The sequence below is a fragment of the Collinsella sp. CLA-ER-H3 genome, assembly GCF_040092425.1.
Classification (GTDB): domain Bacteria; phylum Actinomycetota; class Coriobacteriia; order Coriobacteriales; family Coriobacteriaceae; genus Collinsella.
The window spans coordinates 1-230,686 of record NZ_JBBNLP010000001.1 but is presented as its reverse complement, the minus strand read 5'-3'; the positions used below and the strand labels follow the sequence as shown (position 1 = coordinate 230,686).

Genomic DNA, 230,686 nt, shown 5'->3' with positions numbered 1-230,686 from the left:
AGTCGGTGTTGACGTGCGTCACTTTGCCCACACGACCGAGCTCGGGGTCGAGCGGCTCGGCGATGAGCGTGCCGGCATCGCTGCCCGACACGCCCACGGCCAGGTTGCCGTGGTGGTTGATGGCAGCAACCAGCTCCTGGTTAACCTTGCCGCCCAGCACCTCGCGCACGATATCCATAGTCGCCGGCGAGGTCACGCGCTGGCCGTTCTTAAACTCGACGGGAATATCGTAATGGCTCAGCGCCTCGTTGATAGCCTTGCCGCCGCCGTGCACGATAACGGGGCGCATGCCGATGATCTTGAGCAGGACGATGTCGCTCATCACGTCGCGACGCAGCTGCTCGTCGACCATGGCTGCACCGCCGTACTTGATAACGACCGTCTTGCCGGTCAAGTTCTTAATCCACGGCAGCGCTTCGAACAGCAGCTGCGCGGTTGCTTCGTTGGATTCGCTCGAACGACAATCGCGTGCGAATTTCATAATCTGCCTCGTCTTTCATATCGTTATCGCGCCGTGCTCAGCTGTCCGCAATCGCGGCAAGATGCGCAGCGTGCCTGGAATCTAGGAACGGTAGTCGCCGTTGATGGAGATGTACTCATGCGTGAGGTCGCAGGTCCACACGGTCGTTGCCGCGTCGCCTGCGCCCAGGTCGGCCGAGATCACGATCTCGGGCGCCTCGAAACGTCGTAGAGCCTCGTCCTCGTCAAAGGGAACAGTCAGACCGTCGCGACAGACGGGCATGCCCATCATGTCGATGGAAACGTCTTCCTGATTAAATTTCACGCCGCACTTGCCAAGCGCCATAGCAACGCGACCCCAGTTGCAGTCGTGGCCGGCGATGCAGGTCTTAACGAGCGGCGAGTTGGCAACGGCACGGGCGGCGATATCGGCTTCCTCGTCGTTCACGGCGCCGGTAACGTTGACCGTAACAAGCTTGGATGCGCCCTCACCATCGGCGGCGATATTGCGCGCCAGGCTCTCGCACACCTCGTGCACGGCAAATGCCAACTCGTCAAAGGCATCGGAGCCCTCGACGATAGGCTCGACATCTGCGGCAGCGGCGCCGGAGGCAAGCATGATGCAGGTGTCGTTGGTTGAGGTGTCGGAATCGACCGTTACCTTGTTAAAGGTCTGCTTGACGGTCGAGAGCAGCAGGGTATGAAGTGCCGCAGGCTCGACGGGGGCATCGGTGGTGATAACTGCGATCATGGTGGCCATGTTGGGCATGATCATGCCCGAGCCCTTGCACATTCCACCTACCGTATAGACATTGCCCGCATGACCCGCAGCCTCGCTGACGTAGGCCACGGCGTACTCCTTGGAGTGCGTGTCGGTCGTCATGATGGCGCGAGCGGCATCGGCGCCACCGTGGGCGGAGAGCGCCTCGTAGGCAGCAGGAATGGCGGTCTCAAACGTGTCGATCGGCAGAATCTGGCCAATCACACCCGTGGAGGCAACCAGAATCTGCTGGGGCTCGCAGCCGATGACCTGCGATGCGATGCTGCACGTCTCGCGCGCGCATGCAAGGCCGGTCTCACCCGTGGCGGCGTTGGCATTGCCAGAGTTGACCGAAACGCCGGCGATGATACCGTAGCCCTTGTCGGCACCGCCCAGGTTGGCACGGCTCACCTGCACGGGCGCCGCACAAAAGCGATTGGTGGTAAACACGCCGGCACCGGGGCAGGGTTTATCGGGCACGACAAGCGCGTAATCCAGACGCTCTGGGTTCTTGCGGAACCCAGCGTGGATGCCTGCAGCCTTAAAACCAGCCGCAGCCGTAACGCCGCCCTCGACGGCGCGAATCTTGATATCAAACAGCTCAGTATTCATCGTCTTTATGGCTCCTTATGTCAAACAAAAAACGGACATCGGTTGGTGCGCCATGCCAGTCGTGATCATGAGACCAGCTTAAGAGTGGCGCCCCACTCGATGCCCGACTACCAAATCGTTAACAATCGAATGTGCTACACCGGGCACGCCACTGTGGGCAAGCCTCGTCGCTCGTCAAAGCCAAAGACGATATTGGCGCACTGGACCGCTTGGCCCGCAGCGCCCTTGCACAGATTGTCGATGGCGCCCGTCGCCACCAGCACGCCCGCGCGCTTATTGAGCGCGAGGCCAATCTGGGCGGCGTTGGTGCCGACAACCGAAGCCGTCTTGGGCTGCTGGCCAGCATCGAGCACGCGCACAAAGGTGCGACCGGCATAGAACTGCTTGTAATAGTCGACAACGTCCTCAAGAGCCAAGGAGTCGATGGCCTGCGGCGCGAGCGGCATCGTCACCGTGGAGAGCAGACCACGCTTGAGCGGTGCCAGGTGCGGGGTAAAGACGACGCGATCGGTCAGGCCAAGGATTTGCTCAATCTCGGGCGTGTGGCGATGCTTGCCCACGCCGTAGGCCTCCAAATTCTCGTCGGCGCTGCAAAAATGCGTACGAGCGTTGCAGGACTTGCCGGCACCCGTCACACCGCTGATGGCATCGACAATCACGGGACCGTTCTCGGCCACCCAGCCCGCACGCACGGCAGGAGCGGCAGCAAGGCTCGTTGCGGTGGGATAGCAGCCGGCGCAGGCAACCAGCACGGGTTTGCCGTCGGCATGATCGGATGCAGCGGTCTCCAAATCCTGGGAGAACAGCTCGGGCAGACCGAAGGCGCGGGTCTTGAGCAACTCGGGGCTCGTGTGCTTGGCGGCATACCAGGCCTCAAAGGTGGCCGGATCGCTCAGGCGATAGTCGGCCGAGAGGTCAATGCAGGAGACTCCCGCGGCAAGCAGGGCGGGCACCTGAGCCATGGCCGCGGTATGCGGCACGGCCAAGAAGACGGCGCCGCAGGATTTAAGCTCGGGGGCGTCATGCGTGGTGAAAACCAGATCGCTCACGCCAGCAAAGCTCGGATACACCGCGGACAACGGCTGGCCGGCATCGGCGTTGGACGTAATGGCGACAAGTTCAAACTCGGGATGACCGAGCACGAGGCGAATGAGCTCGGCTCCGGCATATCCAGCCGCGCCGACGATTCCAACCTTCAAAGACATATCAGACTCCTTGTCTGCGATTTATGCACCGATGCGCATTTCGCAGCGGTCGTTATGAAGTGGGTTGAAACTTTAGCACCAAAAGATGCATTAACACGTAAATGGTTTACATATTCATGCATTGAAACATTCCCGACACATTCGCTTGAAGGAATTGACAAATGGAGCGGGCCCCGTATTGACCGGCGCTCCTAACGGCGCCGGGCAATACGGGGCCCGCCCATGCGAAAACCAAGTTGTTAGGATGAGCCAGCTGGCTAGAGCTCGACCGGCACCCATTCGTCGTGATTGCAGATAAAAGCCTCGGGATCCTCGACGCTAAAGAAGACGAGCGTGGGGTCGTTAGGCCCCTCATAGTGCTCGCCCAGGCGCTCTAGATGCTTCCACCCGGCTTCGCGCATTTCGTCTAAGGCCCGGTCATCCAAGCCGGCACGCCCGCGCAAGATGAGCCAGCCATGGCCCGGCCACCAACTCGTGGCCTCAAAGCGCTGATTTTGTAGCAGCTCTTGCCACACGTCTTTGGTGCGCGCTGTTACAAACCACAGCTTGCCATCCTGGATCTGCGCAAACGAAAACGGACGCACATGAGGCTGTCCGTCAACGCTCGTCGCCAAATACCATGCCGGCACCGACGTCAGATACTCCAACACCGTATTCAATCCGTCCATGTGTCCTCCTGTCGCCTGACCAGTCTTTTTGGAATGGGTAATCAATTTGGGAAATTAGAGCTCCAGGCGCTCCTCGCTGCCGTCGATATCACAGAAGCGCGCGGCAATGTTGCGGACCGAAAAGAAAGCAAGGCGGCCGTCGTTGGCGCTATCGTGTTCCTCGCCGATGCCCACCATGTGTTTAAAACCCGCCTGGCGTACCTTGTCGCTCACGACCGCATCGTCCTCGAGCGCGGCCTCGCCGGTCAGTACAATCCAACACTCCCCCGGTTTCCAACCCGAAACCTCAAACTTGGGGTTCGCGCTGAGCTCGGCCCACACATCCTTGTCGCGCGATGTGCAAAACCACAGCTTACCGTCATCGACCATGGCAAATGAAAACGGCCTCACGCGAGGCTGATACCCGTCGGCCACATCGGTCGTGGCCAGATACCACGCCGGAATGCGCCTGAGATCCGAACAGGCGCGCTCAAGCTGAGCCGTGCGGTCGTTGTCGGTCATAGGGACCCCTTTCTTGCGCTCGAATCGCGCCTAAACAAGTTGAAGGTTGATGACGATGACACACACGAGCAGCAGCACCGTCACCACCGCGGCCAGTGCATCCCCGCGGCCAAACGTAAGTGTATGCAGACGCGTGCGTCCCTGTTCGCCGTGATAGCAGCGCGCATCCATGGCGGCCGAAAGCGTCTCGGCATGACGGAACACGCCGGTGAACAGCGGAATCGCCACACTGCCGAGCATGCGCACACCGCCGAGCGGACCGCACGTCACGCGCGCGCCGCGGCTTGCCTGCGCGTCCGCCGTCTGCTTCATCTCGGTGGCGAACTGCGGCATAAAGCGCAACGCGATACCCATGATCATGCCGAGCTCATGCGCAGGGAGCCCCACGCGCGCAAACGGTGCGAGCAGACGCTCAAAGCCCGCGGTGAGGTCGAGCGTGGGCGTGGTGAGCGTAATGGCGCTCATGCCGGCCATCATCAGGGTCAGGCGGCACGCCATAAAGGCGGCAGAACGCAGCGAGCCCTCGCTTATCTGCAGAAAGCCGAGCTGCCACAGGATGCGCCCGCTCTGGTCGGAAAACAGGTTGAGCACCGCAACCACGATGACGATTGCCAGCAGCGGCGCCATCGACGACAGAGCGCGACGAGCCGGCACCCGGGACACGGCATAGATCAGGACAACGAAGATTGCGACCGGGGCCAGTCCGCGGAAGCTGCTGACTGTGAGCGTCGTGATCAGAAACACAAAGCCCAAGAGCAACTTAGTTCGCGGGTCCAGGCGGTGGATCGCACTATCGCCGGGATAGTAGCTGCCAAACGAAAACGCCTCCATTAGCAGCCCTCCTCTCGCGCGACCGTCTTGGATTTAGCAATGTCCGCGACGTTAGAAGGACCGCCCGAGCGACCGATTAGCAGGTCCACCAACTCGTCTGCCAGCGACTCAACCGTATAGAGCCCGCCGCGACGCAGCGGCACGCCCGCCTCCGTAAGCGCCAGCGCCATACGCTGGGCGGCGGGAACGCCCAAGCCGATCGACTTGAGCTCATCGGCATGCGCAAACACCTGCGCGGGGGTTCCCTCGGCAAACACCGCGCCTTCGTTCATTACGACAATGCGGTCGCAGCAATTGGCCAGGTCATCCATACTATGCGAAACCATGACAACGGTCAGGCCATCGCGGTGAAGTCGATCGATAAGCTCAAGGAAATCCCTGCGCGCAGCCGGATCGAGCCCCGCCATGGGTTCATCGAGCACCAGGACTTCGGGCTCCATGGCGAGCACGCCGGCGAATGCCACACGCCGTTGCTGACCGCCCGAAAGCTCAAAGGGACTCTTGTCGCCGACCGTAGAAAGGTCGAGGCCCACGCGCGAGAGCGATGACTCGACACGACGGTCGACTTCATCTTGCGGCAAGCCAAGGTTGTGCGGACCAAACGCCACGTCCTGCGCCACGGTTTCGGCAAATAGCTGGCGCTCGGGATACTGAAACACCACGCCGACCTTGGCCTTAACAGCGGCGGCGTCTTTCTTGTTTGATAGGTCGAGCCCCAGCGCGCAAACGCTTCCCTCCTGGGGACGAATCAAACCGTTGAGATGCTGGACCAGCGTCGACTTACCCGAACCGGTATGACCTGCTAGCCCCAGGAACTCGCCGCGACGCACCGTCAGCGATACATCGCGCAGCGCCCACGGGCTGCTTGGGTCGTTTCCCCAGAGAGCCTGTTTGCTCGATTTGCCCGCAGTGGCCGAGCGCTTATGCCAGCAGCGGCGCTCGCGGGCGCTCAGCGAGTAACTATGTGAGAGATACGAAATCTCGATGACGGGCTCCGACGCTACTGTTCCATCGTTTGCAGAGGATGCGTTGTCGAGCATACGAGGATCGGACGCAAAGGGCCGCTCTACGATGTCTACCCCACTTCGCTCGGCATAAGCCTGCGCAATCTCAGCGACCATATCCGCCTCACGCACCTGCGCGCAAACGGGCACGCCCTTCTCACGAAGTGCCCTACCTAGACAGCACGACGCCGGCATATCCAAGTTGAGCTGCGCAAGTTCGTCCGCCCGCGTCAAGATTTCCTCGGGCGTGCCCAGCATGGCAACTCGCCCCGTCTGAAACACGGCGACACGATCGGCCTCGGCGGCCTCTTCCATAAAGTGCGTAATCATCACGATGGTCATGCCGCGATCGTGCAACGCGCGGCAAGCCTTCATGAGGCCCTTGCGCCCACGCGGATCGAGCATCGAGGAAGCCTCGTCCAATATGAGCACGCGCGGTTCCATGGCGAGCACGCCGGCAAGCGCCACGCGCTGCTTTTGGCCGCCCGAAAGCGCATGGGTCTCGTGGTGCTCAAAGCCCACCAGGCCCACGCCTTTCAGCGCCTCGCGTACGCGCTGCGCAATTTGCGCCGATGGCACGCCTAGGTTTTCGGGACCAAACGCAATGTCATCTTCGACAAGCGTTGCCACCAGCTGGTCGTCGGGATTCTGGAATACCATGCCCGCGGTCGAACGAATGTCGTAGACCAGCTCGGGGTCGGACGCATCCATGCCGTTGATGCGTACCGTGCCCGCATCGGGCTGCAACAGCGCATTCAGATGCTTGGCAAACGTCGACTTGCCCGACCCATTGCCACCGAGGATGCAGAAAAACTCCCCGTCCTCGATGTTCAGATCGACGCCGTCGAGCGCCGGTGCGGCACCGTCATAACTAAAGGAAACGCCCCGACACTCAATCATGCGCGGCCTTTGACCTGGTCCTTTTTAGGCGTGATGAGGTTGGAAACCGCCTTGTACACCGCAAGCGTCAATACCGAGTTAAGCACGGTCTTGATAAGGTTGAACGGCAGTACGGCAGGAATCATGAGCGGGGCGATCACATCGACCGAGCCATACCAGAACCATACGCCAATGGTAAGGTTTGCGACCATAGACAGCGCTGTAGCGGCAATGACGCCAAGCACCAGGCCAATCACGGCACCCTTATAGGTGTGCATCTTCTGGTAAACGATAGCCGCGGGCAGAATATAGCCCAGCGTGGCAACCAAGTTCATAAGCGCGCCGACCCAGTCACCCGTGGTGAGCGCATGGATAACGATAGCCATAGCGGCAACAGCGGTACCGGCGCCGGGACCATACGCAAACCCGCACACCATCGCCGGCACCAGCGACGGGTCATAGGTCAAAAACGGCGCCGAAGGAAGGATGGGCAGCTGCACGTACATAAACAGGGCGCCCAGGGCGCACATCAGCGCCATGGTAACGAGCTGTTTGGTGCTCCACCTATTCGTGTTCTCAAAATGGATATGCTGCGACTGTTCAGACATAAGATCACCTGCCTCTTTCATCCGGACTCTAACCGTTGGTACTGGGATCTCACCAGTTCAGCCGGCATGCGAACCAACACACACACGGGTCGCGGACTCATCGGCTCAGTCGCAGGCACCTCGCCTGCTCCACGGCGTCCCTTTGACACCGCCCGATTTACCGCCAGTGGGGAATTCCACCCCGCCCTGAAACAGCAATTGCAAGTGTAGCACGAGCAATCGTTCGCGCAAGTATGCCGAGGGTAATTTATGGTGGGGATCAGTTGCCGCAACAACCACGCTCCCCACCCATCCCAAAGTGACGCGCCTTTCGCGGCAAAGCCGCGAAACAGCGACCGGGACACGTATCCCCAACAACCACTTTCTCCGCCCGCCGACCTCAAGGCCGTAAACGCAGGGAATCCGGGGGCGTGACGGGGCTTCTCTCCGGAACATTCCGCACTGATATCTTCTGTATTGAAGACGTCGATGATGCACCCGTATACCATTGACGTCGACACCATCAGATGCGGACCGCGCGGTGACCCCACATTCCGCTGGCGCCCACAGGGCTGCCCTCGTTTCCTGACATGTCCCGCGCGGGCCGCGGCGAGCCGAGACCGCCGCATGACCTAATAGGAGCATGGAGCGATACCGCGGACCCGATCAACCGCATTCTATCGCGCCCCGTCAGTGTGCCGTCTGCCCGGTCCAGGCGAGCACGGAAAGAACGGAGCGAGACATGCAAAACGAATCGATACCCGGCGCCCGCGGGCCGGTCTTCTGCGGGGTCGACACCCACGCCGACTCGCACTGGCTGTACGTCCTGGACTGGAGGGGCCGCAGGGTCCTGTCCCGCCGGTTCCCCGCCGACGCGGCGGGCTACGAGGCGCTCGCCGGGGCGATCGCCGCGGCCGGGGAGCCGGCCTGCGTCGCGATGGAGGGGACGTCGTCCTACGGGGCGGGCCTCACCAGGCACCTCGCGTCGCTGGGGATGCCCGTGCGCGAGGCGCTCTCCCCGGCGAGGACGCAGAGGAGGCGCCCGGGGCAGGGGAAGTGCGACGAGGCGGACGCGGAGAGGGCCGCCCGCGCGGCGATGTCCGGCTCAAGGCTCGGGACCCCCAAGAGCCAGGACGGGTGGGTCGACGGGGTGCGCTGCATGCTCGCGGCGCGCTCCGGGGCGGTGAAGGCGCGGACCTCGGCGATCAACACCGCGAGGTCGCTGCTCACCACCGCGCCGGAGGGGCTCAGGTCGAGGTTCCGCGGCATGGGAGGGCCGAGGCTGATGGAGGAGCTCCCCTCCGTGCGCGCCGAGGGCGCGCTGGGCGCCGCGCTCGGCGCGCTGGCGGACCTGTGGGCGGCGGCGCGCGACGCGGCGCTCGACATGGAGCTCGCGATCGAGGCGTCCCTGGAGGAGAACTGCCCCGCGCTGCTGGCGATGTACGGGTGCGGGCCCGTGAGCGCGGCCAAGCTCGCGGTCGCGGCCGGGGACAACCCGGGCAGGCTGCGCTCCGAGGCGTCGTTCGCGGCGATATGCGGCGCCTGCCCCATCCCCGCCTCGAGCGGCAAGACCGTGAGGCACAGGCTCAACAGGGGCGGCGACCGGCAGGCGAACAGCGCGCTGCACGAGATCGCGAGGCAGAGGGTCATGCGCGACCCCGAGACCGCCGAGTACGCCGAGAGGGCCAGGGGGCGGGGAAAGAGCGACAGGGAGGTCATGAGGTGCCTCAAGCGCTACGTGGCCAGGGAGGCGTACCGGGCGCTGATGCACCCGCACGAGATCAGGAGGCCGGCGGACGCGTCGGAGCTCGTGGCGGCCAGGCGCGCGGCGAGGGTCAGCCAGGTGAGGGCGGCGTCCATACTGGGCACCAGCGAGAAGTACATCTCGATGCTGGAGAGGGGCCAAAGGGAGCTCAAGCCCATAAGGAGGGCCTACGAGGCATGGGTCGAGGCGGGGCTCCCGCTCGATTGGGACAGGCAGGCGTTCGAGGCCGAGCGCAAAATGGATTCTAAAAAACACCTTGCCAAATAGGAGCGTCAGGACGCAAAGAGGCTCCGCAGCGCGAAGCGCGATGCGGAGCCTCTTTGCATGTCCGAGGACGTTCCGGAGAGAAGCCCCGTCACGCCCCCGGATTCCCGGTGGGAGTTCTAGACCTTGTCGGCCTTAGTACATACCGCCGCCCTGCTGACCAGCGGTAGCAGCAGCGATAGCGTCCTCAAGCTGAGTGTTCTTGGGCACATCGGAGACGGTGGCCTCGGTGATGAGAATCAGGCTGGCAACAGAAGCAGCGTTCTGCAGGGTGACGCGGCTGACCTTGACGGGGTCGAGGACGCCCATCTCGATCATGTCGCCCCACTCGCCGTTGGCAGAGTTGAGACCCTGGCCGGCAGGCAGCTCGGCAACCTTGTCGACCACGACGGCGCCCTCAAAGCCAGCGTTCTTGGCGATGGTAGCGACCGGAGCGGTCAAAGCCTTCTTGACGATATCGACGCCGATCTTCTCCTCGGGGTCGTCGATCTCGACAGCATCGAGCGCAGGAGCAGCGTCCATGAAGGCGACGCCACCGCCGGCGACGATGCCCTCCTCGACAGCAGCGCGGGTAGCCTGCAGGGCGTCCTCGACGCGATGCTTAATCTCCTTGAGCTCGGACTCGGTAGCAGCGCCGACCTTGATGACGGCAACGCCACCGGAGAGCTTGGCCAGGCGCTCCTGGAGCTTCTCACGGTCGAAGTCAGAGGTGGTGTTCTCCATCTCACCCTTGATCTGAGCGATACGAGCGTCGATGGCCTCCTTGGAGCCAGCGCCGCCGACGACGACGGTGTTGTCCTTGGAGATGGTGACGGACTTAGCGGTACCGAGCATATCGGCGGTGATGTCAGCGACCTTCACGCCCAGCTCGTCCAGGGCAGCCTGGCCACCGGTGAGAACGGCGATGTCCTCGAGGATGCGCTTGCGGCGATCGCCGTAGCCCGGGGCCTTGACGGCGCAGACGTTGAGGGCGCCACGGATCTTGTTGAGGACCAGGGTAGGCAGAGCCTCGCCGTCGATGTCCTCAGCGATGATGAGCAGGCCACGGCCAGCGCGCTGGACAGCCTCGAGAACGGGCATGATGTCCTGAACGCTGGAGATCTTCTGGTCGGTGATGAGGATGTACGGATCCTTCATCACGGCCTCCATGCGGTCGTTATCCGTGACGAAGTAAGCGGAGACATAGCCCTTGTCGAACTGCATGCCCTCGACGGTGTCGATGGTGATGTCGAACGTCTGGGAATCCTCGACGGTGATGACGCCGTCCTTGCCCACGACCTCCATGGCCTCGGCGATCTTCTCGCCGACCTCGGGGTCACCGGCGGAGATGGTACCGACGGAAGCGATCTGCTCCTTGGTCTCGACCGGCTTGGCCTGCTTCTTCATCTCGGCGACGGCGGCGTTAACGGCCTTGTCGATGCCGCGACGGATGGCCAGCGGGTTGGCGCCAGCGGCGACGTTGCGCAGGCCGTCGTTGACGATGGCCTGAGCGAGCAGAGTTGCGGTGGTGGTGCCGTCACCCACGGTGTCGTTGGTCTTGGTGGCGACCTCCTTCACCAGCTGAGCGCCCATGTTCTCGATGTTGTCCTCGAGCTCGATCTCCTTAGCGACGGAAACGCCGTCGTTGGTGATGGTCGGAGCACCGAACGTGCGCTGCAGCGCAACGTAGCGACCCTTGGGGCCCATGGTGACGGTAACGGCGTCGGCCAGAGTGTTGACGCCCTTGGCAAGCTTAGCGCGGGCATCGGTGTTGAACGTAATGTTCTTTGCCATGGTAGGTAATCCTCCAAAAGAAATGTGACTCGCGTCGCCGCTTCCGAGTCCTATGCGGCGGGCGCGCTCAAAGACGAATCAGAGATTCTGACGAGACTAGGCCTCGACGACGGCGTAGATGTCGTCGGCGCGCATCAGCAGATACTTCTCGCCGTCGACCTTGACCTCGTTGCCACCGAACTTACCGTAGATGACAACGTCGCCAACCTTGACGTCCATGGGGATGCGCTCACCCTTGTCGTTGACCTTGCCGGCGCCCACGGCAACGATGGTGCCGCGCTGCGGCTTCTCCTGAGCGTTGCTGGCGATATACAGACCGGAAGCGGTCTTCTGCTCGGCCTCGTCGGGCTTGACCAGAACACGATCTGCAAGCGGCTTCAAAGACGACATGCTTGTCTCCTCCTTTTTGGGCCGCGCGGTTATACCACGCGAATTAACCCTTTTTGTTTGCGTACGCGTTGAATGGTACCCACGAATGGCGGGTTATACAACACAGAGTCAAAAAATCTTATTTTTTGGCACTTAGATTTTCTGAATGCCGGGGGATAACTTAGCAGTGGCTCCCGTGTGGCTCCGGAGGGGCGGGGCATAAGGTTTCCTGCTCGGGCAGTCCTGCTCGCACGAAGGCCACATTAAGTGGCCTTCGGCTCGTGCGGAACTCGCGATAAACCTTATGCCCCGCCCCTCCGGAGCCACACGGGAGGCAGGTTAACTAATTCGAGCCCGGCATTCAGAAAAGTCAGTGCAGCAAAAAGGCGATGCGGATAGCGACATGAGCATGGTTTTCGTTGCGAGCACGGGTCCCCTGGGGAGCACCGTGCATTTTTGGGAGTTTTCAGCAGGCCGGGACAAATGCATACGCACCGGGCGCATCTAATTAGTCCCACGGTAGCCTTCGACCGGCGATTTGGGTCGGCAGACAGGCCTCGTCGAGACAAACAAGCATGCCTCGCGCCACGTCGGACCCCAAAATGACGTCGATCTCCACAATGCTACCCGACTGCAGCGGCACCGGCAGAGCTCGCGGTGCTGAATACTCCGTTTTTTGCACGGCACGGGCGGGGGTACATCAGGATCAGGAAGAATATCCCAGCCTTTTTATGCAATCTGTAATGGGAAGTATGCAAAACACCAAGAGGCAGCATTGCTGATGTCCAAATTGAGCGCGCAGGGCAGCGGCGCATCCGCCCTGCGCCCAAATCCATCAGAGCGGGGACGCTCCTAACAAATCCCCACCGGCAAACAAACGCGACTCGAGCGCTATCCCAAAATAGGCTGTCCGAGCCGCGCTTAACGGTACGGCATGAATACTTAGCGCTCGTAAATCAAGTTACCTGCCAGGTAGGTGGCCTGAATTTTTGTGGCCTGGAGGTCTTGGGGGTCAACGGTGAGCGGGTTTTGGTCCAGGACTACCAGATCGGCGTATTTGCCGAGTTCCAGGCTGCCGAGGTTTTGCTCGTCGCCTGCCGCGTAGGCGCTGCCCAGGGTGTAGTTGCGCAGGGCTGTTGCCGCATCGATGCGCTCGCTCGGCAGCCAGCCGCCCTCGGGCCAGTGGCTTTTGGGGTCCTGGCGCGTGATAGCCGTGTAGAGCACGTTCATGCTGGTAACAGCTGTGATGGGGCTGTCGGTACCGAAGGCTTGGCGAATGCCGCGCTGCTTATAGGTTGCGAACGGCCACATGATGCGGCTGCGCTCCAGGCCCAGGTCGCGCTCCGGGCCACCCGGGTCGAGTGTAATGTGGCAGGGCTGGCTCGAAGCAACCACGTTGAGCTTGCGCAGGCGGTCGATGTCCTCGGGCAGAAGGTTCTCCAGGTGCTCGAGCGTGTTATGGCCGTGCTGGGGCAGCCCGTACAGGTCGGAGGCCTCCTCAAAGATATCGAGCGCGGCATGAATCGCACCGTCGCCGATGACGTGGATGCGCACGGTGTGGCCGCGCTCCGCGGCCGCCAGAACTAGCTTGCGCATGCGCTCGGCGGGAACCGTCAGACGGCCCTGGTCGCCCGGGAAGCGCGGATTGGTATAGGGCTCGGTGAGATAGGCCGTGTGTTCGCTCGACACGCCGTCGAAGAACTGCTTAAAGCCTGGCGCCGAGAGCAGCGCGTTGTTCGCGTAGCGGGTCTGCAGCTCTTCCAAGCGCGACTGGTCATCCAACAGCGTGGGGAACAGATGGGCTCGGATGCCCAACTTGCCGGCTGCCTGCAGCTTGTCATAGACGTCGTCGCGGATAAAATCGCAGCCCGGCATGGGCATGAGCGACATATCGCATATCGAGGTGATGCCCTGCTCGGCCATCCGCCTCATTTGATCGGCGTAAGCGCTTGCGATGCGATCCTCGCCCAGCCACTCAAGGCAGCGCGGTAGCAGCTGCATGGCAGCCGCCTCGTGAGCAATGCCCGTGAGCTCGCCGTTTGCATCCTTGTCGTAGCTGCCGCCCGCTGGCGGCTCGCTGTCGCGTGTGACGCCGAGCGCCTCGAGTGCGCGGCTGTTGAGCCAAAGCGTGTGCCCGTCGCCCGAATACATAACACAGGGACGATCGGGGAATGCCGCATCGAGCGACGCCTTGGTAGGATGCTCGGGCGGGTCCCAACGGTAGTCGCGCCAGCCCTGCGTCACAACCCAAGCGTCACTAGGCAGATCCTGGGAAAACTCGAGCGCATGTTGCACCAGCGCCGCCTCGGACGTGCCCATATCCATAAGCATGTACGGCGAGGAACCGACCGAGGTATGGAAGAAGTGCAGATGAGCGTCATGGAAACCGGGGCAGACAAACTGCTCGCCGTAGTCGATAACCGACGTGGCGGCGGGAGCGGCGGCGATCACGTCATCGGGCGCACCGACTGCGACGATACGGTCGCCTGCGATGGCAATCGCCAGCTCGCGGGCGGTATCGATGCCGTCTTGCGCGGTAAAGACGTTCTTGGAGCGGATAATCCGATCGATATGTTGCATGGGCATCCCCATCTCTGGCAGGAAATTCAACACCCCCGAGTGTACTCCCCCGCCCTTGCAACAAAACCCCAAGCGGCAAACGGCAACTTTACCAGCCCTAGCGGCAGGTGGCATACTGAAGAGAGCCTGTACGATTTTGCGATCAACCCAGCAAGGAGCAAATCGACCATGACGAAGACCAAGGCACAGCAGATTATGGCGGCGACCGAGGCTCGCGCGGCTGACGACGTCACCGCAGCCATCAAAGATATCGCTACCGAGTTTGAACCCTACATCATCAAGCAGCGCCGCCACTTCCATAAGCACCCGGAGCTGAGCCTCGCCGAGGAGCGCACGACCTCCGACATCGCCAACCAGCTCGACGCCATGAATATCCCCTACGAGCGTCCCCTTAAGACGGGCCTGGTGGCGACCCTTCGCGGCACCGCGCCCGACGCCTATCGCGAGGACGGCACGCCACGCCGCCGCATCCTGCTGCGCGCCGACATCGACGCCCTGCCCGTCACCGAGCAGACCGGCGAGGAGTTCGCCAGCGTCAACGAGGGCTGCATGCACGCCTGCGGCCACGACTGCCATATCGCCATGATGCTCGGCACGCTGCAAATCCTGCGCCATATGACCGACGACATCCACGGCGAAGTTCGCATCGTATTCCAGCCCAGTGAGGAAAACGGCCAGGGCGCCAAGCTCATGATCGGCACGGGCGTGCTCGACGGCGTCGATGGTGCCTACGCCGCGCATATCTGGAGCGAAGTCGACGCCGGCACCGTGAGCTGCGAGCCCGGTCCGCGCATGGCCAATACCGACTGGTTCCGCATTGATGTCCGCGGCACCTCGTGCCATGGCGCCATGCCCCAACGCGGCCACGACGCCGTTATGGTTGCCGCCGAGATCGTCAACGCCCTGCAGACCATCGTCTCGCGCGAGATCAGCCCCTATGAGCCGGCTGTCATCACCGTCGGCGAGCTGCACGGCGGCACCGCGCGCAACGTTATCGCCGGCACGGCCTACCTCGCCGGCACGGTGCGCACCTACGGAGATTCGACCCACGAGGAAATGCCGGAGCTCATGCGCCGCATCGTGGAGCATACCGCGGCAGCTCTGGGCGCCGAGGCAGAGCTCACCGACTACACCATCGCCAACTACAAGGTCGAAAACGAGGTCGCCTCGAGCGAACGCTGCCGTCAGGCTGTAATCAAATGCCTGGGTCCCACCGGCCAAGGCCATTATCGCGGCACGCTTTCGGGCGAGGATTTTTCGGAGTACCTGTGCCGCGTACCGGGCGTGCTCGCCTTTGTAGGTACGCGCAACCCCAAGATTGGCGCCACGTACGCCCAGCATTCCTGCTTTTACAAGATTGACGAGACCGTACTGGCAAAGGGCTCCATGGTGGCCGCCCAGTATGCTATCGACTTTTTGGCCGAGCCCACGCAAGAGGAGCTCGACGGCCCCGCGATTACCGCGGTCGCCGAAACCAACCCCGATCTGGCCGCCAAGTTGCGCTCTGCCAAGGCGACGACCGCCGAGGCCCGTGACGCCATCCATGATGCCCGAACGGCTCGCCATGCCGCGATCAAGGGCATCCACGACGCACGCGCTGCTGCACGCCGCGAGGAGAAGCACGACGAGTAGTCGTCACACCCATCCATAACAGCCTGGCTAAAGCAGAGCGGGGGCGGACGTATCGAAACGTCCGCCCCCGCTCATTCTTCAAGCGCTATTTCTACCATTTCTACCCCGTCCCCAAATGGCAGACGGCATGGCTACTCGTCCTGAGGCTCCTCGTCGGAGCTTGGCTCGGACGCCGACTCAGGTGCAGGTGCAGGTGCAAGCTCAGGCGCAGGCTCGGGCTCAGATGCCGTCTCAGGCTCGGGCGCCGGTTCAGACTCGGGCGCCGGCTCAGGCTCGGTCGCGGGAGCGGGTGCAGGTGCCGGCGAAGCATCCGGAGCACCGTAACCCGAAGGAGCGGACTTCTTCTCGAAAGGCAACACAAAAGTCAGGACGTCGTCCTTATCCTCATCGGCCCACTCGCTTGCATAGCGTGCGGCCCAATAGCCAACGGCACGGTGCTTGAGCATCTTGCCAAAGACCGTAAGAAATACGGTGACGAAAGCGACCAGCACCAAGAACAGCGCGAGCGTGACGCCACCGCCGGTAACAATTGCCTCAATACCCGTAGGACGATAGTAGTAGCTATACATACCGACAGAGGCAATGGCGCCAAAGACGACCGTCAAGATCCATGTGACAACGTTGGCGACCAGGCCCGTCAAAAACTCGGGAAGGAACGAAGCACAGAACAGCTTGGTCTTGTTGTGCTTAAACGCCGCCCAGACCTTATCGAGCGAAAACGCGCTCTCGACGCGACCGGTCACCGCAAAGTGCATCACGGCGATGTCGGCGAACATCTTAAAGAAGACACCCAGAATCGCCGAGGCAATTAGCGCCAGGACAAGCAGGCCGAGCGAACCGAACAGCGCAGCCTCGAGCGCATAAGAGCCGTAATAAGAATACGAGCCCGCGGCGCCAATTACCACGCCCTCCACCAGTGAAAGCACTACACCGATAACGGGAATGGCAGCGATAACCTCGAGCACGACCGAAATAACGCTCGAAAAGACTCCGAGACCAAACGACGTGGAACGCATGAGTGGACGGTCCATGCCGTCATCGACCTTGAGAGAAAGATCACGGCCCCACTCGATACCAAAGCCGGAACCGCACACGCTCGCAATGCAAGCTGCCAAAAAGCCGATGGCAGCCGCAATGCCGCCAATAACGGGAATAAACAACACGAGCACCGACACAACGCAAATCAGCGCCGGCAAAAACGCGATTTGGCATACACGCTGAAGCACGCCCGGAGTCTTGGTCATATCTTGGAACGCCTGAGCCACACAGCCCTTTGGCGCATTCGCCACGGGCGGTTGCGGAACAAACTGCTGGGGCTGAGGCTGTCCCTGGGGAGCGGGGCCAGCGGCACCGACATTAGGAGCACCACACACGCCGCAGAACTTGTCGTTATCGTCCATAGGGGCGCCACACTGCGAGCAGAACATCGAAATCATCCCTTCGTATCTTGAGCGAATCACCTGGATCGCAAACGACGTCTTTGACATCATTATCACCCAATGTGGGGTCAAATACTCAAAGATGACCGATTTGCAAGGTACACGGCGCCAGCAGGCGGTTCGTTGAATACGTTTGTGCTAATTCGTTCCGCGGAAGCCCTTGCCGACGATCTCGGAACTGTCGACGATCGTGATAAAGGCACCCGGATCGACTTCGCGCGCATAGCGGCGCAGTTGCACGGCCTCGCGACGGCTCAGCACGCTCATGATCACCGTCACGCACTTGCCCGAGAAGGCACCGTAGCCGCGGCTGATGGTTGCCGTGCGGTTGAGATGCTTGACGATAAACTCCTCGACCTTAAGGGGCTCGGAACAAATGACCGTGCAGACTTTGCGCAGGTGAATGCTCTCAATGGCTTTGTCGACCACAAGCGTCTTGGCAAACAGGCCGAGCACGCAATACAGACCGACACGCGGGCCGTACAAGAAGGCCGCGATGGTCACGATGCCGATATCGACCAACAGCAGCGCGCGGCCAATCTCGAGCGTCGTGCGGCGTTTGAGGATCATGGCAAGAATGTCCGTGCCACCCGTCGAGGCGCCGATGTCAAAGACAATGGCACTGCCGAGCGCCGGCAAGATGACGGCAAAGCACAGGTCGAGCCACATATCACCCGTCAGAGAGACATCAGTCGGAATAAAGAGCTCAAACAGCGAAACATAGGCGGACAACGCAAACGAGGCGAAGACGCTCCAAAGAATCGCCTTGCGCTCCAAAAAGATAAAGCCCAAAACGACGAGAACCGCGTTGATAATCCACATAAAGACGCCGACGGGCAGAGTCGGGAACAGCGTGGACAGAATGACCGACATGCCCGAGGTGCCGCCAAAAGCAAAGTGATTAGGGGTTTTAAACGCAACGATGGCAAAGGCCGTAAGAATCAGACCCAGATTGAGCTCGGCAAAAAAGCGCGGGAAGCCCGGCTCCTGGCTGCGCTTTTGGCCGGCACGCTCGCCGCGCTCGATATCGGTGCGATCGACCACGCGCTCCATCGGCACTACGGGAGGACGATGCACCTCCTCGGCAGCACGCGACGCCGCCTCTGCCGCAGCGGCCTCAATTGCCCATGCCTTGCTTTCTGTTTCGTGCTCGTCGGCCATTACGGCAACTCCTCGTTAACAATTTGGAAACAATGCGCTCATTAGGGTAACGCGGAACGTGGGGATTGCAACCCTTAGTTAGACGAGCGGTATGACTATATCGGGAGCGTACAAAAACGGCCGGCCACGCTTTTGCTTGCGCGGTCGGCCGTTTAACGTTTTCGCAGATAAAACCTGCCAAAACAAACCTGTCTTTTTGGAAGGTTATTCGTGCTGGCTGGTGCGGTGCTCGTACTCCTCGGGGGTGATGACGTCCTCGATGCGCAGGTTGACGCCCGCCACCTCAAGGCCAGTCATCGCGGCCAGACGCTCGGTCACGCGCGCCTTAACGTCGTCGAAAATCGCGGGCGCATAGGCGCCGTACTCGATGATGACAGAGATGTTGACGACCACACGATTGTCATCGGTGACCTCGACCGTCACGCCCTTGGTCAGATTCTCGGCACCAAACTGCTCCTGCACAAAGTGCATGAGGTTACCCTTCATGCCCAGAACGTGCGGAACCTCGCGGGTGGCCATGGCAACGATCTTCTCGATCACACCGTTGGAATAGGTCAGCGAGTCCTCGGACTCGTCCGCCTCCTCGTCGTCCTCATCCTCATCGGACTCGACCTCGACAAGAGCCTCGTCCTCGAGCGTCACATCCTCAGCTTCGGCGACGACCGCCTCGTTCTCCTCGAGCTCGGTATCGGCTACATCGACCTTCGTATTAAAAGCCATGGTTCCTCCTTATGCCTGCCGCGGATGCGACAGTCGAATACATATTAGCGACCGCTAAACAGACGGCCGAAGAAGTTGACGATCCCGTTCTCGCCGTCGCGAATTTGGCCAATTACGGCGCCGATTAGCACGAAGAATGCAATGACGAGCGTGTCCCACAGGCCGAGCGTGAGCACCAACACGGCGAGGATAAAGCCAGCGACGGCACCGAGCGTGGTGTTGGGATGACGCACAGCATAGCTCCAGATGGCAGCGCCCGTACCCTTGATGAGACCCATAGCCTCGTCAAAATCCACGGCTGCCGCGTCTTGTAACTCGGTTGCCTCTGCTTTGGAATCAACAGGTTCGCTCGCCGGCGTGGCGCTCTGGTCAATCGTCAGGCGCGGCGTACGAGCGGTCTTATCTTGATTGGTATCACTCACCGGAAACCTCCACGGTCTGGACGGTAGTCTTGGACGGCAAAAAACGGACGCGCGTGGTCGTACCCGGCGTGCCGAGCATGGTGTCGCAAGCTTCCTCGATGCGCTGCTGCATCGCGGTAGCCAGAGATGCCACGTCCTTATCGTCAAGCGCGATAGCCTCGACCTTAAATCGGACGTGCGAATCGTCGGGGCCTTGGACGCGGGCCTCGACATGCTCGACCATCACGCGGTCGTCGCGCTCGGCAGCAGCCCTGGCACACGAAGAAAGCGCCGCAAGGGTAACCTCGATATTGCGCTCCCCCGCCGGATGCACGCAGGACGGCTCGCGACGAGCAAACATCAGGCGAAAGAAGCTTACCAGCACGCCGATCGCCACAACTCCGCCGCATGCCGTCACGACAATGCGCGGCATGGGGTCGCGCATCAGCAGCATAAAGCGATACGTATACGGCCCCCAAAACTGGCAGACAAGCGTACCCAGCGCCACGATGGCGGCGGCAAGATACACAATCGCTAGGGCTCGTTTGAGTACGCGCACGTGGCGCTCCCTTCAAATCTCGGCTCTCGAAATGCAAAACGATTCGCATCATTATAAAAGAGCCGGGTCCGGTGCTGTACGCACGCGGATCCGGCTCATCTATTCCACGAGGCTTGCATGCTCGTTTCATTATGCCCAGATATGCACGGCTTAACCCGTGCAGGCGCTACTCCTCCTCGAGGGCAGCGATGACCTCGTCGGTCATATCCATGGTGCTGTAAACATCCTGGACGTCGTCGAGCTCCTCGAGACGGTCGATGAGGCGCTGGACCTTCTTGGCGTCGGTACCGGAGACCTCGGTCGGGGTGGTCGGAACCATAGTGGTCTCGGAGCCCTTGACCTGAATGCCCTGCTCCTCGAGCGCCTTGGAAACAGCCATGACGTCGTTGGCGGCGGTCCAGACAATCCACTCCTCGCCGGCGTCCTCGTAGTCCTCGCCACCGGCCTCGGCGATTGCCATCATGAACTCATCCTCGTCACCGGCAGCACCGTTGGCGATCATGGTCTCCTTCTTGGCGTTCTCGTCCAGGATCTCCTTGGCGACGACGATCTGGCCCTTGCGCTCAAACTGGAAGGCGACGGAGCCAGAGGTGCCCAGGTTGCCGCCAGCGTGAGAGAAGGCGGAACGGACATCGGCGGCGGTACGGTTGCGGTTATCGGTCAGGCAGTCAACGTAAACGGCAACGCCGGCGGGACCATAGCCCTCGTACACGATGTTCTCGTAGACGGCGGCGTCGGCACCCGAACCAAAGGCCTTGTCGATAGCGGACTTGATCTTGTCCTTAGGCATGGACTGAGCCTTGGCCTTGGCAACAGCAGCGGCGAGGCTGGCGTTGTTCTCGGGCAGCGGGTCGCCGCCGAGACGGGCAGCAACGGTGATGTTGCGGCTCAGCTTGGAGAAGAGGGCGGAACGCTTGGCGTCCTGCGCGCCCTTACGATGCTTGGTTGTGGCCCACTTAGAGTGTCCGGACATACGTGTCTCCTATCGGTTTCGACCTAAAGCCCAGCGCAGATGCTCGGGCAATATAAACAAACGTCGTTATGATATACCTACTGGCCTGCGAGATAAACCCCAAAATGAAGGCGTCGTGATGATACAGCCCCTTGGTGCAAAGTAACCTGCCCCCTTTGCACCAAATTAGGACCAGAGGAGGTCGCTGCGGGTGATGGTGGCGCCGATGGCAAAGGGCATGCAGGCGATAACCGGGTACAGGTAGCGCATGTAGGTCGAGCCGTTGCAGGGACCGATCAGGCACACGGCGAGCACGCCCAGCAGCGGCACCCAAATGGCCAGCCCGCGCCACGAATGACGACGTAGCAGATAGACCACCACGGCGATCATGATCCACACATAGGTGGCCGAGCTCATGGCGAGCGAGATAAACGGGATGCGTTGTACTGCCACGCGATACAGGTTGATCAGGTGGTCGCACCAGCGCACAACCTTGCTATCGACCGGATGGAAGTCAAAGTACTTGAGGTTATCGGGCTTCGCCATAATCTCGGCACTGCGCGCCGTGCTGTAGACCCACGCATCGCGGGCACTCGGATAAAAGTAGCCGTAGTAGTTATTGATGAGCGCCGAGATATAGCACTCGGGATCCTTTTTGAACATCTGGGCCCACACCTCAAAATAGGCCTTGATGTCCTCCTGCGAGGCGTACTCGTTAAAGCAATTTTTGACGGCGTCCGACTTGTCCGGGTTGTAACGGCGGCCCAGATTCTCGTACTTGAGCACACGGTCGATCACGGCACGCTCTTCGTCGGTCACCAAGCCGTCGCAAGGAGCCTCCACGATGGTGCCGTCCTCCTTAACCGTGGGGTTGACGCCCGAGTTGAGGCCGTCGTGCTTTTGGACGAAACGAGCCGTCTGCTGGAACGGAATCGAGAGGATTTCGCGCTTGGAACCAGGCGTGATGTCGTGCGCCGGCATAAAGACCTTGGTGAAGTACATATTAGAGGCAAGGCAGAGTGCAAGCACCGCAAGAACTCCCATCCAGCGGAAACGCGGGATGGCGCCCGAAGGCGCAGCACCAGCCTGCTTGGCTGCGCGACGAGCCGTATGCGCGTCCCATGCGCAAAACGCCGCCGCGATTACGCATGCCGCCAGGGGAAACACCAGGCCGCCGTTGCGCAGAAACGTGGAACCCATGGCGCCCAGAGCGAGCAGCAGCCAGTCGTGGCGCGCAAAGAGCACGGGCCTCTGTTCGCCCGCACGCTCGGCATTGGCATCGCGACGGGGCAGGCCGCAGGCCGCAAGCTTCACGGTCTGCACCAACAGCACCAAAAACGCGTCGGCAAACAGCACGTCTTTGGTAAGCAGGGCCGCGTAGTTGGAGAACATGGGCATAAACACAAAGAACAGCAAGATCACGCCGCGGACCGGCAGGCTCACGCCCAGCTTGCGCAGCGACGAGATGGAATAGGCCATGCAGGCGGCCGTGATGACAAATTGGGCACAGGTGTAGATGGCAAGTCCCGCATTGGCGCTGTTGAACAGTGAAAGCCCCAGCTGGACGCACGAACCGATGATAGCCGTGTGCACCACGGGGTGATGTCCGTTGAGCAACACGTTGGGATTGAGCAGACGCAGGTAGTCACTCGTGCCGTTGGGGTAGTTGAACCACTGGCGAATCTGCGCACCCGTATCTCCCATAAAAAGGCCGGGCAGCGAAGCGATGAGCGTGGGCGCCCAGGCGATCATAAGCACCAGAAAAGGCCCGGCAAAGGGATGGACCGAGAGCACGGCGTGAGCCACACGCCATACACGGCCAAAGTGCGCTTCGGAAAACGGAATGCGCCGAGAGCTCAGCCAATCTAGACACTCAAAGGCAAGGTAGAAGGCAACGACCGCCAAGAGCATCCAGCCCGCACCGCCTATCCAGGCGCAGATGATGCGCGCCTTGTCGCCGAGCACGATCTCGGCCGAATCGGTGAGGTCGTAGCTGCGGCCAAACACCATGCAGACGGCAAAGAACAGCGACGGAAGGATCACCGAGGGACGCCAAGCGTCGCCGCGGCCAAAGAATACGTAGCGAAACGGCAGCGTGAGCAGGCAGGCAAGCGCGAGCAGCATGACCGCGTCGGTATGGCCGGCAAACGAGAGGAGCACCTCGTAGCACACGTACAGCATGCCCGAGGCTTTGGGGTCAATCGCCAAGACCGCGTTGCTCGACACCGGGGCGGGATCGATGGAAAACGCCGTGGTCGCCAACAGCGCGAGCAAAAATGCGATGAGCGTCTGCTTGGCGGGGTAGCGCTTAAACCAGACGATGCGGGCAGCGTCGCGCGCAGCCGTTGTGGAGAGGTCGGAATCCTTCACAGTCCGAAAGCCTTTCTAGAAACCTATCAAACTCGGCAAGACCACCACAAAGGCGCCTGTCCCCTTTGTGGTGGTCTTGGTGGTTAGGCGTCCAAATAGACGCGCTGGGGGCGATTGCGGTGTCGGGCGAAGATGATGAGCGCCAGACCGGCGATCACGAGCGGCAAACTCAGCAGCTGACCCATGGTGATGACGCCGCCCAGCAGATAGCCCAGCTGCGCATCGGGCACGCGCACAAACTCAACGAGAAAGCGGACGATGCCGTACCCCATCACGAACACGCCCATAAACGTACCCTGGGGCAGCAGCGGCTTTTTGCGGCTGAGCACCTGCAAAATACAGAAGAGCACGACGCCCTCAAGAAACGCCTCGTAGAGCTGGGAGGGATGGCGCGGCATATCGCCCGCGGTGCCGCCAAAGACCACACCCCAGGGCAGATCGGTCGGTTTGCCCCACAGCTCGCCGTTGACGAAATTGGCACAACGGCCCAGGCACAGGGCCAGCGGGGCGCCGATCACAGCAAGGTCGGCGACGGTCCAGGCGTCAAGCTTGTACATGCGGCACACGATGGTGCCGCCCAAGATGCCGCCCACCAGGCCGCCGTGGAAGCTCATGCCTCCCTCGTTGGTGGCAAAGATTTCGAGTGGGTGGGTCCAATAGTAGCCATCGCCGTAAAAGACGACATAAAACAGGCGCGCGCCGATGATGAGGCCAAAGACCGCGCCGACCACGACGCTCGTCAGGTCATCAATCGTAATGTCGAAGCCCCAACGACGCTGCGTGCGGTACATAACGACCGCCGTGAGCAGAGCGCCGACCACGTAGGCCAGGCCGTACCAGTAGATGGTGATGGGACCCGCCGAGATCGCGACGGGGTCAAGCATGTGGTAGAGGTCGTTGAGCATATCGATCCCCTGCTCCCTACATACAAATGCGGCCGCGGGCCTTGCGCTCGCAGCCGCATATCTGGGCGTAACGTCTATGCGGAGCGTACCGTCCGCAGCTTTCGCATCTTAGAACGGTGCGTACTCGTCGTACAGGTCCTCGGCCTCGCCGGAAGCATTGACCTGCTCAACGCGGGTAACGCCGGGCACGTGCTCCTTCAGGATGCGCTCGATACCCATGGAAAGGGTTAGCGAGCTCATGGGGCAGCCGGCACAGGCGCCCTGCAGCTCCAGCCTGACAACACCCTCGTCGTCGACGCCCACATACTCCATATCGCCACCGTCGGCCTGCAGGTTGGGGCGGATCTCTTCAAGAACCTTCTTAAGCAGCTCTTCGTTAACAGCCACAGGGGCTCCTTTCTCACAATAACGCGGGCACGCCCGCGGACAGAAGCTATGTTACTACAGCCATGTACCCGCTCACGAGCCGTCCATGCGCGCAGACGCGACTTTCACGAGTAGTCAATTTGGGACGGGGCTCTTTGAGCTGCGTTCGTCGTCAGATAGCGACAACGCATATTACTGCCGAGTCTGTCCCCCGGTACCAATCTGAACATCGACGATAACCTGGCGGTAGCTGATGCCGCAGGAATCGAGAATGCGGCGGCTGATACGGCCGTCATCGGTGTCGGCATACTTATTGTCCAGGTAGACGACCTCGCCCACACCCACCTGCGCCAGGATCTTGGCGCAGTCGTGGCACGGGAACAGCGTGACGTAGACCGTGGAACCCTCGAGGTCTTTGAGCGAGCCGCGGTAGTTGAGCACGGCGTTGGCCTCGGCATGCACCACGTAGTTGTGCTTATCCTGCAATGGGTCGTCGCTCGTGCCCCACGGGAAAAAGTCGTCGTTGAGCGCCGAGGGCGTACCGTTGTAGCCCACCGAAAGGATGCGGTGGTTGGTGCTGGCGATGCACGCGCCCACCTGCGTGTTGGGATCCTTGCTGCGGCGCTGCGCGGCGATGGCCACGCTCATAAAGAACTCATCCCAGCTAATAACGTCGCGGCGCTTGCCCGACGCAGTTTGATGAAGATCGTCCGACATGGCAGACACCTCCGTAATCTCAACAGTTTGACCCATTGTAGCAGGTGGAAGGTGGAGACGTTTTTGTCCCACCGCCCCATCGCTACGCGCGACGGGGCTTTTGATTGATGTGGTAGAGCTCGGCCAGACCGCGAAGCGTCAGTGCGTCATCGACCGTCAGGCTATGACCGACAAGGGCCGCAAGTGCCTCGGCATCGTCGCCGGTAATGACGATGGGCACATCGCCCTCCCCCGCGGCCTTGGTCGCGCGCATCTCGGCGAGCACCATGTCGAGCATACCGTCGATGCGGGCCACCTCGCCCAGAACCACGCCCGAGCGCATGGCCTCACGCGTGTTGCGGCCGATGACATGCGTCGGTGCCGAGGGCTCAACCTGAGGCAGGCGCGCCGCAGCGGCCGAGAGCGAACGGGCGCCGAGCGCCAGCCCCGGCGCGATAACGCCGCCGACAAAGGTACCGTGCGCGTCGATGACCTCGATGTTGGTCGTCGTGCCCAGGTCAATCACGATGCACGGCGAGCCGTAGACGGCGCGGGCCGCCACGGCATCGGCGATGCGGTCGGGGCCGATCTCGGCCGGATCGTCGTAGTGCACGGGCATGCCGGTCTTAAGTCCCGGCCCCACCGTGAGCACGCGCCCCGTGCAGGTGCGGGAAAGTGCCGCTTTCCACGGGCGCTCGAGCGCGGGGACCACACAGCTCAGTACAGCAGCCGCGGGCACAAGCGCACCCGGCATGCCCGCATCGGCCGCCAGTGCGGCCATGACCTGCACGAGACGCATGCGCGCCTCGTCTGCTGTGATGCTCGACGGCGTGGTGATCTCGCACGTCGCAAGCGGACATTCCTGCGCCGCGGCCGAATCCTCTGCAAACAGGCCAAAGCGAATGAACGTGTTGCCCACGTCGACCGTCAATATATATGCGCACCCATTAAGCATCGTCGGCGCTCCTTTCGTCTGCCCAGCAGTATATCGCCTACCTAAACCAGTCATCCCAAAATGACTAGCTTACGGCTATACTGGTGCGCGGTCGCGCGCGAGCTCACGCGGCGACCCTTGGTAACCCGACTTCCCGCGCTGTATCCGTAGCGGCGCTCCCGGGGGAAGCGGATATACGCAAAGGAGTTCTATATGAGCAATCCCTCGAACCGCACCTCGATGCGCGGTCAACTCACGCTGCGCGGCGTCGTCATCGGCGTCCTTGGCTGCGTGATCATCACGGCAAGCTCGGCCTATACCGCCCTCAAGATGGGCGCCCTCCCCTGGCCGATCGTCTTCGCTGCCGTCATTTCGCTGTTCTTCCTGAAGCTCATGGGTAACGCCAGCCTCAACGAGGCCAACGTCACCCACACCATCATGTCCGCGGGCGCCATGGTCGCCGGCGGCCTGGCGTTTACTATCCCGGGCGCCTGGATGCTGGGCTATGCCGACCAGATCAGCTGGCTCGACATGTTTATCGTGGCGCTCGCCGGCACCATCTTGGGCCTGCTGGCGACAGCCCTCATCCACCGTCACTTTATCGTGGACGCCGCGTTGGAGTTCCCCACCGGCAACGCCGCAGCTCAGACCCTGCGTGCGACCGAGGCCGGCGGCAAGACCGGCAAGCAGCTCTTTGGCTCCATGGCCATCGCAGGCATCTATAGTGTGCTTCGCGACGCTTTGGGCGTGGTGCCCAGCATGCTGTGCACGCTCAATATCCCCGGCGTGACCTTTGCCATCTACAACTCGCCCATGTTGCTGTCCATCGGCTTTTTGGTGGGCTTTGCCCCCGTCGCGTTCTGGTTTGCCGGCGCGCTGCTGGGCAACTTTGGCATCATCGTTGGCGGCACCGCTGCCGGCCTGTTCGATGTTGTGACCGCGCAGGGCATCGTCAAGTCCCTGGGTATGGGCCTTATGATGGGCTTTGGCGTCGCCGTCGTTCTCAAGGACATCCTGCCGCAGGTCGCCGGTATCGTCCGTGGCCTCGCCGCCGACAGCTCCACCGACACCGACGAGCAGTCGCTCATCTCGGGCTCCCTTAAGCTCGACGCCGGCATCATCGGCCTGGGCACCGCAGCCATCGCTGTAATCGTTGCCATCGCGCTCGACCTTGGCCCTGTCCCGGCTGTCATCGTCACGCTGTTCACCTTTGTCACCACCATTATGAGCGCTCAGAGCTGCGGCCAGACGGGTATTGACCCCATGGAGATCTTCGGCCTCATCGTCATGCTCATCGTGGCTGCCTTCGCGCAGCTCGCGCAGGTCAAGCTGTTCTTTATCGCCGGCATCGTGGCCGTGGCGTGCGGCCTTGCGGGCGACGTCATGAACGACTTTAAGGCCGGCGCCGTGCTAGGCACCAACCCGCGCGCGCAGTGGGTCGGCCAGGCCATCGGCGGCATCGTGGGCGCCCTGGTCGCTGCCGCCGTCATGGTCGCGCTCGTCACCGCCTATGGTCCGGACGCCTTTGGTCCCGACAAGAGCTTCGTTGCCGCACAGGCAAGTGTGGTCGCCACCATGGTCTCGGGCATCCCGAGCGTGCCGTGGTTCGCAGGCGGCTTTATCGCCGGTATCGTCATGTACTGGCTCGGCATTCCGGCCATGATGATCGGCCTGGGCGTGTACCTGCCGTTCTACATGTCACTCACGGCATTCCTGGGCTCCTGCGTCAAGCTCGCCTACGACAAGTGGTCCGCCCACCGCGACGCCACCGCTGGTCTTTCTGACGAGGAGAGGGCTGCCAAGGACGCCGCCTTCCAAGAGCAGGGCCTGGTTGTCGCCAGCGGCCTGCTCGGCGGCGAGTCCATCGTCGGCGTTATCCTGGCGTTTGTCTCCGTGGGCTTGAGCCTGCTGGGCTAAGTCGAGCAGCTGCTCGACAGCAACCATATTGCCTACGGCTTGCCCGGTCGGTAGCTTTCGCGGCTGCCGACCGGGCTTTTTGATACCGAAACAAAGAAAGGCCGGCGCGCTGCGTATGACAGCGCGCCGGCCTTATCGTTTGGCTAACGAGACGGTCCCGCTATGAATTGAAGTTCGTTGCAGAATCTACGCTCGAAACGCTACATCTGCTTGCGACGACGATCGCTCAGCGTCACACCAGCGGCCACGAGGGTGATACCGCCGATGACGAACACCTCGCCCGCAAGAGCGGAATTGTCGCCAGTCTGGGCGAGCGCAGCGTTCGCAGCCTTCTTCTTGGCGACAGGAGCCTTTGCAGCAGCCTGCGCAACCTGAGGCTTGGCCTGCGGCTCGGCCTTGGGATGATACTTGTCGTACTCGGCCTGCGCGGCAGCCAGGGCATCCTTGGCATCGTCAAGCTCGGCAAGCGCGGCGGCATAGGCGTCGTTGGCGTCGGACAGCTTGGCATCGGCATCGCTCAGGGCAGCCTTGAGACCAGCGGCGGCATCGACGGCAGCCTTATAGCGAGCGTAGGCAGCGTTCAGCTTGACCAGCTTCTCGTTGCCCGTCGTGCCCGCGGCAAGGGATGCCTTGTGATCGACAGCCTCAAGATCGGCCTTGAGTGCCTCGTCGTTGGCAAGCTCTGCCTTGGCCTTGAAGATATCGAGGTTCGCATCGACGACGGCTTCGTTGGCGGCCTCGAGCTGCTTCTGGGCATCGGCGACACTGGCCACGGCAGCGTCATAGGCGGCCTTGGCGTCGTCGACCGCCTTCTGGGCGCCGGCAAAGCGCTCGAAGGCCTTGTTCGCGGTAGCCAGCTCACCCTCAGCAGCCTTGGCCTTGGCCTGCGCATCGGACACAGCCTGCGCCTTGGCGGCAACCGCCTGCTTGGCGTCCAAAAGAGCAGTCGCGGCCTGGACATCTGCGGCCTGGGCCTTGTCTACACCAGCCTGGGCGGCATCGTCGGCCTTCTTTGCCTCGTCAAGCGAGCCCTGCTTATTCGCAAGGTCCGCCTGGGCGGCATCGCGCTTGGCAGCAAGGTCCTTGACCGAAGCCGTGGCGTTGTCATACGCCTCATTGGCCTGTTCGGACTTTGCCTTGGCGGCATCGTGGGCGCTGCGAGCCTTCGCCTTGTGAGCAGCGGCCTCGGCTGCCTTCGTCTTGCTGTCAGCAAGCGTGGCGTTTGCCTTATCGAGAGCCGCCTGGGCAGTAGCGGCCTTGCTCTTGGCGGCATCGAGCTTGGTCTGGGGCGTCTTGACGTCGATGCCCTTGAGTTTGGCTTCGGCGGCGTCGTATGTCGTCTTCGCGGCGGCGGTGCCGGACTTAGCCTTCTCGTACTCGCCCTTGGCAGTGTTCATGTTCGTGTCGGCCGCGGTATAGGCGTCGCGTGTGTTTTCTTGCTTATCCAATGCGTTAGAATAAGCCGTTCCAGCAGCCCCGAAGTTCTTCTGCGCCTCTGCCAGCTTATTCTGAAGCTGCTTCAGCTGCTCCTTCTGCTCCTGAGTGCCGCCTGCGTTGTAGGCAGAGTCGATGTAGTCGTTCACGAGCTTCTTGAACTCGGAGACAGTGAAATCCTTCTGCCCCGTGCTCCCGCTATAGTCGAAAACGGTTACCTCGGAATCGGTATTCTTACCGCTACCGGTCGCGATGCCGATAGCCTTCGCGCCGGCATCGATGATGTTTAGATAGTGCCCGCACTCATGGTAAATGCTGTTGTAGTGCTGCCAGATATAGTAGGAATCATATCGATGGCTTCCAAGTGCGTCGCCATACTGTTTGACGTACTTATCGAATGCCTCTTTTTCCTGGGTATAGAGACCGGTATATGGCCATCCGAGAGTATCCTCGGTCTCGCCGCCGGCATATGCACCGCCGCCGCCTGCAAGGTTCTCGCCTTTATCGAAATAGCAGTTCGAGTGATCCCAAATATTCGATGAATATGAGGCGTTGAGTGCAGCTGCTGCGGTCATGCGGAGGCTGACGCTAAGCTCCGACTGGCCGTTCGCCTTGCGGAGGTTGTTCTGGGTATCGAGGTAGGTCAGGGCGTTGCGCATCTGCTCCAAGGAGAGCGGATTGGTGTCTCGAGACATGTCCTGATCGACGTAATTATCATACCAGTCCTGTTTATCTGTCGTCCCCATGAGCATCGACGCGGCAGTGCTTGCATTCGACTTCTGCGTGGCTGTGAACTGGCTGCCGCCGATGATATAGTTCATGAAGCCGAACATGCCCTGGCTGATGACGTTCTGATCCACGGTCATGTTCGACTTGAGGTCGGCAATCTGCTGGTTGAGCTTCTCGACCTCGGCGTTTGCGGCGTCGTATGCATTGTGTGCGTCGGTTACTTCAGCACGAGCCTGATCGAACTCGCTGTGCTTCTGTTGGCGGACCTCGACGAGTCGGTCGTACTCCGCCTTCTTGTCGGCCTCGGTCTGCTGAGCCTGCTCGTATGCCGACTTCGCAGCGTCGCGCTTGCTGGCGGCGGCGTTGTACTCCTTGTTTGCCGCACCGTATGCAGACTGGGCAGATGCCACAGCAGCGTTGGCGGCGTTGGCCTTCTCCTGCGCGGCAGCGACGGCAGCCTGGGCGGCCTGCAGATTTGTCTGTGCGGTGGCGTCGGCATCCGTCGCGGCATTGAGCTCCGCCTGCGCGGTCTTGAGCTCACCAGCAGCAGCCTTCTTGGCGGCCTCAAGCGCACTCAGGTCGACACCTGTACCCGAGACGGCAGCATCGAGCGCGGCCTGCGCCTGGTTGAACTTCTGCTGGGCGTTATCGCGCGCGGTGGTTGCGGCTGCGAGAGCAGCGGCAGTCTCCTGCTTCTTGGCCTGGGCGGAAGTCAAAGCGGCCTCAGTGTCCTTCTTTTCCTGCTGAGCGCTGGCCTCGGCAGCCTTGGCCTGGTCCAGATTGGCCTGTGCAGTAGCAACGGCCTTATTGGCGTCATCGAGCTTTGCCTGCGCGTCCTCGACGGCCTTCTTGGCGGCCTCGTACTCGTCCATACCCATGGCCTCGAGCTTGGCCTGGGCATCGTCGAGGGCCTTCTTGGCCTCATCCTGCTTTGCCTTGGCGTCCTTGAGCGCCTGGGTCTTATCCTCGACACTCTTGTTGGCTTGATCGAGCTGATCGTTCAGGTCGCCCAGCTTCTTCTGCTGCTGCTCGGTCTTTTCGACGGCGGCTTTGAGCTCGTCAATCTTCTCCTGGAGCGCGGCGACTTCTGCTGCGTTCTGCTCGATTTCGTTGTCGCTCACAGCCTGCGAGGCCTGATTCTTTTGCTGCTGCGCCTGCTTTTGAGACTGGCCCGCCGCGTCGGCCTTCTTCTGGGCGGCATCGTAGGCGGCCTGAGCGTCCTTGAGCTGCTTTGCCGACTCCTCGGCCAGCTGGGCAGCCGTCTTTACGACCGCTTGGTTACCGGCGGCAACGGTATTCTCTACAGAACTACCCCCCCCTGAACAGAATCGCCGTTATCGGTTGACGGTGCGGCGATTGCCGCCAGCGGCGACATGAGCGGCTGAGCGATGAGGCCCGCCGTCAAAACGGTTGCGACGGCGCGGTTGGCAACGCCCTTGACGTTGACAGTCTTGGCCCGAGGCTCAAAGTGTTGTGGACTGTAGTTTGCCATGGCTTTCTCCCTTTGACACGGATGTATCCATACGTATCAAACGGTAGCTGTCGATTTTTGAATTCTGTTGCGCAACATTGGCGACCAGCGTATTTTTTGAAATTCACGCTCTCATGCTTCACAGTTTCGTCACATTTAAAGGAGCTGGTGCATCATATTCTCGCGGGATGGAATTGAGCCTGTGATTTGCATTTGCTCCCGCGTCATCCGCCCTATCGGATTCCACATCCAACAGACACCCCGCCCGCCACGGTGTAGAGTTAGGACAACGGGCGCGTTGCGCGGACCGCGCTGGAACGAGGTGGACATGGAACTCGACAAACAACAGATCAAGCGACTACGCGAACGCCATCACCGGCGCCACGGCATCCGCCCCGCCCATAGTGAGGCCATGGAGAACGCCACCCGCTTCCTAAAGCGCGCATTCAACATTCGCGAGGGTCGCGCGCCCTACCACGTAATTCGCAAGCGTTTTGTAAACGGGGCGCGCCTAACCGGCTCTCACCTGTGCATCCTCATCATCGCCATGCTCATCGCAAGCATCGGCCTCGATATCGACTCGGACATCGCCATCGTGGGCGCCATGCTCATCTGCCCGCTTATGGGCTCGGTCCTTGCCATGGCATACGGTATTGCCACGCTCGACCGCGAGATTACCGTCGAAGCCGTCGCCAGCCTTGCGCTGCAGATGGCCTTTTGCCTGGTCACGTCCACGCTGTACTTTAAGCTCTCGCCCCTTGGCACCACCACGGCCGCCATCATCGACAACTCGACACCCACCGTCTGGGACCTTACCGTCGCACTCGCAGGCGGCTTTGCAGGCGGGCTGGGCAACTCGCGCGACCAGGAACCCGCCACGCTCATCGCCGGCGTGGCCGTGGCGACCGCGCTCATGCCGCCCCTGTGCGCGGCGGGCTACGGCATCGCCATCGCAAGCGGGTCGCTGTTTCTCTCGGCGCTTTACGAGTTTGGCATCAATGTAGTCTTTATCGCACTGGCTGCCGAAGCCGTGCTGCTTCTTTTGCGCGTGCCGCTCAAGCGCGACCTCAACGGCGACGGCATTGTGACCGCAGAAGAAGACGCCGAGGTCGGTGAGCTGTCACGCAAGGTGCGCCGCCGCATTATTGTGGGCACGGCGATCTTTGCCATCCCCTGCATCGTTATGACCGCGGGGTCTATTGGCTCGGCGCAGGCCGGCGTGCAGGACGGCTACGGCGTCACCGAAACTACGCGCGAGCTTGCCGCGGTGCTGCCGGGCTTTAGGGATTACACCGTCGCCGTCGAGACCTCGGCTACCGAAGGGGACGAGGAAGGCATTGTAGAGCGCGAAATCGTCGCCCATGTGACGACAAGCGAGGCGCTCGGGGCACACGACCGTCACGTCGCCCGTAAGCTCATCGACCTCAATGTGCCCGATCTCGACCGCGTGGAATTTGATGTGGAGTAATGCGGAGCATGGGATGGCTCCCGCGCACAGGCGCAAGTCGCGGCGAGGCTCAGACGCGACGCAGGCACAAGCAAAAAACGGGACGTAGTTCACGTCCGCGCCCCGCTCGCTGTTTTATTGCCGTGAATCAGACGTCCGCATCGACATCGCCAGACTCCACCGTAAACGCCGGATCGGTGCTCACAAGATAAAATCGGGTCACCTCAGTATTTCTAATTAGGTAAATCTGCCCCTGATTGCGTCGGCGCGATATATACGCCACGTGGACCGTACCGAATTCTTCGCCGTTTTCCTTCTTTAATATCAGGATGTTAGGGTCATCCGTACGCTTAAACTGCCCGTCAACGCAGCTGCCGTCTTTGTCGACCAGTTGCCACCGATGGTTATCCTCTTCAAGAAAGGCCAGGGTTTCCCGACTCGTTTTGTCATCCCGATAGTAACCGTCAATGGCAAACCCTTCGGAAGCGCATTCCTGCATATAGGACGTTTCTCGACTTATAGCAAACAGCCCTGTAGCGCCCAGGAGCACAGCCAGGCAGACCACTGCAAGGGTTATCGAAATAGCACGGCGACCCATGTTGGCCCAATCAATAGTTGTTCAACGGAGCGCGAAACATACCTGGAACCTCCGATATCAGGGGGAACGTCGCCAGCAAGCTGGCGACAACTATATGTTTCTGATATCAAACCATATGGCTACCACTCACGGAGGGGGCATCGGCGAACGGCGTGTTTTCATACTCCATTGGTCAAACCTAAGCACAGTGCTACAGCTCGTACTTGTACACGCGGTAGATGTACTTTTCGGCTTCCATCTCGTAGGTGGCGATGGGTAGACCGTAGCGATCGTCTCGTCGTTTGGCAGATAGGTCACACTGTGCTGGCCTGCGTTGAGCGAAAAATCGCCTTGGGCCTGCAGTAACTTGTCCTCAAAGCCCGAGCCGGCCCAAAAATCGGGTGAGCCCACGGAAGGCTGTAGCAAGGTCATTTGCGCAACATGTGTCCAACAAAAACGGGTGGCAGCCGCTACGGCTACCACCCGTTTGCCTCATATCTAGCCCAAAGCAGGCCAACTACTTCTTAATGCCGCGTCCCAGGCGCTTGGCGACCGATGCAACGGCCTCCTCGCTGGCCGGCCCGCAGCTCACGCAGCCGTCGTGGGCACGCATCTGGCCGGTGACCTCGTCCATCGCGAGCGGCGCCACCTTCTCGAGCTTAAAGCCTTTACCGGCGCGCATGTTTTCCTTGGCCACGCTAATCATGAGCTTAATGCGGTTGAGCTGGTTGACCTCGGATGCACCGGGGTCGTAGTCCACCGCGACGATGTTGCTCTCGGGATGTTGGCGGCGCAGCTCCTTGATCACGGCCTTGCCCACCACGTGGTTGGGCAGGCACGCGAAGGGCTGCGTGCAGATGATGTTGGGCGCACCGTGATCGATCAGGTCGAGCATCTCGGCCGTGAGCAGCCAGCCTTCGCCCATGTTGTTGCACACCGAAAGCACCGTGCGGGCCTTGTCGGCCATGGTGCCGATGCGCTCGGGTGCCTCGAAGCGGCGGGACTTCTCGAGCATCTCCTCCACCGGCGTGCGCATCCAGTCCACAAGCTTGATGAGCGCTTGCATGCCCGCGCGCGTAGTGGCAGAGCTTCCCAGCTCGTCCTTCTGCAGCTCGGCGTTGCTCATGGAGTACAGGAAGAAGTCGAGCAGACCCGGTACCACGGCCTCGCAGCCCTCGCGCTCGATGACATCGACCACGTGGTTGTTGGCCGTAGGGTGGAACTTGACCAAGATCTCACCGACCACGCCCACGCGCGGCTTGGTGCCCTCGCCCACGAGCGGCATGGTGTCGAACGCGCGGATGGCCTCGCGGCATAGCTTGGTGTAGTTGTGGCGGTTGAACTTAGGCGCCAGCTTGCGAGCGCGTGCCATGTACTCCTCGTAGAGTGCGTTCGCCGCACCGGGCGTGGCCTCGTACGGACGGCAGCGGTAGAGCATCTGCATCATCACGTCGCCAAAGAGCACCGCGTAGACTGCCTGCTTAAGCAGCGCCGGCGTAATCTTAAAGCCGGGGTTGTCCTCGCCGAGCGCCACGGCCGAAAGCGAGATCACCGGGATCTCGGGGTGGCCGCTCTCACGCAGGGCCTTGCGGATGAGTGCGATGTAGTTGGTGGCACGGCAGCCGCCGCCGGTCTGGCTGATAACCACGGCCGTCTTGGACAGGTCGTACCGACCGCTCTCGATGGCCTCCATAATCTGGCCGGTCACCAAAATGGACGGATAGCAAATGTCATTGTTCACATAGCGCAGGCCGGCCTCGACGGCGTCGTGGTCGGTCGAGGGCAGCAGCTCCAAGTTGTAGCCGGCACCACGGAACACCTCTTTGACCAGGTCAAAGTGGATCGGCGCCATCTGCGGGCACAGAATGGTGTAGCCCTCCTCGCGCATCTGCTCGGTAAAGGGCACCTTGGGCCATGCGGTCGAGGCGCTCTCTCGCTGCGCCTCAAACGTGTACTTGCGGCTCGCGAACGCGGGGGCATCCGTGGAGGGTGCCACCGGCGCGGCGTCGCCCTGCTCGTAGGCCTCGCCCGCTGCCGTGGCCTCGGCCAAGCGCTCGGCCTCCTGGTCCTTGAGCGCGGCCATGAGCGAGCGGATGCGGATGCGCGCGGCGCCCAGGTTGGACACCTCATCGATCTTGAGCACGGTGTAGATCTTGCCGCTGGCTTCCAGAATCTCCTGCACCTGATCGGTGGTCAGAGCGTCCAAGCCGCAGCCGAAGGAGTTGAGCTGAATCAGGTCCAGGTCGTTGCGCATCGTCACAAAACGGGCGACGGCGTACAGGCGGCTGTGGTACATCCACTGGTCGACGACGCGGATGGGGCGCTCGGGCTTCACGAGATGCGCGAGCGAATCCTCGGTAAAGACCGCAAAGCCAAAGCTCGAGATAAGCTCGGGCAGGGCATGGTTGATCTCGGGGTCGTTGTGGTAAGGACGGCCGGCGAGCACGATGCCGTGACCGCCGTGGTCCTCGACCCACTTAAGAGCCTCCTCGCCCATGGTCTGGATGTCCTCGTGGAAACGCGCATCGGCCTCAAAGGCAGCGTTGACGGCGGCATCGACCTCGGAGCGCGTGATCTTGGGTCCACGCACGCGACCGCGACCAGCTTGCGAATCGGCCACGCGGTCGACGGCGAGCACCTGGTACAGGCGGCGCTTGAGCTCGGTCTTGTCGTGATACGGCACAAACGGATACAGGAACTCGATGTTCTGCTCGCGAATCTCGTCGATGTTGAGCGCCAGCGCCGTGGGGTAGCTCATAACGATGGGGCAGTTATAGCAGTTGCCAGCGGTCGGGTCCTCCTTGCGCTCCCAGCGCACGCACGGCATCCAGATGAAGTCGACGTCACGGTCGATGAGGTTCATCACGTGGCCGTGGCTCATCTTGGCCGGATAGCACACGCTCTCGGACGGCATGGACTCGATGCCCGCCTGGTAGGTCTTTTTGCTCGACTGGTCGGACAGCTGCACGCTAAAGCCTAGGCGCGTAAAGAACGCGTGCCAGAAGGGGTAGTTCTCGTACATGTTGAGTGCGCGCGGGATGCCCACGGTGCCGCGCGGGGCCTCGTCGGGGCTCAGCACCTCGCGGTTAAAGAGCAGCTCGTTTTTCTTTTTGAAGAGGTTGGGGGCCTCGGTCTTCTGCTTTTTGTGGCCGGCACCCTTCTCGCAGCGGTTGCCGGTGATAAAGCGCCTGCCGCCGCCAAAGTCGTTGACGGTGAGCTGGCAGTTGTTGGAGCAACGACCGCAGCGGACATGCTTTTGCGTCACGGTGAGGTGCGCGATGTCCTCGGCAGAAAGAATGGTCGAGGTGCCGTCGGCGCCGGCGCGATCGCGGGCGAGCAGGGCCGCACCGTAGGCGCCCATGCAGCCGGCGATGTCGGGACGCACGGCATGAACGCCGGTGAGCTGCTCAAACGCGCGCAGCGTGGCATCGGACATAAAGGTGCCGCCCTGAACGATCACCTGGCTGCCGATCTCCTTGGGGTCGCGCAGCTTAATGACCTTGAACAGGGCGTTCTTGATGACGGAATAGGACAGGCCGGCCGCGATGTCACCCACCGTGGCGCCTTCCTTTTGCGCCTGCTTGACGCGCGAGTTCATAAAGACCGTGCAGCGGCTGCCCAGGTCGACGGGGGCCTTGGCATGGATGGCGGCGTCGGCGAACGCGCGCACGTCCATGTTCATAGACACGGCGAAGCTCTCGATAAAGCTGCCGCAGCCCGACGAGCAGGCCTCGTTGAGCATGATGTGCTCGATGACGCCGTCCTTGACGCGCAGGCACTTCATGTCCTGGCCGCCAATGTCCAGGATAAACTCGACGCCGGGCAGGAATGCCTTGGCGCCGCGCAGGTGCGCAACGGTCTCGATCTCGCCGGAATCGGCCTTGAGGGCCTCGATGAGCAGCGCCTCGCCGTAGCCCGTGGTGGTCACGTGGCCGATGGTGCAGCCCGCGGGAATGTGGTTGTAGAAATCGGCCATGATGACCTTGGCCGTGCCCAGGATGTCGCCGTTGTTGTTGCCGTACCAGGTGTGCAGCAGCTGGCCGTCCTCGCCCACGAGCGCGGCCTTCATGGTGGTGGAACCGGCGTCGATGCCGATGAACACACGGCCGGTGTAGCCGTCAAGCTTGCCCTTGGGGACGACCTCGGCGTCGTGGCGACCCTTGAACTCGGCAAAGTCCTCGTCGGTGGCGAAGAGCGGATCCAGACGCTCGACCTCAGCACCCTGCGTGTCGCCCAAGCTGTCGATAGCCTCGATGAGCTGCGGGAACGTGCTGAGCTTGTTGGACTCGTGCGCCATGGCGGCGCCGCTCGCCACAAACAGGTGAGCGTTTTGGGGCACGATACGGTGCTCCTCGTCCAGGTTGAGCGTGAGGTAGAAGCGGTGGCGCAGCTCGGAGAGATACTGCAGCGGGCCGCCCAGGAAGGCGACGTTACCACGGATGGGACGGCCGCACGCCAGGCCCGAGATGGTCTGGGTCACGACGGCTTGGAAGATGGAGGCGGCCACGTCCTCGGGACGGGCGCCCTCGTTGAGCAGCGGCTGGACGTCGGTCTTGGCAAAGACGCCGCAGCGGCTGGCGATGGGATAGATGGTGGTGGCGTTGGCCGCGAGCTCGTTGAGGCCGCTCGCGTCGGTGTGCAGCAGGGTTGCCATCTGGTCGATGAACGCGCCCGTACCGCCGGCGCAGGTACCGTTCATGCGCTGCTCGATGCCGTTATCAAAGTAGATGATCTTGGCGTCCTCGCCGCCCAGCTCGATGGCGACATCGGTGGCCGGGATGAGAGTCTCGACGGCGCGCTTGCTGGCGATGACCTCCTGGACAAACTCCAGGTCGAGCCACTGGGACAGCAGCAGGCCGCCCGAACCGGTGATGGCGCAGGTCATTTGGGCAGCCGGCAGCACGGTCGCAGCACCCTCGAACAGGTCGCGGGCGCAGGCACGGACGTCGGTGTGGTGGCGCTGGTACTTGGCGTAGACGATCTGGTTGTCGTCGTTGAGCACGGCGAGCTTAACGGTGGTGGAGCCCACGTCGATGCCCAGGTGCAGGTTGCCACGAGCGTTCTCGGGGTTGAAGATCGCGCCTTCGGGGGCGTGGGCGGCGGCTATGGGCTCAGCGGCGGTGGCGGGCTCGCTAGTGACGGACGCCTCCCCTGCCGCGTTCTTGGCATCGGCAACTGCCTCGGCAACTTTCTCGGCTGCCGCGGTCGCGGCCTTCTGCGCGGCGTCCACCACGGCGGGCGCAGCCTCGCGTGCGGCAGCGACCATGCGGTCCTTGATGCCCTCGACGAGTTTGCTCATTGTCTCTCCTCTTAGTTGTTGGACCTGACGGTTGCGGCGGTGTCGGCCGCGTCCTCGAGCTGCAAGTTCAATAGCTTCATGCCGTATTCCGGCACGTTAATATCGATGGGTTGGCCATACAGGTCACCAGGGCGCACAAAAGCGAGCACCGTCATAATGCGCGCCATGGCCTCGGGCGATTCGGTGAGTCCACGCTCAAACCAGCGCTGAATCATGCCGACCTCGGCACTCACGACGTAGGTGACGTAGTAGTCAAAGAACGTGCCCAGCGCCAGGCCCAAAATGCCCGTCTGCGCACGCGGCACTACAGCCTCACGCGCGGTGTCGATGATCCTTTTAATGAAGGCCTGGTCGCCGCCCGGACCCAGCAGCGCACCGATTAAGTCGCGGTTGGCCGCAAGATAACGCAGCAGCTCAACCGAACCGGGCGCCGGCTCGAGCTCATCGATATTGTGATAGAGATCAGGCAGCTGAGCTGCGGTGATGAGCTCAATGCGCTCACGGATCTCGGTCAGCAAGCCGTCCTCGATTTGATTGATAAAGTCAGGGATATCGCGGTAGTGCGAATAGAACGTGCGGCGCGTAAGGCCAGCGCGCTCGGTGAGCGACGCGACATTAATGCGCGAAAGGTCGCCGCTTTCGGCAAGCTCGCTGGCAAGTGCCTGGCGAAGGGCACGCTGCGAGCGAAGGGACCGGCGATCGCATTTCTCGAGTTGGGACAAGCGTCCTCCTTGTTACTCAGTCCGTGCGCTATTGCACAGTGCGAGTATTATTGCACACCGTGTGCATCAACACGTAAAGGCAATATTTTGGATGTGACAAAGGGCAGCCCCTTTGTCACATTCCGCCCACCTTTTGAATCGGCATTACCGATTGTCCGAAATGGCATTCGTGGGTAGAATAGTGTCGACGGCAGCCCAAGTTGTAGCTAGCTGGGCAGCGCCGTTGTTTGCATTAGGGGGTCAACGCCTTAGCGGCGGCGACCCCCTTCTGTTGCGCTTCGAACGCTGCTTGAGTGCCTCGGAAAGGCCGACAAGCGCCGTGAAGAACGAGACCAGAGCGGTCAGAAGTCTCACGAAATCAATCAAATCGGTCATGGGCATCACCTCCCATCAGATGGAGGGCGCTGCCCGGCACATGGAACTGCCGCCAACAGCATCAATTCTATCAAAGCGCAGTTAGATATGCGAATGTTTGTTCGTATTCCAAGCACACAGACCCCTGTGACAAAGGGGCTGTCCCTTTGTCACATTATTCGATGATGGTGCGGGAGTTCTGCTTGCGCATGGTGGCGAGCATGTGTTTGGGGACGGCGTGGGCCATGCAGCTGCCGATGGTCGCGCTCGCGGCGGCCTTGGCTGCATCGCTTGCGTTTTTGGTCGCGTAGCTGTGGCGGAAACGCTTGAGCATGGCAATGTCGTTGCCGCCGTCGCCGTAGACCGCGACCTCGTCCTCGGCAATACCGTAGTAACCCGCCAGCCAGGCCACGCTCTCGCCCTTGTTGCACGCCACGTCCGTGATCTCGAACATCACCGGATCGAACGGCGCGTTGACCACGCGGTCCGAGCGCTCGACCAAATACGCCTTAAGGTCGCGCTCCAGCTCGGGCGAGGTCACGCGACAGTTAATCTTGCACACATCGTGGCGCAGGATGTCACCGATCGACTGGTCGAAATACTGTTCCTCGTGATACCCACCGCGCGCACGCATGCCGCGCATCACAATACGCTTGATGGGGCTGTCCTTTTTAAAGCCCGCCTGGTGCATCTCGAACGACCCACTCGAGAACATGCCATCGGGCGTGGAGCAATCAAAGCAAATGTCCGGGAACGCCTTGAGCAGCTCCTCGGTAATCTGCGGATCGATAGTCCAGGTCTTGAGCACTTCGCCATGGCTGTCGCGCACGATGGAGCCGTTAGAGCAGCAGGCATCGAGCGCCAGCCCCGTAAAGCCATGCTCGCCGATTGGCAACGTCGAGCGTCCGGTCGCGGGAACCACATGCAGGCCAGCCTCGGTCAGCTCGCGAATGGCACGGCGGATGGTCCCATCTGCCTCGTGCAGGGCGTTCAGCAGCGTTCCGTCTAAGTCGCTCGCAAACATCTTGATCATGGGCATGCCTCTCCTTCGTCTGCACGATATTGTAGACGAAGGAGAGGCATGCCCAAATAATGCCGTCCCGGCGCGGCGTGCCACTGCCTCCACAAATTCATGGTGCCCCAACGCGTTAAGACAATCGCCACAAGCGACTTTTCAGCCGATAAAACAGCGCCGTCGTCAACGTCAGCACCGCCAACATGCCTGCGAATACAATCGCCGGTGTCCATCGATCATATGCGAGCCCATAAACCAATTGGCCAATAGGCGTCGCACAGGAAAGCGTCATATAAACGAGTGCCAGCACTTTTCCGCAAAGTTCCTTTGGCGCTGACCGCTGAACAAATGAAACGATTTCGACCGATGTAATGCTTGCCCACGCCATGACCCATGCCGAGCCAGCCGCAAGCGCGGCAAACGCTAATTCATCAGGACCGTTCAGTAGCGTGACAATAATCGGTACGACTCCAAAACAAATCATCGCAACATATCGACAAATGCCCTTGAAGGAAAAACGATGCGGCCAAATACCGACCAAACCACTGCCGACAAGACCACCTAAGCCCATAGCCACCTCAATAATCCCAACAAAGGATGACTGCATTCCGAAATGCTTTGCAACAATAACGGGAGCGCCAATCGTTAGCCCAACTAACTCAAGGTTCAGTACGGCCGCAATCATAATTACAACGAGCAATGATGCGTTTTGAAACAGGTAGCGAATCGACTCCCGGAAATCGCTTCGGCATGTCGAGCAAGTCGTACTGTCCCCTGTCATTCCAGATGAGGCATATCGCTTGAGTGTGCCCCCGAACAGCAGGGCTGACACCGCAAACGTCAACGCCGCGGTTTCGCATAGAACATCGATACCAAAGCACCCATAGATTGCCGTCCCGACTACAGGCCCCAAGATATTGCTCATCATGGTTATCTGCGAGACCAACGCAGTGGCACGCTCAACCTTTTCTTGGTCCGTCATGCGCACCGTCTCAATTTGAAGCATCGGTTTCAGCAGCGATTGGATGCCATATTGGACGCAAAGCATTGCTGCCACGACAACCGCAAGAGGCAGCGAACGCTTCACGGGGATAAACAGCAGTGATGTAGCCATCAGAACAATGCCGAGTACCACAAGAACCCCGCGATGTCTCCCCCGATCCGCCAAGATCCCGCCAACCGGAGTCGCGAGCACGCCCGGTATGAACGCTATCGCCGCGACGGCGCCATATAACGTTGAGGAGCCGCTGCAATCGAACAAGTAAAGCGGACACGCAAAGCACAGTGCCGACAACATCGAATACGCACACAGCTGTGCAACAAGAAGACCAAATAGCCTGATAGATCGCACTGTTTTTGGCGCCAATGAAACGCTAATTCTTCGCATCCCAGCCATAAGCCTGCCCCCAAATACATACTGTTAGTATGTATTTAATGACTTGAAAAGGGCAGCCGTGTCTACCCTCACAAATCAATTACATACCGTTGGTATCTATATTACCACCCGGCACGGTTCCATACGTCCCAAATCTGGGCCGTTGTCTGGAGCACTTCATTACCCAAATCAAGCCCCACCGCGGCCGCCATCTGCGCCAAACATTGTGCGCGAGCAAGCATTCGCTCCTTGGGTTCAAGCGGACGAAACAGTGGCAGCAACCAGAGATTCGCCAGCAACGATACGGCCTCTGCCGCTTCGCGCGGACATTCGCACGCAATGGATCCGTCGGCGATGCCCTCCTCGATCACCGGCAAGAGATAGCCATCGGCCGACTCGTCAAATGAGCCCTGGTACTGCATCGCCAGTAGACGCGAGCTTTTTACCGGATCTGCTGCAGGACGCATGCGTGCCCATAGTTCAATTTGCGGAACGACGGACTCGGGCGCGTACAGCCGCTTGAGCTTTTGGGCTCCGGTCATATTACCGATATCAAGCATCGAGCGGCGGTGCTCAACAATCGGAGTCATCGCCCGATCAAACGCGGCGTTGAAAATCTCCTCTTTGCTCTTAAAGTGATGATAGACAGCACCCTTGGTCATGCCATCGAGGCGGTCGACAATGTCTTGAATGCTCGTCCCCTCATAACCCCGTACACAGAATAGCTCCAGTGCCGCGTCGAGAATCTTCGCGACAGTCTCCTCGGGATATTTATTACGACCCATAATCCGTCCATCCGCAACGCAAGTCTTGTGCCTCATTGCAGCATTTTAACGTTGCGGATGGTAGGCGGTCGATTCTACACCGCGGCGGAGCCGTGTTCGCCGGTGCGTATGCGGATAACCTCCTCGACCGGCTCGACCCAAATCTTGCCGTCTCCAACGGCACCGGTGCGAGCAGCGTTGCAGATAATCTCGACAATGCCGTCGACATGTTCATCGGCGCAGATGAGGGTGAACTGCACCTTAGGGATCGTGTTGACAAGCAACTCGTTGCCGCGCACGTATTCCTTCCAGCCATGCTGCGCGCCGCAGCCCTGCACTTGGTTGATAGTCATGCCGCGAACATCGGCAGCAAACAGCGCGTCTTTGAGAACCTCAAGCTTCTCGGCACGAACGATCGCCGTAATTTTCTTCATAGTGAATTCCTCTCTTCAATAAAAGAAATGAATTGTCCTTCACATGGCACGGGTTTTCCAGGTGCCCGAGATTGCCCCGAAAGAGGAGCGCCGCGTACTTCGGTACGCAAGCGACGGTTTGAGGGGCAAGGTCGGGTGCCTGGGAAAGCCGAGCTGCTAATCGAGCCCGGAGAACGAAGGATATGCGCTCTCGCCGTGCTGACTGGCATCCAGGCCCAGCGCCTCGTCAGCCTCGTCCACGCGCAGGCTGCCGTGGAACAGCGCCTTGACCACCGCAGCGATCACCAAGTCGAGCACCATCACGATGACGACCGTCACCACAATGCCCAGAATCTGCGAGACGAGCAGCGACATGTCGCCCGTGTAGAACAGACCACCCTTACCGGTCCACGAGAGCTCCGGCACGCAGAACAGGCCTGTGAGCACGCCGCCCAAGATGCCGCCGATACCGTGGCAGCCAAACGCGTCGAGCGCGTCATCGTAGCCAAACTTGGTCTTAAGATGGCTGATGGCCAAGTAGCAGACGGGCGAGACGATCAGGCCCATGACCAGCGCCGCCCACGGCTCGACAAAGCCCGCACCCGGCGTGACCACCACAAGGCCCGCAACCAGACCGGTGCTGGCACCCACCAGCGTGGGGCGACCGGTGTGTACGCGCTCGACGGCAAGCCACGAGACCATGCCCGCCGCGCTGGCCGTCACGGTGTTGAGGATGGCGAGCGCCGCCACGGCGTCGGCCTTAAACTCGCTGCCGCCGTTAAAGCCAAACCAGCCAAACCAAAGCAGGCCGGCGCCCAGCGCCACAAACGGTACGTTATGCGGACGATAGCTCACCATGCCAAAACCGCGACGACGGCCGAGCATTAAGCAGAGGATCAGGCCGGTAAGACCGGACGATATGTGCACCACGTCGCCACCGGCAAAGTCGAGCGCGCCGACGATGTCGCCGATAAAGGAGCCCTCGCCGCCCCAGACCATGTGGGCGAGCGGCGCATAGACCACGAGCAGCCAAATGCCCAGGAAGGCCGTCATGGCACCAAACTTAACGCGGCCGGCCAGGCTGCCCGTGACGATAGCGGCCGTGATCATGGCAAACGCCATCTGGAAGGCGATGTTGATGATCTGAGGGTAGACGGCACCGTCCGCGGCATTGCCCTCGGCCGCCTGCAGCACCTGATTGAGCACCGGCAGGCACAGCAGCTGGTCAAGGCCTCCAATAAACGGGCTGGAGCCGTCGCCGCCGTAGGCCAGCGACCAGCCGGCAACAATCCACAGCACACCGACCAAGCCAATGGCGCCAAAGCACATAAGCATGGTGTTGATGACATTTTTGCGCCTGGACAGGCCGCCATAGAAAAACGCCAGACCCGGTGTCATTAAAAACACGAGCATGGTGCAGATGAGCATAAACGTTGTCGATCCCGTATCGTACATTCGCTCCCCCTTGATCGCATGAACGTTGTCGGCGCCCATAATGCGGCCGAGGGGCAACTGGTGTAGACCAGATACGGCGTTGTTAAACGCTGCGTTGTCGAATGGAAACGGTGCCGCAATCTTAGAAACGGCACAGCAACGGGCGCGAAACGAATGGGAAATACGCGAGCAAGGGAGCCGTAAGCGCGTCCGTCCCGACTAGCGGCGGAACAGCTCGTGGGCGCGGTCGCGGAGGTCGGTAGCTCGGATGACGCCCTCGTAGCGATTGATGCGCAGACGCGGGAAGGCGTTAAAGAAGCGTAGGTCGCGGCGGCTGAGTGACACGCTCGGCACCGGACGGCTCGCGCGCCTGCCGGTACGGAGACGGGTGAGCGACGGACGGGGCACGCTCGGCGCGGCATCGGCCACGCGGCGGGCAGCGAGCGCCAGGCCGCGAGCACCATCCGAGATAAACGTCGGCATCGAAGCCTTCTCGCGCAGGGCATCGAGCGCGGCGTCACCCAGCTCGGCCAGCCACGCGTTAACGGCACGGCTACGGATGTGCGTCTGCGCCACCGAGTCAATCGTCGAATCGGGAATGCGTTCGAGCATGGAGTCGGAGGCATCGGCAAGCGACTCATTGATGCGGTCGGCAAGGTCGGCGCGCACACGCTCAAGCTGATCGGACAGGCGGCGCCAGCTGGCCAACGAGCACACCGCATCGACCATCATCGCGACCGCAACGATAAAGGCGGACAGCCGCACAATCAGCACCGGCAGATGGCCAAGCAGCCCCAGCAATGCCGGCTCCACTAAACGGCAAATACACAGCGCACCCAAGCCAAACGCGCAGGCCCAGTACAGACAGATGCGTCCATGCAAATTAAACGGCAGGTGCGAGTAATCCCAAAAGCGCGCGCCTGTTGTTTTTTTCCAACAACACGCCTACGCTGTACTCAATCACGCTGCATACGAGCGCCGCGGCAACAAACTGGCTCGAGGCATCCGGAATTCCACGCAGCAAAAGCCAGCAGGCTATGCCGCCCACACCATAGATAGGGCAACACGGCCCCAGCAAAAAGCCACTGTTGGCAAATCGTCCGTGATTGAGCATGGCGCAAACCGTCGACTCCCACGCCCAGCCGCAAAACCCGTAAAAGGCAAACGAGAGCACCAGTGCCGAGAGTGGGCAGGCGGCAAGCGTCGCGCCGCCAAAAGCCATATCGATCGCGGTTCCCACCGTCTACCCTCTCCTCTTTTCGCTCGATTCGCTGCTCACGTCATCGTCCGCCTCGTCCTTGCGCCGCAGACGACCGGCAACCGTCTCGCGCAGCGCGCACCATTTATCGGCCAGGCACACAATCCATGCCTCGCGACACGTCGGCGGCACCGGTACCAGCGGAAACATATGCCGTACGATAATATTCCGCTCGCGCGGCGTCAGCTCAAAATCTTCCTCCGCACGCGCCAAGGCAAAAAACGGGTGGCGAAAGCCATGCAGCCGATGGCTTGGGTCGGGATCGTGCCAGTCATAGAGAAAGTAATCGTGCAGCAGGGCCCCGCGCAGCAGCGATAAGCGGTCGACGGAGATACCGACGCGGCCCAGGCGCTCGGCAAAGGACAGGCTTGCCCGCGCCACCGAGGTCACATGTGCATAAACCGTCACATCGCCATGTTGGATAAACTCATGCATCAGGTCCAAGCGGCCCGCCTGGGCAAGCTGACGGGCGGCATCGTCGACCTCGCGCGCGATTTTCTCGGCACGAACGGTATCGGACATGCTGCCTCCTTCCAGCGGCTCACGGCGGCAAGCCACGGCCTGCACACATTGAATAAAATCATCATCGAATCTACCAGTATGGCATCGGACAAAACGTTTTGCCCCACCAGTTGGCGAATTACCGCGCCGCCGTCACATATCAAACGCCAAAATGTGCGAGACTGTCTTGTGCAATTGTGCCGGCCGAGGGAGTGCCGGCGCACGATTCGCATGGAGTAACCCACAACGATGCTGCTTACGCAAACGACAACGCCCGAGGACGTCAAGGCTCTCGATCGCGCCGAGCTTCCGCTGCTCTGCGGCGAGATCCGCCACGCCATCCTCGAAAGCTCCGCCGCCGTCGGCGGACACGTTGCCCCCAACCTGGGCGTCGTTGAGCTTACGGTTGCGCTTCATCGCGTGTTTAACTCCCCTATCGACAAGATTGTCTTTGACGTTTCGCACCAGACCTACGCCCACAAGGCGCTGACCGGGCGCGCGTATACCTATATCGATCCGGAACGTTTTGGCGAGGCTTCTGGCTTTGCCAATCCCGACGAGTCCGAGCACGACCTGTTCGCCATGGGCCACACCTCCACATCGGTGAGCCTGGGCTGCGGCTTGGCACACGCCCGCGATCTGGCGGGCGACAGCTACAACGTCATCACCATCATTGGCGACGGCTCGCTTTCGGGCGGCCTGGCGTTTGAGGGCTTTAACAATGCCGCCGAACTCGATAGCAACCTGATCATCATCGTCAACGATAACGACCAGTCCATTGCCGAGAACCATGGCGGCCTGTATCGCAATCTGGCCGAGCTGCGCGCCAGCAACGGCACCTGCGAGCGCAACGTTTTCCGCGCGATGGGGCTCGACTACCGCTATCTGGACGCCGGTAACGATGTGTTGGCCCTAGTCGACGCGCTGCAGGAACTGCGCAATATCGATCATCCCATCGTGCTGCACGTCTCCACCGCCAAGGGCAAGGGCTTTGAGCCAGCCCAGAACGACCCCGAACGCTGGCATCACGTGGGTCCGTTTGACATGGCAACTGGACGCAAGCTCTGCCCGGGCCATCCGAGCGAGCCTGCGCCGCGCACCTATGCCGACATTACGGGCGAGGCGCTCAGCGCCGCCATCGAGCGCGATTCGCAGGTCGTGGGCATCACGGCCGCCACGCCCTACATCATGGGCTTTACACCCGAGCTTCGCGCTGCCGCCGGCAAACAGTTCGTCGATGTGGGCATTGCCGAGGAGCACGCCGTGACCTTTGCCACCGCGCTTGCGCGCTCGGGCGCCAAGCCAGTCTTTGGTGTGTACGGCACGTTTTTGCAGCGCGCCTACGACGAGCTGTGGCACGACCTGTGCCTCAACGACGCCCCCGCAACCATTTTGGTGTTTGGTGCGTCAATCTTTGGCACCACGTCCGAGACGCACCTTTCGTTCTTTGATATTTCCATGCTGGGCGGACTTCCCAACATGCGCTACCTTGCACCTGCCTGCATGGAGGAATATCTGTCCATGCTGAGCTGGTCGCTCGACCACCGCGAGCATCCCGTGGCGATTCGTGTACCGGGCATCGGCCTGGTAAGCCGCCCCGATCTGGCACCTGCCGAGGACGCCGATTACGGCGCCGTTCGTTACAACGTGGTGCGTCAGGGTCGCGACGTGGCCGTGCTCGCGCTTGGCGATTTCTTTGAGCTGGGCGAGCGCGTGGCAAACCGCTTGGCTGCCGAGTACGGCATCGAGGCCACGCTCGTCAACCCGCGCTATGCAACTGAGCTCGACCGTGAGTTCCTCGACAGCCTTGCCGCCGAGCATCGCGTTGTCGTCACTCTCGAGGACGGCATCTTGGACGGTGGCTGGGGCGAGCGTGTCGCGTGCTACTTGGCCTGCACGCCCGTGCGCACGCGCACCTTCGGCATCGCCAAGGGCTTCCCCGACCGCTACGGCCCCAACGAGTTGCTCGCTCAGAACGGCATGACGGTCGAGAACATGGCCGCCGAAGCCGTAAGGCTACTGAACGAGTAAAAAACCTCCGCAAGGGAAGCACCCCTGCGGAGGTTTTTATTTCCCCAACTCAATTATCTCGATCTGTAACATCTATGGCCCGAATTCCCGTCTAACCGTTACAGATCTAGACAAACCGTCTTTGCCCCTGACCTTTGTCTCAATCTGTAACAGATAGAGACCTTTTGTCCGTCCAGATGTTACAGATCGAGACATTCGAATTCCCCTGAAGAGAAAATCTCAATCTGTAACAGTTAGAGTCCATTTTCTCGTCCAACTGTTACAGATCAAGACAAAACAGCGGGGCAGGCCGCCATATCTGCAAGAACTACCACAAAGGTGCCTGTCCCCTTTGTGGTGGTTGGAAGTTGCTAGCGGTAGCTTTGCTTGAGGATTTCGACGACGTCGGGGTCGGTCAGCGTTACGGGGTCATGGCTGAACAGGACGCCGTTGGTCGTCAGAGCGTTGTGCGCGATGGCTGGCAGCTCTTCGACCGTAATCCCCCACTCGCTCATGGCGAGGTCTGCCACATGGCAGGCCTCCATCAGGCGCGTTAGCTCAGTCACAAAATCGTGCGGATCGCTGGCGGTAGCATTGCCCATCAGGCGCGCCATGTCGATATAGCGCTCGGGTGCGGCACCGTGATCGATCATCCACGTGTGGTAGGCACGGGCGATCATAATGAGGCCCGCGCCGTGCGGCAGGTCATGATGATGCGCACTCATGCCATGCTCAAGACCATGCGAGCCCGTGGTGCCCGAGGCATCCATGGCATAACCGCCGAGCGTGTTGGCAAACGCAAGGCTCGAGCGCGCCTCCAGGTCATCGCCATTATTGACGCACGTAGGCAGCGCCGCGGCGGCACGGCGGATGCCTTCGCGGCAAACCATGTCACCCATGGGCGTGTTGGTGTTCGACACATAGCACTCAACGCAATGGAACAGGGCATCAAATCCCTGATAGGCGGTCAGACGTGCTGGAACGCTCACCATGAGCTCGGGGTCGACGACCGAAAGCACCGGAAACAGGCGCGGATCGCCCAGACGGAGCTTCTCGTCATTGTCCTCGCAGGACAGGACACCGCCCGCATCGACCTCGGAGCCGGTACCCGCCGTGGTGGTCACGCACACCAGCGGCAGCGGATCGTTAGGGATAGGCAGCCCGAGTGCGGTGCCGCCATTCACAAAATCCCAAATGTCACCGGGGCATTCGTTGCCCTCGGCATCGGTATGCGGGTTGGCCGCCACCGCGCAGATGCCCTTGCTGCCGTCCATGACCGAACCTCCGCCGAGCGCCAGCACAAAGTCGCATCCATGGGTGTGCGCCATCCAGCCGCCTGCGTTGACGGTCTCGCGCAGCGGATTGGGCTCAATACGATCGAACAGCTCATGGACCACGCCGGCGCGATCGAGCTCGGCCTCCAAACGTCCCAGATATCCAAAACGCTTGACCGAGTTGCCGCCGGTGGTAACGATGAGAGCCTTGGTGCCGGGCAGCTTCTGTGCGCCCAACTCGCCTAACTTGCCCGCGCCAAACAACACCTTGGTCGGTGCGAAAAACGAATAACCGTTCATACGCGATCTCCTTACTTATATATGTGTCGCGCTGCCGCCATTATAGCGACCGCTGCGAGCGATCATGCCGTCGACAAAGCGCTATCTCAGCTGTAATAATCGGCGTTTGCCCAGATAAAACCTGCCAAAATAAACCTGTCCCTTTTTGGTAGGTAGAATTACCCATAAGGTAAGTATGTTTCTGAGTTATTTCGTGTTGACCCATTTGAGCGCGATGGGGTATAACTCTACTCAACCGCTAGGGATTTTTTTGAGAAAGGTGTTCTACCATGAGCAAGAACCTCTCCCAGCAGGTCGTTCTCGACCGCCGCGGCTTCGTTGCCGCCACCTTCGCAACCGTCGCCGGCCTTGGTCTTGCCGGCTGCTCCGACACCAGCGCCGAGGCCGACAAGGGTTCCGCCGCCGGCTCCTCCAAGAGCTCCGAGGATACCGAGGCTTCCACCACGCTCGATGCCAAGGCATTCGACAAGCTTGTCGACAACGGCCCTAAGGCCGATGACGACGCCATCGCCGCCAGCACCTGGGCGACCGCCGTCAAGGACGCCGGCGTCTTTAAGATCGGTGGCGTTCAGACCTCCACGCTCTTCTCCCTCCTCAACGAGAAAGACGGTCAGACCCGCGGCTTCGATGCCGGTATCGCACAGCTCCTGTCCAACTACATTCTGGGCGAGAACAAGGTCGAGATCACCCAGGTGACCTCGGACACGCGCGAGTCCGTCCTGCAGAACGGCCAGGTCGACGCCGTCTTTGCCACCTACACCATCACCGACGAGCGCAAGAAGCTCGTCTCCTTCGCCGGCCCCTACTACTACACCCAGCAGGCCATCCTGGTGCTCGCCGATAACGACGACATCAAGAGCGTTGACGACTTGGCTGACAAGAACGTCGCCGTCCAGTCCGGCTCCAACGGCCCCGCCATCCTGGAGGAGTTCGCTCCCAAGGCCAGCCAGCAGGAGTTCAAGACCGACGAGGAGGCCCGCCAGGCACTCCAGCAGGGTCGTGTTGACGCCTACGTCATCGACAACAACATGCAGCAGAGCGCCCTGGTCCGCGAGCCCGGCAAGTACAAGATTGCCGGCAAGCCCTTCGGCAGCAAGGAGCCCTACGGCATCGGCCTGCCGCTCGATTCCGACGGTGTCGCCTTTGTCAACGACTTCCTCAAGAAGATCGAGGATGACGGCACCTGGACCAAGCTGTGGCAGATCTGCATTGGCGACCGTACGGGCGACACCAATGTTCCCGAGCTACCCGAGATCGGCGCCTAGGCAGCGAGCCTGGTAACGGCCGCTACGAAACCATACGGAAACGCACGATGCGCTTTATTGCGCTAAACTGTTTCCTCACTGAGTTGTCGGGGCTTCCGTACACACGGGAGCCCCTTTCCTTACCGGCGGGAGGTCCGCATGAGTCTCTCCGAGCTCTGGTCGCTCTATGGCCAGAACTATATCGACGCGCTGCTAGCAACCTGGGGTATGACGCTTGAGTCGTTTGTCATCGCCATGGTGCTGGCCGTCGCCGTCACTGTGATGCGCGTGTCGCCGCTCAAGCCGCTGCGCGTCTTTGGCGACCTGTATGTCCAGGTCTTCCGTAACATCCCCGGCATCGCACTGCTCATTATCGTCGTCTACGCGCTGCCGCCGCTCAAGGTCGTCCTGCCCTACCGCACCTGCGTTATCGTCGCCACGGTGTTGCTGGGCTCGGCATTTGGCTCCGAGAACTTTATGAGCGGCATCAACACCGTCGGTGTCGGCCAGGTGGAAGCCGCCCGCTCGCTGGGCATGAGCTTCAGCCGTATCCTCGCCAAGATCGTGATTCCGCAGGCGCTGCGCTCGAGCGTACTGCCCATGACCAACCTCTTTATCGCCGTCATGCTCACCACCGCGCTCGGCAGTCAGGTGCCGCTTAAACCGCAGGAGCTCACCGGCGTGGTGAGCTACATCAACACGCGCTCGCTCGGCGGCGTCGCCGCGTTCTTTATCTCGGCGCTCGGCTACCTGGGCACGGCCTTTGTGGTGAGCCACATTGGCAACTATATCGATAAGAAGGTGAGGATCCTCCGATGAGCAAGCACTCCACCTCCGCGCTCACCATGCGCGATGCGCTCTACGAGGCTCCCGGCCCCAAGATGCGCGCCAAGATTCGCGTCGGCACCGCCATCTCACTTGTTGCCGTGGCAGCGCTCATCGCTCTGGTACTGCAGCGCTTTTATGTGACCGGTCAGCTTTCGGTCCACTATTGGTATTTCTTTACGCACCTCACCACCTGGAAGTTCCTGCTTGCCGGCTTTGAGGGCACCGTTAAAGTCGCGCTCACCGCCGGCGCAATCGCGCTGGTGCTGGGCTTGGCCCTTATGCTCGGCCGCACCAGCGACATCAAGCCGCTGCAGCTGGTCTGCCGCGTGCTCACCGATTTCTTCCGTGGCGTGCCGAGCCTGCTGTTCATCTACTTCTTCTTTTTGGTGCTGCCTCAGTACAAGATCGCGCTACCGTCGTTTTGGATGCTCACGCTCCCCGTCGCGCTCGCTGCAGCCGGCGTCCTGGCCGAGATTTTCCGCGCCGGCGTCAACGCCGTGCCGCGCGGCCAGGTCGAGGCCGCCCAGGCGCTCGGTCTCTCCAAGGCTAAAATCACCTTTAAAATCGTATTGCCCCAGGCGATTCGGTTTATCATTCCGTCGTTGATTTCGCAGCTTGTGGTCGTGGTCAAAGACACCACCGTCGCCTATGTGGTGAGCTACCCCGACCTCATGCAAAATGCCCGCGTGCTCATTACCAACTACGACGCGCTCGTGTCGGTCTACCTGGTAATCGCGGTCATCTACATCCTCATCAACGTTGCGATCAACAAGGCCGCTGTCTACGTTTCGCACAAGACCGGCGCGACCATCATCCGCTAACGCTTTACCATTTCGAGTCATAAGGAGCCGAGCACCATGGCACAGAGCACTTCTACTTCTGGCAACCAGCCGCTTATCGAGCTCAAGCACGTCGATAAGCACTATGGCGACCTGCACGTTCTCAACGACATCAATCTCTCGGTCGACCGCGGCGAGGTCGTCGTTGTGATCGGTCCCTCGGGTTCGGGTAAGTCGACCATGTGCCGCACCATCAACCGCTTGGAGACCATCGACTCGGGCGAGATCATCATCGAAGGTCAGCCGCTTCCGCAGGAAGGCAAAGACCTTGCCCGCATGCGCGCCGAGTTGGGCATGGTGTTCCAACAGTTCAACCTGTTTGCACATATGACGGTGCTGCAAAACGTCATGCTGGGGCCGGTCGACGTGCTGGGCGTGTCCAAGGAGGAGGCTCGTGAGCGCGCCATGGACCTGCTGAGCCGCGTGGGCGTTGCCGAGCAGGCCGATAAGGTGCCCGCACAGCTCTCGGGCGGCCAGCAGCAGCGCGTAGCCATCGCCCGCTCGCTTGCCATGCAACCCAAGGCCATGCTTTTTGACGAGCCCACGAGTGCCCTTGACCCCGAGATGATCAACGAGGTGCTCGAGGTCATGGTCCGTCTGGCCCAGCAGGGCATGACGATGATCGTCATCACACACGAGATGAACTTCGCCCGCCGCGTGGCCGACCGCGTCGTGTTTATGGCCGACGGCCAGATCGTGGAAACCGGCACGCCCGACGAGTTCTTCGACCATCCCCAGACCAAGCGTGCCCAGGACTTCCTCAACTCCATCAAGGGCCACTAACCCAATTGCCACGCGGGCAAATTCATCACCAGCGTTTGTCCCGCGTCACCCCTGTGCCATGTCCACCCGAATTCGAAAGCCACACCCATGATCGGAACCCGCACCTCATCGTCCTACACTCCGCACGTCAACGTCGATCCCGCCGACCGCCCGCTTATCCTAGTCGCACCACGCTGGGAAGAAGCGAAACCCTATTTGAGCGAGACGCTCTCCCCCAACGAGGAAATCGCAAGCGTCTTTGTCGACGCCATTCTTGCCGCCGGTGGCCTGCCGCTGCAGATGTCCATTACCGAAGACGTCGATGTCATCCGTCATTACGTGGAAATCGCTGACGGTATCGCTATTCCCGGCGGCCCGGACGTCAACCCCAAACGCTGGGGCGACGAGCGTCCTTACGACCCCACGCTGTGCTGCGAAATTCGCGACCGCTTTGAGTTTAAGCTGGTTAACGAGGTGCTTCGTGCCAAGAAGCCGCTCTTTACCACCTGCCGCGGCACGCAGTTGCTCAATGTCGGCACTGGCGGCACCCTGTGCATGGACGTGCCGAGCCTGGGCGCTCGCGAGGGCCGCACGCAGTGGCGCCATACCCACGTGCTCAACGACCCCGTGCACCCCGTCGAGGTCGTGCCGGGCTCGCTGCTGGAGCGCGCGGTTGGCGGGCACAGGCTGATCCAGACCAACTCGGCACACCACTGCTGCGTCGACCGTCTGGGCAAGAGCACGCGCCTGGTCGCCAAGGCGACCGATGGCGTGCCCGAGTGCATCGAGGTCGAAGGCCAGCCTTTCTGCCTGGGCGTGCAATGGCACCCTGAGTACACGTGGAAGACGCTCGAAACCGACTTTAACCTGTGGAAGTCGTTTGTCGAGGCGGCAGCCAAGGTAAAGCAGGCCCGCTAGCTTACGCTCCACACAAGCTAAAGCCTTCTATGCCAGAAGGGGGCGGGCACCAGCTACAGTGCCCGCCCCCTGAATTTGATATGCTTGGTCCACTAACCCGTCAGGCAATTTCAATCACTTCATCGCATGCCGAAATAAGCACAGGGTCGTGCGTAGCGATGACCGTGATATGTCGCCCCTTTCTTTCCTTAAGGATTTCGATAAACGCCTGCTTGCTTTGACTGTCAAGTGCAGATGTCGGCTCATCAAACATCATCACGTCCGGGTTTTTCAGCAGCTGGCGAATTATCGCTATTTTTTGCTTCTCCCCTCCTGAAATGTTGTTCTGCTTATCGTCCAGCTCGACATCAAGTCCACCACTTGAATCGACCATCTTTTTAAGCCCCATTCTCTCAATGAGGCTCTCAAGGTCACGCTCTTCAGTGCTTCTGCAGCAAAGAGTTAAATTGTCCCGTATCGACCCCTCGGTCAGGGGCGGCTCCTGCTCAGTAATCCCGATATTGCGCTTCCGCAGCGCATAGCGGTCCAGAGAGCTCAGGGGCTTATCGTTAATCCAAATATCACCCTTGCAGTTTTCTGGATCGCAACCGCTTATCACATCCAGCAGCGTGCTCTTACCGGAACCGTTCGGCCCAACGATTCCGTATACCTTTCCTTTTTCCAAGGAAGCTCGAATGTCTCTGAACGCGGTTTTTTCAGACCCAGGATAGCTATACGCCAGCTCGGAACAGCTCACCTCGTAAACATCGGCGAGGATAATGGCCCCGTTTGAGTCCTCTGGCATGTCCAGCAAGCGCCGCAAACGCTCGTAGGATACTTTTGACGTTTGATAGTCCTTGCCCAGCGCAAGGAAGAATTCAATAGACGAAGAATAATAGGAGTAATAGCTTAGCGCCGTCATAAGATAGCCAGGCAGCAAATTGCCGTCGAGAACTTCCTTTGCGCCCAGGATCAAGATCCCACCCTGTGCCAAAGATGTGACGGCAGTGTTGGCAAACGTAAAGGTCGCATTAATTTGCTGGTTCTGATAAACGCAACGATATAGCTCTGCAAAAGAGTGCTCAAGCCTTTGCTTGAAAACCTCGAATAGAACATGTCTGCGGATAAATTGTGCGTTGCTAAGCTGCTTCTCCAGATCGGAAAAGAATCGAGCCTCCTGCTCTTGAGCCTCGAAACTTCTTGCGAACAAACACTTTTTGAAAAGCGAATAGACCGCGCCACCTATTATGCCCAGAGCCATACACAGCATTGCCAGGTGACCGTTTATGGTCGCCAGGACAACAAACACCACAAGCAACGTCACTATATTGCTCACGCTTTGGACACTTGCGTTTATAACAAATATCACCAAATCGTTAGCGTCATGATTAATCTGTTGGTTGTAATATGAGGCATCAAAATTAGAAAAGAAGGCCCGTGGTAGTCTTTGAACGTGACTTATCACCTCTTCATTCAATGCAAATCCCACATGTGTTTGCAGATCGACATAGACCAGCTCACTGACGCAATTCAAACCGGCTCGCACAATACCCAGCGCTGCTATCTCAGCGCCGATGGCGATTGCGCTTTCCCCATCTCGCGCGACACCGACAAAGTTGTTGACCAGTTGTCCCGTCAGAAAAGGAATTGCGAGACCAACCACAAGCGAGAGCAGGCACATTAGAAGATAGGTTATATACTTTGGATTCTTGATTATTGTTCTTGCGCAGAGATTAAACATGAGCTGAATCCAGTTCCGAAAGCAATCGCTGAGCCTTCTCGGTCAAAATCATTCGTTGGCGCACCTGATACCTTTGAGATACGCACTGTTTTGACCCTCCATGAAGAGCGTGATTAGGGCAACCTCCCATGCATGAGGGATAGGCAAAACACTCTTCACACTCATGATCGCTCGGCTCATAGTTTAGCCATTGGACCAGCTGAGCATTCATCCTCGGCCCTTCGGCAAGCGTGCCGACGCAGCGTTCACGCATCCCGATTTCGTCCCAACATTTATAAAGATAGCCCTCCGGATCCACTACAAACGACCCTGCACAAACGGCGCCACATATAGCCGGATTAAAGCGCACCGTCAGGTCAACGTAGAACCCCCTATCAACTGCATGACTATAAAAGTCCAGCTCTTCCTGAGAAAACGCCTCCATCGAAAAACAACTACTGTCACTTGGGCACGTATCGTTAATATTGTCGACAGGCGCCAGATAGAATCCAACCTTGTTTTTAAGGCCCTTTTCCTCGAGTGCATCCAGCAAATCGCCAGCACCGACAATGTTATGGGCATCGACATTGCACCTGATAGAAATATCCAACAGATGCGTGACTTTAGAAACGTTGTCTAGAATCGCATCGTACGTCGGCTGTCCGTTCCGCAAGAACCGCCGAGAATCGTGGTCCTTTCGAGACCCGTCCAAGGTTATTTGAGCCATCTTGACGTCACAAGCCGCGAGAGTCTCGGCCACTTCTGGCGTCAGAAGATATCCATTTGTAACGATGGATGCCGAATAGGAGCACTCTGGATTAAGGATTGCCTTTATACGCTCCGTAAGCCGCTGAATTCTATCGACTTGCAGCAACGGCTCTCCACCATACCAACTGATCTCAAGCTCGCTCAGCCCCCGTGAACGCTCCTTCACGAATGAGACAAGCCGGTCTTCAACCTCCGGAGTCATTGTCGTTTTGCGTTGTCCTTTTTCATAACAGTATGGGCAACAGAAGTTGCACTCCAATGTCGGGGCTATCGTCATGCCTAGAGAACGATTGGAAAATCGAACAAGACGGCCCATCGCCTTCATTTCCTCTTTTTCGTCACGATCATCTTCTAGCAGCATTCCTCCTTGAAGCAACGCTTCGCGCAATTCATTTGGCTCCCATTCGGTTCCCGATACCATGCGGCACATACTTTCTGCATGTTGTTTATCCAACGAAAGGATCGCACCGGTCTTCGCATTCATCACCAGCGTTCTTTCGCCGTGGTTTTCAATCAGGTTGTATTGAGACGGCCTCATATGTTTATCCCTCACAAACAATCAAAGAAATCTCGACCGCAATTGGTCGACGGCAAAGCAAATGGCAAGAACGCTTGCTACGTTAATCAGGCAGTCAATTAAAATCGAGGTGCATTGACCATCCTCCAACGGGGTCACGCCGCAAATCCACATGAGCATCGAGGCCGGAAGCGGAAGCATGGAATTGGCCCCGAGCTGTATGTAGATCGCTACGACGTTGACAAGCAGCAGCATGCCAATCGGGCCGAAGCCGGCCCCAAAATAGGAAACAGCGATCACGCAAGAGACCACATATGCAAGGCAGACGGCACTCGCCAGAAGAAGTCGATCGCAAAATATATTCAGGTTGAAATACTGTTGAGCATCCAAAACGATTGCACAGTTAAGACAGTACAAAACGACACTTGACAGGATAAACGCGCCCAATAGGGCGAAAGAAGACAGCACCGCTCGCGCAACGGTAACGCACGCCCGCTTCCCTCCCCGAGCCTCTGACAGCCCCCACGGCTCCTCGACAAAGCCCGAACTGACAAAGCGCGGCACAATACAAGCAGCGATGAACGGAAAGAACAATGCATGAGCCAACGGGGCTACGTTGAACAGCAGACCGCGAAAAACCTCTGCATTACCAAATAGAAGGGCATCCTCCGCCGATAGCCGAAGCGTCGGGTCTGGGAAAAAGCCCAAGAAACTGTTCTCACGGAGGCCACAGAGCCACATCGGGAAAGAATTAAGCTGCAATACCACCATGCACGCATAAATTACCAGGATTAAGGCGTACGCCCATTTGCTCACATGCTTCCATTCTGAATGGAGGAATCTTTTAATCTGACGAGCCATTGAACACACCCCCGGCACGAAAGCTCACGAGAGCGTAAATCAATACCGATAGACAGCTGGCTGCCACGCCATATCCCAGAAGCGTCAGCTGGCCCATATCGCTATACCCAAGGGCACATCCGACTCCAAGATACGGCCCCGGAAGAAGGAAAATCCATCGCAAGGATGGTATAGGTGCCTGAAGGAAGGCTCCGTAGAGCGTCAAGCTCATGACAAATCCAACTATCACCACGGCCCCGCTCAATACAGCGCTGCCCGTTATCCGATAGATAGTCACCGTCTCCAGCGCAACCGATATCACCAATACGGCGTTGACTATCATTGCAGGCAAAAATACAGTTAGTATGTTGTGCGAGTAGTTATGCCCTCCACGTATTATGGCTATTGCAAAAAGAAGAAGGCAAAGCGCGCTATACGCTGCGCCAATTATTAAAGCAGACGAAAATGCATGGGCTAGAGCCCCATAAAAGCGGTTGAGACCTCTTGCCGAAGAAATTCGGTGCCCCTCTTTATAGCCATGCTCCTGTAAAAGCACCAAACAAACGATGAGTGGAACGAACAGGGATGTACCGGCAAAAGCGCTGCGCGCAAGGGACTCATCAGGCGCAGAAGGATCGATTGCATTCCAGAGGAAACCAATATCCTCCCCACAAACGCCATAGCCAAAGGCTAGCAACGTTGTTCCGTTTTTTAGAAAGATGCCGAAGAGAAGGCCGAACGTCAGCATAAGCGCAAGACCAAACTGCGCCGGAAATATCCTGTGCAAACGCATCATATCCGCCTTTATGGGATGGATCGCCCGCTTCATAGCGAGACCGCCTTCATCAAGCGCCTGTAATACTCTTTTAGGGACGACGCCTCATCCCTTATGACGTCCATCGATTCCTTTTTTAGCAGTTCGCCGTCATGAATAAACAGGCAGCTTGTTGCAACCGATGCCAACTCATCCAAATCATGACTAGAGATGAGCATGGTCTTACCCTGCTCTCGATTCAATCGACCGATAAGGGCCCATATACTCTCGATGCCCAACGGATCCAATCCATTTGCCGGCTCATCGAAAATTAGTACGTCGGTGTCGCCCAATAAAGCCGTAGCTATATCCAGTCGCCGTTTCATTCCCAGAGAAAAACTGCTCACGCTCTTTTTCTCATCGACGTCCAGCCCGACTAGGCCCAAGACGCGAGGAACCTCACGTTTCTCATCGAGCCCCCATTCCGCACATCGGATCCGAAGATTTTCAGCCGCACTGAGGGATTGGTATGCTCCGCTGGAATCTGGCACATAGCCGACACGCGTCCGCATCAGGCTCAGCTCTTTTTTCGACTTGCCTCCAAAGAGCTCCACGCTCCCCGACGATGGCTCACAGAGGCCCAGCACTATTTTAATAAGCGTGCTTTTGCCCGCCCCGTTTGCACCAACAAGGGCGCAAAGCTCAGACTGATCCACCTCGAAGGAAACGTCATGCAACACACGCCGTTTTCCATAGCGCTTTGACACCATTGATAGCTTTATCGCTGATGCGCTCATTGGCCTCCCGTTCTGCTTGATAACAAAACCGCTGCTGCCAGACTGTCGCCTGGCAGCAGCCGCAACTGCTAGAGATTAACTAAACAGTAGTTATTGCTGCAGTTATTGACGCAAGTGCGTGCTCCACAGAATTTCTTGCAGTAACCGTTACACCCACCACCGGGGTCCACATAACTCGGTTTGACAATCCAGCTCATATCGTTCCTCCTTTCTCTTATCGTTCGTTCTTGATGTTATTGTTTGCCGATAACTTATATTTGTCAAGATAATTAATAAACAAAGAACCCGTGTTAGACACGGGTTCCGCTACACTGATATTTCGTTATAGTTGTTCGCTTTATGCTACTCGTCGCTCAAATCGACAGCGAAGACTGATGTCGGAAGTGACGCCTCGTTGCCTCCGCCATCCCGCATCTGCCTCACGACATTTTTTGCGCGTTCGACAATAAGCTCCTCAAGCTCTTTCTCACTCACGCGCTGAATAATATCTCCCGGTTGACAATCAAGTTCATCGCAGATATCGAGAAGCGTCTTAAGGCGAATAGCCTTTATTTTTCCGTTTCTTAGCTTAGAAATATTAGCCGGAGTATGCCCCGTGGCACGAATCAGATCAGCGCTGGTCTTTCCGGTCTTAAGCAGCTGCGTCTCAAGCTCGATGATGAGATAGCTCATGTTTCCTCCTACACAAGCTCGTCAGACTGCTCTTGGAGCAGCGAGGCATAGCTCCAGATCACCGAGACAAACAAACAAACAGCCGCGCCGATAAGCGACCCCGCGTCAAAGGCAACGCCCTGGCAAATCGCGATAACGAAGGAATGGGGCACGACGCAAAGCTCCAGGCCGCCAATGGTGAGATTGACCGATCCATAGGCACCAACAAGCGAAACCGCGGCGTTAACAGCAAAGGCAAACGCGAGAACACGGATAAGCCGCACATGCGCCCTGGTAAAGGGCGATACGCCCCGCGAAATGTCACGGCTGATTCCGCACAAAACGACAAGCGAAATACCCATGACAAGCGCCATGCACAGTCCGCTTGGGATAACGATGCACCCGCCATTGAGAAGCGTCACAACACCGAAAGAATCGACAGAAACAACGTTTGCAACCGCACACCAGATCACGTAAACAACCAACGCGGCAAAAGCGACGAGCATTCCCGCAAAAACGACCGCCATGCAAAAGCCAAGCTTCCTTACAGTCTCGCCCGCCTTGGCCATACGCTGAACGCTGTTGGACATACACTCACCCTCATCGAATCTATCGTTATCCGAATAGTTTATCGAACAACGATATGGATTGCATGCGGAAAGCCCCGCCAGTGCGCATAGCCCATTCACTAATCAGAAGGGGTGAGAGTGGATTTTTGGACACGTATCGAACGAGAGTGGATAATCTCCCACTTTGAGGCCGCCACCAGGCCTAAAACGGGAGATTATCCACTCTCATAGCCATCAAGGCTCACAGCCTCTTACTCGGCCACCTCGCGCAGGGCCGACATCGTAGCCGCATATTGCTGCTGCAGCGCGTGCATTCCCTCGCGAGCGCCGTCAACGGCATCGGCGCCGCGCAGCGCTTCGGTCACCACGACCGCCGGCTCGTACAGATTATCGAATCCCAGGTTCTGGCTCACGCCCTTGAGCGTGTGCGCTGCCATAAACGCACCTTCGGCGTCTCCTGCCGCCATGGCGGCCTCCAGCTTGTCCATGCTCTCGTCATCCAAAAACTTGAGGGCAAAGCGGGCAAGCATTTCCTCGCCCATCAGCCGAGCGCACGCGTCATCATAATTAGCGCCGATCTTCTCATACGCCTCACGCATGGAAATCATGGATTAAAACTCCTTTGGTCAAACTAAATCGTGGGAAACGCGACAACGTCGGCGGGGCGTGCCAACGTCTCGGCAATACGGTCTTGCACCTCGAGCAGGCAGTCGAGCAACAGCGGGTTAAAGGTGCCGCACTTGCCGTCCAGGATCATCTGGATCGCCTCCTTGTGCGGGATAGCGTCCTTGTACACGCGCACGCTCGTCAGCGCATCGTACACGTCGGCCACCGAAACCACCTGCGCGGCAATGGGAATTTCATCGCCCTTAAGGCCATCGGGATAACCCTTGCCGTCCCAGCGCTCGTGATGCCAACGCGCAATCTGGTACGCATATTCCATAAGCGCATTGCCGGCGTGATGGCTACCCAGCTCAAGCAGCATATCGGCGCCGATCGTGGTATGCGTCTTCATAATCTCGAACTCCTCGGACGTAAGGCGTCCGGGCTTGTTGAGAATCGCATCGTCAATCGACATCTTGCCGATATCGTGCAGCGCCGAAGCCAAGGCGATCGTAGAGCGTTCCTCATTGTCGAGGGAGACCGTGCCGCTACGCTGGACCAGACAGCCAAGCAGCAGCTCGGTCAGCTTCTCGATGTTCGTAACGTGCCTGCCGCTCTCGCCGTTGCGAAGCTCCATGACGCCGGCCATGATGTCGATGAGCATGCGACTGTTCTTGACGCGCTCGTTGTACTGCTGGGACAGCAGGCTCGTCAGGCGGCGCTGTTTGGCGTACAGGCGGATGGTGTTGCTTACGCGGCGGCGCACGATACGGGAGTCAAACGGGCGGTTGATATAGTCCGAGGCGCCCAGCTCGTACGCGCGCAGAACCATATCATCGGAATCTTCGCTCGAAATCATGATGACAGGCAGATTGTCGATACCCGTTCGGCGCGACAGATCGGCCAGCACCTCAAAGCCGCTTATGCCCGGCATGACAATGTCCAGCATCACGAGCGACAACTCATCGCCATAGCGGTCGACCATGTCGAGCGCTATACGACCGTTATCGGCCTCGAGGATGCAATACTCGTCCTTGAGCATCTCGCTGAGAATGGCTCGGTTCATCTCGGAGTCATCGATAATAAGCACCGAGGGCTTTTCGCTTTGGAAGGCCTCGATGGAATCGGCATCGGTCACGACCGTACCGGCTTTTGCCTTAGCGCGGCTCAATAACTGGGCAGCGCGGCCAACGCCCTCATCGACCGTCTCGCCATGAATGCGAACGCCACCAACACATGCCGTCAAGCTCACGTACTCATGGCCCGGAATAATCGTGGAACGAACGGCATCGGACACCTGATGCAGGCGACGGGTGAAGTCATCGGAGGGAATATTGGGCATGACAACCACAAACTTGTCGCAGCCATAGCGCACAAGCTCGTCAGTCGAACGAATTCCGCTGCGTATGGCTGTCGCCACAGCACCGAGCGCAAGGTCGCCGGCATGACGGCCACATGTATCGTTGAAGACCCTAAAATCATCAAGGTCGATCATCGCAACGCCGGCATTCATGCGGGCGCTTCGGAGCTTTTCCTCGTAATATCGGCGATTGCGCACACTCGTCAGCACGTCGGTGTAGACAAGGTCCTCTTCTGCGGCCTCTTGCTCATCGATCGGACGCACCATCAGCAAGACGTGAGGCTCGCCCTCGACCTTCAGAGGGCGCAGACGGGCGCGGTACTCAATACCATCATTGAGCAGCTGCTCCGACACCTCACCCGAATCTGCCAAGGCCTCAAGACTCGACTGACGCAGACAAGGGCAGCGATCGCCGGCGAGCAGGCAGTTAGGCTCGCTCTTAATCTGATCGGCCGACAGCAAACGCACCACGGGGTAGGTCTTCGCGACGCGGGCGACCTCGGCGGCAGCCTCCTCGTCGGTTAGATTGACCTCGTGATTATTGAGCATATGGGGCCCTTTCGATAGTTTCGCATGGTAGCGGTGGGTTCCAAATGCTACAAGGGTAACACCTTGTCGATGCAGGTAAGTACGTGAATGCTGTTACAGTTTTATGAGTTGGCAGGCGGCGCGATTGAAGTCGCAGACGTGAGGTTTTGAGCACATTTGTTAACACGGCCGAAACGTTTGCGGATGGAGCCTGCTTTGGCTATTGCGGGTGCTAGAACCCCAGGATGCCACGGACAGTCTGGGCAGCCGCTGCCGGACGATCGCGCAGGCCGTTGTGCGCCCCGGGAATCGTTACGAGGGGGCAATCGAGATATTTGGCAGCCGCTCGCGTGCCAGCCTCGCGGGGCGTGCCAATCGAGAGCTCGCCCAGGAGCGCGGCGGCCACCGTTTTTGACGCGCGAACGCTATCCCAATCGGGAACGCAGGTCATAGTAATCCCGTATTCGTTTGCCATGAAACTGCGGCCGTTGCGCAGGGCATGCTTGGCTTCTGCTTCGGTCGTTCCAGGAGCCTCGGGGTCCAAGTCGCCGAGGGCTCCCAAGAAAAGCCGGAGCGCCCTTGAAACCTTCCCAGCCGCAATCATATCGAGCAAAACCGGAGCTGCGCCCATGCCGACGCCTTCGGCCGACACAGCCGGCTCATGCAGAATCGCACGGGCGACGAGGTGGGGTTCGGTACGAAGAAGCTCCAACGCCACCAACGTACCGGCGCTGTGCGCAAGCACATTTGTCGGAGCGCCAACGTGTTCGATCACGGCTTGCAGGTCGGCGGCCTGAGCGGCAAGATCATAGCTGCCGTCTGCCGCATCGCTGCTGCCACCACAGCCGCGGCGGTCGTAGGCAATTACGCGGTAGTTGCGACTGAGCTCACAAGCGATGCTGTCGAAAAATGTGCCGTCGACACAAGCGCCGTGCACGCACACCAAGGCAGGAGTATCAGGCGACACATCCGGGCCGGCATATTCGCGACAGGCAATCGTGGTGCCCGCATTCTCGACCGTAAAATCCATGTTGTACCCCCGTCATCAATGCTCATCCAGTTGCACGTCAGTGCGGTTGGATGGACCCGCATTGCCTTACGCCTTGTTAACAGATTAACTGTACCCGACCCGAAGCTTTTCATGGCACGGCATCATGAGCGACGTGAAAAAACGAAACTTGTAAAGCAAGAGCCCGCACCTTGCTTTGGAGCCGATGCTATGCTTAGGCACAATTGTCTTGAGGAGCATATGCCTATGTCTACGTTTTTGAATGCCAGCCCCATCTTTGGGCCCGTTCGCAGCCGTCGCCTTGGTCTCTCGCTCGGCGTCAACATGATGCCGACCAGCGGCAAAATCTGCACGTTCGACTGCATTTACTGCGAGAACGGCCTCAACGCCGAGCGCCCCTGCCATGAGCCGTACAACACAGCTGCCGTGGTACTCGACGCGCTCGAGGCAAAGCTGCGCGAGATGGCAGCCGAGGGCGAGCTCCCCGATGTAATCACCTTCGCAGGCAACGGCGAGCCCACCGCCGCACCGGAGTTTCCACAGGCCATCGCCGGCGCCGTCGCGCTGCGCGACGAGCTCGCCCCAAGCTCCAAGATCGCCGTGCTCTCCAACGGCACACGCGCCGACCGCCCCGAGGTGCACGACGCGCTCATGATGGTCGACGACAACATTCTTAAGCTCGATACCGTCGACCCGGCGTTTATCCAGCTGCTCGACCAGCCTGTTGGCCCCTACAACATCGAGCACCAGATCGAGACGTTCGCAAGCTTTGACGGTCACGTTATTATCCAGACAATCTTTTTGACCGGCGAGTATCAGGGCAAGCTCATCGACAATACCGGCGAGGAGTATGTTGCCCCCTGGCTCGCGGCGCTTGAGCGCATTCGTCCGCAGGAGGCGACCATCTATACGGTCGCGCGCGAGACACCAGTCGCCGGCCTTGCCAAAGCAGCGCCCGAGGTGCTCGACGCCATTGCCGCGCGCGTCCAAGCCCTCGGCATTCCCTGCCAGGTGAGTTACTAGCAAAACCACGCAGCAGCTAGTGTCAGCCATCCCGCTCCATCAGTTGCGGTGATATAGTTCCTATTTGTGCTGTTAAACCGCTTAAATCGGAACTATATCACCGCAACTTTTTTGGACACGTGGGTGGGCTATACTAGCTGCGAATGAAAGGAAGTTAGCCATGTTTGACAAAGGACCCGTGCCGGGCCGCAACGACGCTTGCTGGTGCGGCAGCGGCAAAAAATACAAGAAATGCCACAGCGCCTTCGACGAGCGCCTCGAACGCCTGTGGGAGGAGGGCTGGGAGGTTCTGCCCCGCACGCTCTACAAGACGCCCGCCGATATCGAGGGCATCAAGCGCTCCGCCGCCATCAACGTGGGCGTGCTCGACTACGTAGGCGAGCACATCGCCGCGGGCATGACCACCAACCAGATCGACCAGATGATCTACGACTACACCGTCGAGCACGGTGGCACGCCGGCCGACCTCAACTACGAGGGCTATCCCAAGAGCGTGTGCACCTCGATCAACGACGTGGTCTGCCACGGTATCCCCTGCGATACGGACGTGCTGCACGAGGGCGACATTATCAACGTGGACTGCTCCACGATCTTGGACGGCTACTTTAGCGACTCGAGCCGTATGTTCTGCATCGGCGAAGTCTCGGCCGAGCGCCAGCGCCTGGTCGACGTCACCCGCGCCAGCGTGGAGGCGGGTCTGGCAGCCGTCAAGCCATGGCTGCCGCTCTCCGTCATGGCCGAGGCCGTGCAAAAGACGGTCGAGGACGCCGGTTTTAGCGTGGTGCGCGAGTACGGCGGACACGGCATCGGTAAGGAGTTCCACGAGGACCCGTTTGTGGGCTTTACCACCGAGGCGCCCGATGTGGACACCATCATGGCTCCGGGCATGGTCTTTACCATCGAGCCTATGGTCAATGCCGGAGCGCCCGACATCAAGATTAGCAAGGGCGATGGTTGGTGCGTGCGCACCAAGGACGGCAGCGATTCGGCCCAGTGCGAGGTACAGCTCGTGGTGACCGAGGATGGTTACGAGCTGCTGAGCTGGTAGCTGTGGATGCGCCGGATGCTGACGGGCACGCTCGTCTTGCATCCGGCGTTTTTGTTTGAACGTTTTGCCTGATAAAACCTGCCAAAATAAACCTGTCCCTTTTTGGTAGGTTGAGCGGAGAGGACTGCTTGTGAACATTCTGGTTTTGCTGCCCGTCAATGACCGCCATCGCGCAATTCTTGAGTCGAGCGCTCCGGGCGAGGACTTTATCTACACGAGCCCCGACGCCGCCACGCGCAAGCAGGTCGCCGATGCGGACGTGATCTTGGGCAACATCGACCCTGGCATGCTCACGGCATGCGAGCATCTCCAGCTGTTGCAATTACAGACCGCCGGCTATGACGATTACTTGGCCGCCGGCACCGTGCCAGCCGACGCTAAGCTTTCCTGCTCGGTGGGTGCCTATGGCCAGGCCGTGAGCGAGCACATGTTTGCCATGGTCCTTTCCATGATCAAGCGCCTGCCCGGCTATCACGACTTGCAGCGCAAGCATCGCTGGGAGGATTTAGGTCCGGTCACCTCGCTCAAAAACGCCAACGTGCTGGTGCTGGGCGCGGGCGATATCGGCGGCCACTTTGCCACGCTCTGCCGCAGCATGGGCGCGCACGTCCGCGGTATCAAGCGTCATCCGCTCGTCTACCCCATCGTGTTTGAGGACATGGACGGCATGGACGCCCTGCCCGAGCGCCTGGCCGAGGCCGACGTCGTTGCATCCTTTATGCCCAGCACACCCGAGACCCGCGGCCTGGCGAACGCCGAGTTCTTCGCCGCGATGAAGCCGGGCGCGTTCTTTGCCAACGGCGGCCGCGGCGATCTTGTGGTCGCCGACGACTTGGTTGCCGTCCTGGAGTCGGGACATCTTGCCGGCGCCGCGGTCGACGTCACCGATTCCGAGCCGCTGCCTGAGACAAGCCCGCTATGGGATGCGCCCAACATGCTCATCACGCCGCACGTCTCCGGCTGGTTCCATCTGGCCGCCACCCTCAACAACGTGGTCGACATCGCCGCGGAGAACCTGCGTCACCTGCAGGCCAGCGAGACGCTTCGCTGCTGGATCGAGCATTAGGGTTCCGCCGTTCTAACGAACGGCGGACCGGTCGACGCTGCGCGCCGCCCAGAGCGACAATTTGCCATTCAAAAGGTAAGGCATGACCAGAAGGTCTATGCCTTACCTTTTTCATGCCAACTTGTTCGCTCTGGACATCGCTCGCTGACGTTTGCTCAACCTGCGGTGTCATAACAATTCTGTCCAGCTGTTGGCATTGCGGCATTTTCCCAGATAAAACCTGCCAAAGTGAACCTGTCCCTTTTTGACAGATTTTAGAGTTCCACGCTTTCGGCGCCGTTGATAGTTAGGTCGCGCTCGTAGAAGGCGGTGAGGGCGCGGATGGCGTACATTACGTCGCGTACGCCGCCGGTCTCGTAGCTTGAGTGCATGGCCAGCTGCGGCAGGCCCACGTCCACGGCATGCATGCTCGCCTGCATATTGGACAGGTTGCCGAGGGTGGAACCGCCCGCCATATCGCTCTTATTGGCGAAGGCCTGCGTGGGCACGTCGGCGTCATCGCAAATAGCCTGGAACACTGCACGGCTAAAGGCATCGGTGCAGTAGTGCTGGTTGGCGGCTTCCTTGATGACGATGCCGCCGTTGAGCACAACCTGGTTGCGCGCATCGCACTTCTCGGCGTGGTTGGGGTGCACGGCATGCGCGTTGTCACAGCTCACGAGCATCGATGCGGCAAGGGCGCGATGATACGACTCGTCGTCAAAGCCCAGCGAGCCGTTAATGCGGCGCAGCGCGTCGGCCAAGAACGTCGACATGGCGCCCTGCTTGGTCTCGGAGCCAACCTCCTCGTTATCAAAGCAGCAGAAGACCGAGATATCGCGCGCGTTCTCAGCACCCAAAAATGCCTGCAGCGAGGTATAGGCGCAGGCCAGGTCGTCGAGCTTGGGCGTCGAGATAAACTCGTCGGCCCAGCCCCAAATGCGCGCATCCTGACGATTGACCAGGAACAGATCGCGACCCAGAATCTGCTCGGGCTCAACGTCCAACTCGTCGGCGATCAGAGCATCAAAGTCGCCCTGCTTAAGATCACCGGCGCTGATGAGCGGGCACAGGTCGACGGCGCGGTTGGGCGCAAAGCCCTCGTTAACGCCACGGTTCATATGGATGGCAAGGCTCGGAATAATGGCAACCTCGCGCTCGGTGGCAAGCAGGCGGCTCTCAATACGCTCGCCTTCGCGCACCAGTACGCGGCCCGCGAGCGCCAGCGGGCGGTCGAACCAGGTGTAGTCGATCATGCCGCCGTATGCCTCGGTGTTCAGGCGCAGCGTCTCGCCCGCGCCGTCAAGCTCGGGCACAGCCTTGACCTTAAACGTCGGCGAGTCACTGTGCGACGCCGTCAGCTGAAAATGGTAGTCGCCGGCAACGCCGTCCTCGCCCCACGTCGCGGCCAGGTCCTCGCCCACCTTAAAGGCAACAACGCTCGAGGTGTTGCGCTGCGTGTAATAACGCCCGCCCGGCTCGATGTCCCACGCCGCGTTCTCGGGCAGGTAGGTAAAGCCCGCCTCGTCGAGCTCGGCCATAATGGTCGCCGCCGTATGGAACATGCTGGGGCATGCCTCGATAAAGTCGATAAGGTCGTTGGCGGCCTCGATATCGTCGGCCGTCACGTGCGCGCGCTCGGGCGTTTCCTGATCCGTCATGCTCTCCCCTTTCGCTGGGTTGATGGTCCCCTCCAGCATACCCCGCCACGCCAGCGCCGCACTCTTCATTCCGTGCTTAATTCCGCGCCACTCACCAAGTTGAGCCATCATGCCCGTGCTCCTTTTGCGACAATTGCGCTAACAGGACGAGAGGAGCCGTCATGAAGCCACGTAACATTGCCATCGCCTGCGGTGTCGCGGGAGCCGCCGTCGGCCTTGCCGCTGCCACCGGCATCGTTTACCGCAAGCAAGTCAAGTCCGTCGCGTCGGTCAAACGCTTGACCGGCTACGCGGATGGCTATGACCTGTACGCAATCGACATTGCTTACGACTACGACCTCGACTGCATCATCGCCGCTGGCGTGCGCGACGACCAGGCCTACATCGATGCCGTAGTGGCGCAGGTGTTGCCCGGCGTGCCGGCACATGTCCAGGCGCCCCAGTTTGCCTGCAGCGCTTTTGTCGCCGTAGATGTCGAAGGCCGCGTGCGCACCGGTCGCAATTACGACTTTAAGGACGACACCTCGGCGCTGCTGGTGCGCAACCACCCGCGCGGCGGCTATGCCTCCATCGGCTTTGCCGCCCTCAATAACCTGGGCGCCAACACTCCGCTTGACTCCGTCGCCGGACGTGCCGCCGCACTCATGGGCCCGTTTGCCCAGCTCGACGGCGTCAACGAATGCGGCGTGTCCATTGCCGTGCTCACCCTGGATTCCAAACCCTGTGACCAGGACACGCAGCGCCCCGTCATCAACACTTCGCTCGCCATCCGCCTGGTGCTCGACCGCGCGGCCACCACGCAGGAGGCTGTCGACCTGCTTTCCGCCTACGACATGCACGCCATGGCAGGACGCGATTACCACTTCTTTATCAACGACGCCGCCGGTGACGCGCGGGTGGTGGAGTGGGATCCGCGCGATCCCGACCGTGCATGCAAGGCGACGCCCGTACGCCAGGTTACGAACTTCTACGCCTGCTATGGCGACGAAGTGCTGCCCAACCAAAAGAATGGCGAGCTGGGCCATGGTAAGGAGCGCGCCGTCGCAATCGCCGATGTCCTTGACGCCCATGTCGGTGCCCAAGACGAGGCAGTCGCTTGGAAGGCCCTACGCGCTGCGGCGCAAGAGCCCAATCCGGAAGACATCACCAGCAACACGCAGTGGTCGGTCGTCTTCGACAACACCGAGCCCGCTGCCGCCATCACGCTGCGCCGCCACTGGGGCGACATCGACGCCTTTGCGCTGTAAGGAGCCAGGCCCGTCGACCTTACGCTCGCCTGACGTTGTTTACATTTCTATACGCTTGAGCTAACACGTTTTACCCCCGTATCAACAGTGTACGGGGGTAAACTTATGCGCATGTTATAACTTGCCCGGAAGGATTCACCATGCTTAGGATCGGTCTTCTTACTAGTGGCGGCGACTGCCAGGCGCTCAACGCCACCATGCGCGGCATCGTCAAAACGCTTATGACCAATAGCGAAGAACCTATCGAGATCTACGGTTTTGAGGACGGCTACCAGGGCCTTATCTACAGCAGGTTCCGCGTCATGACGCCCGCCGATTTTAGCGGTATCCTCACCCGCGGCGGCACCATCCTGGGCACGAGCCGCACACCGTTCAAGCGTCTGGATACCCCCGAGGCCGATGGTGTCGAGAAGGTGCCGGCGATGGTCCACACCTATCATAAGCTGCAGCTCGACTGTCTGTTTATGCTGGGCGGTAACGGCTCCACCAAGACCGCCAACCGCCTGCGCGAAGAGGGCCTCAACGTTATCGCCCTGCCCAAGACCATCGATAACGACACCTGGGGCACCGAGCTGACGTTTGGCTTTACGAGCGCCATCGACGTCGCCACCAAGTGCATCGACGACATCCACACCACTGCCTCGAGTCACGGCCGCGTGTTCGTTATCGAGATCATGGGCCACAAGGTCGGCTGGATTCCGCTGTACGCCGGCGTCGCGGGCGGCGCGGACGTCATCCTGATTCCCGAGATCCCCTACGACATGGACAACGTCATCAAGACCATCGAACATCGCATGGAGACCGGCAGCCGCTTTACCATCGTGGCCGTCGCCGAGGGCGCTATCTCCAAGGAGGACGCGGCTCTGTCCAAGAAAGAGTACAAGAAGAAGCTCGCCGAGCGCACGAGCCCGTCGATTGTCTACGACATCGCCAAGGAGATTGAGACCAAGACCGGTCGCGAGACCCGCGTCGCCATCCCCGGCCACACGCAGCGCGGCGGCCAGCCCGACGCCCAGGACCGCATCTTTGCGACCCAGTGCGGCGTCGAGGCGGCACTCGGCTGCCTACGCGGCGAGTTTGGCTACATGATTGCTCTGCGCGACGGCAAGATGTGCCACATGCCGCTCGAGGATGTCGCCGGCAAGCTCAAGTATGTCGACCCCCAGAGCGATCTGGTGCGTGAGGCCAAGGCGTTGGGCATCAGCTTCGGCGACGAATAGCCTCGGCCGAAATCCATCCCATCGGGCCCTCCGACCCCGCCCGACGTATTTCGATATGGCTCCTCCCTTGACTCCGTCAAAGGTCGCCAATCGAAATCGTCGGGCGGGGGCGGAGGGCCCTTCGTTTACACACTCGCCGAGGCTATTCGTCTTCTTGCTGCGGGTGCCTGGCCTGAAATTCAGTTGCGGTGAAATAGTTCCTGCTTAGCCCGCAAATGGCTGAATCTAGGAACTATTCCACCGCAACTTACGTATGATCGGAGCGGCTACAGCACAAGCATCGGCGTTCGTTTGATGGTCCGCCACGAAATGGGGCCATCTACTACGTTTAACTCGATGGGGCCAACCATGACCGCCTTTTCGAAAATCGACAGGCCTTCTACCTGCGGTTTTGTTTTTTGTTTTCCCGGCATGGTTGAGGGTATCCAATTAAACATAGTAGATAGGCCCATTTTGTGGCATACGACCCATTCAAGCCCTATCTCGAAGGCTAAAGAGAGCCTCTCATCCACGCCTGAGAGCGAAAAGCAAATAGAATAAAAGGCAAATGAAAAGCCCGTTTGACGAGCGGAGGACATATGCGCGACGTAGCCGAAAGCGACTGGAAGCTGTTTAAGAAAACGCTTCCTCAATGGCAAGAACGTTATATGGAAAAGCTCATCGGCCAGTACGTTGAGATACTGAATGGCGACAGCGAAGCGTCCAGTAGATTTTGGGCACTAGAAGAGAGCCTCAATAGAGACAAGCTGTCCTCAGGCGTAATTGCAAACGACATTCGCCGCAGCACAATGCACCGCGAGATAGCCAATTTGCTTATCGACAGCGTGATCACCCTTGACGACCTTGACGGTTTTACCGAGGACATTAAGAGCTATGCGCAACACTGGATTGGCCAGTAAGAGCACCGAACGACAAACATCCCCAGCAAAACGGGGCAAACGCCGGGCCACCTATAGGCTGCCCGGCGTTTGCCCAGATAAAACCTGCCAAAATAAACCTGTCCCTTTTTGGCAGGCTACTCGGCGCTCTTGAGGGCGCCGACCATGTCGATCTTGTTGAGCGTTCGGTTGGTGGCGAGGTTGACGATAAACGTAAAGCCAAAGGCCAGCAGCACGGCGAGCACGTAGCTCAGTGGCTCGACCTCGACGTCAAAGTACAGCGACGGCATCTGCAAAATGTAGGTAAAGCTCTCGGCCAGCAAGCCGCCCAGCGGCACGCCCAGCGCAGCGCCGATCGCCGTGAGGATCAACGTCTCCTTGTTGACGTAGTGGTGCACCTCGCCACGGCGGAAGCCCAGCACCTTGATGGTCGCCAGCTCGCGCTCGCGCTCGGAGATATTCGTGTTGGACAGCGTAAACACCACCACAAACGATAGGCACGCCGCCATAAAGGTCACGAGCACCACGACGGAATTGATGATAGTGAAGTTCGCCTCGAAGTTCTGCCAATGTTCAGCCGTGCTCGAGATGGTGAGCCAACCGTCGCTCTTAAGCTTCTTGCTAAACGCAATCTGATCGGCCGACGAGCCCTTAAGCAGCACAAAGACGCCGTTAAGGCGCGCGCTTCGACCGAACGCGCGCTCATAGGTGCCCTGCGTCATGTAAAGCGTGTTGCCCAGATAGTTGAGCGAAATGTCACTGACTTTGACCTTGGCAACATTGAGCGACGAATCCTGGACGTGCGCCGTATCGCCCGGCTGAATCCCCAGTACCAGCTGTGAACTTTTGCTCAGATACACGTCTCCGTCACGCAAAGACAGCGGTTCTTTGGACTCATCCTCCAGGCGCACGTAATCGCCCAAGTCACCCGTGCGGTCGTCGGGAATCACGATGAGCTGCACAGTCTCGCTCTTGCCACCAAACGTAAAGGTGACGTTGTCGGTCATAATCGGCAGGGTTGAGGTCACGGTCACGTTGGAATCATTGGCCGCGCTGCGCTCATCCAATGCCGCGCACGTCTGCGAAAAATCGTCGGGATTGGCGACCGCCAGCAGGTCGTAGCGCGTGATATGCCCGTACTGTTTGGGCGAAAGCGCCACCGACGTGTCACGGATGCCCATACCGCAGATCACGAGCGCTGTGCAGCCGGCGATACCGAAGATGGTCATAAAGGCGCGCTTTTTGTAGCGGAACAGGTTACGCGCCGCCACCTTGTTTAAGAAGCCCATGCGGCGCCAGATAAATCCGATACGCTCGAGCAGAATGCGTGAGCCGGCACGCGGCGCCTTGGGACGCATGAGCGAAGCCGGCGTCTCGGCCATCTCGTGGCGGCAGGCGATAATCGTGGCGCCCACCACGCCCACGGCAAACAGCGCTACCGACACGAGCGACGACACGATATCGTACGAAAGCAGCATCTGGGGCAGCGAGTACATGTCGTCGAACACCGTAAACAGGAACAGCGGCAGGCCCACAAATCCGATGATGTTGCCAAGCACGCCGCCGATCAGACACGCCCACAGCGAGTAGTCCACGTATTTGGACAGGATACGCCCACGTGAATAGCCGAGCGCCTTGTACAGGCCAATAAGTGTACGCTCCTCCTCAACCATGCGCGTGGCGGTGGTGAGGCTGATGAGCACAGCGACGACAAAGAAGATAAATGGGAACACCGTGGCGATGGCCTCGATCGAAGAACTGTCGCTCTCGACGCTCGAGTAGCTTGCGATGTTACCGCGGTCCTGGATGTACCAGGAGCATTCGCCCAGATCGGAAAGCTCGGCGCGGGCATCGGCAAAATGCTGGTCAGCGGCGGCGCGGCGCTGGTCCAACTCGGCCTGAGCCTGGACGCGCTCCTCGCTGCCCTCGGCCATGCGATTGATGTTGCCCTGTTCAATCCCAAAGAGCATATTCGCCTCGCGCTCGGCCGTATCCAAGCTTGCCGGCGTGTCGACCATCAGCTCCTGAGCACGCGCCTTCTCACGCTCCTCACGGATTTTCTCGATATTGCCCTTGACCTCATTGATCTTTGCCGCGTAGGCATCCGAATAGGAGTTGAGACTCTTGGCTCCCTCGACGATCACGTGGACCGCGGAGTAGGAAGAAGATGTCGCGGCGTCCTCGCTCACATAGAACTTATAGTCCGCCGCCGAAGCAGCGCGAAAGGCGTTGACTGTCGAGTCGGAGCTCACATCAGTGGGATCGAGGACCTCGGCCGTAATGGTGTAATCGCCCGCGGCAAACTGATCCTTGGCGCTTTGGTTCGATGAACTTGCGTCATTGGCGGCAAAACTCACCGTATCGCCGAGCTTTTTGCCCGAAGCCTTCAGGAACTTCGAAGTCACCGCAACCTCATCGGCGCTCTCGGGCAAATCGCCGCTCACCAGCACCGGCTGATCGATGTTCTCCTTGGAGAGACTCTGCACGACCACGCGCTCGCGCGTTGTGCCCACGGCGGTGTAGGCGGTCTCGGTGTAGATACCCTCGGCCGTCTCGACGCCGTCGACCTCTTGGATGGCCGCGAGATCGTCGCGCGTAAGGCCATAGGTCGACTGCACGTTAATGTCATAGACATTCTGCTGGTCAAAATAGGCGTCGACCGAATCGCGCAGGTCCTCGCAGCCCGCCTTAAGGCCGCACATCACGCTCACGCCGAGCGCGGTGATGACCACGATGGACAAAAAGCGCTTAAGACTGCCTCGGATTGTGCGGTAGATGCCGCGGCGAAAAACCGTCGGCACCATATCGTTTGAGCTTTGAGCGGTACGGTAGGTCGTAAAATCCTGCTCGCGCTCCGTATTCTGCGCGTCGTGGCGTAGGCTGTTTTGGCGATCTTGGTCCATGGGCGCTACCACTCGATCGTCTCGATAGGCACGGGATTTTGCTGGACCGTCTCGCTCTCCACGCGGCCGCTCCTAAAGCGGATCAGACGATCGGCCATGGGCGCCAGCGCGGAGTTGTGGGTGATGATGATGACCGTAATGCCCTGCTTGCGGCAAGTGTCCTGCAGCAGCTGCAAGATCTGCTTGCCGGTTTTATAGTCAAGTGCGCCCGTGGGCTCGTCGCACAAAAGCAGCTTGGGGTTCTTTGCCAGCGCGCGGGCAATGGACACGCGCTGCTGCTCGCCGCCCGAAAGCTGCGCGGGGAAGTTGGCGAGGCGCTCACCCAAGCCAACCTGGCAAAGCGTTTGCTCGGCATCGAGCGAATCGGGGCAGATTTGCGCCGCAAGCTCAACATTTTCGAGCGCCGTCAGGTTGGGGACCAGATTGTAGAACTGGAAGACAAAGCCGACATCGGCGCGGCGGTATTCCACGAGCTGAGCCTCGTTGGCGGAGCTCACGTCGCGCCCGTCCACCGTCACGGTGCCGGAGGTCGCCGTATCCATGCCGCCCAGAATGTTGAGCGCCGTGGTCTTGCCGGCACCCGAAGCACCCAGAATGATGGCGAGCTCGCCGCGCTCGACCGTAAAGCTCGCGCCGTCGAGTGCGTGAATGCGGGCGTCGCCCTCGCCGTATGCCTTGATGACGTCTTTGAATTCGATATAAGCCATCGATCGGTTCCCATCTGGTCGGATAACTCTTTAGTATTACCCATTTCGCACCGACTAAAAAGGGACGGGTTTATTTTGGCAGGTTCTATATGGGGAAACGGCAGCTATAGATGAGGCGCCGGGGAGGCAGAGAAATCATCGATGGGGTCAGGCCGACCGCCAAACACAACGCACGCATCTCAATCTGTCAGCCAAATCATTCGAACAACTGTTCGTTTCTATGATATGATTCCGCTATCTAAGCAGGCCAATACGCAGAAAGGCGGCCAACATGGCGTTCGACTTTAAGAAGGAATGCAAGGAGCTCTACAGACCTGCAAGCAAGCCGAGTATCATAACTGCCCCGCCTATGAGCTACGTTGCCGTTCGCGGAAAGGGCGACCCAAATACCGAAGGTGGCGAGTATCAAAATGCCCTGCCGCTGCTTTACGGCATCGCCTATACCGTCAAGATGTCAAAGAAAGGCTCAGGAGTATCGAGGGCTATTTCGACTTTGTGGTACCGCCGCTCGAGGGCTTCTGGTGGCAAGACTCCCCGAGCGGCGACATCGATTATGTACGCAAGGACGATTTCAACTTTATCTCGTGCATCCGCCTGCCCGATTTCGTCACTCAGGATGACTTTGACTGGGCGGTCGCGGAAGCCACGGCCAAAAAGAAACTGGACTTTTCTGCCGTCGAGCTGCTTAAAGTTGACGAGGGTCTCTGCGTTCAATGCATGCATACCGGACCCTACGACAGCGAGCCGGCAACCGTAGACGCCATGCATGAATATGCGACCGAGCAGGGCTATGTCCCCGACTTCTCAGATACCCGTTTACATCACGAAATCTATCTCTCCGATCCACGCAAGTGTGCGCCGGAGAAACTTAAGACCGTGGTTCGTCATCCTATCAAGCGCGCTGAATAGCGTGGAGCGTCATTTCACGCGCTAGGTTCTAAGCCAGCCAACCAGCCGCCTCCTAGGCTGTCAAGCAATTATCTTGACGCGGCCCGTCGCATCTTATAAGTTTGTTTTGCTAAAGCTGGAAAGCCTCTCAACGATGCGCAACTCCAGCTCTTTTTCTATCAAGAGAGCAAGTGTCGGAAAGCAAAATGTCGGAAAGCAACGCATCGAGCAGAATCAAACGCTTGCTCAACACCTATAGCGGCCTCGTGCTTATGGGTGCCGTCGGAATCCCTATCGGCATCATCGTTGGCGCCATCTGCGCACTCTTTGGACGCGTGCTTCTGGCAATCGGCGCCTTCCGCGACGAACACATCGCACTGCTCCTTCCCTTCCTCGCCCTCATGGGCTTGGCCATCGTATTTGCCTACCGCACCTGGGGCAAAGGCACCGATCGGGGCATGAGCCTGGTATTTGACGTAGGTCACGGACGCGAGGATGCCATCTCCCCGCGTTTGGTGCCGCTCATTATGTTGAGCACGTGGGGGACGCACCTCTTTGGCGGCAGTGCGGGGCGCGAGGGCGTGGCCGTGCAGATTGGTGCAACCGTCTCGCACTGGATCGGCAGGCGTCTACCTTTCCGAAACCCCGGCAACACGTTTTTGCTCATTGGTATGGCCGCTGGCTTTGCCGGACTCTTTCGAACGCCGCTCGCTGCTACGGTCTTTGCTATCGAAGTGCTGGTCGCCGGACGCATGGAATACCGCGCGTTGCTCCCCGCGCTTACGGCTTCACTTGCCGCAAGCATGACCTCCGGCGCCCTGGGGCTCGAGAAGTTCGAGGTCGCCGTTACCGCCTCGTATGCGCTCGACCTCCCCGGTCTTGGACGGCTGGCACTGTTGGGCATCGCGTTTGGTATGGTGGGCGGCGCCTTTGCCTGGTGCCTTGCACATGCCAAAACACTTGCGGCGCGGCTGTTCCCCAACCCCTATGCACGCATCGCCGTTATGGGCATCGCGTTATCGGCGATTCTGTTCGCACTATGGCAGGGTCGATACTGCGGGCTTGGCACCAATCTGATATCCGCGGCGCTCGACGGTGACGGCAAGGTCGCCATCATACCTTGGGACTGGGCACTCAAATTCGCACTCACCATTACCACGCTTGCCGCAGGATATCAGGGTGGCGAGGTGACGCCGTTGTTCTCCATCGGAGCCAGCCTGGGTGTCGTACTCGCCGGGATTCTCGGCATGCCCGTCGAGCTCTGCGCCTCACTGGGCTACGCAGCCGTCTTTGGCAGCGCCACCAATACGCTGCTCGCACCCATCCTTATTGGCTGCGAAGTCTTCGGCTTTGGTAACTTGCCGATGTTCATTATTGTCTGCGTTGTGGCTTACCTGTTCAACATGGATAAGTCCATCTACGCCCTGCAGGAGCGGGCGTAGATCGATGTCCAGGCAGGTGGTCTCAGCCGGAAACGGCGTCCCACTCTGAGGCTGTATTCCGGGACACGGTTTCCGCTTGGAACGCCATTCGGAAAGCGCATCCCGCTTTAAAACGGAATTCCGGAACGTAGTTTCCGTCTGAGCCTCCATTCGGAAAGCATGTCCCGTTCTTTCACGGCATCTTGGCTATGCAAAGTGCTCGAACGTTAGTCCTCGTACGCGCCCTCAAGCCGAAGCAGCCACTCCTTGCGGTCAAGCCCGCCGGCATACCCGTTAAGCGAACCATCGGCGGCAACCACGCGATGGCACGGCACAATAATCGAAATGGGATTGCGCGCGACCGCGGCCCCCACGGCACGGGGAGACGCAACGGGTGCTTCGTTTCCCGGTACACGATGTCGAGCCGTAACACGCTGGGCGATCTCACCATACGTAGCGACCTCGCCACGCGGGATAGAAAGCAGCTCAAACCAAACCTCGCGCTGAAACGCCGTACCAATCATATGCAACGGCGGCGTAAACCGAGGCTCCTGCCCCGCAAAATAAGCATTCAGCCAAGCCCAAGAACGCTCAAGTACCGACGAGGCAGCACCGTTTGTCGGATTCACCGAAGACATGCCGCCAGCACCAGAAACCGCATCGGCGCCTTCAACATGTTCGGGATCTTCTTTGAGAAGCGTGGAGCCAAAGTGCTCCTGCCCCTCAAACCAAAGCCCCGTCAAACCGCGGCCATCAGCGGCAAGCAGGATTTCGCCCAAAGGCGAAGCAAACGTCGTCGTGACCACCAGCGGCTCCTTTCAAAACTCCGCAACATAATACCGCGAATTGTGCAGACAACCCCAATCGACCCCACAGTCCCCAAAGGCGGCAGGCGCAAAGCGCCGAGGCCGCCGCCGGGACCAGGGCTCGCAACAGCCACGCGCCCCCACATCAGCCCAGCGGCCTCAACCAACAACAGCCCCATCGCAGGCCGCTCGCAGCAGCGTCACCGCAGGCGGGGGCCGGGCTTAGTTTTCAGAACACTCCGCAGACCAGTGTGGCGCCTTGTCCGCGGCTCCGAAGGAGCAGGACAAGGCGCCACACATGGTCGAGGACGTTCTGAAAACTAAGCCCGGCCCCCGCCGGACAGGTCACACTACTCGCAGAGCAGCTTAGCGATCTGGACGGCGTTGGTTGCCGCGCCCTTACGGATTTGGTCGCCGCAGCACCAGAAGGTGATGCCACGCGCAGCCTCGGGGTTCGAGATGTCGCGACGCACGCGGCCGACCCAAATCAGGTCCTGGTCGGAGGTGTCCATCGGCATGGGGAAGCGATCGTGCGCATCCTCGGCAGCCATATCGTCAACCAGCTTGACGCCGGGAGCGGCAGCCAGCGCAGCACGGGCCTCCTCAACCGTTATATCGCGCTCAAACTCGAGCGTAATGCTCTCGGAGTGCGAACGCAGCACAGGAACGCGCACGCAGGTGCAGTTCACGCGCAGCTCGGGCAGGTGCATAATCTTGCGGCCCTCGTTTTGCAGCTTCATCTCCTCGGAGGTAAAGCCCTCCTCCTTGACGCCGCCAATCTGCGGAATCAGGTTGCTCGCCAGCTGGGCGGCAAAAGCGCGCGGCTCGGGAATCTCCTCGCCACGGCCCAGGGCGGCCAGCTGGGCCTCGAGCTCGGCCATACCGGGAGCGCCAGCGCCCGAAGCCGCCTGGTACGTCGAGACGATCATGCGCTTCACGCCGGCGAGCTGATGCAGCGGCCAGGTGGGAACCAGGCCGATAATGGTCGCGCAGTTGGGGTTGGCGATAAGGCCGTGATGCCACTTGATATCGTCGGCATTGATCTCGGGTACGACCAGCGGCACCTCGGGATCCATGCGGAAGGCATGGCTGTTGTCGACCACGACAGCGCCGCGCTTGACGGCCTCGGGCAGCAGCTCCTTCGCGATATCGTCGCCGGCGGCTCCGAGCACAATATCGCAGCCCTCAAAGGCCTCGGGGCAAGCCTCTTCGATCACGATTTGCTCGCCGCGGAACTCAACGGTCTTGCCCGCAGAGCGCGCGCTCGCCAGCAGCTTGAGCTTACCGACCGGAAACTCCTGCTCGTTGAGGCACTCGAGCATCTGGGTGCCTACAGCTCCCGTCGCGCCCAAAATAGCAACCGTGTACTGTTTCATGCTTCCCCCTTTAAAGGTTGTGGCTTTTGCCCGCACGCCGAGCAGGCCGATTATTGTTGCCAGTGTATACAAGAACGGGGCGGGCACGAAACCCGCCCCGTCGAAACGAAACCGAAACGAAACGCCCCGCCGTAGATTTTTGAGACATGTCCCAAAAAATCAACGGGATGGCAGCTACTTGTGGAGCGCGACCAGGGCGGGATCGACCGGCGCGGGAGCCTCCAGGTCGGAGACCTTCACAATGCCGTTTTCGTCGGAGAAGGCACGGTAAATGGTCTGAATCGCTAGGTCGAAGTCCTTCTCCTCGACACCGATAATGATGTTGATCTCGTCACAGCTCTGCGAAATCATACGCACGCTCACGCCGGCCTGGCCAAGCATGCCAAACAGGTGACCCGAAATACCTGCGCGCCCGCGCAGGTTACGGCCGACGGTCGCGATAAGCGCCAGGCCCTCGACGACCTCGATCTCGAGCGGCTCGACCTCCTGCTGAATGTCGCCCACGAGCGAGTACAGCGAGTCGTGCACATCCTGCTCCTGCACCACGGCGCCAAAGCGGTCGACACCGGTGGGCATGTGCTCGACGGAGACGTCATAGCGTTCGAACACCGAAAGCGCACGGCGCATAAAGCCAACACGGGGCTTGGTGCGGTCGCGGGCGACGTTGATGGCGACAAAGCCGCGCTTGCCGGTCACGCCGGTAATGATGGGCTCCGCCTCGCCCTCATCAGCCGTCTCGCTAATGATGGTGCCGGGGTCCTGCGGCGCATTGGTGTTCTTGATGACCAGCGGAATTCCCGCCTCACGCACAGGGAACACGGCCTCCTCGTGCAGGACGCTTGCGCCCATGTACGAAAGCTCGCGCAGCTCCTCGTAGGTAACGCGCGCAATGGGCTGAGCCTCGGGCACAATGCGAGGATCGGCAGAATAGAAGCCCGAAACGTCGGTCCAGTTCTCGTACAGGTCGGCGCCTAGGCACTTGGCCAGGATCGAGCCGGAAATGTCGCCGCCGCCACGGTCGAGCAGCTTGATCTGGCCCTCGCGCGTCGCGCCGTAGAAGCCAGGCATAACGAAGCCGCCCTGCTGACCGTACTCTTGCACCAGCTCGGAGGTGCGGTTCATGCTGAGCGTACCGTCGTGATGGAACGCCACAACCGTCGCGGCGTCCAGGAACGGTAGGCCCAGGTACTCAGCCATCAGGCGAGCGGTGAAGTACTCGCCGCGGCTCACGAGCTCCTCGGTGGAGTAACCGCCCGAGCGGGCGCGCTCGGCAAAAGCCGCGAACTCCTCACGGATGGGATAGGTGAGCTCCAGCTCGTCAGCAATATCAAAATAGCGCTGGCCGATGTCCTCGAGCAGCTCCTCGCACGACACGTGGTACTTAACGTGCGCGTTAACCAGGTAGAGCAGGTCGGTCACCTTGGTGTCGCCCTTAAAGCGGCGACCACAGGCGGAAACCACCACAAAACGGCGAGCCGGGTCGGCATCGACGATGGCCTTGATCTTCTTAAAGTGTTCGGCGTCGGCGACCGACGAGCCGCCAAACTTGGCAATCTTAATCATGGGCTGGAGGTTACCTTTCTAAAAAGCCTCTGCGAACCTATTTTGCGCGCTCTGATACCATGGTTTCACCGATTGGGACCAAGGCATCCGAGGAGCAGTGTTATATGGGAACTTATCATAGTACACGAGGACGCACTTTATCGTGCTCAAGTAAGGTGGCAATCCGCACCGGCATCGCTCCCGACGGGGGTTTGTTTGTCTCGGACGAGCTTGGCACCCAGCAGGTCGATATCAGCTCGCTTGCAGATAAATCGTACTTTGAAATCGCTCAAGATGTGTTGGGAATGTTACTGAATGATTACACGGCCGAAGAAATTTCGGCGTGTGTCGACGAGGCATACCGCGGCACGTTCGCGAGTGAAGAGGTTACGCCGCTCGTCAAACTCGACGCAGCGCCGGGTGCTGACGCCCCTCAGACCTATGTGATGGAGCTCTTTGGCGGCCCCACAAGCGCCTTCAAGGACGTCGCCCTACAGATGCTCCCCCGCCTCATGGCCCGCACTTCCGCCAAGGACGGCGGCGCTGAGCGCATCATGATCGTCACCGCCACGTCGGGCGACACGGGCAAGGCCGCACTCGCCGGTTTTGCCGACGCTCCGGGCACGGGCATCACCGTCTTTTATCCCGAGGGCAAGGTCAGCCACGTCCAGAACCTGCAGATGTCCACGCAGGAGGGCGACAACGTCGCCGTCTGCGGCATCCGCGGCAACTTTGACGACGCCCAGAGCGCCGTCAAGCGCATCTTTGCCGATAAGGAGCTTGCCGAGCGTCTGGAAGCCGCCGGCACGGTGCTTTCGAGCGCCAACTCTATCAATGTCGGCCGTCTGGTACCGCAGGTTGTCTACTACTTTGCCGCCTATGCGCAGCTGCTGCGCGCCGGCGCTATCGAGGCTGGCGACGCCGTAGAGTTCTGTGTGCCCACCGGCAACTTTGGCGATATCTTGGCCGGCTACTACGCCAAGCGCATGGGCCTGCCCGTCGCCAAGCTCATCGTCGCGAGCGACAAGAACAACGTGCTTGCCGACTTCCTGACCACCGGCGTCTACGACCGCAACCGCCCGTTCTTCACGACCATTTCGCCGTCGATGGACATCCTCATCAGCTCCAACCTCGAGCGCATGCTCTACTTCCTGTCCGACGGCGACTGCGAGCTCGTTGCCGGCCTTATGGAGCAGCTGGCACAGACTGGTCGCTACGAGGTGCCCGCCGAGCTGCTGGCCAAGATTCAGAGCGTCTTTGGCTGCGGCTGGGCCAGCGAGGACGAGGTCCGCGCTGCCATCAAGAGTTGCTGGGACGCCAACGGCTACGTGATCGACCCGCACACCGCTTGCGGCTATCACGTCTTTGAAAAGGTCGCTCCCGCCGAGGGCGCCAAGGCCCGCGTGCTGCTTTCGACCGCCAGCCCCTACAAGTTCCCGCGCGCCTGCTGCGATGCCCTGGGCCTCAACGTTCCCGAGGACGATTTTGAGGCTATGCGCGTGCTCGAGCAGGCCACCAACACGGTCGCCCCGACCCAGCTCGCCGAGCTCGAGTCCAAACCTGTCCGCTTCGAAGACGTCTGTGACGTCGACGAAATGGCCAGCTACGTCGAGTCCGCAGCAAAACGAATGAGCACCAACTAGATCCCTTATTAAGCGCCGGCGAAAGCCGGCGCACCTTCTTTCATCAGATAACCCTCGGGATGATGACGAACGCGCACAGCGTGCCTGGCTGTTTAGTTCGTCGTGAGTTCCGCACGCAAAGGAAAGCACTTAATGTGCTTTCCGTCTTGCGCAGGACTGTCCGAGCAGCGAACTAAACAGCCAGGCACGCCAGGAGGACCCACATGATCAAAATCACCGTCCCAGCAACAAGCGCCAACCTAGGCATCGGCTACGACACCCTCGGCATGGCCGTCGGCCTCTACTCGCACTTCACCGTCGAGCGCGCCGACAAGCTCACCATCACGGGCTGCCCCAAGGAGTTCCAAAACGAGAATAACCTGGTCTATGTGAGCTTTGTCGATGCGCTGGCCGCATGGGGCGAGCCGGCCTTCCCCGTCGCTATCGACATTCAGACCGACGTCCCCGTCGCCCGCGGCCTGGGTTCCAGCTCCACCTGCGTCGTCGCCGGCATCATGGCTGCCGCCGCGCTGACAGGCCACACCGTCGACCGCGCCGAACTCGTCCGCATCGCCACCGAGGTCGAGGGCCATCCCGATAACGTCGCCCCCGCCATCCTTGGCGGCGCCGTCTGCTCCTTTACGCCGACCGATTCGCTCCCCCAATGTCTGCGCTACGAGGTGAGCGATCGCTTGCGTTTTATTACCGTGATTCCGCCCTACGAGGTACATACGAGCGAGGCGCGCAAGGTCGTGCCGCAGGAGATTCCACTCTCCACCGCCGTATGGCAAATGGGCCGCATCGCCGGCATGACGCGCGGCCTGGAGACTGGTGACCTGGACCTGATTGCCGCTGCCAATGACGACCGCATTCAGGAGCCTTATCGTCGCCGCCTGATTCCCGACTACAACGCCGTGCGCGACACCTGCCTTAACGGCGGCGCTAAGACCATCTGGATTAGCGGCTCAGGCTCGACCCTCATGGCTGTGACCGACGACACCATCGTGGCAAAGTTTCTGCAGGTCAAGCTGCGTGAGCAGTTCCCCAAGTGTGATACGCATATTCTCACGTGCGACACGGAAGGCGCTCAAATCGAGTACCTGTAGACATCCTCCTCATATACCTGTCCGGGACGGTCGGGATATTCCCTCAAAATCGTCCTCGCGCATGAAGGCCCCTTGTCCTGCTCCTACGGAGCGACGGACAAGGGGCCTTCGCGCTGCGGAATGATTTTGAGGGAATATCCCGACCGTCCCTGCGCCTACCTTGCTGAGGATGTCTACAGGGACCCACGCTTTGAAGGGGCGCCAGGCTGATAGTTGATTTTTATTGGCAGGGGCTCTTGCTGGTAAGGGGCACTCACTAGAGGCAGGCCTCGGCGATGCGGCGCTTGAGTTCGTCGATGCCGGTACCGGTTTGGGAGCTTGTGATGATCACGTTCTCGGCAGGGACGTTGAGCTGCTTTTTGATGGCTGCTGCTTGGCGGGCCTGCTGGGTACGGCTGAGTTTGTCGGCCTTGGTGAGGCAGACGATAAAGTTGAACTCGTTGCCCTGCAGGTAATCGATCATGTCATGGTCGAGCTTACTGGGGTCGTGACGAATATCCACCAGCGATACGACCAGGTTAAAGCTGCGCTCGGAGTCGAAGAAGTCGCCGATAAGCTCAGCCCAGCGGTCGCGCTCGGCCTTGGAACGACGGGCGAAACCGTAGCCCGGCAGGTCCACAAAGTGCACGTCGTCGGCCTCGAAGAAATTGATGTTGCTCGTCTTGCCCGGCGTACTCGAAACCTTGACCAGGTTCTTGCGGCCAAAGAGTTTGTTCATGATAGACGACTTGCCCACATTGGAGCGGCCCACAAAGCTCACCTCGGGACAGGTGGACTCGGGGATCTGCGAAACCTTGCCGTAGCTGGCAACAAACTTGGCAAGCTGATAGTTAATGGAATCGGCCATGGACACTCCTTGGTCGTAGGTTCTTACAAAACGGGCGTGCTATTGCGCGGCGGCGATACGACGAACGATGTCAAGCGTGATGCCGCTCGCGGTGCGAGCGTACTCGTCCAGATCGAACTCGCGCTCGCAAAACGCGTCATATGCCTCGTCACAATTATCGCTGATAGCGCGCAGTACCAGGCAATCGACACCATTCTTGGCCGCGATGTGCGCAATTGCCGCGCCCTCCATCTCGACGCAATCGGCATGCGTGGCCTCAATCGCAGCGTTACGCATGGCGTCACCCGTAACAAAGCGATCACCCGTGGCGATAGTGCCACACAGGAACTGCTTGGCGTCCTTCTCCGCAGAAGTCTCATCCGCCGAGGCATCCACAAATCCATGCTCGGCAAGCACGGCGGCGGCAACATCAGCCAACGCCGGTGTCGAGACAAACTCCTCGAGCCCCGGCGCCGACTCGGCGATGAGTGCCGTATCGGTATCCAGATAGCGCAGGCACTTGCCTATAACCACGTCGTTAATATGGAGTTTAGGGTTTAGGCCGCCCGCAATGCCCGAAAACACAACGGCCTGCGGGGCGTATTTGCTGATGAGATGCTGCGTTGCGGCAGCGGCGTTCACGGTCCCCATGCCTGCCGTCGTGGCGACTACTGTCAGACCCGAAAGCCCACCGTTCACAACGGTCAAGCCCGCCTCCTGCGACTCATGCGTGCCACTCAGCTCTTCCTTAATCTGCGCAACCTCTTTTTCGAGTGCGCCTATGATCGCGATGGTTGCCATGCCATCCCCCAAATCCGTGCAAATTGCTTATCCACGGTATGGTACCAGCATTTTGGCTCAACCGTGTCAGCACCAAGCCGTTAGGCCAGTACAGCTCGGGTATCATAAAGGGGCAAAAATGGCTTGTTAGCCGATGGCCGACCTGAGCTCCGCACGGCGCTTTTTCATACCGGCCATAACGGCATTGCGCAGCTCGGGCATGCGCGCGGTATCCATCTGAGGTACGCCCTCAAGCTTATAGGGAATGCCCAGTTGCTCGTACTTGACGACACCCATCGTGTGATACGGCAGCATTTCCAGGCCCACCACGTTGTGCCATGGAGCGATGAGGCGACCGAGCTTCTCGCACTCCTCCACCGTGTCGGTAATGCCCGGCACCACCACGTGGCGGATAACGACCTTGATCTTGCGACGTGCAAGTTCATCGCCGAACGCCAAGATGCGTGCGGGATCGCAACCGGTCAGCTTTTTATGCTCGACCGGGTCGGCATGCTTAATATCGAGCAGTACCATGTCGGTCTCGTTGAGCACGGCATCGAACTTCTCGGGGTGGTTGGGGTCAAATGCATAGCCACAGCTATCTAGGCAGGTATGTACACGGCCATCGGGGTTGTTATGCATAGCACGAAACAGATCGGCCAAAAACTCGGGCTGCAGGAGCGGCTCGCCGCCGGACACCGTAATGCCACCGCTGCGATAGAACTCGTGGTTACTCTGGAACTCATCCATCAGGTGTTCGACGGTCACCATGGTGCCGCCGTTGACCGACCAGGTATCGGGATTGTGGCAATACGCGCAGCGCATGGGACAGCCCTGAACAAACACCACAAAGCGGATGCCGGGTCCGTCGACCGTTCCCATCGTCTCGATCGAATGCACGCGGCCAAGGGCAAACGCAGAGTCCTCGGGACGAGCGTCCACACCCTCAAGCGTCATTTCTGCCATTCGCGCTACCTTGCCTCTCCTTGGATGCAACCAATTAAAATGCCAGAGTCATTCTAGCCCATGCGTTTGCGTTTAAACGTCTCGGACTAGAACGGCACGTTTTAATCTATCCCCCATCACCATGGCTGGGGGCTACGTCGAGATGTCAGGCTGAAGAACGCTCGCCTGCGGCCTTTACGCCTTAAGCGTGAGCACCGCACCGAAGGCGGTCGGGCCGCAATGGCTCGAGATGACGCCGCCGACCTGAGTCCAGGTAACGTCCTTAAAGCCCAGATCATGCGCATAGACCTCCATGTCATCGCGCAGCTCCTGGGAAAGGCCCACCGAATACGCCAGGCCAATGTGCGAGTAGTCAATCTCGCCCTTCGCAACCATGTGGTCAATAAAGGCGCGGGCGCACTTGAGCATAGAGCCGCGGAACTTCTTGGTCGCCACGAACTTGCCGCCCGTCACCTCAATGCAGGGCTTAATCTTGAGCAGATGGGCGCCAAGGAATGCGACGTTGGACAAGCGACCGCCCGCCTTAAGAAAGGCAAGATCGGTAGGAACAAAGCCCAGCAGCACGCGGTCCATGACGGAATTCGTAAATGCAAAGATCTCGTCGACGGTGGCATCGGGGTGAGCCTCGATGTATTTGGCGGTCTCGACGACAACGAGCGACTGGCCTACCGAGACAAAGCGCGTGTCCATAGAGAACACGTAGTCGCGACCCTTGGCGGCGATCTTCGATGATTGATGCGAGCAGGTCGTGGCCTCGGAATACGCGAGATGCAGAATAGTCGCATCGGGCTGCTCAGCGTGAATGCGGTCGTACACGTGAGCAAAATCCGCAGGCGCGCAGCCGCTGGTCTTGGGCATCACGCCAAACTCGTTGCAGCGCGAATAAATCTCGAGCGGATCGATCGAGCCGTCCTCGACGGTCTCGTCACCAATCGTGACATGCATGGGCACGCGCACGATGCCGTAGCGCTCGCAGAGCTCCGGCGTCACATCCGACCCAGACTCAACCACGATTACGTACTTGCCCATTATTATCACGACCCATCTCGACATTGGCTTTTCAATACATGGCACGCGCCGCCGCACTGTTGCACAACGGCGTCCAAGCGCCAAAGAGACGCCGCCCCTTGCACACAACAAAGGACAGCGTCTCCCTGGAAAACTCCGTGCTTATCTAGGATTCCACACGGTTTATTAAGGAGGGTTACTTATTCCACAAACGGTCGCTATATGCGGTAAGCGGTAGTTGGCCGCGACAACTGCGACACATTCCGTCCAGCAAATCCAATCGTGCTCCACGCACGGTTAATGCACGAGGCGGTAGAAATTCATCGATGCCGCACCCTCGGCGTGCAGCTCCATCGCCGGAACCGCCGGCGAATAGGTACGGCTCGTAAGTGCCGCCTCGCCGCCATTTGCAAAAATCTCGACCATCGTAGTGTCCGAAAGCACGCGCAGGTCGCGAAGCTCGCTGAGCTCGATCAACCTCTGGTCGCGCCCATAGCCTTCGTCACCCATGTCGAGGGTAAGCATCCCGTCTGCATAGCGCACAAAGACACCCTTGCGGATTTCGAGCTCGATCACCTGGGCGCCCTCACAGGAAACCACAAGATCAAACAGGCGGCCCGGCTCCTCAACGGTTTCACCGCCTGTCGCGCAAACGCAGTCGCCGCGCATCCTCTCAATCTCGTGCACCGGCTGCTGACAGAGCTTACCATCGCGCATGCTCAGTTTTCTCGGCACCGTCAACGCGCACTGCCACCCGCGTGCCACCGTCGGGCTTTTTGCCGTCGCATCGGGGCAACCCGACCACCCGATCATCAAACGCCGACCCGCAGCATCCTCAAAAGACTGCGGTGCGTAGAAATCAAAGCCGGCATCGACCATCGGGGGCATGCCCTGCCCGGCGATCTTAAAACTCGGCGCCTCCCAATCGGCCTCGATGGGAAACCACACGCACTGGTGCGGATTGCGGTAACGCCATCCATCGGCGGACACACCCTGCGGACAGCAAACGAGAATAAGCTCACCATCGAGCTCAAACAGATCGGGGCACTCCCACATAAAGCCAAACTTCTCGCCCAACTCAATGCGCGTCGCATAGCTCCAGTCCTCTAGATTGCTCGAGGTATAGACAAGCACGCAGCCGCGGTCGTCTTTCGTACGAGCGCCCAGAACCATGTAGTAGATACCATCGTGTTCAAGGATTTTGGGATCACGCACGTGCGTACCGATATCGTCGGGGTAATCGACCGGCCCAACAGCTATGCGCTTCTCGCCCAATTCGTCGGGGTTCTCGGCAACCACATGAATCTGGTTTTGCTCACGGCCCGTCAACACGTAGTCGTAATCATCGCGGTCAAAATGCTTGACGTTGCCGGTATAGAAGTAGTGAATCTTGCCGTCGTGTACAAAGGCAGAACCAGAATACGCTCCGCTCGAATCCAAATCGGAATCGGGGAACAGCACAGGGCCGCGATTCTCGTACGTCACAAAATCCTTTGTTGTCAGATGATTCCAAAGCACTGGACCGCCATGCGCAGCATCGAATGGATCGTATTGGTGATAGATGTGATACGTATCACCGATCTGCACCAAACCGTTGGGGTCGTTGAGCCAGCCAAGCTCAGGCTCCACATGGAACAGGAGCCTATCGGGGTCGGACGCGATGCGACCCGCCGTCTCATCCTGTCCGGCACGCCACTGCTCATAGTCCGCGCGTGTCACCTTATTTTTTTGATTAAACATCGCCGTTGACTTTCTCGTCTATGGGGAAGGACGCTCGACTCACACGAGTCGAACGCCCTTCCCCAAATGGACTTATCCTCAGATTACGCTGAACGGCTCAACTAGAAGCTGACATCAAAGCCAGCACCAGCGCCCTCTTCATCAGTGGTCGGCACGCCCTTTGCCTTGTTGTAGGCAAAGATCAAGACGATCGGCACGATAAAGGCGATGAGATTGCCAGCCGCATACCACACGAGCGTCTCGGGCGTGACGATGAGCAGGCCAAGCACGCCGGTCAGACCCTGACCGATGGCGCGCACCTCAAAGAGCTTCACGAAGGCACCGCCGCAGCCTGCACCGATGCAAGCGCAGATGAACGGGATGATCGAGTAGCGCATGTTTGCAGCAAAGATTGCGGGCTCGGAGATACCGACCAGCGTCGGGATAAAGGACGACATGCAGATGTTGCGCTCTTTGGAATGCTTCTTGTGAATGAGGTACATGCCGATGGCGCCGCCGCCCTGGGCGATGATGGAAACCGACCAGATGGCCTGGATGTAGTTGAAGCCAGTCGTGGCAACGAGGTTTGCCTCGATACCCTGGATGAACTGATGCGTACCGGTAACGACGAGCGGCTGCAGGAATGCGGCAAAGACAAAGGCACCGAAGACGCCCATCCTGTTGTACAGGATATCGATTACGCCGGCGAGGACGTCGCCGATCAGGTTGCCGAGCGGGCCGAACACGGTGAACAGGGCGACGTTAGCAAGAATCAGGGTAACGGTCGGGACAAAGACGAACGAAACGACCTCGGGGATGTACTTCTGGGCAATCTTCTCGACCTTGGCCATAAACCAGGCAGTCAGGATTGCAGGGAACACGCCGCCCTGGAAAGCAACCATGGGAATGGAGAGCGGACCGAAGTTCCAGTACTCAGCACCCGTCGGGTCCATAACGAACGTGTTACGGTTCATAAGGCTCGGGTGAACCATGACGATACCGACGAGGATGCCCAGGATCGGGTTACCGCCAAAACGCTTGACCGCGCTGTACATAACCAGGACAGGTAGGTAGTCGAAGGTGGTGGCGATAATGGCAAAGAAGCTTGCGAGGTTCTTGAGGAACTCGCTGTGATCGGCGAGGCTGCCCTCCATGCCAAAGAGGCCGTTGGCAACGATCAGCGACTTAAGGCCGATGATGATAGCAGCGCCGACGAAAGCGGGAATGATGGGGATAAAGATGTCCGAGAATACCTTGAGGACCGAGAAGAACTTGCCCTTCTTGTCCGCCTCGGCGCCCTTGACCTCGGAAGCGCTGATCTCCTTAACGCCCGTCAGAGCCATAAACTCATCGTAAACCTTGTTGACGGTACCGGTACCGAAGATGATCATGAGCTGGCCGCTGTTGTACAGCACGCCCTTGACGCCATCGATGTTCTCGAGCTCGGCCTTGTTGTACTTGCTCGTATCCTTGAGCACCAGACGCAGACGCGTAACGCAATGCGTGGCGCCCTCGATGTTCTCCAGACCGCCGACGTTATCGACGACTTGCTGAGACACTACTTTGTAGTCCATGTTCCTCTCCATTCCTTTACGAAAGCATAAGACGTTTTGATGCCATTACAGAGACGCGATCGTTGCATTTGCGCACTTAAGCGTACCGTCGGTGACCGTCAGCGCCACACCCTGGCCCTGCTTATTGCAGAATCGAGCGTTAAGCGCAACATCATCGACAAAGATGGTCGCGATGTCGTCGTCGACGACCAGGCGCACATGATGAGTGCCCTCGCCCTTAAAGAACAACGGACGCTCGAGGCCCATGTTGTTGACCTGGAACCACGGATACTGGGGGGCCGCCGTAAACTCGAGCTTGCCCTCACGCAGGTTGGCGCGGAACTCATAGGCAAGACCGGACTCGGCGTCCTCGGCAAGCTTCACCGAGAAGCCGGCAGCGTCACCGGCGAGCTCGATGTCGGCATCGAGCATATAGGTGGAACCGGCATCCGCGGCGAGCACCTGCTCGACCTTGCCCGACTCGCAGGAGAGCTCAAAGGCCTCGACTGCCTTAGCCTCGCCAAAGGCGCCAAGCATGCTATCAGGAAGCTTGGTGCCGAGCGTTCCGTCGGCACGCTGAACGATCTCGAGGGGCATAAAGGTGCCACCCCACAGGTAAGAGCTGGGGTCGCCGCCCTCGTCACGCGTAGGAACCCAACCAAAGAGAACGCGGCGCTCGCCGTCAAATGCGGTACGCGCGGCATAGTACGCGCGGCCATCGAAGGAATCGTCCGCAGGAGTGATCCAAGGACCGTTGATAGAGCGAGACATGCGGTAACGGGTCTTGTTGCCATCACTGTACTCGGAGAACACCAGATACCACCAGTCGCCCATCTTAAAGAGATCAGGCATCTCGAACATGGTGTACAGGCCCGGATTCCACCAGTCGCCCTGGAACTCCCAGGTATCCAGGTCCTTGGAGGTGAACTTGACCAGACGACCGGTCATCAGACGCTTGTCCTCGCCCACACGCGTGCCGAGGATGAGCATGTACTCTTCGTTCTCCTCATCCCAAAGCACAAAGGGATCGCGCCAGTTGCGGTCATCGTAACCCTCCTGGGGCGGAAGCAGCGTCTCGGCGATGTTCTTCTCCCACTTGACGGCGTCGTCACTCGTTGCGTGAAGAAGAACCTGCTTCATCAAGCGTGCCTTGACCTTATCGCGATTGCAACCAGTGTAGAGCGCATGGTACTTGTCGCCCACCTTAAACACCGTACCGGCATAAACATACTGGTCGACTTCCTCGTCGCCGCCACGCTCAAGGCTCTCGCCAAAGTCTTTGTAATTGACGAAGTCCTTGGTTGTCGCGAGTGCCCAGCCAAACGGCTCTCCGAAAGGTCCGGGGTTTCGCGTGTCACGCTGATGATAGAGATAGAACGTGCCGTCCTCGCCGTACGGCATGATGTCGCCTACCCAAATTCCCTCAGGCTGGTAATACACCTTGTGCATCCGAGACTTCCTTTCTCACGAGATACTAACTCGGTACAACTGCAAGATATGTCAATCGTTTTCATATGTCAAACGTTTTCACACCAATACGTCTTTTCGCAGTTCCAGTCGTCGGCAAACGGTTGACATATGCCGGCGAACGGTCATCAGAGGTGTTTGAGGAATTCTTTTGGCACGGGATGAACTACGCGGTTTTACCCTCAATGAGTTCAACGGGGAGCTTGATATTCGATTCGGGCTTTTCGCCGTTAATAAGAGCAATGATGGATTGCGCCGCGAGCTCTCCGATGCGATCGATATCTTGGCGTACGGTTGTTAAGTCAGGCATAAACGTCATAGTGCGGCGGGCACCATCCGCGCCCACGACCTTAATATCGCCCGGAGCGCTCAAGCCGCGCTGCTTCATCACGTTAAGACAGATAGCCGCCATCGTGTCGTCTCCCGCAAAGATGCCGTCAATATCGGGGTTCTCATCGAGGATCTTCGCAACGACCGCGCTCTTTTCGTCGTCGGGCTTAACGAACTCGACCTCACGGACAAGCGCGGGCAAACCGGCCTGCTCAACAACATCGAGGTAGGCATCGGTACGCTTATTGGCAGGCATGCGCATGCGGCTATTGCTGCGCAGGCACAGGATGCGCGAACACCCGTCATCGATCAGGCGACGCGTGGCAAGTTCGCCGATACTATAGCTGTCGCTCGCAATCTGAACAGAGGCCTCGCCAAGGTCGCAGTCGATACCAACCAGACTCAAACCCATCTCGGCATACGCCTCGGCACCGATATTAAGCGAGTTGACAATGACGCCATCAACCATATTGCGCCGAAGCATATCGATATAAGAACGCTCAAGATCAGGTCGATTGGCACTATTGCACAGCAGCATCTTAAAACCGTTTTCGGCCAGGGTACGCTCAACGGCTTGAACCGCTTGTGCATGAAACGGGCTGCTGACATAGGGGACGATCATACCTATTAGATTCAGGCGACCGTTGAGCATGGCACGGGCGATATCGTTGGGCGTATAGTTGATGCGCTTCATCGCGGCATGGACCTTATCGCGGGTCTCTTGACTAATATAGCCGCGATTATTAAGCACGCGAGATACCGTAGTAGGCGAAACCCCCGCCACCGCTGCAACTTCCTTGATGCCAGGCTTAGCTGAATCCTTAGAACGAGCGCCCTCGCGAGCCATAGCAACCTCCCCCATCAACATGTCATACGTTTACATACGAACAAAGCATACCCCAACAACAGCGGGAAGACGGTAACAGCACAAGTAAGTAAACGACTCATCCAAATAATTAGGAGAGTTCCGCCTAAAGGGTGACTCCAAAGGACCCCACATGGCCGGTTTTGGGTTATTTTCCAAAACATCCCGCAGGACGCAAAGAGGCTCCGCCGCGCAACGCGCGCAGCGGAGCCTCTTTGCATGTCCGAGGACGTTTTGGGAAATAACCCAAAACCGGCCCCAGTAATCCTACAGGAGTTGAACCCTTTAGAACTTGTCGTGGAAGGTACGCGCAATGACCTCGTCCTGCTGCTCCTTGGTGAGCGTGTGGAAGTTCACGGCATAGCCGGAAACGCGGATGGTCAGCTGCGGGTACTTCTCGGGGTGAGCCTGAGCGTCGAGCAGCGTCTCACGGTTGAAGACGTTGATGTTCAGGTGGTGGCCACCCTTCTCAGCGTAAGCGTCGAGCATGTGGACCAGGTTATCGGCCTGAGTCTCGGAAACTTCAGAAACCTTCATAATGTGTCTCCTTCGATTAATAGGCGCCGGCCGAAACCGGCGCGCTAATCAGTAATCGTTATTGTTAGTATAGCACTAACAATAGTTACTCGCCCAGCTGATCAAGGTCGATATCGCCAAAGAACACCTGGTCCTCCTTGCCGAGCGCACTCGGGATGATGGAGAAGGTGTTGGAGATGCCGTCCTGAGCATCGCGGAACGGGAGCTTGGAAACCGAAGACAGCGAAGCGATGGCGCCGTGGCTATCGCGCTTGTGCATGGGGTTAGCACCCGGGGCGAACGGCTGGCCAGCCTTGCGGCCGTCGGGCGTGGAGCCGGTCTTCTTACCGTACACGACGTTGGAGGTAATGGTCAGAACCGAGGTCGTGGGCACGGAGTTGCGATAGGTGTCGTTCATGCGGATGTACTCCATGAACTGGTGCACAACGTCGTGAGCGATCTGGTCGACGCGGTCGTCGTCGTTACCGTACTTGGGGAACTCGCCCTCGGTCTCGAAGTCGACGATGATGCCGTTCTCATCACGGACGGGGTGGACCTTGGCGTACTTGATGGCGGACAGGGAGTCGGCCACGACGGAAAGGCCAGCGATGCCCGTAGCGAACCAGCGGTGCACGTGCTTGTCGTGCAGAGCCATCTGGATGCGCTCGTAGCAGTACTTGTCGTGCATGTAGTGAATGATGTTCAGCGAGTTGACGTACACGCCAGCAAGCCACTTCATCATGTCGTTGTACTTGGCCACAACGTCGTCGTAATCGAGCGTATCGCCCTCAACGGCGCGGTACTTGGGGCCGACCTGCTTCTTGGAGACCTCGTCAACACCGCCGTTGAGTGCGTACAGCAGGCACTTGGCCAGGTTGGCGCGGGCGCCGAAGAACTGCATCTCCTTGCCAATGCGCATGGAGGACACGCAGCAGGCAATGCCGTAGTCGTCGCCATGATAGACGCGCATGAGGTCGTCGTTCTCGTACTGGATCGAGGAGCTGGCGACAGAAGTCTTGGCGCAGAACTTCTTGAAGTTCTCGGGCAGACGGGTCGACCACAGAACGGTCATGTTGGGCTCGGGGCTGGTGCCCATGTTCTCGAGCGTGTGCAGGTAGCGGTAGCTCATCTTGGTAACGAGCGTACGGCCGTCAACACCCATGCCGCCGATGGACTCGGTGACCCACTGCGGATCGCCGGTGAACAGGGCCTGGTACTCGGGGGTACGGGCAAACTTGACCATGCGGAGCTTCATGATGAAGTGATCCACGAACTCCTGGATCTGCTCCTCGGTGAAGGTGCCGTTGGCAAGGTCGCGCTCAGCGTAGATGTCGATGAACGTGGAGGTACGGCCGATGGACATAGCGGCGCCGTTCTGCTCCTTGACGGCAGCAAGGTAGGCGAAGTACATCCACTGGATGGCCTCCTGCGTGTTGGTAGCAGGGTTGGAAATATCGAAACCATAGGTCTCGGCCATCATCTTGAGCTCGCCGAGGGCGCGGATCTGCTCCTGCAGCTCCTCGCGATCGCGGATGTTGTCGGCGGTCATGACCGTCGGAGTGGAAGCCTTCTGGGCCTCCTTGTCCTTGATCAGGTAGTCGACGCCGTACAGGGCAACACGACGGTAGTCGCCGATGATGCGGCCGCGGCCATAGCCATCGGGCAGACCGGTGATGATGTGAGCCGAGCGGCAAGCACGCATCTCGGGGGTGTAAACATCGAAGACGCCAGCGTTGTGGGTCTTGCGCTCGAAGGTGTAGCGCTCGACAACGTTCTCGTCGACCTTGTAGCCGTGCTGGCTGGCAGCCTGGCAAGCGATGCGGATACCACCGTTGACGTGCAGCGCGCGCTTGAGCGGCTTGTCGGTCTGGAGGCCAACAATGGTCTCCTTGTCGCGATGGGCATTATCGATGTAGCCAGCGGGGTGGCTCACGATACCCGTGACGGTCTTGGTGTCCATATCGAGGACACCACCCTGCTCGCGCTCCTTAAGCAGCAGGTCGAGAACCTCGCCCCACAGCTCCTTGGTACGCTCGGTCGGACCTACGAGGAACGACTCATCGCCCTCGTAGGGGGTGTAGTTCTTCTGGATGAAGTCTCGGACGTCGACCTCTCCCGTCCAGATACCTTCCTTGAAGCCTTCCCATGCCTCCTGCATTGTGTAACCACGCTCCTAGTTACGTGTAATGCGGCGCTCTCTCACACCGCTGCTTATTGAATTCTTGAATTTTCGGCTTGCACTACCGGCTTCTTCCGTTCTTCACCACACGTTGGTGCAGGAAAAACGTTTGTCCACCTTGGAACTACAACCCAAAACCCAAGATTTCACCCGTTTGAGAAGGATAACATAGCCACCCCCTTCATCAGTGCTGTTATATGTTCCTTTTTTTCTACCATTAGGACGTTTTTAACAAATCCGCAGGAAATGCGAGCGCGAACAACTACCGTTCACCGATTTGTTTGGTATTTTTCCTTGCCTTTGTACGACGTTCACTCTAGCTGTTATGCCAGCTTTAGCAGGATAAAGTGCCCCAGAGACCCTACAGAAACTGCAGGGCGGCCACGGGATCCCCCGTGGCCGCCCTGTGGCGTAGCTAGTTTTTAGCTTTGATTGCCGCTTGGCATTAGGCGGCTGCGGCGGCCTTGTCGGTCGTTGCCTTGCTATCGCCGTTGCCCTGGCCCTCAAAATGCTTGTAGCACCAGCTGGTGACCAGCGGGGTCAAAATAGCCGTCACGATTGCGCAGGCAGCAACCTGTGCCGTGGCCGTCGCGAGCACCGCACCGCCGTACAAGGCCTCGTTGACGCTTGCCATGGCAGCAGGCGTGGCCACATTGGCTCCGGCGCAGCTCGAAATGGCCGCACCTGCGACACCCGTACCGCCCGTGAGCTTATCGACCGCGATAACGGGAATTGCAAAGACCACCGAGCAGATCACGCCGAGCAGAATACCGGGGAGACCGCCATTAATGAGCTGGCCAAAGGTCATGGTCGAGCCCATGGCAAAGAAGACGAGCACGATGATGGCGGAAAGTGCCGGTGCCATCATCTTCTTAAAGCTGGGGAACAGGTTGCCCAGGATAATGCCAACGACAATCGGAAGGATGGCGCCCACGAGCGACCAGCCAATCGGAGCCTGACCGGCGGCGCCAAGGACAATCATCGTGACCGGAGGGCCGACAACGAGCGTGGTGATGGCGACGGCGCCACGCTCGGCCTCGTTGCCCATGGTGCCCATCAGTCCAGCGTACATAGCGTTGTTGGCACCTGTGCAAGCCGCCAGCATCACCATGGCAGAGATACCAAACAGGTTGTCGTTGAACACATAAAGGATGAGCAGCGACACGGCAACGACCACGATCTGCTTGACGGCGATGATGATGGCGCCGCGGGCAGCGGCGGCAGGGGCACTCTTAAACGAAATCGTCGTACCGACGATGAGCAAAAAGGCGCCCACGAGCGGGCCTGCACCCTGCTGGGTCATGCCAAGCGTAAAGCTGCCGAGCGTTTTGAACAGGTCGGGGAATAGCGTGTTGAGCAGACAGCCCAACAGAAGCGGCACCAAAATATTGGCGCCCGGGATGGAGGACATCTTAAAGAACGGCTCCTTTACCGCCGGCGCCTCCACCGCAGTCGATTCACTCATATATATCTCCTTTGGATGCATGCGATTCGTAGCCGCACGCGCCTATGTCAGAAAGAAGGCGACAACCCCGAGTCGCCAGGGTCGCCGCCAAACTATCACCGCGGGGTATTACCCGTCCAGGACGATGCCGCCGTCGCAGTCACCAATCTCGCCGTTCACGAAGCTAGCGAGGTCGGAAGCGAAGAACAGCACCATCTGCGCAGGCTCGCTGGCCTGGGCGGCGCGGCCCAGAGGGATACCGTTGATGATGCGCTGAGAGTTCTCGTCAGAGAGAATCGAGGTCATATCGGTCAACGTGAGCGACGGGCATACAGCGTTGCAGCGGATGCCAAACTTGCCGCCTTCCTTGGCGACTGCCTTGGTTAGACCGTTGACACCGGCCTTGGAGCTGGCGTAGGCAGCGGTGCCGAGCAGGCCGCCACCGATCTTGCCAGCAACAGAGCTCACGTTGACGATAGTGCCGGCATGGGCCGCCTTAAAGTGCGGGTACACGGCGTTCATCATAGTGAAGGTACCGTTGAGGTTGATGTCGATGGTGCGACGCCACTCGGTGTCATCGATCTCGTCGAACTTCTTGGTGCTGATGACGCCAGCGCAGTTAATCAAGATATTGGTTTGCGGCAGGTCCGTAAAAATCTGCTCGACGGTCTCGCGCGCCTTGGGCGCATCGGCGACATCGAGCTGATAGAACTCGTTTCCCTCGCCAAGCTCGGCCACAGCGGCCTCGCCTTTAGCAGCGTTCCTTGCGATGAGCGCGACATGTCCGCCGCCCGCGACGATGCCCTTGGCGATCTCGAGGCCAATGCCCTGAGTGCCGCCCGTGACAATCGCGGTCTTGCCCGTGAAGTCAAATGCCATGACTCCATCCCCCTTTAATTTAGGTGTCTCCTTGCGGGAAGTTGGAGCATCGCACGTGGCGATAAATGAGTCCCAGTCGTCATGGTGGTGACAACCCCTCGCTTAACCGCGTGCATAATAGTTCTTTGAAACGCTTTAGCAATTGAATGATTTTAAATCTTTATGCACTCTTTATATTTCCTAGCGGCCAAGTAGATTTTTGGGACATGCCTAGAAATCTACCGAATGGGATGGTTGAGCTGGGGTATCATCTTTCACCGGAAATAGTTTCTAGTGTTAGGGGTTTTCGGTGGAAGATACCGATTTCCGTGAGCTTGGGCGTCAGCTCCTTACCGAGTTCGGCAGCATGCATCAGCGCATTTCGCGCTTTGCGGACAAAGCCCTCGGCGGCGAGATGGCCGTCATGCGCGCCCTCATACTCGCCGGCGGTTCGCTCACGCCGAGCGAACTCGCTGATCGCGCCTGGGTCTCGAGCGCCCGCATCGCCAATATCCTACGCGCCCTCGAGGCCAAGGGCTGGGTCGAGCGCGAGCACTCAAAGACTGACCGTCGTCGCGTACACGTCATAGTGACCGACAAGGGATTTCAGGATCTCGAAATCAAACGTCGGGAATTCGAGAACCGCACTGCGGCTTTCCTCGAGCAGCTCGGCGAAACAGATACCCAAGAGATGGTGCGTCTTCTAAGGCGTGCCAACGAAATTATCGACCGCAATCAAGAAAGGAGAGATGCCGAGTGAGGATTCTCAAGCTCTTTAAAAAGCATATCCTGGCACTGTTCGCAGCTATCGTACTTATCGTAATCAGTTGCAACGCCGATCTAGCACTGCCTACCTACATGAGCGATATCGTCGACGTGGGCGTGCAGCAAGGCGGCATCGCCTCGCCCGTGCCTGACACCATTCGCGCCGAATCGCTCGACAACCTCGAACTCTTTATGAGCGCCAAGGACGCCAAGGCTGTGGAGGCCGTGTTTAGCAAGGCTGACAAAAACGGCATTCGAACGTACATGGGCACCGAGGAAGAGCGTGCCGATGGAGGCAAGATTGCCGACATTATGAGCCTGCCCGAGACCGTCGTCCTTTCGCTCGACCAGGGTATCGACGCCGACTCCATGGGCGACATGATGGGCTCGTCCAGCGAGAAAGACGACAACGCTGCCCAGGCCATGCCCACCCCCGAGCAAATGGCAGCGATGACACCCGAGCAGCTCGCCGAGATGCAGCAGAAGGCCGCGGCGGCGCAGAACATGCAAAAGCAGATTGATGCCGACGGCGGTAAGATCACCATGAAGAGCCTGCGCCTGGGTGTCGAGGGCGGTCTGGTAGACCAAAGCAAGCTCGTCGAGGGCGCCAACGAAATGGCGGATAAAATGGGCTCCATGTCGGGCTCCATCGTCACTCAGCGCGCCGTGAGCTATGTACAGGACGAGTACAAGGCGCAGGGCATCGACCCCGCCGACGTGCAGAACGCCTACCTGGGCCGCATGGCGACCACGATGTTTGGTCTGTGTCTGGTGTCGCTGGTCGCCACCATCCTGACCGGCGCCGTGGCTTCGCGCACCGCCTGCTCCATCGCCCGCGACCTGCGCCGCGAGACCTTCAACAAGGTTATGCACTTCTCGCCGGCCGAGGTGGGCAAGTTTAGCCAGGCCTCGCTCATCACCCGCTGCACCAACGACATTCAGCAGATTCAGATGGCCGCAACCCTGTTTATCCGCATGTGTCTTATGGCCCCCGTCATGGGCATCGTCGCTGTCATGCGCGTCCTGGCCAACCACACCGGCCTGGAGTGGACCATCGCCGTTGCCATCATCGCGGTCTCGGCCGTCGTCGGCGTGCTCATGGGCCTCACTATGCCCAAGTTCAAAAAGATGCAAAGCTTTGTGGACCGCGTGAACCTTACCGCCCGCGAGCTGCTCGACGGCCTTATGCCCATCCGCTCGTTCAACCGCGAGGAGCATGAGCTCGAGCGTTTTGACAAGGCTTCGCTCGACCTGATGACCACGCAGCTCTACACCAACCGCGCTATGAGCTTTATGATGCCGCTCATGATGCTCGTCATGAACTGCATCACCGTGCTCATCGTCTGGTTTGGCGCGCAGGGCGTGTCCGACGGCGTGATGCAGGTCGGCAACATGATGGCGTTTATCTCCTACACCATGCAGATCGTCATGGCGTTTATGATCCTCACCATGGTTTCGGTCATCCTGCCCCGCGCCGAGGTCGCAGCCGAGCGCGTGGAAGAGGTCATCACCTGCCCCACGAGCATCAACGACCCTGCCTCGCCCAAACTGCCTGCTGCCAGCGCGCCGCGCGGTGAGCTCACCTTCCGTGACGTGAGCTTCCAGTATCCCGATGCCCGCGCCGACGTCATTAGCGGTGTAAACTTCACCACGCACGCCGGCCAGATGCTCGGCATCATTGGCTCCACGGGCTCGGGCAAGTCCACGCTTGTGCAGCTCATCCCGCGCCTGTACGACGTCACGGGCGGCAGCATTTCGCTCGACGGCATCGACGTGCGCGACATGACCCTTTCCGAGCTGCGCCGCCGCATCGGTTATATTCCGCAGCAGGGTCGTCTGTTCTCGGGTACCGTCGAGAGCAACCTCAAGTTTGCCGGCGACATGGTGAGTGACGAGGATATGCGCCAGGCAGCACGCGTCGCCCAGGCGGAGGACTTTATCGCCGAGCGCGAGGACGGGTACGACTCCCCTATAAGCCAGGGCGGCTCCAATGTTTCGGGTGGTCAGCGCCAGCGTCTGGCCATCGCCCGCGCGTTGGCCAAAAAGCCCGAGGTCGTGGTGTTCGATGACTCGTTTAGTGCCCTCGACTACAAGACCGACGCGCGCCTACGCGAGGAGCTGGCCAAAAACGTCACTGACGCCGCGCTCGTGGTCGTGGCCCAGCGCATCGCGACCATCATGCACGCCGACCAGATCATTGTGCTCGACGACGGCCACGTGGTGGGCACCGGTACGCACGAGGAGCTGCTGCACAGCTGCCCGGCGTACCTGGAGATCGCACAGTCGCAGCTTTCCGCCGAGGAGCTGGGGCTTACCCAAGAAGAAATTGCAGCCGTTATGGAAGGAGGCAAGCGCTAATGGCAGACGAGACCAAGACTCAGATTCCCAAGCCCACCCGCCAGCGTGGACCCATGGGCCGCATGGGCGGCATGCGTCGCGGCGAAAAGGCCAAGGACTTTAAGGGCACCATGAGGCAGCTGCTCGGCTATATCGGCCAGCACAAGATTGCCGTGTTTACCGCCGTCGCCTTTGCCGTATGCTCGGTCATCTTTAACATTGTGGGGCCCAAGGTGCTCGGCCAGGTTACCACCAAACTGTTCGAGGGTCTGGTTGCCAAGGTCAACGGCACCGGCGATGTCGACTTTGCCTGGATCGCCAAGACGCTCGGCTTTTTGCTCTGCCTGTATCTGGCAAGCTCTGTCTGCAGCCTCATCCAAGGCTGGCTTATGACCGGCGTCACGCAAAAGATTTGCTACCGCATGCGCAAGGAGATCGCCGCCAAGATCGCCGTTGTTCCGATGAGTTACTTTAACGGCCACAGCAAGGGCGACGTACTCAGCCGCATCACCAACGACGTCGATACGCTGGGCCAGTCGCTCAACCAGAGCGTGACGCAGCTCATCACGTCGGTGACGCAGATTATCGGCGTGCTCGTCATGATGCTGTCGATCAGCCTGCCGCTCACCGGCGTCACCGTGCTCACGCTGCCGGCAGCCGCGATTATCCTGACCGTAATGATTCACTTCTCGCAGCCGTACTTCCGAGAGCAGCAGCAGGTTCTGGGCACCGTCAACGGCATTATCGAAGAGGACTTTGCCGGCCAGAACGTCATTCAGGTGTTCGACCGCGCCGAGGCCTCAATCGAGGAGTTCGACCGTCAAAACGACCGACTCTTTATTAGCGGCTGGCGTTCGCAGTTCCTGTCGGGCCTGATGATGCCGCTTATGAGCCTGGTGGGTAACATGGGCTATGTGGGCGTCGTCGTGGTGGGCGCACAACTCGCACTGACCGGCAATGCCACGCCCGGCGACATCCAGAGCTTTATCCAGTACGTTCGCAACTTTACGCAACCCGTGCAGCAACTGGGCAACGTAAGCAACACGATGCAGTCGATGGCAGCTGCCACCGAGCGCGTCTTTGAGTTCCTGGCCGCGCCCGAGGAGGAACAGAAGGCCGACGCGCAGATTCCCGAAAAGCGCCCCGGCCACGTGGAGTTTGACCATGTCAAGTTTGGCTACACGCCCGACAAGACCATCATCCACGACTTTAGCTGCGAGGCACAGCCCGGCCAGACCGTGGCCATCGTCGGCCCCACCGGCGCCGGCAAGACCACGCTCATTAAGCTGCTGCAGCGCTTTTACGATGTGGACGGCGGCTCGCTGCGCGTCGAGGGCATCGACGTGCGCGACTGGGACCGCGCGGCGCTGCGCGGCGAGTTTGCCATGGTGCTGCAGGATACCTGGCTGTTTAACGGCACCATCCGCGAGAACATCCGCTACGGACGTCCCGATGCGAGCGATGCCGAAGTCGAGGCCGCTGCACGCGCTGCACGCTGCGACCACTTTATCCACACGCTCGCCGGCGGCTACGACTTTATGATCAACGAGGAGGGCACTAACCTGTCGCAGGGTCAGCGCCAGCTCGTGACCATCGCCCGCGCCATTTTGGCCGACCGTCCGGCGCTGATTCTGGACGAGGCGACCTCCAACGTGGATACCCGCACCGAGGAGCTCATTCAGCGTGCCATGGATGCGCTGATGCAGGGCCGTACCAGCTTTGTCATCGCGCATCGCCTGTCCACGATCCGCAACGCCGACGTAATCCTGGTGATCCGCGACGGTGACATCGTCGAGAAGGGCACGCACGACGAGCTGCTCGCCCAGGGCGGCTTCTACGCTGACCTGTACAATTCGCAGTTCGACGAGGCGGCGTAAGCCCAATATCATAACTACAAAAAGATGGCCCGCTGATTACGCAGAATCAGCGGGCCATCTTTTGCCATTGCGCGCTTTAAAACAACCTAGAAGCAATCGCGATAACGTGGCCAGGCAAGGAGTGCCAGGGTCAGCGTCACGCCGATCTGGATGAGCGTCTGTTTGATATCGAGCGTGCCAGTAATCGCTACGGTGCGCAGTAGCGTCACGAATGCCTGGGGCAGACCGCCCAAAAACCAAAGTGCGGCACCGAGCAGCATCTTGTCACCCATTTGGGGCTCAGCGTCACACGCTTCCGTGAGTGCACGATACGCGCGGACCTCAAATGCAATCACCAATGCGATACCGGCGATTGAAACGAAAAGCGAGATTGATGACACTACGGGCACGAGCGGCGGCGCGACCGCACCTGTCGTCGCCTCCATAAGTACAAGCATCCCCGCATACGCGCAGGCCACGCCTGCAAGCGCCAACATGGACCGGCGAGCCTCCTGCCGGCGAACGATTGTCGTCACCCCACGAAACCCTCGAGCCATCGCCCTCTCCCCTCTCATCAAAGCCTTGCGGTTACTCGCCGCAACCGCTCTCGATCAGCTCAACCAGCGCATCGACGGCGGCCTGCTCGTCGGCACCATCGGCCGCAATCTCGACATCGCATCCGCACGCCATCCCCAAACCCATAACCATGAGAATCGACTTAGCATCCTTGGGGTCGCTGCCCTTGGTAACGTTGCGCACGGTCACCTTGCTTCCAAACCCGGATGCCTTCTGAACAAACAATGAGGCAGGGCGGGCATGGATGCCGCTTGCGTTTACAACGGTCGTGGTCTTTGAATACATCCGAGTCCTTCTTTCGATCAAGGTTTCCAAAAACCGCCGGGACACCCGCCCTACAGGCATCCCGGCGAAGGGGCCGAGCTACTCGACCACGATGTTGTCACTCGCGGTGTCGGCGCCGTTACTGGCGATGAGCTTCTTGTAGTAGAAGAAGCTCTTCTTCTTGCCACGCTTGCCGGTGCCGTCGCCATGGTCGTCCTGATCGACCGAAATCTGGCCATAGCGTTTAGTCATCTCGGAGGTGCCGGAGCTGATCAGGTCGATGGGGCCCCACCAGGCATAACCAAAGACGTCGACACCGTCGAGAATCGCCTGGTGCATTTGCTCGACATGCTCTTTCATGTACTCGATATGCGCGTCGTCGTCGCAATAACCGTTCTCGTCGCGGTTCTCGGTCATGCCGTTACCGTTCTCGGCAATAAAGATCGGCAGGTGGTAGCGATCGTAGATGTGGTTGAGCGTGATGCGGAAGCCCACGGGGTCGATCGGCCAGCCCCACTCGGTCATCTCGAGGTACTGGTTCTTGATCTCGGTAAGCAGCTTACCGCTCGGCTCGGGGGAAATCTTGCCCTTATAGCGCATGATGTAGGTCATGTAGTAGCTGATGGAGATGTAGTCCACCACGCCGGCCTTGAGGGTCTCGAGATCGCCGTCCTCCATCTTGATGTCGACACCGTAGTCGCGGAAGAAGCGCTTTACGTAGTAGGGGTACTCGCCCTTGGCCTGGATATCGGTGAAGAACCAGTTGAAGTGGTCCTCAAACAGCACCTGGAGCTGATCCTCGGGCTTGGAAGTCTCGGCGTAGTTCTCAAGACGGCAGAGCATGTTGCCAATATGTGCCTCGGGGTCGATCTCACGCAGCTTGATGACAGCCTTGGCGGACGCGACAAGCTGGTTGTGCGCGACCTGGAACTTCTCGGGCCAGCGCCCAGCATAGGGGTTGGAGCCGTCTTCCTTCTCATCCCAGATCACGCCGCAGCAGGTGCAGGGGTTGGCATACACGTGGTTAATCTCGTTGAAGGTCATCCAGTACTTGACTTTACCCTTGTAGCGGCGGAAGAGCGTCTCCGCGTAATGCTCGAAAGCGTCGACAACGTGACGGCTCGCGAAACCGTTATACTCCTCTGCCAAGTGGAGCGGCATATCGAAATGGTTGAGGGTAACCATGGGCTCAATGCCGTGCTTGTGGCACTCGTCGAACACCTTATCGTAGAAGGCCAGACCCTCCTCGTTAGGCAGCGCGTCGTCACCGTTTGGGAAAATACGGCTCCAGGAGATGCTCATACGGAAGACGCCGAAGCCCATCTCGCCGAGGAGCGCAATGTCCTCCTTGTAGGTGTGGTAGAAATCAATGCCGCGACGCTTGGGAAAGTCGTAGGCCATCTCGTTTGCCTTGCGAGCGGCAAGGGACTGACGCGTCACGGAGTTGAGCGGTCCGCCCTCGACAATGCCTTCGCGGGCACACGTCTCGCGGTCGAGCAGGATGACGTAGTCCGAGACGGCCGGTCCGCGTCCGCCCTCGTTCCAGGCGCCTTCGACCTGGTTGGCCGCCGTGGCGCCGCCCCAGAGGAAGCCCTCCGGGAAGGCATCGCCAAAGTCATAAGTAGAAAGATCAATCATGCTATGTCCTCATCTCTCAATGGTCGGAATCAATAGGTAACGAGTCGTTTTGAATTTAGAAACGCGCGCGGCTTTCACGGCGCTACTTCGCGGCGAGTGCACGCACGACGGGCATCATTTTCTTGGCCATGTGCAGCTCGGCACTGATGGTCATGAGCGTGTCTTGGGCGTGGACAAAGAGCAACGAGTACTCGACCTCCTCGCCTCCGGCCTGACGCTGGATCATCTCGGTCTGGGACTTATGGGCCTCGAGGATCTTCTCGTCGGCCTCCGCCAGGTGGGCCTCTGCCGCGTCGAAATCGAACTCTGCCAGGGCATCCATCGCCTTATCGATACAGGCACGGCCGTCGCCGGCGTTGATGATGACGCTCATCGCAACGGCGGGAATGTTAATGGGCTCTTCCTCGGCCATCGCGGTCTCCTTTCCTGTGGCCCCGGTCGTTTCCACAACCGGGGCATCGAATGATTACGTAATCCAGGGCAATGGGCCCCGGTGTCTCGCCTACTCGGCGACGGCGGCTACGGCAGCAGCCTCTTTGGCGGCCTTCTTCGCCGCCTTCTTGGCTGCCTTTTCAGCTGCTTTCTCTTCCTCGACCTTGCATTGATAGTTGTCGGCCGCCTTGAAGAACGGGAACCAGAGAATCGCGGCGATCAGCAGGTTCACGCAAACCAGGGCAACGTTGCGAATGTCGCCACCGGACATAAAGAACGCCGAGACAGCATTGGGCAGGAAGTTCATGTCGAAATTCTCAACGTGAAGGCTCGCCCAGCCCATGCTCATCCACAGATAGGCGTTGGCCGGCAGAATGATGGCTTGAAGCACCATAGGGATGAACATGAAGGGGTTGGCAACGATCGTAGAGAACACGAGCGGCTCGTTGATGTTGAACAGAGACGGGACGATCGTGGCGCGACCGAGCGTTTTGTTCTTCTTAGACTTGGCAAAAAGCATGTAGAAAGCCAGCGGGAGCGTGGCGCCCTCGCCGCCGATCATGATGTAGCGAGTAATGCCGTAGGCGTTGATGTTCGTCGGGGTAAGGCCGGCGGCATATGCAGCCATATTCTCGGCAAGGGCGGACTTTTGGATGGACTGCTGGATGGGCGAGAAGACCCAGCCGGAGATGCCGAAGAAATAGAAGGTGTCCATGACGAGCGGAATCGCAATAGTACCGGGGAGCGTCTGGGCAAAGCCGGTGACGGGCGACAGAATGATCGCAACGGCGCCAAAGACGTCAACCTGAAGCATGTTGGTGAAAAGCCACGCAACGAAGAGCGACAGCAAGACGGCGATGATGTTATCGAACCAGTTCTTGACGAAGTCGGGGACCATGCTGTCCTCCGAGAAGAACGTCATACGAGCCATGCGCTTGTAGATGAAGCCCACGACAAAGCCCACAACCATGGCGGTGAACATACCGCCGGCGCCGAACTTGGCCATCTGGAAAACGTAACCGTCTTCAGTGATCGTAGGGTTCATACACAGCATGAAGGCGCCTATACCGGTGAAACCGGCGATCATGCTACGGTCCTTGCGATCTTCCTTAACCGCGACGTTGTGCGGAATGATAAACGCCATGAACAGGCCAACGAGACCGAAGCTGAACGTCGTGAGCGGCGACAGATCGGGGAGCGTCGGGACAAAACGACGGATGATGTTCCAAAGGCTCGGGATTGCCGAAACCATAGAGAAGGGAACGATGTAGAGGACCGCGTCTGAGATGACGCCGAACCAATAAGTTGAGGTAAGCTTGTTCATCACGGGGACGACATGCTCGGTGATCCACGCCTGGACCGCTTCCATGAACTTTTGCAGCATGTTGTCCCCTCCTAGTCTTCGTCAAGCAGGTCGTAAGCATCCTCGAGGATGCTCTCGCCGTCGAGTGCCGCATAGTAATCCGGGTCGATGGCCATGACCTTCACGCCATGAGACGCCACCTGCGCCTGGATCTCGGGCACCTCGGAGGCGAAGTGCGGACCAAGCAGAAGGACATCAATCTTGTCGGCGTAATCCATAATCTCGGACTTGCTGACTGCCTTAATGGTGCAGTTGAGTCCCTTGGACTTTGCCACCTTGCGCATGCCGGCGGCCATGAAACCCGTCGAAGCGCCGATACCGCAAGCGAGGAGAATTCTGACGCATCCGTTCTCGTCTGCCATGAGGGGTACTCCTTTCCCAATAAACGAGTCCGCAGCGGCTCGGTTGCCGCCTCGGTCCTCGTACGTTTGGGGAGACCGTGTCGACCCGGCTTCCCTTGACCGTGACTGCACTATACGGCCTGCCCCTACCCTGCCGCGAACCCTCTTTTTGCCGCATGGCGGCAAAGTGTCAGGTTTTCCGCCATAGCGGCAATGCCGCAGTCTTTCCGTTCATGCGGCAAATTGAGACTTTTTCGCCCACGACCCTCTGCGATACCATGGCGCATGATGACAACATCGGGGCGCTTCATGCCCCGTGGGATGCGCCCTCGGCGGGCGCACGCTTCTATCTCGTTGGGAGTCGGCCGTGGCAAGCGCAAAGCAAAACCGAATCAACCGCATGGTCGATATTCTGGAGCATGCCACTTCATGGGTCTCCGCCTCCATGCTCGCCACCATGCTGGGCGCAAGTGAGCGTTCCATCCGCAACTATGTGACCGAGATCAACGGTCAGGGCGACACAATCATCGAATCGTCTAAGGAAGGCTACCGCCTAGCACATGCTGACGAGGCCCTTTCCTCACCGGCGTGCCCCAGCATTAAGTCCGCACCCGAGCGGGGCGGGGAACCCACGGGCGGCATCGGCATCGATGCCCGCTGCAACTATGTAGCATCGCACCTGGTCAACGCTCGGGAACCGCTCTCGGTCTTCGATCTTGCCGCCGAGCTCTGCATATCCGAAAGCACGCTTGCGAGCGCCGTCATGCCCGAGGTACGCGAACTCGCCGGCCGGTTCAATCTATTCGTCGAGACGCATGATTTCAAGGTAAGCCTCACTGGCCTCGAGCGCAACAAGCGCAAACTACTCGGGCACATCGCCACCCATAACTCTTACGGATATTTCTCATCGACGCGCACGCTCGAGAGTATGTTCCCCAATTTCGACGTCCAGCAGATCCTTGCGAGCCTCGTCGAAATCTGCCAGCGATCCGAACTCTTCATCAACGACTACGCGCTCTCCAACCTGCTCGTCCATCTCATGGTAATCATCATCCGCCTCACCTCGAACAACGAGCTCAGCGAAGTCGATGGCCCCATCGACGGTGACGGCCTCGTAGCGCAGCTCTCCCAACGCGACCAAATCGTTCGCTGTGCGGAGCATATTGCGTCCTATTTCGAGCAGGAGTTCGGTTGCGAGATTCCCCGCGCTGACTTCCAGCAAATCCTCTTGCTGTTGGCGCTTTCGATCGAACGCGTCGAATACCGCGAGCTCGATTTCGAAAAGCTGGCAAGCATCATCGACCCAGCATTCGTGGATACCGTGCTCGAGATCCTCGACGAAACGGGCGCCCGCTACAACATTCCACACTTCATCGACGAACCCATGCGACTGCAACTCGTGCTTCACATGTTCAACGCCTACCAACGCGCCGTCTACCACGTAAGCTATCCCAACCCGCTCGCCTCACAGATCAAGAGCGAATACGCGCCCGTCTACGACATGGCCGTCTACTTAACGCACCGGTTCTCGACCGTCATGAATGTCGAAATCGGCGAAAATGAAATCGCGTTCGTTGCGTTTCACATCGGCGCGTATTTCGAGCGTGTCGCGGCACCCAACAACCTTCTCACCTGCACGGTAATCGTCGAGGACTACCATGACTTCGCGCATAAACTCGTCGACGACCTAGAGATCGCACTCAAAGACGAAGCGCAGATTATCTCGATCATGAGCTGCGACCGTTATCTCTCCGAGCCGCCCGAATGCGACGCCGTCATTACCACCATCGATGTGACCGTCCCCGCCGGATGTGAGAAGATTCTGATCGGACCCATCCTCACCAAGCAGAACCTGCGCAAGGTGCGCGACCGGCTGGCCCGCATCCAAGAAAAGCATCGCCACAACTATGCGCGCACGCTGCTGCGTCATCTGATTAAGCCGGAGCTCTATTGTCGCAACGTCAACGCGACGAACGCCGCAGCCTGCATCGACGAGCTCGGTACTGCCGCAATCGCCGCTGGCTATGTCGATGCCGACTATGTTGCAGACGTCCATCTTCGCGAAGGAGTTTCCTCCACAGCATTCACCGATTGCCTTGCCGTGCCACACGCGATTTCGGTCTACCCGAAACGTTCGTTTATCGCCGTCGCGCATTGCGACACGCCCATCCCCTGGGGACGGCACGACATTCGCTTTGCTCTCATGATCGGCATCACACAGGACGATATGGGGCTTTTCCGAGACGTGCTCGACCTTATCATCGAGGTCTTTAGTAACGTTGAGAACACCATGCGGCTCCTTCAGACAGACGCCTACGACGAATTCGTTGATACTTTCTGCCGCGGCATGTCGTAGACGATGCCCCGTGGCGCCACTCCCTCCCGACATCCTCCGACGTTTACCCAGATAAAACCTGCCAAAATAAACCTGTCCCCTTTTGCGGGTTTCGGGGTAACAAGGGCTTGCACTTTAGCGTGCGACAGCGGATAATGCCGAACACTCAACAATACGCTTATTGCTCTTTCTATAGATTGAGGAGGCCCCTATGGCCATGGAATTCAAACGCAAGTTGCCGATCCCCATGGAGATCCGCGAGGAAATGCCGCTTTCTGCCGAGCTTACCGCCAAAAAGCAGGCATTTGACGCCGAGGTCGCCAAAGTCTTTACCGGCGAGGACGCACGCAAGGTGCTCATCATCGGCCCGTGCTCTGCCGACCGCGAGGATTCGGTCCTCGAATACATGAACCGACTGGCCAAGACCGCCGAGGAGGTCAAGGACAAGCTCATCATCATTCCGCGCGTCTACACCAATAAGCCGCGCACCAAGGGCACCGGTTACAAGGGTCTTCTGCACAACCCCAATCCCGAGGCTCCCGATGACCTGCTCGAGGGCGTCAAGGCAATCCGCCATATGCACCTGCGCGTTATTGAGGAAACGGGCTTCTTCACCGCCGACGAGATGCTCTATCCCTCCAACTACCAGTACCTCGTCGACTTGCTGAGCTATGTTGCCGTGGGCGCACGCTCGGTCGAGAACCAGGAGCATCGCCTGGTGTCGAGCGGCATTTCGGTACCCGTCGGCATGAAGAATCCCACTGCTGGCTCTACCACCGTTATGCTCAACTCCATTTACGCCGCACAGGCGCACCAGAGCTTCATCTTCCGCAACTGGGAGGTCGAGTGCGACGGCAATCCGCTCGCGCACGCCGTTATGCGTGGCTACATCGGTCTCGATGGGCGCACCTACCCCAATTACCACTACGAGCACCTGGAGCGCCTGGCCGAACGCTACACCGAGCACGCCGGCTATGCCAATCCCGCAGCGATCATCGACTGCAACCACGACAATTCGGGCAAGCGTCCGCTGGAGCAGTATCGCATTTGCAAGGAAGTGCTCGACAGCTGCCGCCGCAACGAGTCCATCTCCAAGCTGGTCAAGGGCTTTATGATCGAGTCTTACCTTGAGGACGGCAACCAGCCGGTCGATGGCGGCGTCTTCGGCAAGTCGATCACCGATCCGTGCCTGGGCTGGGAAAAGACCGACTACCTCATCCACGAGATCGCGGAGCGTATTTAGTTACGCGGTTTTACCAAACGCCGTAACGGCTCGACGCTGCGCGGGCCGCATTTGGACAATCTGACGTTCAACTTCAAGCGCGCGACCAGAAGGTCGGCGCCCTTTCGTTTGATGTGGCAGTTAGGGACGCTCCTTTTCTGCCGGCAGTTTGGGACACTCCTTGGGTAGCCGTTGGGGACGTCCCCAACGACTATCTGGGCAAACGTCCAAACCGCCGTAAGGGAGTTGCCTTCCCTCGCGGCGGTCTTCTAGCAGAAAAACCAAGTGAGTAGGCTTTTTGCAGGAGTCTAAGCACACCCTAAAACGCCACGGCTCTGACCTGCGGTTTTATTGAGCATTTGTCGCGATGTGCTCGGCAGGTTCAAAAAAGTCTACTCACTTGTATCTGAGACGCACCAGATTGGCAAAAACCGCCGCGAAAGGGCCCCTGGTCCCTTCGCGGCGGTCATACGCCTCTGATTTTGCGACCGTTTTGCCCGCTTGTTACTCGCTGTAGCGGGTAGCGATGGCAGCTTGTACCATGCCGGCGCTCATGAGGTAGGTCACCAGGAAGTAGCCACCGTATGCTGCCAGGAAGATTGCGCAGGTGAGGCCCACGGTGCCGCCGATGCTCATATTTCCGAAAATGCTCACCAGCTCGATGATCACCTTAAGTGCCACAAAGGAGTGCGCCAGGCCCACTGCCAGCGGGAACAGGAAGAATACCGCTTGCTGCGCCATCACCGAATGGCGGATCTGGCGGTCGTCGCAGCCGATCTGCGCCAGCACGCGATAGCTGCGGCTGCCGTCGGCCACGTTGGAGAGTTGCTGGATCGACAGAATCGCCGCGCATGCAACGACCAATACAAAGCCGATGTAGATGGCTAGGTAGCTAATAAGACCGTTCATTTGCGCTGCTTGCGTGTACATCTCGGAGCGTGTGATGAAGATTCCCCATGACCCCGGCTCCTTGCCGTCAACGAGCAGATTGTCGAGCACAGTGTATTTAATGCTCTCGTCTGCCTCGGTCGTATCCATCCCCTGTTTGTAATTAACGAGCAGGCTACTGGAATACGGCTGCAGATTAAGTTGGGACAACAGCTCGTCGGCAACGACGACGGTACCCGGATTACTGCCCATCGCCGAGTTGGCGATGGCCGCCGTGTCCTTGTCCGACTTATCGGTTGCGGGCTTGAGCTCATGCCCGCCCAAGGTAAGGGTATGGCCGCCGGCCATGTATTTGGTGTACAGGTCGCCCAGCTCACCGCCCATATCACACGTAAGCAGGTACTGGTCGCGGCCAATGCTCACCGGCTCCTCGCCCATCATCTGGCGCAGTTTGTTGTACTGGCTTGCCGGCGTCACAAACAGACCCATCGTATCGGCATTGCTACCCCCGAGCGCCTTGGGAAGCCTTTTGCCCATGGTCTTGCACATCTCACCCGCAGACACCGAAGGGTTCGAACCGCCAAACGGGTAACTCAGATACGAATCGATCTGCACATGCTCACCGGCAACATCGGCGATATTGACCTTCTTGCCGGTCTCGTCGTTGTTGTCCGCCGACTTGCCCTTGCCGTGCCATGCGGAGTACAAATCGACCGTTGTATCGGCCAGCACCATGCGATCGGCCTCAGACGGATTGACATACTCTTTGTAGTAGTCGAGCGTATCGGGCGTGTAATAGACATACGTCTGAGACACGTCAACAGGGTTATAGCGCTCCAGGTTTTCGTTCATCACGTTGGCGATCGACATACCGCACGTCACCGAGGTAATGGCGAGGAACAGAATCATCGCGATGACACCCATCGAAAAGCACACCGTATTGACCTTGGCCGAAAGCTGACGCACGGTAAACATGTTGAGGCCGCGCCAATACACGCTGCGCAGGCTCTGCAGCAGCTTGATAAGCATGCCCGAGAGTCCCCAGAACAGCGCAAAGGTACCAACGGTAACCATAGCGGTCGTAATGCCAAACTGGCTCATGGCCTCTTGCAGCTTGCTGTCCGTCGCGGTTAGCGGGAATCCATCACGCAGCAGACGGTAATAGGCCACGCCCACCAGCACCACGCCCACGGCAAAAATGGCAATCGCGATCCAGGGGTTGCGTGTCTTGATGCTCTCGTTGCGACGCTCGGCACCCATAAGCTCGATGAGTTTGGTACGACGAACGGCACGAAGGTTCAGCAGTAGCGTGAGCACAAACATTACGAGCATGCAGGCAAGGGTCAGGTTGAACGCATGCACCGAGAAAAAGAAGTGGAAATTGGCAATCTGTGTCTTAAAGAGCGAGGCCGTAAAGAACGTCATGAGCTGGGAGAGTCCCACACCCAGCACAATGCCGGCGACAAAGGCCACGACCGATACTATCACGGTCTCGAGCGCCATGATCGTGGCGACGCGCCCGCGCCCCATGCCGAGCACCTGGTACAGGCCAAACTCCTTCTTGCGGCGTTTCATGATGAAGTTATTGGCATACACCATCAAAAAGGCCATGACACCGGCCAAAAAATACGTCAGGTAGCCGAGCATGCTGCCCATAACCTGCGCCAAGCCCTCTTCATCGATTCCGGCGATGTCGACCTGCATCGAGATGGTGTTAAAGGCATAGAAGACCGTGACGCCCAGAGTGAGCGTCAAAAGGTAGACGAGGTAGTCGCGGCCGGCGCGGCGGACGTTGCCCCAAGCGAGTTTACAGAGCTTCGTAGCCCTCACCGCCCATCATGGCAACGACCTCCATAATGCGGTCGAAGAACTCTCGGCGATCGGTGTCGCCGCGGCGCAGCTCGGTGAAGATCTTGCCGTCGCGGATAAACAGCACACGGCTCGTGTAGCTGGCGGCAAAGCTATCGTGCGTGACCATGAGCACCGTGGCGCGCAGGCGGCGATTCAGGGCCTCCAGGCTCTCGAGCAGCAGGCGAGCGCTCTTGGAATCGAGGGCGCCGGTAGGCTCGTCGGCCATGATCATGGTGGGGTCGGTGACGAGCGCACGAGCCGCGGCAACGCGCTGCTGCTGACCGCCGGACATCTGGTAGGGATACTTGTCGAGCACCTGACTAATGGACAGACGCGCGGCCACATCCTGCACTCGGGTCGAGATCTCTGCCGAGTTTGTGCGGGCGATGGTGAGCGGCAGGGCGATGTTCTCGCGTGCCGTGAGCGTATCGAGCAGGTTGGAGTCCTGGAAGATAAAGCCGAGCTCCTCGCGGCGGAACTGCGAAAGCTTAGCCTGCTTCATGCGTGTTACGTCCTGCCCGTTGATGCGGATCGTGCCACTTGTGGCGCTATCGATGGTCGACACGCAGTTGAGCAACGTCGACTTGCCCGAGCCCGAAGCGCCCATGATGCCAACAAATTCGCCGCGGTTGACGGTAAAGCTGACGTCGTTGAGCGCGCGGGTCACGTTGCCCAGCGCTCCATATACTTTTTCGAGATGCGCGACCTCCAGTACCGGGGTCGCCATGTGCGTGGTTTGCATACCGAGTCCTTTCTTGCGATTAGTCTACGGCATCTATAGTCGCAAGAAGACGAGTCGGCTACCATCGATATGGCTTACGCTTGCCTTACCGTTGTGTAAGGTACGGGTAGCTAGCCTGCCACGCGTTGATGTTGAGAGAGGACTCCTGTTGAAGACTGTTCATGTTGCCGCTGGGATCATTCGCAAGGATGGATCTGATAAGCTGCTTGCCGTGCAGCGCGGCTATGGCGACATGCAGGGACTTTGGGAGTTTCCCGGTGGCAAGCTCATGCGCGGCGAGACACCCGAAGACGCCGTACGCCGCGAGCTCATGGAAGAGCTGCAGGTCAAAGTCACCAACCTGCGCGATTTTTACACCGTTGAGTATGACTACCCCGATTTTCATCTCTCGATGGAGTGCTACTACTGCTCGCTCGCCGATGAATCCGACGAGCCCCAGAAGCATGACCGTCAGCTTGATATCCGTTGGATTCCGCGCACCTCGCTTGCCACGGTGAAATGGATGCCCGCCGACAAAGGGCTTATCGATGCGCTGATTGAGTTGAAGGAAGATCGGCTTGAGACCAACGGCGCTGTCAACGACGCCGAGGCCACCACGACCGATGAGCCCGCCACCAAACCCAAGCGCGCACCTAAGCGCCGTAGCAAAAAACGCCCCAAGCCTGGCCTGCTGGACGGCATCGACACCTCGGACCTCTCCGCTGACGAGCGCGAACTGGTCCGCCGTCGCGCCGCCATAAAAAAGTCCATGAAGGGCAACAAGCGCGCCAACACCAAGCCCGAGCTGCTCGTTCGCCAGCGTCTGCGCGCCGCGGGCCTTACGGGCTATCGCTTGGAATGGAAGGTTCCCGGCAAGCCCGACATCGCCTTCCCCGGGCGCAAGATCGCCATCTTCGTCAACGGTTGCTTTTGGCACCGCTGCCCCAAGTGCAACCCTAGCCAGCCCAAGCGCAACGTTGAGTTTTGGGAGGCAAAGTTCCGTCGCAACGTCGAGCGCGACCAAGCAGCCATCAACGCACTTACCCAAATGGGCTGGACGCCCATCACCGTCTGGGAATGCGAGCTCAAAAAAGACCGCATCGACGCCACGATGGAAAAGGTCATCGAGCAGGTGCGGGCCGCAGAGCCGCAGCGCTAGGAACGAGCCGTCCACACGCCCCACACAGGCAAGTCACATCCGCGCCACAAACCTTAGAAAGCCCTTAAGCTCAAAACCTTTCAAGAGTGTTACTCAATACCTATGACCTGCGGTTTCATGGTTACATCAAACCTCATTAAGCCTTTCTTTAGCGCTTCTTTGCAGCAGCCGCGGCATAATACTGCCAACGCACGGGACCTAGCAGCACACCCGTGCGCAATCTTTTGGTGGACATCGAGGAGGCCGCATAAGCATGCATTCTTCCAATGACGCAGCACAGCAGCCATCCCTAAAACATGCAGACCTTTTCTCCTTCCCCCCGACACAGAGAGACGGCCTCCTCGACTCCCCCACCACAAAAACCAAGCGCTCAGCCGATCAGAGCCTCAACTTACGAGCATCCTTCGAAAAGCTCCAAGCATCCCTAGACAAGGCGTTCCCCGAACAGGCAAGAGCAATCTAAGCCCATCGCGCTTTATACTGATGCCATGCGAAACATGGATCACATAGAATTGCACCGCGGAGGACGCGAGGAAGCGTTTCCCGAGACCGCCGAAGACTGGCCCTATATTGCCGAACGCGCAGAATTCGCTCGCTATCCGGGCAATTCCGTCCCCTGGCACTGGCATTCCGAAGTTGAGCTTTTCTACATGGAGCAGGGAGCGATTGACTATCGAACGCGCGCGGCTCATGAGCACGTACGCTTTGAGGAAGGGTCCGCCGGCTTTATCAACGGCGGCGTTTTGCACAGCACGCTGCAATCACCCAATTCGGCACCAGCCATTCAAATGTTGCATATCTTTCAGCCGTCGATGCTCGGCGATCCCGCGGGACGCCTTCAAAAGCGCTATATCAACCCATTGCTGCAATGTCGAGGCGTCGATGTGCTCAAATGGTCGCCCACCAACCCCGACGATATGCCCTTTATCGATTTGCTAAAGAGTTCCTTTAACCACGACCTTCAACGGCCGCAGAACGAGATGGCACTTCGGAATAGCTTGTCAGAGCTCTGGATTCAGATTTACGCCAAGGCCGAACCGCTCTTTTCCTCCGACAACGCCTCTTGGATGACCAACCGCGACGTACAGTTCAAGGCAATCCTGGACTATATCCGCGCAAACTATGCAGCCGCTATAGATGTGCCCCAGATGGCATCTGCAGCCGGCGTAAGCGAAAGAGAGTGTTACCGCATTATCGAAGCTTGCGCAGGAACGACCCCGGCGGCATATCTGCGCGCATACCGCGTAAACCGTGCTTGCGAACTTTTGGCACACACCACGCGAACGGTCCAGACAGTCGCGCGCCAATGCGGCTTTGCGACAGCAAGCCATCTTGGCCAGGTATTTAAAGAACAAATGGGATGCACTCCTTCGAGCTATCGAGCAGCGAGGCAGAATCTCGATAGTACCAGGCAGAAATCCCGCTAGCCCTTCTTCTGTCACTGCATCAAACTTGCAGGCAAACAACGGATAGGAGCTACTATATGAAGTACTTTGACTATATCGTGTTTGACGTTGATGGGACATTGGCAGATACAGAAGAAAGCGTGCTGTCATCGCTTGGCCAGATTGTCCAAGAAGAAACCGGCAAAACGCTTCCCCGACACGAGCTTGAATTTGCCCTCGGAATACCCGGCAAGAACGCCCTTGAGAAACTTGGGATCTACTCGCAGGCAACGTTGAATCGCTGGTGCCAAGTTGCTGCCAGCTTTAAAAGCACCATCAGCGTGTTTCCCGGCTTGCACGAAGTTATCGCAACACTCTCCGACAACGGCTGCAAACTTGGCATCGTCTCCTCACGCGCGCGCGACGAATACGCAGAAGAAATTGCACCCCTTGGCTTCGATAAGTATTTTGAGCACATCATCCTTGTCGAAGACACAACCGAACATAAACCCGCACCCGCTCCCATGCTCGAATATCTCCGGCGTACGGGCGCGAATCCTGGCAACGTCGTCTACGTTGGCGACACCGTCTACGACGAACAATGCGCAACTTCGGCAGGAGTCAGTTTTGCCAGAGCGGCATGGGGATCACACCAAGACATCCCAAACGCCACCTACAACCTCAAAACCCCCAACGACCTGCTAACCCTAACAACCAAGTAACCCCCGCGCCCCACCCTTTCAGCCCCAACGCCACAAGGGCGATTGAGCAGGACGGCTTGGGCGGGTCCCGTACTTAGTTTCCAAAATCATTCCGCAGCGCGAAGGCTTCTTATTATTTTTCCGCCCTAACGCCACAAGGGCGACGACCTCGAGAAGGTCAACTTGGGAGGGACGAGGGCTTAGTTCCCCAATCTTTCCGCAGGGGGCAAAAAGCCTCGCCGCACGAAGTGCGCAGCGAGGCTTTTTGCATGCCCGAGGACGATTGGGGGACTAAGCCCTCGTCCCTCCCCGGGATATGTAGCGAGCCGGAGTACCCTTGCTGTTACTCTGCTTTGCCCACGGAGTTGAGGTTGGTCATGCGGATCTTAACCAGCTCGGTGATCTCACGCATGCCCTCCTTGGCCGGCTTCTTGGGATCGAAGCAGGCGGGGTTCTCGGCCATGTAGGCCATGAAGCCCTTGGTGTAGGCCTGACGCAGCTCGGTAGCGTAGTTAACCTTGCAGATGCCGTTCTTCACGGCCTCGGCGACCTGCTCATCGGGCACACCGGAGGTGCCATGCAGAACCAGCGGCACGTCGACGGCGTCGCGGATGGCCTTGACCACGGACTGCTCGATGTGCGGATCGCTCGTGTACACACCGTGGCTGGTGCCAACGCCAATAGCGAGGGAGGTGCAGCCAGTGCGCTCGACGAACTCCTTAGCCTCGGCAGGATCGGTGTAGGGGCTCTCGCCCTCAACCGCGGGACCGTCGTCCTCCTTGCCGCCAACCTTACCGAGCTCGGCCTCGACGGGCACGCCCATGGCGCAGCCAGCGTCGGCGACGGACTTGGTCAGGGCGATGTTGTCCTCGAAGGACTCGTGCGAACCGTCGATCATGACAGAGGTGTAGCCCGTGCGGAAAGCCTGCATGCAGCGGTCATAGCCATCGCCGTGATCGAGGTGCAGAGCGACGGGCACGGAAGCGCGCTCGGCGGCAGCCTTGACCATACCGTAGAAGTAGTCCAGACCAGCGGTCTTGATGGTGCCCGGGGTGGTCTGCATGATGACGGGGGACTTGGTCTCCTCGGCGGCGGCCAGAACGGCCATAACAAACTCGAGGTTCTCGACGTTGAACGCGCCGACGGCGTAGTGGCCAGCCTGAGCGTCCTTGAGCATCTTTTCGGTGGTAACAAGTGCCATGAGCGTTTGCTCCTCTCCCTCGCCCGCATCCGGACATCGGGCGTAGTTGTTCACAAGGCGTTTTACCTTGCGTTTTGCTGCGCTCATTGTATGAAAATCGATGGTGTCGCACGCATGAGATATCACCGGCACACAGGTCAAGACGCTCGTTTTTGAAAAGCAAACGGAAGAGATTCGCACCGGATTCCTCTATACGACATTGCAGTTTTCAAGCGAATCATCTTTCTTTTATAGAAAAGATAAGTAATCGAAAGGTGTTTTCTTACTCAAAAAGAAAATGAACGAAAATGGACTCAACACAATTCCTGCAAATTTCAGTTGAGGATGGAGCAGCTATGGCCCATGTAACAACCCGAGCCTTCGCCGATGAGCGTCGTGCCGCCATCATGGAGATGCTTGAGCATAACGCCTCGGTGCAGGTAGCAGAAATCGCCCAGACCTTTGGCGTGTCCTCCGTCACCGCCCGCGCCGACCTAGACGCGCTCGCCGAAGCAGGCAAGCTGCGCCGCACACATGGCGGCGCTGTGTCGCTCCACAAACGCCTAACCGTCTCCACGCAGGATCGCCGCATCAATGTCAACGTCGCCGCCAAGCAGGCCATCGCGCAAAGCGCCATCGAGCTCGTCAGTGACGGCGACACGTTGCTCGTCGACTCGGGCACCACGGCGCTCGAGTTCGTCCGGCTCCTCGATCAGCGCGACGGTATCACCGTCATCACGGCCGACATTACCATTGCCGATTACATCGACGAGAGCATGCCCTCAGTCGATGTCGTCATGCCGGGCGGGGCGCTGCGCAAAGGCCATCGTTATCTGTACGGACCGCTCACTATGCAGGCGCTCCAAATGGTCCACGCCGATCTTGCCGTCATGTGCCCTGGAGCTTTTGTTCCCGGCTGCGGCTTTACGACCGACTTTCCCCAGATGGCTGAGACCAAAACGGCTATGATCGCCGCAGCCCATCAAAGCGTCGCCCTCATGGACGCCAGCAAGGTTAACGGACGCGGTATGTATCGTTTTGCCGAGCTTGCCGACGTCGACACCATCGTGATGGACTGTGATCCCGATGGCGCCGTCGCCACCTCAATCGCCGAGACCGCCGACGACGCCCGCCCGAATCTCGTCATCGCCGGCGCTTAAACAAAAACCACCACAAAGGTACCTTTGTGGTGGTTTTGCTCGTTAAAAGCGAGATATCGCTACTTGGACAGCTCGTCAGCAAGGACCTCGATCTGAGCGCGCGAGGCGTCGTTGAGCGAACCCAGCACGGTCACCTTGTTCTGCGCCAGGGTGATGTCCTTCATGCCCTCGAGCTCCTTGGTCATAACCTTGGCAGCGGTGGGCGCCCAGGAGCCGGCCTCGACGAGTGCCACCGTACGGTTCTGATAGGCGTGCTCGGCAAGCGTATGGATAAAGGTGCTCACGAACGGGAAGATCTCGCCCTGATAGGTAATGGAAGCGAGCACCAGACGGTCATAGCGGAACGCATCCTCAACCGCCTCGGCCATATCGTCGCGAGCTAGGTCAAAGACGGAGACCTTCTGACCGCGGGCCTCGAGCGCAGAAGCGAGCTCCTCAACGGCAGCCTTCAGATGACCATACACACTCGCATAGGCAATCGTGATGCCCTCGTCCTCGGGCTGATAGCTCGACCAGGTGTTGTAGGTGTCGAGGTAATAGCCCAGGTTCTCGCTAAGAACAGGACCGTGAAGCGGGCAAATAATCTGGATGTCCAGATTGGCGGCCTTCTTAAGCACGGCCTGCACAAACTTGCCGAACTTTCCCACGATGCCAAAGTAGTAACGGCGCGCTTCGCAAGCCCAGCCCTCGGGATCCTCGATGTCGTTGGCGCCAAACTTGCCAAAGCCGTCGGCGCTAAAGAGCACCTTGTCGGTGGACTCGTAGGAGAAAAGCACCTCGGGCCAGTGCACGTTGGGGGCGCCGACAAACGTCAGGCTGTGACCGCCCAGATCGAGCACGTCGCCATCTTTGACGACCATCTTACGCTCGGGGAAGTCGGTGCCAAAGTAGTTGACCATCATGCGGAAAGCACCCATGCTGGCCACAATCTGCGCCTGGGGATAGCGCTCCATAAAGGCGGCGATACCGGCGGAGTGATCGGGCTCCATATGATGGACAACCAGGTAGTCGGGCGTGCGGCCATCGAGCACGGTCTCGAGGTTACCGAGCCACTCGTCGACAAAGCCAGCGTCGACCGAATCGGCGACAGCGATTTTATCGCCCAAGATAACGTAGCTGTTATATGCCATACCGTTCTCGGACACGTCGTACTGGCCCTCGAACAGGTCAATGTCGTGATCGTTGACGCCAATGTAGCGGATATCCTTGGTGATCTCCATCAGGCAAAGCCTCCTAGATAGACAAAAGAGCTCGTCTATCATAGCACTCGTCTTTAGAGCCACAGCTATCTGCCGGCAACCTTACCGATTGTTATTTAGGCGGAATATACCGCCGTTGACCTGCAAAAACTATACGCGATGAGCTGCCGTGGTATGTCGAACGATGAGCTGGCCGGGAATACGAATAGCAACGGTTTTGCCCGCCGTACCTGCCTCGGGAACCGCATGCTCGAATACCTCGCGTCCGCGCTGATGCAGATCGAATCGCACAGTCGTGAGCTCGTTATGCGCGACAAAGTCGTCGAGCGAGTCATCGACGCCCACCACGCTCACGTCCTCGGGCACGCGCAGACCGCTATCGCGCAGCGCTGCAATCGCGCCATTTGCCATCTGGTCGTTTGCCGCATAGATCGCCGTCATGGTGCGGTCGTTCTCGGCCAGATATCTGCCGGCCTCGTAACCGCTGTTGGCAGACCAGTCGCCCTCGAGCGGCTCTGCCGGCTCGATGTGTTTACGCTCGAGTGCATCCTGCCAACCGGCGCGACGAAATTGCTCGTCGACCGAGAACGACGGGCCACCGATATAGCGAATCTGCTCGTGTCCCAGCTCAAACAGGTGATCCATAAGCAATAGCGAGCAGCCGTAATGGTCGGAATCGACCGTGGTCACGCGCGGATGCGCGTACATGGTGACGATAACCGTGCCAATGCCCGGCAGTGGATTGAACGTCTCAAAATCGGGAGCCATACGGCTCATGCCGATAATGATGCCGTCCACGGGCAGCGCGGCCATACGACGCGTGGCCTCGGCAAGCGAAAACTCCTCGGTCTTGGACATCTCGACCAGCGTGATGGCGCAATTATGCTCGCGAGCAGCGCTGGCGATCCCGTCGATCATTGAGAGGTTGCCAAACTTGGTGACATCGTTGACGCACAGACCGACCGAATGGTAACGGCCGTCGCGCAGCGAGCGACCGGCATAACTCGGACGAAATCCGAGCTCTTGCATAGCGGCCTGCACGCGCTGGCGCGTCTGCTCGTTGACGTTAGGAAGGCCGTTGGCAACGCGCGAAACCGTCTGCTGCGAAACACCGGCAGCGCGGGCAACGTCGGCCATGGAAACCGGGCGCGTACCTGTATCGTTGGAAGGGCGCCTTGCCACAAAATCACCTTCGCTCTCGCAAGATCTGAATAGCGTGAATGTCGGCCCGAGCGGAAGCACGCCCCGCACCGAGGCCCGCTATCGTCGGACGCATGTTAACGTACTCTACTTTTTCTATCAGCGGTTCTTTTGCTCCATATGTCCATACGGCTACACCGTTCACGGCCGAAAATCTACCGATTACCAGATTCTCAGAAATAGATATGCGTTGTGTTATGAGTACGTTAACATACCTATTAACGTGCAGCGCTGCGACCGTCTGGTTTGTGGTGCTCAAAATTGTTAACGTACTCATAATGACACGGACCAATCTCTCCCGCGTCAAGGAAAGGACCCATATGACCGCCCCCGACGAAAAGACACTCACCACGCTCACCAGGCTGTTCGAGGAGGAGTTTGGCCCCATCGGCGACCGCCAGGTGCTCTACGTACACGCGCCCGGGCGTTCCGAGATCAGCGGCAATCACACCGATCACGAGGGCGGTCACGTTATCGCCGGCTCGCTCGATGTCGCCGTCGACGGCATCGCCGTGGCAACCGACTCCAACAAGGTCCGTGTCGCCGACGAGGGCTATCCTACGTTTGAGATCACGCTCGACACGCTGGATGTTCAGGAGTCCGAGAAGGGCACGTCCGCAAGCCTCGTGCGTGGTATGGCCCACGAGGTCGCAGCGCTTGGTGTTGAGCCCAAGGGCTTCGACTTTGCCTTTACCTGCTCCGTCCCTTCGGGCGGCGGTCTTTCGAGTTCTGCTGCTGTCGAGGCGGCATACGGCCGCGCCATGGAAACCCTCTGGGGCTCACCCGCAATTGAGCCCGTCGCACTCGCCCAGATGAGCCAGCGCACCGAGAACAACTACTATGGCAAGCCCTGCGGTCTTATGGACCAGGCCGCCGTTTGCTTGGGCGGCCTTGCCTACATGGACTTTGAGGACCAGGCTCAGCCTAAGACCCAGAAGCTCGAGCTCAACTTTGAGGATCACGGCTATGCGCTCGTGCTCGTTAAGGTCGGCGCCGACCACGTGGCAGCCACCGACGACTACGCCGCCGTTCCGCGCGAGATGCAAGACGTCGCCGCCGAGTTTGGCAAGGCACGCCTGTGCGAGGTAAACGTTGCCGATTTTGACGCCAAGCTCCCCGAGCTGCGCGCCAAGCTGGGCGACCGTGCCTGCCTGCGCGCCGTTCACTACTGGTACGAGAACGGCCTGGTCGATAAGCGCTGGGCGGCCCTGAACGCCGGTGACATTGACCAGTTCCTGGTCCTGACGCGCGAGTCCGGCGCCAGCTCTGCCATGTACCTGCAGAACGTTGTTGCCAAACTGGGTGCCGAGCAACCTTCCATGTACGCGCTTGCTCTTGCCGAGCATGTGCTTGACGGCCGCGGCGCCGTCCGCATCCACGGCGGCGGCTTTGGTGGCACCATCCAGGCCTTTGTGCCGCTCGATCTGGTCGACACCTTCATTACCAAGATGAACGGCTGGCTGGGCAAGGGCTCTGCCCGTCACTACGCCATATCTGACAAGGGGGCTTACGCGGCATGGCTGTAATGACTGACGTGCGCGAGGCCGCGCAGAACCTGATCGAATACGCTATCCACCGATCGATGATCGGCCAGGACGATCGCATCTGGGCATACAACACCATTCTGGAGTGCATAGGCGCCACGGGTCCCGCGCTCAACATGACCTGGGCGCTGCAGAACGAGAAGCTCTCGCTCTTGCACCCCGATACGCTCCCCGATTTTGACCTGGAGGGCACGCTTGCCGCGCTTTCCGAGGTCGCCGTTGCCAGCGGTGCCGCCGAGGACACGGCATCGGGCCGCGACCGCATCGCCATGCGCATCATGGGCGCGCTGATGCCGAGACCTTCGGTTGTAAACGAGGAATTCAACGGCCGCATGGGCGTCAACGAGCCCCGCGCCGCGACCGACTGGTTCTACGGCCTGTGCTGTGACGCCGGTTACGTGCGCCGCGCCGCCATCGCGCGCAACATCAAATGGAGCACTTCCACCAACTGGGGTGACCTGGAGATCACCATCAACCTGTCAAAGCCCGAAAAGGACCCGCGCGATATTGCCGCAGCCGGTGCCGCCAAAAACACGGGCGAGAAGTATCCCGCCTGTCAGCTCTGCATCGAAAACGAGGGCTACCCCGGACGCTCCGCCGCAGCCGACGGCGGTGCTCACCCCGCCCGCCAGAATCTGCGCGTTATCCCCATCCAGCTCGACGGCGAGCGCTGGGGCTTCCAGTACAGCCCGTACGCGTACTTTAACGAGCACTGCATTGCCATGAGCTCCGAGCATCGTCCGATGCACGTCGACCGCAAAGGCCTGACCTGCCTGCTCGATTTTGTGGACCTGTTCCCGCATTACTTCATCGGCTCTAACGCCGACCTGCCCATCGTGGGCGGCTCGATTCTTTCGCACGACCACTTCCAGGGCGGCGCGCACGAGTTCCCCATGATGCACGCCGCCGAGGTCTCGCAGTTTAGCGTGCCCGGTTTTGACCAGGTCAGCGGTACCGTGCTGCAGTGGCCGCTCTCGGTGCTGCGCCTACGCTCGCATGACCGCGCTCAGCTGCTCGACGCTGCCGAGAAGATTATCCTCGCCTGGCGCGAGTGGACCGATGAATCGGTGGGCGTCATCGCGCACACAGCCGATGGCGTGGCCCACAACACCGTGACGCCCGTCATCCGCCGCGTCGACTCCCGCGGCAATGCCGGCGGCGAAATCTACGAGGCCTACCTGGCGCTTCGCTGCAACATCACGACCGACGAGCATCCGCTGGGCGTGTTCCACCCGCATGCCGAGTATCACCACATTAAGAAGGAGAACATCGGCCTGATCGAGGTCATGGGTCTGGCGATTTTGCCGCCGCGCTTGGTTCCCGAGCTCGGCGCTGTCCGCGAGCACCTGCTGGCGGCCAAAGCCGATACCAACTACGACCTTGCCAGCGCGCTCGAGGGCGACGGCCTTTGCCGCAGCCACGCCGCATGGGCCGAGGACGTTTTTGCCCGCCGCGCCGACGAGCTTACGGCCGACAACGCCATCGATATCCTGCACGAGGAGGTCGGCGTGGTGTTTGGCCACGTACTCGACAACGCCGGCGTCTTTAAGTGGGACGAAGCCGGCCGCGCCGCCCAACAGCGCTTTATTGACTCGCTGTAAGGATCCCTTGGGGACGGAGGAAAACGGATCATTTCGTCTTCAAGACAACGGCGCCCGCCGGCAACATCGCCGACGGGCGCCGTTTTTGAGTGTAGTCGTCGGGGACGTTCTTAAACGACTAGTCATTAAAGAACGTCCCCGACGACTAATGACTCGAGCGTGGAAAATCTCCCACTTTGAGCTCGTATGGGCACCAAAAGCGGGAGATTATCCACGCTCATTCTATTAGGAGTCGCAACCGCTACAACTCTACGACTTCAACGCTGTTGTAGATCTCGTCCCAGCGGTCCATGACCAGGTGGCCGGTCTTGGGATCCATGGCGTTGAGCTTGCCGCAGGTATTGGCGGTCTTGAGCACCGTGACGTCGTCGGCACCAGCAGCAATGGCATGCGCAAAGCCGGCGATGGTCGAGTCACCGGAACCCGTCGCGTTCACAGCCGCAATCGCGGGCGTCTTGGCGCGGAACGCGCGGCCCTCATGGAAGCCCACCGAACCGGCAGCACCCATCGAAACGACAACCCAGGGAATACCGGCAAAGCGGCCATCGGAGGCAAGCGCCTCGCGCAGGGCATCGACATCGTCGGTCGTAAAGGACGTACCCAGCAGGCCGTTGATCTCGGTCAGGTTGGGCTTTACGAGCTCAGGCTTAGCGTCGGACTCCAGCGCGGCCTCCAGCGATGCACCCGAGGTGTCGAGCAGCACCTTGGCGCCCGCCTCCTCGGCAATCTTGACGAGCTCGGCATAGTAACCGGCATCGACGCCACGCGGCAGCGAACCCGAAAGCGTCACGACGTCCGCCTTCGCTGCAAGCTCGGCGAACTTAGCCGTAAAGGCCTCGAGCTCGGCCGGGGCGATCTGCGGGCCGCTCTCCAGCAGCTCGGTCTGATTGCCCTCGTGCAGAATATTCAGGCAAATGCGCGTCTCACCGGCAATGGGCACAAAGTCGTTCTTGACGCCGTCGGCATCCATAAGCTCGGCCATATAGGCACCCATGTGGCCGCCGAGCAGGCCGGTCGCGAGCACATCGTCGCCCAACTGCAGCAGCACTCGGCTCACGTTGAGACCCTTGCCGCCAGCGGTCTTTTCGGGCGTCACGCGGTTAACATCGTCGATGATCAGCTTGTCGAGCTGATAGCGCGTATCAATCGACGGGTTCATGGTAACGGTCAGAATCATATTGAACTCCTGTTTCCGGGGCACGACGTGTGCGACCCCAAACATACGATAGCTCTTTAAAGGATCTCGATCTCAAAACCGCGGATGACGGTCTCCCCCGGCTTGGCAACCAGGCAGCCACGCTTGTGCTCAAGAATATCGTCCTCGTCGGAGCAGGTGGACAGGCCGCCCCACGGCTCAACTGCGACAAAGTCGCCCTCGGGCTTGCTCCACACAATCAGGTACGGCATATCGGGGAACGTCAAACGCACACCCTTGTCCTCGGTTTTCTTGGTCAGCGTAACCACGCGGCTCTCGAGCACGTCAAAGATAGTCTCCGCGAAGTCGAAGAGTTCGTGGGTCAGCGGCAGGTTCTGGTCGATCATAGGGTTCTTGCTGCGATGCTCAACATCAATCAAGCCCGTCGAGGGAACGGCAGTGCAGAGCTCGGTGGCCTCACGCTGCTCAAAACGGAGCTCGTAGTCGTCATAGGACTCGCCCTCGTCGAGCGGGCACTTAAAGCCGGGGTGACCGCCCACAAAGAACGGCATGTCCTCGGTGCCCTCATTGGTCACCTCGTACGACACGGCCACCTTTTCCGAATCGATCGTGTAACGAGCAACGATCTTAAACGGATACGGGTACTGCTCGAGCAACTCGGCATGGTCGGTAGAGCTTAGGCTCAGCGCAACCATGTTGTCGCTCTGTTCCTCGAGCTTCCACTCCTGTTTGCGCGCAAAGCCGTGGCGGGCGAGCTTTACCTCGCGGCCGCCCATGGTCGTTGCGTGACCGTCACGAAGGCCACCGCAGATCGGGAAACAAATGGGCGCCTGGCCCGACCAGACCGCCGGGTCACCCTGCCACAGGTACTCACGGCCGTTGGCCGCAATAGAAGTGAACGACCCGCCCGCCGTGCTCAGTGCTACGCGGATAGAACCGTTATCAAGAACAAACTCCATAGGAGCCTTCCCTTTCTTACGACAGCCCGCCAAGTCAATAGGGCTGATAGAAAACCGGCCCGCGCCCCCTCACAGAAACGCGAGCCGTCAATTGAAAAGCTGCAGAATGCCGGGTACCGCCAAGAGCGAAGCACTCAAGCCAAGCAAGCAAACGTGTTATCGGAGCAGCTAGCCCGCCAGATGGCTTCGCAGCGTCGACCCGTTACGCGGTTTGGTAAAACCGCGTAACCTCCTTAGTCGTGGTATTCGCCGCGGTCCCACTTCTCGAGGAACTCGTCAAAGAAGTGCGGGTCAGCCTGAGCCTCGGCGTCGGCCTTGTTGCAGGCGTCGATCTTGGCGATCAGGGCGTCGTGCTCGGGAGTCTTCTCGTAGGGCTCCTCAAGGAAGGCAAGCATGATGTCGGCCATCAGGAACTCGCCGGTGATCTTGCCGCCAAAGCCCACGATATTCGCGTTGAGCTCGCGGCGGGCATACAGGGCAGAGGTCATGTCGCGGACCAGGGCGCAGCGAGCGCCGGGAACCTTGTTGACGGCGTTGGTGATGCCGATGCCGGTGCCGCACAGGGCCACGCCAAAGTCGGCCTTGCCGCTGGCAACAGCCTCGCCCACGGCCTTACCGTAGATGGGATAGTGCGTACGGGTGTGGCTGTAGGTGCCGCAGTCGAGCACCTTGTAGCCAGCCTGCTCCAGGCGGTCGGCCAGATAGATCTTCTCGTCCGTAACGATATGGTCGCAACCGATTGCGATGGTCTTCTTCATCAGAACGTCCTTTCGTCTGAATTCACAAGTTGAGGTAGAAGTTCGAGTTCTCGGTGGCTCTCGTTAGGCCATCTTGTTGAGCATGTCGACACGGATCTGGTGACGGCCGCCGGCGTACTGGGCGCGCAGGAACTCGCGGGCGATCTTCTTGGCGACCTCGGTGCCCACAACGCCCGGGCCCATGGTGACCATGCGCGAACCGTTGTGCTCGCGGGTCATGTAAGCGGAACGCTCATCGGAAATGTTGGCGACGACCATGCCCTTGATCTTGACGGCGGCCATATAGGAGCCGACGCCGTACTTATCGAATGCGAAGCCCTGGGAATCCTTGTGCTCCAGCAGGTCCTTGGCAACGGCGGTCGCGGAATCGACAAAGTCCGCGGCAGGGGTCTCGGAATAGTCGACGACCTCGTGACCGTCGGCGATGAGCATCTCCTTGATGGACTCCTTCATCGACATACCGTCGGCATCGGAAGCGATTACAACCCTCATGACATCCTCCTTGAGAGATACGCAGGTGCGTAGTTTCTGTTTGGAAGTGTTGAATCGCGTTCAGGTCCGGGCATCTGAATGTGCGGTTCTTCACTGTTCATGTTTATTTGAACACATTCGAACATCGACTGCAACAACTATTTGTTTGTCTTTGTTCTTTTTTGAACAAAGACCGTTCACGGATGATTGTTGACCGTTTGGGATCAGGAACGGCCGGGCTTACCACGTATTCAACAAACAAAAAGGCGGCCGAGAACGCATCTCGGCCGCCCTTCGGCGGTATGCCCTGGTATATACAGCTGTTTTAGCTACTCGGACTGCCCTCCCTTTTTGGCGTGCTTGGACGGAGCGCTCAAGAAACGACCCGTCAAATAGTTCGCTGGACCGGAAATATCAATCCCCAGCAACACGTGCCCCAGCCACAAAAACGCCGCGAGCACCAGCAATGGGATAACACACGAGGTCACGATCATCACGATGACGCCTTCGATCAGATCGGTCACCTGTTGCACAATCTCATCGGTCATCTGCTTGGCGCCGCTGGTCACCGACGTGACAAGACCCGAGGCGCCGTCGGCAAGCTGCTCAAGCACGTTCTTGGACTCTGTGGACTCGACCTTTTTCTTGCTTGCCTTGGAGTTATCGCTATCTTCCGCACTCGCAGCGTCAGTCGCCTTTTGCTCAGCCGCTTCGATGCTCACTCGATACGTTTCGTCGACCTTTTGCGACACCCATACACTTGCAGGCACCAACGCCATGCCGATCATGGCGACCACCAGCACGCGCGTCGCCACGCGACGAAGGACGGCGCTGGTGCTCCAGCGTCCGTGAATGCCAAGCGACACCGCGAAGAGTACGAACGAGAACGGGATCAGGATGCCCAGACCAACCGACCACAAAATGGTCAGCAGGTATTTCTCGAGGTAGAGCACGGCAAGCACGATACCCAAGTTACCCGAAAGCTGCGCGAGCTGCTCGGCAACCGGCGTACCCGTATCACCCGGCAGCGCGGTAATACCCGCAGACAGCGCCACGCACGAGGTCGTGAGCGCCAGTACGTTACCTTTCTTTTGATCGATGACCTCGATGGTGGAGTCCCAAGTTTTGGTATCGGCGAAATGCGGACGAGCTACAAAGCCCGACAGCAGCGCCAGTACTACGAGCGCAACGATAAAGCCAATCTGCAGCTTTTTGTTTGCGCACACGACATCGGACAGGCTGGGCTGCAGCTCGGTTACCGTCGTGTGCTCGGTTATCTGGACAGGACGCCCATGAGCCATCTCGTGCGTGCCTCTCTTTTGAATCGATCCATTGTCCGGCATTTGGATACCTCCTCATTCCGGCCTGTATTGCGGATGGAAGTATACCCACCCAGCGAAAAACCGAACGGGAGGGCGTGCAGAAGCTCCATAACGCTGCTAGTCGAATAGTGCCATTTCAAAACTATGCCGGTTTACTACGATAAAACCGATAGGACCGACCACATTTGCTATTAGTAGAAAATGACAAGCGTTCTACCTGCGGTTTTGATAACGCTGTTCTTTCCATAGTTGAAAGAATGCGATTCATCGTAGTAAACCGGCATAGTTTTGTAACCGACAGGCCGATTCGGCAGCGCAGCAAACCCAATAACCCGTTTTCTTCCATCCTCAAAGGATCAAATGCATGGCAGGAGTGTCCCTAACTGCCGGCAGATAAGGAACGTCCCCAAGTGCCGGGTAAAAAGAAAAACCCTGCCGCGGATAGCGGCAGGGTTTTTGGAAGGGGACGAAGTTGTGCGGACTCGTTAGGCGAGCTTGGCCTCGAGCTCGGCGATACGCTTGTAGGCATCGATGGTAAAGCGGGTCTGCTTCTCCAGGATCATAGTGGTCATGAGGGTATCCTGAGCGTGAGCCATGATGAAGGTCATCTCCATCTCGCCACCGCCGGCCTCCTGCGAAAGCAGCTTGGTCTGCGTGTCGTGAGCGCCGATAAGTGCATCGCTGGCATCCTTGTGCAGTTGCTCGGCCTTCTCAAAATCACCCTCGCGAGCAGCATCGAGCGCTGCAAGCAGATCGGTCTGGGCGTCACCTGCGTATGCGACAATCTCGAATCCAACCATCGAGATTTCTTCTTTGGTTGCCATATTGCGTTCCTTTCACATATGAACCAACGGAGAGCATCGCGTCCGGGCATACGCGCTGCGCTGTGTATGACAGAAACAATAACATTCAAACAAAAAGGAACAATGCAAACCGTTATTTCGAGCCGTGAACGGTCTTTTTTCGCCCGTGAACGGTTTCCAAACCATTTCGAACAATATCAAACATGATTAGCGGAAACCCAAACAGGACCGCACCCTAACGCAAATCGCGTACCGTATCGCCCTCCACGAGCACGCCGGGGATCAGCATGTGCTCCACGCCAGACACAACGCCCTCGGCGCCGGCGATCTTGTCGACCGCCCACATGCCGACGCGCCTGTTGTCAAAGCGCACGGTGGCCAGGCGACGATCGGGCACGATGTCGCCCAGACTGTCATCAACACCCACCACACTCACGTCCTCGGGCACGTGCTTTCCGCGCGACTCGAGTCCGCGAATGCAGCCGTAGGCCATGGCGTCGTTAGAAGCATAAATGGCCGTACAGGTCGGATCGTCCGCCAGAGCCTGACCGGCAGCATACCCGCTCTGTGCCGTCCAATCGCCACGAACGAGTCGCGGCGGCTCAATACCATGTGCGTGCAATGTCTCGCGCCAGCCTTCCTCGCGTTGCATGCCCGAAAGCGAGCGCTCGGGACACGAGATGAAATGCACGGTCTTGTGCCCCTGCCTCAGCAAGTACTCGACAACCTGGCGCGAGCAATCGAACTGGTCGTTATCGACCGTTGAACAGAGCGGATGCTCCAGCATCGTAACGAGCACCGTCTGCATGCCGGGCAGCGGCTCGAAGGTGCCAAAGTCCGCCGGCATGCGATTCATGATCACGACCATGCCGTCTACCGGCAGCGCGCTCATGCGCGACGATGCGCTCTCGAGGGTATACGGATGCCCATCTACTTTAGTGAGGGTGATGGCATAGCCATGTTTGTCGGCCGCGGCGGCAAAGCCCTCCATACGGTCGAGGTTGCCGGTACCGGTAATGTTGAACATGGCGACGCCAACGGTCTTAAACTTGCCACGGCGCAGCGATCGACCGGCAAAATTGGGGCGATACCCCAGCTCGCGCATGGCGGCACGCACGCGTTCCTTGGTCTCGGGGCGCACACTGGGCGAATCGTGCACGGTGCGCGAGACCGTCTGCTCCGAGACGCCCGCGAGGCGCGCCACGTCTTTGACGGATACCGATTTTTTAACAGCGGCCATAGGTCGATCTTTCTATGTCAACGATGCCATTGGTGGCACCCTACGCAGTCAAATGAAACGTCTTCAAGTATATCTAACGCCTCCCCCACCATACGCTCACCACCCAAAACCTACCGTTCACCGACATTTTTGCTTCCCCGAACGGCTTTTATCACCCAAATGTTAACGTTGCCATTGTGCAAACACAGAGCCACCGGGCGGCTCAAACGTTTACGCGTAAGGAATCGACGGTTCGCAGGCACAGGAACCACCGGTTCGCGTCTTTTTTTTGTGTCACAAAATGGCAACGTCAACATTTTGGCAACCGAACGTCAAAGCTACCATCGTTGCTAACCCACCGACTCTTAGGAGCATTGCATGGAGCAACTCATCGCCATCATCGAAAAGGGCCAGCCCTTTTTCAACGCGATCGCCCGCAACAAGTACCTCAAGGCGATCCGCGACGGCTTTATCTCCGTCATCCCCATCATCATCTTCTCGTCCATCTTCTGCCTGGTAGCCTCGGTCCCCAACATCTGGGGTTTCTACTGGCCCGATGACATCAACAACGCTCTGTGGAAGTGCTACAACTACTCCATGGGCATCCTGGCCATCGCCTGCGCCGCCACCACAGCCAAGCACTTCGCCGACGCTCAGAACCGCGACCTGCCCAAGAATAACCAGATTAACTTTATCTCATGCATGTGCGCGGCCATCATCGGCTTCTTGCTCCTTTCGAGCGACACGATCGCCACGGACGCCGCCAGCGGTTTCAACACCACCTACCTTGGTTCCAAGGGCCTGCTGACCGCTTTCATCGCTGCGTTTGTGACCGGCATCATCTACAAGTTCTTCATTAAGCGCAACATCACCGTCAAGATGCCCGAGCAGGTTCCGCCCAACATCTCGCAGACCTTCAAGGACATCATCCCCTTCTCCGTCTGCATCACCGTCTTTTGGGTTTTTGACATCGTCTTCCGCGCTGCTTTTGGCTTCTGCTTTGCCCAGGGCGTCATCCAGGTGTTCCAGCCCCTGTTCACCGCTGCCGACGGCTATATCGGCCTCGCTGTGATCTACGGCGCCATGAGCCTCTTCTGGTTCGTCGGCGTCCACGGCCCCTCGATCGTCGAGCCCGCCATCGCCGCCGCTCTCGTTGCCAACATGACCGACAACCTGGCTGCTTTCCAGGCTGGCCAGCACGCTTCCGCTGTCCTGACCCAGGGTGCCCAGTACTTCGTCGTCTGCATGGGTGGCACCGGCGCCACGCTCGTCCTGGTCTTTATGTTCTGCTTCCTGGCCAAGTCCCAGGAGATGCGCGCCGTCGGTAAGGCCGCCATCGTCCCCGTGTGCTTTGCCGTCAACGAGCCGCTGCTGTTCGCCGCACCCATCGTGCTCAATCCCGTCTTCTTTGTCCCGTTTGTCTTTGCCCCGATCGCCAACATCTGGATCCTCAAGATCTTTATCGACTTCTTGGGCATGAACGGCTTTATGTACACCCTGCCCTGGACCGTCCCCGGCCCCATCGGCACCATCATGGGCCTGGGCTTCCAGCCGCTCGCCTTTGTGATGCTCGCCCTTATCCTGGTCGTCGACTTCGTTCTGTACTATCCGTTCTTCCGTGCCTATGACGCCCAGAAGTGCGCCGAGGAGGCCGAGATCTCCCAGGAGGAGCTCGCCGCCAAGAACGCCGAGAAGGCCGCCAAGCTTAACGATGCCTTCCAGGGCAAGGCTGACGCCAAGAGCGTTGCCGCCGGCGCTGCTGCCGAGGCCGTGAAGGCCGACGCCCCCGCCGCTCCCGCCGCTGTCGCCACTGAGGCAACGACCGCCAGCGACCTCAACGGCAAGCGCGTACTCGTGCTCTGCCAGGGTGGCGGTACCTCGGGCCTGCTCGCCAACGCGCTGGCCAAGGCCGCCAAGGAGCGCGGCATCAATCTTGAGACCGCTGCCGAGGCCTATGGCAACCACGTGGACATGCTCCCCGACTTCGATCTGGTCGTCCTGGCCCCGCAGGCCGCAAGCTACCTGGCCGACCTGCAGAAGGACTGCGAGCGCGTGGGCAACAAGTGCGTCGCCTGCCGCGGTAAGCAGTACATCGAGCTCTCCCAGAACGGCGACAAGTCTCTCGCCTTCGTGAGTGAACAGCTTTCGAAGTAAGTAACGCCCAGGGCCAGCCGACCATACACAGCCGGCTGGCCCTTCGATTTAGACGATTGGATCATCATGTCCGTTAACCCTGCTAGCGTCACCAATCCGCCTGCGCAGTTTCCCGAGGACTTTGTCTTTGGCGGCGCCACCGCTGCCTACCAAGTAGAGGGCGAGACCCGCACTCACGGTAAGGGCAAGGTCGCCTGGGACGACTTCCTGGAGGCCCAGGGGCGCTTTTCCCCCGATCCCGCTTCGGACTTCTACAACCAGTACCCCGTCGACCTGGAACTGTGCGAGGAGTTTGGCATCAACGGCATCCGTCTCTCCATTGCCTGGAGCCGCATCTTTCCCAACGGGACCGGCGAGATCAACCCCGAGGGCGTCCAGTTCTATCACGACCTTTTCGCCGAATGTCACAAGCACCACGTTGAGCCGTTTGTCACGCTGCATCACTTCGATACGCCGCTGTCCCTCTTTGAGAAGGGCGACTTCCTCAACCGCGAGACCATCGACGCCTTTGTGGACTTTGCCACCTTCTGCTTTAAGGAGTACGCCGACCAGGTGACCTATTGGTTCACCTTTAACGAGATCTGGGCGGACGCCTCCAACACCTACATCGAGGGCACCTTCCCCGGTGGCGTCAAGGCGCATCTGGCCGAGGCCTTCCAGTGCGAGCACAACATGATGCTCGCCCACGCCAAGGCAGTACTGGCCTTCCACAACGGCGGTTTTAAGGGCAAGATCGGCGTCATCCAGTCGCTGGAGTTTAAGTACCCGCTCAACGAGAACGACCCCGCCGACATCAAAGCCGCTAATAACGAGCACGTGTTGCAGAACCAGTTCTTGCTCGACGCCACTTTCCGCGGCGACTACGCGCCTGACACCTTGGAGTGCGCCAACCGCCTGGCTGCCGTCTCGGGCGGCACCATCGAGATTCTGGACGAGGACCTCGAGATTATGCGCGAGGCCGCGCTCTACAACGACTACCTGGGCGTTAACAACTATCAGTGCCGTTTTTTGAAGGCTTACGATGGCGAGAACGACCTGCACCACAACGGTACGGGCGAGAAGGGCACCGGCCGCTGGCGCGTTAAGGGTATTGGCGAGCATGTGAACAAGCCTGGCATCCCCACCACCGACTGGGACTGGATCATCTATCCCGAGGGCCTGTTCGATCTGCTCGTCTACATTAAGCAGCGCTACCCCAACTATAAGCAGATCTTCATTACAGAAAACGGCATGGGCTACAAGGACCCCTACAAGGACGGTTTTGTGGACGACCAGCCGCGCATCGACTACATCGAGCAGCACCTGCGCTGGTTGCTCAAGGCCATGGAGGTGGGCGTCAACGTGGGCGGCTACTTCCTGTGGAGCCTGCAGGACCAGTTCTCCTGGACCAACGGATACAACAAGCGCTATGGCTTCTTCTACGTTGACTTTGAAACCCAGAAGCGCACGCCCAAGGCAAGCGCCTACTGGTACAAGCACGTAGCGCAGACCCGTCGTCTGGACTAGCGGCTTGCGGGGTTACCCGCCCACATAACCTGTCCCCATTTCTCAGCCGGGGGCGGCACGTCACACGGCGCGCCGCCCCCGGCCTTTTTGTGCAGGTCGGAAGCCGTTTGTCTCGATCTGTAACATCTAGCTGGTTATTTCACCCTTAACTGTTACAGATCGAGACAAATGGAATAAGCGGGACCGAATTGTCTAAATCTGTAACACTAAAACCGGTTTTGGACGTCTAGTTGTTACAGATTGAGATAAACGCACAGGGCAATCCTCTCAATCTCAATCTGTAACATCTAGCTGAGATTTTCGGCCCCACCTGTTACAGATTAAGATGAACGAGCCGAGCACGTCTACGCCCGCAGGTCTTTCACGCTGGAACGCTCGACCAACACGCCCGAGACGAGCGTACGGCTTCTGGAGCTCGGGGCTTCCAGACCTGCGACGACCTCATTAAGCGCACGGACGCCCAGCTCGCGGTGGCGGAACTTCACCGACGTCAGAATCGAGTTGGGAATCGTCTTGTAGAGCTCATCGTCGAAGCCGATCACGGACACGTCGTCGGGCACACTGAGCCCTTTGTCACGTAAAGCCATCATCACGCCGTTTGCCATGCAGTCGTTAGCCGCGAGGACCGCCGTGCAATCGGGTTTATCGGCAAGCACAAGGCCCGCAACATAGCCACTATCCGCATTCCAATCGCCTTGCAGGGGCGCGGGCGGCTCAATGCCACGCGTCTCGAGTGCCGCACGCCAACCTTTCATACGGCACTGGCTCGACAGCGACTCTTTCTTACCAGAGACGAAGTACACATTCTTGTGTCCGCGATTCAAGAAGTACTCGCATGCCATGCGCGCGCCGCCCTCTTGGTCGTCACTGACGGTAGAGCAGGTAGGATGTTCCATCGACGTGATAATCACCGTCTTGAGGTCTTTCGGCGCCTCAAAGGTATCAAAGTCATCGACCATCTGGCGCAGGTTGAAAATCATGCCGTCGACGGGAAGCTGCGACATCCTACGTGACGCTTCGGCAAGGGTCATCTTCTCCCCCGCCCGCTTTTTAATCATCGTGAGCGCAAAGCCTCGCTCTGCGGCGGCATCGGCGATACCGTCAATCATGTCCACGTTGCCGCCCGACAAGTGAAACAGCACCACGCCGATGCACCCGTAACGGCCCAACTTGAGTGAACGCGCGGCAAAGTTCGCCCGGAACCCAAGCGCTTCCATGGCAGCATGGACCCTATCGCGTGTCGACTCTCGCACGCTATCGGGCTCGTTGATCACACGCGACACCGTCTTGAGAGAAACACCCGCGGCAATCGCCACATCGTTCATTGAGACATTTTTCTTGTCCATCGTTGCCACTACTTCTCCAGTCGGTTTTACATCGCTTGTTTTTTGCGTTCTAGCATACACTACCTGCCCGACTGACAAATCAACCGTTTACCGGACAATATCGACCGCTCACCCGTAAATCCTTGTTGCTCTTCCAAAAATGTCTTACGTTGTCATTAACAAAATGACAACGTTGTCATTTCGCAATGCCTTCCTTGAGCAGGAAGGTTTCCGGGCAGTCCTGACCATCCATCGACGACCAGTTCCATCCACATGCATCGCGCATCAAGTAGCAAAGGAGCTCTATGGACGCCATCGTAAAGATGCTCGAAAAGCATCAGCCGTTCTTTGAGAAGATCTCGAGGAACATCTACCTCCAAGCTATTAAGGACGGATTCCTTGGGTGCATGCCCATCGTCCTCACCTCTTCGATCTTTCTGCTCATTGCCACCCTTCCCGGCGTCGTTGGCATCACGCTGCCCCAGCCGCTCATCGACTGGTGCAATAAGCTGTACAACTTCACCATGGGCGTCATGGGCATCATGGTTGCCGGCACCACCGCCAAGAACTTCACGGCTTCCATGAACCGTCGCATGCCCGCCGGCAAGGTGCTCAACGACGGCTCCACCATGGTGGCCGCCCAGTGCAGCATGCTGCTGCTTGCTGTTACGCAGTTCACCACCAAGTTCAACGGCTCCGAGCTTTCGGTCTTCGATTGCACTAGCATGGGTACGCGCGGTCTGTTCTCGGCCTATATCGCCGCATTCATTACCGTGTGGGTTTATAAGTTCTGCGTCTCGCGCGATCTGACCATTAAGCTGCCCAAGGAGGTTCCGGGCGCCATCGCTCAGAACTTCCGCGACATCATCCCCTTTGGCGGCGCCGTCATCATCTGCGGCATCATCGATGTGGTTGTGCGCAACCTCATGGGCGTTCCGTTCTCCGAGCTGCTCATCAAGCTGCTCTCCCCGCTCTTCACTGCGGCAGAAACCTATCCTGGCCTTATCCTTATCCAGGCAGCCACCGCGTTCTTCTGGTTCATCGGCGTCCACGGCCCCTCGATTGTCCAGCCGGGCATCGACCCCATCCGTCTTGCCAACCAGGCCGAAAACCTGCAGGTTCTGCTGGCCGGTGGTCACCCCGCCCATTCCCTCACCTTTAACATGTCGCTCGTGGGTGAGTTCGGCGGCACCGGCGCCACGTTCATCGTGCCGCTTCTGCTGATTCTCTTTATGAAGTCCAAGCAGCTCAAAGCCGTCGGTAAGGCCTCGATTGTTCCTGTTGCCTTCGCCGTCAACGAACCGCTGCTCTTTGGCGCGCCGATGATCCTTAACCCCTACATGCTCATCCCCTTTGTTGCCGCCGGCTGCGTCAACGTAAGCGTTGCCAAGTTCTTTATCGACAACGTGGGCATGAACGGCTTCTCCTTCGTGGTGCCTTGGGCTACCCCTGCCCCCATCGGCATCTTCATCACCACGAACTTCCAGCTTATCGCCCTGGTGTTTGTCGCAATCATCATCTTGCTGGACGCCATCATCTACCTGCCGTTCTTGAAGGCATACGATAAGCTGCTCTGCGACCAGGAGGCCGAGCGCGCCGCCGAGCTGGGTCTCGAGTCCGATGGTGCCGCTGCCATCGCCGCCAACGCCCCTGCGCCCGCTGTCGAGCAGGCCACCGCTTCCGTCGAGACGACCGTTGCCGCCGCCGACAGCAAGCCTGTCGCCGATCAGCCCGAGCCCGCCGCCGACGCATCCGCCAAGAAGGATGTCGACGGCCTGAAGGTCCTCGTCCTGTGCGCCGGCGCCGGCACCTCTGCCATGCTCGCCAACGCCATCAAGGAAGGCGCCGCACAGACCGGAGAGAACATCGCTTCCTCCGCAGGCGCCTATGGCCAGCACACTGCCATCATGGATCAGTACGACGTTATCGTGCTTGCCCCGCAGGTTCGTAGCTACTACAACGACATGAAGGCCGACACCGATCGCCTGGGCATTAAGCTGCTCGCCCCGCGCGGTAAGGAATATATCGACCTTACTCGCGACCCCGCTGGCGCTATCAAGTGGCTCCGCGAGAACCTCGACTAGTTTCCTCCCTCTGTTGGTGCCCGGATCCCCAGTTCGGGCACCTCTCCCTATTCGTATCCCACAGAAAGGATGACTCATGACCAACCCCATGCAGTTCCCCGACGGCTTTGTGTTTGGCGGCGCCACCGCCGCTTACCAGGTTGAGGGCGAGACCCGCACGCACGGCAAGGGCAAAGTGCCCTGGGACGATTTCCTGGCTGCTCAGGGTCGCTTCTCCCCCGACCCCGCAAGCGATTTCTACAACAAGTACCCGGTCGATATTGACCTGTGCCAGCGCTTCGGCATTAACGGCATTCGTGTCTCCATCGCTTGGAGCCGTATCTTCCCCAGTGGCACCGGCGAGATTAACCCCGAAGGCGTTGCCTTCTATCACGAGCTTTTCGCCACCTGCAACAAAGCCGGCGTTATCCCCTATGTCACGCTCGATCACTTTGATACGCCCGAGGCCTTTTACCAGAACGGCGATGAGGGTTTCCTGACGCGCACGACGATCGACGCCTTTGTCGAGTACGCCAAGTTCTGCTTTGCCGAGTTCACCGAGGTCAAGCACTGGTTTACCTTTAACGAGATTCCCGCGACCGCCGAGGGCAGCTTTATCGTCGGCAACTGGCCGCACGGCGAGAAGTATCGCCTGGACAAGGCCTTCCAGCTCATGCACAACATGATGGTGGCCCACGCCAAGGCTGTCGTCGCCTTCCATGAGGGCGGCTTTGAGGGCGAGATCGGCATTGTCCAGAACCTGGAGCCCAAGTATCCCCTCGATCCCAACAGCGCTGCCGACTGCGAGGCCGCCCGCATGGCCGACGTCATCAACAACCGCTGGGTGCTCGACGCCACTTTCCGCGGCCACTATGCAGCCGACACCATGGAGGCTGCGACCAAGCTGGCCCATATCGCCGGCGGCGAGCTCGACGTCCGCGACGAGGACATCGCCGCGCTGACCGCCGCGCTCCCCTACAACGATTGCCTGGGCGTCAACACCTACAAGTGCCAGTTCCTGCGTGCCGCCGAGGGCGAAAACGACATCAACCACAATGGCACCGGCGACAAGGGCTCCTCGCGCTGGTTCCTCAAGGGCGTGGGCGAGTCATGCGTGCGTGAAGGCGTACCCACCACCGATTGGGACTGGATCATCTATCCCGAGGGCCTCTACGACCTGCTGCTCCGCATTAAGAACGATTACCCCAACTACAAGAAGATCTACATCACCGAGAACGGCATGGGCTATAAGGACGACTTCGAGGACGGCTTTATCGATGACGCCCCTCGTATCGACTATATGCGTCAGCATCTTGCGTGGATCCTCAAGGCGATCGACGGCGGCGTGAACGTCGACGGTTACTTTGTGTGGTCGCTGCAGGACCAGTTCTCCTGGACCAACGGCTATAACAAGCGCTATGGCCTGTTCTACATCGACTTTGAGACCCAGAAGCGCTATCCCAAGGCGAGCGCGTACTGGTACAAGAACGTCGCAGAGACCGGCCTGCTTATGGCCTAACTTTTGCCGCATACCCCCTGTCGGCCGCATACGAATCCCTCCATGGGTTCGCATGCGGCCGATTTTTTGGCTCGGCCCGAGCAGGCCGTTTGTCTCGATCTGTAACATCTAGCCGAGTATTTCGGCCCTAGTTGTTACAAATCGAGACAAACAGAACGCCCGAGCAGAAATATCTAAATCTGTAACACGTAGCCCACTTTCGACCGTCTACCTGTTACAGATCAAGACAATAAGATAGTCGAATCCGAACTTTCCAAGCAGTTATGAAGCACGGTTTCTAGTTTTCAGTATCACGAACATACTTTCGGTATCATTTGATACCGATATGATACCGAAAGTATGTTCGGTCCCGCTGGAGGACTTCGTACGTTACCCAACCAAGTTGCAGGTTCACGAACTCCGTCGATCTTCCGAGCGCCCACGAATTCCTATTTGCGTGTCAAATCGCATCTCGTTGACACGTAAAATGACGCGCAAAATGGCGTTTTAACTTTTATGTGTCATTCTGCACGTCAAATTGAAGCGATAATCCCCGCGTCGGCAGAGGGCAGAAGTATCGCCTGCAGCGCTAGCTAGCAAATGACCTGCGTGAGTTCCTCGATGGCGGCGCGATCCTCGGCGGCGATGCCCGGCTCGCACACCACGGCGTCCAGGCTGTCCAGACGGCAGAAGGTGTAGAAGTCGCGCTTGCCGATCTTACTGGAGTCGGCGATCAGATAGCGCGAGTCGGCCTTGCTAAAGGCGAGCTGCTGGATACGGCCCTCGTCCATGTTGGACGTAGATACGTCACCGTCCAAGATGCCGTTGGCACCGATAAACGCCGCGTCGATGCCCAGCGCACGCAGGGTATCCTCGGCCGTTGGCCCCACAAAAGCGGCAGTGCGGCGACGGTACATACCGCCCACGAGGCACAGGTCGCAGTCCTCGCGCGCCTCGAGCAGGTTAAACACCGAAAGCGAATTGGTCACAATGCGCAGACGAAACGCCGGCAACATCGAGGCCATCTGCTCAACCGTGGTGCCTGTCCCCAAAAAGATGGTCGAGCCTTCCTCGATAAGCTCCACAGAACGGCGCGCAATCTGCAACTTTTCCTCGGCATGCTTCGTGCGCTTTTCGCTGTGCGAATACTCATGGCGCAGCATAGCATGTGGACGGCCCTGCGCACTGCGGGCTCCGCCGTGCACGCGCTCGATCTCGCCCAGGCTCGCAAGCTCCTCAAGGTCACGGCGGATCGTCATATCCGAGACACCTAACGCATCCGAAATCTCCTTGACCGAGACCGTGCCCTGCTCTTCGAGCAGCTGCCGAACCTTATCCTGTCGCTCCGCTTTAATCACGATGAGTCCTCGCTGTTCCACGCTCACGTCAATTCAAACAGTAACGAACAAATTGTATCAGACCCGTGCGTGTCAAAAATGAACGCCCGTACAGCTCAATCATCACTTTTTTGAGAAAAATACCCCCTGCTTTAGTGGGGTGTAGTGATAATCTCGCCTGTTCGCGCTACAGTTTGTCGGAAATACCTCGATGTTAGGAACCAAATGATCACTTCCGAGCTTTCCGGCACCGCGCCGTGCGGTACCCCCGTTCATCGTTACACCCTCAACGGGCCCGAGATCTGCGTTCGCATTATGGACTTTGGCGCCACCGTGCTGGGCATCGACGTGCCCGACATCCCCGGCAACGTGCGCGATGTGGTGCTGGGCTTCGATAAGCTCGAGGATTACTTTGACAACCCCGCCTGCTTTGGCGCGACCATCGGCCCCGTGGCCAACCGCACTGCGGGTGCCACGATCACCATCGCCGGCACGGACTGGCATATGCCGGCCAACGAGGGCGTCAACAACCTGCACAGCGACCTTGAGCACGGCCTGCACAAGCGCGTGTGGGACGTTGAGCTCGACGAGGTCCACAATGCCGTGCGCATGACCACCTCGCTTGAGGACGGTGAGCTAGGCCTTCCCGGCAACCGCACCTTTACGGCCGTGTTTACCGTGACGCGCACCGGCTGCTTCCGTATCGAATATGGCTGTGAGAGCGACCGCGCCACGTACGTGTCCATGACCAACCACACGTACTTTAACCTTGCCGGTCACAACGCCGGCATGGACTGTGAGCACTTCTTTGTTGCTAACGCTGCCCACTACCTGCCCATCAACGAGCAGAATATCCCCACCGGAGAGATCGCTCCGGTCGAGGGCACGCCGTTTGACTTCCGTGAGCTGCGCCCCGTCGCGCCCGGCATGGAAGCCGACGACCCGCAGATTAAGCAGGCCCGTGGCTACGACCACTGCCTGTGCATCGATGGCTATCAGTACGGCCGTAATCTGCGCCGCGCGATGCACGTCGAGGAGATGTGGACCGGCCGTGAGCTGGACTATTACACCACTGCCCCGGGCGTGCAGCTCTACACCGGCAACTGGCTGGGCGACGAACACGCCAAAGACGATGCCAACTACGGTTGGGGCGCCGGCTTTGCCCTCGAGGCCGAAATGTATCCTGACACGCCGCACCATGCGCTGTTCCCCCAGGGCATCGTGGGCCCCGGTCATCCCTACAGCAATGTGATCGAATACCACTTTATGAGGCACTAGGCCCACAACGTGACATACCGTACAGCAACGCCCGCCGGCACCACCGCCGACGGGCGCTTTGCTATCTAGTCATTGGGGACGTTCTTAAATGACTAGTCGTTGGGGACAGTCTTTAACGTTTGGCGAGAAGGACTGTCCCAATCTGCCGGCACTTGGGGACGTTCCTAAAAGGCCGACACATAGGGAACGTCCCCAATGACTAGTTGGATGGGGTCGGGATTGGAGCTGGGGAGATAGCAAATTTCTAGTTCTATGCCGAGCTTTTGCAGCTCTTTGAAGGCGGCGACATCTGCGCCGTCTACGGCGACCGCGGGCGTTACAGAGCGCTTGCCCTCCCCTGCCTGCATATGGCCGATGCTGATCTTGGTGATCGGCACACCACCCTTAACCAGCGCGAGCGCATCGGCGGGTGAGGCCACCATGATCAGAATCCATTGACGCGGCGTTGCGGTATGAATGATGTCGATAGTCCTTTGCACCGAGAAAAACCGCGTCCACACGCCCTCGGGCGCCGCGACCCTCATAGGCGCCCACTTGCGCGAATCCGCCGCAATCTCGTCGTTGACGATTAGGACGAGGTTGGAACCCATAGCCTCGTTCCACAGCTCAACGTCTTGCCCGTAAATAAACCGGTCATCGATACGCGTGAGAAGAATCTTGGGTTGAGCCATGGCAGTCCCATTCTGTTTGAGACTCGTAAGAGCGAGACATCACGTCTCCAATATTAGTGCATTTAAAGTGAGAAAAGCCGTCAGAACACTTGCACGGATGTGCGATGTCCCGTATCATAGACAGCCGTTGACGCCTCAGTTGCGTCACCACATGGCCGCCAGCGTAGCTCAGTTGGTAGAGCACCGCTCTCGTAAAGCGGGGGTCACCGGTTCGAGCCCGGTCGCTGGCTCCATTGCACAAGATAGCCGCCTTCGGGCGGCTTTTTTGTTGCCGATTCGCCCACTCGGTGGACTTCGGATTTAATGCTTAGGGGGCGGGGATTTACCAAAGTGAAATTTTAATGAAAAGAAACCCAGCTGCAACAATTGCCATGGTGAGGGCTCGAATTAGCCATATAGATTTAAAATAGCCACGATACCTTCTCTTTTCTGGAACGATATATCTATACAAGGTTGTGAGCGGAAAACAAAAATACGTCGATTGCTATCCGACAAACGGGTCTGGAATTGCATTCACCGGCATTTCGGGGGCAGATTGATACACATGTACGAAAGGGAACCTATGTGGTGCGTTGGGTTGGAGCTGCTGCAGGCCCGATATGGATTGCGGTCTTGCGCCCCGATGTCCAAATAGGTTTCTCTCTCTAGACGGGAAGTTGCTCATGGACGCCATATATGACGGAGATGACTGGGTCGATCATTATACTTGGCGCCTGGTCGGCTCGAACGACAATGGGGATGTGGTGTTTGATGGACTATGTCCAAAGCATCTCCATCCTTTTGTCTCGTCGTTAATTGAGAGTTCCGCTCGTGTTGCCCCCTACAGCTCGGCATCGCTTCATGATACGGACGTTTTGAAGACCATAAGGGAATCAATTGACGAGGGCACGATGAGCAGTTCGTTGTTCTCTCGGCTTGTGGGGCTGGATGAGATTCAATCGAAACGACTGCTTGCGGGCGAAAAGGTGGAACTCACTTATCGGTCGATGATTTCAATCCTGCGGCTAGCCGATGTTCTTCGCAAATAAACAGCTTCCCTATTTAAAAACAGAAAACCCCGCCAAACGTGATTCCCCTAGGGAAACACGTTTGGCGGGGTCCTAGCGTGATATCCCTAGGGGAATCACGCCATCAGACGAACAGCTCAGCCGAGCAGCGCGCTACTCCTCCCAGTAGGCGTCGGCAAGCAACTTAAAGCAGATCTTCTTGACCGGCTGTGCGCCATCGCCCGGGAACTCGAGCGTGGGCATGTGGGGCTCGCCGGCAACGAACAGTGCGAACTTGTCGTCGGCAAGATCGCCGGCGATCGAGGCGTCGGAATCGACCAGATCGTAGTCGTCCTTCTCGTCAAACTCCTGAACCAGCGTCAGGCTGCCCGTGGCGACCTTAAAGGCCTCGCGACCCTCGACGTCAATCTGCAGGTCGTGATAGCGCTGATGCGTCTCATAGTGAGCCTCGGCCTCAGGACGCGTCGTGGGAGCCATGACGTTCGCAAAGACCTTGTCGCCCAGAATCGGATGGCTGCCAACCTCGAGCTCCGCCGGATCGTTCTCCTCGAGCCAATCGATCAGCACGTCGAGGCCTTTGAGCATTCCGCGGTATTCCTCGATATCGCCCAGTGCACCGTAAATCATCTAAATCCCCTCTCGGATCGTTTCTTTGGCGGCTACTCGGCAAACGCGTTACCGACGCTGTTGCCGCCCACATACGTCTCGACCAGGCTAAGGTCGGGATTGAACACGACGGCATCGGCGTCGCGCCCCGGCATAATGCTACCGCACTTGTCATCGGCTCTAACCACAAGCAAGCAACCGATGCCGGGACCGACGCCCAAGCTCCTACAGCTCGGTCACGACAACGCCGTTGTAGACCTCGTCCCAACGGTCCATGACCAAGTGGCCAGTCATGGGATCCATGGCGTTGAGCTTGCCGCAGGTGTTGGCGGTACGCAGCACCGTCTCATCATCCGCGCCAGCAGCAATCGCATGTGCGAAGCCAGCAATGGTCGAGTCGCCCGAGCCTGTAGCGTTAACGGCAGGAATATCGGGAGTCTTGGCACGGAACGCACGGCCGTTATGGAAGCCCACGGAACCGGCGGCACCCATGGACACGACGACCCAGGGGATATCGGAGAAGCGGGCATCAGAGGCGAGCGCGGCGCGGAGCTCGTCCACATCGTCGGTGGTAAAGCTCGTGCCCAGAAGGCCGTTGATCTCGGTCAGGTTAGGCTTAACCAGCTCAGGCTTAATTTCGGACTTAAGAGCGGCCTCGAGCGAAGCACCCGAGGTATCGAGCAGCACCTTGGCACCGGCGTTCTCGGCAATGCCCGTGATCTTAGCATAGTAGTCTGCCTCGACACCACGGGGCAGCGAACCCGAAATGGTGACGACGTCGGCCTTGTCCGCAAGCTCGGTAAACTTGGCGGTAAAGGCATCGAGCTCCTCGGGGGCAATCGTCGGGCCGCTCTCGAGCAGCTCGGTCTGGTTGCCGGCGTGGAGGATGTTAAGGCAAATACGGGTCTCGCCCTTGATGGGCACAAAGTCGTTGTTAATACCGTTGGCGTCCATGAGCTCAGCCATGTAGGCGCCCATGTGGCCGCCGAGCAGACCGGTTGCCACAACGTCGTCGCCCAGCTGACCCAGGACGCGGGCCACGTTAAGACCCTTGCCGCCGGCGGTCTTTTCGGGCGTCACGCGGTTGACGTCGTCGATAATGAGCTCATCGAGCTGATAGCGCGTATCGACAGACGGGTTCATCGTAACGGTGAGGATCATTTTTAGCTCCTTATCTCGCAGGCTCCTTGTGCCTCGCGATACGAGTCGACAAAACGGAATTACAGAATCTCAATCGTGAACGAGCGAACGACGGTCTCCTTAGGCTTGGCGACAAGGCAGCCGCGCTTGTGCTCAAGCACATCGTCCTCATCGGAACAGGTCGAAAGACCGCCCCAAGGCTCAACTGCCACAAAATCGCCCTCGGGCTTACTCCACACAATAAGGTACGGAAAACCCTCAAAGCTCAAGCGAACGCCCTTGTCCTCGCCCTTTTTGGAAAGCGTGACCTGACGGCTCTCGAGCACGTCAAAGATGGTCTCCGCAAAATCGAAGAGCTCATGCGACAGAGGCAGCGTCTTTCCCACCATGGGGTTCTTGGAGCGGTTGGCAACGTCAATCAAGCCAGTCGAAGGGACAGCGGTGCAAAGCTCTGCAGCCTCGTCTTTCTCGAAGCGCAACTCGTAGTCCGTATAGGCCTCGCCCTCATCGAGCGGACACCTAAAGCCGGGATGCCCACCGATAAAGAACGGCATGTCCTCGGTACCCTCGTTGGTAACCTCATAGGAGACGCGCACGGCAGCGTCCTCGAGCGTATAACGGGCGACAAGTTTAAACGGGTAGGGATAATCGCTCAGCAGCGCGGCGTTATCCTCCGAAGCCAGGCACATCGCCAGCTCGTTCTCGCCTTGGCTCAGCAGCTTCCACTCCTGCTTGCGCGCAAAACCGTGGCGAGCGAGCTTTACATGATGCCCGGCAAACGTCATGGCGCTACCATCGCGCAAGCCTCCACAAATCGGGAAGCAAATCGGTGCTTGGCCGGACCACACGGCGGGATCGCCCTGCCACAGATACTCGCGACCGTCGACCTCGATCGAGGTAAACGAACCGCCAGCCGTGGACACCTTAATAGAAATCGAATCGTTGGAGAGAGCGTATTCCATTGCCCATCCTTTCGAACAACTGCTTTTTGCTCGCAAGTACCCGTCTCGGCCCTGGCCAAAGGACAAACCCGCACGTTCATCGATGCGTCCGGTATCCCAGCCATGCAACGGGGTACCATACAGACATTGATGCAATTACAGCTGAAAGGCCTTCTTATGCGAACCATCATCCTCTACGCCTCGCGCCACCACGGCAATACGAAAAAGCTCGTGGACGCCATCGTCGAGGCGCACCCCGAGATCGATACCCTCGACGTCAAGGCGCTCGGTAAAAATGAGTACCCCGACCTGCACGAATATCATCTAATCGGTGTCGCCACGGGAATCTATTACTCCGAAATCGACAAGGACATGGCACGCGTGCTCACTAACGTGCTGCAGCCGCAGGACAAGGTGTTTGGCCTTATGACCTACGGTGGCAAAAACAAGTGGTACGGCAAGGATATCGATGGAATCTGCCGCATGAAGCAGGCCATCTTTATGGGTGTCTACGGCTGCCCCGGCTTTGATACGTGGGGGCCGTTCAAGCTCGCCGGCGGTGTCCAAAAGGGACACCCGACCGCTGAGGAAATTAAGGGCGCCGTCGACTTCTTCGACAAGATCGAAGACGAGTATGGCGACATCATCGTCGAAGAGTACGCCAAGCGCGAGAAGCGCCTAGCATACGAGAAGGAGCATCCTGCGGGAGGCCTGGTGGCCGGCGTGAAGCGCACGGCAAAGAAGATCGCTAACAAGCTGTAACTGTGAAGGTGCTTTTGAGCGTTTAACCCATACGGCGGTTCCGAGCAGATTCGGGCCCGCCGTTTTTTTCTATCGTTACTCGGTAAAGGCGTTGCCGACGCTCTGGCCGCCAACATAGGTCTCGACGAGGGCGAGCTCATGGTCGAACACGACAAAGTCGGCGTCGCGACCCGGCATAATGCTGCCGCACTTATCCTCGATGTGCGCGGAGCGCGCCGGCACCTCGGTTGCCATGCGAATGGCGATATCGGCGCTGGCGATGCCCCAGTCGACGATGTTCTTGACACCCTGGGCAAGCGTGAGCACCGAGCCGGCAATGCTCTTGCCGTCGGCGAGCCAGCACAGGTTGTCCTTCATGATGACGTCCATGCCGCCACTGGTGTAGCTGCCCTCGGGCATGCCGCCGCAGCCCAGGCAGTCAGTGATGAGCACCGTATGCTGCCAGCCCTTTGCCTGCAGCAGCGCCTTGATGGCGGCAGGGTTCACGTGCTTGCCATCACAGATGATCTCGGCGTAGGTCTCGGGCGTGGACATGGCAGCACCCACGACACCGGGCTCACGGTGATGCAGACCGCGCTGGCCGTTATAGGTATGCGTAAAGCAGCTAGCACCGGCGTTGATGGCGGCGATGCACTCATCGTAGGTGGCGTCGGAGTGACCGATGCTGGTCACCACACCCTTGGCGTTCAAAGCAGCCGCATAAGCAGGGGCACCGTCGCGCTCGGCCGCCATGGCGCTCTTAACGATGCGGCCGCCCGCAGCCTCCTGCCACTGATCGAAGACCTCCTCGGAGGGGTCGATCAGATAAGCGGGGTTCTGCGCGCCCACGTGCTTCATGGTAAAGAAGGGGCCCTCCAGGTAGATACCCTGAATGCGAGCACCGCAGAAGTCGGGGCCGCGGCCTTCGTCAGCCTGGGCGATGGCGGCGCAGGCGTCCTTAATCTGCTCGACGCCATCGGTGAACGTCGTGGGCAGCCAGCTGGTGGTACCACGACGGGCGAGCTCGGTCGAGCTGATATCGATGCCCTCGGGATCGTTATCGGTAGTCGAGTGGTTATAGAAGCCATGGATGTGGGTGTCGACCATACCCGGTGCGATCCACGATCCCGTGTAGTCCTTAATCTCGCAAGAGGGCTCGTCGGCCTGCCAGGCGCCAAAGACGCCATCCTCGACCATAAGATAGCCGCCCAATTGCGGGCCTGCCGGCAAGAAGAACTTGTCAGCCTTAATTGCGTACGTGCTCATATGCACTCCTTGCTTCTAAAGCAGTTGACTGTGGTGATGCTTATACCCAGCCCACGTAAAACAAAAAGCGCCCGCCCGCCGTTATGAGCGGACGGGCGCCCTTACAGGGGGACGCGATTAAGCGGTGAAGGGGTGAATCGTCACGCCCTTAACCACGCGGTTGACCGTGCCGGTGGGGCTCGGCGTATCGGGCGTGTTGCCCACGCGTACGGAGTTGAGCAGGCTGATGGCCTGGGCAAACATCACGAACGGCAGGGCGAGGTAACCCTCGGGGAGTGCCTCATAGCCCTTAAAGGTGAAGGACTCGCCCTCGTAGACGGTAGCGCCATCCTGCTGAACGGCAACGGTGTGCTGAGCGATCTCGTCGCCACCGATCTCGTTGAGGATGTCGATATCGTACTGACGGGTGTAGGCATCGTTGTTGACGAACACGAACACGAGGGTCTTGTCGTCGACGAAGGACTTGGGTCCGTGACGATAGCCCATGGAGGTGTCGTAGGAAGTAGCGACCAGACCGTGAGCGAGCTCGAGGATCTTGAGCTGGCTCTCCTGGGCAAGGCCGCCAAAGGAGCCGGAGCCCAAGTAGGTCACGCGGTTGAAGTCGCCAGCGAGGTAGTCGGCAACCTCGGACTCGCGAGCGATGACCTCCTCGCCCATCTTGGCGATGGTCTCGACCCACTCGGCCTTCTGCTCGTCAGAGGCAGTGTCGAAAATAAGGGTGGAGAGCAGGGTCATGCAGGAATAAGAACCGGTCATGGCGAAGCCCTTGTCGTTGGCGCGCGGAATGAGCAGCGTCAGCGCGTTGGGATCATCGGCAGACTCGACGGCGAGCTTGCCCTCGGGAGCGCAGGTGATGTTGAGGAACTTGACGTTGTGGACGAGCTCCTTGGCAACGGCGACGGCAGCAAGGCTCTCGGGGCTGTTGCCAGAGCGGGCAAAGGAAACCACGAGGGTGGGATCCTCGGCGCGCAGGAAGTCGCGCGGGGCGCTCACGATGTCGGTCGTAGCGATGGGCTTAAAGTCGTAGAGATCAGTGTTGCCAGCGTGACGCAGGTACGGGGCGCAGGTATCGCCAACGTAGTCGGACGTACCGGCACCGGTGAAGACAACGGACAGACGGCCCTCGCCCATAGCGCGAGCCTCGGCCAGAAAGGCCTCGATGGCCTCCTTGTTCTCGTGATAGATGTTGAGCGTATCACGCCAAAGCTCGGGCTGCTGAGCAATCTCGGCCGTGGTGATCTGGGCGCCGAGCTCGGTGAGCTCCTCGACACTCTTCTCGAACATTTCTAATACCTCTCTCTAGAAGTAATCCTCTGACGTGCAATTATACACTTCGGTTGGTTATCTGGTAGTAACCAGTTAAATACAAAGAATCATCATATGGAAACGGTGCAAACACTAGTCGCTACGCTGGTGGTAAACCTTGTATTTAAACTGATCGGCACGAGCAACCGAGAGCGTATACTCCACAACCTCGTTTGACTCGTTATACGTAGTCCTAACCAAATCGAGCACAGGCGAGCCCTCGACGATTTCCAAAAGGTGGGCATCGGTGGGACGGGCTATGCTCGCATAGAACTCCTCTTCGGCCACGCGTATTTTTTGCTGAAAGTCTTGCTCAATCACATCGTAAAGCGGCTTACGCTCCAGCAGCGGTCGCTTTAGGGACATAAATTGACGAACCGGTAGATAGCTGCGTTCGACCATCATGGGCATGTTGTCGGCAGATCGAAGGCGCTTGAGCTTAAAAATGCGATCGCCGATACGCAATCCCATATGCTCGGCCAGATTCTTATCGGCCTCCATCTCGCAAAACTCGAGAATCGTGGTCTCGGGGTCGCGACCCATCGCGCGCATCTGCTCGGTAAAGCTGTAGGACTGCATAAGATTGGTTGCCTTTGCCGAACGGTCGGTCACAAAGGTACCGCGACCGTGCTGCCGAACCACCAATCCTAAACGCTCCAGTTCCTGCAGAGCCAGGCGTACCGTAGTGCGCGAGAGACCATAGCGCTCCGATAGTTCGCGCTCGGAAGGAATCATGTCACCGGCGCGATATTCATGGTCAATCTTTTCGGTCAGAATATCGACCAGCTGATCGTACAGCGGTTGCTTACGCGCTCCGATCGCCATCCTATCCTCCCATTTTCTCAAACTCGGCTACTACCTTGGGTGTTTAGCATTATCTGTCTGCCACACCCAAATCAACAAGAAAACAAAAGCCGCGCGCTCTTTCGAGCACGCGGCTTTTAACATACACATGGCTTAAGGGGTCGGGGTGTGAGCCGCGTAGGGACACACCCCTCAAGCTAGAGCCTTACCAGATGCTCGGCCAGAGACCAAGCGGGCCAGCGCCCAGGATGCCGAGGACGAAGAGCAGCAGAATGCCCTTGGTCGGGGTCCAGCTGTGCTTAGCGAACATGTAGTAAAGCAGCAGCGTAAGCATAAGCGGGACGAGCTTCGGCACGATGGTGTTGAGGGTGTCGGCAACAGAGAAGTTGACCGGATCCTCGGTAACGGTGCCGTAGGTAACGGACTCCATGCCGTTGCCCAGATCGGTGACGCCGCACTCGACAGCGTTGCCGTCGGCATCGGAGGCGGTGAGGGCGTTGCCGTCCTCATCGGTCATGGCGATGGTACCGGCCTCAGCGGTCTCGGTATCGATGCCCTCCATACCGGTGAAGTTCTCGGCCTCCTTCTCGGAGACGATCACGGTAGTAGCGGAGAGGCCACGGGTGGTGCCGTTGGGGATCTGGAGGTTGATCTGGGTGCCACCCATGGTGACGACCAGGCAACCGACGACGAAGACGCCCATGATGGAAGCGGCACGCGTGAAGGCCTGCATGTTGGCAGTCAGAGCGTCAATAGCGCTGGTGCCAAGCTTGTAGGACCAGTTCATGAGCCAGAAGCGCAGAGCGAACTGGACGACATTGAAGATCACCAGGAAGATGATCGGTGCAGCGGCGTTGCCGTTGATGGCCATGTTGGAGGTGATGCCGGCCGTGATAGGCACGAGCGTCAGCCAGAACAGGGCGTCACCGATACCACCGAGCGGGCCCATTGCGGCGACGCGGACGGCGCGGATCGTGGGGATGTCAACCTTGTTCTGCTCGAGCGAAAGCACGATGCCCATAACAAAGGTGACGAGGAACGGGTGGGTGTTGAAGAACTCCAGGTTGTGGCTCATGGAAGCCGCGAGGTCGTTCTTGTTGGTGTGGATCTTCTCCAGACCGGGGATGATGGAGTAGAGCCAGCCAGCGGCCTGCATACGCTCGTAGTTGAACGAGGCCTGCAGGAAGCAGGAGCGCCAAGCCATCTTGTTGAGGGTCTTCTGGTCGAGCTGCGGAGCAGGAGTGAGATCCTCGTAGTGCTCCGGGATCACATACTCATTAGATGCCATCTTCGAAGTCACCTCCGTCAGAAACAGCTGCACCCTTCAGCTCGGTCTGCTGCTGGAAGTCCCAGAAAGCGATGCCGAAGCCGATGAGAGCGAGGATGAGCAGAGCAGGGGTTGCCAGCGAATCGTTGGCAACGGTGATGAGCGCGAGGCCAAAGCCCATGAGGAAGAAGCCCCACATATCGCGGTTCATCATTACCTTGAGCAGGACGGCGAAGCCGACGAAGCGCATCATGCCGCCTGCAGCGGAGAGACCGGTCTGCAGCCAAGTCGGGATGGCGGAAGCGATGGTCTGACCGATGGTAGCGCCAGCGATGAAGAACAGGGTGACGACGACAGCGAAGATCAGGCCGAGCAGAGCCATGGCGAAGTAGTTCAGACGCTCGATACCCTTGGTGTCAGCGTTGTGAGCCATGTTGTCCGCGGAGGACATGAGCGGCGACATAAGCGTGAAGACCAGGGTAACGCCGAGCTGACCAAGCAGAGCGAACGGAATGGCAAGGCCGACTGCCGCGTTGGGCTCGAGGCCCGTAGCGATAGCGAGAATGGCTGCCATGATGCCGCCGATGACGGCGTTAGGCGGCTGAGCGCCTCCGATCGGCATGTTGCCGATCGTCATGAGCTGATAAGTACCACCCACGAGAAGACCGGTGTTGAGGTCGCCAAGGATAAGACCGATGACGGCGCCGGTGACGATGGGCTGATAGAGAGACTCGAGGAAGTTGAACTGGTCGATTGCCGCGACGAACGTGACGATGAAGACCAGAGCGACCTGGATGATCGAGTATTCCATCTTGCTCCTCCTTTCAAAATGTATGTACGCACTTTGGATTTCACGTACAGAATGTCAGGTTTTCATTCCTGACAACGTGGATCATGAGGATTACGAGAAGAGCTTGCTCGTGTCCTCAACAGGCGTGCTCGGAACGCGCCTGATCTCCAACTCCACCCCCAATTCCTGCAGCTCTTTAAACGCAGCGACATCCTCGTCGTTAACTGCGACGGAGGTGGCGACTTGGCGCTTTCCTTCCGACATGTGCATGTTGCCGATGTTTACCTTCTTTATAGGCACACCGCCCTTGACGAGCGTAAGCACGTCTTCCGGTGTTTCGGCCACGATGAAGATCTTCTGGCGCGGGCTCGCCTTGCCAATGACGTCGATGGTCTTCTGCAGAGAGAAGAAACGCGTAGCGACGCCGGCGGGAGCGGCCATCTTCATGAGGTTCTGGCGCATGGTGTTGGTCGCCACGTCGTCGTTGGCGACGAGGATGAGGTTGGAGCCCAGAGTGGAGTTCCACTGGGTGGCAACCTGACCATGAACCAGTCGGTTATCGATGCGGGTAAGAAGAATGTTGGGTTCTGCCATGTTGATCAGCTTCCTTTCGTTATTTGCTGACGACAGTTACTTGATCTCCTGAATCGCGTAACGCGAAACGTCTACGACGGCTCCGGATCGGACTTTGATCTGGACCTTTTCGCCTTCGATGCCTTTTACGGTTCCGTAGATACCGCCGGCGAAAAGAACCTCCTGACCCGGCTTGAGCTCGGTGTGCAGCTCCTTGAAGTACTTCTGCTTCTTCTTCATGTTGATTTGCGACCAGATGGTGTAAATCAAGCCCATGATGACAAGCAGGCCTAAAAGGGCGACCGAGGAGCTCAAGACGCTGGCTCCGAAATCGGCCATTAGATGCCGTCCTCGTCGCCGAAGATATCCTCTTCCTCGGAGCCGGCAACAGAAGCGACCGTCTGGGCGGTGATGCCCGTCTGGCCAACGGTCACTGCCTGCTCGCCAAGCTCGGCGAGCGTGGCATTGCCGCGGAGGAACAGAAGCTCAATAACCATGGGAAGGTTGGTGCCAGTCAGAACCTCGACGTTGTCGACATCCTGGGCAATCATCATCGACTGGTTGAACGGGGTGCCGCCAAGCAGGTCGGTAAAGACGAGCACGCCATCGCACTCCTCGCGCATGGCAGTAATAGCGGCGCGGAGATCCTCACCGTAGGATGCGGCCTGGTCGCCCTCAAAAGGAACGACGGTAAAAGCAGGCTGGTCGCCGGCAACCATAGCGATAGCGCTTGCAAGGCCGGGTGCGAACTGTCCATGACCGGTAAGAATAAAGCCAACCATTCAAATTTCCCTTCCGAAGGTGTGTACGATCTGAGTCCGATGATGTTCGAAAGCCAGCGGGCGCTCGCCCTTAAAGCTTCTTAGAAAGCGTTCTTTGAAGACCAGTGGTTTCTAAACTGGTAGTAACCACGTGACGTGTTGTCACTATATCACCACAGAAGAGGTTGCTTTCGTTGATTCATACAGTAAAACGTTTTTGCACCGCTCACGGTAAAAAATCGACCGTTCACCGCTCGTTAACACTTCTACCTGCGGTTTTGAAACCGTTTGGAAATGCTTTGGCAAAAGATCGGAACTATTTTTGTGTCTGAACAACGCAGGGCGGCTAAAAATAGCGTGTAGAAAAATTGCAGGTCATTGTGAAGATATGTGAATTGGTCTTTTTGACTTAATACCAGTTAGAACCAGTTTTGAGATTATCGGTGAACGGTAGTTTTCGACCGTTCACCGGTTACTTGCAATCGCTTGCAGTTGTTTTCCCAGATGAATTAGGGAAACCCGATGAAGCGCTCGTGCGGGCGCGAGGCCTACCCCAGTGGTTTCGGTAACAAAAAAAGCCCGCTAGAACGTTGTCCGTTCTAGCGGGCTTAATCAGGTGATCGGTTAACGCGCAGTAGTGCAGGCAAACCTTACGCAAACAGGCCGTAGATGCTGATATTGGCCTTGGCGTAGAGGCCGTTAGCATACTCGGTCCACTTGGAGCTGGCGCTCGAAGCCTGCGAAGAATACTGCTGGTAAGCAGTGTAATAGGCGGTCATGGCCTGCTTATAGGTTGCGCTATCGGCCGTAAAGGCATCGTCGGCAAAGGCCTTGGCATAGGTGCTGTCGGCGTCCTTCCAGGTGCCCTTTGAGCTATCCCACTCGTCGCCGGCAAGGTTGATGATGTAGTCGGCGTAGTCCTTGCTCGCGGTCTCCTCGTTGCCGTCAGCAGGCTCGGTCGGGGCGGTCGGCATGCTTGCGGAGCTATCGCCCACCTTCTTCTTGTAGAGCTTCTGCAGCGTCGCAGACTGGCGGACGATCTGCTTGGCCTGGTCCTTGGACACGCCGTACTGCGTGGCCATGGTCTTGTAGTCGGAGGTGCCGATGGAATCCTCGGCGTACTGCTTCATTTCCTTGGAAGAAACGGTAATGCCCTCGTCCTCGGCAGCGTCCAGCAGAATCTGGTTGCGCACGTAGGACAGGATGACGTCGGCGGAAGGAGCGGTGTAGTTGCCATCGCTATCCTTGACGGTGTCGAGGCTGTACTGGCTCTCGATGGCCTCGCGCGCGGTGATATCGCTCTTCTTGCCGTTGTAGCTATAGCTTGCCACGGTCGAATCGAGCTGATCCTCGGTCAGGGTCGACGAGCCGACACCCTTGCCGCCAAAACCACCGTTGCCGATAAAGAAGCCGACCACGGCAGCGATCACGATGGCGACCACAAAGGCGGCAATCATCGTCTTCTTGTGCTTACAAGCGTGGTCGTCTTCGTCGGAGTCGTCGTTCTCGTCCTGCTCCTCAGGCATGAGGTTCTCGTCGGCGGCGTCCGCGGCGATCTTTGCCTCCAGGCGAGCGTCCTCCTCCTCGGCGGTCGTGCCAGCGGCGATATGTTCGGCAGACGTGCCGGCGACCAGGTCGATCTTCTCGTCCTCATCACCGTCGGGGCCTTCGCCGCGCTCGATGATCTGGATGCCGTCGATCTCGTCCTTCTCGTCCTTCTTTTGAATCAGACCCATATCAGTTACTCCTTGTTAGGGAACATAGCCCTCAATAGAATACGCCCGACGAGGCGCCGGGCGTATTGATTCTTAGGTTATACGCAAACACTTAAGTACTATTTAGGCGTTTGCAGCGTGCATACCTTAGGCCAGGTGCGCGATAACGGCATCGGCAAAGGCCTGCGTGCCCACAGCGCCCTCAACGGAGCCGGTCTGGGCACGACGCACGTCACCGGTAACCTGCTCGCCCTCGTCGAGCGTGGCAGAAACGGCGGCGCGAATGCGATTGGCGGCGTCGTTCTCGCCAAGGTGGTCGAGCATCATCGCAGCAGAGAGGATCTCGGCCGTGGGGTTGGCGATATCCTGGCCAGCGATATCGGGCGCAGAGCCGTGCGTTGCCTCGAAGATGGCGCAGTCGGCACCGATGTTGGAGCCGGGGGCCATGCCCAGACCGCCCACCAGGCCGGCGCACAGGTCGCTCACGATGTCGCCGTACAGGTTGGGCAGCACCAGGACATCGAAGTCAATGGGGTTCTGGACCAGGCCCATGCAGGTGGCGTCGACAATCTTGTCGTTGAACTCGATATCGGGATAGTTGGCGGCCACCTCGCGCGCCACGCGCAGGAACAGGCCGTCGGTCGCCTTCATGATGTTGGCCTTGTGCACGGCCGTCACCTTTTTGCGGCCGCAGCGGCGGGCGTACTCAAAGGCGTACTCCACAATACGGCGGCTCTTGGCGATAGAGATCGGCTTGATCGAGATGGCGGAATCGGCGGCGAAGGTCTTTTGGCCCGAACGCTCGACGAGTCGCGAGAGCTCCTCGACCTCGGCAGCGCCCTCATTGAACTCGATGCCGGCGTAGAGATCCTCGGTGTTCTCGCGCACGATGACCAGGTCGACGTCGCGGAAACGCGAGCCGTCACCCGGTTGCGACAGACAGGGGCGCACGCAGGCGTACAGGTCGAAATGCTTGCGCAGGGCCACGTTGACGCTGCGGAAACCCGTGCCGACCGGTGTGGTGATGGGGCCCTTGATGGCAACCTTGGTCTGCTCGACCGCATCGAGGACGTGCTGGGGCAGCGGCGTGCCGAACTCGTCCATGACGCCGGCGCCGGCCTCCTGGACGTTCCAGTTGATCTGGACACCGGTGGCCTCGACCACGCGGCGCATGGCCTGCGTAATCTCGGGACCGATACCGTCACCGGGAATCAGGACTACATCGTGCGCCATAATCTGTTACTCCTCGTCTTCGGCGTCGTCAGATTTTTTAACGCTAGCACGCTTCTTCTTTTTGGAGAGATCCAGGCCAAAACGTTTAACAAGCATTTCGCAAATCTCGCTCGAACGGGCCTTGAGATAGCTGCCCTTACCGTTCTCGGCATCGAACTTAAGGCGCAGCGCAAGCTTCTCGGCAACCTCGGCGTCGATCTCGCCCTGGCAAAACTCGTACAGGCAACCGAGCATGTCGCGATACTCAAGGTCGCCGTGGTAGCACTGGATGGCCTCGTCCAGGATGGGCCAAGCCTCGCGCGAACGCTCGACACTCGTGGCACCCCACACGCACAGCAGGCGGAAGGCGGCATAGCGCAGCGTGGAGGAGATCTCGTCGAACAGTGCAGTCTCGGCGCCCTCAAAGGCATCGCCCAGCTGCTCGGGGCAGGTGGTGGCGAGCGCCGTCAGGGCATCGAGGGCCTCCCAGCGGGTCTGTGCCTCGGGGCGGTCGAGCGCCTCGATCAACGCGGGCACGCAGGGCACGACGCGCTGCGGATCGCGCTCGGCAAGCAGGTGCAGCACGCGGGCGGCAAACTGGCGGATGCGGCGCGTGGGGCAGCCGAGCTCCTGGACCAGGCGATCGACGGCGTTCTCGTTCTCCTCTGCCAGCTGGAGCTGTGCCAGCTCCTCGTCGGTGAGCTGTTCGTCTTTGTTTTCTGCCATAGTTACCTCTTCTTACTATTTCTTAGCGTGCTTGCCAGCACCCTTGCTGTCATCGGTGACCGAGATGAGCTGTCGGTCGGCCGCGCCATTGCGACGCGCACGGCGGCGCTCCTCGGCGTCGCCCGCGTCGGCGGCGGCTCGATGAGCCTTGTTGACGTTAAAGACCTCGTCGTGCTTGCGCCACGGACCGACGGACTCGCCAAAGCTCATCTTAAGACCGGCGATAAAGCCACCGAGCCAGCCGATCGGCGCAAACTGCACCAGCGGGAACAGCGAGAACACCCAGGTCAGCAGGACGACTGCCGCCGCTCCTGCAAAGTTGGCAATCCAGTAGTCGCGCTTGGTGATCACGCGCTTTTCGCACGCCCACTGGCCGCACAAAAAGCCGATGTAAATCGCAAAGAGAAAGAGCACCAGCGCAAGCACCACGAACGTCCAGCTCATGGGCGCTACTCCCCGTGATGGTGGCCGCAGCAGCACTCGTGGCCGTCGTCATGGCCGTGGCCGCCGCAGCACTCGTGGTCCTCGCCGTGGTGATGGCCACAACCGCACTCATGGTCCTCGCCGTGCTCGCCGCAACCGCAACCTTCCTCGTGAGCGCCATGCTCCTCGGGGCGATACTGCGACCAGTCCAGACCGGCGGCGATGGCGTCGGCCTCCTCCTTGTAGAGAACCGTGATGGCCTGGGTGCCCAGCTTGGCGCCACCGATGGCGTCGAGCATGTCGTAGAGCGTAAAGGCGACGTCGGCGCCGGGCAGCGCGAGCTCGCGGTCGTCGGCATAGGCGAGCGCCAAGCGCAGGTCCTTGATGAAGTGCTCGACCATAAAGCCGGGCTTGTAGTCGCCGTCGAGCGCCTTGGGCGCCAGGCTCTCCATGGCACCGGACTTACCGGTGCCGCCCAGGATCATCTGACGGGTCTTCTCCAGATCAAGGCCGCTCAGCTCGGCAAAGGCCAGCGCATCGGCCATACCGACCATGCAGGCGCCCAGCGACACCTGGTTGGCAAGCTTGGCAGCCTGACCCTTGCCAGCGCCATCGAAGCAGCAAATATTTGCCGCAAAGGTGGAAAGGATGTCGCGGACCGGGGCGATGTCGTTTTCGGTAGCGCCCACGATAGCCGTGAGCGTGCCGGCGATAGCGCCCGACTCGCCGCCGGTGACGGGGCAGTCAAACGCCATGCGGCCGGAAACCTGGGCGGCCTCGGCAATGTCGCGCGCCAACTCGGGCGAGCTCGTGGTGAGGTCGATCAAGACCGCGCCGGGCTTAGTGCACGCGAGCAGGCCGTCGCCCGCCAGGTAGAGCTCCTCGACCTCGGAGGGATAACCCACCATGGTAAAGACGACGTCGGCGTTCGCCGCGGCATCTGCCGGCGTATCGGCCCAAACGGCACCGCGCTCGATGAGCGCGGCGGCCTTGGACTTGGTGCGGTTGTTGACCGTGACGGGATAGCCGGCATCCAGGATGTGGCCGGCAATGGGGGCACCCATGATTCCGGTGCCGATAAATGCGACGGAGAGCTTGTTTGCCATGAAACCTTTCCTTTTGGGTTGGGTGTTGTTACCAGGTTGAATACTCGGTGCCAGCGTTTGGGCTGTGAGTTGGGATCGATTACGGCCGCGTTACTTGCCTACTGACCGCGCACGCGGCGGGCGATGCGGTCGGAAAGCGACGCCTTGTCGGCGCGGTTCTTACCCCAAAACGCGCAGGCCACCATGCCGGGGCCCACGTGCGAGCCAATGGTGGGACCCACAGAGCTGCGGATGATGGTCACGTCGGCGCAGCCTTCCTCCTTGCGGATGGCGGCCTCGAGCCAGTCGCCGTCCTTTTCGGCATCGGCCGTCATAATGGCGATGGGCATGGTGCGATCGGGCACATAGTTCTCGCGGAACGACTTGAGAATGGACTTGAGCGCCTTCTTGCGACCGCGGTTGACGCCGATCAGCGACAGCGAGCCGGCCAGGTCGTAGGACAGCTCGGGTTTGACGTCGAGCTTTGCCGTGAGCTGTGCCGCCGCGGGCGGAATGCGGCCGCCGGCAGCCAGCGCGTCGAAGCTCTCGAGCGTAAAGTAGCCGTGCACGTAGGTCTTGGCCTCGTTTGCCCAGTCGACCAGCTGCTTAGCGGTCAGTCCCGCCGAGCGCTGGCGCACGGCCTCGAGCGCCAAGAGCTCGCCGGTCGCGCAGGGCAGGGCGTTGTCGACCACGTACAGCTCAAAGTTGGGATACTCGGCGCACACGGTGTCCGCCGCCTGGCACGCGGAGTTGTAGCTCGACGACAGCGCCGAGGTAAAGCACAGGTAGACCGTGGGCGTGCCCTCTTTGGCGCACTCGGTAAAGAACTCGATATAGCGACCGAGCGACACAGCCGAGGTGGACACGCGGGCACCGGCGCGCATGCGGTCGTAGAACTCCTTGGGTGTGATGCTCGACCAGATGTCATCCGTGCGCTCCTCGCCATCGATAATGAAGGGGAAACCCAAGATATCGACATCGAGGTTCGCGGCGACCTCGGGGCTAAAGTCGCAGCAGGTATCGACGACGATGCGGCAACGGTCCGAATGACCGGCGGATGCGGCCTTGTCCATCAAAGCGACTCCTTACGTAAAAAGGCGGCCACCCGCATGGGATGGCCGCCAACCGTTAACTCATGCAAGTTAACGTATTTTACTCGTCAAGTGTTTCGATGCGGGGCTTGATGATGCCATATCCACCATTCTTACGGTGATACACCACATTGATGAGACCGGTCGTCGCGTTCTCGAACACGTAGAAGTCGTGGCCCAGCAGATCGGTCTGCACCAGCGCCTGCTCCTCAGTCATCGGGGTGACGTCGATAACCTTCTCGCGGACGAGCAGGTCGTCCTCCTCCTCGGGCAGCAGCAGGTCGGCCAGATCCTCGACGCGCTCGACCGGCGCGACATCCGCGGCGCTGGCACCGCCCTGGCGGTTGTCCACGACCTTGGTCTTGAACTTACGCAGCTGGCGGGTGACCTTATCGGCGGAGAGGTCGATGGCGGCGTACATATCTGCACCATGCTCGGCAACGCGAATCACCGAACCGCGGGCGCGAACCGTAACCTCGACGATTGCCGGGTTGGGGTTCGAGGGGTTCTTCTCATAGCGAAGTACAACGTCGACCGTCATGGGCTCGATATCGAAAACCTTGAGCGCCTCGCCGATCTTCTCATCCACATGCGCACGCAGAGCATCGGTTACCGTCGTCTTGCGTCCAGAAACCTTGATATCCATACGTGGCTCCAATCTGCCTCGGGGACTTACTGTACTGGCTATGTACCCATTGCCGTGCATTTAATCACGCGGATTCCCAAAGACCCGAATAACGATTGCTTGATACCGCATACCGAAGTCTCGCACTTTTCTGTGGCAAAGTGCGCTATAGGAGGGAGCCGGCTACTTTGTATTTGGTCCCGAAAATTGGCTTTGACCTGCTGGTTTTATAGAGATGAAAAAGCCGGGCTCCTCTATTGGGGAAGCCCGGCAGTGCGTGTTGAAACCGTGAAGAGACGTCTCTCCTAGCGCATAGGAGACGCCACCCCTAGCAATAACTAGCTATTAAGCTTGTTAATGTCGTCGTCGGTGATGGTGTCTTCCTGGCTGGACGATTTGTCTTCGGAGGATGCGGTCTCATTGTTGGAATCGGAGGACTCGCTGCCGGAGGATGCGGAGCCAGACGACTGAAGGTTGACACCAGATACTGTCTTAGTGGTGAGGTCGTAGGGCATCGTGCCATACCAGACGCAGTGGACTGCCTCGAGCGTACCGTCGACCGTGATGCCGTCGAGGGCATCGCTCACGGCACGGCACAGTTCGTCATTGGACGAGAGGCCCGCAACACCAAGCGTCGAGGGCGCCTCGAGCGCACCGACATAGGAGATCTCGCTCATCAGGCGTGCAAGGTAGCCGCCGGCCGTGGAGTCGCAGATCACATAGTCGACTTCGCCGGACTCGAGCGCCTCAAAGCACTCGTTGATGTTGGGGTAGGTCTTTTGGTTGGCGGTGATGCTCTGCTTAGCAAGCGCCTCCTGCGAGGCCGAGGACATCTGGACACCCAGAGTAGACGTGTTAAGGGTATCGGTGGAAACGTTTAGCGACCCACCATCGCTGGTTCTACCGAACACGGAAGCGGCATCGTACAGGCAGGTGCCGAGTGAGCTAACGTCCCCGTCCGTGGAGTTGATCTCGCCGATAAAGATATCGGCCTTTTTGTCGCCGAGCGCGGAACCTGCCGAGGACGCATCGACAAAGGCGACCTTAAGGCCCATGCGGCTTGCGAGGGCGCGGGCAGCGTCGACTGCATACCCCGTGAGCTCGCCGTCGGCGCCCTGCATGGCCTGCGGCGCATCGGAGGTATCGAGGGCAACCGTCAGGGTACCGGGAGTGACCAGCGCATCATCCGACACCGTGGGCGTGACGGTCTCGTACTCGATCTGGTCGATCGTGGGAGTCGTGAACGTAGACAGCGGGTTGAACGCGCATCCGCTCAGGCCCAAAACGGCGATGACCGCTGCGGTCCCAGCACCTAACCGAGCCGCGTGCATCAAGCTGCCCCTCACCATGTCCACTACCCTGCCTTCTGTGTCGTATACGATCCGTGCGTCGCGCGGAATATCAGATTGTTCCCACCAGCTGACCTGGTATTTGACCCCACACTTGCGCACCGGGGTGTTTGCTCGGGAGGCCGCAGCCACCTTCACGACTGGCCCGCTCGCCCGCGAGGCGGTATTGCCCCAAAGAAAGTAGAACGGACGGTGCGGCTTACATCTAGGACGCGCCATGATCGCGCCGCGCGCACGCGGTCGCTTACGTGGATCCCTTTGACCGCGTCTGTCTTGGACTAGGACGGGCATTTCGTCCGTCCGCAACCACAGCCTGGCAGGAACGTAGCGCATTATAGCTAAGTTCAAGCTAAAGTTTAAGGTTAGGGGCGTTATTCGCATCGCGAGTACAGATTTCGCAGGTCGGAGCGGGCTATTCGTGCCCCTATGAAGCCCGGAGCTCCCCTACGGGGAGCTCCGGGGCACCCGTCTCAGGGTGCCGTGGCCAAAAAATAGCAAATATGAGTACTGTTACCAATTTAGTAGCAGGAGTTTTTGGCTCTGCAAGCTGTTTTCACGCTCTATAACGTCAGATTGATGCCAGGATATTCCACATTTGTTTAATAACTTTCTAATTTACCCCATCTTCCAGTCCCAAAATCCCTGATTTTACTGTTACTGAATTTGTAGCAGTACTCATATTTGCTATATTTTGGCCAGAGCATATATCCAACCCCCTGTTTCAGAGCATTGTTAGGCGGGTTTAAGCCCAAAACACGCCCGCAGCGTGTTAAGCAGCGCCTCTTGCTTTTTCCTGCGGGCATCGACACGATTCCGGTACCGCTTTCGCATACGCTGGTGCATGCGCCATGCGAGCGCCTCCATTGCCTCCATGTCGCAGAGCATCTCGTTATTGACCGTCGCGACCTCGATTCCCATAGTAATCAAGCCCGTGTTGCGTTTTTCATCATGGATACGTCCCCTCCGGGAGGAATGGCCCAGCTCACCGTTGTATTCCAGGTCAAACTGGGCTGCTTCCTGATACGCATCGCAAACTGCATGCGGCATCCCCGAGATTGCCTGCGCACGGTCATCGAACTCGATCTTGTAGTCGGTCTTAAAGGGACCGCAGGCAAATCCGCCATAGGAAAACGGAAGCGAAAACAGAGCGAGCATGATGCACTCCATGGGCGAGCGCAGATTTTCTGACAGGTAGGGACACAGGCGCAGCAGCTGTTTGGCCACATTCCCCTTGCATGCCGCGAGGTAATCTACCAGGCAATCGGGTGTCAGCACGGACTCGACCTCAAAGTAACCGACATCTGGCGGCTGGTCTTTGTCCTTTGCCAATTTGTTCACGACAGGCGATGTGTAGGGAGGTAGATACTGCCCGCGGTCACTCAGTGAAATCTTGGAACACAGTTCCTGGGCCAGGGCAAACGCCTGGATACAGCCGACCTCGCGGGCGACGGCAACACAAAGGGCCTCGGGAGATAGGCTGTACACCCCCGGTTCCACCTCTAGAATCGAGCCGGCAGGCAACCCAGAACACACGGACCAGCCCACACCAGGCATGCGGCGGCGCTGCGCCGCAGATCCCACCAGCAAGCACAGGTCTTCTTGCACCTCGCCGCTTTTGGCTCCAATTCGAACCAGGTCGAGAAGATAGATATCCTCGGTCGAAGGCGATGACGTGCACAGCACGCGGCGCTCCTCCTCGGGCTCAAGGTCCTTCCAGCCGACGTAGCCCATCTGCCGGCGCTCGGCGCGCATCATACGCAACGCCGAGGCACCCGTCAGGATCACGGAAGCCGCAAGCTGCTCTTTTGTCGGCTTGTTGCGCTGTTTGATTGTTACCGCCACACGAATCACCCCTACCAAACGCGTGTGATAGCGAGGCCATCAACGGCCGCGGCACCGGCGCGCTTGAGTTCCGCCGAAGCCGCTGCCATCGTCGCACCCGTGGTGATAACGTCGTCGATAAGCAGCAGGCGGCGGCCCCGCACGTCCTCAACGGTCTCGTACATGCCTCGGGCGCGTTCACGGCGTTCTTCACGACCGAGTTCACGCTGGTCGCCATGACCGTACTTAACGAGGGCGTCGAGTAGCGGAACACCCGACAGCTCGCAAAATGGGCGCGCGATGGCTTCCATATGATCGAAGCCGCGTCGCCGAAACGCCGCCGCCGTCGCGGGCACAAACACCACCGCATCGGCGCCGCACAACACACCACCGTAACGATCGGGTGCCGCGACCTGGGCATGTAAGGCGGTATCGTATAGCAGCTCTGCCAGATACGGCGCCAGGCGTCGCTCGCCCGCGTCTTTGTACGCTTTAATGATCCGCGGCAGCGGGTGCGTGTAAACGGCACATGCCAGGCACCGGTCGAGCGCTTCGGCCATCGCCGAGGACGTACCCTCGACCGAGCACTCGGTGCACAGCAAGTCTCCAAACGGGGCGCCGCATCGAGTGCAGCTATGCCGCGGGTCGATGAGCGCAAGCGCCGCCAAGCAGTCTTGGCAAATAAGCGCGCCGGAGCGCTCGCAGCCGGCGCATCGCGTGGGCGACAACGCCTCAAGCGCCTCGTGCGCCGCCCGCTCGGCAAACGGTAGCAATTCGTCCGCAAACGGTAGGATGCCGGCACCTTGCAGGCATCTCAACACGTTCAAATGTCTCTTCACGACACAACCCTCCCTACGCTCGGTCGCAGGGAGGGTTGTTGATTCAGCGCTATGGTACCCCGACGCGTTTGGGGTCGGGCAGGTTAAATCCGTTTGCGGGCGCTATTCGCCGGTGGGCGGTTGCGGTGCGGACGAGTTTTGGGTCGAGCCCTCGCCACCATCTTGACGCGGCTTGCGGGAACGGCGACGGCGACGGCGCTTTTGACCCTGGTCGGCCGAGCCCTCGCCACCGCGATCCTCGCGCGGCTCGCGCTCGTCGCGAGCGGCGCCACGCGAAGCCTTGGCAGCCGCTCCCCCGCCATCTCCGGGACGACGGCGCGTGACCTTGACCTCGCCATCCGAGACCTGATCGGCCACGGAGGGCACTGAGGGCTTCTGTTGCGCGCCCGAGGAATGGCGACGGCGCGGACGTGGCGCGCGCTCCTCCTCGCCACGCGGCTTGCCAGCCTTGTCGGTAGGCGCATCGGAGGCCGAGACGCCCTTGGGAGCGGCACCGGCCTCGCGAGCAGCTGCGGCGCGGAAGACGTCCTCGCGCTCCTCGCTCGACAGGTGACGGCGACGACGGCGCGTGGGATTCATGCCACCGCCGCGGTTTTGCTGCTGGGGCTGCTGAACCTCGCGCTCGCGGGAAGCGTTCTTGCCCGCGGCTGCAACCTCGGTAGCATCGCCCGAGCCCGCGCGCTTGCGACGGCGACGGCCATCGGCCGCCCCCTCGGCCTCGGGTGTCTCGGCCTTACCGCGGCCTTTTCCGCGGCCACGGCCCTCGCCCTGACCCTGACCGGCGCGAGCATCGGATTCAGCATCGCGACGACGGCGCTTGGGCATCGACGTGCCGGCCAGACGGTCGGCACTCGACAGGCCATCGCCCACATCGACGCCGTTTTCGCGATCGAGCTCCATGAGCGCCAGACGCATCTCGGGCGACTCGATGCGCTCGAGCACATCGCGCGTCACACAATCGGGGCGGCAATTGCAGCCCTGCTCGGCAGCCTTCTTCTTGCAGCCCTCCGAGCAGGTCATATCGGCCAGGTTGACCTTAAAGACTTTGCCGTTCTCCAGGCGCAGCACCAGCTGCTCACGCGGCGTGTCATATTCCTGAATACGCGCCTTGCCAAGCGGCGTATCGATGAGCGTCTTCTTTTTGGGCGCACGGCTCTTAAAGTCCTTGTACGCCTCGAACTCATAACGCAGGCAGCACATCAGGCGGCCGCACACGCCGCTGATCTTGGACGAGTTGAGCGGCAGGTCCTGCTCTTTTGCCATGCGAATCGAAACGGGCTCAAACTGTCCGCCAAAGCGCGTGCAGCAGAGCTCCTGTCCGCATTGGGCATAGCCGCCCACCAGACGGGTCTCGTCGCGCACACCGATCTGGCGCATGTCGACGCGAATATGCAGCGTCGAGGACAAGTCCTTGACGAGCTGGCGAAAATCGACACGCTCCTCGGCGGCAAAGTAGAACACGGCCTTCTCGCCGCCAAACAGGTACTCGACGCCGACCGGCTTCATCTCGAGGTCGAGCTCTTTGACCAGACGGCGGAAATCGACCATGGCCTCGTCGCCCTGGATGGCCAGGTCGTCAGCAAGCTGCAGGTCGATGTCGCTCGCCACGCGCAGCACGGGCTTGAGCGGCTGACCGATCTCGTCTTGCGGCACCTCAAAGGGATCGGCCGTGACCAGGCCGATCTCGGTTCCGCGCTCGGTGGAGCAAATGGCATAATCGGCCTCGAGGATATCCAGATCCTGCGGATCGAACCACAGGTCGCGCGAGGCGTAGGTAAACTTAACGGGTACGACTAACGGCATTTCAGTGCCTTCCTGATATCGAACAGCATGACCTCGATGGCCAGCTGGGGAGTAACGTTTCTGGCGATGTTGCGCTCGGCGGTTGCGACCGCCTCGAGCGCCCGCGTGGCACCCGCAACATTCGTCGCGGCGGCAAGCCGCCCGATCGTGTCGCGCACGTCCTCGTTCACAACGTCTGCCGCCTCGTCCTGAAGCGTCAGCAGCACGTCGCGCATGAGCGTCCGCGCGCTCGCCAGCGCTTCCATAATACCCGAACGCTCGCGCGCGTTGAGTTCGCGCTTGTTGCGGTCCTCAAGCTGCTTCAATGCTCCACGCGACAGGTAGTCGGCGTTTTGCTCGAGTACCTTTTCCTGCGTGGACTTGACCTCGGCGAGCGGCGCCTTGACGGCGACAATGAGCGACTTGGCGCGGCTGAGCACGTCGGCCTCGTCGGCGGCGATGAGCGAATCGATGGCGCGGACCATCTGACGGCGGGCGTCCTGGCGCTCGGCGCTCTTAAGAAACTCGATGCCGCGTGTGGGGCTTCCCGCCACGGCGACCGCCATGCGGCAACGCGCAGGGTCCTGACCGGTGGCGCGGCTCACGGCCTGCGCGGCGACGGCGGGCGATACCAGCCGAAACGGCACGCACTGGCAACGACTCACGATAGTGGGCAGCATCACGTCGGCCGAGGTGCCCAGCAAGATAAACATAACGCCCTCGGGCGGCTCCTCGAGCGTTTTGAGCAGCGCGTTGGCGGTGTTGGCACGCAGTTGCTCGGCACGGTCGACGATGTAGACCTTGGCCTTGGCGCGAATGGGCGCCAGCGGCACGTCATCGAGCAGCTCGCGGGTCTGGGCAATGAGGTAACCCGTGGCGCTCTCGGGCGTGTAATAGTGCACGTCGGGGTGCGTATGGCGGGCGACGCGCACGCAGCTATCGCATGAGCCGCAGCCGTCCTGCTCGCACAGGAAGGCTTGGGCGAGCGCCCACGCGGCGTCGAGCTTGCCCGCGCCGGGAGCGCCCAAAAACAGGTAGGCGTGCGATGCGCGACCACTAGCGACGGCATTGGTCAAAAAGTCACGCACGCGCTCTTGGGTGTCGAGCTTGGCCAGCAGGCTTGCCTGAGCGGGGGCCATGTTACTCGGCCTCCTTGGCAAGCGCGGCGGCGACGGCTTCCTGGGAAATGTCGAGGCCGTAGGCGCGAACCTGCTCGACCGTCTGCGCGAAAACGTCCTCGATGGACGCGGTCGCGTCGATGAGCTTTACGCGGTTTGGTTCCTCGGCGGCAATGGCGCAAAATCCCTGGTAGACACGCTCTTGGAAGGCCATGCCCTTGGCCTCCATGCGGTCGGCCGCACCACGGGCGGCCATGCGCAGCGCCGCCTGCTCGGGCGTGATGTGGTAGACGAGCGTGAGCGCCGGGTGCGTACCCGCGACGGCCAGGTTGTTGGCGTCGCGCACTATCTGGCGGTCGAGGCCATCGGCAAACGCCTGGTAGCAGGTCGTGGAATCGTAGAAGCGATCACACAGGACCACCTTGCCGGCCGCAAGGGCGGGCGCGATGACCTCGTGCACCAACTGGGCGCGCGCCGCCTCGTAGAGCAGCAACTCGCAGGTGTCTCCCATCGCCGTGTTGGCGGGGTCGAGCAGCAGAGCGCGGATCTTTTCGCTGATGGCGGTGCCGCCCGGCTCGCGCAGAGTTACGACCTGATAGCCAGCGAGGTCGAGCGCACGGGCCAGCAGGCGCGCCTGCGTAGATTTGCCGGCGCCATCGACACCCTCGAGCGTGATAAAGCTATGTTGAGCGGGCTCAAAAGCCATGGGCGCAGCCCCTTCCTACAAGGCGCGTAAATGCGAGTTATAGCAACCAAGCCATGATACCCCAGTGCTCGGCGCGTCCCCAATGGCTAAAGGTGCCTTTCCAAAGTTGCGGTGAAATAGGGGCTGATTGAAGCTCTGAGACCGCCAAACAGTCCCTATTTCACCGCAACGTATGATGGGGAATTTTGGATGCTGGGTATAATCGTCGTATTGCATTGAAATGTGGCGAAAGGAGTGGCAATGTCTCGGTATTGCGCCTCGTGCGGCAAACGTCTTGCAGATGATGCCAAGTTCTGCACCTCGTGCGGTGCACCCGTTGAGCAAACAGCCGCGAGCGATAGCCAGCCCGCTTTTGAGCAGACCGGCTCCCTTGATACGCCGCAAGCCAAGGCGGACGACCCCCTCGCCTATAGCCCCGATCCCGCCGCAAGGACCGAGGCCGTCGAGACCACGCAGCGCATACCCGTCGCGAGCGGCTCGCCCCAACAGCAGCCGGCTCCCGCATACGCGCCCGCTTCGCCACAGACCCCCGCTCCCAAAAAGAGCGGCACCGGGCCGCTTATCGCCATTATCGTTGTGCTGGTGGCGATCATCATCGCCCTGGTCATCTTCTTTGCAATCAGACCGTTCGACAACGCCGCCACGCAGACGACTGCCGAGGTAGCTAAGCTGCACCATGACGTCGACGACGATGACCTAAAGCCTCTCGGCGATCCCAACAGCCTGTACGACGATGATGACGATGACGACGAGGATGGCGGCGAAGCAACGCTCTCTGAGCAGAACCTCTACCGCCGACTGAGCGAATACTACGACCTGCTCGAAGATCTCGACAGCCAGGTCCGTGGCTGCGCGCAGAACTTCAACGGCAACTATCTGGAAGAGGATCGAACCACCCGTCAAAATCTCGCCGACGTCGCCGAGCGCACGGAGGACACCATCGAGCAGTATTACGACATCGTCGAGGACCTGGACGTCCCGACGAGCTCCAAGAACTACAGCTCCTGGAAGGACATCATCGCCCTGTACGACGATCTGGATCACCGCATTGACGCAATCTGTGATGCCTGGGAGATCAGCCTGAAATACACCAAGCCTGCGGACCACAAGAATGAGATCGTGGCGCCGCTGTCGCGCGACAACGTGGCGGGCACCAATGACAATAAGTACCGCCTAGACTTTGAGGAGCGCTATCCCGGCGCCAAGCCTGTCGAGGTGAACTAGCGCTTTGTCGTTCCCGAGCCGGCAGTTAGGGACGTTCCTAAACTGCCGGCAGAAAAGGAACGTCCCTAACTGCCGGTCAAAAAAACGAGCGAGGATCATGAGACCCTCGCTCGTTTTTTTGGGCATTGTTTCGACTGCGCCGTTACTTGTCGGCGGCCGCCTTCTTGGTGGTCGTCTTTTTCGCGGCAGTCTTCTTGGCAGTCGACTTCTTGGCGGTCGAAGTCTTCTTTGCCGCCGTGGTCTTCTTCGCCGTGCTCGCCTTGGTCGCAGTCTTGCGGCCGCGGGCGGGTTTCTTCTCCTTGGTCGGGCAGTCCATGTTCACGCAGATGCGCCACGGGCCGCGCGCCGTGTTGACCACCACGATGGGGGCGCCGCACTCGGGGCAGGTCTCGCCCGTCGCCTCGAGCTTGCCACGCGCCGGCAGCGGATAGCTCACGCCGCAATCGTCATAGTTGGTGCAGCGGATAAAGCGCTTGCCGCTCTTCTCGCTCTTGTGCGCGATCAGGTCGCCATGGCGTCCGGCCTCGGCACACACCTTGCACTCGCCCACCTTAAGGTCGGGCTCGTAGTTGGTGGGGCACGTCGGGTTCACGCAGATCTCGAAAGCCTTCTGGCGGAACGGCTGACACTTGATGCGCGGCGCACCGCACTCGGGGCACACGGCCGCCTCGCCCTCGAGCGGGCTCACCTTGACGCCGCTCGGCACCGGATAGGTCACGTCGCAGTCGGGCCAGCCCATGCAGCCAATGAAGCTGCCACGGGTCTTGGCGCTCGTCTTCATAACCAGATCCTTGCCGCACTTGGGGCAGGCGCCCACGCGCGCATCGGCCGTGACGGCGTCGCTGATGGCGTCGCCGAGCTCCTGCGTATGCTTGAGCAGTTCGTCGAGCACGCCGGCCAGCAGCGCGCGCGAGTGCGTCACGACATGCTCTTCGGTGTCCTCGCCGCGCTCCACGCGGGTCATGTCGCCGTCGAGCTCGCTGGTCATATCGGGGCTCGTGATGCGCGGGGCAAACTGCGTCAGCGCGTCGATGATGGCGATGCCCAGCTGGCTCGGCTCAACGGGATCGTTTTTGAGGTAGCGCACGGCGTACAGACGCTCGATGATGCTCGCGCGCGTGGACTTGGTGCCCAGGCCGCGCTTTTCCATCTCCTGCACGAGCTTGCCCTGGCTGTAGCGCGCGGGCGGCTCGGTCTGCTTGGCCTCGAGCTTAATGTCGAACACGTCGACCGTGTCGCCCTGCTCCAGCGGCGGCATCTGCTCGTCGCGCTTGAGTCCGTACGGATACGCCTCGCGGAAACCCGGGATCACGAGCACATCGCCCGAAGCCACGAACGGCTCGCCGTTGACGTCGAGCTCGAGCTTGGTGTTCTCGATGGTCGCGGGACCCATAAGCGTCGCCAGGAAGCGGCGGGCGATGAGGTCGTAGAGCTTGCGCTGGCCGCCATCGAGCGTGGACGGATCGCCTTCGCCCGTGGGGTAGATGGGCGGGTGGTCGGTGGTCTCGACCTTGCCACGCGTGGGCTTCATGGGACCGGCGAGCACCTTTTTGCACACGGGCGCCAGCGCCGGGTTGATCTTTGCCAGGTCGCTCACCACGGCGCCCAGATCGAGCGTCGCGGGGTACACGGTATTGTCGACACGCGGGTAGCTGATGAGACCGGCCATGTAGAGGGACTCGGCGATGCGCATGGTACGTGCAGGTGAGATGCCCTCGGCCGCGGCGGCAGCCTGCAGCGAGGTCGTCGCGAACGGCGTGGGCGGCTGCTGCTTACGCGAACGCTTGGTCACCGCGGCGACGGTTGCCGTCTTGGCGCCGTCGACGTGACCATACGCCGTCTCGGCAGCATCTTTGTCGGTAAAACGCGCTATTTTGTGCGCAATCTTAAAGCGGTCGTCCTCGGCGGCACCCTGCGCAGCACCCATGCCGCGAATCTGCCAATAGTCCTCGGGCACAAACGCCATGCGTTCGCGTTCGCGCTCGACCACCAGGGCGAGCGTCGGCGTCTGCACGCGGCCGGCGGAGCGCACGTTGCCAAAGCCGCCAAACTTGGCGAGCGTCAGGTAGCGCGTGAGCACCGCGCCCCAAATGAGGTCGATGTGCTGGCGGCTCTCGCCGGCGTCGGCCAGATTCTGGTCGAGCGAGACAAGATTGTCGAAGGCCTGCGTAATCTCGGCCTTGGTAAATGAAGAATACTGGGCGCGGGCGACCGGCAAGTCCGGCGCGACCTCGCGCACCTTGTTGAGAGCGTCCGAACCGATCAGCTCACCCTCGCGATCGAAGTCCGTGGCGATGATGACACTGTCGGACTTTTTGGCGAGATTCTTGAGCGAGCGAATGAGCTCTTTCTCGGCCGGCAGCTTAATGACGGGCGCCCAGGTGAGGTAAGGCAGGCTCTCGAGCTTCCAGCCCTTGATGGAGATACCGTCGGCAAGAAACGGCTTGCGCTTGGTGTCGTAGGGCGGACGAGCCAGACCATCGGGCATGTCGGCCGGCAGCATTTCGCCGTCCTCCGTGACCGAATACCAGCCCAGCTTTTTATCGAACAGCACGCTGTCGCAAAAATCGGGCGCCAGGATGTGACCGGCAAGGCCGATGGTCACGCACTCCTCGCCCTTCCACTCAAAACGGTAGATGGCGGTGTTGTACACCTTGTCCTTTTTGGGTTTGCCCGTGGACAGACGCTCGGCGATCTGACGCGCGGCGTCGTTTTTCTCGGCGATGATGAGCTTCAAAAGAGGCTCCTATCTCGTATCTCTGCGGCTACGCCCGCCCGTATGGCGGCCGACTTACGCCCTTGCTTGCTCAATCTGCCCGATGAGCCAATCGCACCAGGCATCCATGCCCTCGCCCTTGCGCGCGCTCACGGCAAACCGCGGCGCCTGCGGATTGAGGTCATCGAGTGTCTTAGTATACCTATCCATGTCAAAATCGAAAGCCGGAGCCACGTCGACCTTGTTGAGCAGCTGCGCGCCGGCGTGTTGGAAGATGCCCGGGTACTTGATGGGCTTGTCGTCGCCCTCGGGCACCGAGAGGATCATGATGGACAGGTTCTCGCCCAGGTCAAAGTCGACCGGGCAGACCAGGTTGCCCACGTTTTCGATAAAGATGACGTCGATGTTCTGAAGGCCCACCGCCTGGTCGAACGCGTCAACGGCCTCCATGATCATGTTACCCTCGAGGTGGCACAGGCCGCCCGTGTTGATCTGGATGGCGGGCATGCCGGCTTCCTTCATGGTGATGGCGTCGACATCCGAGGCGATATCGCCCTCGATGACGGCACAGCGCAGGCCGGCCTTGTCGCGCAGGCGCTCGTTGGTGCCCAGGATCGTGGTGGTCTTGCCCGAACCGGGGCTCGACAAGACGTTGATCACATAGGTGTTTGTCTCTTTAAATCGCTGACGCAACTGATCTGCCAGGCGCTCGTTGCGCGACAGAATCGGCGACGCGATATCAATCGTTTTCTCGGCCATACTCGGCACTCCTTACTTTGGCCCCTTTATACCCCATCACCAGATGGCTAGCGGGCTAATCGTCGGGGGTTTCAATTTCGATACTCGCGATATCGAGCTCGCGGCCGCGCAGTAGGCGCACGTTGGCACCACCACACTGGGGACAGCGACAGTGGAAGCGATCGTGGTCGAAAACCTCGCCGCAGTCCAGACACTCGCTTTGTGGATGGACCTCCTCCACGGCAAGCTCGCAGCCTCGCGTGAGCGGGTCCTCATCGCGAAATGTCTCCCACGCAAAGTCGAGCGCCTCGCGCACAACTTCGGTCATATCCCCGATACGCAGCGTTACCAAAACGGCGCGCGAGGCCCCCGCCCCACGCGCCGCGCGAATCACTGTATCGAGTATGCCGTTGACAATGCCAACCTCGTGCATACCGATTTACTCCTCGTCGTCCTCATCGTCCGAGAACAGGTCCAGACGGCTCACAAACAAGCCCTCCTTGCCCTCGCGCGCGGTAATGACCACGCGGGCAATGGCGAGCGAAATCTCGTAGAGCGAGAGCAGGGCACCATACATGAGGCCCAGCGTAACGGGCGAGCCGTCGGGCGTAATCACAGCCGAGCCCACAAGCAGGCCCACGTACACGTAGCGCCAGGCGCCGCGGAAGGCCGCGTAGGACACGATGTGGAAGACGGACAGGTAGAAGATGATGAGCGGCAGCTCAAACGCCACGCCAAAGCCGATCATAAAGAGCAGCTCCATGTTGACGTAGTTCTCCAGGTCGGGCAGCGCCGTGGCGACGGCCGAGGTCTCGCCGATAAGCCACTCAAAGCCCGCCGGGATGATGATGAAATAGCAGAAGATGGCACCCAGGAAGAACAGCACCGTCGAGGCGAGCACCGTGGGCACGACCCATTTGCGCTCGTTGGGACGCAGTGCCGGCAGGAAAAATGCCAGAATCTGCCAGATGATCATGGGCGTGCACATGACCACGGCCATCTTGATGGCCAGCGAGAAGCGCAGGCCAAAGCCGCCGAGCGTGGTGGTGATGTAGAACTTACCGTCCGGCACAAAGGAGCGGATGGGGTCTTCCAGGATGTCGAGCACCACGGGCGTGGCGAAATACAGCACGATGGCGGCGGCAAACACCGACACGACCACGATGGTCAGGCGGCGACGGAGCTCGCCCAGGTGATCGAAGAGCGGCATGCGCGCAGGTCCGATAGGCATTACTCATCGCCTCCCTTCGGGGCATCGGCGGTGGCAGCCTCGGCAACGGCCTCGTCCTCGGCCTCGAGCTCGCGAGCGAGCTGGTCGACGACGGCCTTGCGCTTGCGGGGACGACGGGCGTAGAGGTCAGCCGTCGTGGGCTCTGCCGGCTCGGGCTCGGACTCCGGCTCTGCAGCAGGCTCGGGCTCGACGACAGGCTCGGCGGCAGCGGCAGGCTCGGCACCCTCGGCCTCGGACTCCTCAGCAGTACCCTCGCCCTCGGCGGCAGCCTCGCTCGCGGCCTTCTCGGCAGCAAGACGGGCGCGACGCTCGGCAAAGGTCTCCTTCTTGGCGGGCGCTGCCGTCTCGGCGGCATCCTCGTCCGCATCGGAATCGTCGTCGGTCGCAGCAGCCTTCTTGGGCTTGACCGGGGCCGACGCGGCCTCGCTCACCGGATCGATTATCTCGGACTGAACAACGGCCGTCATCTTTTCCTGCGTCTCGCGGAACTGACGAATGGCACGGCCGATCGTGCGGCCCATCTGTGGGAGCTTATCCGGGCCAAACAGCAAAAAGCCGAAGACCACGATGATCGCGAGCTCACCCTCTCCAATACCAAACACACATACCTCCAAGGCTCGATGTGAGTCGAGCCCGCACCGCGCCATTCGGCCGGAACTCGTCTATTCATTCGGTCAAGTATAGCGCCCGGACACCAAAACGTCCGAGCGCATCACAAACATATGCCAAATGGCACGCCCTTTTGGGGGCAAAGGTTATGCAGCGGTGATCGAAATCTCCTGGTCGACACCCAACAGCTGAACCACGCGCATCACCGGGGGCTGCACATTGGTGCAGCTAAAGAGTTTGCCGTGGTCGACCGCGTGGTGTGCGGCGCCCACGAGCACGCCAATGCCCGTCGAATCGATGTAGCTCACCTGGGCAAAATCGAGCTCAACGGCCTCAGTGGGCTGCTCGAGCGCCAGGTCGATGGCATTGCGCAGGCTATCGGCGTTAGAGATATCGATCTCGCCGGTTACCTTAATGGTGTAGAGCTCTGGCGTGGGGTTGGTGGAAATACCCAAATCCATGTATACGCTCCTTTACGTATCGAAAGTGCGGATAGTACGGGAAGCCGCGCGTTAGGCGCGCTCGACACGCGCAAGCTCGGCAGCGACAAGCTTGACGGCCAGCACCAGCACATCGAGCGCGGCCTCCAGGTCCTCGACCGTGGGATAGCTCGGCGCGATGCGGATGTTGGTGTCGCGCGGGTCCTTGCCATAAGGCCAGGTGGCACCAGCCGGCGTGAGCTTGACGCCCAGGTCGGCGCAGAGCGCGGCGACCTTCTGGGCTGAACCCTCGGGACCATCGAAGCTTACAAAGTAGCCGCCGCGGGGGTGCGTCCAGGTGGCGCAGCCCGTGTCGCCCAAGCCCTCGGTGAGCTTGCGCTCGACAGCCTCAAAGCGCGGGCGCAAGAACTCGGCATGCTTTTTCATGTGCTCCTTGACCGCCTCGATGGTGGGAAGGAAACGCACGTGGCGCAGCTGGTTGAGCTTGTCGGCACTGATGAGGCCGGCCTTCAGGCGCTTGGAGAACTCCGCGATAACCGCGGGGCTCGCACCGATAAAGCCGATACCGGCACCCGGGAAGGTGATCTTGGACGTCGAGGCGAATGCCACCACGCGGTCCTCGGTGCCCGCCGCGCGGGCAAGATCAAAGATGTTGGCGAGCTCGTCGGTCTCGTCGTACAGGTCGTGCACGCAGTAGGCGTTGTCCCAGAAGATGCGGAAATCGGGCGCGGCCGTGTGCATCTCGACCAGGCGGCGCACGGTGTCCTCGCTAAAGGTGATACCCGTGGGGTTGGAATACTTGGGCACGCACCAGATGCCCTTGATGGAATCGTCGGCGGCAACGAGGCGCTCGATCTCGTCCATATCGGGGCCGTTGTCGGTCATCGCGACGGGAACGTTCTCGATACCCAAGTCGGCGGTAATGCCAAAGTGGCGATCGTAGCCGGGAACCGGGCACAGGAACTTGACCTTCTTGCCGTCGTGCGCGGCCTCGTAAGCCTCCCAAGGATCGCTACCACACGAGCCGCAACGCCAGAACATACCGGCGATATCGTGCTCGATCAGCAAGCTCGACGAACCCAGCACGAGCGTCTGCTCGGCGGGGCAACCCAGGAACTCCCCCGCCAGCTTGCGTGCCGAGGGAATGCCCTCAAAGCAGCCGTAGTTGGAGCAGTCGACATTGCCGTCGTGCAGATCGGCATCGGCATTGAGGATATCGAGCATGGGTCGAGAGATGTCCACCTGGGAGGGCGACGGCTTGCCGCGGGCCATGTCGAGCGCCAGGCCCTTGGCCTTGACCTCGGCGACCTCGGCCTTGAGCGCCTCGATGGCGGCATCGAGTTCGGTGGTTTCCATCTTCTGGTAGATCGTCTGCATGGGTGCGACCTTTCACGAAGCGGTACGTTGCAATTCTTCTAAGTATAGACCGCCACCGTCGCAACGTTATGAAGCCGTGATAGATTAAGTCCATCGCAATGAATTACGAATCGCCGCGCATGCCGGCGTGAAGCGCCCAAGGAGGCACTATGGAGTACGGATCATTCCAGGCCGAGGAATTCGGCGACCTGCAGCGCCTGGTCGACGGACTATTTTACGACCGTCAGGCCATCGACCGCCTGGATCTGATCGTACAGGCCGAAATCTTGGACCTGGCGCCCGATCTCATGGAAATCGTCAACCTGCTACCGCCCGGCTATTACGACCGCCAGTCACTTTGCGACCAGCTCAACTCCGCCTTGGCCGCCCACGGCTGGGGCGCCATCTACGGCACCGTGGAATAAACCTAGTCATTTAAGAACGTCCCGAATGACTAAAACGCCGCCCGTGATGGTGTTCACGGGCGGCGTTTTCAAACTTGTATGCGCTTTTACTCGTCTTTGGGCGCGGGGTGCTTGCAGATCACACTCATGTAGATCATGCCAAGTACGGCCGCGGTGACAGAGCCGGCGAGAATAGCGGCCTTGGCAGCCAGAACCTCAAACTGGGCCGTCGGGAAGGCGAGGCCGCTGATGAGAATCGACATGGTAAAGCCGATACCGCCCAGAATGCCCACGCCGGCAATCATATGCCAGTTGACATTGTGCGGCAGCTCGCAGGCCTTGAGCTTGACCAAGGCGAACGTCATGCCAAAGATACCGATCGGCTTACCCAGCAGCATGCCAAAGTACACGCCGAGCGTCACCGGGTCGGTGAGCAGCGTGCTCATGTCCACGCCCACTAGGCGAACCTGTGCGTTGACGAACGCAAAGATCGGCAGGATCACAAAGTTGACCGGTGTGGAGATCAGACGCTCCATGCGGATGAGCGGCGGGGTCACGCGGTGCATGACGCGCTCGACCTTGGTGGTCGAGACGGTAAAGTCATGCTGGCCCAGGATGTGCGCCTCGTCGTCGTAGCGGTCATCGAGCAGCGGCAGGCACTCGCCCAACCAATCGGTGAGGCTATCGAGCTTGACGCCGCACTTGGCCGGGATGGTGAAGGCCAGGATGACGCCGGCAAGCGTAGCGTGCACGCCGCTCTTGAACATGCAGAACCACAGCAGCAGGCCCAGCACCGAATACGGGGCAAGGCGGTAGTGCTGCGTCTTGTTGAGCCACACGAGCGCGCACGTCACAAGCGCGGCGGCGCCCAACCAAAACGGATTGGGGCTCTGACCGTAGAAGATGGCGATGGCGGCGATGGAGATGAGGTCGTCGGCGATGGCGAGCGTCGAGAAGAACACACGCACGCCGTTGGGCACGCGATTGCCCAAAAGCGACAGCACGCCCAGCGCAAAGGCAATATCGGTTGCCATGGGAATGGCCCAGCCGTTGTGCGCGCCGGCATGGTTAAAGATCAGATAGATGCAGGCGGGAACGACGACGCCGCCCACGGCCGCCAGCATGGGAAGCATAGCCTGGCGCGGGTTTTTGAGCTCGCCGACCGTCATTTCATATTTGAGCTCAATGCCCACCAGCAAAAAGAAAATCGCCATGAGGAAGTCGTTGACGAAAAGCTCAACGGTGAGACCGGCCGTAAGGTTGCCCAGACCCACATACAGCGGGGTCTCCAAAAAGTGATGGATGGCCTCGTAGGCATCGGTGTTGGCGCAAATGACGGCGGCGATGGCGGCGAAGACCATGACGGCGGCGGAAATCGTGCCGTTCTCGGTGATGCGCTCCCAAATGTCATGGCGCTCAAAACGCTTGCGCTCACGAACGTTAAACAGCTGCTCGGGTGCTGCCATGGGCGGCTCCTTTCACGGGAAAGCTCCCGTCTTAAAAAAGCACGGCCCGCCCAAGTGGCGGTGCCGCGCTCTAACGTATTACGCTTGCATCTAGCCTACCCTGCACGACAGGCACGCAGGCGTGGCCGAAAAGCGGAACCACAGGTTGAACATTATTTGCTCAACGGCACGGGCGCGCCTATCCAAGAGACGACGCGGCGCCGTGCACAAAAAACGACCGGAGCGCGGGGCTTCCGCGATCCGGTCGTGGCGTTTGGTCAACTAAACCTAGCAGGCGGCCATGGTGGGGGCAGCGACCTGCTTCTTACGGGAGAGGACGCCCGGCATCCAGACGCCGTCGTGCTCGTCGGCAATGCCCAGGCCCTTCTGAGCAGCCTCGGTCTCGCCCTCGAGCAGGACCTGCGAGCCCTCCTCCATGATGTCAGTGATGCACAGGACGATGCCGTCGGCACCCTTCTCGGCGGCGTAGGCGCGCATGGCCTCGCGAATCTCGTCGATCATGCCGAGTGCGCGAGTCTTGTCGACAGTCTCGTACTGGCCGATGAGCAGCTTCTTGCCGGCAGGCTCGAACATCTTGATGTCGTTGCCGACCATCTCGGCTGCGGTGAAGGAGCCGGACGGGCGGGTGAGGAAGACCTCCATGCCAAACTTGACCGGGTCGACGCCCACCTGCTCGCCGAGCTTGGCGGCGACGGCGCGGTCGACATCGGTGGTAGTGGGGCTCTTGAGCATGAGCGTGTCGGTCATCATGGCCGAGAGCAGCAGCTTGGCCTGAACGTCGGAAAGCTCAACGCCGAGCACGCCGGCGAGCTTGGTGACGATGGTGCAGCTGGAGCCCCAGGGCAGGCAGATGTAGTGCAGCGGGCCGGCGGTCTCGAAGTCGCCGATGCGGTGGTGGTCGACGACGCCAAAGACCGTGGCGTCCTTAAGACCGGCGACGGACTGGGCAGACTCGTTGTGGTCGGTGAGGACGACGAGCTGACCGGCCTCGACGGACTCGATCACGCGGGGCTCGGCAATGCCGGCGTCGGCGAGCAGCTTGGCGGACTCGGCCGGAAGCTGACCAAGGGCGCAGGCCTCGTAGGTGTTGCCGGCATACTCAACCTGGTTGAGCAGCTGAGACAGGACGACGGCGCTCATGATGGCGTCGTTATCGGGGTTCTGGTGACCAAAGACAAGAACGTTTGCCATGGATATCCTCCACTTGATATGTGTACTTGGACGTAGCTATGGTAGCACGCCGATGCCGAGCCTTCGCAGACGGAAGGGCCACGGCATATTTTGGGGCGCAGGCACGGGGGCCAAGGCTGTCCCTTTTGCACCATGTTGGTGCAATGTAACCTGTCCCCCTTGCACCAGCTATTTACCGGCAGCGCGCAGGGCTACGTAGGCGGCACCGATGATGCCGGCGTCGTTTCCGAGCGAAGCGACCTTAATGGGCGTCTCGCGCGAGGCGGAAAGCGCGTACTGCTTAAAGTGCTCGCGAACCTTGTCGAGGTAGACATCGGCCGAGGCGGAGGCGCCGCCGCCGATGAGGAACATCTCGGGATCAACCACGTTGGCAATAAGCGCCAGTGCGCGGCCGAGATAGTCGGCCATGGTATCGGCCGCGGCCAGCGCGAGCTTGTCGCCCTCGCGACAAGCCTGGAACACGTCCTTGGAATCGGAGGGGCCGGTGAGCTCGATGGGCTCGACGCCAGCCTTCTTGCACTCGGCAAGGTAGTTGCTCACCACACCGGTGGCGCTGGAATACTGCTCCAGGTGGCCATGGCCGCCGCAGCCGCAGGTGCGCTCCTCAGCCGGATTCAGGCACATGTGGCCGATCTCGCCGCCGGCACCCACAACGCCCGACACCACGTCGCCGTTGACGATAACGCCGCCGCCCACGCCGGTACCGATGGTGACCATCACCACGTTCTGCACGCCCTTGGCAGAACCGAGCCAGGCCTCGCCCATGGCAGCGGCGTTGGCATCGTTCTCATACTTAACGACCGCATCGGGGCAGTGCTCCTGAATGGCGACCCTCAGCTCGGGCAGGTTAATGGCAATGTTGGCCTTGACCTTGGCATCGCCCGACGCCGGGATGGGACACGGAACGGCCAGGCCAATGCCCGCCACAAAGGCACGCGGAATCTGTGCCTTGGCGACCACCTGGTCGATAGCCTCGGTCACCGCGGCAAAGCCCGCAGCGTCAACGATAGGAGGCGTGGGCACGCTGGCCTTGGCAAGCAGGTTGCCGTCCTCGTCGAACAGGCCCTCCTTAACCGAAGTGCCGCCGACGTCGATGCCGATGTAGTACTGCTTAGGTTCCATGGGAGCCCGCCTTTCTCGTTTAAACATTGCCTGTATGGTACCGCTCCCAAGGCAAAAACCTACCAAAAAGGGACAGGTTTGTTTTGGCAGGTTTTATCTGGGAAAACGCGAATGGCCGCTTAACACGACATTACTCAGATGTTTATCTATTTAGAGCGCTCTAATTTATATGCAAAGCGACTTTTAATTATATCTTTCTCGAACTTTTTAAATATATAATAGAGATGCTTAGGTGTTAACTATACTTTCTTTTATACTCAACCAAGTTGGAAAGGAGGTTCCATGATTCCCAAATACGAAGCGATAGCTGCAGATATTCGTCGCACTATCGAGGATGGCGCTCTTAAACCGGGCGACAAGCTTCCTACCGTCGTTGAGTTCTGCAAGCTCTATAACGTTTCCAAAATCACCGTCAAACGAGCTATTGAACAAATCACCGAAGAAGGTCTTATTACCAGCCGGCGTGGATCGGGTACCTACGTTAAGGACACGGCGGGGCTTCCCGGCCAGGCGTTTTTCCAGGGCAAAAACGACCGTACCCAGGGTTTTTCGTATGAGCATCGCGAGGAGAAGGTGACCTCGGTGGTCTACGATTTCTCGATCGTTAATCCACCAGCGGACATCGCAGCCCAGCTGGGAATTGCCGAGGATGACTTTGCCTATCACGTCGTGCGCGTGCGTCAGGCCGATGAGAAGCCCATCGTTATCGAGTACACCTACATGCCCCTCGAGCTGATTCCAGGCCTTAAAAAGAAGGACCTGTACGGATCGGTCTACCGCTTCATCCGCGAGCAATGTGGGCTGAAGATTTCGAGCTTCCACCGTACCATTCGCGCCGTGGCAGCAACCGAGGAAGAAGCCGAGCGTCTGGACACCAAACTTGGCTCTCCCCTGCTCGAGCTCACCCAGATTGGCTTTTTGGACAGCGGCGCCGCCTTTGAGTATTCGATCTCGCGCAACGTTGGCGATCGCTTTGAGTTGCACAACGTAACGTTGGCATAGGTTTTTGTAGTCACGCGGGCGCTCGTTTTGAGCCGTCTTACGCGGCACCCGCACAACCTTATGGGAGTATGCACATGTCCGATTTGATTAAACTCACGCCGATCTTCCACGAGAAGATCTGGGGCGGCCGCCAGCTGGAGACCGTGTTTGGCTACGACATTCCCGAGGGTCCCATCGGTGAGTGCTGGGCCATCTCGGCCCATCCCAACGGCGACTGCCAGATTGCGGAGGGACCGTACGCCGGCCACACGCTGTCGTGGCTGTGGGCCGAGCACCGCGAGCTCTTTGGCAACTGCGAGGGCAAGGAGTTCCCGCTGCTCATCAAGATTCTGGACGCCAAGGACGACCTTTCGATCCAGATTCATCCCAACGACGAGTACGCCGCCAAGCACGAGAACGGCAGCCTGGGCAAAACCGAGTGCTGGTATGTACTGGACTGCGAGCCCGATGCCACGATCATCGTCGGCCAGCGCGCGCACGACCGCGCCGAGGCCGCGCAGATGATCGAGGGGGGCCGTTGGGACGAGATGCTCAACGTGCTGCCGATTCACAAGGGAGACTTTTTCCAGATCGACTCCGGCACCGTTCACGCCATCAAGACCGGCACGCTGATTCTGGAGACGCAGCAGTCGAGCGACGTGACATATCGCCTGTACGACTACGACCGTCCCGGCACCGACGGCAAGCTGCGCCCGCTGCACATTGAGCAGAGCCTTGATTGCATCGATTTTGACGTTCAGGCTCCGACCGACGGCACGGTGACCGCGCCCGAGGTCGACGGCGTGACCGAGCTCGAGTCCAACCCCTGCTACACCGTCGACCGCGTGCGCGTCGACGGCAGCAAGACCCTCGACCAGCGCTGGCCCTTCATGTGTCTGTCGGTCATCGACGGCGAAGGCACCGTCTGCGGCGACCCCGTCCACAAGGGCAGCCACCTGCTGGCCCCGAGCACCGTGGACAAGATCGAGCTCGAGGGCAATATGGAACTGATCGTCTCGCATCTGTAAGCTATCGATCCCCGAGCGCTCGCCGGGATGGGGCGCGGGGTTTGATCGCCTGTTCGGACAGTCCTGCTCGCACGGAGAGCACATTAAGTGCTCTCCGGCTCGTGCGGAACTCACGATCGACCAAACCCCGCGCCCCATCCCTGCGAGTCTCTGGCTAGTAACGACAATCAAAAAGCAACAAGGGGCTCCCCCGTTCATCAACGGAGGAGCCCCTACTCGTATCTATTTATCAGCCCACCCTGCTCTCCAGACCAAAAAGCGAACGAGCAAAGCGACGTTCGTCCAGCAACGTTACCCAAGGACCTGGGCGGGCGTATGGGGCAACATCGATCGCGAGTTCCGCACGCAAAGGAGAGCACTTAATGTGCTCTCCGTCTTGCGCAGGACTGCCCGAGCAGGCGATGTTGCCCCATACGCCCGCCCAGGTCCGCCGGGATCACGACAGCTTGACGATCGGTGCAAAACCTTTCATTAGCTTTTTGGTCTGGCCGGTCTTTTCGAATTGGACCTCGATCATGTCTCCGGCGACCGAGATCACGGTGCCCGTGCCAAAGGTCTTGTGGCTCACGGTATCGCCCGCGGCAAAGTCCTGCGATGCGCTGGCACGATCGACCTTGCGCTCCACCGTCGGGGACACCTTGGAAGACGGCTTTTTGGCTCGCGACGCGCCCGAACCAAAAGTCGAGGCAACACGGCCGGCGTCAGGCGAAACCCCACGATGGCGCTCGGTCCCGTAACTGCTGCCGCCAAAGAAATCGTCAAAGCTCGATCCGCCGCGCGAACCGGAACCGCCGGTCGAGCGCGTATGCGAGCCAAACACCTTGCCGCCGTACATATCCGAGCCCATGCCCGAGCCAAAGGTGCCGTGACGGTCGCCGCGCTTCTCCCAGCCCGTGCCCTCAAAACCGGCAGAACCGATGCCGCTAAACTCGATATCCTCAAACGGAATCTCGTTGAGGAAGCGCGAGCGCGGGTTGGCAGAGGTCGAGCCGTAGGTGCGACGCGTGGCCGCATAGGTCAGGAACAGGCGCTTGCGAGCACGCGTGATGGCGACGTAGGCCAAGCGACGCTCCTCCTCGAGCTTGCCCGGATCGTCACTACCGCCAAAGTCGTGCACGTGCGGGAAGATACCCTCCTCCATGCCGGCCACGAACACCGCCGGGAACTCCAGGCCCTTGGCGGAGTGGATGGTCATCATGGTAATGGCATGCGTCTCGCCGGCCAGGGAATCCAAGTCGGAGCGCAGGGCCAGCCACTCCATGAGCGCCGGCAGCGCCTTACAGGTGAGCGGACCGTAGGTGCGCTCGATCTCGTCGGCATGCACGGCACCCGCCGGCATCTCCGTCGGCGCGGCATACGCGTTGCCCGCGATGGCGGCGGCCAGGGCATCCTGCGGAGACAGCGCCGGAGCGGCCAAGCTATCGAGCGGATTGGAGCCCGCGGCGTCACGCGCGCCAACGAGCGCCTCAAACGAGGATACCGGGGCAGATGGCCCCGGTTCGGGCGCAGGCGCGCTCACCACGACAGGCTCGGGCTCGGCGCTAGCAGGCACATCGGCAACACCGGCAGCGCGCAGCTCTTCCAAGCTCTCGAGCGTACCTTCGATATCCTCGTGCGTCTCCTCAAATTCGGCGGCGACGCCCAGGAATTCCTGGATGTTCTCGGCGCGGCTCTCGGACTCCATGGTGCCCTCGGCGCGGAAAGCCTGCAGCAGGCCCGTCTTATCGACGATCATCTCGACGACGTCCCTGAGCTCGCCGTCCATGCGGCGACCCTCGCGCACCAGCGCCACAAAGCTCGACAGGCCGTTGCGCACCTTGGCGCTAAACATGCCCGTCTCGGCTGTTGCGATCTCGCAGGCTTGGAAGAACGAGCAACGGTTGTCGCGCGCCAGCTGCTCAATCTTTTGGATCGAGGTGGAGCCGATGCCGCGGCGCGGCGTGTTGATAACGCGCTTGACGCTCATATCGTCTGCCGGGTTCACGATCATCTTGAGGTAGGCCATGACGTCGCGGATCTCGGCACGGTCGAAGAATCGCGTGCCGCCCACGATCTTGTAGGGCACGCCTGCGCGCAGGAACATATCTTCGAGGATACGCGACTGGGCGTTGGTGCGGTAGAACACAGCGATATCGTCGTAACTCGTGCCCTTGGAGTGCAGCTTTTCGATCTCGCCGGCAATCCAGCGGCCCTCGTCGCGCTCATCGCTTGCCTGGAAGGCCTGGATCTTCTCGCCGTCGCCCTCGGCCGTAAACAGACGCTTGTCCTTGCGTTGCGAGTTGTGGCGCACCACGGCGTTGGCGGCGCTCAGGATATGACCCGTAGAGCGGTAGTTCTGCTCCAGCTTAACGGTCTTGCAGTTTTTAAAGTCCTTCTCAAAGTCCAGGATGTTGGTGATGTCGGCGCCGCGCCAGCTATAAATGGACTGGTCATCGTCGCCTACGACCATGAGGTTTTGGTACTTGGCGGCCAGCAGGTTGGCGATCTCGTACTGGACGTGGTTGGTGTCCTGATACTCGTCGACGCTAATGTAGCGGAAACGCTCTTGGTACTTATCGAGCACCTCGGGGCGGGTGCGCAGCAGCTCAAGCGTGCGCACGAGCAGGTCGTCGAAGTCCATAGCGTTGGCGGCGCGCAGGCGGCGTTCCAGCTCCAGGTAGACCTGCGCGGCCTTTTTGTCGTTGGGGCTGTCGGCGGATTTGAGCATGTCCTCGGGGCCGATCATGGCGTTTTTGGCCGAACTGATCTTGCTGCGGATCATATTGATGGGGAATTGCTTTTGCTCGATACCGAGCGCCTGCATAATATCGCGCACCATGCGCTTGGAATCGTCGTCATCGTAGATGGTGAACTGACCGGTGTAGCCCAGCAGATCAGCGTCCTCGCGCAGCATACGCACGCACATGGCATGGAAGGTGCACACCCACATGCCACGGGTGCCGCTGGGAATGAGCGCCGCCAGACGCTCACGCATCTCGGCCGCGGCCTTGTTGGTAAACGTGATGGCAAGGATCTGCCAGGGCTTAACACCCAGGTCGCCGAGCATATGTGCGATGCGGAAGGTCAAGACGCGGGTCTTGCCCGAGCCGGCGCCGGCAAGGACCAGCAACGGACCCTCGGTGGTCAGGACCGCCTCGCGCTGGGCGGGATTAAGGCTGTCGAGGTCGACGAGCGGCTTGGCGGGTTTGGGTGCCGGCGCGGGAGCGTCGTAGATGTCGAGCGGGACGAGCTCGGGCTCCGGCGCAGCGGGGGCGGTGTATGCATCGAGCGGCACGGGTTCCGGCGTGGGCGGCACGGGTACCGCGGCGTTCTTTTCCCAGGGCAAGGGCTGGGTCATGGGCGACTCCTCATCTGACGGACGGCGCGCCTGCGGGCGGCGCCATAGTTTGAGCCGTACCAGTATACCGAGCCGCGCGGACACCGGCGCAAATCACACCACGACTCCGTGCGCCACCGTCAGGCCCGCCCAGCGGATTTGGCGCAATGGGGTCAGGTTAGTCTGCACCACATTGGTGCAAAGAAACCTGGCCCCATTGCACCAATCACGGAGCCACCGATGTCATGGCAACGGTAGCGAGCGGCGGCCAGGGCGAACAAATTGGCATGAAAAGGGGGCGGCATAGACCTTTTGGTCATGCCACCCTCTTTGAATGACAAGTTGTCGTTCTGGCCGCCGCGCAGCGTCAACCAAGTTACAGGCCGAGCATAGGCTCCAAGACGAAGAAGTACGCAAGCACCACGATGCCCAGAATGATGCGGTAGACGCCGAAGCACTTGAAGTCGTGACGGCGGACGAAGCCCATAAGCCACTTGATGGCGATGAGCGAAACCACAAAGGCCACAACGCAGCCCACGCCCAGGATGGCGACCTCGTTGGCACCGAACGTACCGCCCTTGATGAAATACTTGACCAGCTTGAGCGCACTCGCGCCAAACATGACAGGGATGGCCAGGAAGAACGTAAACTTGGACGCCACCGAACGCGTGCAGCCCAAAAGCAGGCCGCCGATGATGGTGGAACCGGAGCGCGACGTGCCCGGAATCAGCGAGAGCACCTGGAAGCATCCGATGCCCAGTGCGGTCTTCCAACTCAGGTCCTCGAGCGTGGTGATGGAACCAAAGTCCAGATCCTCGTCATCGCCCTCATCCTCAGCGGTAGCCGCGGCGGGCGCCGCAAAGTGCGCACCGGCGGGACGTCCACCCGACACCACAGCACGCGAACCAAACGAACCGGCAACGGCCATTTCCTCGCGCTTGTTCGCGCGCCAGTTCTCGATCACGATAAACAGCACGCCGTACACAATGAGCGCCAGCGCCACGACGGGAGCATTGTAGAAATGCTCCTCCATCCAGTCGTTGAGCGGCAGGCCGATCGCCGCGGCGGGAATGCAGCCGAGCACAATCTTGCCCCACAGCACCCAGGTGTCGCGACGGCCCTCCTTACCCTTGCTGGGCGAGAACGGGTTGAGCTCATGGAAGAACAGCACACAGACGGCCAGAATGGCGCCGAGCTGAATCACAACCAGGAACATATTCCAGAACGTCTCGCTCACGTTCATCTTGACGAACTCGTCCACCAAGATCATGTGACCGGTCGACGAAACAGGCAGCCATTCGGTGATGCCCTCGACCAGGCCCATGAAGGCAGATTTTAGAAGCTCGATGATATCCAAAGGGACCCCCTCGTTAGACACCCGCCGATATTGTTCTGCGGACGGTGCGGGCGATGTCCCATTATCAACCGTTCGGGCGCGCCTGCGCCTACCCTTACCAAAAAACTCGTCCGTTCACAGAATTGCGAGCGGTCAAACCGAAATCCTTGGGTATAACTGCAACAAGATAAAGTGTCCGGCGGCCAACGCGCCCGCGCCCGCCCGACGCACGAGCCCCGCGCCCGTGCGATAGACCAAGGAGGAAACCATGAACGAGGGCTACACCAAGGTATTTGTTTCACTCGACGGTACTGAGCAGCAGGATTTTGTGCTCGCACGCGCCATCAAGGTCGCCGCGAACAACGGCGCCAAGCTAATCATCGGCCACGTTATCGATTCCACGGCACTCGAGAGCGCCGGTTCCTATCCGGTCGATCTGGTCAACGGCCTAGAGGAGGCGTTTAAGAACTCCATCGCCAAGCAGCTCGAAGAGGCTAAGGCCAATCCCGACATCCCCGAGGTCGAGGTCATGATTCGCGCCGGCCGCATTCGCGAGACGCTTAAGGACGAGATGCTCGACGTGGTTAAGCCCGACCTGGTGCTCTGCGGCGCCCGCGGCCTGTCCTCGATCAAGTATGCGCTGCTGGGTTCGATTTCGACGTTCCTGCTGCGCAATACGGACTGCGACATCTTAGTCGTGAAGTAGCGTTGCTCCCACCGGCCGCGGGGCCTGCGGGGTTTCCACGGGCACGTCCTCGCCGCGTTGCGGCTGCGGGATGTGCCCTTAGGAAACCCCTCCCGGCCCCGCGGCCTTCGCAGCCTTGCTTCAACGAGTTGTCTGATGGAAAAATGGCGTGCCGCCCCGTTTGGGGCGGCACGTTTTGTTTGGGGCGACACGTTTTTGTTATGGGGGATTCATTTGAGCCCCCATAGTTGTGTTCACGTTCGGGAACATAGCGCCAATTGCCTTAGCTATGTTCACGTTCGGGAACATTGCCGTCCGCACCGCAAGACGGCCCGACTACTCGAAATATTGGAACTTGTTGGTTGAGAAGGCGAATGTTACGACGAAGCCTTCGCCCGGCTCCGATGCCGCGGTGACGTCGATGCCCATCTTGGAGCACAGGCGCGCCACCAGGTAGAGGCCGATGCCCGTTGCACGCTTGGTGGTGCGGCCGTTGTCGCCGGTAAAACCCTTCTCGAACACACGCGGCAGGTCGGCCGCGCTCACGCCGCAGCCGTTGTCCGCAACGGTAAGCTCGATGCGCTCGCTTGCCAGGCCCTCGTCCAGCAACGCGCCCGAAAACACGATCTTCGCGCCGTCCTCGCACGCATATTTAATGCTGTTCTGAATGAGCTGGCCCAGAATAAACTCGAGCCACTTCTCGTCGGTAAAGACCTCGAAGTCGAGGTTCTCGCACACCGGGGCCACATGCGCCGCAATGAGCTCGCGCGCGTTGGCTTTAATCGCGCCCGTCACCAAGGTCTTAAGGTCCCAGCGGCGAATCAGGTAGTCGCGTTCCACGACTTCCGAGCGCGCGTAGTACAGCGCTTGATCGATATAGCGCTCCACGCGGGCAAGCTCGCGACCGAGGTCATCTACGCGCGACAGATCATCTTCGCTGCCGTCCAGGTTTTCCAAAATCAGATGGGCTGCCGCCAGAGGCAGCTTGGCCTCGTGGACCCAGCTCTCGATATAGTCGCGATAGTCATCGGTCTGGCGCCTGCCTTCGGCAACCTCGTCACAAGCGGCTTTGCCCACCCGGCGCAAGACCTCGTACTCGAGCTCGCCCTCGGCATAAGTCGGGCACTGCACCATCTCCTGCACCCATGCGGGGCTTTCCAGCTCCTCGGCCGCGCGCTCCAGCTGGTGCAAAAATCGACGACGGCGCGCGTACTCGATCACGATGCCGAGCATGCCAAAGATGAAGGACACGCCAACCGCCACGACCACGATGGAAACGGGTGCGCCGGCGACCGTCAGCACAAAGCAGCTCAGCAGCACGCCGCACGTCCACACGGCGACGGGAAGCAGCGCATCTTTAAAGAACTTGCCAAACGACATAGCCGGCCCCTAGACCGAATAGCCCTGGCCGCGGTGCGTTGTCAAATACCCCTTGATGCCGATTTTTTCGAGCGTGGTGCGCAGGCGGTTGATGTTGACGGTGAGCGTATTGTCGTCCACGAAGGCGTCGGAGTCCCACAGGTCCTGCATAATGGCCGAGCGCGAGACGATCTTGCCCGCACGGCTCAGAAGCAGCGAGAGGATACGCAGCTCGTTTTTGGTGAGCTCGGTACTGGCGCCGGATGCCGTATTGGTGACTATGGAGCGAGCGAGATCGAGCTCCAGGCCCTTGTGGACAAGTGTGCTGCGCTCGCCCGCCGCCGTGGTGCGACGCAGCAGTGCGTTGATGCGCGCCACGAGCACGCGCGCGCTGTAGGGCTTGGGAACAAAGTCATCCGCACCGAGCGTCATGGCCATGACCTCGTCAATCTCGGTCGCGCGCGAAGTGAGGACGATGATGGGAACCTCGGATTCGTGACGGACCTCATGGCAGATATGCTGGCCGTCTTTGACAGGGAGCGTGAGGTCGAGCAGCACCAGGTCGGGCGCGGCGGCGAGAATATCGCGCGAGACATGCTCGAACGATTCGCAGGCCTCGACCTCAAAACCGGCACGGGCAAGGATGTCGGCAAGCTCGCGACGAATGGGTTCGTCGTCCTCAACGATATAGATCAGCGCCATGTGTCCTCCCATTTCGCGTAACTTGCACCTTCCACACCATTATGCCCACGGCGTCGCAGCGATACGACCCCGTGGGCACCTAATATGACAAAAGTGTTCGGTAGCCTTGAGAGAAAATAGGGGCCCTCGGGCCTGAGCCGATCGGCCCCATCACTTCGACCTCGAGCCTCTACTCGAGCGTACGCATGTACGCAGAGATAGCATCCAGGCCCTTCTGCAAGTCGTCGGTGTTATCGGAGTATGCATAGCCGATGCGCATGCTCTTGGGCTCCTCGAAGCAATCGCCCGGGGTGACGAGCGCGCCGGACTTCTTAATCATGTCGATGCAGAACGTCCTGGAGTCGATGTCGTAGTCGTAATACACGAGCGCGGTGGTACCCGCCTCGGGCTTGACAAACGACAGGTGCGGCTCGCTCTCGACCCACTTCTCCAGAACGGCAAGGTTCTGACGGACGATGCGACGGCTGCGCTCAAGGATCACGGAAGCGTTGCCCAGAATCAGCTCCGCCACCGTCTCGCTGAATATGCCGGCGGAAATCAGGTTGTAGTCGCGATGCGAGAGCAGCGCGCGACGAAGTTCCGGGCTCTTGGTGACCGCCCAGCCCAGACGCAGGCCGGCGAACGACCAGACCTTGGACATGGATGCGGTGACAACGGCCTTGTCGTACAGGTCGATCACGGACTCGCAGTACTCATCCGTCTGAGTAAGCAGACGGTAGACCTCGTCGCAGAGCAGCCACGCGTCGTGTTTGCGCGCGACCTCGACAATCGCCTTGAGCGTATCGGTGTCGAGCAGGGCGCCCGTGGGGTTGTCCGGGTTATTGATGCAGATGAGCTTGGTATCGTCGGTCACCAGGGCATCGAGCGCGTCGACGTCGACGTGGTAGCCGTTCTTGCGATCGAGCTGAAGGATATCGACCTTCGCACCACACATCTCGGGAATCGAGTAAAGCTGCTGGTAGGTGGGCTTGACGGAGACCACGTGATCGCCCGGTTCGACGAGCGTGGAAATTACCAGGGAGTTGGCACCGGTCGCGCCGTGCGTGGGCACGATATGCCCGGGCTCAACCGTCTTATAGAGACGCGCGACCCCTTCGAGGAAGCCGGGCTGCCCCTCGATGTCTCCGTAGGTGAATCGGCGCGAGCACAGGCTATCGAGCCACGCCTTCTTGTCGGTGTTTGTAAGCTCGAACAGCTGGTCGAGCGTAAGGGAGTAGACGCATGTCTCCGCAACGTTGTGGGTGCACTTGGTCTCCCACTCGTTCATCCACTGCTCGACGGCGAAATCCTTGATCTGCATTGTCTTTTCCTTTCCTTGACTTTCTTACAGTTCCACCGCGGTGCCCAGCCCCGCCTCGACGGCGCGGTCGTAGGCGATTTTCGATGCCGAAAGGTCCTGAACGGCGATGCCCGACGTATCGAACACCGTCACCTGTTCGTCATCCGAACGCCCCGTAGCCGTGCCGGCGATGACTTCGCCGAGCTCCGCTTTGATGTCCTCGGGCGTAATGGCACCCTCGGCAACCGGAATCTCCAGCTCACCGGACGCGACCGATTGCTCGCGGTCGTCGACGTAAACAGCGGCACGGGCGACAAGCGCCGAGGCGAGCTCCTGCTTGCCGGGCATGTCGGCACCGACGCAGGAGATATGCGTACCGGGGCGCACCCATGCATCGGGGATGATGGGCTTGGTCGCCGGCGTGATCGTCACGATGATGTCGGCCTCTGCCGCGGCACCTTGGCCGTCGGCCGTTGCCTCGATGGAATAGGTGGATGCCTCGCGAGCATGTTCGCAGGCGCCCAAGATATGGGCGACCTCGTCTCGCATGCGCTCGACGCGGGCCTCGGGCGCGGCATCGGAAACCGGCTCCCACACCTTGACCTCGCCCACCTTGGGACAGGCGGCGAGCACGCCCGCCACCATATAGGTGCTCATATGGCCGGCACCCGCAACAAGCAGTTTGGACGCATCCGCCCGAGCCAGCCACTTGGCGCCGAGCGCAGCGGCGGCACCGGTGCGGAGCCCAGTGACGGCGGAGGCATTGAGCAGCGCCAGCGGCTCGCCCGTCGCGTTGTCGCACAGCAGCGTGGTGCCAAAGATCTCGGGCAACCCCTTTTTGGGATTCTGAGAGAACCAAGCCGTGAGCTTGAGGCCGAAGAGGCCGCTTCCCGCCAACTCGCCCGAGCGGATATCCATATCGGCCACGCCGGGTTCGAACTGTTCATATACCATCGGCCACGCAACACCCTTGCCCGTCGCCTTCTGGCGATATGCCTCCTCCACGGCAGCGATTGCATCCTCAATCGTCAGCACCTTGGAAACTTCCTCGGCCGAAAGCACCACCATCTGCCCCATCATCGCTCCTTTCAGCGAAAGCTTTACGTTGCTTCACTGTACGGTTTAGCAATGATGCCGCCAAGGATCATTTCTTGTTGGAATCTACAACGATTTTCGATCTGATTTTTCCATCTATCAGCAGGTATTTGAACTATTTCTCGCATGAAAGGCATACGGATGTGCGATTATCCTATTTATACCTATACTTATTGTAGTGATTTACAAGGTGATGTTGATGCTATACACCATCTCGGACTTCTCACGGGAATATGAGGGGTCGGTCCGTCTGATCGCCGGCAGCGACGGCGTCTCGCGTGCCGTCTCTGGCGTCGGGATCCTCGATTATGAACTCATGCCCGGCCTCAAGAGCAAGTACCAGCGCGTCAACTTCAGCTCAGACGAGATCGTCCTCAGCACCTTCCTCTATGCACAGGACGACCCGTACCTCATCACTGAAGCCGTGAAATACCTCGTCGCCAAGGGGACGAGCGGTCTTATCATCAAAAACGTCCTGCACATCCCGATTCCCGACCAAGCCATCCGCTACGCCAACGCGCGGCACTACCCGGTCTTTCTCACGACCGACGACTCACTGTTCTTTGACAGCGTCATCTATGAGATCAAACGGCATATCGAGCAGCTCGCGTCCATCGACTTCGCGCAGCGCGAGATCGATGCCCTGAGGACAGACGTATCGCCCGAGTCCATCTGCCGACGCATCCGAGGGCTCAACCCGTCATTTCTGGACGAAGCGGTCGCCCTGTTCGCATCGTTTGCAGAGCCCCTCGACCCGCGTACGTTTTTGCAAATCGAACGTCTCTGTGCAAAATCGACCCTCGCCGGATGCCACAACATGCTGGAGCCCTATGACGGAGGTTTATTATTCGTGGCGACAAGCGACTCGGAGCAAGCGCTCGATGTGGAGCGAATCGTGCAGGCGCTCACGGAGCTCATCGAGGCTAGCGGTATCGATGGAGGAGCGGAAGGACTCGGCATCAGCGATATTCTGTTTGGAGACAAGGCGGTGGCGCAGGCGATCTCGCAGGCAATTTACGCACAGCGCCTATCTTGTCAACGAGCCGAGGGTCCCGTCCGCTATACGCAGCTCGGCATCCTGAGAACCGTGATGCCTTTTGCGGAAACCCCGGAGATGCGATCGTTCTCGGAGGCGATTCTCTCGCCGATACGCGAGCACGACAGTGAGCATGGCAGCGAGCTGGAATCCACGCTCGCCGCATTCATCGAGAACGACCGACGTATCGAGCGAACCGCCAAGCAAACTGGCCAGCACCCGAACACGATTCGATATCGCCTCGATAAGGTGACGGCCCTCACCGGACTGAGCTACAAATGCGCCCCGGAGATGGAGCAGCTGTCGCTCGCCTACGCCATCGAACGTGCTCGCTCGCTTCAGTAAACCCACCCCGCCTTGAGGTTAGGAGCGGCGGGCGCGGAGCTTTTCGTAGCCTTCGGCGAAGAAGGCGACCGTCGCGGCGTCGGCCTCGGCGGCGTCCGTCTCGGCAGCGGGGACCACGCCGTGCTCGTCGCTCACTAGGAACAGCGCACCCTTAAGCTGCGCAGGAATATCTACGCGCGTGACCGGGATGCCCTTGGTCTGGGCCAGCTGCTCGATGAGTGTCGCCGTGCCGCACAGGCACTCGTCCGCTGGCGCCACAAAGGCAAGCTCGCCGTTATCGACGGCGGCGAGCAGCTCGGGCGCCACGCCGGTTTCGTCGGCCTCGGAGCGGGCCTCGGCGGAGCGGGCACGTAGCGCCTTGGCCGACGTATCGGTTAGCGGCTCGTACTCCCCCACCGTCATGGCGGCGTTGCCGTTAACGTCGATCACCAGCATGAGCACGCCATCGTGCGCGGTGTAATCGCCCTCGGCTAGCGACCACTCAACGTGCTGTTTGGCCCAGCTGAGCATGTTATGGGTAAGTGGCTCGCCCTGCACCAGACGCTCGGACAGTGCGCGAATGTGGCGGTTGAGCATGGGTACCTTTTTGTTGGACATGCGCCAACGGCAGACAAGCGCGGGCTTGTCGAGCGTAAACTTCTCGACCGCCTCCTGATTGGCGCAAAAGTCCTCGTACGCACGCTGATCCTCGGCATTGCCAAACAGCTCGGCATCATCAATCTGGGGCATGGTCATACCTTTCGTGTTAGTCATTCCGTCCTCTTATACCAAAAAGACGGCCCTCCAAACGGAGCAGCCGTCTTTTGCGGAGATTATTTTGTCCCAAGGCGGAACTTAGTGGCGGAAGTGGCGGGCGCCCGTAAACACCATAGCGATATTGTGCTCGTTGCAGGCCTGGATGCTCTCGTCGTCGCGCTTGGAGCCGCCGGGCTGGATGATGCAGGTCACGCCGTGTGCAGCAAGCACGTCGACGTTGTCGCGGAACGGGAAGAACGCGTCGCTTGCACAGGCAAAGCTGCCCTTCTCCACGCCCTCGCGCTCGCAGAAGTCCTCGGCACGCTCGCAGGCAAGCAGTGCGGAGTCAACGCGGTTAGGCTGACCCGGGCCCATGCCAATGCCGGCCTTGCCCTTGGAGACCAGGATGGCGTTGGACTTAACGCCCTTGCAGACCTTCCAGGCAAACTCGAGCTCGGCCATCTCGGCGTCGGTGGGCTTGCGGTCGGTGGGGAACGTAAAGGTCGCGGGATCCTCGGTCACGTGGTCGACTTCCTGCACCAGCATGCCGCCGTCGATGGAGCGCAGCTCCACCTGGGCGCCGTGGTCCACGCCGCCGGTGGCCAGCACGCGCAGGTTGGGGCGCTTGGCCATGCGCTCGAGCGCCTCGGCAGTGTAGCTCGGGGCGATGATAACCTCGACGAACTGCTTGTTCTGATCGGCAAAGTGCTCGACCAGCTCATAGGGAACCTCGCGGTTGCAGGCGATGATGCCGCCAAAGGCGCTCTTGGGATCGCAGGCGAAGGCGCGGTCGTAGGCAGCCGTGATGTCCTCGGCAACGGCAGAACCGCAAGGGTTCTGGTGCTTGAGGATCACGCAGGCCGGCTCGTCGAACTCGCGAACCAGGTTCCAAGCGGCATCGGCATCCAGATAGTTGTTGTAGCTGAGCGGCTTGCCCTGGATCTGCTCGGAGCCCACGAGCGGGAACTGCGAGCTCGCGGTGTTCTCGCAACCCTCGGCAAAGCGATAGACCGTGGCCTTCTGCTGCGGGTTCTCGCCATAGCGCAGGTCGTCGACCTTCTCCAGCGAGATCTCGAGCTTGGCAGAGGTGTCCGCCACGTCGCTTGCCTGGGCGGCAAGCCAACGGGAGATAGCCGTGTCGTAGGCGGCGGTGGTCTGGTAGACCTTCACCTGCAGGCGACGACGGGTGGAAAGCGTGGTGCAGCCACCGGTCTCGTGCATCTCGGCTAGGACGGCATCATAGTCGGCCGGGTCGGAAATGACGGTAACGCTCGTGGCGTTCTTGGCGGCAGAACGCAGCATGGAGGGGCCACCGATGTCGATGTGCTCGATGGCGTCCGCGAAGGTGACCTCGGGGTTGGCGACGGTCTTCTCGAACTCGTACAGGTTGACGACGACCAGGTCGATCAGCTTAATGCCGTGCTCAGCGGCCTCCTGCATGTGCTGCTCGGAATCGCGGCGGGCCAGCAGCGCGCCATGAACCTTGGGGTGCAGGGTCTTAACGCGGCCGTCCATCATCTCGGGATAGCCCGTGAACTCCTCGATGGGGGTTACGGGAACGCCCGCGTCCTCAATGGCACGAGCCGTGCCGCCCGTAGAGATGATCTCGACGCCAAAGTCATCGACCAGCGTCCGTGCGAAATCGACGACGCCCGTCTTATCGGTAACCGAGATCAACGCGCGTGCGATCTTCACATCAGATCCCATGCAGTCCTCCTGTCTGGTACGCCGCCGTGCTCTGTGAGTCGGTGATACGTCGATCTGCAGCGCTCGCGCAGCGGCATTGAAAATACTGATTTAATGTAGCGCATCGAGCGCATCGATGCACCCCGCAACGGGCGCATGTGCAGAAAAAGTTTGCGAGCGGAGGGGATGGGCACAGCACCGGGCACGGTGAGTTCATGGAACACAGGGGCACCATAATTTGATGCCAATGGCGTGGTAGAACTGTGCTCGATATGCATCCGCAAAAGAAAGAGGCACCATGGTCTCGCGGGTTCTCTACCGACCGTTTGATACCGAAGACTTCGACGCCATCGCGCTGATTCTGCAGCAGCTTTGGCATAACAATTCGGATAACGATGAGTACAACCGCCTTGAGGCCGCGTGCGACCTCGCCTACTGCCTTTCGTCGTCGACGTTTTCACAGGTTGCCGTAATCGACGGTCAGGCGCGTGGCATTTCGCTCGCGCGTGCGGGACAGAGCTCCGGCGCCACTATCAACGAGCATTGGATGGATACCGAACGCGCGCTGCTATCGCAGATGCGTGAGCTAGAGCCCGATGCCTGCGCCGAGTATCTCTCGTTTGTGCGCGCAGCCATCCGAACCAACAACCGCCTGCTCGAAAGCAGCCCGTTGCCCCACGACAACGAGGTCACGCTGCTTGCCGTGGATCGCGACGTCCATGGCCTGGGTGTAGGCTCAGTGTTGCTCGATGCCGCGGTCTCGTACCTGTCCTCGCGCGGGGCGACAAGGGCGCACCTGTACACCGACTCCAACTGCTCGTGGAAGTTCTACGAGTTGCACGGCTTTAAGCGCACGGCCACGCACCGCGCCAACCGCGAAGAGCGCCGTCACGACATGCCGCGTGAAAGCTTTCTCTACGAACTCGACCTAACAGCCTAGCCCAAGCAGCCACACCTAGTCATTTAAGTCTGTCCCCAATGACTGATCCCCAACGACTGGTCATTTAAGTCTGTCCCCAATGAGTGGCCTAGGGGGTTTGTAGATAGCCGTGGTCAAAATACATCAAATATGAGTACTGTTACCTTTTTAGTAGCAGCAACTTGGGGCATTTTTGATGCTTGTAGGCATAACGACCAGCTGCACGAGCTAACGTAGCTCCCCAAATGTTCAATAAAATGGGCTCCTAACGAGAAGCACTCTCATTAGGAGCCCATTATTATGTGCAAACATATGTGACCAACGCAGCAACAGTACTCATATTTGGCATTTTTTGTCCACTGCCCCTTGCGCGAAGATCCGCAGCGGAAAGTTTGACCCGTTTCGATGCACAAAAATGGGATGAATCTTCCCTGGCAACCGCCCAGAAAGATCCACCCCAAAGCAAGCGCTCGCTAGAACGTTCCGCCGCCGCCTCCGCCGGCGCCGCCACCACCGCCGCCAGAGAAGCCACCGCCGCTGCCGCCGCTCGAGCTATCGGAACTCGAAGCCAGCTCGCGAATGGTCTCGTGGTACACATCGTTGAACGAATCGAGCGGGGACTCGTTGCCGTAGTGATGGTAATACCACCAGTAGCAGGGGTAGTTGTCGTAGAAATCGTCACTGTTGCGCAGGTCCGCAGGCACGGCTTCGGCCAGCTGTCGCAGCACTTCTTTCGAAACGCCCAGGGCAACGCCCATCACCAGCAGCTTGTTCCACAAGATCAGGTCGCTGGGAACGGCCTCCTTCAGACGCGTAAAGTCCTCGAGCCAATGCTTGAGCGCCTTGCAGCGAGCCGCCACCTCGGCGCCCTCCGGCGTGTAGCGACGGAAGGTGCAGCTCAGGACAAAGCCCACGATCGTGACGGGGATCGAGATCATAGCGGCGCCGACATTGGCGTCCGCAAAGTCGGTATAGATCAGAGAGCCCAGAATGCCAAAGACAATGATGATGCCGAGAACCAGGCCGGCCACCATCGCGATAGTGCCATCCGATGCGATAAGCTCGCGCGTCTCCAGCTTGCCCTTAACCGTGCTCTGATAGTCCTCGAGCTTGTCGCCAACAGATGTGGTGCGCTCGCTAGCGTACTCCTCCAGCTCGCTAAACGTGCGTGAACGGACGCCGTCTTTATCGGGCTTAACGCCGGCGAAGAAGACCTTGAGCACATCGCGATCGATGCCGTCCTTCTTGGCAGCCTTCCAGGCCTCGTCGGTCACTGTGATGCGATACGTCTGCTCCTCTTTTTCGCGACGGAGCAGACCCTTCTTCTTGGTCTCGGTCGCTTCTTCCAGCTTGATCACGCGGTCGTCGGTGAGCTTCATAAGCGTGGCGATATATGCCTGATCAGGCACGTCGTTCCAGCTCATAAGAGTTGCAAGCACCGCGGGATGGTCGGCCGAGGGCACATCGCGGAAGTACTCGTCCTGGAAGAGCGGCTTGGGCTTGGGCCTGCGCAGCTTAAGCATCACGATCACACCGGTATAGGCAACCGCCACGACAACACACACCACGGCAATCGCGCCGGCAACCGCACGCGCGTGCTCACGGCGAGCGTTGGCCTCGTCGGCCCATTCCTTCTCTTCGCTCAGGATCGTCGACATGCGCTTTTCGCCCGAGACGGCAAGCTGCGGCACCCAGTCGCTGGGGAAGGCGATGCGCGCCTCGGCGAATTCGCCCTCATGCACGCAGGGAATGGTATAGGTGACCATGGGCTCGTCCGCATCGAGCGACACGTCGCCCGTCAGCGGGCCGTGGCCCCATGCGCGGAAGTTATCGCCCTTGACGGCAGCCGTCCCGGCAGCGGCATTTGCAAAGTAGACTTCCATCTCGACGTCATCGGAGTCCGCCGACCAGCCGTCGCCGACGAATTTCCAGTAAAGCTCGGCGGTATCGGCCCAGTTCATAACCGCACCGGTCATGGTATAGCTCACGTAATAGGTCGCGCTGTCGCCGCTCTCGTGAGGACTGAATACCTTAATCTTTACGCCGTCACCGGTCTGCTCGACCGTATAGACGCCAGAGTCACCCTTGTTCGCGCTATCGACTTTGTTAAACGCGGTGTCCTCTTCCTCGACACTCAGCACGTCGACGGCCGCCGAGCCACCCTGCTGGTTGGAGCCCGTATTGATCTCCCAAAACACGCCGTTGATGTCGTCGTCGAAATCAAACTGGCGTCCCTCGACAACGGTCAGCGATCCATCGGCCTCAACCGTGGCACTGATATAGGTCTGGGTCATGGAATAACCGTCGGCGTGTGCGGCGGCGGGCAGTAGCAGCAATGCAAGCGCGACGAGTGCGCAGACGGAAGCAAATCGCGCAAACGGGCGGCGCTGCCGACAGGTTTTGGCAACGGGGGCGTTCATAGGCACATCCTTTGTCTGTGATACCAGCAACGCCATTGTCCCACGTTTACGGGCGCACATGACGAACATCTAGGCCAGCGGAGTATCAAACGGGACGAAAGTCACGCCCGCGGCCGGCACCTGGGGACGTTCCTTATCTGCCGGCAATCTGGGACACTCCTTGGCATGGCCTGCGCCAGCAATAGATACCACTTCACAGCTCTGTCACAGGTGTAGCGGCTTTGTGTGGGTGCGGCACGCGCTGATTGAGCCGCCAGCCGAGGGGCATAAAGCAGTTGAGCGAAAACGGTTTGCCCCTTTGCCGTTCGCTCGAGGATCATGTCCCCCTTTTCCGCGGAAACCCCGGCAGTTGCGAAGAGCTGCCGGGGTTTCTGTCGTTTGTGAGGCTAAGTCGGTACGCAGCGATCGAGACCTTGAGCCGCAAACCCACCGTGCGCAATGCGCACCGCCGCCAACTTGTGAGCGCGGCAACGCCTTCCCTGCCAAGCCCCGCGCTATACTCATCCGCATGGATATCAAAACACGCAACATAGCAACGCCCGCCGCGGACGCACCAGCAACGGCAGTGCCCACCCCCGTCGTGGGCCGCTTTGCCCCGTCGCCCTCGGGCCGCATGCACTTGGGCAACGTGTTCAGCTGCCTGTGCGCATGGCTTTCGGCCCGCAGCCAGGGCGGCAGCATCGTGTTGCGTATCGAGGACCTGGACGATCGCTGCAAGCGCCCGGAACTTGCCGCTCAACTGATTGACGATCTGACCTGGCTGGGGCTCGAGTGGGACGAAGGCCCCTACTACCAGCACGATCGCCTGGATCTGTACGAGGACGCCCTGCGCCAGCTGCAAGACGCCGGCCTCACCTATCCCTGTTTTTGCACGCGTGCCGAACTCCACGCCGCGAGCGCGCCGCACGCCAGCGACGGCACGCCCATCTACCGCGGCGCCTGCAGAGGTCTTTCTGCTGATGAAATCACCCGCCGCAGTGCCCTGCGTGCTCCGGCCACGCGCCTGCGCGTGCCCACCGTCGACGACCTCGCCAGCGACGTGATCGAATTCGTGGACCGCACGTACGGAGCCCAATGCGAAGCACTCGCCACCGAGTGCGGTGACTTTTTGGTGCGCCGCAGCGACGGCGTGTTTGCCTATCAGCTGGCCGTGGTGGTCGACGACGCTGCCATGGGCGTCACCGAGATCGTACGCGGATGCGACCTGCTTGGTTCCACGCCGCGCCAGATCTATCTGCAACATCTGCTGGGACTGCCCACGCCGCACTACGCGCACATTCCGCTGCTCATGTCACCGGACGGCCGCCGCCTTTCCAAGCGCGATCGCGATCTGGACCTGGGCGAGCTCCGCACCCGCTTTGGCACACCCGAGGCACTGTTGGGATGGCTCGCCGGGCAAACAGGCATCGCGCCGGACACCACGCCGCGTACCGCCGAGCAGCTGGTCGAGCACTTTAGCTGGGACGTCATCCGCGCGCATCGGGAGAACATCACTGTAACGGTCGAGTAGCCAGCCACCCCGCCTCTACGCAACATCCCAGGGCTGGAGTTCGTCGCCCAAGCGAACGATGCAGTCGTAGAGCACGGTGTGACGCTCGGCCGGGTTGGTATCCCGATGAAAATGCCCGTAGTACCAGCGCTTGTAGTCCAAGCGGTCTTCCAGCTCATCGAAAAATGCCGTAAGCCGATCAACGGAGGGGCAATTCCAGCCGGACGCTGGATAAAGCGTGGACGAAAGCATGCGCGTAGAGCAGGTGTGAGTGATCACGTAGTCGACCGTCCAGCCCACGCTGTCGAGCTTTGCCCGCGCCTCCTCAAAGTTGCGCTCGTCCGGCAGCTCCTGCGGCCACCAGCTGGAATACGGAATGCGGTATTCCTTGTCCACGCTCGTGGCGCCGCCCATGGTAAAGACCGTTGAGCCGTCGAGCTCAAAAACCTCGCCGCGCGTCAGGCGCCGTATGGGCGAGGTATCCGACAGGCGCTGCGTCAGCCCACCGTGCCACAACTCCATGGGGCGTTCCGCCCAGTGATCGAAACGCTCGTGGTTGCCGTCGACAAACAGCACGGTGTAGGGGCGCGACTCCAGCCAAGCAATATCGGCACATTCCTCGGTAGAAAAGTCCCAGGGAAAGCCAAAGTCGCCCGCGATGATGAGATAGTCGTCGCTCGCCAGGCTATCCCCAAGCTCCCAATCGCGGAGCTTTTGCATGTCAGCGCCGCCATGAATATCGCCTGTTGCATAGACCGTCATCGGATTACCACTTCCCTGTAAGTCGCTAGCCCACATTCTGCACGATCACTAAGCCAACCGTTCCAGCCCTTCCATCCCTTAGGGCTTACCCTTCGTTCTTCCATCCAAACGGGTCAAGCACCCAAAAAACCAGATCGAGCACGCCGCCGGTCATCATGGCGCCGGCAAGGGCCATGCAAACGTGCAGAGAACTGGCACTTCGGAGCACGTCGAATGGCCCCAGAACAGCCAGCAGCGCGACCGCTGCGCCGGCAAGGCACAACGCGAGGCACGGCCCCGCGTCCTTGACGCACTTCTTTGCGAGATGCTTGGTGTTATCGCTCATTGGTATCGAACTCCTTAGAGGGTCGTTGTTTGGGTACATGCCGCCGCGGCAGAGCGGGGCGGCAGGGTAAGTGTCACATGCTGTGCGGACATCAATGGAGAAACCGCCTGCTCGACCAACCTTTGACGCCGTTTTGCACCGGCACCACATCCCCCGCTATCGAGGTCTAATACTTTTCCCACCGCTACCCAAAAACTCATCCAACGTTAATCTTGGCTCAAGAATCGCTTAATCTATAACCTGCACTATAGAGTTCGACCAAGGGCGGGGCGGCGCCGCGCAACGCAGGCCGCCGAACGCAACGCTCGCGCCCGGGCAGATCGCCCGGCGTCGCGCCCATCGAACGAAAGGACAGGTCATGGACGACCTCGAAAAAGTTGAAACCATCCGCACCAAGTGCAACGTGAGCTACACCGATGCCAAAGCCGCGCTCGACGCCGCCGACGGCAACGTTTTGGACGTCATCATTTGGCTCGAGTCGCAAGGCAAGACCCAGACCACGTCGGCGCACGCCGCCACCGAGTCCGCGCCAGTCGATGAGCCCTCAGCCGAGATGGTCGCCGCGCAGGCCGCCTACGAGAAGTCGAGCGAAAAGACCGACTTCTCCAAGAAGATGGACAGCGTATGGGAGTACCTCAAAAAGCTCTTCCGCCTGAGCCTGGACACCAAGTTTATCGCCACGCGCCGCGATGCGATCATCCTCAACATCCCCATCCTGATCCCCATCATCGCCCTGTTTGCCTGGGGCGCTACGATTTGGCTGATGCTGATTGGCCTGTTCTTTGGCATGCGCTACCGCATCGACAGCGACGGCGACGTGCCCGGCAGTATCAACAACCTTATGAATCACGCCGCCGATGCCGCGGACGACATCAAGCAAAATCTGAACGACGACAAGTAATCGCAGACGGGGGCACGCATGGCACGGATCCTGATCGTAGAGGACGAGGAGAAAATCGCCCGCTTTGTGACGCTCGAGCTGGAGCACGAGGGCTACCAGGTGGAACACGCCGCCGATGGCCGCACCGCCGTGGACCTGGCGCTGGAGCGCAACTACGATCTTATTCTGCTCGATGTGCTGTTGCCGCAGCTCAACGGCATGGAGGTCCTGCGGCGCGTCCGCAAGCACAAGGATGTGCCGGTGATAATGGTCACCGCGCGCGATGCCGTGATGGACAAGGTGGCCGGGCTCGATGCCGGCGCCGACGATTACCTGACCAAGCCGTTTGCGATTGAGGAGCTGTTCGCACGGATCCGCGTGGCGTTGAAGCGCTCGGAGGCCGTGCGGGCGGCTTCGGGCGTTGGCGGCATCGGGACGGGCGCGGCAGGCGGCACGGGTGTCGGCGCCACTGCGATGCCCCCGGTCAGTGACTCGACCCAGGTTTCCGCCTCGCTCTCCCCCGCCACGCTCGCCGCGGGTTCGGTTGCGCTCGATCCCGACCGCCGCGAAGTCACGGTCGGCGGCTTGCCCATCGCGCTCACGGCCCGCGAGTTCGATGTCCTCGCTCTGCTTATGGCGCATGCCGAAACCGTGCTCACGCGCGAGCGCATCGCGCACGAGGCGCTGGGCTACGAATACGTGGGCGACACCAACAACGTCGACGTGCACATCGCGCACCTGCGCGCCAAGATCGAGGATGCCGGCGGCGCCCGCATCATCCAGACCGTGCGCGGGGTGGGCTATGTCTGCCGTGCGTAACGCCGAGGCCAAACGCGTCACCTCCATCGCCCGTGCCATCAACTGGAGCTATATGTGGCGCCGCCTGATAAGCTACGTCTGGCTCGATCTGCTGCTGATGGTGATTGCGGCGGCGATCCTCGTCTATGGATACAACCAAACGCTACCTGACGGCGCGCTTACCGCAGGATGGATCCCCGGCGCCGCCGTTCACGGCATGTCGCTGGCGCCTGCGCGCGGCTGGGACCTGACAACGCTCACCTATACCGTCGAGCTTGCGCGTACCACCAAGACCTTCCCCCTCGCGCAGGACCTCGTCGCGCTATGGCCTCTCTACCTTGTCGTTGTGGGTTGGCAGGTCATCAGCGTGCTCGACATGCTCGGCGGCGCCCGCCGCGTGCGCCGCACCATGGCGCCGCTCAACGATCTGGCCCTGCGCGTGGACGAACTCGGTCGCATGCAGCTCTCCGGCGGCAAAATGGAAACACTGGAGCAGGCCATCGCGCGCGCAAGCGTCGACTCGCCGAGCGTCACCACCGGCGACGCCGACCTGGCGAGCATCGAGGTCGCACTCAACCGCCTGCTGCGCCAGATGCAAGAGGCCAAGCTGCAGCAGATGCGCTTTGTCAACGACGCGAGCCACGAGCTGCGCACGCCCATCGCGGTGATTCAGGGCTACGTGAACATGCTCGACCGCTGGGGTAAGGACGACCCGGACGTGCTGGCGGAGTCCATCGCGTCCCTTAAAGCCGAAAGCGAGCACATGCAAGAGCTTGTGGAGCAGCTGCTGTTTTTGGCGCGCGGCGATGCCGGGCGCACGGTCCTGCGGCGCGCGCATACCAACTTGGCTGCACTGGTCAGCGAGGTATGCGAAGAATCGCAGATGATCGATACCGAGCACACGTATCGGCTGGCTTCTGACGCTGCGCTTGCCAGCGACCCGCGCTGCGACGCGCCCGTCGACGTGGCGCTCGTGAAGCAGGCTCTGCGCGTGATCGTGCAAAACGCCGCCAAGTACTCGGATGCGGGAACGACCGTCACATTTGGCATAACGCCGGATGCGGGCGCGGGCACGATCGACATAAGTGTTGAGGACGAGGGCATCGGCATGAACCAGGAATCCGCAGCTCACGCGTTCGAGCGGTTCTACCGTGCCGACAACGCGCGCGATGCCGGCGCACAGGGTTCGGGTCTGGGGCTTGCGATCGCCAAGTGGATCGTCGACAGCCACGGCGGCGTCATCGGTGTGACCTCGGTCGAAGGGGTCGGCAGCCGCTTTACGATTCGCCTGCCGCGGCAGGAAGCCCCTCGGCATAAATAAAGGGATAGGGCCACGCGGCCCTATCCCTTTTTGCCAGCTATGGCAGCTTGTGCGCTACTCGCGGCACAGGTGCACGGCGAAACCGGCGAACTCGCGCTTAAAGTACACGAGCTTGGTACCACCGTCGGGCAGCAGCGCGCGCGACTCTTCGTTGACCTCGAGCCCGCGCTCGGCAAACCACTTCTCAGCTGCATCGATGTCGTTAACGGCAAAGCCGATGTGGCCCTTGGTGCCACGACCGTTCTGCTTCATGATCTCGACCAGCGAATCGTTGAAGTACGAAACCGGGGTCTCGATGACGGGCAGGCCCATCATCGTCGAGAACAGCTCCGCGATCTCCAGGGCGTCTGCCGGGTCGGTGGCGTTAATGCCCACATGGGCAACGCGCATACCAAAGAGCTCTACCGGGTTGGCGTTCTGCTCACTCATGCAGTCAGCGCCTACTGAGCCATGACGTCGAGAACGGCCTTCTCGGCGGCAACGCGGTTCATGCCGGTCATGAAGGGCACGCCACTCACGTACGGGCAGGTGAGGCCCTCGGGGGCAACGGTGGTGGCGATCAGCAGGTCAGCGCCCTCGTCGCAGTAATCCTTGGCCTCGGAGATGGCGCACTGCACGATCTCGTACTTGTCGGCATAACCGTTGGCGTCGAGCAGAGTAGCGACCTTCTGGGCAACGAGCGTGGAAGTAGCAGCGCCAGCACCGCAAGCCAAAACGATCTTCTTCATAGGTAATGTCTCCCTTCATGGTTTACTTTAGGTAAGTGTACCGCAGCGAGCGATGGCACTCGGCCTCGATGAGCTTTTATGCCAGTTTGCTTGCGCGCTGCGTATAATACATCTAGTACGTGTTGTCATACCGCTCGCTTTATGAGCGACTAAGGACCCTAATATGCCCGATTCCCGCACACTCTGGACCGCCGTCGTTATCATCTGCATCGCCGTGTCGGTGTTCTTTAGCGTCAAAAAACGCACCACGTTTAAACGCCTGCAGCAATTGATGGCCGCCAAGCAGTGGGACGAGTTCGATCGTTTGCTCGACGGCAAACTCACCAGCATGCTGTACCCGCGCTACAACCGCGACTACCTGCGCCTGAACTCCTATCTGCTGCGCGAGGACCATAAGCGCGCCGACGAGATGTTCGACCTGCTACTGGGACTCAACCTGCCCAAGATGCAGCGCGTCGACCTGGTAATCAAAGCTTTTAACTACTACGTTGGCCAGGAGGACCGCAAAAAGGCCAAGGAGTTGCTGCACGAGATCAAGGGCTTTGAGGGCGGTCAGGCCGAGGCAGTCGCACACGAATGCCAGCTGATGTACGACACGATGATCCTCAAGCGCCACAACGACATTCCCGAGCTGGAGCGCATGCTCGAGGATGTCGGCGACGACCCGGTCAAGCGCTGCCGACTGGAGTACCTGCTGGCCCTGCAGTATCAAAACAAGGGCGACGAGGCAAAGTTCCAAGAGTTCCTGGAGAAGTCGGGCCAACACTCGATGGCCGTCAACGCGTAACGGACGGCTTGTGCTAGACTTCTAGTCTCACGGGGGCGTGGCGGAATTGGCATACGCAGGAGACTTAAAATCTCTCGCCGCAAGGATTGTGGGTTCGAGTCCCACCGCCCCTACCATATGGAGCTTTCGAGCCCGTGTTCCTCAGGGATGCGGGCTCGCTTCTTTTAGATGCCGGTGGGACTCGAACCCGCGAGGGGGCGAGCGTCAAGCGGACGCGCAGCGTCCGCAGCGAGCCGGCGAGGGCGCCGACAGGCGGCCGAAGCCGGTGCGTATTTGCGCAGCAAATACGCAGACGTCCCACCGCCCCTACCATTTGGTTTTTACGAGCCCGCGTCCCCCAGGGATGCGGGCTCGTTTCTTTTACACGCCGGCGGGGCTCTAAGTTGCGGTGGAATAGATCCTGTTTATACCGTTTACCAGCTTATTTAGGAACTATTTCACCGCAACTCAGAGGAAGACGGTTAAAGAGCACTCAGGCTCGGGGTCCAGCCGATGGTGGGGGTCGCGCCGTCGAGAGTCTCGTTGATGGTGGCGGCCATGCCGGCGAGTAGGCTGTTCTCGCTTACGGTGAGCGTCTTGTAGCCGCCGGCACGCATGAGTTCGCGGATCACCACGGCGCCAGCCAAGATCACGCCCGCGCGTTTGGGCTGTACACCCGGTAGCGCGGCGATGCCTTCCGCGTCCAACACAGACATGCGCTCGATAGCGGCCGAGACCTGCTCCAGCGACAGCTCGCGTAGGTGAACAAAGCTCGAATCGTACGGTTCCAGCTCGTGGACCAGAGCCACCAGCGTAGTCACCGTGCCACCCACCGCGACGAGGCGCTCGGCGCGCTCAAAGTCGCTGGGCAGGCCCTCAAAATAGGCGGAGAACTGCTCGCCCGCCCACGCGGCGGCAACCGCAAGCTCGTTCGTCGACGGCGGCAGCGCAGAGAAAAACCGCTCGGTCACGCGACGGCAACCGATGTCCAGCGAGCGCGTTCCCTCCAGCGCAAAGACCCCGCGCTCCGGCGCGTACACGCCCGTCGCGAGCTCCGTGGAGCCGCCGCCCGAATCGGCGACGATAATGCGTTCACCGGCAAAGTCGTGCGCCACGCCAAAAAATGTCAGGCGCGCCTCGACCTCGCCCGGAATCACCTGTGGCTCAAGCCCCAAATCGCGCAGGCCGTCCAGCAGCAGCGCAGCGTTGGACGCATCGCGCGCGGCACTCGTGCACGTGGTGCAGACGCACGCGGCCCCAAAGGCACGCGCCTCGTCCACAAACATGCGGCATGCGGCGAGCACGCGCTCGACCGCCGCCTCGCAAAAGCGGCCCGTCGCGTCCACGCCCTCGCCCAGATCGGTAATCTCGGTATGCTTGGACGATTCCACGATCGCCCCGCCCTCGACCTGGGCCAACACCAGTCGCGACGACACCGTTCCCAGGTCGATCGCGGCTACCTTATAGCGTTTGCAATTTGTCATTGCGGGCTCCCCTCCGGGCGCTACTCGCCTACTCGCCGCTGGACGCGACCGTCTGACCCTCGACGCCGTTAAATCCAAACAGCATGTCGAGCGCCTGGATGTACCACGGCGCGTCCTTACCGACTTCTTCGATTTCCTTGGCAACTTCGCTGGCCTTCTTGGCGTTCGACGACTTCTGGCTCGACGAGGCATCCGAATCGCCGTCCAGGCCCTGCACTTCAATCCTCTTCTCGCCGGGCATCACCAAGCCCAGGTCCTCGGATGCCGCATCCTTGATACCCTCCTCCGAGAGCAGCTTGTCGACGCTTTTTTGCAGCCCATCATTGTATTGCTGGCGAATCTCGACCTGCTTGGTCAAGATATCGCTCGAACGCTTTGCCACGTACAGGTCGCGCACGGGGAAATACAGGCTCACGAGCACCAGGGCAACGACGATGCCGATGAATAGCCCTCGCTGAGGACCGTGGGTAAAGTCGTAGATCGCCTTGACCACCGCGTTGTCGTTGGCGTAGTGCATAAAGTCCGAGCCCGAAAAACGGTTCGAGGGCCTGCTCGACCTATCGTGCGTTTGAGCCGACGAGCGCTGAGCATGCGACGAACGTGCCGGGCGCACTGGTCCATCTGTCGAAGTATTCACTTGAGCATTGGGGCGCGAGGTACTTGTCGGGCGCTGCATGGAGCGGTCGGCGCCGGCGTAGGCGGACCCACCGAGCTGCACCGTGCGCGCACGGCGAGGCGACGGCTCACGCGAACCGGCGGAATAGTACCTGTTGTCGTAAATCTGATCCATGTGCGCCTTGTGCGGTTGAGGTTTGTTTGCGCTAAGTATTCTAGTTATAGCACGAGCGCCCGCACCGCCTTCGCCAGCCTTTACTCGACATAAAAAAGGCGCTGAGCCGTATGGCCCAGCGCCCATAACGCTTTGCGGCATCCTGCCAAGGCGAGGCGGAACCGAGTCAGCCTCCCCCTCGCCAAATTCGCCCGTTTAGCGAATGTTGTAGAACGCGGCCTTGCCGGCGTAGCGCGCGCTGCCCTCGAGCTCGTCCTCGATGCGGATGAGCTGGTTGTACTTGGCGATGCGGTCGCTGCGGCACGGGGCGCCCGACTTGATCTGGCCGGCGTTGACGCCCACGACCAGGTCGGCGATCGTGGAGTCCTCGGTCTCGCCGGAGCGGTGGCTCACGATGCAAGCGTAACCGGCCTCCTTGGCGGTCTCGATGGCCTCCAGCGACTCGGTGAGCGTGCCGATCTGGTTGACCTTGACCAGGATCGCGTTGGCGGCACCCAGCTCGATGCCCTTCTTGAGGCGCTCGGTGTTGGTGACGAACAAGTCGTCGCCCACCAGCTGCACCTTGTTGCCAATGCGACGGGTGAGCTCAACCCAGCCGTCCCAGTCCTCCTCGGCCATGCCGTCCTCGATGGAGATGATGGGATAGGTGTCGACGAGCTTCTCCCAGTAATCGACCATCTGGGCACTCGTGTACTCCACGCCCTCGCCCTTGAGCTCATACATACCGGTCTCAGCGTTGTAGAACTCGGTGGACGCCGGATCCATGGCGTACATGAAGTCGACGCCGGGCTTAAAGCCAGCCTTTTCGACGGCCTTGGTGATGTACTCGAACGGCTCGGCATTGGTCTTAAGGTTGGGGGCAAAGCCGCCCTCGTCGCCCACGCCGCCGCCCAGGCCGGCCTCGTGCAGCACGCCCTTGAGGGTGTGGTAGACCTCGGCGCACCAGCGCAGGCCCTCGGCAAAGCTCGGAGCACCCACGGGCATGATCATGAACTCCTGGAAGTCAACGTTGTTGTCGGCATGCACGCCGCCGTTGAGGATATTCATCATAGGTGTGGGCAGCAGGTGGGCGTTGACGCCGCCCAGGTACTGGTACAGCGACAGGCCCGCCGACTCGGCAGCGGCGCGCGCGGTGGCCAGCGACACGCCCAGGATGGCGTTGGCACCGAGCTTGGTCTTGTTGGGGGTACCGTCCGCGGCAATCAGCGCGGCATCGACGGCGCACTGGTCGAAGGCGTCGAGGCCCACGACGGCGTTAGCGCACTCGTTGTTGACGTGCTCGACGGCCTGCGAAACGCCCTTGCCCAGGTAGCGGCCCTTGTCGCCATCGCGTAGCTCGCAGGCCTCAAAGGCGCCGGTCGAAGCACCCGAAGGCACCATTGCGCGGCCAAAGCTGCCGTCCTCGAGCACGACCTCGACCTCGACGGTGGGATTGCCGCGGCTGTCGAGTACCTCGCGACCGTAGACGTCCAAAATATCGCTCATGTTGTCTCCCTCTCACTTGGAAACGTAGTGGATGCAAGCGACCGGCTGACCGTGCACCATCGGTGCGCCTCCGTAAGTTAGCCATGTCGCACTTTTTGCATTATGCCCTAAGTTAGTCGAGGGATACACTTGATTTTCGAAAAATTTAGCGGGAACGATGAGGCGCGTCAGCCCGTCGTTCCCGCAGTCTTACTCCTCCGCCTTTGCGGCATCCCACAGGTCGTTGAGGCCGTGGGTCGAGAGCTCGGCCAGATCCACGTGGGCATCGGCCGCCATCTGCTCCATCGCGGCCCAGCGGCGGCGGAACTTTGCCGTGCTGGCACGCAGGGCGCTCTCGGCGTCGATACCCTCCTTGCGCGCGACGTTGACCAGGGCAAAGAGCAAATCGCCAAACTCCATTTCGCGCTCGGGCGAGCCAGGAGCCTCGGCCTCAAACTCGGCACGCTCCTCGGCGACCTCGTCCCACACATCCTGGACCGTCTCCCACTCAAAGCCCACGGCAGCCGCCTTGCGCGACACCTTCTGAGCCTGCATCAGCGCCGGTAGATGCGTGGGCACGCCGTCGAGCAGGCCCTCGGGCGCAGCCTCGCCTGCCGCCACGGCCTTGTCCTTGGCAGCCTTCTCGGCAAGCTTGACCTCGTCCCAGATCTTGAGCACCTCGTCGGAGTTATCGGCATCCACATCGCCAAAGACGTGCGGATGGCGTCGGATGAGCTTGGCGTCGATATCGCGCGCCACGTCGGCCAGCGTAAACTCGCCGGCGTCCGCCGCAATCTGCGCATGCAGCACGACCTGCATGAGCACGTCGCCCAGCTCCTCGCGTAGGTGAACCGCGTCGTCCGCCTCGATGCAGTCGAGTGCCTCGTAGGCCTCCTCGATCATGTTCTTGCCGATGCTGCGGTGCGTCTGCTCACGGTCCCACGGGCAGCCATCGGGCTGACGCAGGCGCCAGATGGTCTGCACCAGATGCTGCAGCTCGGCCGACGCGTCGACCAGCGTGGACAGGTCGCGCGAGCCCTCGGCATTTTGCTGAGCCATATGCTGCGCCATGGCTACTCCTCCTCCATGACCACGTGGCGGAACGCACCGCCCTCGTAGATGCCGTAGCTGTGCGTGCCGTCCTTGGGAATGCTCACGCTGCCGGGGTTGAAAAGCCACAGGCCCGGGTGCGCGGCGCTCTCCTCGTTGATCTTGATGTGCGCGTGACCGTAGACGAGCGCGGAGCCCTCAGGCAGCGCGGGCGCGTGGTCGACGCTGTTGTGCATGCCGGCGCCAAAGACATGGCCGTGCGTCAAGAACAGCTCACGGCCGGTTTCGTCAAACAGCGTGGCGTAGTCAGCCATGACGGGGAAGTCGAGGACCATCTGGTCGACCTCGGCGTCGCAGTTGCCGCGCACCGCGATGATGCGGTCGGCTAGGGCGTTGAGCAGCGGAATCACGCGCTTGGGAGCATAGTCGCGCGGCAGGTCGTTGCGCGGACCGTGGTAGAGCAGGTCGCCCAGCAGCACAATGCGATCGGGCTGCTCGGACTCGATGGCGGCGCAGAGGCGCTCGGCCCAGTATGCCGAGCCGTGGATGTCGGAGGCGATGAGGTATTTCATGGGGAGATCCTTTCGAATGGGGTTGATATGGCTAGGCGCAGGATGTCGCCACCAGCCGCGTTATTCAAATCGCAGTGCCGCGCTCTGGGCCGCCCGCATCACGCGCTGGAGCGGCACATTATGCTCGCGAGCGAGACGGGCGCAGTCCTCGTACTCGGGCGCTGCACGCTCGCTGCCGTCGGGCAGGGTGGCCACTTTAACGGACACCTCGCCCCATGGCGTCGTTACGCGCTCAAAGCGGCGTGGCAGGCAAACGCGCTCCATGACCTGGCGACGAATGCCGTTGGTCGTGGTTTCCAAAAAGATAATCGTCTGCAGGCGCTCGATATCCTCGTAGGTGCAGATTACCTGCAGCTGCCAGCCGGGGCGGCCTTTCTTGCAATAGAGGGGCAGCCAGTGCACCTCGCGGGCGCCTGCCCCGCGCAGACGGTCGGCGGCGTAGGCGAGCACCTCGGGCGACGCATCGTCGATGTCGCATTCCAGCTTGACGATGGTTTCGGGCGCATCGGTCTCGCGGGACAGCGGAGATGTACTTCCACGTTGCATACGGTCCGGATCCTTTCCGCACGGGCTCGTTTTATTCACCCAAACGCTAGCACATCGGACGTGGCACAGGCGTGACTTTCGTCCATCGCCGCCCTCACCCCTATCCAAACGTGTACGTCAGCCTCCAAACATGTCATTTTTTGTCGGTTTTGGAGGCTGACGTACACGATTTGAGAGCAAGCGAGGCCGCACCGCGCACCCTTTCCAGTCGATTTCGGCACCTCGCGTGCACGACGCGCCGAGACTGCGCTATTACAATGGAGCGGATTCGCTTGACGCAAAGGAGTCGCCATGCCCGCATGCCCGCTGGTCGATTGCCATACCCACACCTCGTTTTCGGACGGGCATGCCTCGTTTGAGGACAACGTCCGTGCCGCTGCTGCGGCCGGCTGCCGCGTCATGGTCTCGACCGACCATCTCACCCTGCCCGCCAGCATGGATGCTAACTGCGAGGTGCAGGTTACTGAGGGTGACCTCCCGGCGCATCGTCTGGCTTTTGAGGACGCTCGCAATCTTGCCGCTCAGATTGCGCCAGAACTCACCTTTATCTACGGTTTCGAATGCGATTGGTACGAGGGCTGCGAGCCTTTGGTTGAGCGCTGGTCCCAGGGCGCCGTCGTGCGCCTGGGCAGTGTGCACTGGATTGGCAACCCAGGCGATATCATGGCCGGTGCCGCGGGTACGGCGGGAACGGAGGACGTCGCTCGTCCCGATACGCCCGATTCGCGCTGCGGCTGGATCGACGATGACACCAACCTGCACGTTTGGGAAAACCTGGGGGTACGCGGCGTGTGGGAGCGCTATGTCGATGACTGGTGCCGCGCCTGCGAGAGCCCGCTCAACTTTGATGTGATGGCTCACCCCGACCTGGTCATGCGCTTTTCGAAGGAAGGCTTTGCGCCCGATTTTGACCCCGCACCGTTTTGGCAGCAGATGGCAGAGTGCGCGCACGATACGGGCCGCCGCGTTGAGGTCTCGACGGCCGCACCGCGCAAGGGCTTGGGCGACTACTACCCCGCAACCGGTCTTTTGCGCTGCTTTGCCCATGCCGAAGTGCCAATCACCTTTGGCTCGGACGCGCACCGCGCCTGCGATATCTGCTGGAACATCCGCGAGGCCCAGGCGCACGCCTACGACTGCGGTTATCGAACCTTCGACATCCCCCACGCCACCGGCGAATGGGAATCCACGCCCCTCGCCTAGCCATCCCTTCATAAGTTGCGGTGAAATAGGGATTGTTTTGCTTGATGAAGCGCTTAAACAGTCCCTATTTCACCGCAACTTCCATGACCCCGTTACACCAACAAAGACTGTCCCAAACGACTAGTGGCGGCGGGCGTTGAGTTCGCCGGCCAGCTCGTCAAGGGTGATGCCGTAGCGCTCGAGCGTCACGAGCAGGTGGTAGACCAGGTCGCCGGCCTCGTAGCGAATGTGATCGTGGTCGTTATCCTTGCAGGCCATGATCACCTCGCTCGCCTCCTCGGCAAGCTTCTTGAGCAGCTCGTCCTCGACGTCGGTCAACAGACGCGCGGTATAGCTCTCCTGCGGCGACGCGTCGCGACGGCCATGAATCACCTCGGCCAGCCCCGTCAGCGTCTCTCCGATATTTCCATCCTGAACATTTGCGGTGCGCACACCCATGGTTCAATCCTTTCTGGCTGGCCAAGCGCTTGGTCGAGCGCCCGCCCTACGCGAGTTTCTTAAAGAAGCAGGTACGGTTGCCGGTATGGCAGGCCGGACCCGGAGAATCGACCTTGACCAGTAGCGTATCGCTATCGCAATCGGCCCAGAGCTCCTTGACCTCCTGCATGTTGCCGCTCGTCGCACCCTTGTTCCAGAGCTCCTGGCGGCTGCGGCTCCAAAACCACGTGGTCCCGGTCTTGAGCGTCAGCCCCACCGACTCCTCGTTCATCCAAGCAACCATAAGCACCTCGCCGGTGTCATATTGCTGAACCACACAGGGAATCAGCCCGCGGGCGTCGTATTTAAGATCAGACGCTTCTATTACCTCAGTCATCATTTCTCCCAAGTAATTACCGTAAACCCCACAGGTCGGCGAGGGTTGTCCAGGTGCCGCAGGTTGCCGCGAAAGAGGAGCGACGCGTACTTAAGTACGCGAGAAGGGTTGGAGCCGGAAGGTCGGGTGCCTGGGCAAGCCGCAGCATTAGAAGTCCAGCCTCACAGGAATACCTTGAGAAGCCATATACTCTTTGACTTCGCGAATGCTGAAGATTCCAAAGTGAAAGACGCTCGCCGCCAGCACGGCATCGGCCTCGCCCTCGATCACACCCTCGGCAAAATGCTCGAGTGTGCCCACGCCGCCGCTCGCGATGACGGGAATCGGCACCGCGCGTGCCACGGCACGGGTGAGCGCCAGGTCAAAGCCAGCCTTGGTGCCGTCGCGATCCATGCTGGTGAGCAAGATCTCACCGGCACCGCGACGAGCCGCCTCCTCGGCCCACGCCACCGCATCGATACCCGTGGCGTTGCGGCCTCCTGCGGTAAAAACCTCCCACTTGTCGGCACCCGGCTGACCGGGCAGGCCCACGCGCTTGGCATCGATCGCCACGACCACGGCCTGGCTGCCAAACGCCGCGGCGGCCTGGCCAATCAGCGACGGGTCGCGCACGGCGGCGGAGTTGAGCGACACCTTGTCGGCACCGGCGGCAACCATGGTTCGCATGCCCGCCAAGTCGCGGAAACCGCCGCCCACGGTATAGGGAATAGCGAGCTCCTCGGCCGCGTGCGCCGCCATCTCGATGGTCGTCGCGCGGTTGTCGCTCGTGGCGGTGATGTCCAGGAAGACGACCTCGTCTGCACCCTCGCGGTCGTAGGCGCGCGCCAGCTCCACCGGGTCGCCAGCATCGCGCAGGCTCACAAAGTTGACGCCCTTGACCACGCGGCCGTCCTTAACATCCAGACAGGGAATCACGCGTTTGGTAAGCATGGGCTACTCCTCCCCTCGGGCGACGGCCAACGCCTGGGCCAGCGTGAAGTTGCCCTCGTAGAGCGCACGACCGGTAATGGCGCCCTCGATGGCATCCTCGCCCACCGCGGCCAGTGCCCGAATATCGTCGAGCGTCGAGATGCCGCCCGAAGCCACGACGGGAAAGCCCGCGACCTCGGCCACATGGCGATACGCCGCCACGTCGATGCCCGTCTGCATGCCGTCGCGCGCGATGTCGGTGTATACCAGATGCTTAAAGCCCAGCTCGGAAAGCTGCGCCACGGCATCGTCGAGTGCCACGCCCGCACCATCGCGCCAGCCGTTCACCTTGACCTGGCCATCGCGCGCGGCGATATCCGCTACCAGCAGCTCGCCAAAGCCTTGCGCCGCCACCTCGGCAAAACCCGGCTCGGTCACGAGCACCGTGCCCAGTGCGATGCGACGCGCGCCGTAGCCGGCCAGCTCGTCGATGCGCGCGAGCGAGCGAACACCGCCGCCCGCGTCCACGGACAGGCCGTCGACGCCGCAGATGGCCTCGATCGCTGCCGAGTTGGCAGCGCACGCGTCCTCGTCCTCACCGAAGGCAGCGGACAGGTCGACGACGTGCACCCAGCTCGCACCCTGCTCGGCAAAGGAGCGGGCGACGGCGACGGGGTCGTCGGAATATACCTTGCAGCGGCCGCGGTCGCCGCGCTCCAGGCGCACGACCTTGCCGCCGATCAAATCGATTGCGGGAAACAGGATCATCTGCCAACCTCCTCGACGATGCTCACGAAGTTCTTAAGGATGCGCTGACCCAGCGCAGAGGATTTCTCGGGATGGAACTGGCAGCCCCACACGTTGCCGTGGCGCACGATGCACGGGAAGCTCCGCGTGTAATGCGTGCGCGCCAGGACGTCGGCGGCATCGGCATCGTCGGCCACCACGTAGCTGTGGGTGAAGTACATGTTGGCACCCTCGGCAAAACCAGTAAGCAGCGGATCGGCCGCACCGGTGGGCGTCATGTGCACCTGGTCCCAGCCCACGTGCGGCACCTTCAGGCGACTCGACTCCAAGCGCGTGCACGAACCGCACATAATACCCAGGCCATCGACCCAGGGGCCACCGGCCTGCTGGGGGGTGTTGCCATCGGCAACCGCGCCCTCGTCCGCAGGCACGCCTTCGTTGCCGCGCTCAAAAAATAGCTGAAGGCCCAGGCAGATGCCGAGCAGCGGAGTTCCGGCGGCAACGGCATCGAGCACCGCGTCCGCCTCGCCGCTCTCGCGCATAAAGGCAATCGCGTCGTAGAACGCACCCACGCCCGGGATGACCAGGCCGTCGGCGTTGCGGATCTGCTCTGGATCGTCCGACGTGCAAGCGGCGGCACCGGCGCGCGCAAGCCCGCGCACAACGCTCGACAAGTTGCCCTTGTGGTAGTCGACCACCACGATCTTCGGTTCGCCCACGCGACCCTCCCTTTTCCCATTCAAAACCTGCCAAAAAGGGACAGGTTAATTTTGGTCGGTCAAACGTTCACCCACCACATGAGACAGCATTCCCGCAGATAAAACCTGCCAAAATAAACCTGTCCCTTTTTGGCAGATTACAGTGAGCCCTTGGTGCTGGGGATGCCCTGCACGCGGGGATCGAGCTCGCAGGCATGGCGCATCGTGCGGCCCACGGCCTTAAAGGCGGCCTCGATAATGTGATGCGAGTTGCCGCCCGCCAGCTCGCGCACGTGCAGCGTGAGCTTGGCATCGCGCGCAAAGCCATAGAAGAACTCGACGGCCAGCTCGGTATCAAAGCTGCCCACGCGCTCGGTCGGCACGGGCAGCTCACAATAGGCCTGCCCGCGGCCCGAGATATCCACAGCGGCCATCACGAGCGTCTCGTCCATGGCAATCGCCGCGTCGGCAAAGCGCGTAATGCCCGCCTTGTCACCCAGCGCTTGGCAAAACGCCTCGCCCAGCACGATGCCCGTGTCCTCGACGGTGTGATGCGCGTCGACATCAACGTCGCCCACCGCATGTACCGTCAAATCGAACAGGCCATGGCGACCAAAGGCGTTGAGCATGTGGTCGAAAAACGGCACGCCGGTCGAGATATCGCACACGCCGCTTCCGTCCAGGTCAAGCTTTACGACGATGTCGGTCTCGCCCGTCTTGCGGGTCACCTCGGCATAGCGGCCCATCTACATCTCCTCCTTCACCAGCACGGCAAACGCAGCCAGCACCTCATCGTTTTCCTGCGGCGTGCCCACGGTAATGCGCAGACAGTCCGCGAGCCCCGGCGCGTAGCTAAAGTCGCGCACCAAAATCGAATACTCGTCGCGCAGACGCTCGCGCACGCGCGTGGCATGCGGCGTACGCACGAGCACAAAATTCGCCGCACTCGGCCATGCCTCCACGGGCAGGCCCTCGGCAGCCATCGCGCGCAGGGCGCGCAGCTCGCGTTCGCGCTCGGATGCAACCTGTGCCACCACGGGCGCGTACGCATCGCGGGCACGCACGCAGGCAAGCGCGGCGGCTTGGCTCAGCACGTTAACCGAGTAGATCTGGCGAATCGCGGCGAACACATCGATGACCTCGGGCGCCGCGATCACGTAGCCCAGACGCGTGCCGGCGGCGCCAAACGCCTTGGACAGCGTATGCAGAATCACCAGGTTTGGATGCTCGGCGATAAGCCCTTGCGCCGTGGTGGCCGCGCCAAACGAATCGTCGGCAAACTCAACGTAGGCCTCGTCGACCATGACCATGCCGGGGCACGCATCGCACAGGGCCGCGACAAAGTCGAGCGGCGCCACGTCACCCGTGGGATTGTTGGGCGAGGTCACAATGGCGAGGCTGCACTCCGGCGCCGCCGCGAGCACAGCAGCTTGGTCGAGCCTAAAGGTCGCCGGGTCGCGCCACACGTCGCGCACCTCGGTCTGGCACAGAGACGCAAAGAAGGCATACTCGCTAAAGCACGGCGGGCAGTTGAGCAGGGTCCGCCTCGCGCCGCCAAACGCCAGCAGGTAGTTATAGAGTAGCTCGTCGCCGCCGTTGCCCACGCAAATATTCTCGCGCGTCACACCATGCCAGGTAGCCAGCTCGTCGCGCAAGTCGTTCGACATGGGATCGGGGTAGCGGTTGAGCGGCGTGACAGCCAGGGCGGCGTCGACCGCCTCGCGCACGCCGGCCGGCACGGGATAGGTGTTCTCGTTGGCCGAAAGGTTGATGCGCGTGGGCGTAAAGTTGGGATCGTAGGGCTCAATACCGGCCAGGTAGGGCTGGACGAGCTCCTTCATGCGGGGCGTGAGTTCGGCCATATTAGGCCTCCCCGCCGGTCGCGCCAGCGCCATCTGCGCCTGCAGCGGCCAGGTCCACGCCCTCGGCGACCGTCGCGGTCGCATCTCCCGGCCAGGCGACCTTGGTCAGGTCGGCCGCGGCGAGCGACTCGGCACTCACGGAATCCTCGCCTTGCTCCAGCACGCGACGACGCAGAGCGGCGGATAGCGCGTGCGCCCACAGGCCCTCGGCCTCGGCCAGGCGCTGCGTCGCGGGAGCGTCCGAGAGCAGGCCCTCGGGCGTATAGCAAATGACGCTCGAGCGCTTGACGAACTCTTCGACCGAAAGCGGGTTGGAGAACATGGCCGTACCGCCGGTCGGCAGCGTGTGGTTGGGACCGGCAACGTAATCGCCGAGCGGCTCGGAGCTCCAAGCGCCCACAAAGATGGCGCCGGCGTTGCGAATACCGCCAAGCAGGCCCATCGCATCCTTGCAGTGCAGCTCCAGGTGCTCGGGCGCCACGGTGTTCACCGCCTCGACGGCAGCAGCCATATCGGCGGCCACTACGATGGTGCCCTCGTTATCGAGCGAGGCGCGCGTGATCTCGGCACGCGGGGACTGCGCCACCAGAATGTCGATACCCGCCTCGACCTCGCGCGCAAACTGCTCGTCGCAGGTCACCAGATAGCAGGCCGCCAGCGGATCGTGCTCGGCCTGGGCCATCAGATCGGCCGCGACCACCATGGGCTTGGCCGTGGCGTCGGCCAGCACGCAGACCTCGGAGGGACCGGCGACCATGTCGATACCCACGTCACCCGAGACAATCTGCTTGGCCGCGGCGACAAAGGCGTTGCCCGGGCCGGTGATTTTGTCGACACGCGGAATGGTCTCGGTACCGTATGCCAGCGCGGCCACGGCCTGGGCGCCGCCCACCATATAGATTTCGTCCACGCCGCCGAGCTTGGCCGCGGCAAGCGTGTAGGGGCTGATCAGGCCATCCTTTTGCGGCGGGGTTACCATGACCACGCGCTCAACGCCGGCGACCTTGGCGGGAATGGCATTCATAAGCACCGTGGAGGGATACTGCGCACGACCGCCCGGCACATAGATGCCGGCCGCAGCAAGCGGGGTCACCTTAACGCCGAGCATCGTGCCGTCCGGGCGCGTGGTAAACCAGCTCTGCTCGACCTCGCGCTGGTGGAACTCGCGAATCTGGCGTGCAGCCTTTTCGAGCGCGGCGACAAAAGCCGGATCGAGGCCTTCGAGCGCGGCATCGATCTGCTCTTGCGGCAGACGGAAGCTCTTCAGCTCAACGCCGTCAAAACGCTGACAGTAATCGCGCACCGCGACATCGCCGTTGGCGCGCACGTTGGCCACGATATCGCGGGCGGCGTCGACGATGTTTTGTGGCAGCACGCCCTTGCGGTTGAGCTGGTTGGTAACGAGGCGCTCACCGGGAGCAAGCTTGATGGTCTTCATTTCGGTATCCCCTATCGGTCGAGGTTTTGTTCGAAAAACGAGAGACCGGGCGGCGGCGTCAGTCGGCCCGCCGCCCGGACGTTGGGGCGCCCGTGCGTGCTCGCGCTATTGTGCCGAGCCCGCAACGGGCTCAAAATGCTTGTCCTTCACGGCTGCCGCCAAGCGATCTGCCAGATTGCGCACGCGCGGATCCAGACGCGCGGCGCCCGGATTGACAAAGAAGCGGGCCGTGCAGTCCATGATGCGCCCGGTAATGACCAGGTCGTTATCGCGCAGCGTAGCGCCCGTGGCAGTAATATCCACGATGCGATCGGTCATGCCGACGATGGGGCCCAGCTCGATGTTGCCGTGCAGCGAAACGATGTCGGCGTTCACGCCGCGCTCGGCATACCAGGCACTCGCGATGCGCGGATACTTGGTGGCCACGCGAAGCGACCCACGGCGGGCATAATTGCGCTCGGCCTGGCCGGCGCGCCACGCGGGCTCTGCCTCGATAAACGTGCACAGGCCGTAGCCCAGGTCGACCAGCTGCAGCAGGTTGAGGTCTGCCTCGATAAGCGAGTCCCAACCGCAGATGCCGCAGTCGGCACCGCCACAGCCCACAAAAGCGGGCGCGTCGCTGGGACGCACGATGACAAACTCGATATCGCCGACCGTGCCCTCACCAGCGTGTGTGTCGCGGCCGTGCACGATGAGATGACGACCGGGATCGCGCAGCTCAGAGACATCCAAGCCCGCGGCCTCGAGCACGTCGAGCGTGTCGGCCTTGAGCGAGCCCTTGGGCACGGCAATGCGCAACGGACCCTCGGTGCCACGGCCCGCGGCGTGATCGCCATCGGAAGCAGCGTCCTCGGCCGAGGTGTGCGCGGCCTCCAGACGCTCGAGCGAAAAGGCGAAGCCCGCCGCCGGCACCTCAATGCCGTCGCCAAATGCACCGGTAAAGATGGAGTCGTAGCGTCCGCCCGAACCCACCGGATCGGGCAGGCCGCCGGCATAGGCCTTAAAGACCAGGCCCGTGTAGTAATCAAACGAGTTCATGATGGAGAAGTCGAAGGACAGCACCTGGGCGTCCTCGGGAGCCAGACCCTCGACCAGGGCACGTAGTTCGCGCGTCAGCGGCGCGGCGATACCGGCAGCCTCAAGCAACGCATCGACGCGGTCGAGTGCCTCAGCGCCGCCGTGCAAGCGTGGCAGCTCGCCAATGGCAGCCTTGACGGCCTCGGGCTCGGCGCTTGCCGCCACACGGGCATCAAGGCCCACAAAGTCGTTGGCGTGCACGCAACGCAATGCCTCGGCAGCCAGTTCGCGGTCCTCACAGGCCGCGAGCAGCTCCTTAAACGGACGCACGCTGCCCGCGATAATGCGTGCATCGGGCAGCGCCAGCTTGCGCACCGCCTCCGCCACCAGCGAGACGATCTCGACATCGCCCGCGGTATCGCCCACACCGATAAGCTCAAAGCCCAGCTGTGTAAACTGACGCGAGCCGCCGGCATTGCGCTGACACTCGCGGACCACTGGCGCCTCGTAGCGCAGACGCAGCGGCAGATCGGCCGCGCGCATGCGGGTCGAAACCAGGCGCACGATCGGCAGCGTGTTGTCGGGACGGACCACCAGCAGGCGACCGTCGTCATCAAAGAGCTTAAACGGGGTGTCCGCAATGCGGCCGCCCTCCTCGAGAGAGCCCTTGTCCTCGAGCAGCGGCGTCTCGACCGGAAGGTAATGATGCTCCCTAAAGCAGCCCTTCACCGTCAGCGCAATCTCCTCGCGCGCCTGAGCCTCCTCGGGCAATATGTCCCGGAATCCCCACGGTGTGGCCGTCATCTAGTGAGCCTCCTCATGCTGTGCTTCGTATAGAACAGAAGACCGGCATAGCTCCGCCGGTCTTCTGGGTACTTTAGCATACTAGAGTGCTTGCGGGGAAAATCCGTCGCAGCCGCTCACACCGTATTCATTTGGAAACATAGGGTAGGTTGCCGCAACCCAACCCCACTTAGGCGCCAATCGCACGACGATACTCTGCCATTACCTGCGCATCGGCAGCTGCGGGGTCGGCAAAATAGCGCCCGTCATAGGTCTCGGCCGAAACAACTCCGCGATAGCCGCGCGCCACCAGCCTATCCAGATCGGCGCGCATATCGCGGTCGCCGTCACCCCAGGCAAGATGCGTCGTGCCATCTGCCGCAACATCGACAAAATGCACATGGGCGACATCATCGCCAAGCAGATCGAAATAATCGTCGATGGTATCCCCCGCCACCGCCATAGCGCCCAAATCCAGACACGCCTTAAGTGCCGGATGGTCAACTGCCTCGATCATGCGCTTCGTATCGGCCGCCGAGTTCACGATCATCGACTCAACCGGCTGCAGGGCCTCGAGCACCAGTCGCACGCCGCACTCTCCCGCATGCTCGGCAATCGCACGCAGCATCGAAGCGCTGCGACCCCACGCGTCCTCGATCGGCTCGTTCAAAAATGCCCAGCCGCTCGAGACCATGACCTGCTCGGCTCCAAGTTCCGCCGCGATATCTACAACGTTCTTAAAGTACGCGAGCGTGCGGGCACGCGCCTCATTCCCGCGCGCCGCGATATTCCACGGCTTGGGGTTGTTCTGTTCGGGACAAAGCCCCACAATCCGAACCCCATACCGCTGTGACAGCTCCCGCACCTGCTCGAGCGAATCGTATCCATGGCAATCGACATACAGATGCATCGCCCCGGTCCAAAGCTCGCAACACGTGTAGCCCGAGGCCGCTGCCGAGGAAAAGAATTCCTCAAGGTCAAAATAACGATGGCTGATATTCATGACGGCAAGCTGCGGATACTCCATCTTGTCCACCTTTCGGCAAAAGGGCGCCGCAGCACAGTGTGCGCGACGCCCCCTCTTACATTGTTTTAATTATGACGGATGCCCTACTGAACACCAAGCACTCCAAAGAACGCGCCGGCGATACTCACGAGTAGGATCACGAGCATGATGAGCAGCGGATTCATCTTCTTCTTGAGCATGAGATAGACAATTCCAAACAGCCCCATCGTGACAAAGCCCGGGAAGATTCCGTTGAGCAGCTCGGCGAGCGTCTGAGCGCCATCGCCCGCGCCGACCATGAGCGGAATGTCCACGGTGACCATCTCCATGGTCATAGCGCCGATCACCATGGCACCCATGATAGAGGCCATCTTGACGATCGTGTCCATAATGCCCGATTCCTGGACCTTGCTGATCATGTCCGAGCCAAAGCGATATCCCACAAACGTCAGCAGGTAACGGATGATGTAGTGGGGGACGTTGAACACGAGCAGGAACAAAATCGGACCAAGAATAGAGCCCTGCAGCGCCAGCGACGTGCCGACACCCGTTGCCAAAATTCGCAGCGTACCCCAGTAGAAGGCATCGCCCACGCCAGACAGCGGTCCCATCAAAGCAAGCTTGACATTAGAGATCGCGCTCGTGTCAAAGTTATCTTCGGTGGCGTTGACTTCTTCCATTGCGGCAGCAATGGACATGGGGAGCGTCGAGATGTACGGCGTGACGTTATAGAGCTCCATATGGCGCTTAAGGGCGGCTTTAAAGTCCGCATCCTGCGGATACAGCTTGCGAAGGATCGGCATAAGGGCCCACATAAAGCCGATATGGCCCATGCGCTCGTAGTTCCAGGAATGCTCATAGGGAATCGAGCGCCAGAACAGCTTCTTAAGGTCTGCGCGGGAAATCAGCCCGTCGTAAGAAGACTCAAACTTAAAACTCATCGAACCCACTCCCAATCGCAGGATCCTCGGTTGCCACTGCGGGCTGCTCCGCCTTTTTCTTCTCGCCCAAAACCGTCATCGCGACGACGATGATCGCGGCAAAAATCGCCACGCCCGTCGTGCTAATGCCAAAGTAGGCGACGAGGAAGAAGCCAGCGAAGAAGAACGGAGCCACCGTTTTGTTCATAATCATCTGCGCCAGCATCGCAAAGCCGAGTGCGGGCAAGAAGGCGGCGGCAACATCCATGCCGGTCTGAACGAAATCGGGGATGATGTTGAGCAGACTGGCGACGGCATCGGCGCCAAAGAAGAATGCCAGGGGAATAATCAGCAGACCGCACCAGCTCTGCGCGTAACCGGCGATGAGCATGTTGCGCGTGATGGCCTTGGTGTCTCCGTCCTCGACGTTTTTGTCGATACGGTGCACCAGCAGCAGCATCACCGGCTGGCCCAGGGCGGTATCGAGCGCCAGGACGATCGTTGCGATGGGAATGCCCAGGGTCAGGGCCGCCGAAGCGTCCGCGCCGGCCTGCATGGCAAGAGATACGCCCAGGATAGTGCCGGAAATCGTATCGGGCGGGTTATAGGCGCCGACCGAGATGGCGCCGACCATGGCAAGCTCCATCGTGGCGCCCATGATCGTGCCGGTCACCATGTCGCCCATGACAAGGCCAACCAGAGGTCCGAGCACGATCGGGCGCTGGAGGTAGCTCGTGCCCGTCAGCCACTCGGAATAACCCAAAAGGGCAATAAGGAAAATCAGGATTGTCTTGATAACCATGATGGCCCCTAACCGATGACCTTCGCGGCGTCAGTCTTCGCATCTGCCGGAATCATCTGAATGAACAGCTCATAGCCCTCGCCGAGCAGCTCCTTCACGTAGGCCTCGTTCTCGGGCGTAAGGAACACGCTTGTCGAGACCTGGCGGGCGTCCTCGCTAAAGGCAACATTGCCGAGGTTGATCTTCTTGACGCCCATCGCCTTGGCGACGGCACCGGCCTGCTGGATCGTCTCGCAAACCACGAAGAGCTTGTACTTGTCGGTCACACCGCTCTGAAGCGCCTTGACGGCGTCCTCGGTGTTTTTGACGACAACCTTGCAGCCCTCAGGCTTTGCAAGGGACAGGGCCTGCAGACGAAGCTTGTCATTGAGGACCGTGTCACTCACCAACAGGATGCAGTCGGCACCCAGAGCCGAGGTCCAGCTAACGGCAACCTGGCCGTGCAGCAGTCGATAATCTACACGAATCATCTGAATCATGATGTGCTCCCTAGCGATTAAAACTCATCGAGTTCGGCCTGCCCCAGCAGGTCGTTGACGTACTTGACCTTGGTGTCGTCTGCCTCGACGATCTGGCGAATGGCCTCATCGATCGGGGTGGAGTCGGGCACGAACAGCAGCTGAATAAGGAGCGGCAGGTTCATATTGGTCACCAGGTGCGTGTTGGGACGCGTCTGGACGATCTTGGTGAACTCGTTGTTAACGCTGCCGCCAAAGAGGTCGGTGCACACGACAACTTCGTCGTCCGCAGCGAACCCATCGAGAATCGCCGCAGCCTCCTTGACCAGGTCCTCGTTTCCGTCGACATACATAGATAGCGCATGGACGTTTTCGCGCTCGCCGGAGAGCAGCCCAATGCTCTCGACGATTCCGGACGCAAAATGAGCATGGGACGCCACGATAAACTGCCTCATTCGATTCCCCTTTCTTACGAATTTCGGCATAAAAATGCCCGGACGCATGCGCCCGGGCAGGGTGCTTCTTGATCAGTAGCTTATTTATCACCGATTAGTAGTCGAACTGGTGATAGTAACGACGGTAGTTGAGGTTGTGCTTGGTGACCGTCTCGTAGTAAGCGGCAAGGCGATCGGTGATCAGCGAGGAGAGGATCCACGGGGAGACGATGACGCGGAACTCGTCGTCAAGGCCGGGGATGGCGAACTCGGCGGTGTCAATGATGTTGATGTCGGTGTCGCCGGTCACGCCGCGGGTCAGGAACGCGCGGACGCGCTCGTCGAGCTTGCGGTTCTCGTCCTCGCCCATGAACAGGAACACGGGGACGCCGGGCTCCACGAGCTCGAGGGTGCCGTGGAAGAAGTCGGCCGAGGTGATGTAGCGGGTGCGCTTCCACTGCATCTCCTCCAGGATGCACATCGAGAACAGGATCGTCTCGCCCCACAGGGCGCCGGAGCCGATGAACATGGTGTAGGGGGCCAGGGCGTACTTCTTGGCGAGCTCCTCGGCGCGCGGCTCGAAGCTCTTGCGGATGTCGACCAGGTGGGTCCAAACATCCTTGGTCTGCTCAATAAACTTGTCGAACTGCGGGAAGCAGCCACGGCGGTTGAGCAGGCGCAGGCCGAAGCAGTCGGCGAGGTAGTAGCCCATCTCGCAGCCGCCGTTACCGTGATCGGAAGCCATCTTGACGCAATTCTCGGCGCCGACAGCCTGGCCGATGAGGCCCTCGGGCTTGGTCATGGCGTAGACGCGCACGCCCATGTCCTTCATCTTCTTGACGGCCTCGAGGACCTCGGGGGTGGTGCCGGACTCGGAGGCGGTGAGCACGACGG

205 protein-coding genes, 2 tRNA genes, 1 pseudogene and 1 riboswitch (1 of these 209 cut by a window edge) are annotated in these 230,686 nt (G+C 60.0%); of the genes and pseudogenes, 53 read left to right on the top strand and 155 right to left on the bottom strand.

Annotation, left to right across the window (positions count from 1 at the left end; translation table 11 throughout):
- The 8 genes from argB to AAAX32_RS01005 all read right to left on the bottom strand — a co-directional run.
- On the bottom strand, window positions 1-481 hold the 5' end (the start) of the coding sequence (gene argB, locus AAAX32_RS01040; protein ID WP_343001555.1) for an acetylglutamate kinase. The gene continues 500 nt to the left of window position 1, outside the view; 481 of the gene's 981 nt are visible here — the first part of the coding sequence; its start codon is at window positions 479-481; its stop codon lies beyond the left edge, outside the window.
- Window positions 482-562: 81 nt separating this feature from the next.
- Complete coding sequence (gene argJ, locus AAAX32_RS01035) at window positions 563-1,831, bottom strand: bifunctional glutamate N-acetyltransferase/amino-acid acetyltransferase ArgJ (RefSeq protein ID WP_217108273.1); 1,269 nt, start codon at window positions 1,829-1,831, stop codon at window positions 563-565.
- Window positions 1,832-1,965: 134 nt separating this feature from the next.
- Window positions 1,966-3,036 carry an N-acetyl-gamma-glutamyl-phosphate reductase gene (gene argC / locus AAAX32_RS01030; RefSeq protein ID WP_343011776.1) on the bottom strand — a complete coding sequence of 357 codons (1,071 nt, stop codon included), beginning with the start codon at window positions 3,034-3,036 and terminating at the stop codon, window positions 1,966-1,968.
- Between the two features lie 257 nt (window positions 3,037-3,293).
- The gene (locus tag AAAX32_RS01025; protein ID WP_099432117.1) at window positions 3,294-3,704 is read right to left on the bottom strand and encodes a pyridoxamine 5'-phosphate oxidase family protein; all 411 of its coding nucleotides are present in this window, start codon (window positions 3,702-3,704) and stop codon (window positions 3,294-3,296) included.
- Between the two features lie 54 nt (window positions 3,705-3,758).
- Window positions 3,759-4,205 (bottom strand): pyridoxamine 5'-phosphate oxidase family protein, encoded by a 447-nt coding sequence (locus tag AAAX32_RS01020; RefSeq protein ID WP_349099677.1) that lies wholly within the window; start codon window positions 4,203-4,205, stop codon window positions 3,759-3,761.
- A gap of 30 nt (window positions 4,206-4,235) precedes the next feature.
- Complete coding sequence (locus AAAX32_RS01015) at window positions 4,236-5,036, bottom strand: energy-coupling factor transporter transmembrane component T (protein ID WP_138339571.1); 801 nt, start codon at window positions 5,034-5,036, stop codon at window positions 4,236-4,238.
- On the bottom strand, window positions 5,036-6,940 hold the full coding sequence (locus AAAX32_RS01010; protein WP_349099675.1) for an energy-coupling factor transporter ATPase: 1,905 nt from the start codon (window positions 6,938-6,940) through the stop codon (window positions 5,036-5,038). Before AAAX32_RS01010 ends, AAAX32_RS01015 begins: the two co-directional genes overlap by 1 nt.
- Entirely contained in the window at window positions 6,937-7,527 is a 591-nt protein-coding gene (locus AAAX32_RS01005) for an ECF transporter S component (RefSeq protein ID WP_055252299.1), read from the bottom strand. The genes AAAX32_RS01010 and AAAX32_RS01005 overlap by 4 nt, the downstream gene beginning before the upstream one ends.
- A 5-nt stretch (window positions 7,528-7,532) precedes the next feature.
- Window positions 7,533-7,725: riboswitch (FMN riboswitch) on the bottom strand.
- A gap of 523 nt (window positions 7,726-8,248) precedes the next feature.
- Between AAAX32_RS01005 and AAAX32_RS01000 the strand changes: the two genes are divergently transcribed.
- The gene (locus AAAX32_RS01000; protein ID WP_349099673.1) at window positions 8,249-9,538 is read left to right on the top strand and encodes an IS110 family transposase; all 1,290 of its coding nucleotides are present in this window, start codon (window positions 8,249-8,251) and stop codon (window positions 9,536-9,538) included.
- A gap of 132 nt (window positions 9,539-9,670) precedes the next feature.
- On the opposite strand, the gene groL is transcribed toward AAAX32_RS01000, so the two are convergent.
- The 3 genes from groL to AAAX32_RS00985 form a co-directional block, all read right to left on the bottom strand.
- Window positions 9,671-11,308, bottom strand: a complete 1,638-nt coding sequence (groL, locus tag AAAX32_RS00995; RefSeq protein ID WP_006234938.1) for a chaperonin GroEL — start codon at window positions 11,306-11,308, stop codon at window positions 9,671-9,673.
- A 96-nt stretch (window positions 11,309-11,404) separates the two neighbouring features.
- Complete coding sequence (gene groES / locus AAAX32_RS00990; protein ID WP_022094351.1) at window positions 11,405-11,698, bottom strand: co-chaperone GroES; 294 nt, start codon at window positions 11,696-11,698, stop codon at window positions 11,405-11,407.
- 921 nt (window positions 11,699-12,619) lie between these two features.
- On the bottom strand, window positions 12,620-14,263 hold the full coding sequence (locus tag AAAX32_RS00985; RefSeq protein WP_349099672.1) for an amidohydrolase: 1,644 nt from the start codon (window positions 14,261-14,263) through the stop codon (window positions 12,620-12,622).
- 162 nt (window positions 14,264-14,425) lie between these two features.
- Between AAAX32_RS00985 and AAAX32_RS00980 the strand changes: the two genes are divergently transcribed.
- Window positions 14,426-15,889: a M20 family metallopeptidase gene (locus tag AAAX32_RS00980; protein ID WP_349099670.1), complete on the top strand. Its 1,464-nt coding sequence runs from the start codon at window positions 14,426-14,428 to the stop codon at window positions 15,887-15,889.
- A gap of 131 nt (window positions 15,890-16,020) precedes the next feature.
- On the opposite strand, the gene AAAX32_RS00975 is transcribed toward AAAX32_RS00980, so the two are convergent.
- The 11 genes from AAAX32_RS00975 to AAAX32_RS00925 all read right to left on the bottom strand — a co-directional run bounded on the left by AAAX32_RS00975 (window position 16,021) and on the right by AAAX32_RS00925 (window position 26,413).
- Window positions 16,021-17,316, bottom strand: coding sequence for a zinc-ribbon domain-containing protein (locus AAAX32_RS00975; RefSeq protein WP_349099668.1), 1,296 nt, complete (start codon window positions 17,314-17,316; stop codon window positions 16,021-16,023).
- Between the two features lie 150 nt (window positions 17,317-17,466).
- Window positions 17,467-18,489 carry a YitT family protein gene (locus AAAX32_RS00970; RefSeq protein WP_349099666.1) on the bottom strand — a complete coding sequence of 341 codons (1,023 nt, stop codon included), beginning with the start codon at window positions 18,487-18,489 and terminating at the stop codon, window positions 17,467-17,469.
- A gap of 204 nt (window positions 18,490-18,693) precedes the next feature.
- A complete protein-coding gene (locus AAAX32_RS00965; RefSeq protein ID WP_161115101.1) occupies window positions 18,694-19,209 on the bottom strand; it encodes an Asp23/Gls24 family envelope stress response protein in 516 nt (171 codons plus the stop codon).
- 44 nt (window positions 19,210-19,253) lie between these two features.
- Window positions 19,254-19,631, bottom strand: a complete 378-nt coding sequence (locus AAAX32_RS00960; RefSeq protein ID WP_233542047.1) for a DUF2273 domain-containing protein — start codon at window positions 19,629-19,631, stop codon at window positions 19,254-19,256.
- Window positions 19,624-20,169, bottom strand: coding sequence for a hypothetical protein (locus AAAX32_RS00955; RefSeq protein ID WP_271740111.1), 546 nt, complete (start codon window positions 20,167-20,169; stop codon window positions 19,624-19,626). Before AAAX32_RS00955 ends, AAAX32_RS00960 begins: the two co-directional genes overlap by 8 nt.
- A gap of 166 nt (window positions 20,170-20,335) precedes the next feature.
- Window positions 20,336-21,142 carry a YebC/PmpR family DNA-binding transcriptional regulator gene (locus AAAX32_RS00950; protein ID WP_055309449.1) on the bottom strand — a complete coding sequence of 269 codons (807 nt, stop codon included), beginning with the start codon at window positions 21,140-21,142 and terminating at the stop codon, window positions 20,336-20,338.
- 165 nt (window positions 21,143-21,307) lie between these two features.
- On the bottom strand, window positions 21,308-23,491 hold the full coding sequence (locus tag AAAX32_RS00945; RefSeq protein ID WP_349099664.1) for a DUF6020 family protein: 2,184 nt from the start codon (window positions 23,489-23,491) through the stop codon (window positions 21,308-21,310).
- An 83-nt stretch (window positions 23,492-23,574) separates the two neighbouring features.
- Complete coding sequence (lgt, locus tag AAAX32_RS00940) at window positions 23,575-24,396, bottom strand: prolipoprotein diacylglyceryl transferase (RefSeq protein WP_349099662.1); 822 nt, start codon at window positions 24,394-24,396, stop codon at window positions 23,575-23,577.
- Window positions 24,397-24,504: 108 nt separating this feature from the next.
- Window positions 24,505-24,783 carry a NifU family protein gene (locus AAAX32_RS00935; RefSeq protein WP_349099660.1) on the bottom strand — a complete coding sequence of 93 codons (279 nt, stop codon included), beginning with the start codon at window positions 24,781-24,783 and terminating at the stop codon, window positions 24,505-24,507.
- 171 nt (window positions 24,784-24,954) lie between these two features.
- Window positions 24,955-25,479: a dCMP deaminase family protein gene (locus AAAX32_RS00930; protein WP_349099659.1), complete on the bottom strand. Its 525-nt coding sequence runs from the start codon at window positions 25,477-25,479 to the stop codon at window positions 24,955-24,957.
- 82 nt (window positions 25,480-25,561) lie between these two features.
- Complete coding sequence (locus AAAX32_RS00925) at window positions 25,562-26,413, bottom strand: type III pantothenate kinase (protein WP_349099657.1); 852 nt, start codon at window positions 26,411-26,413, stop codon at window positions 25,562-25,564.
- Between the two features lie 192 nt (window positions 26,414-26,605).
- Here AAAX32_RS00925 and AAAX32_RS00920 point away from each other — a divergent pair, with 192 nt between their 5' ends.
- Entirely contained in the window at window positions 26,606-28,309 is a 1,704-nt protein-coding gene (locus AAAX32_RS00920) for an OPT/YSL family transporter (protein ID WP_349099655.1), read from the top strand.
- A gap of 200 nt (window positions 28,310-28,509) precedes the next feature.
- On the opposite strand, the gene AAAX32_RS00915 is transcribed toward AAAX32_RS00920, so the two are convergent.
- Together AAAX32_RS00915 and AAAX32_RS00910 are read right to left on the bottom strand one after the other, a co-directional pair.
- Complete coding sequence (locus tag AAAX32_RS00915) at window positions 28,510-31,593, bottom strand: CAP domain-containing protein (protein ID WP_349099653.1); 3,084 nt, start codon at window positions 31,591-31,593, stop codon at window positions 28,510-28,512.
- Between the two features lie 179 nt (window positions 31,594-31,772).
- Window positions 31,773-31,964, bottom strand: coding sequence for a hypothetical protein (locus tag AAAX32_RS00910; RefSeq protein ID WP_271742274.1), 192 nt, complete (start codon window positions 31,962-31,964; stop codon window positions 31,773-31,775).
- Window positions 31,965-32,271: 307 nt separating this feature from the next.
- Here AAAX32_RS00910 and AAAX32_RS00905 point away from each other — a divergent pair, with 307 nt between their 5' ends.
- On the top strand, window positions 32,272-33,411 hold the full coding sequence (locus tag AAAX32_RS00905; RefSeq protein WP_148331929.1) for a DUF389 domain-containing protein: 1,140 nt from the start codon (window positions 32,272-32,274) through the stop codon (window positions 33,409-33,411).
- A 127-nt stretch (window positions 33,412-33,538) separates the two neighbouring features.
- On the opposite strand, the gene AAAX32_RS00900 is transcribed toward AAAX32_RS00905, so the two are convergent.
- The 12 genes from AAAX32_RS00900 to AAAX32_RS00845 form a co-directional block, all read right to left on the bottom strand.
- The gene (locus AAAX32_RS00900; RefSeq protein ID WP_148331930.1) at window positions 33,539-33,988 is read right to left on the bottom strand and encodes a hypothetical protein; all 450 of its coding nucleotides are present in this window, start codon (window positions 33,986-33,988) and stop codon (window positions 33,539-33,541) included.
- Window positions 33,989-34,484: 496 nt separating this feature from the next.
- Entirely contained in the window at window positions 34,485-39,266 is a 4,782-nt protein-coding gene (locus AAAX32_RS00895) for an acyl-CoA dehydratase activase-related protein (RefSeq protein WP_349099651.1), read from the bottom strand.
- A gap of 11 nt (window positions 39,267-39,277) precedes the next feature.
- On the bottom strand, window positions 39,278-39,988 hold the full coding sequence (locus tag AAAX32_RS00890) for a TetR-like C-terminal domain-containing protein (protein ID WP_349099650.1): 711 nt from the start codon (window positions 39,986-39,988) through the stop codon (window positions 39,278-39,280).
- Between the two features lie 240 nt (window positions 39,989-40,228).
- Window positions 40,229-40,363 (bottom strand): hypothetical protein, encoded by a 135-nt coding sequence (locus AAAX32_RS00885; RefSeq protein ID WP_349099648.1) that lies wholly within the window; start codon window positions 40,361-40,363, stop codon window positions 40,229-40,231.
- A 154-nt stretch (window positions 40,364-40,517) separates the two neighbouring features.
- A complete protein-coding gene (locus AAAX32_RS00880) occupies window positions 40,518-41,375 on the bottom strand; it encodes an HAD family hydrolase (RefSeq protein WP_349099647.1) in 858 nt (285 codons plus the stop codon).
- 115 nt (window positions 41,376-41,490) lie between these two features.
- Window positions 41,491-42,744, bottom strand: coding sequence for an MFS transporter (locus AAAX32_RS00875; protein WP_349099731.1), 1,254 nt, complete (start codon window positions 42,742-42,744; stop codon window positions 41,491-41,493).
- Between the two features lie 110 nt (window positions 42,745-42,854).
- Window positions 42,855-43,517, bottom strand: coding sequence for a helix-turn-helix domain-containing protein (locus AAAX32_RS00870; RefSeq protein ID WP_349099645.1), 663 nt, complete (start codon window positions 43,515-43,517; stop codon window positions 42,855-42,857).
- Window positions 43,518-43,591: 74 nt separating this feature from the next.
- The gene (locus AAAX32_RS00865; protein ID WP_349099643.1) at window positions 43,592-43,930 is read right to left on the bottom strand and encodes a P-II family nitrogen regulator; all 339 of its coding nucleotides are present in this window, start codon (window positions 43,928-43,930) and stop codon (window positions 43,592-43,594) included.
- A 156-nt stretch (window positions 43,931-44,086) separates the two neighbouring features.
- Complete coding sequence (locus tag AAAX32_RS00860) at window positions 44,087-45,364, bottom strand: ammonium transporter (RefSeq protein WP_349099641.1); 1,278 nt, start codon at window positions 45,362-45,364, stop codon at window positions 44,087-44,089.
- A gap of 198 nt (window positions 45,365-45,562) precedes the next feature.
- Window positions 45,563-46,225: a hypothetical protein gene (locus tag AAAX32_RS00855; RefSeq protein WP_349099639.1), complete on the bottom strand. Its 663-nt coding sequence runs from the start codon at window positions 46,223-46,225 to the stop codon at window positions 45,563-45,565.
- 1 nt (window position 46,226) lies between these two features.
- Window positions 46,227-46,583, bottom strand: coding sequence for a putative ABC transporter permease (locus AAAX32_RS00850; RefSeq protein WP_349099638.1), 357 nt, complete (start codon window positions 46,581-46,583; stop codon window positions 46,227-46,229).
- 3 nt (window positions 46,584-46,586) lie between these two features.
- Complete coding sequence (locus AAAX32_RS00845) at window positions 46,587-47,123, bottom strand: HD domain-containing protein (protein ID WP_349099636.1); 537 nt, start codon at window positions 47,121-47,123, stop codon at window positions 46,587-46,589.
- A gap of 228 nt (window positions 47,124-47,351) precedes the next feature.
- Here AAAX32_RS00845 and AAAX32_RS00840 point away from each other — a divergent pair, with 228 nt between their 5' ends.
- The gene (locus AAAX32_RS00840) at window positions 47,352-49,133 is read left to right on the top strand and encodes a 1-deoxy-D-xylulose-5-phosphate synthase (RefSeq protein ID WP_349099634.1); all 1,782 of its coding nucleotides are present in this window, start codon (window positions 47,352-47,354) and stop codon (window positions 49,131-49,133) included.
- Window positions 49,134-49,483: 350 nt separating this feature from the next.
- Here the strand turns inward: AAAX32_RS00840 and AAAX32_RS00835 are convergent, their stop codons facing one another.
- A complete protein-coding gene (locus AAAX32_RS00835; RefSeq protein WP_349099632.1) occupies window positions 49,484-50,686 on the bottom strand; it encodes an iron-containing alcohol dehydrogenase in 1,203 nt (400 codons plus the stop codon).
- Window positions 50,687-50,955: 269 nt separating this feature from the next.
- Here AAAX32_RS00835 and AAAX32_RS00830 point away from each other — a divergent pair, with 269 nt between their 5' ends.
- The 5 genes from AAAX32_RS00830 to AAAX32_RS00810 all read left to right on the top strand — a co-directional run bounded on the left by AAAX32_RS00830 (window position 50,956) and on the right by AAAX32_RS00810 (window position 55,277).
- The gene (locus AAAX32_RS00830) at window positions 50,956-51,951 is read left to right on the top strand and encodes a glutamate ABC transporter substrate-binding protein (RefSeq protein ID WP_349099630.1); all 996 of its coding nucleotides are present in this window, start codon (window positions 50,956-50,958) and stop codon (window positions 51,949-51,951) included.
- Between the two features lie 138 nt (window positions 51,952-52,089).
- Entirely contained in the window at window positions 52,090-52,749 is a 660-nt protein-coding gene (locus AAAX32_RS00825) for an amino acid ABC transporter permease (RefSeq protein WP_117640236.1), read from the top strand.
- The gene (locus AAAX32_RS00820; protein WP_117758387.1) at window positions 52,746-53,579 is read left to right on the top strand and encodes an amino acid ABC transporter permease; all 834 of its coding nucleotides are present in this window, start codon (window positions 52,746-52,748) and stop codon (window positions 53,577-53,579) included. Before AAAX32_RS00825 ends, AAAX32_RS00820 begins: the two co-directional genes overlap by 4 nt.
- Window positions 53,580-53,615: 36 nt before the next feature.
- Entirely contained in the window at window positions 53,616-54,380 is a 765-nt protein-coding gene (locus tag AAAX32_RS00815) for an amino acid ABC transporter ATP-binding protein (protein ID WP_349099628.1), read from the top strand.
- An 87-nt stretch (window positions 54,381-54,467) separates the two neighbouring features.
- On the top strand, window positions 54,468-55,277 hold the full coding sequence (locus AAAX32_RS00810; protein WP_349099627.1) for a gamma-glutamyl-gamma-aminobutyrate hydrolase family protein: 810 nt from the start codon (window positions 54,468-54,470) through the stop codon (window positions 55,275-55,277).
- 100 nt (window positions 55,278-55,377) lie between these two features.
- Here AAAX32_RS00810 and AAAX32_RS00805 read toward each other — a convergent pair whose 3' ends face one another.
- From AAAX32_RS00805 to AAAX32_RS00760, 10 genes are all read right to left on the bottom strand, one after another.
- The gene (locus AAAX32_RS00805) at window positions 55,378-56,997 is read right to left on the bottom strand and encodes an ABC transporter ATP-binding protein (RefSeq protein WP_349099625.1); all 1,620 of its coding nucleotides are present in this window, start codon (window positions 56,995-56,997) and stop codon (window positions 55,378-55,380) included.
- Window positions 56,990-58,282: a radical SAM protein gene (locus AAAX32_RS00800; protein WP_349099624.1), complete on the bottom strand. Its 1,293-nt coding sequence runs from the start codon at window positions 58,280-58,282 to the stop codon at window positions 56,990-56,992. The genes AAAX32_RS00805 and AAAX32_RS00800 overlap by 8 nt, the downstream gene beginning before the upstream one ends.
- Window positions 58,283-58,303: 21 nt before the next feature.
- The gene (locus AAAX32_RS00795) at window positions 58,304-59,122 is read right to left on the bottom strand and encodes a hypothetical protein (RefSeq protein WP_349099622.1); all 819 of its coding nucleotides are present in this window, start codon (window positions 59,120-59,122) and stop codon (window positions 58,304-58,306) included.
- Window positions 59,106-59,930 carry a hypothetical protein gene (locus AAAX32_RS00790; RefSeq protein WP_349099620.1) on the bottom strand — a complete coding sequence of 275 codons (825 nt, stop codon included), beginning with the start codon at window positions 59,928-59,930 and terminating at the stop codon, window positions 59,106-59,108. The genes AAAX32_RS00795 and AAAX32_RS00790 overlap by 17 nt, the downstream gene beginning before the upstream one ends.
- Window positions 59,927-60,652 (bottom strand): ATP-binding cassette domain-containing protein, encoded by a 726-nt coding sequence (locus AAAX32_RS00785; protein WP_349099618.1) that lies wholly within the window; start codon window positions 60,650-60,652, stop codon window positions 59,927-59,929. The genes AAAX32_RS00790 and AAAX32_RS00785 overlap by 4 nt, the downstream gene beginning before the upstream one ends.
- Before the next feature lie 342 nt (window positions 60,653-60,994).
- Complete coding sequence (locus tag AAAX32_RS00780) at window positions 60,995-61,324, bottom strand: helix-turn-helix domain-containing protein (protein WP_089572320.1); 330 nt, start codon at window positions 61,322-61,324, stop codon at window positions 60,995-60,997.
- An 8-nt stretch (window positions 61,325-61,332) separates the two neighbouring features.
- On the bottom strand, window positions 61,333-61,893 hold the full coding sequence (locus AAAX32_RS00775) for a hypothetical protein (RefSeq protein WP_349099616.1): 561 nt from the start codon (window positions 61,891-61,893) through the stop codon (window positions 61,333-61,335).
- A gap of 230 nt (window positions 61,894-62,123) precedes the next feature.
- Window positions 62,124-62,480 carry an Hpt domain-containing protein gene (locus AAAX32_RS00770; protein ID WP_199578285.1) on the bottom strand — a complete coding sequence of 119 codons (357 nt, stop codon included), beginning with the start codon at window positions 62,478-62,480 and terminating at the stop codon, window positions 62,124-62,126.
- Window positions 62,481-62,503: 23 nt separating this feature from the next.
- Window positions 62,504-64,384, bottom strand: a complete 1,881-nt coding sequence (locus tag AAAX32_RS00765) for an HD domain-containing phosphohydrolase (protein ID WP_349099614.1) — start codon at window positions 64,382-64,384, stop codon at window positions 62,504-62,506.
- A gap of 211 nt (window positions 64,385-64,595) precedes the next feature.
- Window positions 64,596-65,393: an alpha/beta hydrolase gene (locus AAAX32_RS00760; RefSeq protein ID WP_349099612.1), complete on the bottom strand. Its 798-nt coding sequence runs from the start codon at window positions 65,391-65,393 to the stop codon at window positions 64,596-64,598.
- 225 nt (window positions 65,394-65,618) lie between these two features.
- Here AAAX32_RS00760 and AAAX32_RS00755 point away from each other — a divergent pair, with 225 nt between their 5' ends.
- The 3 genes from AAAX32_RS00755 to AAAX32_RS00745 all read left to right on the top strand — a co-directional run bounded on the left by AAAX32_RS00755 (window position 65,619) and on the right by AAAX32_RS00745 (window position 68,509).
- On the top strand, window positions 65,619-66,395 hold the full coding sequence (locus tag AAAX32_RS00755; protein ID WP_349099610.1) for a radical SAM protein: 777 nt from the start codon (window positions 65,619-65,621) through the stop codon (window positions 66,393-66,395).
- Window positions 66,396-66,555: 160 nt separating this feature from the next.
- A complete protein-coding gene (map, locus tag AAAX32_RS00750) occupies window positions 66,556-67,443 on the top strand; it encodes a type I methionyl aminopeptidase (RefSeq protein ID WP_099432155.1) in 888 nt (295 codons plus the stop codon).
- A 130-nt stretch (window positions 67,444-67,573) separates the two neighbouring features.
- Complete coding sequence (locus AAAX32_RS00745) at window positions 67,574-68,509, top strand: D-2-hydroxyacid dehydrogenase (RefSeq protein ID WP_349099608.1); 936 nt, start codon at window positions 67,574-67,576, stop codon at window positions 68,507-68,509.
- Between the two features lie 254 nt (window positions 68,510-68,763).
- Here AAAX32_RS00745 and AAAX32_RS00740 read toward each other — a convergent pair whose 3' ends face one another.
- Window positions 68,764-70,149 carry a M18 family aminopeptidase gene (locus AAAX32_RS00740; RefSeq protein WP_349099606.1) on the bottom strand — a complete coding sequence of 462 codons (1,386 nt, stop codon included), beginning with the start codon at window positions 70,147-70,149 and terminating at the stop codon, window positions 68,764-68,766.
- A 161-nt stretch (window positions 70,150-70,310) separates the two neighbouring features.
- Between AAAX32_RS00740 and AAAX32_RS00735 the strand changes: the two genes are divergently transcribed.
- From AAAX32_RS00735 to AAAX32_RS00725, 3 genes are all read left to right on the top strand, one after another.
- Window positions 70,311-71,396, top strand: a complete 1,086-nt coding sequence (locus AAAX32_RS00735; RefSeq protein ID WP_349099604.1) for a carcinine hydrolase/isopenicillin-N N-acyltransferase family protein — start codon at window positions 70,311-70,313, stop codon at window positions 71,394-71,396.
- Between the two features lie 140 nt (window positions 71,397-71,536).
- Entirely contained in the window at window positions 71,537-72,616 is a 1,080-nt protein-coding gene (locus AAAX32_RS00730; RefSeq protein ID WP_349099603.1) for an ATP-dependent 6-phosphofructokinase, read from the top strand.
- Window positions 72,617-73,194: 578 nt separating this feature from the next.
- Window positions 73,195-73,515 carry a multidrug transporter gene (locus AAAX32_RS00725; RefSeq protein WP_117847970.1) on the top strand — a complete coding sequence of 107 codons (321 nt, stop codon included), beginning with the start codon at window positions 73,195-73,197 and terminating at the stop codon, window positions 73,513-73,515.
- 116 nt (window positions 73,516-73,631) lie between these two features.
- Here the strand turns inward: AAAX32_RS00725 and AAAX32_RS00720 are convergent, their stop codons facing one another.
- Together AAAX32_RS00720 and AAAX32_RS00715 are read right to left on the bottom strand one after the other, a co-directional pair.
- Window positions 73,632-76,397: an FtsX-like permease family protein gene (locus AAAX32_RS00720; protein WP_233506161.1), complete on the bottom strand. Its 2,766-nt coding sequence runs from the start codon at window positions 76,395-76,397 to the stop codon at window positions 73,632-73,634.
- Between the two features lie 5 nt (window positions 76,398-76,402).
- The gene (locus tag AAAX32_RS00715; RefSeq protein WP_117766550.1) at window positions 76,403-77,104 is read right to left on the bottom strand and encodes an ABC transporter ATP-binding protein; all 702 of its coding nucleotides are present in this window, start codon (window positions 77,102-77,104) and stop codon (window positions 76,403-76,405) included.
- A 271-nt stretch (window positions 77,105-77,375) separates the two neighbouring features.
- Between AAAX32_RS00715 and AAAX32_RS00710 the strand changes: the two are divergent.
- Window positions 77,376-78,013: pseudogene (locus tag AAAX32_RS00710) on the top strand (GyrI-like domain-containing protein).
- A 185-nt stretch (window positions 78,014-78,198) separates the two neighbouring features.
- Complete coding sequence (locus AAAX32_RS00705; protein WP_117766583.1) at window positions 78,199-79,434, top strand: chloride channel protein; 1,236 nt, start codon at window positions 78,199-78,201, stop codon at window positions 79,432-79,434.
- Between the two features lie 206 nt (window positions 79,435-79,640).
- Here the strand turns inward: AAAX32_RS00705 and AAAX32_RS00700 are convergent, their stop codons facing one another.
- The 3 genes from AAAX32_RS00700 to AAAX32_RS00690 form a co-directional block, all read right to left on the bottom strand.
- Window positions 79,641-80,219 (bottom strand): methylated-DNA--[protein]-cysteine S-methyltransferase, encoded by a 579-nt coding sequence (locus AAAX32_RS00700; protein WP_226790740.1) that lies wholly within the window; start codon window positions 80,217-80,219, stop codon window positions 79,641-79,643.
- Between the two features lie 350 nt (window positions 80,220-80,569).
- On the bottom strand, window positions 80,570-81,595 hold the full coding sequence (locus AAAX32_RS00695; protein ID WP_117766544.1) for an aspartate-semialdehyde dehydrogenase: 1,026 nt from the start codon (window positions 81,593-81,595) through the stop codon (window positions 80,570-80,572).
- Window positions 81,596-81,769: 174 nt separating this feature from the next.
- The gene (locus AAAX32_RS00690; protein ID WP_117766542.1) at window positions 81,770-83,158 is read right to left on the bottom strand and encodes an aspartate kinase; all 1,389 of its coding nucleotides are present in this window, start codon (window positions 83,156-83,158) and stop codon (window positions 81,770-81,772) included.
- 104 nt (window positions 83,159-83,262) lie between these two features.
- On the opposite strand from AAAX32_RS00690, the gene thrC reads away from it, so the two are divergent.
- On the top strand, window positions 83,263-84,780 hold the full coding sequence (gene thrC / locus AAAX32_RS00685; RefSeq protein ID WP_117766540.1) for a threonine synthase: 1,518 nt from the start codon (window positions 83,263-83,265) through the stop codon (window positions 84,778-84,780).
- Between the two features lie 203 nt (window positions 84,781-84,983).
- The gene (gene thrB / locus AAAX32_RS00680) at window positions 84,984-85,865 is read left to right on the top strand and encodes a homoserine kinase (protein ID WP_349099599.1); all 882 of its coding nucleotides are present in this window, start codon (window positions 84,984-84,986) and stop codon (window positions 85,863-85,865) included.
- Window positions 85,866-86,121: 256 nt separating this feature from the next.
- On the opposite strand, the gene yihA is transcribed toward thrB, so the two are convergent.
- The 12 genes from yihA to AAAX32_RS00620 form a co-directional block, all read right to left on the bottom strand.
- A complete protein-coding gene (gene yihA / locus AAAX32_RS00675; RefSeq protein WP_055252447.1) occupies window positions 86,122-86,712 on the bottom strand; it encodes a ribosome biogenesis GTP-binding protein YihA/YsxC in 591 nt (196 codons plus the stop codon).
- A gap of 39 nt (window positions 86,713-86,751) precedes the next feature.
- Complete coding sequence (mtnN, locus tag AAAX32_RS00670) at window positions 86,752-87,492, bottom strand: 5'-methylthioadenosine/S-adenosylhomocysteine nucleosidase (protein WP_349099596.1); 741 nt, start codon at window positions 87,490-87,492, stop codon at window positions 86,752-86,754.
- Between the two features lie 126 nt (window positions 87,493-87,618).
- A complete protein-coding gene (pflA, locus tag AAAX32_RS00665) occupies window positions 87,619-88,437 on the bottom strand; it encodes a pyruvate formate-lyase-activating protein (protein ID WP_117766536.1) in 819 nt (272 codons plus the stop codon).
- Window positions 88,438-88,611: 174 nt separating this feature from the next.
- Window positions 88,612-89,466, bottom strand: a complete 855-nt coding sequence (locus AAAX32_RS00660) for a DegV family protein (RefSeq protein WP_233504627.1) — start codon at window positions 89,464-89,466, stop codon at window positions 88,612-88,614.
- 276 nt (window positions 89,467-89,742) lie between these two features.
- Entirely contained in the window at window positions 89,743-91,185 is a 1,443-nt protein-coding gene (locus AAAX32_RS00655; RefSeq protein ID WP_117766532.1) for a glycoside hydrolase family 32 protein, read from the bottom strand.
- A gap of 101 nt (window positions 91,186-91,286) precedes the next feature.
- Complete coding sequence (locus AAAX32_RS00650) at window positions 91,287-92,738, bottom strand: PTS transporter subunit EIIC (protein WP_349099594.1); 1,452 nt, start codon at window positions 92,736-92,738, stop codon at window positions 91,287-91,289.
- A gap of 45 nt (window positions 92,739-92,783) precedes the next feature.
- Window positions 92,784-94,166: a family 43 glycosylhydrolase gene (locus AAAX32_RS00645; protein WP_117743236.1), complete on the bottom strand. Its 1,383-nt coding sequence runs from the start codon at window positions 94,164-94,166 to the stop codon at window positions 92,784-92,786.
- Between the two features lie 184 nt (window positions 94,167-94,350).
- Window positions 94,351-95,361, bottom strand: a complete 1,011-nt coding sequence (locus tag AAAX32_RS00640; protein WP_233504626.1) for a LacI family DNA-binding transcriptional regulator — start codon at window positions 95,359-95,361, stop codon at window positions 94,351-94,353.
- 303 nt (window positions 95,362-95,664) lie between these two features.
- Window positions 95,665-95,916, bottom strand: a complete 252-nt coding sequence (grcA3, locus tag AAAX32_RS00635) for an autonomous glycyl radical cofactor GrcA3 (RefSeq protein ID WP_006234861.1) — start codon at window positions 95,914-95,916, stop codon at window positions 95,665-95,667.
- An 85-nt stretch (window positions 95,917-96,001) separates the two neighbouring features.
- Complete coding sequence (gene pflB / locus AAAX32_RS00630; protein ID WP_195543963.1) at window positions 96,002-98,053, bottom strand: formate C-acetyltransferase; 2,052 nt, start codon at window positions 98,051-98,053, stop codon at window positions 96,002-96,004.
- A 466-nt stretch (window positions 98,054-98,519) separates the two neighbouring features.
- Window positions 98,520-99,539, bottom strand: coding sequence for a 2-keto-3-deoxygluconate permease (locus tag AAAX32_RS00625; protein ID WP_349099593.1), 1,020 nt, complete (start codon window positions 99,537-99,539; stop codon window positions 98,520-98,522).
- Between the two features lie 108 nt (window positions 99,540-99,647).
- Window positions 99,648-100,397, bottom strand: a complete 750-nt coding sequence (locus tag AAAX32_RS00620) for an SDR family NAD(P)-dependent oxidoreductase (RefSeq protein ID WP_349099592.1) — start codon at window positions 100,395-100,397, stop codon at window positions 99,648-99,650.
- Between the two features lie 289 nt (window positions 100,398-100,686).
- Between AAAX32_RS00620 and AAAX32_RS00615 the strand changes: the two genes are divergently transcribed.
- The 3 genes from AAAX32_RS00615 to AAAX32_RS00605 are packed head-to-tail and all read left to right on the top strand — an operon-like array spanning window position 100,687 to window position 105,355.
- Window positions 100,687-101,136 (top strand): MarR family transcriptional regulator, encoded by a 450-nt coding sequence (locus AAAX32_RS00615; protein ID WP_349099590.1) that lies wholly within the window; start codon window positions 100,687-100,689, stop codon window positions 101,134-101,136.
- On the top strand, window positions 101,133-103,499 hold the full coding sequence (locus AAAX32_RS00610; protein ID WP_349099588.1) for an ABC transporter ATP-binding protein: 2,367 nt from the start codon (window positions 101,133-101,135) through the stop codon (window positions 103,497-103,499). The genes AAAX32_RS00615 and AAAX32_RS00610 overlap by 4 nt, the downstream gene beginning before the upstream one ends.
- Window positions 103,499-105,355 carry an ABC transporter ATP-binding protein gene (locus AAAX32_RS00605; RefSeq protein ID WP_349099587.1) on the top strand — a complete coding sequence of 619 codons (1,857 nt, stop codon included), beginning with the start codon at window positions 103,499-103,501 and terminating at the stop codon, window positions 105,353-105,355. The genes AAAX32_RS00610 and AAAX32_RS00605 overlap by 1 nt, the downstream gene beginning before the upstream one ends.
- 86 nt (window positions 105,356-105,441) lie before the next feature.
- On the opposite strand, the gene AAAX32_RS00600 is transcribed toward AAAX32_RS00605, so the two are convergent.
- The 6 genes from AAAX32_RS00600 to AAAX32_RS00575 form a co-directional block, all read right to left on the bottom strand.
- Window positions 105,442-105,831, bottom strand: coding sequence for a hypothetical protein (locus AAAX32_RS00600; protein WP_349099585.1), 390 nt, complete (start codon window positions 105,829-105,831; stop codon window positions 105,442-105,444).
- A gap of 91 nt (window positions 105,832-105,922) precedes the next feature.
- Window positions 105,923-106,195 (bottom strand): HPr family phosphocarrier protein, encoded by a 273-nt coding sequence (locus tag AAAX32_RS00595; RefSeq protein WP_343001495.1) that lies wholly within the window; start codon window positions 106,193-106,195, stop codon window positions 105,923-105,925.
- A gap of 78 nt (window positions 106,196-106,273) precedes the next feature.
- Window positions 106,274-107,812: a glycoside hydrolase family 1 protein gene (locus AAAX32_RS00590; RefSeq protein ID WP_343001494.1), complete on the bottom strand. Its 1,539-nt coding sequence runs from the start codon at window positions 107,810-107,812 to the stop codon at window positions 106,274-106,276.
- Between the two features lie 82 nt (window positions 107,813-107,894).
- Window positions 107,895-108,224 (bottom strand): PTS lactose/cellobiose transporter subunit IIA, encoded by a 330-nt coding sequence (locus AAAX32_RS00585; RefSeq protein ID WP_343001493.1) that lies wholly within the window; start codon window positions 108,222-108,224, stop codon window positions 107,895-107,897.
- A 90-nt stretch (window positions 108,225-108,314) separates the two neighbouring features.
- Window positions 108,315-109,628 (bottom strand): PTS transporter subunit EIIC, encoded by a 1,314-nt coding sequence (locus AAAX32_RS00580; protein ID WP_343001492.1) that lies wholly within the window; start codon window positions 109,626-109,628, stop codon window positions 108,315-108,317.
- An 11-nt stretch (window positions 109,629-109,639) separates the two neighbouring features.
- Entirely contained in the window at window positions 109,640-109,969 is a 330-nt protein-coding gene (locus AAAX32_RS00575) for a PTS sugar transporter subunit IIB (protein ID WP_343001491.1), read from the bottom strand.
- Between the two features lie 346 nt (window positions 109,970-110,315).
- Here AAAX32_RS00575 and AAAX32_RS00570 point away from each other — a divergent pair, with 346 nt between their 5' ends.
- Window positions 110,316-112,304, top strand: a complete 1,989-nt coding sequence (locus AAAX32_RS00570) for a PTS sugar transporter subunit IIA (protein ID WP_343001490.1) — start codon at window positions 110,316-110,318, stop codon at window positions 112,302-112,304.
- A gap of 190 nt (window positions 112,305-112,494) precedes the next feature.
- A complete protein-coding gene (locus tag AAAX32_RS00565) occupies window positions 112,495-113,526 on the top strand; it encodes a 3-deoxy-7-phosphoheptulonate synthase (RefSeq protein WP_343001488.1) in 1,032 nt (343 codons plus the stop codon).
- 483 nt (window positions 113,527-114,009) lie between these two features.
- Here the strand turns inward: AAAX32_RS00565 and AAAX32_RS00560 are convergent, their stop codons facing one another.
- Both AAAX32_RS00560 and AAAX32_RS00555 read right to left on the bottom strand, forming a co-directional pair.
- Window positions 114,010-116,223, bottom strand: coding sequence for an ABC transporter permease (locus tag AAAX32_RS00560; RefSeq protein ID WP_349099582.1), 2,214 nt, complete (start codon window positions 116,221-116,223; stop codon window positions 114,010-114,012).
- Window positions 116,201-116,986, bottom strand: coding sequence for an ABC transporter ATP-binding protein (locus AAAX32_RS00555; RefSeq protein ID WP_349099581.1), 786 nt, complete (start codon window positions 116,984-116,986; stop codon window positions 116,201-116,203). The genes AAAX32_RS00560 and AAAX32_RS00555 overlap by 23 nt, the downstream gene beginning before the upstream one ends.
- A gap of 148 nt (window positions 116,987-117,134) precedes the next feature.
- Between AAAX32_RS00555 and vsr the strand changes: the two genes are divergently transcribed.
- The 3 genes from vsr to AAAX32_RS00540 all read left to right on the top strand — a co-directional run bounded on the left by vsr (window position 117,135) and on the right by AAAX32_RS00540 (window position 120,231).
- The gene (gene vsr, locus AAAX32_RS00550) at window positions 117,135-118,124 is read left to right on the top strand and encodes a DNA mismatch endonuclease Vsr (protein ID WP_349099580.1); all 990 of its coding nucleotides are present in this window, start codon (window positions 117,135-117,137) and stop codon (window positions 118,122-118,124) included.
- Between the two features lie 497 nt (window positions 118,125-118,621).
- Entirely contained in the window at window positions 118,622-119,551 is a 930-nt protein-coding gene (locus AAAX32_RS00545) for an AraC family transcriptional regulator (protein ID WP_158566328.1), read from the top strand.
- A gap of 56 nt (window positions 119,552-119,607) precedes the next feature.
- Window positions 119,608-120,231 (top strand): HAD family hydrolase, encoded by a 624-nt coding sequence (locus AAAX32_RS00540; RefSeq protein ID WP_217108190.1) that lies wholly within the window; start codon window positions 119,608-119,610, stop codon window positions 120,229-120,231.
- Window positions 120,232-120,553: 322 nt separating this feature from the next.
- Here AAAX32_RS00540 and AAAX32_RS00535 read toward each other — a convergent pair whose 3' ends face one another.
- Window positions 120,554-121,411 (bottom strand): class II fructose-bisphosphate aldolase, encoded by an 858-nt coding sequence (locus AAAX32_RS00535; protein WP_195521209.1) that lies wholly within the window; start codon window positions 121,409-121,411, stop codon window positions 120,554-120,556.
- Between the two features lie 335 nt (window positions 121,412-121,746).
- Between AAAX32_RS00535 and AAAX32_RS00530 the strand changes: the two genes are divergently transcribed.
- Entirely contained in the window at window positions 121,747-122,550 is an 804-nt protein-coding gene (locus tag AAAX32_RS00530; RefSeq protein WP_195521208.1) for a DeoR/GlpR family DNA-binding transcription regulator, read from the top strand.
- A 59-nt stretch (window positions 122,551-122,609) separates the two neighbouring features.
- Here AAAX32_RS00530 and AAAX32_RS00525 read toward each other — a convergent pair whose 3' ends face one another.
- Together AAAX32_RS00525 and AAAX32_RS00520 are read right to left on the bottom strand one after the other, a co-directional pair.
- Window positions 122,610-123,770, bottom strand: coding sequence for an FprA family A-type flavoprotein (locus tag AAAX32_RS00525; RefSeq protein ID WP_040358947.1), 1,161 nt, complete (start codon window positions 123,768-123,770; stop codon window positions 122,610-122,612).
- Window positions 123,771-123,899: 129 nt separating this feature from the next.
- A complete protein-coding gene (locus AAAX32_RS00520; RefSeq protein WP_195521222.1) occupies window positions 123,900-124,886 on the bottom strand; it encodes a LacI family DNA-binding transcriptional regulator in 987 nt (328 codons plus the stop codon).
- A 383-nt stretch (window positions 124,887-125,269) separates the two neighbouring features.
- Here AAAX32_RS00520 and AAAX32_RS00515 point away from each other — a divergent pair, with 383 nt between their 5' ends.
- On the top strand, window positions 125,270-126,475 hold the full coding sequence (locus tag AAAX32_RS00515) for a galactokinase family protein (RefSeq protein WP_349099577.1): 1,206 nt from the start codon (window positions 125,270-125,272) through the stop codon (window positions 126,473-126,475).
- Window positions 126,466-128,094 carry a UDP-glucose--hexose-1-phosphate uridylyltransferase gene (locus AAAX32_RS00510; protein WP_349099575.1) on the top strand — a complete coding sequence of 543 codons (1,629 nt, stop codon included), beginning with the start codon at window positions 126,466-126,468 and terminating at the stop codon, window positions 128,092-128,094. The genes AAAX32_RS00515 and AAAX32_RS00510 overlap by 10 nt, the downstream gene beginning before the upstream one ends.
- A gap of 241 nt (window positions 128,095-128,335) precedes the next feature.
- Here the strand turns inward: AAAX32_RS00510 and AAAX32_RS00505 are convergent, their stop codons facing one another.
- The 7 genes from AAAX32_RS00505 to AAAX32_RS00475 form a co-directional block, all read right to left on the bottom strand.
- Window positions 128,336-129,271 carry a hexose kinase gene (locus AAAX32_RS00505; RefSeq protein ID WP_349099574.1) on the bottom strand — a complete coding sequence of 312 codons (936 nt, stop codon included), beginning with the start codon at window positions 129,269-129,271 and terminating at the stop codon, window positions 128,336-128,338.
- A 56-nt stretch (window positions 129,272-129,327) separates the two neighbouring features.
- Window positions 129,328-130,209, bottom strand: coding sequence for an aldose 1-epimerase family protein (locus AAAX32_RS00500; RefSeq protein WP_349099572.1), 882 nt, complete (start codon window positions 130,207-130,209; stop codon window positions 129,328-129,330).
- A gap of 233 nt (window positions 130,210-130,442) precedes the next feature.
- Window positions 130,443-130,967, bottom strand: a complete 525-nt coding sequence (gene lacB, locus AAAX32_RS00495; protein ID WP_006234831.1) for a galactose-6-phosphate isomerase subunit LacB — start codon at window positions 130,965-130,967, stop codon at window positions 130,443-130,445.
- Window positions 130,968-131,030: 63 nt separating this feature from the next.
- Window positions 131,031-131,459, bottom strand: coding sequence for a galactose-6-phosphate isomerase subunit LacA (gene lacA / locus AAAX32_RS00490; RefSeq protein ID WP_006234830.1), 429 nt, complete (start codon window positions 131,457-131,459; stop codon window positions 131,031-131,033).
- A gap of 308 nt (window positions 131,460-131,767) precedes the next feature.
- Entirely contained in the window at window positions 131,768-132,781 is a 1,014-nt protein-coding gene (locus AAAX32_RS00485) for a hypothetical protein (protein WP_349099570.1), read from the bottom strand.
- Between the two features lie 464 nt (window positions 132,782-133,245).
- Window positions 133,246-133,584 carry a PTS lactose/cellobiose transporter subunit IIA gene (locus AAAX32_RS00480; protein ID WP_006234827.1) on the bottom strand — a complete coding sequence of 113 codons (339 nt, stop codon included), beginning with the start codon at window positions 133,582-133,584 and terminating at the stop codon, window positions 133,246-133,248.
- A 214-nt stretch (window positions 133,585-133,798) separates the two neighbouring features.
- On the bottom strand, window positions 133,799-134,803 hold the full coding sequence (locus AAAX32_RS00475) for a LacI family DNA-binding transcriptional regulator (protein WP_138340168.1): 1,005 nt from the start codon (window positions 134,801-134,803) through the stop codon (window positions 133,799-133,801).
- Between the two features lie 357 nt (window positions 134,804-135,160).
- Here AAAX32_RS00475 and AAAX32_RS00470 point away from each other — a divergent pair, with 357 nt between their 5' ends.
- Both AAAX32_RS00470 and lacG (AAAX32_RS00465) read left to right on the top strand, forming a co-directional pair.
- Window positions 135,161-136,936, top strand: coding sequence for a lactose/cellobiose PTS transporter subunit IIB (locus AAAX32_RS00470; protein ID WP_349099569.1), 1,776 nt, complete (start codon window positions 135,161-135,163; stop codon window positions 136,934-136,936).
- Between the two features lie 66 nt (window positions 136,937-137,002).
- Window positions 137,003-138,442 (top strand): 6-phospho-beta-galactosidase, encoded by a 1,440-nt coding sequence (gene lacG / locus AAAX32_RS00465; protein ID WP_138374613.1) that lies wholly within the window; start codon window positions 137,003-137,005, stop codon window positions 138,440-138,442.
- A 344-nt stretch (window positions 138,443-138,786) separates the two neighbouring features.
- Here lacG (AAAX32_RS00465) and AAAX32_RS00460 read toward each other — a convergent pair whose 3' ends face one another.
- Complete coding sequence (locus AAAX32_RS00460; RefSeq protein ID WP_349099567.1) at window positions 138,787-139,788, bottom strand: LacI family DNA-binding transcriptional regulator; 1,002 nt, start codon at window positions 139,786-139,788, stop codon at window positions 138,787-138,789.
- Between the two features lie 284 nt (window positions 139,789-140,072).
- Here AAAX32_RS00460 and AAAX32_RS00455 point away from each other — a divergent pair, with 284 nt between their 5' ends.
- Entirely contained in the window at window positions 140,073-141,851 is a 1,779-nt protein-coding gene (locus AAAX32_RS00455) for a PTS lactose transporter subunit IIBC (protein WP_349099565.1), read from the top strand.
- A gap of 76 nt (window positions 141,852-141,927) precedes the next feature.
- On the top strand, window positions 141,928-143,349 hold the full coding sequence (lacG, locus tag AAAX32_RS00450) for a 6-phospho-beta-galactosidase (RefSeq protein ID WP_216596249.1): 1,422 nt from the start codon (window positions 141,928-141,930) through the stop codon (window positions 143,347-143,349).
- Window positions 143,350-143,921: 572 nt separating this feature from the next.
- Here lacG (AAAX32_RS00450) and AAAX32_RS00445 read toward each other — a convergent pair.
- Window positions 143,922-144,686 carry a DeoR/GlpR family DNA-binding transcription regulator gene (locus AAAX32_RS00445; RefSeq protein WP_349099563.1) on the bottom strand — a complete coding sequence of 255 codons (765 nt, stop codon included), beginning with the start codon at window positions 144,684-144,686 and terminating at the stop codon, window positions 143,922-143,924.
- A 204-nt stretch (window positions 144,687-144,890) separates the two neighbouring features.
- On the opposite strand from AAAX32_RS00445, the gene AAAX32_RS00440 reads away from it, so the two are divergent.
- Entirely contained in the window at window positions 144,891-145,943 is a 1,053-nt protein-coding gene (locus AAAX32_RS00440; RefSeq protein WP_349099562.1) for an aldose epimerase family protein, read from the top strand.
- 164 nt (window positions 145,944-146,107) lie between these two features.
- Here the strand turns inward: AAAX32_RS00440 and AAAX32_RS00435 are convergent, their stop codons facing one another.
- Entirely contained in the window at window positions 146,108-146,614 is a 507-nt protein-coding gene (locus tag AAAX32_RS00435) for a PTS sugar transporter subunit IIB (protein WP_349099561.1), read from the bottom strand.
- Between the two features lie 157 nt (window positions 146,615-146,771).
- Between AAAX32_RS00435 and AAAX32_RS00430 the strand changes: the two genes are divergently transcribed.
- Window positions 146,772-146,847 (top strand) — tRNA-Thr (locus AAAX32_RS00430).
- A 429-nt stretch (window positions 146,848-147,276) separates the two neighbouring features.
- Window positions 147,277-147,642, top strand: coding sequence for a hypothetical protein (locus AAAX32_RS00425; RefSeq protein WP_195543939.1), 366 nt, complete (start codon window positions 147,277-147,279; stop codon window positions 147,640-147,642).
- 132 nt (window positions 147,643-147,774) lie between these two features.
- On the opposite strand, the gene AAAX32_RS00420 is transcribed toward AAAX32_RS00425, so the two are convergent.
- From AAAX32_RS00420 to AAAX32_RS00405, 4 genes are read right to left on the bottom strand one after another with little or no spacing between them, the layout of a single operon-like run.
- On the bottom strand, window positions 147,775-148,248 hold the full coding sequence (locus AAAX32_RS00420; RefSeq protein WP_117778978.1) for a YhcH/YjgK/YiaL family protein: 474 nt from the start codon (window positions 148,246-148,248) through the stop codon (window positions 147,775-147,777).
- Window positions 148,249-148,280: 32 nt separating this feature from the next.
- A complete protein-coding gene (locus AAAX32_RS00415; protein WP_349099559.1) occupies window positions 148,281-148,415 on the bottom strand; it encodes a hypothetical protein in 135 nt (44 codons plus the stop codon).
- Window positions 148,416-148,452: 37 nt separating this feature from the next.
- Window positions 148,453-149,388, bottom strand: a complete 936-nt coding sequence (locus AAAX32_RS00410; protein ID WP_349099557.1) for a hexose kinase — start codon at window positions 149,386-149,388, stop codon at window positions 148,453-148,455.
- 59 nt (window positions 149,389-149,447) lie between these two features.
- On the bottom strand, window positions 149,448-150,329 hold the full coding sequence (locus AAAX32_RS00405; RefSeq protein ID WP_349099555.1) for an aldose 1-epimerase family protein: 882 nt from the start codon (window positions 150,327-150,329) through the stop codon (window positions 149,448-149,450).
- Window positions 150,330-150,485: 156 nt separating this feature from the next.
- Here AAAX32_RS00405 and AAAX32_RS00400 point away from each other — a divergent pair, with 156 nt between their 5' ends.
- A complete protein-coding gene (locus AAAX32_RS00400; RefSeq protein ID WP_230320277.1) occupies window positions 150,486-151,070 on the top strand; it encodes a flavodoxin domain-containing protein in 585 nt (194 codons plus the stop codon).
- A 75-nt stretch (window positions 151,071-151,145) separates the two neighbouring features.
- On the opposite strand, the gene nagA is transcribed toward AAAX32_RS00400, so the two are convergent.
- The 21 genes from nagA to tmk all read right to left on the bottom strand — a co-directional run bounded on the left by nagA (window position 151,146) and on the right by tmk (window position 172,307).
- The gene (gene nagA, locus AAAX32_RS00395) at window positions 151,146-152,315 is read right to left on the bottom strand and encodes an N-acetylglucosamine-6-phosphate deacetylase (RefSeq protein WP_349099553.1); all 1,170 of its coding nucleotides are present in this window, start codon (window positions 152,313-152,315) and stop codon (window positions 151,146-151,148) included.
- Between the two features lie 117 nt (window positions 152,316-152,432).
- On the bottom strand, window positions 152,433-153,599 hold the full coding sequence (gene agaS, locus AAAX32_RS00390) for a tagatose-6-phosphate ketose isomerase (protein ID WP_349099551.1): 1,167 nt from the start codon (window positions 153,597-153,599) through the stop codon (window positions 152,433-152,435).
- 114 nt (window positions 153,600-153,713) lie between these two features.
- Window positions 153,714-154,445 (bottom strand): GntR family transcriptional regulator, encoded by a 732-nt coding sequence (locus tag AAAX32_RS00385; RefSeq protein WP_195246907.1) that lies wholly within the window; start codon window positions 154,443-154,445, stop codon window positions 153,714-153,716.
- 184 nt (window positions 154,446-154,629) lie between these two features.
- Window positions 154,630-155,712, bottom strand: coding sequence for a PTS system mannose/fructose/sorbose family transporter subunit IID (locus AAAX32_RS00380; RefSeq protein WP_022094609.1), 1,083 nt, complete (start codon window positions 155,710-155,712; stop codon window positions 154,630-154,632).
- A complete protein-coding gene (locus tag AAAX32_RS00375; protein WP_089572403.1) occupies window positions 155,702-156,502 on the bottom strand; it encodes a PTS sugar transporter subunit IIC in 801 nt (266 codons plus the stop codon). The genes AAAX32_RS00380 and AAAX32_RS00375 overlap by 11 nt, the downstream gene beginning before the upstream one ends.
- 90 nt (window positions 156,503-156,592) lie before the next feature.
- Complete coding sequence (agaV, locus tag AAAX32_RS00370) at window positions 156,593-157,075, bottom strand: PTS N-acetylgalactosamine transporter subunit IIB (RefSeq protein ID WP_117716286.1); 483 nt, start codon at window positions 157,073-157,075, stop codon at window positions 156,593-156,595.
- Window positions 157,076-157,111: 36 nt separating this feature from the next.
- A complete protein-coding gene (gene yajC, locus AAAX32_RS00365) occupies window positions 157,112-157,393 on the bottom strand; it encodes a preprotein translocase subunit YajC (protein WP_117583566.1) in 282 nt (93 codons plus the stop codon).
- Window positions 157,393-157,836 (bottom strand): PTS fructose transporter subunit IIA, encoded by a 444-nt coding sequence (locus tag AAAX32_RS00360; protein ID WP_055310428.1) that lies wholly within the window; start codon window positions 157,834-157,836, stop codon window positions 157,393-157,395. Before AAAX32_RS00360 ends, yajC begins: the two co-directional genes overlap by 1 nt.
- Before the next feature lie 629 nt (window positions 157,837-158,465).
- Window positions 158,466-159,551: a hypothetical protein gene (locus tag AAAX32_RS00355; protein WP_349099549.1), complete on the bottom strand. Its 1,086-nt coding sequence runs from the start codon at window positions 159,549-159,551 to the stop codon at window positions 158,466-158,468.
- Window positions 159,552-159,677: 126 nt separating this feature from the next.
- The gene (locus AAAX32_RS00350; protein ID WP_349099547.1) at window positions 159,678-160,763 is read right to left on the bottom strand and encodes an isocitrate/isopropylmalate family dehydrogenase; all 1,086 of its coding nucleotides are present in this window, start codon (window positions 160,761-160,763) and stop codon (window positions 159,678-159,680) included.
- A 6-nt stretch (window positions 160,764-160,769) separates the two neighbouring features.
- Window positions 160,770-161,468 (bottom strand): hypothetical protein, encoded by a 699-nt coding sequence (locus tag AAAX32_RS00345; RefSeq protein ID WP_117564743.1) that lies wholly within the window; start codon window positions 161,466-161,468, stop codon window positions 160,770-160,772.
- A 15-nt stretch (window positions 161,469-161,483) separates the two neighbouring features.
- Window positions 161,484-161,912 (bottom strand): hypothetical protein, encoded by a 429-nt coding sequence (locus tag AAAX32_RS00340; protein ID WP_055310425.1) that lies wholly within the window; start codon window positions 161,910-161,912, stop codon window positions 161,484-161,486.
- A 5-nt stretch (window positions 161,913-161,917) separates the two neighbouring features.
- Window positions 161,918-162,997, bottom strand: coding sequence for an NAD(P)-binding domain-containing protein (locus AAAX32_RS00335; RefSeq protein ID WP_349099546.1), 1,080 nt, complete (start codon window positions 162,995-162,997; stop codon window positions 161,918-161,920).
- 98 nt (window positions 162,998-163,095) lie between these two features.
- Complete coding sequence (locus tag AAAX32_RS00330) at window positions 163,096-164,049, bottom strand: DegV family protein (protein WP_349099545.1); 954 nt, start codon at window positions 164,047-164,049, stop codon at window positions 163,096-163,098.
- Window positions 164,050-164,128: 79 nt separating this feature from the next.
- Entirely contained in the window at window positions 164,129-164,713 is a 585-nt protein-coding gene (gene raiA, locus AAAX32_RS00325; RefSeq protein WP_035137685.1) for a ribosome-associated translation inhibitor RaiA, read from the bottom strand.
- 317 nt (window positions 164,714-165,030) lie between these two features.
- Window positions 165,031-166,041 carry a transporter substrate-binding domain-containing protein gene (locus AAAX32_RS00320; RefSeq protein WP_349099730.1) on the bottom strand — a complete coding sequence of 337 codons (1,011 nt, stop codon included), beginning with the start codon at window positions 166,039-166,041 and terminating at the stop codon, window positions 165,031-165,033.
- A 732-nt stretch (window positions 166,042-166,773) separates the two neighbouring features.
- Window positions 166,774-167,883: a hypothetical protein gene (locus tag AAAX32_RS00315; RefSeq protein ID WP_349099543.1), complete on the bottom strand. Its 1,110-nt coding sequence runs from the start codon at window positions 167,881-167,883 to the stop codon at window positions 166,774-166,776.
- Between the two features lie 11 nt (window positions 167,884-167,894).
- Complete coding sequence (locus tag AAAX32_RS00310) at window positions 167,895-168,701, bottom strand: double zinc ribbon domain-containing protein (protein ID WP_349099542.1); 807 nt, start codon at window positions 168,699-168,701, stop codon at window positions 167,895-167,897.
- 102 nt (window positions 168,702-168,803) lie between these two features.
- Window positions 168,804-170,504 carry a regulatory iron-sulfur-containing complex subunit RicT gene (ricT, locus tag AAAX32_RS00305; protein WP_349099540.1) on the bottom strand — a complete coding sequence of 567 codons (1,701 nt, stop codon included), beginning with the start codon at window positions 170,502-170,504 and terminating at the stop codon, window positions 168,804-168,806.
- Window positions 170,495-171,622 (bottom strand): DNA polymerase III subunit, encoded by a 1,128-nt coding sequence (locus AAAX32_RS00300; protein ID WP_349099538.1) that lies wholly within the window; start codon window positions 171,620-171,622, stop codon window positions 170,495-170,497. The genes ricT and AAAX32_RS00300 overlap by 10 nt, the downstream gene beginning before the upstream one ends.
- Window position 171,623: 1 nt before the next feature.
- On the bottom strand, window positions 171,624-172,307 hold the full coding sequence (gene tmk / locus AAAX32_RS00295) for a dTMP kinase (RefSeq protein ID WP_349099537.1): 684 nt from the start codon (window positions 172,305-172,307) through the stop codon (window positions 171,624-171,626).
- A 240-nt stretch (window positions 172,308-172,547) separates the two neighbouring features.
- Between tmk and AAAX32_RS00290 the strand changes: the two genes are divergently transcribed.
- The gene (locus AAAX32_RS00290) at window positions 172,548-173,531 is read left to right on the top strand and encodes a zinc ribbon domain-containing protein (RefSeq protein WP_349099535.1); all 984 of its coding nucleotides are present in this window, start codon (window positions 172,548-172,550) and stop codon (window positions 173,529-173,531) included.
- A 142-nt stretch (window positions 173,532-173,673) separates the two neighbouring features.
- Here AAAX32_RS00290 and AAAX32_RS00285 read toward each other — a convergent pair whose 3' ends face one another.
- The 7 genes from AAAX32_RS00285 to AAAX32_RS00255 form a co-directional block, all read right to left on the bottom strand.
- Window positions 173,674-176,268 (bottom strand): DNA topoisomerase I, encoded by a 2,595-nt coding sequence (locus tag AAAX32_RS00285; RefSeq protein ID WP_349099533.1) that lies wholly within the window; start codon window positions 176,266-176,268, stop codon window positions 173,674-173,676.
- Between the two features lie 54 nt (window positions 176,269-176,322).
- Window positions 176,323-177,006, bottom strand: coding sequence for a hydrogenase nickel incorporation protein HypB (gene hypB, locus AAAX32_RS00280; protein ID WP_055310413.1), 684 nt, complete (start codon window positions 177,004-177,006; stop codon window positions 176,323-176,325).
- Between the two features lie 55 nt (window positions 177,007-177,061).
- Window positions 177,062-177,418, bottom strand: coding sequence for a hydrogenase maturation nickel metallochaperone HypA (gene hypA / locus AAAX32_RS00275; protein WP_346979259.1), 357 nt, complete (start codon window positions 177,416-177,418; stop codon window positions 177,062-177,064).
- A 6-nt stretch (window positions 177,419-177,424) separates the two neighbouring features.
- On the bottom strand, window positions 177,425-178,216 hold the full coding sequence (gene tatC, locus AAAX32_RS00270) for a twin-arginine translocase subunit TatC (RefSeq protein WP_022093860.1): 792 nt from the start codon (window positions 178,214-178,216) through the stop codon (window positions 177,425-177,427).
- Complete coding sequence (locus tag AAAX32_RS00265; protein ID WP_346979258.1) at window positions 178,216-178,818, bottom strand: twin-arginine translocase TatA/TatE family subunit; 603 nt, start codon at window positions 178,816-178,818, stop codon at window positions 178,216-178,218. The genes tatC and AAAX32_RS00265 overlap by 1 nt, the downstream gene beginning before the upstream one ends.
- 153 nt (window positions 178,819-178,971) lie before the next feature.
- Window positions 178,972-179,286, bottom strand: coding sequence for an STAS domain-containing protein (locus AAAX32_RS00260; protein WP_226802900.1), 315 nt, complete (start codon window positions 179,284-179,286; stop codon window positions 178,972-178,974).
- A 51-nt stretch (window positions 179,287-179,337) separates the two neighbouring features.
- Window positions 179,338-180,642, bottom strand: a complete 1,305-nt coding sequence (locus tag AAAX32_RS00255; RefSeq protein WP_349099530.1) for an aminotransferase class I/II-fold pyridoxal phosphate-dependent enzyme — start codon at window positions 180,640-180,642, stop codon at window positions 179,338-179,340.
- Window positions 180,643-180,791: 149 nt separating this feature from the next.
- On the opposite strand from AAAX32_RS00255, the gene AAAX32_RS00250 reads away from it, so the two are divergent.
- On the top strand, window positions 180,792-181,046 hold the full coding sequence (locus AAAX32_RS00250; RefSeq protein ID WP_349099529.1) for a hypothetical protein: 255 nt from the start codon (window positions 180,792-180,794) through the stop codon (window positions 181,044-181,046).
- A gap of 86 nt (window positions 181,047-181,132) precedes the next feature.
- Here AAAX32_RS00250 and nhaA read toward each other — a convergent pair whose 3' ends face one another.
- The 3 genes from nhaA to AAAX32_RS00235 form a co-directional block, all read right to left on the bottom strand.
- Complete coding sequence (nhaA, locus tag AAAX32_RS00245; protein WP_349099527.1) at window positions 181,133-182,491, bottom strand: Na+/H+ antiporter NhaA; 1,359 nt, start codon at window positions 182,489-182,491, stop codon at window positions 181,133-181,135.
- Between the two features lie 267 nt (window positions 182,492-182,758).
- Window positions 182,759-183,682, bottom strand: coding sequence for a manganese-dependent inorganic pyrophosphatase (locus AAAX32_RS00240; RefSeq protein WP_349099525.1), 924 nt, complete (start codon window positions 183,680-183,682; stop codon window positions 182,759-182,761).
- Window positions 183,683-183,850: 168 nt separating this feature from the next.
- Complete coding sequence (locus AAAX32_RS00235; RefSeq protein ID WP_117820909.1) at window positions 183,851-184,804, bottom strand: ROK family protein; 954 nt, start codon at window positions 184,802-184,804, stop codon at window positions 183,851-183,853.
- A gap of 282 nt (window positions 184,805-185,086) precedes the next feature.
- On the opposite strand from AAAX32_RS00235, the gene AAAX32_RS00230 reads away from it, so the two are divergent.
- Window positions 185,087-185,806, top strand: coding sequence for a GntR family transcriptional regulator (locus AAAX32_RS00230; protein ID WP_349099523.1), 720 nt, complete (start codon window positions 185,087-185,089; stop codon window positions 185,804-185,806).
- A 68-nt stretch (window positions 185,807-185,874) separates the two neighbouring features.
- Complete coding sequence (gene manA, locus AAAX32_RS00225) at window positions 185,875-186,813, top strand: mannose-6-phosphate isomerase, class I (protein WP_349099521.1); 939 nt, start codon at window positions 185,875-185,877, stop codon at window positions 186,811-186,813.
- A gap of 436 nt (window positions 186,814-187,249) precedes the next feature.
- Here the strand turns inward: manA and AAAX32_RS00220 are convergent, their stop codons facing one another.
- Both AAAX32_RS00220 and AAAX32_RS00215 read right to left on the bottom strand, forming a co-directional pair.
- Complete coding sequence (locus AAAX32_RS00220) at window positions 187,250-190,150, bottom strand: UvrD-helicase domain-containing protein (RefSeq protein ID WP_349099520.1); 2,901 nt, start codon at window positions 190,148-190,150, stop codon at window positions 187,250-187,252.
- Window positions 190,151-190,505: 355 nt separating this feature from the next.
- Window positions 190,506-191,486, bottom strand: coding sequence for an undecaprenyl-diphosphate phosphatase (locus tag AAAX32_RS00215; protein ID WP_117847886.1), 981 nt, complete (start codon window positions 191,484-191,486; stop codon window positions 190,506-190,508).
- Between the two features lie 247 nt (window positions 191,487-191,733).
- On the opposite strand from AAAX32_RS00215, the gene AAAX32_RS00210 reads away from it, so the two are divergent.
- Window positions 191,734-192,171, top strand: a complete 438-nt coding sequence (locus AAAX32_RS00210; RefSeq protein WP_006235921.1) for a universal stress protein — start codon at window positions 191,734-191,736, stop codon at window positions 192,169-192,171.
- 315 nt (window positions 192,172-192,486) lie between these two features.
- Here AAAX32_RS00210 and AAAX32_RS00205 read toward each other — a convergent pair whose 3' ends face one another.
- From AAAX32_RS00205 to AAAX32_RS00190, 4 genes are all read right to left on the bottom strand, one after another.
- On the bottom strand, window positions 192,487-193,530 hold the full coding sequence (locus tag AAAX32_RS00205; RefSeq protein WP_117847885.1) for a sensor histidine kinase: 1,044 nt from the start codon (window positions 193,528-193,530) through the stop codon (window positions 192,487-192,489).
- Between the two features lie 9 nt (window positions 193,531-193,539).
- The gene (locus AAAX32_RS00200; RefSeq protein WP_349099519.1) at window positions 193,540-194,211 is read right to left on the bottom strand and encodes a response regulator transcription factor; all 672 of its coding nucleotides are present in this window, start codon (window positions 194,209-194,211) and stop codon (window positions 193,540-193,542) included.
- Window positions 194,212-194,380: 169 nt separating this feature from the next.
- Window positions 194,381-195,511: an aminotransferase gene (locus AAAX32_RS00195; protein WP_349099517.1), complete on the bottom strand. Its 1,131-nt coding sequence runs from the start codon at window positions 195,509-195,511 to the stop codon at window positions 194,381-194,383.
- A 24-nt stretch (window positions 195,512-195,535) separates the two neighbouring features.
- Window positions 195,536-196,567 carry an ornithine cyclodeaminase family protein gene (locus tag AAAX32_RS00190; RefSeq protein WP_349099515.1) on the bottom strand — a complete coding sequence of 344 codons (1,032 nt, stop codon included), beginning with the start codon at window positions 196,565-196,567 and terminating at the stop codon, window positions 195,536-195,538.
- Between the two features lie 217 nt (window positions 196,568-196,784).
- Between AAAX32_RS00190 and AAAX32_RS00185 the strand changes: the two genes are divergently transcribed.
- Window positions 196,785-197,966, top strand: a complete 1,182-nt coding sequence (locus tag AAAX32_RS00185; RefSeq protein WP_349099513.1) for a PucR family transcriptional regulator — start codon at window positions 196,785-196,787, stop codon at window positions 197,964-197,966.
- A gap of 18 nt (window positions 197,967-197,984) precedes the next feature.
- Here the strand turns inward: AAAX32_RS00185 and AAAX32_RS00180 are convergent, their stop codons facing one another.
- Entirely contained in the window at window positions 197,985-198,719 is a 735-nt protein-coding gene (locus AAAX32_RS00180) for a hypothetical protein (protein ID WP_349099511.1), read from the bottom strand.
- Window positions 198,720-198,800: 81 nt separating this feature from the next.
- On the bottom strand, window positions 198,801-200,408 hold the full coding sequence (gene purH / locus AAAX32_RS00175; RefSeq protein WP_349099509.1) for a bifunctional phosphoribosylaminoimidazolecarboxamide formyltransferase/IMP cyclohydrolase: 1,608 nt from the start codon (window positions 200,406-200,408) through the stop codon (window positions 198,801-198,803).
- Between the two features lie 277 nt (window positions 200,409-200,685).
- On the opposite strand from purH, the gene AAAX32_RS00170 reads away from it, so the two are divergent.
- Window positions 200,686-201,327: a GNAT family N-acetyltransferase gene (locus AAAX32_RS00170; RefSeq protein WP_349099507.1), complete on the top strand. Its 642-nt coding sequence runs from the start codon at window positions 200,686-200,688 to the stop codon at window positions 201,325-201,327.
- A gap of 452 nt (window positions 201,328-201,779) precedes the next feature.
- Here the strand turns inward: AAAX32_RS00170 and AAAX32_RS00165 are convergent, their stop codons facing one another.
- Window positions 201,780-203,726, bottom strand: a complete 1,947-nt coding sequence (locus AAAX32_RS00165; RefSeq protein ID WP_349099506.1) for a DUF2207 domain-containing protein — start codon at window positions 203,724-203,726, stop codon at window positions 201,780-201,782.
- 613 nt (window positions 203,727-204,339) lie between these two features.
- Between AAAX32_RS00165 and gluQRS the strand changes: the two genes are divergently transcribed.
- Window positions 204,340-205,236 (top strand): tRNA glutamyl-Q(34) synthetase GluQRS, encoded by an 897-nt coding sequence (gene gluQRS / locus AAAX32_RS00160; protein ID WP_229025884.1) that lies wholly within the window; start codon window positions 204,340-204,342, stop codon window positions 205,234-205,236.
- A gap of 15 nt (window positions 205,237-205,251) precedes the next feature.
- On the opposite strand, the gene AAAX32_RS00155 is transcribed toward gluQRS, so the two are convergent.
- Both AAAX32_RS00155 and AAAX32_RS00150 read right to left on the bottom strand, forming a co-directional pair.
- Window positions 205,252-205,977 (bottom strand): metallophosphoesterase, encoded by a 726-nt coding sequence (locus AAAX32_RS00155; protein WP_349099504.1) that lies wholly within the window; start codon window positions 205,975-205,977, stop codon window positions 205,252-205,254.
- An 85-nt stretch (window positions 205,978-206,062) separates the two neighbouring features.
- Entirely contained in the window at window positions 206,063-206,302 is a 240-nt protein-coding gene (locus AAAX32_RS00150) for a hypothetical protein (protein ID WP_196033640.1), read from the bottom strand.
- Window positions 206,303-206,660: 358 nt separating this feature from the next.
- Between AAAX32_RS00150 and AAAX32_RS00145 the strand changes: the two genes are divergently transcribed.
- From AAAX32_RS00145 to AAAX32_RS00135, 3 genes are read left to right on the top strand one after another with little or no spacing between them, the layout of a single operon-like run.
- On the top strand, window positions 206,661-207,203 hold the full coding sequence (locus AAAX32_RS00145) for a DUF4342 domain-containing protein (RefSeq protein WP_349099502.1): 543 nt from the start codon (window positions 206,661-206,663) through the stop codon (window positions 207,201-207,203).
- Window positions 207,204-207,221: 18 nt separating this feature from the next.
- The gene (locus AAAX32_RS00140) at window positions 207,222-208,001 is read left to right on the top strand and encodes a response regulator transcription factor (RefSeq protein WP_349099501.1); all 780 of its coding nucleotides are present in this window, start codon (window positions 207,222-207,224) and stop codon (window positions 207,999-208,001) included.
- Window positions 207,985-209,301, top strand: coding sequence for a HAMP domain-containing sensor histidine kinase (locus tag AAAX32_RS00135; RefSeq protein ID WP_349099499.1), 1,317 nt, complete (start codon window positions 207,985-207,987; stop codon window positions 209,299-209,301). Before AAAX32_RS00140 ends, AAAX32_RS00135 begins: the two co-directional genes overlap by 17 nt.
- Window positions 209,302-209,355: 54 nt before the next feature.
- Here AAAX32_RS00135 and AAAX32_RS00130 read toward each other — a convergent pair whose 3' ends face one another.
- Both AAAX32_RS00130 and AAAX32_RS00125 read right to left on the bottom strand, forming a co-directional pair.
- Window positions 209,356-209,730, bottom strand: coding sequence for a VOC family protein (locus AAAX32_RS00130; RefSeq protein WP_055310391.1), 375 nt, complete (start codon window positions 209,728-209,730; stop codon window positions 209,356-209,358).
- A gap of 11 nt (window positions 209,731-209,741) precedes the next feature.
- The gene (locus tag AAAX32_RS00125) at window positions 209,742-210,029 is read right to left on the bottom strand and encodes a PTS sugar transporter subunit IIB (RefSeq protein WP_006235903.1); all 288 of its coding nucleotides are present in this window, start codon (window positions 210,027-210,029) and stop codon (window positions 209,742-209,744) included.
- A 163-nt stretch (window positions 210,030-210,192) separates the two neighbouring features.
- Between AAAX32_RS00125 and AAAX32_RS00120 the strand changes: the two genes are divergently transcribed.
- Both AAAX32_RS00120 and AAAX32_RS00115 read left to right on the top strand, forming a co-directional pair.
- Complete coding sequence (locus AAAX32_RS00120; protein ID WP_161144566.1) at window positions 210,193-210,816, top strand: hypothetical protein; 624 nt, start codon at window positions 210,193-210,195, stop codon at window positions 210,814-210,816.
- A 31-nt stretch (window positions 210,817-210,847) separates the two neighbouring features.
- Window positions 210,848-210,932: transfer RNA gene (locus AAAX32_RS00115), tRNA-Leu, on the top strand.
- A 345-nt stretch (window positions 210,933-211,277) separates the two neighbouring features.
- On the opposite strand, the gene AAAX32_RS00110 is transcribed toward AAAX32_RS00115, so the two are convergent.
- From AAAX32_RS00110 to larC, 6 genes are all read right to left on the bottom strand, one after another.
- A complete protein-coding gene (locus AAAX32_RS00110; protein WP_349099497.1) occupies window positions 211,278-212,279 on the bottom strand; it encodes a hypothetical protein in 1,002 nt (333 codons plus the stop codon).
- A 28-nt stretch (window positions 212,280-212,307) separates the two neighbouring features.
- Window positions 212,308-213,069, bottom strand: a complete 762-nt coding sequence (locus AAAX32_RS00105; RefSeq protein WP_229055652.1) for a hypothetical protein — start codon at window positions 213,067-213,069, stop codon at window positions 212,308-212,310.
- A gap of 195 nt (window positions 213,070-213,264) precedes the next feature.
- Window positions 213,265-214,554: a phosphopyruvate hydratase gene (gene eno, locus AAAX32_RS00100; protein ID WP_349099495.1), complete on the bottom strand. Its 1,290-nt coding sequence runs from the start codon at window positions 214,552-214,554 to the stop codon at window positions 213,265-213,267.
- 189 nt (window positions 214,555-214,743) lie between these two features.
- Window positions 214,744-215,604, bottom strand: a complete 861-nt coding sequence (gene mazG, locus AAAX32_RS00095; RefSeq protein ID WP_349099494.1) for a nucleoside triphosphate pyrophosphohydrolase — start codon at window positions 215,602-215,604, stop codon at window positions 214,744-214,746.
- Window positions 215,605-215,606: 2 nt separating this feature from the next.
- Window positions 215,607-216,155 (bottom strand): phosphodiesterase, encoded by a 549-nt coding sequence (yfcE, locus tag AAAX32_RS00090; RefSeq protein ID WP_349099492.1) that lies wholly within the window; start codon window positions 216,153-216,155, stop codon window positions 215,607-215,609.
- Window positions 216,156-216,215: 60 nt separating this feature from the next.
- Window positions 216,216-216,701, bottom strand: a complete 486-nt coding sequence (gene larC / locus AAAX32_RS00085) for a nickel insertion protein (protein WP_349099490.1) — start codon at window positions 216,699-216,701, stop codon at window positions 216,216-216,218.
- Window positions 216,702-216,992: 291 nt separating this feature from the next.
- Between larC and AAAX32_RS00080 the strand changes: the two genes are divergently transcribed.
- Complete coding sequence (locus tag AAAX32_RS00080) at window positions 216,993-217,904, top strand: PHP domain-containing protein (RefSeq protein WP_349099488.1); 912 nt, start codon at window positions 216,993-216,995, stop codon at window positions 217,902-217,904.
- A 120-nt stretch (window positions 217,905-218,024) separates the two neighbouring features.
- Here the strand turns inward: AAAX32_RS00080 and hisE are convergent, their stop codons facing one another.
- From hisE to AAAX32_RS00005, 15 genes are all read right to left on the bottom strand, one after another.
- A complete protein-coding gene (hisE, locus tag AAAX32_RS00075) occupies window positions 218,025-218,342 on the bottom strand; it encodes a phosphoribosyl-ATP diphosphatase (protein WP_006235893.1) in 318 nt (105 codons plus the stop codon).
- 46 nt (window positions 218,343-218,388) lie between these two features.
- The gene (gene hisI, locus AAAX32_RS00070) at window positions 218,389-218,718 is read right to left on the bottom strand and encodes a phosphoribosyl-AMP cyclohydrolase (protein WP_232219762.1); all 330 of its coding nucleotides are present in this window, start codon (window positions 218,716-218,718) and stop codon (window positions 218,389-218,391) included.
- 147 nt (window positions 218,719-218,865) lie between these two features.
- Window positions 218,866-219,648 carry an imidazole glycerol phosphate synthase subunit HisF gene (gene hisF, locus AAAX32_RS00065; protein WP_349099486.1) on the bottom strand — a complete coding sequence of 261 codons (783 nt, stop codon included), beginning with the start codon at window positions 219,646-219,648 and terminating at the stop codon, window positions 218,866-218,868.
- A 3-nt stretch (window positions 219,649-219,651) separates the two neighbouring features.
- Entirely contained in the window at window positions 219,652-220,395 is a 744-nt protein-coding gene (locus AAAX32_RS00060; RefSeq protein WP_349099484.1) for a HisA/HisF-related TIM barrel protein, read from the bottom strand.
- On the bottom strand, window positions 220,392-221,093 hold the full coding sequence (gene hisH / locus AAAX32_RS00055; RefSeq protein WP_349099482.1) for an imidazole glycerol phosphate synthase subunit HisH: 702 nt from the start codon (window positions 221,091-221,093) through the stop codon (window positions 220,392-220,394). Before hisH ends, AAAX32_RS00060 begins: the two co-directional genes overlap by 4 nt.
- Window positions 221,094-221,230: 137 nt before the next feature.
- A complete protein-coding gene (gene hisB / locus AAAX32_RS00050) occupies window positions 221,231-221,818 on the bottom strand; it encodes an imidazoleglycerol-phosphate dehydratase HisB (protein ID WP_099432271.1) in 588 nt (195 codons plus the stop codon).
- On the bottom strand, window positions 221,819-222,934 hold the full coding sequence (gene hisC, locus AAAX32_RS00045) for a histidinol-phosphate transaminase (RefSeq protein ID WP_349099480.1): 1,116 nt from the start codon (window positions 222,932-222,934) through the stop codon (window positions 221,819-221,821).
- Window position 222,935: 1 nt separating this feature from the next.
- Window positions 222,936-224,372: a histidinol dehydrogenase gene (gene hisD, locus AAAX32_RS00040; protein WP_349099478.1), complete on the bottom strand. Its 1,437-nt coding sequence runs from the start codon at window positions 224,370-224,372 to the stop codon at window positions 222,936-222,938.
- Window positions 224,373-224,477: 105 nt separating this feature from the next.
- On the bottom strand, window positions 224,478-226,193 hold the full coding sequence (gene hisG, locus AAAX32_RS00035) for an ATP phosphoribosyltransferase (RefSeq protein WP_349099477.1): 1,716 nt from the start codon (window positions 226,191-226,193) through the stop codon (window positions 224,478-224,480).
- 169 nt (window positions 226,194-226,362) lie between these two features.
- Entirely contained in the window at window positions 226,363-227,199 is an 837-nt protein-coding gene (locus AAAX32_RS00030; RefSeq protein ID WP_349099475.1) for a sugar phosphate isomerase/epimerase, read from the bottom strand.
- Window positions 227,200-227,282: 83 nt separating this feature from the next.
- Window positions 227,283-228,119 carry a PTS system mannose/fructose/sorbose family transporter subunit IID gene (locus AAAX32_RS00025; RefSeq protein WP_099432276.1) on the bottom strand — a complete coding sequence of 279 codons (837 nt, stop codon included), beginning with the start codon at window positions 228,117-228,119 and terminating at the stop codon, window positions 227,283-227,285.
- Window positions 228,109-228,900, bottom strand: a complete 792-nt coding sequence (locus AAAX32_RS00020) for a PTS sugar transporter subunit IIC (protein WP_117640903.1) — start codon at window positions 228,898-228,900, stop codon at window positions 228,109-228,111. The genes AAAX32_RS00025 and AAAX32_RS00020 overlap by 11 nt, the downstream gene beginning before the upstream one ends.
- Window positions 228,901-228,908: 8 nt before the next feature.
- Window positions 228,909-229,379: a PTS sugar transporter subunit IIB gene (locus tag AAAX32_RS00015; protein WP_099432278.1), complete on the bottom strand. Its 471-nt coding sequence runs from the start codon at window positions 229,377-229,379 to the stop codon at window positions 228,909-228,911.
- A gap of 17 nt (window positions 229,380-229,396) precedes the next feature.
- On the bottom strand, window positions 229,397-229,813 hold the full coding sequence (locus AAAX32_RS00010) for a PTS fructose transporter subunit IIA (protein WP_117637123.1): 417 nt from the start codon (window positions 229,811-229,813) through the stop codon (window positions 229,397-229,399).
- Between the two features lie 94 nt (window positions 229,814-229,907).
- Window positions 229,908-230,686 (bottom strand): SIS domain-containing protein (locus AAAX32_RS00005; RefSeq protein WP_349099472.1); only part of this gene is annotated, 779 nt, incomplete at its 5' end.

Coding starts and splice junctions, on each gene's coding strand:
- lacG (WP_216596249.1), top strand. CDS start 141,928: ATGACCAACCCCATGCAGTTCCCCGACGGCTTTGTGTTTGGCGGCGCC.
- AAAX32_RS00020 (WP_117640903.1), bottom strand. CDS start 228,900: ATGGTTATCAAGACAATCCTGATTTTCCTTATTGCCCTTTTGGGTTAT.
- AAAX32_RS00540 (WP_217108190.1), top strand. CDS start 119,608: ATGAAGTACTTTGACTATATCGTGTTTGACGTTGATGGGACATTGGCA.
- lgt (WP_349099662.1), bottom strand. CDS start 24,396: ATGCTCAACGACCTCTACCACATGCTTGACCCCGTCGCGATCTCGGCG.
- AAAX32_RS00340 (WP_055310425.1), bottom strand. CDS start 161,912: ATGAGCTGGACGTTCGTGGTGCTTGCGCTGGTGCTCTTTCTCTTTGCG.
- AAAX32_RS00715 (WP_117766550.1), bottom strand. CDS start 77,104: ATGGCTTATATCGAATTCAAAGACGTCATCAAGGCATACGGCGAGGGC.
- AAAX32_RS00770 (WP_199578285.1), bottom strand. CDS start 62,480: ATGATTTCCATGCGTGAGGCGTATGAGAAGATCGGCGCTAATTATGAT.
- AAAX32_RS00545 (WP_158566328.1), top strand. CDS start 118,622: ATGGATCACATAGAATTGCACCGCGGAGGACGCGAGGAAGCGTTTCCC.
- AAAX32_RS00705 (WP_117766583.1), top strand. CDS start 78,199: ATGTCGGAAAGCAACGCATCGAGCAGAATCAAACGCTTGCTCAACACC.
- AAAX32_RS00485 (WP_349099570.1), bottom strand. CDS start 132,781: ATGCCGGACAATGGATCGATTCAAAAGAGAGGCACGCACGAGATGGCT.
- AAAX32_RS00425 (WP_195543939.1), top strand. CDS start 147,277: ATGGACGCCATATATGACGGAGATGACTGGGTCGATCATTATACTTGG.
- argC (WP_343011776.1), bottom strand. CDS start 3,036: ATGTCTTTGAAGGTTGGAATCGTCGGCGCGGCTGGATATGCCGGAGCC.
- AAAX32_RS00440 (WP_349099562.1), top strand. CDS start 144,891: ATGATCACTTCCGAGCTTTCCGGCACCGCGCCGTGCGGTACCCCCGTT.
- AAAX32_RS00110 (WP_349099497.1), bottom strand. CDS start 212,279: ATGACAAATTGCAAACGCTATAAGGTAGCCGCGATCGACCTGGGAACG.
- AAAX32_RS00330 (WP_349099545.1), bottom strand. CDS start 164,049: ATGGACAAGGCCGCATCCGCCGGTCATTCGGACCGTTGCCGCATCGTC.
- tatC (WP_022093860.1), bottom strand. CDS start 178,216: ATGCCTATCGGACCTGCGCGCATGCCGCTCTTCGATCACCTGGGCGAG.
- AAAX32_RS00755 (WP_349099610.1), top strand. CDS start 65,619: ATGTCTACGTTTTTGAATGCCAGCCCCATCTTTGGGCCCGTTCGCAGC.
- AAAX32_RS00130 (WP_055310391.1), bottom strand. CDS start 209,730: ATGAGTGAGCAGAACGCCAACCCGGTAGAGCTCTTTGGTATGCGCGTT.
- groES (WP_022094351.1), bottom strand. CDS start 11,698: ATGTCGTCTTTGAAGCCGCTTGCAGATCGTGTTCTGGTCAAGCCCGAC.
- grcA3 (WP_006234861.1), bottom strand. CDS start 95,916: ATGAAGGTTTCTGAAGTTTCCGAGACTCAGGCCGATAACCTGGTCCAC.
- pflA (WP_117766536.1), bottom strand. CDS start 88,437: ATGGCAGAAATGACGCTTGAGGGTGTGGACGCTCGTCCCGAGGACTCT.
- AAAX32_RS00230 (WP_349099523.1), top strand. CDS start 185,087: ATGATTCCCAAATACGAAGCGATAGCTGCAGATATTCGTCGCACTATC.
- AAAX32_RS00870 (WP_349099645.1), bottom strand. CDS start 43,517: ATGGGTCGTAATAAATATCCCGAGGAGACTGTCGCGAAGATTCTCGAC.
- AAAX32_RS00860 (WP_349099641.1), bottom strand. CDS start 45,364: ATGTACGATACGGGATCGACAACGTTTATGCTCATCTGCACCATGCTC.
- yfcE (WP_349099492.1), bottom strand. CDS start 216,155: ATGAAATACCTCATCGCCTCCGACATCCACGGCTCGGCATACTGGGCC.
- larC (WP_349099490.1), bottom strand. CDS start 216,701: ATGCAACGTGGAAGTACATCTCCGCTGTCCCGCGAGACCGATGCGCCC.
- AAAX32_RS00350 (WP_349099547.1), bottom strand. CDS start 160,763: ATGGCGCACGATGTAGTCCTGATTCCCGGTGACGGTATCGGTCCCGAG.
- hisC (WP_349099480.1), bottom strand. CDS start 222,934: ATGGCCGAACTCACGCCCCGCATGAAGGAGCTCGTCCAGCCCTACCTG.
- AAAX32_RS00400 (WP_230320277.1), top strand. CDS start 150,486: ATGCGAACCATCATCCTCTACGCCTCGCGCCACCACGGCAATACGAAA.
- AAAX32_RS00195 (WP_349099517.1), bottom strand. CDS start 195,511: ATGCAGATCAAGGATTTCGCCGTCGAGCAGTGGATGAACGAGTGGGAG.
- AAAX32_RS00865 (WP_349099643.1), bottom strand. CDS start 43,930: ATGAAGAAAATTACGGCGATCGTTCGTGCCGAGAAGCTTGAGGTTCTC.
- eno (WP_349099495.1), bottom strand. CDS start 214,554: ATGAGCGATATTTTGGACGTCTACGGTCGCGAGGTACTCGACAGCCGC.
- AAAX32_RS00880 (WP_349099647.1), bottom strand. CDS start 41,375: ATGATCAAGATGTTTGCGAGCGACTTAGACGGAACGCTGCTGAACGCC.
- AAAX32_RS00780 (WP_089572320.1), bottom strand. CDS start 61,324: ATGAGCTATCTCATCATCGAGCTTGAGACGCAGCTGCTTAAGACCGGA.
- thrB (WP_349099599.1), top strand. CDS start 84,984: ATGATCAAAATCACCGTCCCAGCAACAAGCGCCAACCTAGGCATCGGC.
- AAAX32_RS00320 (WP_349099730.1), bottom strand. CDS start 166,041: ATGGTGAGGGGCAGCTTGATGCACGCGGCTCGGTTAGGTGCTGGGACC.
- map (WP_099432155.1), top strand. CDS start 66,556: ATGTTTGACAAAGGACCCGTGCCGGGCCGCAACGACGCTTGCTGGTGC.
- AAAX32_RS01010 (WP_349099675.1), bottom strand. CDS start 6,940: ATGATTGAGTGTCGGGGCGTTTCCTTTAGTTATGACGGTGCCGCACCG.
- AAAX32_RS00165 (WP_349099506.1), bottom strand. CDS start 203,726: ATGAACGCCCCCGTTGCCAAAACCTGTCGGCAGCGCCGCCCGTTTGCG.
- AAAX32_RS01005 (WP_055252299.1), bottom strand. CDS start 7,527: ATGTCTGAACAGTCGCAGCATATCCATTTTGAGAACACGAATAGGTGG.
- AAAX32_RS00555 (WP_349099581.1), bottom strand. CDS start 116,986: ATGCAAACCACGCACATGGCGACCCCGGTACTGGAGGTCGCGCATCTC.
- AAAX32_RS00335 (WP_349099546.1), bottom strand. CDS start 162,997: ATGGCAAACAAGCTCTCCGTCGCATTTATCGGCACCGGAATCATGGGT.
- AAAX32_RS00600 (WP_349099585.1), bottom strand. CDS start 105,831: ATGTTGGCGCTTGCAGGCGTGGCCTGCGCGTATGCGGGGATGCTTGTA.
- AAAX32_RS00210 (WP_006235921.1), top strand. CDS start 191,734: ATGAACGAGGGCTACACCAAGGTATTTGTTTCACTCGACGGTACTGAG.
- AAAX32_RS00385 (WP_195246907.1), bottom strand. CDS start 154,445: ATGGCGATCGGAGCGCGTAAGCAACCGCTGTACGATCAGCTGGTCGAT.
- AAAX32_RS00625 (WP_349099593.1), bottom strand. CDS start 99,539: ATGAGTGAATCGACTGCGGTGGAGGCGCCGGCGGTAAAGGAGCCGTTC.
- AAAX32_RS00790 (WP_349099620.1), bottom strand. CDS start 59,930: ATGAAGCGGGCGATCCATCCCATAAAGGCGGATATGATGCGTTTGCAC.
- AAAX32_RS00120 (WP_161144566.1), top strand. CDS start 210,193: ATGCCCGATTCCCGCACACTCTGGACCGCCGTCGTTATCATCTGCATC.
- yajC (WP_117583566.1), bottom strand. CDS start 157,393: ATGGCCGATTTCGGAGCCAGCGTCTTGAGCTCCTCGGTCGCCCTTTTA.
- AAAX32_RS00405 (WP_349099555.1), bottom strand. CDS start 150,329: ATGGAATACGCTCTCTCCAACGATTCGATTTCTATTAAGGTGTCCACG.
- AAAX32_RS00170 (WP_349099507.1), top strand. CDS start 200,686: ATGGTCTCGCGGGTTCTCTACCGACCGTTTGATACCGAAGACTTCGAC.
- AAAX32_RS00010 (WP_117637123.1), bottom strand. CDS start 229,813: ATGAGGCAGTTTATCGTGGCGTCCCATGCTCATTTTGCGTCCGGAATC.
- AAAX32_RS00300 (WP_349099538.1), bottom strand. CDS start 171,622: ATGGCCCCCGCTCAGGCAAGCCTGCTGGCCAAGCTCGACACCCAAGAG.
- hisI (WP_232219762.1), bottom strand. CDS start 218,718: ATGACTGAGGTAATAGAAGCGTCTGATCTTAAATACGACGCCCGCGGG.
- AAAX32_RS00620 (WP_349099592.1), bottom strand. CDS start 100,397: ATGGCATTTGACTTCACGGGCAAGACCGCGATTGTCACGGGCGGCACT.
- AAAX32_RS00730 (WP_349099603.1), top strand. CDS start 71,537: ATGCTTAGGATCGGTCTTCTTACTAGTGGCGGCGACTGCCAGGCGCTC.
- AAAX32_RS00200 (WP_349099519.1), bottom strand. CDS start 194,211: ATGGCGCTGATCTATATCGTTGAGGACGACGAACCCATTCGTCGCGAG.
- AAAX32_RS00145 (WP_349099502.1), top strand. CDS start 206,661: ATGGACGACCTCGAAAAAGTTGAAACCATCCGCACCAAGTGCAACGTG.
- AAAX32_RS00125 (WP_006235903.1), bottom strand. CDS start 210,029: ATGAAGAAGATCGTTTTGGCTTGCGGTGCTGGCGCTGCTACTTCCACG.
- AAAX32_RS00410 (WP_349099557.1), bottom strand. CDS start 149,388: ATGATCCTCACCGTTACGATGAACCCGTCTGTCGATACGCGCTATCAG.
- argJ (WP_217108273.1), bottom strand. CDS start 1,831: ATGAATACTGAGCTGTTTGATATCAAGATTCGCGCCGTCGAGGGCGGC.
- AAAX32_RS00580 (WP_343001492.1), bottom strand. CDS start 109,628: ATGCTGCAAAAGTTCATGGAAGCGGTCCAGGCGTGGATCACCGAGCAT.
- hypA (WP_346979259.1), bottom strand. CDS start 177,418: ATGCACGAGGTTGGCATTGTCAACGGCATACTCGATACAGTGATTCGC.
- AAAX32_RS00905 (WP_148331929.1), top strand. CDS start 32,272: ATGGAACTCGACAAACAACAGATCAAGCGACTACGCGAACGCCATCAC.
- AAAX32_RS00460 (WP_349099567.1), bottom strand. CDS start 139,788: ATGGACAAGAAAAATGTCTCAATGAACGATGTGGCGATTGCCGCGGGT.
- AAAX32_RS00015 (WP_099432278.1), bottom strand. CDS start 229,379: ATGATTCAGATGATTCGTGTAGATTATCGACTGCTGCACGGCCAGGTT.
- AAAX32_RS00380 (WP_022094609.1), bottom strand. CDS start 155,712: ATGGCATCTAATGAGTATGTGATCCCGGAGCACTACGAGGATCTCACT.
- AAAX32_RS00965 (WP_161115101.1), bottom strand. CDS start 19,209: ATGGCTTTTAATACGAAGGTCGATGTAGCCGATACCGAGCTCGAGGAG.
- AAAX32_RS00585 (WP_343001493.1), bottom strand. CDS start 108,224: ATGGCCGAGGAAGAGCCCATTAACATTCCCGCCGTTGCGATGAGCGTC.
- lacA (WP_006234830.1), bottom strand. CDS start 131,459: ATGAGGGTTGTAATCGCTTCCGATGCCGACGGTATGTCGATGAAGGAG.
- AAAX32_RS00250 (WP_349099529.1), top strand. CDS start 180,792: ATGGAGTACGGATCATTCCAGGCCGAGGAATTCGGCGACCTGCAGCGC.
- AAAX32_RS00840 (WP_349099634.1), top strand. CDS start 47,352: ATGCTGCTTACGCAAACGACAACGCCCGAGGACGTCAAGGCTCTCGAT.
- AAAX32_RS00650 (WP_349099594.1), bottom strand. CDS start 92,738: ATGGACTACAAAGTAGTGTCTCAGCAAGTCGTCGATAACGTCGGCGGT.
- lacB (WP_006234831.1), bottom strand. CDS start 130,967: ATGAAGAAGACCATCGCAATCGGTTGCGACCATATCGTTACGGACGAG.
- AAAX32_RS00240 (WP_349099525.1), bottom strand. CDS start 183,682: ATGGCAAACGTTCTTGTCTTTGGTCACCAGAACCCCGATAACGACGCC.
- AAAX32_RS01000 (WP_349099673.1), top strand. CDS start 8,249: ATGCAAAACGAATCGATACCCGGCGCCCGCGGGCCGGTCTTCTGCGGG.
- AAAX32_RS00695 (WP_117766544.1), bottom strand. CDS start 81,595: ATGAAACAGTACACGGTTGCTATTTTGGGCGCGACGGGAGCTGTAGGC.
- AAAX32_RS00975 (WP_349099668.1), bottom strand. CDS start 17,316: ATGTTCTGCTCGCAGTGTGGCGCCCCTATGGACGATAACGACAAGTTC.
- AAAX32_RS00885 (WP_349099648.1), bottom strand. CDS start 40,363: ATGACCGATTTGATTGATTTCGTGAGACTTCTGACCGCTCTGGTCTCG.
- mtnN (WP_349099596.1), bottom strand. CDS start 87,492: ATGGCAACCATCGCGATCATAGGCGCACTCGAAAAAGAGGTTGCGCAG.
- AAAX32_RS00725 (WP_117847970.1), top strand. CDS start 73,195: ATGCGCGACGTAGCCGAAAGCGACTGGAAGCTGTTTAAGAAAACGCTT.
- AAAX32_RS00785 (WP_349099618.1), bottom strand. CDS start 60,652: ATGAGCGCATCAGCGATAAAGCTATCAATGGTGTCAAAGCGCTATGGA.
- AAAX32_RS00030 (WP_349099475.1), bottom strand. CDS start 227,199: ATGGAGTATCCGCAGCTTGCCGTCATGAATATCAGCCATCGTTATTTT.
- AAAX32_RS00525 (WP_040358947.1), bottom strand. CDS start 123,770: ATGGAGATCACCAAGGATATCCGCTACATTGGCGTCAACGATCACGAC.
- AAAX32_RS00260 (WP_226802900.1), bottom strand. CDS start 179,286: ATGGATTTGGGTATTTCCACCAACCCCACGCCAGAGCTCTACACCATT.
- AAAX32_RS00290 (WP_349099535.1), top strand. CDS start 172,548: ATGTCTCGGTATTGCGCCTCGTGCGGCAAACGTCTTGCAGATGATGCC.
- gluQRS (WP_229025884.1), top strand. CDS start 204,340: ATGCACTTGGGCAACGTGTTCAGCTGCCTGTGCGCATGGCTTTCGGCC.
- AAAX32_RS00605 (WP_349099587.1), top strand. CDS start 103,499: ATGGCAGACGAGACCAAGACTCAGATTCCCAAGCCCACCCGCCAGCGT.
- AAAX32_RS00235 (WP_117820909.1), bottom strand. CDS start 184,804: ATGGAACCTAAGCAGTACTACATCGGCATCGACGTCGGCGGCACTTCG.
- AAAX32_RS00190 (WP_349099515.1), bottom strand. CDS start 196,567: ATGGGGCAGATGGTGGTGCTTTCGGCCGAGGAAGTTTCCAAGGTGCTG.
- manA (WP_349099521.1), top strand. CDS start 185,875: ATGCACATGTCCGATTTGATTAAACTCACGCCGATCTTCCACGAGAAG.
- hisD (WP_349099478.1), bottom strand. CDS start 224,372: ATGAAGACCATCAAGCTTGCTCCCGGTGAGCGCCTCGTTACCAACCAG.
- purH (WP_349099509.1), bottom strand. CDS start 200,408: ATGGGATCTGATGTGAAGATCGCACGCGCGTTGATCTCGGTTACCGAT.
- agaV (WP_117716286.1), bottom strand. CDS start 157,075: ATGGCAGAACCCAACATTCTTCTTACCCGCATCGATAACCGACTGGTT.
- AAAX32_RS00810 (WP_349099627.1), top strand. CDS start 54,468: ATGATCGGAACCCGCACCTCATCGTCCTACACTCCGCACGTCAACGTC.
- AAAX32_RS00590 (WP_343001494.1), bottom strand. CDS start 107,812: ATGATTGATCTTTCTACTTATGACTTTGGCGATGCCTTCCCGGAGGGC.
- AAAX32_RS00480 (WP_006234827.1), bottom strand. CDS start 133,584: ATGGCAACCAAAGAAGAAATCTCGATGGTTGGATTCGAGATTGTCGCA.
- AAAX32_RS00140 (WP_349099501.1), top strand. CDS start 207,222: ATGGCACGGATCCTGATCGTAGAGGACGAGGAGAAAATCGCCCGCTTT.
- hisB (WP_099432271.1), bottom strand. CDS start 221,818: ATGGGCCGCTATGCCGAGGTGACCCGCAAGACGGGCGAGACCGACATC.
- hypB (WP_055310413.1), bottom strand. CDS start 177,006: ATGGCCGAGAAAACGATTGATATCGCGTCGCCGATTCTGTCGCGCAAC.
- AAAX32_RS01020 (WP_349099677.1), bottom strand. CDS start 4,205: ATGACCGACAACGACCGCACGGCTCAGCTTGAGCGCGCCTGTTCGGAT.
- AAAX32_RS00435 (WP_349099561.1), bottom strand. CDS start 146,614: ATGGCTCAACCCAAGATTCTTCTCACGCGTATCGATGACCGGTTTATT.
- AAAX32_RS00255 (WP_349099530.1), bottom strand. CDS start 180,642: ATGCAGACGATCTACCAGAAGATGGAAACCACCGAACTCGATGCCGCC.
- pflB (WP_195543963.1), bottom strand. CDS start 98,053: ATGCAGGAGGCATGGGAAGGCTTCAAGGAAGGTATCTGGACGGGAGAG.
- AAAX32_RS00825 (WP_117640236.1), top strand. CDS start 52,090: ATGAGTCTCTCCGAGCTCTGGTCGCTCTATGGCCAGAACTATATCGAC.
- AAAX32_RS00830 (WP_349099630.1), top strand. CDS start 50,956: ATGAGCAAGAACCTCTCCCAGCAGGTCGTTCTCGACCGCCGCGGCTTC.
- AAAX32_RS00530 (WP_195521208.1), top strand. CDS start 121,747: ATGGCCCATGTAACAACCCGAGCCTTCGCCGATGAGCGTCGTGCCGCC.
- AAAX32_RS00775 (WP_349099616.1), bottom strand. CDS start 61,893: ATGTCCAACAGCGTTCAGCGTATGGCCAAGGCGGGCGAGACTGTAAGG.
- AAAX32_RS00815 (WP_349099628.1), top strand. CDS start 53,616: ATGGCACAGAGCACTTCTACTTCTGGCAACCAGCCGCTTATCGAGCTC.
- AAAX32_RS00520 (WP_195521222.1), bottom strand. CDS start 124,886: ATGGCCGACGTTGCCCGCGCTGCCGGTGTTTCGCAGCAGACGGTTTCG.
- thrC (WP_117766540.1), top strand. CDS start 83,263: ATGGGAACTTATCATAGTACACGAGGACGCACTTTATCGTGCTCAAGT.
- AAAX32_RS00660 (WP_233504627.1), bottom strand. CDS start 89,466: ATGGGCAAGTACGTAATCGTGGTTGAGTCTGGGTCGGATGTGACGCCG.
- AAAX32_RS00805 (WP_349099625.1), bottom strand. CDS start 56,997: ATGTTTAATCTCTGCGCAAGAACAATAATCAAGAATCCAAAGTATATA.
- AAAX32_RS00720 (WP_233506161.1), bottom strand. CDS start 76,397: ATGGACCAAGATCGCCAAAACAGCCTACGCCACGACGCGCAGAATACG.
- nagA (WP_349099553.1), bottom strand. CDS start 152,315: ATGAGCACGTACGCAATTAAGGCTGACAAGTTCTTCTTGCCGGCAGGC.
- AAAX32_RS00640 (WP_233504626.1), bottom strand. CDS start 95,361: ATGGCTCGCGAGGGCGCTCGTTCTAAGGATTCAGCTAAGCCTGGCATC.
- AAAX32_RS00105 (WP_229055652.1), bottom strand. CDS start 213,069: ATGGATCAGATTTACGACAACAGGTACTATTCCGCCGGTTCGCGTGAG.
- AAAX32_RS00155 (WP_349099504.1), bottom strand. CDS start 205,977: ATGACGGTCTATGCAACAGGCGATATTCATGGCGGCGCTGACATGCAA.
- AAAX32_RS00455 (WP_349099565.1), top strand. CDS start 140,073: ATGGACGCCATCGTAAAGATGCTCGAAAAGCATCAGCCGTTCTTTGAG.
- AAAX32_RS00970 (WP_349099666.1), bottom strand. CDS start 18,489: ATGGCCGACGAGCACGAAACAGAAAGCAAGGCATGGGCAATTGAGGCC.
- AAAX32_RS00690 (WP_117766542.1), bottom strand. CDS start 83,158: ATGATTAAGATTGCCAAGTTTGGCGGCTCGTCGGTCGCCGACGCCGAA.
- AAAX32_RS00645 (WP_117743236.1), bottom strand. CDS start 94,166: ATGCACAAGGTGTATTACCAGCCTGAGGGAATTTGGGTAGGCGACATC.
- AAAX32_RS00920 (WP_349099655.1), top strand. CDS start 26,606: ATGAGCAATCCCTCGAACCGCACCTCGATGCGCGGTCAACTCACGCTG.
- AAAX32_RS00220 (WP_349099520.1), bottom strand. CDS start 190,150: ATGACCCAGCCCTTGCCCTGGGAAAAGAACGCCGCGGTACCCGTGCCG.
- AAAX32_RS00900 (WP_148331930.1), bottom strand. CDS start 33,988: ATGGGTCGCCGTGCTATTTCGATAACCCTTGCAGTGGTCTGCCTGGCT.
- AAAX32_RS00575 (WP_343001491.1), bottom strand. CDS start 109,969: ATGGCAGACGAGAACGGATGCGTCAGAATTCTCCTCGCTTGCGGTATC.
- AAAX32_RS00505 (WP_349099574.1), bottom strand. CDS start 129,271: ATGATTCTGACCGTTACCATGAACCCGTCGATTGATACGCGCTATCAG.
- tmk (WP_349099537.1), bottom strand. CDS start 172,307: ATGGCTTTTGAGCCCGCTCAACATAGCTTTATCACGCTCGAGGGTGTC.
- AAAX32_RS00655 (WP_117766532.1), bottom strand. CDS start 91,185: ATGTTTAATCAAAAAAATAAGGTGACACGCGCGGACTATGAGCAGTGG.
- hisF (WP_349099486.1), bottom strand. CDS start 219,648: ATGCTTACCAAACGCGTGATTCCCTGTCTGGATGTTAAGGACGGCCGC.
- AAAX32_RS00950 (WP_055309449.1), bottom strand. CDS start 21,142: ATGTCCGGACACTCTAAGTGGGCCACAACCAAGCATCGTAAGGGCGCG.
- AAAX32_RS00740 (WP_349099606.1), bottom strand. CDS start 70,149: ATGACGGATCAGGAAACGCCCGAGCGCGCGCACGTGACGGCCGACGAT.
- raiA (WP_035137685.1), bottom strand. CDS start 164,713: ATGGATATCAAGGTTTCTGGACGCAAGACGACGGTAACCGATGCTCTG.
- hisG (WP_349099477.1), bottom strand. CDS start 226,193: ATGACGGCCACACCGTGGGGATTCCGGGACATATTGCCCGAGGAGGCT.
- AAAX32_RS00510 (WP_349099575.1), top strand. CDS start 126,466: ATGGCTGTAATGACTGACGTGCGCGAGGCCGCGCAGAACCTGATCGAA.
- hisE (WP_006235893.1), bottom strand. CDS start 218,342: ATGGGTGTGCGCACCGCAAATGTTCAGGATGGAAATATCGGAGAGACG.
- AAAX32_RS00800 (WP_349099624.1), bottom strand. CDS start 58,282: ATGAGGCCGTCTCAATACAACCTGATTGAAAACCACGGCGAAAGAACG.
- AAAX32_RS01025 (WP_099432117.1), bottom strand. CDS start 3,704: ATGGACGGATTGAATACGGTGTTGGAGTATCTGACGTCGGTGCCGGCA.
- yihA (WP_055252447.1), bottom strand. CDS start 86,712: ATGGCCGATTCCATTAACTATCAGCTTGCCAAGTTTGTTGCCAGCTAC.
- AAAX32_RS00355 (WP_349099549.1), bottom strand. CDS start 159,551: ATGGGTCTGATTCAAAAGAAGGACGAGAAGGACGAGATCGACGGCATC.
- AAAX32_RS00820 (WP_117758387.1), top strand. CDS start 52,746: ATGAGCAAGCACTCCACCTCCGCGCTCACCATGCGCGATGCGCTCTAC.
- nhaA (WP_349099527.1), bottom strand. CDS start 182,491: ATGGCAGCACCCGAGCAGCTGTTTAACGTTCGTGAGCGCAAGCGTTTT.
- AAAX32_RS00925 (WP_349099657.1), bottom strand. CDS start 26,413: ATGCTTAATGGGTGCGCATATATATTGACGGTCGACGTGGGCAACACG.
- AAAX32_RS00910 (WP_271742274.1), bottom strand. CDS start 31,964: ATGGCAAACTACAGTCCACAACACTTTGAGCCTCGGGCCAAGACTGTC.
- AAAX32_RS00930 (WP_349099659.1), bottom strand. CDS start 25,479: ATGTCGGACGATCTTCATCAAACTGCGTCGGGCAAGCGCCGCGACGTT.
- AAAX32_RS00980 (WP_349099670.1), top strand. CDS start 14,426: ATGACGAAGACCAAGGCACAGCAGATTATGGCGGCGACCGAGGCTCGC.
- agaS (WP_349099551.1), bottom strand. CDS start 153,599: ATGTTCGAGAAGAGTGTCGAGGAGCTCACCGAGCTCGGCGCCCAGATC.
- AAAX32_RS01015 (WP_138339571.1), bottom strand. CDS start 5,036: ATGGAGGCGTTTTCGTTTGGCAGCTACTATCCCGGCGATAGTGCGATC.
- groL (WP_006234938.1), bottom strand. CDS start 11,308: ATGGCAAAGAACATTACGTTCAACACCGATGCCCGCGCTAAGCTTGCC.
- AAAX32_RS00205 (WP_117847885.1), bottom strand. CDS start 193,530: ATGTCGTTTGGCAAGTTCTTTAAAGATGCGCTGCTTCCCGTCGCCGTG.
- AAAX32_RS00760 (WP_349099612.1), bottom strand. CDS start 65,393: ATGGATTTTACGGTCGAGAATGCGGGCACCACGATTGCCTGTCGCGAA.
- AAAX32_RS00375 (WP_089572403.1), bottom strand. CDS start 156,502: ATGGAATACTCGATCATCCAGGTCGCTCTGGTCTTCATCGTCACGTTC.
- AAAX32_RS00985 (WP_349099672.1), bottom strand. CDS start 14,263: ATGCCCATGCAACATATCGATCGGATTATCCGCTCCAAGAACGTCTTT.
- AAAX32_RS00185 (WP_349099513.1), top strand. CDS start 196,785: ATGCTATACACCATCTCGGACTTCTCACGGGAATATGAGGGGTCGGTC.
- AAAX32_RS00795 (WP_349099622.1), bottom strand. CDS start 59,122: ATGGCTCGTCAGATTAAAAGATTCCTCCATTCAGAATGGAAGCATGTG.
- AAAX32_RS00470 (WP_349099569.1), top strand. CDS start 135,161: ATGGAGCAACTCATCGCCATCATCGAAAAGGGCCAGCCCTTTTTCAAC.
- AAAX32_RS00895 (WP_349099651.1), bottom strand. CDS start 39,266: ATGAGCAAACTCGTCGAGGGCATCAAGGACCGCATGGTCGCTGCCGCA.
- AAAX32_RS00735 (WP_349099604.1), top strand. CDS start 70,311: ATGAAGCCACGTAACATTGCCATCGCCTGCGGTGTCGCGGGAGCCGCC.
- mazG (WP_349099494.1), bottom strand. CDS start 215,604: ATGGCGCAGCATATGGCTCAGCAAAATGCCGAGGGCTCGCGCGACCTG.
- AAAX32_RS00475 (WP_138340168.1), bottom strand. CDS start 134,803: ATGGCCGCTGTTAAAAAATCGGTATCCGTCAAAGACGTGGCGCGCCTC.
- AAAX32_RS00875 (WP_349099731.1), bottom strand. CDS start 42,744: ATGCGAAGAATTAGCGTTTCATTGGCGCCAAAAACAGTGCGATCTATC.
- AAAX32_RS00500 (WP_349099572.1), bottom strand. CDS start 130,209: ATGGAGTTTGTTCTTGATAACGGTTCTATCCGCGTAGCACTGAGCACG.
- AAAX32_RS00060 (WP_349099484.1), bottom strand. CDS start 220,395: ATGATCCTGTTTCCCGCAATCGATTTGATCGGCGGCAAGGTCGTGCGC.
- ricT (WP_349099540.1), bottom strand. CDS start 170,504: ATGCCGTTAGTCGTACCCGTTAAGTTTACCTACGCCTCGCGCGACCTG.
- AAAX32_RS00080 (WP_349099488.1), top strand. CDS start 216,993: ATGCCCGCATGCCCGCTGGTCGATTGCCATACCCACACCTCGTTTTCG.
- AAAX32_RS00845 (WP_349099636.1), bottom strand. CDS start 47,123: ATGTCCGATACCGTTCGTGCCGAGAAAATCGCGCGCGAGGTCGACGAT.
- AAAX32_RS00420 (WP_117778978.1), bottom strand. CDS start 148,248: ATGATTTACGGTGCACTGGGCGATATCGAGGAATACCGCGGAATGCTC.
- AAAX32_RS00765 (WP_349099614.1), bottom strand. CDS start 64,384: ATGCTCAATAATCACGAGGTCAATCTAACCGACGAGGAGGCTGCCGCC.
- AAAX32_RS00150 (WP_196033640.1), bottom strand. CDS start 206,302: ATGAGCGATAACACCAAGCATCTCGCAAAGAAGTGCGTCAAGGACGCG.
- AAAX32_RS00565 (WP_343001488.1), top strand. CDS start 112,495: ATGGCCATGGAATTCAAACGCAAGTTGCCGATCCCCATGGAGATCCGC.
- AAAX32_RS00135 (WP_349099499.1), top strand. CDS start 207,985: ATGTCTGCCGTGCGTAACGCCGAGGCCAAACGCGTCACCTCCATCGCC.
- AAAX32_RS00360 (WP_055310428.1), bottom strand. CDS start 157,836: ATGGTTGGCTTTATTCTTACCGGTCATGGACAGTTCGCACCCGGCCTT.
- AAAX32_RS00835 (WP_349099632.1), bottom strand. CDS start 50,686: ATGAACGGTTATTCGTTTTTCGCACCGACCAAGGTGTTGTTTGGCGCG.
- AAAX32_RS00535 (WP_195521209.1), bottom strand. CDS start 121,411: ATGGCACTTGTTACCACCGAAAAGATGCTCAAGGACGCTCAGGCTGGC.
- AAAX32_RS00345 (WP_117564743.1), bottom strand. CDS start 161,468: ATGGCAGAAAACAAAGACGAACAGCTCACCGACGAGGAGCTGGCACAG.
- AAAX32_RS00025 (WP_099432276.1), bottom strand. CDS start 228,119: ATGAGTTTTAAGTTTGAGTCTTCTTACGACGGGCTGATTTCCCGCGCA.
- AAAX32_RS00180 (WP_349099511.1), bottom strand. CDS start 198,719: ATGACTAACACGAAAGGTATGACCATGCCCCAGATTGATGATGCCGAG.
- AAAX32_RS00515 (WP_349099577.1), top strand. CDS start 125,270: ATGACCGCCCCCGACGAAAAGACACTCACCACGCTCACCAGGCTGTTC.
- lacG (WP_138374613.1), top strand. CDS start 137,003: ATGTCCGTTAACCCTGCTAGCGTCACCAATCCGCCTGCGCAGTTTCCC.
- AAAX32_RS00595 (WP_343001495.1), bottom strand. CDS start 106,195: ATGTATTCAAAGACCACGACCGTTGTAAACGCAAGCGGCATCCATGCC.